This window comes from Aeromonas sp. DSM 116730 (assembly GCF_046581335.1).
Classification (GTDB): Bacteria; Pseudomonadota; Gammaproteobacteria; order Enterobacterales; family Aeromonadaceae; genus Aeromonas; species Aeromonas rivipollensis.
Genome location: NZ_CP144265.1, coordinates 1,293,620 through 1,524,305, shown reverse-complemented (window position 1 = coordinate 1,524,305; position 230,686 = coordinate 1,293,620). Strand labels below are relative to the sequence as shown.

General features: G+C 61.2%; 195 protein-coding genes, 2 tRNA genes and 1 pseudogene (2 of these 198 cut by a window edge). 96 read left to right on the top strand and 102 right to left on the bottom strand.

The window, feature by feature from the left end; translation table 11 throughout:
• From Aeroheme_RS07085 to Aeroheme_RS07055, 7 genes are all read right to left on the bottom strand, one after another.
• Positions 1-1,377, bottom strand: the beginning of a protein-coding gene (locus tag Aeroheme_RS07085; protein ID WP_411166971.1) for a DUF1156 domain-containing protein. 1,524 nt of this gene lie to the left of the window's left edge; 1,377 of the gene's 2,901 nt are visible here — the first part of the coding sequence; the start codon lies at positions 1,375-1,377; its stop codon lies off the left edge, out of view.
• 13 nt (positions 1,378-1,390) lie between these two features.
• Positions 1,391-1,984 (bottom strand): hypothetical protein, encoded by a 594-nt coding sequence (locus Aeroheme_RS07080; RefSeq protein WP_270698280.1) that lies wholly within the window; start codon positions 1,982-1,984, stop codon positions 1,391-1,393.
• Positions 1,985-1,987: 3 nt separating this feature from the next.
• Entirely contained in the window at positions 1,988-3,397 is a 1,410-nt protein-coding gene (locus tag Aeroheme_RS07075) for an AAA family ATPase (RefSeq protein WP_411166970.1), read from the bottom strand.
• Positions 3,394-6,936, bottom strand: coding sequence for a helicase-related protein (locus Aeroheme_RS07070; RefSeq protein ID WP_411166969.1), 3,543 nt, complete (start codon positions 6,934-6,936; stop codon positions 3,394-3,396). The genes Aeroheme_RS07075 and Aeroheme_RS07070 overlap by 4 nt, the downstream gene beginning before the upstream one ends.
• Before the next feature lie 48 nt (positions 6,937-6,984).
• On the bottom strand, positions 6,985-7,224 hold the full coding sequence (locus tag Aeroheme_RS07065) for a transcription factor (RefSeq protein WP_411166968.1): 240 nt from the start codon (positions 7,222-7,224) through the stop codon (positions 6,985-6,987).
• A gap of 145 nt (positions 7,225-7,369) precedes the next feature.
• Positions 7,370-7,747, bottom strand: coding sequence for a hypothetical protein (locus Aeroheme_RS07060; RefSeq protein WP_411166967.1), 378 nt, complete (start codon positions 7,745-7,747; stop codon positions 7,370-7,372).
• Positions 7,748-7,978: 231 nt separating this feature from the next.
• Entirely contained in the window at positions 7,979-8,650 is a 672-nt protein-coding gene (locus Aeroheme_RS07055; RefSeq protein WP_411166966.1) for an ADP-ribosylglycohydrolase, read from the bottom strand.
• Positions 8,651-8,752: 102 nt separating this feature from the next.
• Between Aeroheme_RS07055 and Aeroheme_RS07050 the strand changes: the two genes are divergently transcribed.
• Entirely contained in the window at positions 8,753-9,670 is a 918-nt protein-coding gene (locus Aeroheme_RS07050) for a WYL domain-containing protein (RefSeq protein ID WP_411166965.1), read from the top strand.
• Positions 9,671-9,714: 44 nt separating this feature from the next.
• Here the strand turns inward: Aeroheme_RS07050 and Aeroheme_RS07045 are convergent, their stop codons facing one another.
• Complete coding sequence (locus Aeroheme_RS07045; protein ID WP_050664990.1) at positions 9,715-9,903, bottom strand: DUF3283 family protein; 189 nt, start codon at positions 9,901-9,903, stop codon at positions 9,715-9,717.
• 115 nt (positions 9,904-10,018) lie between these two features.
• Here Aeroheme_RS07045 and umuD point away from each other — a divergent pair, with 115 nt between their 5' ends.
• Together umuD and umuC are read left to right on the top strand one after the other, a co-directional pair.
• On the top strand, positions 10,019-10,462 hold the full coding sequence (umuD, locus tag Aeroheme_RS07040; protein ID WP_411166964.1) for a translesion error-prone DNA polymerase V autoproteolytic subunit: 444 nt from the start codon (positions 10,019-10,021) through the stop codon (positions 10,460-10,462).
• Positions 10,443-11,702 carry a translesion error-prone DNA polymerase V subunit UmuC gene (gene umuC / locus Aeroheme_RS07035; RefSeq protein ID WP_411166963.1) on the top strand — a complete coding sequence of 420 codons (1,260 nt, stop codon included), beginning with the start codon at positions 10,443-10,445 and terminating at the stop codon, positions 11,700-11,702. Before umuD ends, umuC begins: the two co-directional genes overlap by 20 nt.
• 32 nt (positions 11,703-11,734) lie before the next feature.
• Here umuC and Aeroheme_RS07030 read toward each other — a convergent pair whose 3' ends face one another.
• The 4 genes and pseudogenes from Aeroheme_RS07030 to Aeroheme_RS07015 form a co-directional block, all read right to left on the bottom strand.
• The gene (locus Aeroheme_RS07030) at positions 11,735-12,763 is read right to left on the bottom strand and encodes a Fic family protein (protein WP_411166962.1); all 1,029 of its coding nucleotides are present in this window, start codon (positions 12,761-12,763) and stop codon (positions 11,735-11,737) included.
• A gap of 123 nt (positions 12,764-12,886) precedes the next feature.
• On the bottom strand, positions 12,887-13,555 hold the full coding sequence (locus tag Aeroheme_RS07025) for an inovirus-type Gp2 protein (RefSeq protein ID WP_411166961.1): 669 nt from the start codon (positions 13,553-13,555) through the stop codon (positions 12,887-12,889).
• Positions 13,556-13,931: 376 nt separating this feature from the next.
• Positions 13,932-14,108 (bottom strand): helix-turn-helix transcriptional regulator, encoded by a 177-nt coding sequence (locus Aeroheme_RS07020; protein ID WP_042011383.1) that lies wholly within the window; start codon positions 14,106-14,108, stop codon positions 13,932-13,934.
• A 192-nt stretch (positions 14,109-14,300) separates the two neighbouring features.
• A pseudogene (locus tag Aeroheme_RS07015) lies at positions 14,301-14,435 on the bottom strand (IS630 family transposase); the annotation flags it as partial.
• A 393-nt stretch (positions 14,436-14,828) separates the two neighbouring features.
• Between Aeroheme_RS07015 and Aeroheme_RS07010 the strand changes: the two are divergent.
• On the top strand, positions 14,829-15,794 hold the full coding sequence (locus tag Aeroheme_RS07010) for a hypothetical protein (protein WP_411166960.1): 966 nt from the start codon (positions 14,829-14,831) through the stop codon (positions 15,792-15,794).
• Positions 15,795-15,822: 28 nt separating this feature from the next.
• Here the strand turns inward: Aeroheme_RS07010 and Aeroheme_RS07005 are convergent, their stop codons facing one another.
• The 5 genes from Aeroheme_RS07005 to Aeroheme_RS06985 form a co-directional block, all read right to left on the bottom strand.
• Positions 15,823-17,139: a tyrosine-type recombinase/integrase gene (locus tag Aeroheme_RS07005; RefSeq protein WP_084202276.1), complete on the bottom strand. Its 1,317-nt coding sequence runs from the start codon at positions 17,137-17,139 to the stop codon at positions 15,823-15,825.
• 454 nt (positions 17,140-17,593) lie between these two features.
• Positions 17,594-18,589: a sulfate ABC transporter substrate-binding protein gene (locus tag Aeroheme_RS07000; protein ID WP_303805713.1), complete on the bottom strand. Its 996-nt coding sequence runs from the start codon at positions 18,587-18,589 to the stop codon at positions 17,594-17,596.
• Positions 18,590-18,931: 342 nt separating this feature from the next.
• Positions 18,932-20,347 carry an efflux transporter outer membrane subunit gene (locus Aeroheme_RS06995; protein WP_411166959.1) on the bottom strand — a complete coding sequence of 472 codons (1,416 nt, stop codon included), beginning with the start codon at positions 20,345-20,347 and terminating at the stop codon, positions 18,932-18,934.
• Positions 20,340-23,489: an efflux RND transporter permease subunit gene (locus tag Aeroheme_RS06990; RefSeq protein ID WP_411166958.1), complete on the bottom strand. Its 3,150-nt coding sequence runs from the start codon at positions 23,487-23,489 to the stop codon at positions 20,340-20,342. Before Aeroheme_RS06990 ends, Aeroheme_RS06995 begins: the two co-directional genes overlap by 8 nt.
• 17 nt (positions 23,490-23,506) lie before the next feature.
• A complete protein-coding gene (locus Aeroheme_RS06985) occupies positions 23,507-24,700 on the bottom strand; it encodes an efflux RND transporter periplasmic adaptor subunit (RefSeq protein WP_411166957.1) in 1,194 nt (397 codons plus the stop codon).
• Between the two features lie 152 nt (positions 24,701-24,852).
• Here Aeroheme_RS06985 and Aeroheme_RS06980 point away from each other — a divergent pair, with 152 nt between their 5' ends.
• The 3 genes from Aeroheme_RS06980 (at position 24,853) to Aeroheme_RS06970 (ending at position 27,558) form a co-directional block, all read left to right on the top strand.
• Entirely contained in the window at positions 24,853-25,494 is a 642-nt protein-coding gene (locus Aeroheme_RS06980; protein ID WP_059168626.1) for a TetR family transcriptional regulator, read from the top strand.
• A gap of 99 nt (positions 25,495-25,593) precedes the next feature.
• Positions 25,594-26,262, top strand: a complete 669-nt coding sequence (locus Aeroheme_RS06975) for a class I SAM-dependent methyltransferase (protein ID WP_411166956.1) — start codon at positions 25,594-25,596, stop codon at positions 26,260-26,262.
• Between the two features lie 117 nt (positions 26,263-26,379).
• Positions 26,380-27,558: a dicarboxylate/amino acid:cation symporter gene (locus Aeroheme_RS06970; RefSeq protein WP_059168628.1), complete on the top strand. Its 1,179-nt coding sequence runs from the start codon at positions 26,380-26,382 to the stop codon at positions 27,556-27,558.
• 63 nt (positions 27,559-27,621) lie between these two features.
• Here Aeroheme_RS06970 and tesB read toward each other — a convergent pair whose 3' ends face one another.
• The 6 genes from tesB to rnm form a co-directional block, all read right to left on the bottom strand.
• Complete coding sequence (gene tesB, locus Aeroheme_RS06965; RefSeq protein ID WP_103244559.1) at positions 27,622-28,485, bottom strand: acyl-CoA thioesterase II; 864 nt, start codon at positions 28,483-28,485, stop codon at positions 27,622-27,624.
• Between the two features lie 206 nt (positions 28,486-28,691).
• A complete protein-coding gene (gene rluB / locus Aeroheme_RS06960; protein ID WP_103244558.1) occupies positions 28,692-29,615 on the bottom strand; it encodes a 23S rRNA pseudouridine(2605) synthase RluB in 924 nt (307 codons plus the stop codon).
• A gap of 111 nt (positions 29,616-29,726) precedes the next feature.
• Entirely contained in the window at positions 29,727-30,299 is a 573-nt protein-coding gene (scpB, locus tag Aeroheme_RS06955; protein ID WP_025327615.1) for an SMC-Scp complex subunit ScpB, read from the bottom strand.
• Between the two features lie 93 nt (positions 30,300-30,392).
• The gene (locus tag Aeroheme_RS06950) at positions 30,393-31,289 is read right to left on the bottom strand and encodes a segregation and condensation protein A (RefSeq protein WP_171276470.1); all 897 of its coding nucleotides are present in this window, start codon (positions 31,287-31,289) and stop codon (positions 30,393-30,395) included.
• Positions 31,282-31,902, bottom strand: a complete 621-nt coding sequence (locus tag Aeroheme_RS06945) for an L-threonylcarbamoyladenylate synthase (protein WP_103244556.1) — start codon at positions 31,900-31,902, stop codon at positions 31,282-31,284. The genes Aeroheme_RS06950 and Aeroheme_RS06945 overlap by 8 nt, the downstream gene beginning before the upstream one ends.
• A 138-nt stretch (positions 31,903-32,040) precedes the next feature.
• Positions 32,041-32,922: an RNase RNM gene (rnm, locus tag Aeroheme_RS06940; RefSeq protein ID WP_411166955.1), complete on the bottom strand. Its 882-nt coding sequence runs from the start codon at positions 32,920-32,922 to the stop codon at positions 32,041-32,043.
• Positions 32,923-33,343: 421 nt separating this feature from the next.
• Between rnm and Aeroheme_RS06935 the strand changes: the two genes are divergently transcribed.
• The 7 genes from Aeroheme_RS06935 (at position 33,344) to Aeroheme_RS06905 (ending at position 43,558) form a co-directional block, all read left to right on the top strand.
• Positions 33,344-34,981, top strand: coding sequence for an anthranilate synthase component 1 (locus tag Aeroheme_RS06935; RefSeq protein WP_411166954.1), 1,638 nt, complete (start codon positions 33,344-33,346; stop codon positions 34,979-34,981).
• On the top strand, positions 34,974-35,573 hold the full coding sequence (locus tag Aeroheme_RS06930) for an aminodeoxychorismate/anthranilate synthase component II (RefSeq protein WP_106886313.1): 600 nt from the start codon (positions 34,974-34,976) through the stop codon (positions 35,571-35,573). Before Aeroheme_RS06935 ends, Aeroheme_RS06930 begins: the two co-directional genes overlap by 8 nt.
• Before the next feature lie 9 nt (positions 35,574-35,582).
• Entirely contained in the window at positions 35,583-36,596 is a 1,014-nt protein-coding gene (trpD, locus tag Aeroheme_RS06925; protein WP_408795830.1) for an anthranilate phosphoribosyltransferase, read from the top strand.
• On the top strand, positions 36,593-38,080 hold the full coding sequence (gene trpCF / locus Aeroheme_RS06920; protein ID WP_411166953.1) for a bifunctional indole-3-glycerol-phosphate synthase TrpC/phosphoribosylanthranilate isomerase TrpF: 1,488 nt from the start codon (positions 36,593-36,595) through the stop codon (positions 38,078-38,080). Before trpD ends, trpCF begins: the two co-directional genes overlap by 4 nt.
• A gap of 197 nt (positions 38,081-38,277) precedes the next feature.
• Positions 38,278-39,471, top strand: a complete 1,194-nt coding sequence (gene trpB / locus Aeroheme_RS06915) for a tryptophan synthase subunit beta (RefSeq protein ID WP_042040294.1) — start codon at positions 38,278-38,280, stop codon at positions 39,469-39,471.
• On the top strand, positions 39,468-40,274 hold the full coding sequence (gene trpA, locus Aeroheme_RS06910; protein ID WP_411166952.1) for a tryptophan synthase subunit alpha: 807 nt from the start codon (positions 39,468-39,470) through the stop codon (positions 40,272-40,274). Before trpB ends, trpA begins: the two co-directional genes overlap by 4 nt.
• A 1,112-nt stretch (positions 40,275-41,386) precedes the next feature.
• Complete coding sequence (locus Aeroheme_RS06905) at positions 41,387-43,558, top strand: Z1 domain-containing protein (RefSeq protein ID WP_411166951.1); 2,172 nt, start codon at positions 41,387-41,389, stop codon at positions 43,556-43,558.
• 181 nt (positions 43,559-43,739) lie between these two features.
• On the opposite strand, the gene Aeroheme_RS06900 is transcribed toward Aeroheme_RS06905, so the two are convergent.
• Positions 43,740-44,273 (bottom strand): metal-dependent hydrolase, encoded by a 534-nt coding sequence (locus tag Aeroheme_RS06900; protein WP_411166950.1) that lies wholly within the window; start codon positions 44,271-44,273, stop codon positions 43,740-43,742.
• A gap of 280 nt (positions 44,274-44,553) precedes the next feature.
• Here Aeroheme_RS06900 and Aeroheme_RS06895 point away from each other — a divergent pair, with 280 nt between their 5' ends.
• The 3 genes from Aeroheme_RS06895 to Aeroheme_RS06885 all read left to right on the top strand — a co-directional run bounded on the left by Aeroheme_RS06895 (position 44,554) and on the right by Aeroheme_RS06885 (position 46,488).
• Positions 44,554-44,847: a helix-turn-helix domain-containing protein gene (locus Aeroheme_RS06895; protein WP_411166949.1), complete on the top strand. Its 294-nt coding sequence runs from the start codon at positions 44,554-44,556 to the stop codon at positions 44,845-44,847.
• Positions 44,831-46,147 carry a HipA domain-containing protein gene (locus Aeroheme_RS06890; RefSeq protein WP_411166948.1) on the top strand — a complete coding sequence of 439 codons (1,317 nt, stop codon included), beginning with the start codon at positions 44,831-44,833 and terminating at the stop codon, positions 46,145-46,147. Before Aeroheme_RS06895 ends, Aeroheme_RS06890 begins: the two co-directional genes overlap by 17 nt.
• A gap of 98 nt (positions 46,148-46,245) precedes the next feature.
• Positions 46,246-46,488, top strand: coding sequence for a DUF3297 family protein (locus tag Aeroheme_RS06885; protein WP_042040288.1), 243 nt, complete (start codon positions 46,246-46,248; stop codon positions 46,486-46,488).
• 235 nt (positions 46,489-46,723) lie between these two features.
• On the opposite strand, the gene Aeroheme_RS06880 is transcribed toward Aeroheme_RS06885, so the two are convergent.
• The gene (locus Aeroheme_RS06880) at positions 46,724-47,158 is read right to left on the bottom strand and encodes a DMT family transporter (protein WP_411166947.1); all 435 of its coding nucleotides are present in this window, start codon (positions 47,156-47,158) and stop codon (positions 46,724-46,726) included.
• 10 nt (positions 47,159-47,168) lie between these two features.
• Entirely contained in the window at positions 47,169-47,582 is a 414-nt protein-coding gene (locus tag Aeroheme_RS06875; protein ID WP_411167225.1) for a DMT family transporter, read from the bottom strand.
• Between the two features lie 174 nt (positions 47,583-47,756).
• Here Aeroheme_RS06875 and Aeroheme_RS06870 point away from each other — a divergent pair, with 174 nt between their 5' ends.
• Together Aeroheme_RS06870 and Aeroheme_RS06865 are read left to right on the top strand one after the other, a co-directional pair.
• On the top strand, positions 47,757-48,650 hold the full coding sequence (locus Aeroheme_RS06870) for a LysR family transcriptional regulator (protein ID WP_111910182.1): 894 nt from the start codon (positions 47,757-47,759) through the stop codon (positions 48,648-48,650).
• A gap of 148 nt (positions 48,651-48,798) precedes the next feature.
• The gene (locus Aeroheme_RS06865; protein ID WP_411167224.1) at positions 48,799-49,902 is read left to right on the top strand and encodes an ElyC/SanA/YdcF family protein; all 1,104 of its coding nucleotides are present in this window, start codon (positions 48,799-48,801) and stop codon (positions 49,900-49,902) included.
• A 62-nt stretch (positions 49,903-49,964) separates the two neighbouring features.
• On the opposite strand, the gene Aeroheme_RS06860 is transcribed toward Aeroheme_RS06865, so the two are convergent.
• The 8 genes from Aeroheme_RS06860 to Aeroheme_RS06825 all read right to left on the bottom strand — a co-directional run bounded on the left by Aeroheme_RS06860 (position 49,965) and on the right by Aeroheme_RS06825 (position 57,812).
• On the bottom strand, positions 49,965-50,333 hold the full coding sequence (locus tag Aeroheme_RS06860) for a DUF1428 domain-containing protein (RefSeq protein WP_168234689.1): 369 nt from the start codon (positions 50,331-50,333) through the stop codon (positions 49,965-49,967).
• A gap of 57 nt (positions 50,334-50,390) precedes the next feature.
• Entirely contained in the window at positions 50,391-51,752 is a 1,362-nt protein-coding gene (locus Aeroheme_RS06855) for an MFS transporter (protein WP_139744943.1), read from the bottom strand.
• 168 nt (positions 51,753-51,920) lie between these two features.
• A complete protein-coding gene (cyoE, locus tag Aeroheme_RS06850) occupies positions 51,921-52,814 on the bottom strand; it encodes a heme o synthase (protein ID WP_106886300.1) in 894 nt (297 codons plus the stop codon).
• A 10-nt stretch (positions 52,815-52,824) separates the two neighbouring features.
• Positions 52,825-53,154, bottom strand: a complete 330-nt coding sequence (locus Aeroheme_RS06845) for a cytochrome o ubiquinol oxidase subunit IV (RefSeq protein ID WP_025327639.1) — start codon at positions 53,152-53,154, stop codon at positions 52,825-52,827.
• Entirely contained in the window at positions 53,155-53,850 is a 696-nt protein-coding gene (locus Aeroheme_RS06840) for a cytochrome o ubiquinol oxidase subunit III (protein ID WP_106887897.1), read from the bottom strand.
• A complete protein-coding gene (gene cyoB / locus Aeroheme_RS06835) occupies positions 53,771-55,747 on the bottom strand; it encodes a cytochrome o ubiquinol oxidase subunit I (protein WP_106886299.1) in 1,977 nt (658 codons plus the stop codon). Before cyoB ends, Aeroheme_RS06840 begins: the two co-directional genes overlap by 80 nt.
• A 3-nt stretch (positions 55,748-55,750) precedes the next feature.
• A complete protein-coding gene (cyoA, locus tag Aeroheme_RS06830; RefSeq protein ID WP_163135291.1) occupies positions 55,751-56,869 on the bottom strand; it encodes a cytochrome o ubiquinol oxidase subunit II in 1,119 nt (372 codons plus the stop codon).
• Positions 56,870-57,368: 499 nt separating this feature from the next.
• Positions 57,369-57,812, bottom strand: a complete 444-nt coding sequence (locus tag Aeroheme_RS06825; RefSeq protein WP_408752991.1) for a carboxymuconolactone decarboxylase family protein — start codon at positions 57,810-57,812, stop codon at positions 57,369-57,371.
• A 118-nt stretch (positions 57,813-57,930) separates the two neighbouring features.
• Here Aeroheme_RS06825 and Aeroheme_RS06820 point away from each other — a divergent pair, with 118 nt between their 5' ends.
• A complete protein-coding gene (locus tag Aeroheme_RS06820; protein ID WP_411166946.1) occupies positions 57,931-58,839 on the top strand; it encodes a LysR family transcriptional regulator in 909 nt (302 codons plus the stop codon).
• Between the two features lie 91 nt (positions 58,840-58,930).
• Here Aeroheme_RS06820 and Aeroheme_RS06815 read toward each other — a convergent pair whose 3' ends face one another.
• Together Aeroheme_RS06815 and Aeroheme_RS06810 are read right to left on the bottom strand one after the other, a co-directional pair.
• Positions 58,931-59,260: a DUF3634 family protein gene (locus Aeroheme_RS06815; protein ID WP_411166945.1), complete on the bottom strand. Its 330-nt coding sequence runs from the start codon at positions 59,258-59,260 to the stop codon at positions 58,931-58,933.
• 93 nt (positions 59,261-59,353) lie between these two features.
• Positions 59,354-60,322: a nucleoside hydrolase gene (locus Aeroheme_RS06810; protein WP_395949751.1), complete on the bottom strand. Its 969-nt coding sequence runs from the start codon at positions 60,320-60,322 to the stop codon at positions 59,354-59,356.
• A 265-nt stretch (positions 60,323-60,587) separates the two neighbouring features.
• Between Aeroheme_RS06810 and Aeroheme_RS06805 the strand changes: the two genes are divergently transcribed.
• Positions 60,588-61,145 carry a HutD family protein gene (locus tag Aeroheme_RS06805; RefSeq protein ID WP_111910189.1) on the top strand — a complete coding sequence of 186 codons (558 nt, stop codon included), beginning with the start codon at positions 60,588-60,590 and terminating at the stop codon, positions 61,143-61,145.
• A gap of 53 nt (positions 61,146-61,198) precedes the next feature.
• Here Aeroheme_RS06805 and azu read toward each other — a convergent pair whose 3' ends face one another.
• Complete coding sequence (azu, locus tag Aeroheme_RS06800; RefSeq protein WP_404836101.1) at positions 61,199-61,639, bottom strand: azurin; 441 nt, start codon at positions 61,637-61,639, stop codon at positions 61,199-61,201.
• Positions 61,640-61,940: 301 nt separating this feature from the next.
• Between azu and Aeroheme_RS06795 the strand changes: the two genes are divergently transcribed.
• Entirely contained in the window at positions 61,941-62,978 is a 1,038-nt protein-coding gene (locus Aeroheme_RS06795; RefSeq protein WP_411166944.1) for an FAD:protein FMN transferase, read from the top strand.
• A gap of 42 nt (positions 62,979-63,020) precedes the next feature.
• Here Aeroheme_RS06795 and Aeroheme_RS06790 read toward each other — a convergent pair whose 3' ends face one another.
• Positions 63,021-63,446, bottom strand: a complete 426-nt coding sequence (locus Aeroheme_RS06790) for an Hsp20/alpha crystallin family protein (RefSeq protein WP_106886290.1) — start codon at positions 63,444-63,446, stop codon at positions 63,021-63,023.
• A gap of 257 nt (positions 63,447-63,703) precedes the next feature.
• Here Aeroheme_RS06790 and Aeroheme_RS06785 point away from each other — a divergent pair, with 257 nt between their 5' ends.
• The 7 genes from Aeroheme_RS06785 (at position 63,704) to Aeroheme_RS06755 (ending at position 73,241) form a co-directional block, all read left to right on the top strand.
• Positions 63,704-65,350, top strand: coding sequence for a tetratricopeptide repeat-containing response regulator (locus tag Aeroheme_RS06785; protein ID WP_111910192.1), 1,647 nt, complete (start codon positions 63,704-63,706; stop codon positions 65,348-65,350).
• A 59-nt stretch (positions 65,351-65,409) separates the two neighbouring features.
• A complete protein-coding gene (locus Aeroheme_RS06780) occupies positions 65,410-66,372 on the top strand; it encodes an ion channel (protein WP_411166943.1) in 963 nt (320 codons plus the stop codon).
• A 113-nt stretch (positions 66,373-66,485) separates the two neighbouring features.
• Positions 66,486-67,292 (top strand): exodeoxyribonuclease III, encoded by an 807-nt coding sequence (gene xthA, locus Aeroheme_RS06775; RefSeq protein ID WP_106886287.1) that lies wholly within the window; start codon positions 66,486-66,488, stop codon positions 67,290-67,292.
• A 181-nt stretch (positions 67,293-67,473) separates the two neighbouring features.
• A complete protein-coding gene (locus Aeroheme_RS06770) occupies positions 67,474-67,923 on the top strand; it encodes a hypothetical protein (protein ID WP_111910194.1) in 450 nt (149 codons plus the stop codon).
• Between the two features lie 282 nt (positions 67,924-68,205).
• Entirely contained in the window at positions 68,206-69,714 is a 1,509-nt protein-coding gene (locus Aeroheme_RS06765; protein WP_411166942.1) for an efflux RND transporter periplasmic adaptor subunit, read from the top strand.
• Positions 69,711-72,830: an efflux RND transporter permease subunit gene (locus Aeroheme_RS06760; RefSeq protein WP_411166941.1), complete on the top strand. Its 3,120-nt coding sequence runs from the start codon at positions 69,711-69,713 to the stop codon at positions 72,828-72,830. Before Aeroheme_RS06765 ends, Aeroheme_RS06760 begins: the two co-directional genes overlap by 4 nt.
• Before the next feature lie 48 nt (positions 72,831-72,878).
• Positions 72,879-73,241: a copper-binding protein gene (locus Aeroheme_RS06755; RefSeq protein WP_411166940.1), complete on the top strand. Its 363-nt coding sequence runs from the start codon at positions 72,879-72,881 to the stop codon at positions 73,239-73,241.
• Positions 73,242-73,310: 69 nt separating this feature from the next.
• Here Aeroheme_RS06755 and Aeroheme_RS06750 read toward each other — a convergent pair whose 3' ends face one another.
• The 11 genes from Aeroheme_RS06750 to Aeroheme_RS06700 all read right to left on the bottom strand — a co-directional run bounded on the left by Aeroheme_RS06750 (position 73,311) and on the right by Aeroheme_RS06700 (position 86,147).
• Complete coding sequence (locus Aeroheme_RS06750; RefSeq protein ID WP_411166939.1) at positions 73,311-75,005, bottom strand: pyridoxal phosphate-dependent decarboxylase family protein; 1,695 nt, start codon at positions 75,003-75,005, stop codon at positions 73,311-73,313.
• A gap of 173 nt (positions 75,006-75,178) precedes the next feature.
• On the bottom strand, positions 75,179-76,195 hold the full coding sequence (locus tag Aeroheme_RS06745; RefSeq protein WP_411166938.1) for a lipoate--protein ligase A: 1,017 nt from the start codon (positions 76,193-76,195) through the stop codon (positions 75,179-75,181).
• A 173-nt stretch (positions 76,196-76,368) separates the two neighbouring features.
• Positions 76,369-77,568, bottom strand: a complete 1,200-nt coding sequence (locus Aeroheme_RS06740; protein WP_411166937.1) for an ABC transporter permease — start codon at positions 77,566-77,568, stop codon at positions 76,369-76,371.
• Between the two features lie 63 nt (positions 77,569-77,631).
• Entirely contained in the window at positions 77,632-78,840 is a 1,209-nt protein-coding gene (locus Aeroheme_RS06735; RefSeq protein ID WP_411166936.1) for an ABC transporter permease, read from the bottom strand.
• Positions 78,841-79,530, bottom strand: coding sequence for an ABC transporter ATP-binding protein (locus Aeroheme_RS06730; RefSeq protein ID WP_408752976.1), 690 nt, complete (start codon positions 79,528-79,530; stop codon positions 78,841-78,843). It lies immediately after the preceding gene.
• Entirely contained in the window at positions 79,523-80,662 is a 1,140-nt protein-coding gene (locus Aeroheme_RS06725; RefSeq protein ID WP_411166935.1) for an efflux RND transporter periplasmic adaptor subunit, read from the bottom strand. Before Aeroheme_RS06725 ends, Aeroheme_RS06730 begins: the two co-directional genes overlap by 8 nt.
• An 82-nt stretch (positions 80,663-80,744) precedes the next feature.
• Complete coding sequence (locus Aeroheme_RS06720) at positions 80,745-83,894, bottom strand: efflux RND transporter permease subunit (RefSeq protein ID WP_411166934.1); 3,150 nt, start codon at positions 83,892-83,894, stop codon at positions 80,745-80,747.
• Complete coding sequence (locus Aeroheme_RS06715; RefSeq protein WP_411167223.1) at positions 83,887-84,921, bottom strand: efflux RND transporter periplasmic adaptor subunit; 1,035 nt, start codon at positions 84,919-84,921, stop codon at positions 83,887-83,889. The genes Aeroheme_RS06720 and Aeroheme_RS06715 overlap by 8 nt, the downstream gene beginning before the upstream one ends.
• Before the next feature lie 41 nt (positions 84,922-84,962).
• Positions 84,963-85,409, bottom strand: coding sequence for a DUF6691 family protein (locus Aeroheme_RS06710; protein WP_411166933.1), 447 nt, complete (start codon positions 85,407-85,409; stop codon positions 84,963-84,965).
• Positions 85,410-85,422: 13 nt separating this feature from the next.
• On the bottom strand, positions 85,423-85,836 hold the full coding sequence (locus Aeroheme_RS06705; protein ID WP_411166932.1) for a YeeE/YedE family protein: 414 nt from the start codon (positions 85,834-85,836) through the stop codon (positions 85,423-85,425).
• Positions 85,833-86,147: an ArsR/SmtB family transcription factor gene (locus Aeroheme_RS06700; protein ID WP_411166931.1), complete on the bottom strand. Its 315-nt coding sequence runs from the start codon at positions 86,145-86,147 to the stop codon at positions 85,833-85,835. Before Aeroheme_RS06700 ends, Aeroheme_RS06705 begins: the two co-directional genes overlap by 4 nt.
• 92 nt (positions 86,148-86,239) lie before the next feature.
• Between Aeroheme_RS06700 and Aeroheme_RS06695 the strand changes: the two genes are divergently transcribed.
• From Aeroheme_RS06695 to Aeroheme_RS06685, 3 genes are all read left to right on the top strand, one after another.
• Positions 86,240-86,425: a DUF2892 domain-containing protein gene (locus tag Aeroheme_RS06695; RefSeq protein ID WP_163154076.1), complete on the top strand. Its 186-nt coding sequence runs from the start codon at positions 86,240-86,242 to the stop codon at positions 86,423-86,425.
• A 365-nt stretch (positions 86,426-86,790) separates the two neighbouring features.
• Entirely contained in the window at positions 86,791-87,156 is a 366-nt protein-coding gene (locus tag Aeroheme_RS06690) for a hypothetical protein (protein ID WP_411166930.1), read from the top strand.
• A gap of 216 nt (positions 87,157-87,372) precedes the next feature.
• Positions 87,373-88,101 (top strand): MgtC/SapB family protein, encoded by a 729-nt coding sequence (locus Aeroheme_RS06685; RefSeq protein WP_025327670.1) that lies wholly within the window; start codon positions 87,373-87,375, stop codon positions 88,099-88,101.
• Positions 88,102-88,170: 69 nt separating this feature from the next.
• Here the strand turns inward: Aeroheme_RS06685 and Aeroheme_RS06680 are convergent, their stop codons facing one another.
• The 8 genes from Aeroheme_RS06680 to grpE form a co-directional block, all read right to left on the bottom strand.
• Positions 88,171-89,181 (bottom strand): substrate-binding domain-containing protein, encoded by a 1,011-nt coding sequence (locus Aeroheme_RS06680; protein WP_411166929.1) that lies wholly within the window; start codon positions 89,179-89,181, stop codon positions 88,171-88,173.
• A gap of 27 nt (positions 89,182-89,208) precedes the next feature.
• Positions 89,209-90,624 carry a glycoside hydrolase family 32 protein gene (locus Aeroheme_RS06675; protein WP_411166928.1) on the bottom strand — a complete coding sequence of 472 codons (1,416 nt, stop codon included), beginning with the start codon at positions 90,622-90,624 and terminating at the stop codon, positions 89,209-89,211.
• On the bottom strand, positions 90,624-91,988 hold the full coding sequence (locus Aeroheme_RS06670; protein ID WP_163147894.1) for a sucrose-specific PTS transporter subunit IIBC: 1,365 nt from the start codon (positions 91,986-91,988) through the stop codon (positions 90,624-90,626). The genes Aeroheme_RS06675 and Aeroheme_RS06670 overlap by 1 nt, the downstream gene beginning before the upstream one ends.
• Before the next feature lie 71 nt (positions 91,989-92,059).
• Complete coding sequence (locus Aeroheme_RS06665; RefSeq protein ID WP_411166927.1) at positions 92,060-93,037, bottom strand: aminoimidazole riboside kinase; 978 nt, start codon at positions 93,035-93,037, stop codon at positions 92,060-92,062.
• Positions 93,038-93,152: 115 nt separating this feature from the next.
• Complete coding sequence (locus Aeroheme_RS06660) at positions 93,153-94,643, bottom strand: carbohydrate porin (RefSeq protein ID WP_411166926.1); 1,491 nt, start codon at positions 94,641-94,643, stop codon at positions 93,153-93,155.
• Between the two features lie 262 nt (positions 94,644-94,905).
• Positions 94,906-96,033 (bottom strand): molecular chaperone DnaJ, encoded by a 1,128-nt coding sequence (gene dnaJ, locus Aeroheme_RS06655; RefSeq protein ID WP_042649830.1) that lies wholly within the window; start codon positions 96,031-96,033, stop codon positions 94,906-94,908.
• 112 nt (positions 96,034-96,145) lie between these two features.
• The gene (gene dnaK, locus Aeroheme_RS06650; protein WP_042649831.1) at positions 96,146-98,071 is read right to left on the bottom strand and encodes a molecular chaperone DnaK; all 1,926 of its coding nucleotides are present in this window, start codon (positions 98,069-98,071) and stop codon (positions 96,146-96,148) included.
• A gap of 334 nt (positions 98,072-98,405) precedes the next feature.
• The gene (grpE, locus tag Aeroheme_RS06645) at positions 98,406-98,981 is read right to left on the bottom strand and encodes a nucleotide exchange factor GrpE (protein ID WP_042649832.1); all 576 of its coding nucleotides are present in this window, start codon (positions 98,979-98,981) and stop codon (positions 98,406-98,408) included.
• A gap of 264 nt (positions 98,982-99,245) precedes the next feature.
• Here grpE and nadK point away from each other — a divergent pair, with 264 nt between their 5' ends.
• The gene (gene nadK / locus Aeroheme_RS06640; protein WP_106886269.1) at positions 99,246-100,130 is read left to right on the top strand and encodes an NAD(+) kinase; all 885 of its coding nucleotides are present in this window, start codon (positions 99,246-99,248) and stop codon (positions 100,128-100,130) included.
• A 39-nt stretch (positions 100,131-100,169) separates the two neighbouring features.
• Here nadK and Aeroheme_RS06635 read toward each other — a convergent pair whose 3' ends face one another.
• Positions 100,170-101,330, bottom strand: coding sequence for a diguanylate cyclase (locus Aeroheme_RS06635; RefSeq protein WP_411166925.1), 1,161 nt, complete (start codon positions 101,328-101,330; stop codon positions 100,170-100,172).
• Between the two features lie 336 nt (positions 101,331-101,666).
• On the opposite strand from Aeroheme_RS06635, the gene recN reads away from it, so the two are divergent.
• From recN to Aeroheme_RS06595, 8 genes are all read left to right on the top strand, one after another.
• A complete protein-coding gene (recN, locus tag Aeroheme_RS06630; protein WP_392418722.1) occupies positions 101,667-103,331 on the top strand; it encodes a DNA repair protein RecN in 1,665 nt (554 codons plus the stop codon).
• A 635-nt stretch (positions 103,332-103,966) separates the two neighbouring features.
• Positions 103,967-104,860, top strand: coding sequence for a DHHA2 domain-containing protein (locus tag Aeroheme_RS06625; protein WP_408836787.1), 894 nt, complete (start codon positions 103,967-103,969; stop codon positions 104,858-104,860).
• Positions 104,861-105,247: 387 nt separating this feature from the next.
• Positions 105,248-105,688 carry a universal stress protein gene (locus Aeroheme_RS06620; protein ID WP_408836786.1) on the top strand — a complete coding sequence of 147 codons (441 nt, stop codon included), beginning with the start codon at positions 105,248-105,250 and terminating at the stop codon, positions 105,686-105,688.
• A gap of 245 nt (positions 105,689-105,933) precedes the next feature.
• On the top strand, positions 105,934-107,097 hold the full coding sequence (locus Aeroheme_RS06615; RefSeq protein ID WP_408836785.1) for an efflux RND transporter periplasmic adaptor subunit: 1,164 nt from the start codon (positions 105,934-105,936) through the stop codon (positions 107,095-107,097).
• Positions 107,094-109,154: a MacB family efflux pump subunit gene (locus Aeroheme_RS06610; protein ID WP_393935426.1), complete on the top strand. Its 2,061-nt coding sequence runs from the start codon at positions 107,094-107,096 to the stop codon at positions 109,152-109,154. Before Aeroheme_RS06615 ends, Aeroheme_RS06610 begins: the two co-directional genes overlap by 4 nt.
• Entirely contained in the window at positions 109,151-110,548 is a 1,398-nt protein-coding gene (locus Aeroheme_RS06605) for an efflux transporter outer membrane subunit (protein WP_393935427.1), read from the top strand. Before Aeroheme_RS06610 ends, Aeroheme_RS06605 begins: the two co-directional genes overlap by 4 nt.
• A gap of 133 nt (positions 110,549-110,681) precedes the next feature.
• Positions 110,682-111,488 (top strand): siderophore-interacting protein, encoded by an 807-nt coding sequence (locus tag Aeroheme_RS06600; RefSeq protein ID WP_171276517.1) that lies wholly within the window; start codon positions 110,682-110,684, stop codon positions 111,486-111,488.
• A gap of 259 nt (positions 111,489-111,747) precedes the next feature.
• Positions 111,748-112,854: a 3-deoxy-7-phosphoheptulonate synthase gene (locus tag Aeroheme_RS06595; RefSeq protein ID WP_411166924.1), complete on the top strand. Its 1,107-nt coding sequence runs from the start codon at positions 111,748-111,750 to the stop codon at positions 112,852-112,854.
• Between the two features lie 476 nt (positions 112,855-113,330).
• On the opposite strand, the gene Aeroheme_RS06590 is transcribed toward Aeroheme_RS06595, so the two are convergent.
• A complete protein-coding gene (locus tag Aeroheme_RS06590; RefSeq protein ID WP_025327689.1) occupies positions 113,331-113,738 on the bottom strand; it encodes an H-NS family nucleoid-associated regulatory protein in 408 nt (135 codons plus the stop codon).
• A 393-nt stretch (positions 113,739-114,131) separates the two neighbouring features.
• Positions 114,132-115,076, bottom strand: coding sequence for a DNA-binding transcriptional regulator DsdC (dsdC, locus tag Aeroheme_RS06585; RefSeq protein WP_234569077.1), 945 nt, complete (start codon positions 115,074-115,076; stop codon positions 114,132-114,134).
• A gap of 230 nt (positions 115,077-115,306) precedes the next feature.
• On the opposite strand from dsdC, the gene dsdX reads away from it, so the two are divergent.
• The 3 genes from dsdX to Aeroheme_RS06570 all read left to right on the top strand — a co-directional run bounded on the left by dsdX (position 115,307) and on the right by Aeroheme_RS06570 (position 118,494).
• Entirely contained in the window at positions 115,307-116,644 is a 1,338-nt protein-coding gene (gene dsdX / locus Aeroheme_RS06580; protein ID WP_139745920.1) for a D-serine transporter DsdX, read from the top strand.
• Positions 116,645-116,660: 16 nt separating this feature from the next.
• The gene (locus tag Aeroheme_RS06575; protein WP_411166923.1) at positions 116,661-117,992 is read left to right on the top strand and encodes a D-serine ammonia-lyase; all 1,332 of its coding nucleotides are present in this window, start codon (positions 116,661-116,663) and stop codon (positions 117,990-117,992) included.
• 325 nt (positions 117,993-118,317) lie between these two features.
• Positions 118,318-118,494 (top strand): hypothetical protein, encoded by a 177-nt coding sequence (locus Aeroheme_RS06570; protein WP_106886258.1) that lies wholly within the window; start codon positions 118,318-118,320, stop codon positions 118,492-118,494.
• A gap of 85 nt (positions 118,495-118,579) precedes the next feature.
• Here the strand turns inward: Aeroheme_RS06570 and icd are convergent, their stop codons facing one another.
• Positions 118,580-119,833 carry an NADP-dependent isocitrate dehydrogenase gene (gene icd / locus Aeroheme_RS06565; RefSeq protein WP_411166922.1) on the bottom strand — a complete coding sequence of 418 codons (1,254 nt, stop codon included), beginning with the start codon at positions 119,831-119,833 and terminating at the stop codon, positions 118,580-118,582.
• A gap of 190 nt (positions 119,834-120,023) precedes the next feature.
• On the bottom strand, positions 120,024-120,899 hold the full coding sequence (locus Aeroheme_RS06560; protein WP_411166921.1) for a helix-turn-helix transcriptional regulator: 876 nt from the start codon (positions 120,897-120,899) through the stop codon (positions 120,024-120,026).
• 129 nt (positions 120,900-121,028) lie between these two features.
• On the opposite strand from Aeroheme_RS06560, the gene manA reads away from it, so the two are divergent.
• Both manA and Aeroheme_RS06550 read left to right on the top strand, forming a co-directional pair.
• A complete protein-coding gene (manA, locus tag Aeroheme_RS06555; RefSeq protein WP_411166920.1) occupies positions 121,029-122,228 on the top strand; it encodes a mannose-6-phosphate isomerase, class I in 1,200 nt (399 codons plus the stop codon).
• A gap of 164 nt (positions 122,229-122,392) precedes the next feature.
• Positions 122,393-123,481, top strand: coding sequence for an alpha/beta hydrolase (locus Aeroheme_RS06550; protein ID WP_408780475.1), 1,089 nt, complete (start codon positions 122,393-122,395; stop codon positions 123,479-123,481).
• A 99-nt stretch (positions 123,482-123,580) separates the two neighbouring features.
• Here Aeroheme_RS06550 and Aeroheme_RS06545 read toward each other — a convergent pair whose 3' ends face one another.
• Positions 123,581-123,730, bottom strand: a complete 150-nt coding sequence (locus Aeroheme_RS06545; RefSeq protein ID WP_106886253.1) for a hypothetical protein — start codon at positions 123,728-123,730, stop codon at positions 123,581-123,583.
• Between the two features lie 673 nt (positions 123,731-124,403).
• Here Aeroheme_RS06545 and Aeroheme_RS06540 point away from each other — a divergent pair.
• From Aeroheme_RS06540 to Aeroheme_RS06530, 3 genes are all read left to right on the top strand, one after another.
• Positions 124,404-126,305: a PTS fructose transporter subunit EIIC gene (locus Aeroheme_RS06540; protein WP_411166919.1), complete on the top strand. Its 1,902-nt coding sequence runs from the start codon at positions 124,404-124,406 to the stop codon at positions 126,303-126,305.
• 255 nt (positions 126,306-126,560) lie between these two features.
• Entirely contained in the window at positions 126,561-126,851 is a 291-nt protein-coding gene (locus Aeroheme_RS06535; protein WP_411166918.1) for a hypothetical protein, read from the top strand.
• A gap of 61 nt (positions 126,852-126,912) precedes the next feature.
• The gene (locus Aeroheme_RS06530; protein WP_411166917.1) at positions 126,913-127,725 is read left to right on the top strand and encodes a hypothetical protein; all 813 of its coding nucleotides are present in this window, start codon (positions 126,913-126,915) and stop codon (positions 127,723-127,725) included.
• Between the two features lie 120 nt (positions 127,726-127,845).
• On the opposite strand, the gene Aeroheme_RS06525 is transcribed toward Aeroheme_RS06530, so the two are convergent.
• The 4 genes from Aeroheme_RS06525 to Aeroheme_RS06510 all read right to left on the bottom strand — a co-directional run bounded on the left by Aeroheme_RS06525 (position 127,846) and on the right by Aeroheme_RS06510 (position 136,110).
• Entirely contained in the window at positions 127,846-130,167 is a 2,322-nt protein-coding gene (locus Aeroheme_RS06525) for an Ig-like domain-containing protein (RefSeq protein WP_411166916.1), read from the bottom strand.
• Positions 130,168-130,444: 277 nt separating this feature from the next.
• Positions 130,445-131,302, bottom strand: coding sequence for an aldose 1-epimerase (locus tag Aeroheme_RS06520; RefSeq protein ID WP_411166915.1), 858 nt, complete (start codon positions 131,300-131,302; stop codon positions 130,445-130,447).
• Positions 131,299-132,750 (bottom strand): sugar porter family MFS transporter, encoded by a 1,452-nt coding sequence (locus tag Aeroheme_RS06515; RefSeq protein WP_411166914.1) that lies wholly within the window; start codon positions 132,748-132,750, stop codon positions 131,299-131,301. Before Aeroheme_RS06515 ends, Aeroheme_RS06520 begins: the two co-directional genes overlap by 4 nt.
• A gap of 81 nt (positions 132,751-132,831) precedes the next feature.
• Positions 132,832-136,110: a DUF5107 domain-containing protein gene (locus Aeroheme_RS06510; RefSeq protein WP_411166913.1), complete on the bottom strand. Its 3,279-nt coding sequence runs from the start codon at positions 136,108-136,110 to the stop codon at positions 132,832-132,834.
• A 119-nt stretch (positions 136,111-136,229) separates the two neighbouring features.
• Between Aeroheme_RS06510 and Aeroheme_RS06505 the strand changes: the two genes are divergently transcribed.
• Complete coding sequence (locus Aeroheme_RS06505) at positions 136,230-137,444, top strand: ROK family protein (RefSeq protein ID WP_411166912.1); 1,215 nt, start codon at positions 136,230-136,232, stop codon at positions 137,442-137,444.
• Between the two features lie 130 nt (positions 137,445-137,574).
• Positions 137,575-137,856, top strand: coding sequence for a hypothetical protein (locus Aeroheme_RS06500; protein WP_411166911.1), 282 nt, complete (start codon positions 137,575-137,577; stop codon positions 137,854-137,856).
• A 543-nt stretch (positions 137,857-138,399) separates the two neighbouring features.
• Here the strand turns inward: Aeroheme_RS06500 and Aeroheme_RS06495 are convergent.
• Complete coding sequence (locus Aeroheme_RS06495; protein ID WP_408818824.1) at positions 138,400-139,272, bottom strand: LysR substrate-binding domain-containing protein; 873 nt, start codon at positions 139,270-139,272, stop codon at positions 138,400-138,402.
• Between the two features lie 98 nt (positions 139,273-139,370).
• Between Aeroheme_RS06495 and Aeroheme_RS06490 the strand changes: the two genes are divergently transcribed.
• The 15 genes from Aeroheme_RS06490 to Aeroheme_RS06420 all read left to right on the top strand — a co-directional run bounded on the left by Aeroheme_RS06490 (position 139,371) and on the right by Aeroheme_RS06420 (position 159,111).
• Complete coding sequence (locus Aeroheme_RS06490; RefSeq protein ID WP_411166910.1) at positions 139,371-139,784, top strand: hypothetical protein; 414 nt, start codon at positions 139,371-139,373, stop codon at positions 139,782-139,784.
• Between the two features lie 873 nt (positions 139,785-140,657).
• A complete protein-coding gene (locus Aeroheme_RS06485) occupies positions 140,658-142,562 on the top strand; it encodes a fructose-specific PTS transporter subunit EIIC (RefSeq protein ID WP_404836065.1) in 1,905 nt (634 codons plus the stop codon).
• A 448-nt stretch (positions 142,563-143,010) separates the two neighbouring features.
• The gene (gene uhpT, locus Aeroheme_RS06480; RefSeq protein WP_106886242.1) at positions 143,011-144,417 is read left to right on the top strand and encodes a hexose-6-phosphate:phosphate antiporter; all 1,407 of its coding nucleotides are present in this window, start codon (positions 143,011-143,013) and stop codon (positions 144,415-144,417) included.
• Between the two features lie 214 nt (positions 144,418-144,631).
• Entirely contained in the window at positions 144,632-144,937 is a 306-nt protein-coding gene (locus Aeroheme_RS06475; protein WP_168234648.1) for a PTS fructose transporter subunit IIB, read from the top strand.
• Positions 144,938-145,705, top strand: coding sequence for a PTS sugar transporter subunit IIA (locus tag Aeroheme_RS06470; protein ID WP_411166909.1), 768 nt, complete (start codon positions 144,938-144,940; stop codon positions 145,703-145,705).
• A gap of 135 nt (positions 145,706-145,840) precedes the next feature.
• On the top strand, positions 145,841-146,788 hold the full coding sequence (locus tag Aeroheme_RS06465) for a pseudouridine synthase (RefSeq protein ID WP_411166908.1): 948 nt from the start codon (positions 145,841-145,843) through the stop codon (positions 146,786-146,788).
• Positions 146,785-147,252: an NUDIX hydrolase gene (locus tag Aeroheme_RS06460; protein ID WP_411166907.1), complete on the top strand. Its 468-nt coding sequence runs from the start codon at positions 146,785-146,787 to the stop codon at positions 147,250-147,252. Before Aeroheme_RS06465 ends, Aeroheme_RS06460 begins: the two co-directional genes overlap by 4 nt.
• 318 nt (positions 147,253-147,570) lie before the next feature.
• Positions 147,571-148,677 (top strand): tRNA 2-thiouridine(34) synthase MnmA, encoded by a 1,107-nt coding sequence (mnmA, locus tag Aeroheme_RS06455; protein ID WP_163154137.1) that lies wholly within the window; start codon positions 147,571-147,573, stop codon positions 148,675-148,677.
• Positions 148,678-148,700: 23 nt separating this feature from the next.
• Complete coding sequence (hflD, locus tag Aeroheme_RS06450) at positions 148,701-149,312, top strand: high frequency lysogenization protein HflD (protein WP_041205352.1); 612 nt, start codon at positions 148,701-148,703, stop codon at positions 149,310-149,312.
• A gap of 36 nt (positions 149,313-149,348) precedes the next feature.
• On the top strand, positions 149,349-150,719 hold the full coding sequence (purB, locus tag Aeroheme_RS06445; RefSeq protein ID WP_290027723.1) for an adenylosuccinate lyase: 1,371 nt from the start codon (positions 149,349-149,351) through the stop codon (positions 150,717-150,719).
• Between the two features lie 152 nt (positions 150,720-150,871).
• Positions 150,872-152,002 carry a JmjC domain-containing protein gene (locus Aeroheme_RS06440; RefSeq protein WP_411166906.1) on the top strand — a complete coding sequence of 377 codons (1,131 nt, stop codon included), beginning with the start codon at positions 150,872-150,874 and terminating at the stop codon, positions 152,000-152,002.
• 380 nt (positions 152,003-152,382) lie between these two features.
• The gene (gene pykF / locus Aeroheme_RS06435) at positions 152,383-153,795 is read left to right on the top strand and encodes a pyruvate kinase PykF (protein WP_025327713.1); all 1,413 of its coding nucleotides are present in this window, start codon (positions 152,383-152,385) and stop codon (positions 153,793-153,795) included.
• A gap of 148 nt (positions 153,796-153,943) precedes the next feature.
• On the top strand, positions 153,944-157,264 hold the full coding sequence (gene mscK / locus Aeroheme_RS06430) for a mechanosensitive channel MscK (RefSeq protein ID WP_411166905.1): 3,321 nt from the start codon (positions 153,944-153,946) through the stop codon (positions 157,262-157,264).
• Between the two features lie 130 nt (positions 157,265-157,394).
• Positions 157,395-158,003, top strand: coding sequence for a LysE family translocator (locus Aeroheme_RS06425; protein WP_025327715.1), 609 nt, complete (start codon positions 157,395-157,397; stop codon positions 158,001-158,003).
• Between the two features lie 97 nt (positions 158,004-158,100).
• Positions 158,101-159,111 (top strand): beta-propeller fold lactonase family protein, encoded by a 1,011-nt coding sequence (locus Aeroheme_RS06420; protein ID WP_411166904.1) that lies wholly within the window; start codon positions 158,101-158,103, stop codon positions 159,109-159,111.
• A gap of 72 nt (positions 159,112-159,183) precedes the next feature.
• Here Aeroheme_RS06420 and Aeroheme_RS06415 read toward each other — a convergent pair whose 3' ends face one another.
• The 3 genes from Aeroheme_RS06415 to Aeroheme_RS06405 all read right to left on the bottom strand — a co-directional run bounded on the left by Aeroheme_RS06415 (position 159,184) and on the right by Aeroheme_RS06405 (position 162,138).
• The gene (locus tag Aeroheme_RS06415) at positions 159,184-159,750 is read right to left on the bottom strand and encodes a YSC84-related protein (protein ID WP_106886231.1); all 567 of its coding nucleotides are present in this window, start codon (positions 159,748-159,750) and stop codon (positions 159,184-159,186) included.
• Between the two features lie 251 nt (positions 159,751-160,001).
• Positions 160,002-160,742: a dienelactone hydrolase family protein gene (locus Aeroheme_RS06410; protein WP_411166903.1), complete on the bottom strand. Its 741-nt coding sequence runs from the start codon at positions 160,740-160,742 to the stop codon at positions 160,002-160,004.
• 157 nt (positions 160,743-160,899) lie between these two features.
• Positions 160,900-162,138: a uracil-xanthine permease family protein gene (locus Aeroheme_RS06405; RefSeq protein WP_162520060.1), complete on the bottom strand. Its 1,239-nt coding sequence runs from the start codon at positions 162,136-162,138 to the stop codon at positions 160,900-160,902.
• Between the two features lie 295 nt (positions 162,139-162,433).
• Between Aeroheme_RS06405 and Aeroheme_RS06400 the strand changes: the two genes are divergently transcribed.
• On the top strand, positions 162,434-163,573 hold the full coding sequence (locus tag Aeroheme_RS06400; protein ID WP_411166902.1) for a Hint domain-containing homing endonuclease: 1,140 nt from the start codon (positions 162,434-162,436) through the stop codon (positions 163,571-163,573).
• A gap of 110 nt (positions 163,574-163,683) precedes the next feature.
• On the opposite strand, the gene Aeroheme_RS06395 is transcribed toward Aeroheme_RS06400, so the two are convergent.
• Positions 163,684-165,393, bottom strand: coding sequence for an NAD-dependent malic enzyme (locus Aeroheme_RS06395; protein ID WP_234570278.1), 1,710 nt, complete (start codon positions 165,391-165,393; stop codon positions 163,684-163,686).
• A 267-nt stretch (positions 165,394-165,660) separates the two neighbouring features.
• Between Aeroheme_RS06395 and mobA the strand changes: the two genes are divergently transcribed.
• From mobA to Aeroheme_RS06380, 3 genes are read left to right on the top strand one after another with little or no spacing between them, the layout of a single operon-like run.
• A complete protein-coding gene (gene mobA, locus Aeroheme_RS06390; RefSeq protein ID WP_368170339.1) occupies positions 165,661-166,290 on the top strand; it encodes a molybdenum cofactor guanylyltransferase MobA in 630 nt (209 codons plus the stop codon).
• Positions 166,287-167,042, top strand: coding sequence for a molybdopterin-guanine dinucleotide biosynthesis protein B (gene mobB / locus Aeroheme_RS06385; protein ID WP_411166901.1), 756 nt, complete (start codon positions 166,287-166,289; stop codon positions 167,040-167,042). The genes mobA and mobB overlap by 4 nt, the downstream gene beginning before the upstream one ends.
• Before the next feature lie 59 nt (positions 167,043-167,101).
• Positions 167,102-168,178, top strand: a complete 1,077-nt coding sequence (locus tag Aeroheme_RS06380; RefSeq protein ID WP_234690575.1) for an FUSC family protein — start codon at positions 167,102-167,104, stop codon at positions 168,176-168,178.
• A gap of 73 nt (positions 168,179-168,251) precedes the next feature.
• Here Aeroheme_RS06380 and Aeroheme_RS06375 read toward each other — a convergent pair whose 3' ends face one another.
• The 9 genes from Aeroheme_RS06375 to Aeroheme_RS06335 form a co-directional block, all read right to left on the bottom strand.
• A complete protein-coding gene (locus Aeroheme_RS06375; protein ID WP_111910249.1) occupies positions 168,252-169,625 on the bottom strand; it encodes an HD-GYP domain-containing protein in 1,374 nt (457 codons plus the stop codon).
• Positions 169,626-169,712: 87 nt separating this feature from the next.
• The gene (locus Aeroheme_RS06370) at positions 169,713-170,270 is read right to left on the bottom strand and encodes a DUF3332 domain-containing protein (RefSeq protein WP_171276551.1); all 558 of its coding nucleotides are present in this window, start codon (positions 170,268-170,270) and stop codon (positions 169,713-169,715) included.
• Positions 170,271-170,431: 161 nt separating this feature from the next.
• Positions 170,432-171,727 carry a methyl-accepting chemotaxis protein gene (locus tag Aeroheme_RS06365; protein ID WP_411166900.1) on the bottom strand — a complete coding sequence of 432 codons (1,296 nt, stop codon included), beginning with the start codon at positions 171,725-171,727 and terminating at the stop codon, positions 170,432-170,434.
• Between the two features lie 193 nt (positions 171,728-171,920).
• Complete coding sequence (locus tag Aeroheme_RS06360; RefSeq protein ID WP_411166899.1) at positions 171,921-172,385, bottom strand: GNAT family N-acetyltransferase; 465 nt, start codon at positions 172,383-172,385, stop codon at positions 171,921-171,923.
• A gap of 62 nt (positions 172,386-172,447) precedes the next feature.
• Positions 172,448-172,903: a DoxX family protein gene (locus tag Aeroheme_RS06355; RefSeq protein WP_139745248.1), complete on the bottom strand. Its 456-nt coding sequence runs from the start codon at positions 172,901-172,903 to the stop codon at positions 172,448-172,450.
• Positions 172,900-173,652 (bottom strand): putative DNA-binding domain-containing protein, encoded by a 753-nt coding sequence (locus tag Aeroheme_RS06350; RefSeq protein ID WP_411166898.1) that lies wholly within the window; start codon positions 173,650-173,652, stop codon positions 172,900-172,902. Before Aeroheme_RS06350 ends, Aeroheme_RS06355 begins: the two co-directional genes overlap by 4 nt.
• A complete protein-coding gene (locus Aeroheme_RS06345; protein ID WP_411166897.1) occupies positions 173,645-174,487 on the bottom strand; it encodes a DUF692 domain-containing protein in 843 nt (280 codons plus the stop codon). The genes Aeroheme_RS06350 and Aeroheme_RS06345 overlap by 8 nt, the downstream gene beginning before the upstream one ends.
• Before the next feature lie 61 nt (positions 174,488-174,548).
• Positions 174,549-174,812, bottom strand: coding sequence for a DUF2282 domain-containing protein (locus Aeroheme_RS06340; protein WP_025327732.1), 264 nt, complete (start codon positions 174,810-174,812; stop codon positions 174,549-174,551).
• Positions 174,813-175,170: 358 nt separating this feature from the next.
• Positions 175,171-175,530, bottom strand: coding sequence for a hypothetical protein (locus Aeroheme_RS06335; protein WP_411166896.1), 360 nt, complete (start codon positions 175,528-175,530; stop codon positions 175,171-175,173).
• Between the two features lie 830 nt (positions 175,531-176,360).
• Between Aeroheme_RS06335 and Aeroheme_RS06330 the strand changes: the two genes are divergently transcribed.
• Both Aeroheme_RS06330 and Aeroheme_RS06325 read left to right on the top strand, forming a co-directional pair.
• Positions 176,361-177,950, top strand: a complete 1,590-nt coding sequence (locus tag Aeroheme_RS06330; protein ID WP_411166895.1) for an AAA family ATPase — start codon at positions 176,361-176,363, stop codon at positions 177,948-177,950.
• Position 177,951: 1 nt separating this feature from the next.
• Entirely contained in the window at positions 177,952-179,055 is a 1,104-nt protein-coding gene (locus Aeroheme_RS06325) for a hypothetical protein (protein WP_411166894.1), read from the top strand.
• A 524-nt stretch (positions 179,056-179,579) separates the two neighbouring features.
• Here the strand turns inward: Aeroheme_RS06325 and Aeroheme_RS06320 are convergent.
• From Aeroheme_RS06320 to Aeroheme_RS06300, 5 genes are all read right to left on the bottom strand, one after another.
• Positions 179,580-179,981 carry a YybH family protein gene (locus Aeroheme_RS06320; protein ID WP_411166893.1) on the bottom strand — a complete coding sequence of 134 codons (402 nt, stop codon included), beginning with the start codon at positions 179,979-179,981 and terminating at the stop codon, positions 179,580-179,582.
• 117 nt (positions 179,982-180,098) lie between these two features.
• Positions 180,099-181,373, bottom strand: a complete 1,275-nt coding sequence (gene thrC / locus Aeroheme_RS06315; RefSeq protein WP_411166892.1) for a threonine synthase — start codon at positions 181,371-181,373, stop codon at positions 180,099-180,101.
• Positions 181,370-182,338, bottom strand: a complete 969-nt coding sequence (gene thrB / locus Aeroheme_RS06310; protein ID WP_111910064.1) for a homoserine kinase — start codon at positions 182,336-182,338, stop codon at positions 181,370-181,372. The genes thrC and thrB overlap by 4 nt, the downstream gene beginning before the upstream one ends.
• 40 nt (positions 182,339-182,378) lie before the next feature.
• On the bottom strand, positions 182,379-184,838 hold the full coding sequence (gene thrA, locus Aeroheme_RS06305) for a bifunctional aspartate kinase/homoserine dehydrogenase I (protein WP_234675918.1): 2,460 nt from the start codon (positions 184,836-184,838) through the stop codon (positions 182,379-182,381).
• A gap of 263 nt (positions 184,839-185,101) precedes the next feature.
• Complete coding sequence (locus Aeroheme_RS06300; protein WP_290072061.1) at positions 185,102-185,791, bottom strand: tRNA/rRNA methyltransferase; 690 nt, start codon at positions 185,789-185,791, stop codon at positions 185,102-185,104.
• Between the two features lie 194 nt (positions 185,792-185,985).
• Here Aeroheme_RS06300 and aceK point away from each other — a divergent pair, with 194 nt between their 5' ends.
• The gene (aceK, locus tag Aeroheme_RS06295; RefSeq protein WP_111910042.1) at positions 185,986-187,713 is read left to right on the top strand and encodes a bifunctional isocitrate dehydrogenase kinase/phosphatase; all 1,728 of its coding nucleotides are present in this window, start codon (positions 185,986-185,988) and stop codon (positions 187,711-187,713) included.
• A gap of 83 nt (positions 187,714-187,796) precedes the next feature.
• Here the strand turns inward: aceK and Aeroheme_RS06290 are convergent, their stop codons facing one another.
• Positions 187,797-188,186 (bottom strand): META domain-containing protein, encoded by a 390-nt coding sequence (locus tag Aeroheme_RS06290; RefSeq protein ID WP_111910041.1) that lies wholly within the window; start codon positions 188,184-188,186, stop codon positions 187,797-187,799.
• A 167-nt stretch (positions 188,187-188,353) separates the two neighbouring features.
• Here Aeroheme_RS06290 and Aeroheme_RS06285 point away from each other — a divergent pair, with 167 nt between their 5' ends.
• The gene (locus tag Aeroheme_RS06285) at positions 188,354-188,830 is read left to right on the top strand and encodes a hypothetical protein (RefSeq protein ID WP_106886207.1); all 477 of its coding nucleotides are present in this window, start codon (positions 188,354-188,356) and stop codon (positions 188,828-188,830) included.
• 4 nt (positions 188,831-188,834) lie between these two features.
• On the opposite strand, the gene Aeroheme_RS06280 is transcribed toward Aeroheme_RS06285, so the two are convergent.
• Positions 188,835-189,314 (bottom strand): putative 4-hydroxy-4-methyl-2-oxoglutarate aldolase, encoded by a 480-nt coding sequence (locus Aeroheme_RS06280; protein WP_025327745.1) that lies wholly within the window; start codon positions 189,312-189,314, stop codon positions 188,835-188,837.
• 115 nt (positions 189,315-189,429) lie between these two features.
• Positions 189,430-189,828: a DUF3293 domain-containing protein gene (locus tag Aeroheme_RS06275; protein ID WP_411166891.1), complete on the bottom strand. Its 399-nt coding sequence runs from the start codon at positions 189,826-189,828 to the stop codon at positions 189,430-189,432.
• A 385-nt stretch (positions 189,829-190,213) separates the two neighbouring features.
• Between Aeroheme_RS06275 and arcA the strand changes: the two genes are divergently transcribed.
• The gene (arcA, locus tag Aeroheme_RS06270) at positions 190,214-190,933 is read left to right on the top strand and encodes a two-component system response regulator ArcA (RefSeq protein ID WP_010673581.1); all 720 of its coding nucleotides are present in this window, start codon (positions 190,214-190,216) and stop codon (positions 190,931-190,933) included.
• Positions 190,934-191,053: 120 nt separating this feature from the next.
• Here the strand turns inward: arcA and Aeroheme_RS06265 are convergent.
• Together Aeroheme_RS06265 and Aeroheme_RS06260 are read right to left on the bottom strand one after the other, a co-directional pair.
• Positions 191,054-191,128, bottom strand: a tRNA-Gly gene (locus Aeroheme_RS06265).
• 104 nt (positions 191,129-191,232) lie between these two features.
• Positions 191,233-191,306, bottom strand: a tRNA-Gly gene (locus Aeroheme_RS06260).
• A gap of 201 nt (positions 191,307-191,507) precedes the next feature.
• On the opposite strand from Aeroheme_RS06260, the gene cydD reads away from it, so the two are divergent.
• The 4 genes from cydD (at position 191,508) to Aeroheme_RS06240 (ending at position 195,939) form a co-directional block, all read left to right on the top strand.
• The gene (cydD, locus tag Aeroheme_RS06255) at positions 191,508-193,277 is read left to right on the top strand and encodes a heme ABC transporter permease/ATP-binding protein CydD (protein WP_168234620.1); all 1,770 of its coding nucleotides are present in this window, start codon (positions 191,508-191,510) and stop codon (positions 193,275-193,277) included.
• Positions 193,270-195,015 carry a heme ABC transporter ATP-binding protein/permease CydC gene (cydC, locus tag Aeroheme_RS06250; protein ID WP_411166890.1) on the top strand — a complete coding sequence of 582 codons (1,746 nt, stop codon included), beginning with the start codon at positions 193,270-193,272 and terminating at the stop codon, positions 195,013-195,015. The genes cydD and cydC overlap by 8 nt, the downstream gene beginning before the upstream one ends.
• Positions 195,016-195,171: 156 nt before the next feature.
• Positions 195,172-195,543 (top strand): Rcs stress response system protein RcsF, encoded by a 372-nt coding sequence (gene rcsF, locus Aeroheme_RS06245; protein ID WP_005325859.1) that lies wholly within the window; start codon positions 195,172-195,174, stop codon positions 195,541-195,543.
• 9 nt (positions 195,544-195,552) lie between these two features.
• Positions 195,553-195,939, top strand: coding sequence for a DUF488 domain-containing protein (locus Aeroheme_RS06240; RefSeq protein WP_408847051.1), 387 nt, complete (start codon positions 195,553-195,555; stop codon positions 195,937-195,939).
• A gap of 71 nt (positions 195,940-196,010) precedes the next feature.
• Here Aeroheme_RS06240 and Aeroheme_RS06235 read toward each other — a convergent pair whose 3' ends face one another.
• Positions 196,011-197,003, bottom strand: a complete 993-nt coding sequence (locus tag Aeroheme_RS06235) for an NAD-dependent epimerase/dehydratase family protein (protein WP_411166889.1) — start codon at positions 197,001-197,003, stop codon at positions 196,011-196,013.
• A gap of 205 nt (positions 197,004-197,208) precedes the next feature.
• On the opposite strand from Aeroheme_RS06235, the gene tsaA reads away from it, so the two are divergent.
• Positions 197,209-197,913: a tRNA (N6-threonylcarbamoyladenosine(37)-N6)-methyltransferase TrmO gene (gene tsaA, locus Aeroheme_RS06230; RefSeq protein ID WP_411166888.1), complete on the top strand. Its 705-nt coding sequence runs from the start codon at positions 197,209-197,211 to the stop codon at positions 197,911-197,913.
• A gap of 71 nt (positions 197,914-197,984) precedes the next feature.
• Here tsaA and Aeroheme_RS06225 read toward each other — a convergent pair whose 3' ends face one another.
• From Aeroheme_RS06225 to Aeroheme_RS06215, 3 genes are read right to left on the bottom strand one after another with little or no spacing between them, the layout of a single operon-like run.
• Positions 197,985-199,106, bottom strand: a complete 1,122-nt coding sequence (locus Aeroheme_RS06225; protein ID WP_411166887.1) for a beta-ketoacyl-ACP synthase III — start codon at positions 199,104-199,106, stop codon at positions 197,985-197,987.
• A gap of 55 nt (positions 199,107-199,161) precedes the next feature.
• Entirely contained in the window at positions 199,162-200,325 is a 1,164-nt protein-coding gene (locus Aeroheme_RS06220) for a vWA domain-containing protein (protein WP_411166886.1), read from the bottom strand.
• On the bottom strand, positions 200,326-201,168 hold the full coding sequence (locus Aeroheme_RS06215) for an AAA family ATPase (RefSeq protein ID WP_411166885.1): 843 nt from the start codon (positions 201,166-201,168) through the stop codon (positions 200,326-200,328).
• Positions 201,169-201,331: 163 nt separating this feature from the next.
• Between Aeroheme_RS06215 and cysK the strand changes: the two genes are divergently transcribed.
• The 5 genes from cysK (at position 201,332) to Aeroheme_RS06190 (ending at position 206,144) form a co-directional block, all read left to right on the top strand.
• Positions 201,332-202,300 (top strand): cysteine synthase A, encoded by a 969-nt coding sequence (cysK, locus tag Aeroheme_RS06210; RefSeq protein WP_234691720.1) that lies wholly within the window; start codon positions 201,332-201,334, stop codon positions 202,298-202,300.
• A gap of 440 nt (positions 202,301-202,740) precedes the next feature.
• Positions 202,741-202,998, top strand: coding sequence for an HPr family phosphocarrier protein (locus Aeroheme_RS06205; protein ID WP_005303128.1), 258 nt, complete (start codon positions 202,741-202,743; stop codon positions 202,996-202,998).
• Between the two features lie 44 nt (positions 202,999-203,042).
• Positions 203,043-204,770, top strand: coding sequence for a phosphoenolpyruvate-protein phosphotransferase PtsI (gene ptsI / locus Aeroheme_RS06200; RefSeq protein ID WP_234691719.1), 1,728 nt, complete (start codon positions 203,043-203,045; stop codon positions 204,768-204,770).
• A gap of 43 nt (positions 204,771-204,813) precedes the next feature.
• Positions 204,814-205,323 (top strand): PTS glucose transporter subunit IIA, encoded by a 510-nt coding sequence (gene crr / locus Aeroheme_RS06195; RefSeq protein WP_005325875.1) that lies wholly within the window; start codon positions 204,814-204,816, stop codon positions 205,321-205,323.
• A gap of 275 nt (positions 205,324-205,598) precedes the next feature.
• A complete protein-coding gene (locus Aeroheme_RS06190) occupies positions 205,599-206,144 on the top strand; it encodes a cytochrome b (RefSeq protein WP_163157852.1) in 546 nt (181 codons plus the stop codon).
• A 69-nt stretch (positions 206,145-206,213) separates the two neighbouring features.
• Here Aeroheme_RS06190 and Aeroheme_RS06185 read toward each other — a convergent pair whose 3' ends face one another.
• The 3 genes from Aeroheme_RS06185 to Aeroheme_RS06175 all read right to left on the bottom strand — a co-directional run bounded on the left by Aeroheme_RS06185 (position 206,214) and on the right by Aeroheme_RS06175 (position 211,731).
• A complete protein-coding gene (locus tag Aeroheme_RS06185; protein ID WP_411166884.1) occupies positions 206,214-209,972 on the bottom strand; it encodes an AAA family ATPase in 3,759 nt (1,252 codons plus the stop codon).
• Positions 209,969-211,195, bottom strand: coding sequence for an exonuclease SbcCD subunit D C-terminal domain-containing protein (locus tag Aeroheme_RS06180; RefSeq protein ID WP_411166883.1), 1,227 nt, complete (start codon positions 211,193-211,195; stop codon positions 209,969-209,971). Before Aeroheme_RS06180 ends, Aeroheme_RS06185 begins: the two co-directional genes overlap by 4 nt.
• 107 nt (positions 211,196-211,302) lie before the next feature.
• Positions 211,303-211,731, bottom strand: coding sequence for a GNAT family N-acetyltransferase (locus tag Aeroheme_RS06175; protein ID WP_106886193.1), 429 nt, complete (start codon positions 211,729-211,731; stop codon positions 211,303-211,305).
• A gap of 180 nt (positions 211,732-211,911) precedes the next feature.
• Between Aeroheme_RS06175 and rdgC the strand changes: the two genes are divergently transcribed.
• Positions 211,912-212,823 carry a recombination-associated protein RdgC gene (gene rdgC, locus Aeroheme_RS06170; protein ID WP_411166882.1) on the top strand — a complete coding sequence of 304 codons (912 nt, stop codon included), beginning with the start codon at positions 211,912-211,914 and terminating at the stop codon, positions 212,821-212,823.
• Positions 212,824-212,907: 84 nt separating this feature from the next.
• Here the strand turns inward: rdgC and Aeroheme_RS06165 are convergent, their stop codons facing one another.
• Entirely contained in the window at positions 212,908-213,522 is a 615-nt protein-coding gene (locus Aeroheme_RS06165; RefSeq protein WP_411166881.1) for a GDSL-type esterase/lipase family protein, read from the bottom strand.
• A 115-nt stretch (positions 213,523-213,637) separates the two neighbouring features.
• On the opposite strand from Aeroheme_RS06165, the gene ggt reads away from it, so the two are divergent.
• Both ggt and ybaL read left to right on the top strand, forming a co-directional pair.
• Complete coding sequence (gene ggt / locus Aeroheme_RS06160; protein ID WP_411166880.1) at positions 213,638-215,419, top strand: gamma-glutamyltransferase; 1,782 nt, start codon at positions 213,638-213,640, stop codon at positions 215,417-215,419.
• 361 nt (positions 215,420-215,780) lie between these two features.
• Positions 215,781-217,412 carry a YbaL family putative K(+) efflux transporter gene (gene ybaL, locus Aeroheme_RS06155; RefSeq protein ID WP_411166879.1) on the top strand — a complete coding sequence of 544 codons (1,632 nt, stop codon included), beginning with the start codon at positions 215,781-215,783 and terminating at the stop codon, positions 217,410-217,412.
• Between the two features lie 134 nt (positions 217,413-217,546).
• Here the strand turns inward: ybaL and Aeroheme_RS06150 are convergent, their stop codons facing one another.
• Positions 217,547-218,848 (bottom strand): sigma-54-dependent transcriptional regulator, encoded by a 1,302-nt coding sequence (locus tag Aeroheme_RS06150; protein WP_106886188.1) that lies wholly within the window; start codon positions 218,846-218,848, stop codon positions 217,547-217,549.
• 369 nt (positions 218,849-219,217) lie between these two features.
• Between Aeroheme_RS06150 and Aeroheme_RS06145 the strand changes: the two genes are divergently transcribed.
• The 5 genes from Aeroheme_RS06145 (at position 219,218) to Aeroheme_RS06125 (ending at position 223,636) form a co-directional block, all read left to right on the top strand.
• Positions 219,218-219,796 (top strand): hypothetical protein, encoded by a 579-nt coding sequence (locus Aeroheme_RS06145; protein WP_411166878.1) that lies wholly within the window; start codon positions 219,218-219,220, stop codon positions 219,794-219,796.
• Between the two features lie 87 nt (positions 219,797-219,883).
• A complete protein-coding gene (locus tag Aeroheme_RS06140; RefSeq protein WP_290027665.1) occupies positions 219,884-220,981 on the top strand; it encodes a hypothetical protein in 1,098 nt (365 codons plus the stop codon).
• A gap of 54 nt (positions 220,982-221,035) precedes the next feature.
• Positions 221,036-221,713: a C39 family peptidase gene (locus Aeroheme_RS06135; protein ID WP_106886187.1), complete on the top strand. Its 678-nt coding sequence runs from the start codon at positions 221,036-221,038 to the stop codon at positions 221,711-221,713.
• A 7-nt stretch (positions 221,714-221,720) separates the two neighbouring features.
• Positions 221,721-222,380: a hypothetical protein gene (locus tag Aeroheme_RS06130; RefSeq protein ID WP_139744216.1), complete on the top strand. Its 660-nt coding sequence runs from the start codon at positions 221,721-221,723 to the stop codon at positions 222,378-222,380.
• Positions 222,381-222,442: 62 nt separating this feature from the next.
• Positions 222,443-223,636: a transporter gene (locus tag Aeroheme_RS06125; protein WP_411166877.1), complete on the top strand. Its 1,194-nt coding sequence runs from the start codon at positions 222,443-222,445 to the stop codon at positions 223,634-223,636.
• Positions 223,637-224,096: 460 nt separating this feature from the next.
• On the opposite strand, the gene Aeroheme_RS06120 is transcribed toward Aeroheme_RS06125, so the two are convergent.
• Both Aeroheme_RS06120 and puuR read right to left on the bottom strand, forming a co-directional pair.
• Entirely contained in the window at positions 224,097-225,374 is a 1,278-nt protein-coding gene (locus tag Aeroheme_RS06120; RefSeq protein ID WP_411166876.1) for an NAD(P)/FAD-dependent oxidoreductase, read from the bottom strand.
• Between the two features lie 49 nt (positions 225,375-225,423).
• On the bottom strand, positions 225,424-226,035 hold the full coding sequence (puuR, locus tag Aeroheme_RS06115; RefSeq protein WP_106886183.1) for an HTH-type transcriptional regulator PuuR: 612 nt from the start codon (positions 226,033-226,035) through the stop codon (positions 225,424-225,426).
• Between the two features lie 309 nt (positions 226,036-226,344).
• Between puuR and Aeroheme_RS06110 the strand changes: the two genes are divergently transcribed.
• The 3 genes from Aeroheme_RS06110 to Aeroheme_RS06100 all read left to right on the top strand — a co-directional run.
• A complete protein-coding gene (locus tag Aeroheme_RS06110) occupies positions 226,345-227,808 on the top strand; it encodes an NAD-dependent succinate-semialdehyde dehydrogenase (RefSeq protein WP_411166875.1) in 1,464 nt (487 codons plus the stop codon).
• Positions 227,809-228,040: 232 nt separating this feature from the next.
• Positions 228,041-229,339 (top strand): 4-aminobutyrate--2-oxoglutarate transaminase, encoded by a 1,299-nt coding sequence (gene gabT / locus Aeroheme_RS06105; RefSeq protein ID WP_411166874.1) that lies wholly within the window; start codon positions 228,041-228,043, stop codon positions 229,337-229,339.
• A gap of 207 nt (positions 229,340-229,546) precedes the next feature.
• Positions 229,547-230,686: the 5' portion of an APC family permease gene (locus Aeroheme_RS06100; RefSeq protein WP_394294542.1), read on the top strand. The gene runs 240 nt beyond the window's last position; the window shows 1,140 of its 1,380 coding nt (coding positions 1-1,140); it begins with the start codon at positions 229,547-229,549; the stop codon falls past the right edge of the window.

Genomic DNA, 230,686 nt, shown 5'->3' with positions numbered 1-230,686 from the left:
ATCCGCCATTCCGGCAGAGCGGGCATCATTGTGGCAATGGGCAATGGCCTCACCGACCAGATCGGAGAAAGTGGTCAGTGCGACTAATTGGCGGGGGGTGAAGAGATCCCCAAATTTATCCAAACCATAATTAGGCGTCTTAAAATCACGGGGATTATTGGGTAGTTCCATCTCTGGTGACCACTCAGGTTTAGCTTGCCGGGCTATAGCCAACTGCTCATCTGTCGGAGATAAATAGACTCGCCCCTTTTTACCCTCAGCCACAATGGCCATCAAGCGCTGGTCCATTCGACCAGCACTGCCTTCACTGCGAATGTATTTGTAATCGACTGGAGAGCCTGACATCAGGCAGATAAAAGCGGCCCGCTTGCCCGCTGTGGTGCCGCCTTTGGCTGATTCTGGCGGCGTCCCGACCTTAACGGTAAAACGATAATGATCACCCTCAATCACCGGCTCAACATAGGCTTCTTTCCCTGCCTTGGAGGAGAGGATAAAGCTTGAGGCCAGTGGCACAGCAACATGAGAAAAGGCCGGGTTGGGACTCTGCACGGTACGAGCCCAGAGCCAGGCGATCACGGTGAGCTTATCGCCCAGATAGGGGGCGAGATCGGGCCGCTCGGCCACCATGGCCTCGGTAACCAGTATCCTGGGATAGAGATGGCCGATACGCTTTTGCGCTTCATCCCGCATCCAGGCACCGTAACGGCGCACATCTTCGGCCAGCCCCTTGGCACCAGACCAATCCTCAAACGCATCTTTGGTCGCTTTTTTCTTGCTGAGCTTATCGCTGGCAGGCTCTGGCCCTACGGGAGAGCTCCCGGCAAACTTGGGCGGGATCTCGATCATCGCCTTATTGATGGTGACCGCCACCGGGTTTAGGTCAGAGGCGTGGGATTCAAGCCCCAACCGCTGGGCTTCTAACGGTAATGCCCCGCCACCGGCGAAGGGATCGTGGAAACCGGGTAGCTTTTCCGGATTAAACAGCTCGGCGGCTTGGGGGTGATCCTTATTTAACCCGCAGATCTCGCGCCAGCTCTCCCAGATCGCTTCTCGGGCTTGGTTTAACACCACCTCGTTATTGGTGTTCTCCCATTTCACCAACTCGCGCAGGATATTAAAGAGCTTCTCGCGCTTCTTGGCGGCTTCCTGCTTGTTGACCCCGTACTTAAAACCCGCCCCCTGCTGATAACCGGGGTCATTGACCATCTGGGCGAAGATCACCGCCCGCGCAGCCGCCAAGGGGCGACGCGCCCACCACAGATGCAGGGTCGAAGGGTGGCCATGGCGAATGGATTTCTCGCGCGCCGCAGCGGCGTTGATATCGTCGAGCGGCAAGGCCACTTCGATCAGTTTTTTGGGGGATTTGATGGGGGTCATGTTTGTTCCGACATTAAATGGATGCGGTAATCAGCACTCGAAATGGGGCTGATTGCAAAAATTGATCGATATCGTCTGGCGCGACTTTTAGCACCTCAATGACCTGGGCGAACCATTTTTTTCGTTCATTCACCAGATTTGAATCTGTGTTCAAACCCAGCATATCGCGCGTTTGTACGACAGGATGGCGCAGCCGTCGAGTCAGAGTTGTCAAAGGCTCTATCAGTCCACTGTGACTGACAATCGTCCATTGGACATTGCAACCAGAACCTGGCTCTATCGGTAGTAAACGGTCCCGTTTACGCTGACCACAGGTCTTATTGTTGATGCAGCTATGGGCATAGTTGTTGTAGTCAAAGCAGAGATGAGGATGAGCATAGGCCCCTGCCTTAGGCTTGATGTGCTCTACCTGCCCCTCGTTGGCCTCAAGCAACTGCTCACAGTAGACACAGAGGCCGTCTTGATCTTGATGAAGGTCTGCCTTCACCAAGCGTTTCACTGGCCCAAATAGCGGGCTATCGAAATCTGCCACTGTGGCAGCCGGGTTATCCGAGAGGTATTGAGTCAATGCGGGGGTGGGGATGGCACGATGCTCTAGTTCTACCATCGGTTATTTCCCTTTTTTCGCCAGCTTGCGCTGTGCCAAGAAGCGCCAAGTAGCCAGATCACTCTCATGAAACTGATAACCAGCCTGCTCAAGGGTTGCCAGCAACGTGGTTGCCCGTGCAGATGTTTCCTCCCCTGCCCTAACCAGCAATTCGTATTCACTGATTGCCTCTTGTAGAGGCAGGTTTGGCTGACTATGGGTTTCCATCACCTTCGCCAGCGCATCGCTGTTGTCATGGGCCAGCGGGCTAAAAGGCGGCATTCTGGCATAGGCGCCCTGTTCATCAGCGCCAAGTTGACGAATGTTTTCTTTGGCCACTGTGGTCAACACCTGCGGACTATGGGTGGTGACAATAAATTGGATCTTGGGAAACGCCTGCTGCAACGAAGCCAGTACGGTTTGCTGCCACGCCGGGTGAAGGAACATGTCCACTTCATCGATCAGTACGATGCCTTGGGTTTGTTGCGCCGCATCCACACCTAAGTGAGGATTTAGCTTGATACAGCGAAAGGCGATATCCGACACCATGGCCACCATATTACGCACGCCATCGCTGAGCAGGGAAAGCGGCATATAGCCCAGTTCGGGATGCTCCATCACCAGTTGCTGACCCATGCTGGAGCGGTATTGCAGATCCCGCCAACCGGTCAGCGAAGTCGTGAGGGTGTTGATGGCACGCTGCACGACTTCAATCGCAGCCGCGAAGTTGGCCAGCGCACTCTGATCCTGCGGCTTGAGCCGCTTCTCAAGCTGATCGATTTGCAGCTCGCGATAACTGCGAAATACCCAGCCATACCAGGTTTCAAACTGCTTGTAGCTGGAGAATGCCGTCAGGCAGTTCTGGTAGCCCCAGAGACGGGAAAACACGCTGGTATCGAGCTTTTTATCTTTCGCTTCAGAGGCATAGCGCCCCTGATACCAGAGACGACCGGTCCCTAAATAGACCACCAAGGGTAAATCGATAGCGTCTATGTTGGCTTCCTGCCCTTTATAAATTGTCGACTGGAATTTCTTTGCGAGCCGAGTCAGAACTTGTGTCGACTGATCCCCCTTGGTTTGGGTTCGTGGCTTGACCTGATCGCGGCTCTGTTGCCAGTGGAGCGGACGCGGCTTCTGATCCTGATTGGGGATACTACTGGTCTGGGCCGTAATCTGGCTGGGCAATATCGGTTCCATCTCTTGTTCACGGCGTTCAAGACGCACGTCTTCAATCTGAATGGTGGCAGATTTGCCGGTTTGGCTGCCCAGATCAAAACCTTTCACAAAGGGCCACAGCGCAATGCGCACCGCATCAAGGATAGTGGTCTTGCCCGCACCATTGGGAGCGGTCAAGACGGTCATCTGGGGATGAAAGGTGACATCGAGCTGTTCAAAGCAGCGAAAGTTACTGAGCTGGATCTTGTCGATTCTCATAGGGTCTCGTTAGCCTTGGTCGCTCTTGCCAGCAGGTCTGCCAAGTCATAATTGATGCTTGCCACTCCCAAATCAGGCTCCTTGGTAAAAGGCTGGCGAATATAGAAGGGGCCATCTGCGCTATCGCCCTCCACCAACACAATGGCCAGCAAGAATTTGTCAGCCTGGTTGAGTGCATAGAGGATCTCATTGCGACTCACCGTGATGGTGGTCTGCCCTTTGCTACGCCCTTTGACTTCGATATGGCGATCTTGCTTAAGCGAGCCATCGGCATTCACCGGCGGACGGGCGGTAATGTCCCAGCCACATTTATCGGCCGATACATCGATAACGCTGTGACCGAGAGCCTGTTCGGCCTGGGTAACAGCGGCCATGGCAACCCGCTCGACATGGGCACGACTGGCGGCATCGGGACTAAACAGCACTTCTCCTTTTCGCTTGGCCAGCAAGCCTTGCGGGATCACCAAGGCACTACCAATGACTACCGGTGTGCTGGAGACCACTTGCTTGAGGGCTGTGAGCTCTGCGGTGCGCTGTTGCAGTCGAGCAGTCAAGTCGTCTACCCGGCGGCGGGCATTCTCTGGCTGCATTCTGGGCTGTTTGCCCGCTTTGACGTCATCGCTCAATTTCAGGAAGCGATCCTGCCAGTAGTTGATCTCTTTCACCAGCCGTTCATGTACCGCAGCCAGGGTTTTATCGGCTTGAAGCTCGCGGCGTTCTTTGACCTCAGCGAAGTGTTCTGGCACCAATTTTTCAGAGGCCAGTTGCAGTGCGAGCGGCTCCAGCGGCTGAGATAACCAAGGGGAGTGCAGAATGTACTGCACCAGCGCCAGATCAGCGTCCGCTATCGGTTGCAGGTCTAAATGTGGTGCCCACCCGGCATAGCTCGCGCGGCAGGCTGTATCGATGGCGACAAATTGCAGTCGGCGCGAGGCGATGCTTTTAGCCTGTTCGCTGGTTTCGCGGATCGAGTGCTCCAGCATCATGACGAGACGTGGCTCATCCCCCTCATCGGCTGGGTCCACCAACACAGCCCCTTGTTTGAGCTTGGCGCGGTGCGCTTGCAAGGTGAGATCGAGCACCGAATGCATCAATGGATGTACCGGATGGAGCAGTTCAGCAAGCACCTTGCCTGTGGGTCTGATTTGCTGTTTTTCAAAGCAGACGCGCTCATAGCGCTGCAATACCGGGGTACGGCTCTCACCGATGCTGCGATCCCGCTCGCGGATCACTGCTGGCACATGCTTGATCTCATAGCGACCTTGCTCGCGCTCCCTCAACTCGCCACTTAATCCGGCAAAGGCTTCTTGGAAGAACGCTCGTACAAAAAATGGCTGCAAGCGACGGGCTTCGGCTTTTTCCATCTGCTCTTTGATGGCGTAGAGCCCTTCTAGCCCCATATGTGATTCGACCAAAGCGTTGCGACGCATGATCTCCTTGAGGTGATCGCTATCGAGCGCCCCTTCGATGACCTGATCCATCTTGGCCCGAACACTTGGGTCCTCGCCGTAACGAATAGCGTCGATTAACAAGTCCTTCAGGGAGACGTTGTCAAAGGCTTCACCCAGGATGTCGAACACCTTGCCGCCCAGTGCCGCCTTTTCAATCTCCAACTTATCAAACAGCTTTTGGAATACCTCGCCTTCACGGGTCTCATTGGCCACGATATTCCACAGGTGGCATACCTCTTTTTGGCCGATACGGTGAATCCGACCGAAGCGCTGTTCTAGGCGATTTGGGTTCCAAGGCAGGTCGTAGTTGACCATCAGGTTGGCGTTTTGCAGGTTGACACCTTCCCCGGCCGCATCGGTGGCAATCAGCACCATGACTGTGGGGTCACTGCGAAACTCGCTCTGGATTTTGCGACGTTCATCCCGATTGGTGCCGCCATAGATAACCCTGACTGCATTAGGTTGACCCAGTAGATCCGAGACTCGTTGACGCAAGTAGTTCAGGGTGTCTTTGTGTTCGGTGAAGATGATCAGCTTGCGACGACTGCCATCGCGGTTTTTCATCTCGGGGGAGTCTTGTAGCAGTGATGAAAGCTGCTCCCACTTTTTGTCGTTGCCCGACTGCACCAGGGTGAGTGCCTGTTGCTCAAGGTCCTTAAGCGAGTGAATTTCAGCTTCCAGCTCAATGATGGTTTCTGCTGCCGTGGCTTGATCCGCCACCTGCTCTGCATAGAGTTCGTACTCTTCGGCACTGAGATCTTCATCCAGCTCATCCCAGTTATCTGGCAAGTCGAGCTGTTTGGTGACGGTGTAAGTACTGAGGGTTTCAGCCACACCCGCTTGTTTAGCCTTCTGACCACGGGCTAGCAGCTTCATCTCAGCAAGTTTGTCTTGCAGTCGATTACGTCGGCGCTTCAACGATTGATAGATGGCCTCCGGGCTGGAAGCTAAACGCCGTTGTAGCTGAGTTAATGCAAATCCCACAGTGGTTTTTTTCTTGTTATCGAGCTTGTCAGCCCGATTCATCTCTTCCCTGACGTACGTCGTTACCTGCTCATAAAGGCTGGCTTCAAGGGGGGAGAGATCATAGTTGGCCGTGTAGGCCCTGCGCTCGGGGAACAGTGGAGTGCCGTCGAAAGTGAGCAGCTCTTCCTTCACCATCCTGCGCATCATATCGGTGATATCGACTTTGTGGGCCCCTTCTCGGAACTTGCCATAGAAGCGGTCACTGTCGAGCAGTGACATCCAGACTTGAAAGTCTTCCTCTTTGCCATTGTGTGGCGTGGCGGTCATCAGCAAGAAATGGCGACAAATAGAACCCAACAACTCACCAAGCACGAAACGCTTGGTCTTATTGACCTTGTTGCCAAAGTAGTTAGCGGAGAGCTTATGGGCTTCATCGACTATGATCAGATCCCAGTCGGTATTGCGCAGCTTCTCTTGTAGTTCTTCGCTGCGAGAGAGCTGGTCCAGTCGGCATATCAGGCGATCTGTTTCAGAGAAATAGTTACCGGTCGCGCACTGCTCTTGTTTTTCTTTACTGAAGATTTCGAATTGCAGACCAAATTTTTCAAACAGTTCGTCCTGCCACTGCTCAGTCAACGAGCCCGGCGAGACCACCATGACCCGCCGAGCATCGGCCCGAAGCAGCAGTTCAGAGATGAACAAACCCGCCATGATGGTTTTGCCCGCACCTGGGTCATCGGCCAGTACATAACGCAATGGCTGCTTGGGTAGCATGTATTCGTAAACTGCTGAAATCTGGTGCGGCAGTGGGTCAACGTTCGCCATGTTGACTGCCATCATGGGATCAAACAGTGCAGCCTGCGAGATCCGGTAAGCTTCCAAGCCAAGCTTAAAATCTGTCCCATTGGCATCGAATGCCCAAGGGCGGCCCACCGTGGCCAACTCCAGTGCAATCTCATCGGTTCGGAACAACATCCGCTCCGCCAATTTACCACTGCTGTCTTTGTAATAAACTGTAAGCGCATGTTCACCAATAGGTTCAACTGTCACAACTCGCACCACTTGCCCTTCGATAATGCCGAGAACCTGAGCATCCTTTTTAATTTCTTCGAGCTTGAGCATATTGTTCCTATCGATGGTCAGACGGATAACGAGCGGAGGAAAACAGGGTCAGATCTTGGCAGGATCGAGTCCTGCTGCTTTCAAACGAGCTGTAAGGTTGCGCATCTTGCTAAATTCGGTGCCAAGACTCTCTTTGAGTTCCACTTTTTCGCAAAACTTTTTAGCCGTCACGTGCTTGAGTTCGTCAGCATACTTGAGCATTTGCAAGTGCATTTCGACCATGTATTGGTTGCGAGGTGCCGCTAACAAGGCACTTTTGATCTGCTGATAGATCTCTTCCTCAGTCACTCAGGAACTCCAAATCGGTAGGGCACAGCTAATTTAGCTAAATTAGCTTACAGCACACTGAATGGCAAGCTGAAAAGCCTCAAATGTAACTTTCAACTAATACAACAGAACACATTTACAGTGCATTCTCAGGCAAGATGCCCCATCACTCTCCTTCGAGAATCGCAGGCGGCGCACTCTGGCCATCACACCTGACTTGCCCCAAGGAGTTGGTGCGGCAGTTGGTGCCATCGGAGGCTCGCAGGTTGCCGAGACTATCCTTGCGCCAGGTGACCGTATCGCCGGTACCGGGATTGCTGACGCGCACATTGCCCAGACTGTCTTTGCGATAGGTGGTGCCTTCGCTGCTGCGGACATTGCCGAGGGAGTCTTTCCGCCAAGTCGTGCCACTTTGCGAGTCCCTGACGTTGCCGAGATTGTCTTTGCGCAGGGTGCCGCTCTTGCCATCGTCACACTGGTAGCGAGTATTACCGAGGCTGTCTTTGCGGTAGGTACAGTCGGTAGCCTGCACTGTTTGAAACAATAACCCCAGTAGCAAAACAGCCACTAAGGTACAGGATGGGAAACGGGCAGCCTTGATGCGATAACGCTTGGGACCTTCGCAATCACAGCTAGTATTTTGAGTGCTACAGGTCATATCTCCCCCCTGACCGTTGACTGATAGACTGCTGATTTCTTTGGGCTGACTATATCCATCCCGCCTGACCATCTCGATACTGTGGTTTTTCACATGTCGTGTTTTCAGGCAGATGAATTAAATAGAAGATGAAGGATTCGCAGAGATGGTTGCCGTATCTACATGATAGAAGGCCCCGCACAGCATACCGTAGACCAAGCGCACCCGGCTATCTGGCCCCAGCAACACACCTAACAGAGCCTCCCCACCTTTCAGATCATCGCTGTGCCAAAAACACCAGAGCGAGGCTTCTACCACATCGAGCCAACTGGCGTGACCGAGTTGATTGCGCGCCTTGCGCCGCCAACTGCCTCGCATCACGGCGCCCGTATTGAGGGACTCAGGCGCCAGGGCGCGGATCTCCATTGCCGTCATAGTGAGACCATCCAGCTTGGCCTGCTGGCCACCATGGTTTCCCCGCAACAGTTTGTCGAGCAGCAGCGCCAACCATCGCATTGCATCTTGGCATTCGAGGCTGCCATCCTCACCCAGCAAGGCGGCAGCGCCAGCCATCAGTTGCTCCCTCCCCTGGTAGACAGGCAGGTCCGTGCGATCCAGCCGGTTTTGCTCGATATGCATAGCCAACCGTGCCAACCTGCACACTTCAGACTCAGCTCTGGCATGCACTATCTTGGGTAAGCCAATTGCTAACTCTTCCCTTGCGACCACCGTGATGAGCTCGTGAACCTGCTCGGCAGTGGCCAGACAACAAAGTCCTTTGAGCAAGGCAGTATCCTGATAGCGGCTCATAAGCAGGCTCCTTTGGCACAGACTTCAGATGCGAGCAGTATATGTAGCTTGTATACTCATGCCGATACTGGTTACATCCACATGTCGTATTTTGGAGCACGTATGACCCCCAAGGAGCTCACCTGGGATCAGACCCTGCGCTTTCGTCTGCTGGAGATAGTGCTGCAGTGGGAAGGTCGCCTCACCACCAATCACCTCTGCACCGCATTCAACATCGGCCGTCAGCAGGCATCGCGAGATATCAACCTCTACCTCAACGACTATTCGCCAGAGGGGCTGGTGTATGACAAAAGGCTGAAGGGATACAAACCTACCGCTCAGTTCGCCCCCCGTTTTAGCGAGGGCAAGGTGGATGAGTACCTGATGCTGCTGCACCGGGAGAAACAACATCAACGCCAGCATGTAGCTGGGGTTTTGAGCCTACCTCTGATGGACCTGCGCTATGGACATATCGAGATCCTGGATGTGCCTAACCGCCATATCGACCCCGTCATCGTGCGGGGTTTGGTACAAGCAGCCCGCCATCAACTTCGGGTGGATGTGGACTATGTGTCGCTGAGTTCGGCTGAGCAGAGCGGGCGCAATATTGTTCCGCACACACTGGTCTATGACGGCATCCGCTGGCATGTGCGGGCCTATTGCGAGAAAAAAAGGGACTATCTGGACTTTGTGATGAGCCGGTTTCGTGGCGAACCTGAGCTGCTTGATACCTCCCCTCACGGTCGGGATCAGGATCTTGAGTGGAACACCCAAGTCACTGCGGTGGTCATCCCCAATCCAACCCTCAGCGCAGGGCAACAGGCCATCATTGCCAGTGACTATGCCATGCAAGATGGCAAGCTGCAGCTCAACCAGCGCATCCCTTTGATGCATTACGCGCTGGAGCGCATGCAAGTGAGCTATAACGGCGATCACGAACAGCATCCGCTGCTCTACCCGCTGGTGCTGGCAAACCGGGACGAGTTGGTAGCCAAGGGCTGCATCTTCAAGCTCCGAAGCCCGGATTTGCGCGAGAGTTAAGGTACTTAGGGTGTTCCCAGAATAAAAACATGGCTACAGGAAGGCTAGCCCCGTTTGTACCTACTTACTTGCTCAAGAAAGTAGCTGCCCAGCTCACCCTTATGCTGGCTTGCTTCGCTTTCTGCGCTGGCCAAGTGACCGTTGCGCTCTTTCCATACCGCATATGCGGCAGCCTTCTCGACCTCGACCCGTTCTTGCTGCTCTTTCGGTAGGGCACACAGATTGTGACTCATACTGGCCTCTTTGTTATTTGTTGGCGCCATGGTACGCCATCACTGGCATGCGGGACTTGCGCTGGTTCAAAGGTGGCGCGCTATAATGCCTGTGTATAAATACAGGTGTTTTGCCATGAAGCTGTTAACCCCAGACCCATCACCCGCCGAGGTGACCATCCCGCTGTTCTTGCACCGCGCCTCTTGCGGCTTTCCCAGCCCAGCCAGCGACTATCTGGAAGGGAAGTTGGACCTCAACACCCATTGCGTGTCGCACCCTGCAGCAACTTTCTATCTGCGTGCCGAGGGGGAGAGCATGACCGGGGCCGGCATCTTTCCCGGTGATTTGCTGGTGGTCGATAAGAGCCTGACCCCGCGCCATGGTGACGTGGTGATTGCACTGCTCGATGGCGGCTTCACGGTCAAGACCTTGCAGCTCAAGCCGAGGTTGCGGCTGTTGCCAGCCAATCCGGCGTTCGCGCCTATCGACCCTTGTATGAGCCTCTCCCTGGAGTTGTTCGGAGTGGTCACCCATGTGATTGGCAATCTGAGGCAGCGTGATGGCTATAGCGCTCGTTGATGTAAACAACTTCTACGCCAGCTGTGAGCGGCTGTTTCGCCCTGAGCTGCGTGGCCGCCCGATCGTGGTGCTCTCCAACAACGATGGATGCGTGGTGTCGCGTAGCCCCGAAGCCAAGGCGATGGGTATCAAGATGGCCGGACCCTACTTCAAGATCCGCGAGCAGTTCGAGGCGCATGGCGGTGTGGCATTCAGCTCCAACTACGCGCTCTATGGAGATATGTCTGGCAGGGTGATGAGCACGTTGGAGACCATGGCCCCCGAGCTGGAGGTCTACTCCATCGATGAAGCATTCCTGTCACTGTCGGAGTCGTTTGCCGGGGACCTGACAGCCTATGGACAACAGATCCGGCAGCGAGTGTGGCAGTGGACCGGCCTAACGGTAGGGGTTGGGATCGGCCCCACCAAGACCCTCGCCAAGCTGGCCAACTATGCAGCTAAGAAGTGGCCTGCCACTGGCGGCGTTGTGGACTTGCGTGACGAGCTGCGCCGTGCCCGGCTGATGGCTATCACCCCGGTGGATGAGGTGTGGGGCATAGGACGGCGCTTGGGAGCCAAGTTGGTGGCACAAGGCATCAACACCGTGGCTGACCTAGTGGCTAGCGATGCCAAAGGGTTACGCGCCCAATACAGCGTGGTGGTCGAGCGGATCGTACAGGAGCTGCGTGGCCTGCCTTGCGCAGAGCTGACCGTTGAACCGGCGGCGAAGCTGCAGATCCTCTCGAGCCGTTCCTTTGGTGAGCGCGTAACTGACCGTGGAGAAATGGCCCAAGCGTTGTCAGGCTTTATGGCTCGCGCAGCCGAGAAGCTGCGGGCCGAGTGGATGTGTTGCCAGAGGGTGCACCTGTTCGTGCGAACCAGCCCCTTTGACGAACTAGCCCCTTACTACAGTGAGCAGGCTGGCGTCCGGCTGGTCTGCCCTAGCGATGATACCCGGTTGCTGCTGCAGCAAGTGAACGTGCTGCTACCGCAGATTTGGCGCGACGGTTACCGCTATCAGAAGGGTGGGGTCATGCTGAGTGAGTTCACCCCCAAGGGGCAGCAACAGGCTGACCTGTTTGCCCCGTCCTCCGCTCAATCGGATGCGCTGATGGCAGTGATGGACCAGATCAAAGCCAAGGGATTGGGACGCGTAGGCTTTGCCAGCCAAGGCACGGGGTCGCCTGAGTGGATGATGCGACAAGAGCACCTGAGCCCCTGTTACACCACTCGCTGGGAGGACCTGCCGGTGGCCAGGTAGTCCTGAGTCTGTTAGTTGCGGGGCTGGATGGTTTACGCGTCAGGATCCAGTACCTCCCAACGTCCGCTCTTACGCGGCCCAACAAAACGTAATCGCCCATCTTTGACCAGCACGGCAACAGCTCTCTCCACTGTACTGGTCGACTTGCCAATCCGCTCTGCAACTTGCTTGAGCGTTATGGTCGGCTCAGCCGTCAGTTCCGCCAAGATGGCCTGCGGTGTTTTCACCCGTTTTTCTACCTGCGTTTCAACCTTCATTTCTACCCGCATTTTCTCCTGATGAGGTGATACTGCTGCTGGTTGAATCGAAATCGCCTGGGCCAGCGCATCGCGCAGCGCTTCCAGTAAAAAGAGGATAAACTCGGTACAATTACTGCGACGATCAGCCTGACTTAGCTGCTGATAGTAGTGATCTTGCCGTGCCTTAATGAGCGTTTCCACTGGTAAGAAGGCCATGACAGGCTGCCAGCGACTCAATATCACCGTCTGCCATAAACGTCCCATCCGACCATTTCCATCCGCAAAGGGGTGTATAAACTCCAACTCATAATGCAAGGCACAGGAAGCGATCAACGGATGAGCCTCGGTCTCAGCCAGCCAGGCCAATAGTTGCCCCATCAGACGAGGGACCTGGTTCGCAGGGGGAGCCATATGCACTAACTGCTCGCCTCGATAGATACCTACGCCACCGCTACGCCAGTGACCCGCATCATCACAGAGTCCACGCATCAGGAGTCCATGAGCACCAAGTAAATCTTCCGCTGAAGCAGGATCCCAATCAGGCATTACCTCATAGGCAGCAAACGCATTACGGACCTCTTGGATTTCCCGTGGAAGCCCAAGTACCGTCTTCCCCTCAATCACTGCCGTCACCTGCTCAACACTCAGAGTATTGTGCTCAATAGCTAGCGAGGCTTGGATGGTGCGGATCCGGTTCTCTCGACGCAGCATCGGCACCTGGGAGCTCTGAGCAAACCGCCACTGCCCCACCAACTCGGCGATCTCCGCCACCCGGCTCAACATGGCGTGGGTCAGGGTGAAGGGTGGGGAATAGGCTGCCATGGGTTACTCCAACTGATGCGATAACAAATGAGGGTTAGCTTAACAGATCCGGGAGCAGAAACTCCCGGATCAGATGCCATCTAAAACTGCAGTAAAAATCTTTTTATCAACACCAATAAGCCTTCAAAGGTTACTCCCCCCGAAACACTGATATCCCTCTCCACGGCGCTTCGATTCCTTTTTGGCAAGGTAGGCCGCATGGAGCAGCACTTTTTTTATAGCCACAGGATCATCTGAGAACACTTCGTGCTGTCCCTCCTCAGAAAGTTGAACCAACCCTCGCCTCCTGCAAAAATCAATTGATAAATCCGTTTCAAAGACGGCTCGATGCCAAGCCACTCGAAGCTTGTTTGCCAGATTCATATTCTCAGACTTAAATCTTCCCAGAGAGCAATAGGCATCCCCATTTAAGAAAAACATCAAGTGATAGTGAGGAACGACAGCCTCTGCTGTTTGCTCCCTCGCCCAAACATATCTGATTACTGTTTTGCGAACCCTTTTCCCATTTGTAGCTTGGCACAGCTGATCCAGCACAAACAGTTTATCAAGTTCCGCAAAGAATGCTTTCAGCACAGCGCCATGATAACGTGAACTACCTTCTGATAGCATCCTAGTAAACAAATTATCAGGGAAGCGAAGGTCAACTCTAAAGGCAAAGACCCTAGAGTATTGAGTAAAAGCATCATTCATCACAGCAACAATTTTACTGAGGTTATCCTTATCGAAAGTAAATCCATTTTTCTGATAGTGGCGTTCAGCCGCAACTCGATATTCATTAAGAGTGTCGAACATATTAAACTCCATAAATAAAAGCATGGCCACATGCTTCGAATGTATGCCTGCATTAAAATTAAGGTAGCGGTTTGCAAGTGTGCATTAGCATATCTGCATTGAAGATTTGAAACAGTACTATCAGCTTAGCGATATGATGGGTTATGGATTTCGGTATGCTGATGGTTATGACATCCACATGTTTGTACTGTCGTTCTGCATACTTGAGTATGCAGTGTTATTCGATGTTTACTTGCACTCCTTATTTATATATTACTATTGCCGACACCAAAGTATTGAATGTAAAACCAACCAAATAACTCTAACCCTAGATAGGACAAGACTTGTAACCTGAACAACGAGCCAATTTATTTCAATTGCTCGTCAGAAATTAGCCCTAGCGAAGATTTATTTTCTCTTCAATCCACGACTCTATTTCAGAGCTAACCCAAGCAACAGATCTTGGGCCTATCTTGACTGATGCTGGAAATTTACCGTCATTCATCTGACGATAAACTGATGCTTTAGAGAGTGATGTCATTGCGATGACATCTTTCAACTTAAGTAGTTTCATGATGAGCTCCTTTGTCGTCCATAGGACGTGGTGCTCGTGTAAAAACATAGCGAAACAGAAAACGTAAACCCCATATATCTTGATCAAATTCCGTTACCCAAGAGAGCCTTTAAAAGGCACAGGTCTACATCTCATTAGTAGAGCTGAGGCACCAACTTGGTGAGCTAAGCTAAATACCTGATCCTAATAGTGCTACACCTTCACTGTTTCATAGCCATTTCCAGGGAGAGACGACACTGTATCCATGAAGTGCTTCACTCAAGCCAATAGGTTGACCATTCCTCTGCATTGGTGATTGCGTGTGATGGCTTCATGTAACTTGTGCCATGTATTCAACGCTAACGATCCAGATATCATTACCCAACATTCACTAAGTGAAGGCATCTCTTTATGCTCCTCACTCACAGAGGATAACGTGGCCCAATTATGGGCACAGGCATTCAAGTGCCTAGGGTTGTACTGCGCGCCTATCTACATGCCCGTTGATAGAGATTACATGCCATCCTCCCCGACACGGTAGGCCTTCAATACCTTCATCGGAACCCAAGAAAGTAAGCTGGTGATGGACAAAAGCACGGTGATGCCGCGCTCAAGCATGGAAAAACACGCTACAAAAAGACATTGCAAATCACTCAAAAACAAGCTAAAAAACAACCAACAAACAACCTGAAACAGCAACAAAATTACTTAGTAATGCATTTTTGATAGGCTGATAAAATTATGCCAACAATATATAGTGAGAATGGTCTAGAAATAAAACCCACTATCTCTTTATCCAAAAGGGAAAGGGAGTTCACCCTCAGATTATTAAATAAAGGCGTATCCTTACCTGTAACTGATGAGGAAATAATCAGTTACCTTTCCAATAATAGTAGCATCCTTATAAATAGAGCTAATTGTGGACTTGGCTCTCCCCTCAAAAATTTTGAGGGGAGCATTGCCCCTCGAGAGTTAATAATAAGTAGTATTAAATCTGAGTGTATAAACGAAACAAATTTTAATTGGATAGATACAAAAAACGATCGCTTGTGTAATTACGTATGGGCATACATACGCTCTTTAACTAAATATCCTGATGCATCACCTTTAACTATGGACGTTGGGATCAGAATAGATGGCGCATTTGAAGCACCCCAGACATTTCATGTATATAACAACTGGAGTCTAGACCTTTCACCAACTAACAATATCAGCAAAAAAAATGGCATCATTTCTTTTTTTGATATAATCGATGCAAAAAATGAACAGAAAATAAAGGATGTTGAATTTTTAAAATTGAGATGGCAAAGTACTGGCCAAAAAATGGATGTGAAGACATGGATAGAAAATTGTGATAGCAAATGGGCATGGAGTTATTTGTTTGAAAATCCAAAGACAGGAAATAATAATCCTCCGATATGGTTTATCAACAGAGATAATTCTTCGGCAACCAAAGACTGCATTGTTACACTCTTTGACCTGCTAAATGAAGTTCCACCAGCCAGAGAACTGACGCTTAGAAAAATGAAGTCAGCCTGGTCACAAAAATCATTTCGTGACAAGAACAATGGGAAAAAATCAGTTAGTGTTGTCTTGCCAGAAAAGATAATTAGCATGCTAGACGAAATTTGCATGAAAACTGACAGAAGAAAAAATGAAGTAATAATTAGACTCATTAGGAATGAGTACGAAAAGATATCCAAATAAAAAAACACCAGCATTTGCTGGTGCTTTCTTATTTTTTCCTTCTGAAATCCACAGAAACTATATTTCCAGTATCATTTTCTTCCATGGTTACGGTAATTACTGACTCTATGAATCCGCCCCATGATAAGAATAGCACTCGCAACTTATCTGCCATCCCTCCAACTTGGTAGGTCCTAATGAGACGGTCTTTTGGTACATGATTAAGTAGTAATTCAATTAGTCGTTCTGGTGCATCCAAATATTCTGCTGTACCTGTTGCTACACTTCGACGCAGATCATGCGGGCTGAATGGTTCAAGCTCAGCTAAGTATTTTATCCTTACACGTTCTAACGCCTTGGTAACCGCATCACCAGTAATAGGATGTCCAATCTTGCTAGTAGATTCAAATACGAATTGTCCCTGTGATAAAGCCTCTTGTTGTTTCAGTATACGCTGCGCTAGTGGGCATAATGTTACAACATGCGTTCGTCCATTTTTCGTTTCAGGAATTGTCCAACGATCACCATTAATTTGTTCCCATTTCATAGCTACAGCTTCTGAGCGCCGGACAGCAGTTAAACAAATTAGTCGTAAACAATTTGCGACCGAAAGAGACAACACCACATTAGAAGCTATACCACGCCCTCCATTCGCTTTGGCGCCAGCTCCTGATGTTGCTTGCTCAAGTGCAAGCCATAATTTCCTTAATTCCTCTTTAGCCAGCCACCGCTCACGAGGAGGCGGCATTGATGCTCCAAACATGGCTGGTTTTAACAGTCGAGCGGGATTTATTTCAATGTAGCCTTGAAGAACCGCATGATCCAGACATTGATTCAACACGATTAATCCCTTTCGTGTCCCTTCAGCCGTATCTACTTGGCGAAAATGCTCATACAGTACGGCACGTGACAAGTCACAAACACGAAGATTGCCCAAAGCTCTTTCAATATGGCGTGTAAAAGTTCCCTCATAGTCAGCCAGTGTTCGTGGACCTATTGGCTTTGACTTGGCGCGTAACATCAACCAATCACGATACACTTCCCGCAGTGTTGGCATCTGGGTATTTTTGATCTTGACCTCTTTCGCTGCCTGGCGCGGATCAATTCCCTGCTTCACAAAAGCAACAGCATCAGCATGGGCGAGACGAGCAGCAGCCAAACTCATAGCGGGGTGACTTCCCAGCAGCAACTCTCCTTCTTTTCCAGCCAATTTGTAACGATAGATAAAACGCTTCAAACCGTGCCTACGAAGCTCCAACTTCAAGCCGCCACCATGCTTGGACTGAACTGCAAACCGCTGCACTGTTGCACCTTCTCTCAAGGCCGCAGCAGAGATTTCTGTAGCTGTATTGAGTAGCTTATTCACCACGTTTCATACCCCTCTCCATACCCCGCTTTTGTGATGATATGGCGTGGAACTACCTGAGACAACATGAGTCTTCAGAAAGATCGCATTATATTGATTTTATTTATGTTATTTAGAATTTGTCGTTCTTGGTGAAACTTCTTGATTCTATAAAAATCTGGATTCGTAATGCGAAGGTCGCAGGTTCGACTCCTGTTTCCGGCACCAGGTAAAACAAAGGGTTAGCTTCATTCAGACGCTAACCCTTTGTGCTTTTTGTGATGTGGGCCCCCGCCAGGGGCTCTGATTGTCCCCGCGAGCACCCAGCCCATTTCTTTCATATACCGGCGATGTCCGGTTCTTCCATTCTGCCCCTGACACGCCAACCGGGAGGCTGAGCAGTCAAGGCGTGAGCCCCAGGCGAATGGCCCCAAGATGGCGGCACCTGGCCGGGCTTTGGCCGCTCGGGTGCGTCTTATTGCACGGCATAGATCTGGTCGAACACCCCGCCCTCCTTGAAGTGGGTGCTCTGGATAACAGGCCACTCGCCAAAGGTCTTCACCACGTTCAGGAAGGTGGCGTTCGGGAAGCGATCGGCAAATTCGGCGAGAATTGCCGGGCTTCGCGGGCGCAGGTAGTTGTTGGCGGCGATGCGCTGGCCTTCGTCAGACCACAGGTAGGCCAGGTAAGCCTCGGCCTCCTTGCGGGTGCCCTGCTTGTCGACCACCTTGTCGACGACCGCCACCGGGAGCTCGGCCACGGCGGTGACGCTCGGGTAGACCACCTCGAAGCTGCCGCGGCCGAACTCGCGGGCTATCATCTCGGCTTCGTTCTCGAAGGTGATCAGCACGTCGCCTATGCGGTTCTGGATGAAGGTGGTGGTGGCCGCGCGGCCACCGGTGTCGAGCACGGGGACTTGCTTGAACAGCTTGCCGACGAACGCCCTGGCCGCCTGCTCGTCGCCCCCCTGCTCCAGTACATAGCCCCAGGCCGACAGGTAGGTGTAGCGGCCGTTACCCGAGGTCTTGGGGTTGGGCACTATCACCTGCACCCCCTCCTTGAGCAGATCAGGCCAGTCCTTCAGCCCCTTGGGGTTGCCCTTGCGCACGATGAACACAGTGGCCGAGGTGAAGGGCGCGCTGTTGTCCGGCAGGCGGGCCGCCCACTCTTTCGGGACCAGGCCGCCATGCTCGGCCAGGGCGTTGATGTCGGTGGCCATGTTCATGGTGATGACATCGGCGGGCAGGCCGTCGATGACTGCCCGCGCCTGCTTGCTCGAGCCGCCGTGGGACATATTGATCTGCAGCGGCTCGCCGCCTTCCGCCTGCCAGTGTTTCTGGAAGGCGGCGTTGTAGTCCTTGTAGAAGTCACGCATCACGTCGTAGGAGGCGTTGAGCAGGGTGGCGGCCTGGGCCATCGGGGTGAGGGCCAGTCCTGCGGCGAGCAGGGTGGCGGGCAGGAGTCGTTTCATTGCACGTCCTTGGAATGAGAGTCGAGTGACCAACTATAAGAGCCACCCATTTATTCTTTGAAAGAATAATTAGTGCGCAGCTTATGCAATTAATGGCATCCCCTCGGCCGGGCTCAGCGAACGAGCCGGATGCCGGCTGCGAGTCGGTCGCCGGTTTTCTCTGGCCGGTGATGACGGTAAGGGCCGGTGCACATCATGGAAGGCGCTTGTGCAGCGCTTGCTCCCGGTCTGGGCGGGTTTATCCCCGCGACCAGGCTGGGCTTTGCATGGTCAATCGCACCTAAAAAAACAGGGCGAACCAGATGGTTCGCCCTGTGGCTGTCACGCTGTCAGCGAGAGAGACTAGCCCTGCCCTTCGGAGGCCGCCGGGGCCTCCTTGGGTGCCTGCCAGCCGCCACCGACCGCCTTGTAGAGGGCGACCTGGTTGCTGAGCTGGGCCAGGCGGGTGCTGATCAGCCCCTGTCTGGCGCTGAACAGAGAGCGCTGGGCATCCAGCCTCGTCAGATAGCTGTCCACCCCTTGCTCGTAGCGGAACTCCGCCAGCTTGAAGTAGGTCTGGTTGGCATCCACCAGATCCTGCTGGGCCTGCAACTGCTGCTGGTAGTCCGCCTGGGCACCGAGGGTATCCGCGACCTCCTTGAAGGCGGTCTGGATGCTCTTCTCGTAGCTCGCCACCGCCTGCTTGGTGCCGACCTCGGCCACGTCCAAATCTGCCACCCGCTTGCCACCGTCGAAGATGGGCAGGTTTATCTGGGGCATGAAGGTCCAGGTGCCGGTGCCGCCGTCAAACAGCCCGCTCAGCTGGTTGCTGGCGGTGCCCGCCGTCGCGGTAAGCGAGATGGTCGGGAAGAAGGCGGCACGGGCCGCGCCTATATTGGCGTTGGCCGCCTTCAGGCTGTGCTCCGCCGCCAATATGTCTGGCCGCTGTTGCAGCAGGCTGGAAGGGGCCCCCACCGGGATGGCCGCCAGTTGCACCTCGGCCAGGGTCGCCGGTTGCCCCTCCAGCACCGGCACCTCAGTGCCGAGCAGCAGGGCCAGACCGTTTCTGTCCTGTTTCACCTGACGCTGGTATTGCGCCTGGCTGACCCGGGCGTTCTCAAGCGCCGTGCGCCCCTGCGCCAGCTCCATCTCGGAGGCCGCTCCCAGCCGGTACTTGTGCTGGGTCAGGGCATAGCTCTCCTGCTCGGTCGCGAGCGTCGCCTGGCTCAGCGCCAGCAGCTCCTGATCCGCCAGCAGGGTGAGGTAGGCATTCGCCACCGAGGCGATCAGCGCTATCTGGGTGCTGCGCTGGGTCTCGATTTGCGCCAGGTAGTTCTCCAGCGCCTGATCTTTCAGGCTCTGGATCCGGCCAAACAAGTCCAGCTCATAGGCGGTGATGCCGATGTCGGCGCCGTACTGGCTGCTGATGCTCCCCTGCCCCGTGCTGCTGAGATCGTCGGATCCCTGCTGACGGGTGCCTGAACCGCTGGCGGCCAGGGTCGGCAACTGGGCCGCCCGCTGGATCCGGTATCTGGCCTCATAGGCCTCGACGTTGAGGGCCGCGAGCCGCAGATCCCGGTTGTTCTCAAGGGCGGTATCGATCAGCTTTTGCAGCGCCGGATCGAGGAACTGTTGCTGCCAGGGGGCCAGCGCCCCCTTGGTGGCGAGGTTCTCTTGCCAGGAGGCGCCTTGCGGCACCTCGGGGCGTTGGTAATCGGGGGCCATGGAGCAGGCCCCCAGCAGCAGCGTCACACTCAGGGCGACCAGGGTCTTAGTCATGTTGGGTCTCCTTGGTCGGCGCGGCGCGCTCCTCGGCTGAACTCTGCTTGGTGAAGTAACGCATCACCAGCACGAAGAAGAGCGGCACGAAGAAGATGGCGAGCACTGTGGCCGTGATCATCCCCCCCATGACGCCGGTGCCGATGGCGTTGCGGCTGCTGGCGCCGGCACCAGTGCTTATCACCAGCGGCAAGACGCCGAGGATGAAGGCGAGTGAGGTCATCAGGATCGGGCGCAAACGCTGGCGGGAGGCTTCCACCACCGCATCGCCGAGCTTCATCCCCTTGTCATGGAGCTCCTTGGCGAACTCCACGATCAGGATGGCGTTCTTGGCCGACAGCCCTATAGTGGTGAGCAGGCCCACCTGGAAATAGACGTCATTCTCCAGGCCCCGCAGGGTGGCCGCCAGTATGGCGCCCAGCACCCCGAGCGGCACCACCAGCATGACGGAGAACGGAATGCTCCAGCTCTCGTACAGCGCCGCCAGACAGAGGAAGACCACCAAGAGCGAGATGGCGTAGAGCGCCGGCGCCTGGGAGCCTGCCTGACGCTCCTGGAAGGAGAGCCCCGTCCACTCTATGCCTATGCCTTCCGGCAGCTGTTTCACCATCTGCTCTATGGCCGCCATGGCGTCACCCGTACTCTTGCCCGGGGCCGCTTCACCGACTATCTCCATGGCGGAGACGCCGTTGTAGCGCTCCAGGCGCGGCGAGCCGAAGCTCCACTCGGTGCTGGCGAAGGCGGAGAAGGGCACCATCTGGCCCGCGCTGTTACGCACGTACCACAGCTTGAGATCCTCCGGGTTCATCCGGAAGGGGGCATCCGCCTGCAGGTAGACCTTCTTGACCCGGCCTCTGTCGACGAAGTCGTTCACGTAAGAAGAGCCCCAGGCCGCCGACAGCGTGTTGTTGATGTCGCTGATGGAGAGCCCCTGAGCCAGCGCCTTCTCGTAATCTATCTTGATGTCGAGCTGGGGGGTATCTTCCATCCCGTTCGGGCGCACCCGCACCAGGTTGGGATCCTGCGCCGCCATGCCGAGCAACTGGTTACGGGCCTGCATCAGCTTCTCGTGCCCCAGACCACCGCGGTCCTGCAGGAAGAAGTCGAAGCCGGTGGCCGTGCCGAGTTCCGGGATGGGAGGCAGGTTGAAGGCGAACACCTGCGCCTCCTTGATGCTGAACAGATAGCCCATGGCGCGGCCTATGATGGCATTGGCACTGCGCTCCTCGCCTTTACGCTCGCTCCAGTCCTTCAACTTGATGAAGGCCATGCCGCTGTTCTGGCCGCTACCGGCGAAGCTGAAGCCCGCCACCGTCAGCACCGAATCGACGTTGTCCTTCTCGTTCTTGAGGAAGTAGTCGCGCATGTCGGCCAGCACCACCTCGGTACGCTCCTTGGTGGCCCCCACCGGCAGCTGCACCATGGACATGATGACCCCCTGATCCTCTTCCGGCAGGAAGGAGGTGGGCAGGCGCATGAAGAGCACCGCCAGCACCGCCAGCATGGCCAGGTAGATGATGCTGTAACGGGTCCCCTGCTTGATCACCTTGCGCACGCCGTTCTGGTAACGGTTGGCATTGGTGTCGAAGAAGCGGTTGAACCAGCCGAAGAAGCCGCGCTGGGCACCGAACTCCCCGTGTTTCATGGGTTTGAGCAGGGTGGCACAGAGCGCCGGGGTCAGGATCAACGCCACCAGCACAGAGAGCACCATGGCCGAGACTATGGTGAGGGAGAACTGGCGATAGATGGCGCCGGTCGAGCCGCCGAAGAAGGCCATGGGCACGAATACCGCCGACAGCACCAGGGCTATGCCCACCAGGGCACCGGTGATCTGGGTCATGGACTTGCGGGTCGCTTCAAGCGGGGAGAGCCCCTCCTCGCTCATCAGCCGCTCCACGTTCTCCACCACGACGATGGCGTCATCCACCAGCAAGCCGATGGCGAGCACCAGACCGAACATGGTCAGGGTGTTGATGGAGAAGCCGAAGGCCGCCATGACCCCGAAGGTACCAAGCAGCACCACGGGCACCGCTATGGTCGGGATCAGGGTCGCCCGGAAGTTCTGCAGGAACAGATACATGACGCAGAACACCAGGAAGATGGCCTCGATCAGCGTCTGCACCACCTCCTCGATGGAGATCTTCACGAAGGGCGTGGTGTCGTAGGGGTAGACGATCTTCATGTTGGCCGGGAAGTAGCCCGACAGCTCATCGAGCTTGCCGCGCACCTCGTCCGCGGTATCCAGGGCATTGGCCCCGGTGGCCAGCTTGATCGCCAGCGCCGCCGTGGCCTGACCGTTGTAGAGGGCGGAGGCATCGTAGCTTTCGCCGGCGAGCTCGACCCGGGCTACGTCCTTGAGCAGCACCTTGGAGCCATCCTGGTTCACCCGCAGCAGTATGTTGTTGAACTCCTCCGGGGTGGAGAGACGGGTCTGCCCCATGATGGTGGCGGTGAACTGCTGATCGTTCACCGCAGGGGTGCCCCCCAGCTTGCCGAAGGCTACCTGGGCGTTCTGGGCCTGGATGGCGGCCTGCACGTCTCCCGGGGTCATCTGTACCCGGTTGAGCTTGTGGGGATCCAGCCAGACACGCATGGAGTACTGGCTGCCGAACAAGGTGATGTCACCCACCCCATCCAGTCGGCTCAGGGGCTCCTTGATGTTGGAGACCACGTAATCGGCGAGATCGTCGTTGGTCATGCTGCCATCGGTGGAGATGAAGGCGGCCACCATCAGGAAGCTGCTGGAGGTCTTCTGGACCCGCACACCCTGCTGCTGCACCTCTTGGGGCAGGAGCGACATGGCCTGCTGCAACTTGTTTTGCACCTGCACCTGGGCGATGTCGGGATCCGTACCCGGCTTGAAGGTGAGGGTCACGCTGACGTTGCCGGACGAATCGGACTGGGCAGACATGTAGAGCAGGTGATCCAGCCCCGTCATGTTCTGCTCGATGATCTGGGTCACCGAGTCTTCCACCGTCTTGGCGGACGCCCCCGGGTAGCTGGCAGAAATGCCGACGGCCGGCGGGGCTATGGTCGGGTACTGGGCGACCGGCAGGCCTATGATGGCCATGGCCCCGGCCAACATGATCACCAGGGCAATCACCCAGGCGAAAATGGGTCTGTCTATGAAAAATCGTGCCATGAGGCGACTACTCCATCCTACTGCTTGGTGACCTGGGTCTGATCGGCTTGTGCTGTCGTGGTGTTGTTGGCGCGCTCAGCGGGCGCCACCAGGGCACCGGGTTTGACCTTCTGCAGACCAGCCACTATCACCTTCTCGCCGGCCTTGAGGCCGGACTCCACCACCCAGCTGTCGCCAACCACGCGGCTGAGCTGCACTTCCCGCAGCTCGACCTTGTTGTCCGCGGTCACCACCATGACGGTGGCACCGCCTTTTGGCGTGCGGGTCACGGCGGTCTGCGGCACCAGCAGGCCTTGCGGGCGCTCGCCCTCTTGCAGGGTGGCGCGCATGAACATGCCGGGCAGCAGCAGATCATGGGGATTCGGGACCAGGACCCGCAGGGTCACCATGCCGGTGGTCTCGTCCACTGTCACGTCGGAGAACTGCAAGGTCCCCTGCTCGCCGTACTGACTGCCATCTTCCAGCTGGAAGCTGACCTTGGCACCATCCTGCTGACCCTGGGTCAGCTTGCCGGCAGCGACCTGGCGCTTGAGGCGCAGCAGATCGGCGGTGGACTGGCGCACGTCCACATACATGGGATCGAGCTGCGAGATGGAGGTGAGGCTGTCGGCCTGCTGGGCGGTGACCAGGGCACCCTCGGTCACCGCAGACTTGCCGATGCGGCCGCTGATGGGGGCGGTGATCTTGGTATAGGCCAGGTTGATGTTGGCGCTCTGCAGGGCGGCCTTGGCGGCCCCGATCTCGGCAACCTGCTGTTTCCAGGCTGCGTCGGCGTCGTCATACTCCTGACGGCTGATGGCTTTCACCTTCACCAGCTCGGCATAACGCTGGGCCTTGAGACGGGCGCTCTGCTCGTTGGCCTGTGCCTTGGCCAGGTTCGCCTTGGCGCTGGCGACGGCGGCCTGATAGACGGCGGGATCGATCTGGTACAGCAACTGGCCGGCCTTGACGTCGCTGCCTTCGGTGAACAGGCGCTTGAGGATGATGCCATTCACCTGGGGACGCACCTCGGCCACCCGCAGGGGGGCGGTGCGGCCGGTGAGCTCGGACATGAGTTGCAGCGGTGCGGCATGGAGAGTGACCACGTCCACGGCGGCAGGCGGCATCTCGCCCGCCCCTTGCCCGGCCTCGCCCTTGTCGCCACAACCAGCCAGCAGGCCGCTTGCCAACAAGGCAAGGCCCACCGAACGTGCGAGAATGTGTTTATGCATGGAGTTTCTGAGCCTCTGTTTCAAACAAAAAAAACCACAAAACCACAGGGTTTATAGGGCCCCTGTTGGTAAAACTGCGAAGATGAGGCAATATACATACATTCATAAATGTATGTAAGTAACTTTTTCCCCTTTTAACAGGTACAGATCCGATGGCCAGAAGAACCAAAGAAGAAGCGCAGCAGACCCGCTGCCACATCATGAGCACGGCCCTGAATCTGTTCTGCCAACAGGGATTGGCGAAGACCAACCTGACCGACATCGCCAAGGCGGCAGACCTGACCCGGGGGGCCATCTATTGGCACTTCAAGAACAAGGAGGAGCTGTTCGTCACCCTGTGGGAGGAGCTGTGCGCCCCCCTCTCCCACCAGCTCGATGCCTGTGTGGATGAGCAGGAGCCGGATCCCCTCGGCAAGCTGCGCCTCTTCCTCAAGGAGGTGATATGCAAGATCAGCACAGAACCCGCCCACCAGCAGATGTTCACCATCATGTTCAATCTGGAGTCGCTGGAAGGAGAGGCCATCTCCCTGCGGGATCACATGCGTCAGCAATCCATCAACTTCTTCCGGGATCTGGAGATCACCCTGGGCAACGCAGTACGCCTCGGCCACCTGCCCCAAGGGCTGGATCTGCGCCGCGCCACCACGCTGCTGCACTGCACCCTGGATGGCTACATCATCAACTGGCTGCACTTCCCGGAGCGCATCAACCTTGTTCAAGAGGCCGACTTCCTGCTCGACACCCTGTTCGGCCTGCTCGCCAACCCCTCTCCCTCGCTTCTGCGCCGTCCATGATGACGCTGGTTGCACGCAGGGCCGGGGAGGATCCTCAGCAGATCTGAACAGAGCGGGGCAAATTTGCTAGAGTAGCCGCCCACCTTAGAGACGAGCCCTATGCCACTGTCACTCTCACCCGCCCAAGGCACCCAAGGTGCTGTCCTTCAGGCGCCCCGCCCCGCCCTCATCGGCCAGGCCCACTCCCCCTTCCTGGCCCACTTGCAGCCGGGTGCTCACCTGCTGGAAGCCGGCTGCGGCGCGGGGGAGGATCTGCACCATTTTCGGGAGCTGGGGTTCATGGTCACCGCCTTCGATGCCAGCCTGAGTCAGGCCAGCGCCGCCTCGCGCCTGTGCGGCCAACCGGTGCGGGTCTGCCGCTTCGAGCAGATGCACAACGTGCTGCCCTATGACGGCATCTGGGCCAGCGGCTCGCTGCCCTGCCTGACCGAGGAGGAGCTGGCCCCTGCCCTGATGCACCTCGCCGGCCTGCTCAAACCACAGGGGCCCCTCTACTGCTCCTTCCCCTATGGCGAGAGTGAACCCGCCAGCCCCTTGCCCCCCTCACAGGAGGAATATCCGCTGCTGACCCGGCTCGATGAGGCCCGGTTGACGCAGCTGATCGCCCCCCTGCCGTTTGAGCTGCATCAGAGCTGGTGCAGCCAGGATGCGGTGCACGGCCGCTGGCTCCATGCCCTGCTGATCCGCGACCCCAATCCAGCCACAATTAATCAATATCGCGGCCGTCGATCCAGACAGGGTGCCCGACGTGATTCAGCATCCAGGTAACAATATTTAACTCTGAGTTAACCAGGTGATGGCAGACAAGATGCGGCATTTGTGTTAAAAAGCGGCATTAAAATCAAGATTAAATAACAAAACAGACACCAACACCTGGATTCCCCCATGAAACTCGTCCTCAATCTGATTGCCGGCATCCTCGCCGGTCTCCTGCTCGGCCTCTACGCCCCGGAATGGGTCGCACGGGTGCTGTTCACGGCCAAGACAGTGATAGGTCAGCTGATCACCTTCACCATTCCGCTCATCATCCTGTTCTTCATCATGAGCGGCATCGCCAGCCTGCCGAAGAACTCCGGCAAGCTGCTCGGCAAGACGGTGGCCCTCTCCTACTGCTCCACCATACTGGCGGGCCTGTTTGCCTTCACGGTGGCGAGCCAGCTGATCCCGCAGCTGACCACGGCCGCCGAGCCCACGGCGCAGGCCGCCATCAAGCTCAGCTCCTATATCAATCTCGAGATACCGCCGCTGTTCGGGGTGATGTCGGCCCTGGCCGCCGCCTTCGTGTTCGGTATCGGCATCAGCGCCACCCAGGCCACCGACCTGCGCCGGGTCGCCGATCAGGGCCGTGACATCATAGACCGCCTGCTGGCCCGCGTGATCATCCCGCTGCTGCCCTTCTACATCGCCGGCGTCTTCGTCGAGATGACGGTGGAAGGCACCGTCTTCGCCACCCTCAAGACCTTCGGCGTGGTGCTGGTGATGGCCATCGTCATGCACTGGCTCTGGCTCTCCGTGCTCTTCATCGGCACCGGGCTGGCGCTGGGCCGCTCCCCCGCCATGCTCATCAAGAACATGCTGCCCGCCTACTTCACCGCGCTCGGCACCATGTCCAGCGCCGCCACCATCCCGGTGGCCCTGCAGGCCAGCAAGAACAACGGCGTGAGCGACGGCATCGCCAACTTCACCGTACCCCTGTGCGCCACCATTCACCTCTGCGGCTCCACCATCACGCTAGTAACCTGCGCCACCGCTGTGATGTTCCTCTCCGAGCACCTGGCCATCCCGGGTTATGGCACCATGCTGCCCTTCATCATGATGCTCGGCGTCATCATGATTGCGGCGCCGGGTGCCCCTGGCGGCGGCGTCATGTCGGCGCTCGGCCTGCTCACCTCCATGCTCGGCTTTGGTGAAGCCTCCATCGCCCTGATGATCGCCCTCTACCTGGCCCAGGACAGCTTCGGCACCGCCTGCAACGTCACAGGTGACGGCGTCATCGCCCTCTGGGCCGATCGCTTCGCCCAAGTCGGGGAAACCACGCGTTCCCCCGAGCGCGACGCGGCCTGATCGCACACGCCATAAAAAAACGGGAGCCACTGGCTCCCGTTTTTTTATGGCTGACATTTGAGGTCAACCGCGCCGGCGGATAACCCCCTCCTGCGCTGTGCTCGCCACCAGCACGCCGTCACGGGTGAAGAACTGACCGCGTACCAGACCACGGCCGCCGCTGGCGCTCGGGCTGTCCACCACATAGAGCAGCCAGTCATCCAGCCGGAACTCCCGGTGGAACCACATGGAGTGATCTATGGTCGCTACCTGCATGTCCGGCTCCCAGTAGGAGACACCGTGGGGCTGCAGGGCGGTCAACAGGAAGTTGAAATCAGAGGCATAGGCCAGCAGGTAGTTGTGCACCCGCTGGTCATCCGGTATCTGCCCATTGGCCTTGAACCAGACGTGACGCAGGGGCGCCTCTATCGCCGGACGGATGGGGTCAACCAGGGTCACCGGGCGGATTTCGATGGGCTGCTCGCAGAGGATCTTGTCGCGCAGGGTGGCCGGGATCAGCTGCTCGTAGGGACGCACCAGCTCCAGCTCGCTCTTGAGCAGTTCAGGCGGGGTGATCCCCACCGGCATTTGGGCCTGATGCTCGAAGCCGCTGGCCTCCACCTGAAACGAGGCATTGAGGTAGAAGATGGGCTTGCCGCCCTGAATGGCCTTGACCCGGCGGGTGGAGACTGTCTGACCGTCGCGGATATTCTCTACGTCATAAACGATGGGACGAGTCACATCCCCGGGGCGCAGGAAGTAGGAGTGGAAGCTGTGGACCTGGCGATCGGCGGCCACCGTCTGCTTGGCAGCTGACAAGGCCTGCCCCATTACCTGTCCGCCAAACACGGCCCGCAGACCGAGATCCTGGCTCTGGCCCCGAAACAGGCCCTCCTCTATTTTCTCCAGCGCCAGCAGTGCCAGCAGCTCATCCAGTACCTTGCTCATTCTTATCTCCTGTATTCAGTGCGGGAAAGGCTAACAAGCCCGCCCCGCCAGGGCAACCTTGCTGACGCCCATTCTCCCGCAGCCACCCTTTTCCGACCTCCTCCTTCAAAAGGGGGGAGGAGAATCACCACAAACAAAAAGCCCGCACCAGAGGGTGCGGGCTTTTGCCTGGCCCGGGCCGACCACGTCATGCCACAGGCATCGGCTTACTTGCTGCCGGTACCGGAGTTGCGGGTCGAGGCTTGTGGCTTGCGACGGGCCGTGGTGCTGCGAGCGCGCGGCTCCTTGCCCTGCATATCCTTGTGGCGCTTGACGGCACGACGGATCTGGGCGGCCTGCTTGTGGCGGGTGCTCTTGCCATCCTGCTGCAGGTCGACCTTGGACTCGGTCTCGTTGGGCAGATTGACCAGGCCGCGCAGGTAGTTCACCTCGGGCAGTTTGAGCTCCTGCCAGCCACCGCGGGGGATGCCGCGATCCAGGGTGACGTCACCGTAGCGAATGCGCATCAGGCGGCTCACCTGCACTTCCTGGGATTCCCACAGGCGGCGCACTTCACGGTTGCGACCCTCGGTCAGGGTGACGTTGAACCACTGGTTCAGCCCTTCACCGCCGGCCGGCTTGATCTTGTTGAACCTGGCCATGCCGTCTTCCAGCTGCACGCCCTTGCGCAGGCGCTGCAGCATGGCTTCGGTGATCTCGCCAAAGACGCGCACCGCGTATTCCCGCTCCACTTCGTGGCTCGGGTGCATCAGCCGGTTGGCCAGCTCGCCGTCTGTGGTGAACAGCAAGAGGCCGGAGGTGTTGACGTCGAGGCGGCCGACCGCAATCCAGCGGGCCCCGTCCATCTTGGGCAGACGATCAAACACGGTGGGACGACCTTCCGGATCGTGACGGGTACACATCTCCCCTTCGGGCTTGTGATACGCCAGCACGCGGCAGATCTGCTCCTCGGCCGCACGGGTCTTGACCTGGTGACCATCCACCCGGATCACGGCGTTCACTTCGACGCGATCCCCCAGCATGGCGACCTTGCCATCCACGCTGACCCGACCTGCGGTGATCAGGGCCTCCATCTCACGACGGGAGCCTTGACCCGCGCGGGCCAATACTTTTTGCAGTTTTTCACTCATCGGGTTTACCTGATTGTTGATCGCTGCCCGCTGACATAGCGGACAACATTGACTCCTGTGACGCGCCCTCTGGGCATCGCCACCACGTTAATGCGCAAGACGGCCTGCCGCTTATTGACCGTCGCTCCCCTCGCCCAGCATGACCGGCAAGGGGGAGTGCAGCTCGGGATCCAGCTCGGGGAGCTGCTCCAGACTCTGCAGATTGAAATAGTCCAGAAATTCTCGGGTGGTGGCGAGCAGCTCGGGGCGACCCACCACCTCCTTGTGACCTATGCTGCGCACCCAGCCGCGCTCCTTCAGGGTATTGATGATCTGGCTCGATACCGCCACCCCGCGGATGGCTTCTATCTCGGCCCGGGTGATGGGCTGACGATAGGCAATCAGGGTCAGCGTCTCCAACACGGCGCGCGAATAGCGGGGCGCCCGTTCGCTCCACAGGCGCGACAGCTCCTCGGCATACTCCTGGCGGGCCTGGAAGCGCCAGCCGGAGGCGACCTCCTTGAGCTCCACCCCCCGCTCGCTGTAGTCCTGCCTGAGCTCCGCCAGCAGCAGCTGCACATAGCGGCTGGTCACCGGATAATCGGCCAGTACGCTGCTTTTCAGCTCGCTGACATTGAGCGGACGACCGGCCACGAACAGCGCCGCCTCGATCAGGGTTTTTAAGCGTTCAGCAGGCAGCGCCATCACGCATCCCTCCCTGAATCAGGGTCTTGAATCGTTCAGTGGGCAGCGCCACGGTTGCCCTCCCCGTCCGGACTGCCCGGGGCGAACCGCCACTCAGTGTACCTGCTCATGCTCTCCCCCTTCCCCCTGGCTCGCCAATGCAAAATGGATCGGCCCCAGCGGCTCGGCCTGCAGGATCCAGATCAGCTGCTCCTTGCACAGCTCCAGCAGGGCCAGGAAGGTCACCAGCACCCCCATGCGCCCCTCTTCGGCCCGTAGCACCTGCTCAAGGCGCAGGGTCTGGCCCAGGGAGAGCATGGCGAGGATCTCCGCCATGCGCACCCGGGTCGGGATCTGCTCGCGGCGGATCTGGTGATGTTCAAAATGAGTCGCGCGTTTTACCACACTTTGCATGTAAAGGGCGAGCTCAACCAGCGAAACATCGGGGGTCAGCGGCTTCAAGGCGCCAAAATCCGGTGGCAGGGCGGTGGCGATGAAGATCTCTCGCTCCAGCCTCGGCAAGGCGTTGACCCGCTCCGCGCCCAGCTTGTAGCGCTCGTACTCCTGCAGTCGGCGGATCAGGGTGACGCGGGGGTCTTCCCCCTCCTCCTCGTCTTCCAGCTCCGGGGCCTTGGGGAGCAGCAGGCGGGATTTTATCTCCGCAAGCCAGGCCGCCATCAGCAGGTATTCCGCCGCCAGCTCCAGATTGAGCCCCTGCATCAGCTCCACGTACTCCATGTACTGGGCGGTGATCTGCAGGATAGGCAGGTTCAGGATGTCCAGCTGCTGACGCCGGATGAGGTAGAGCAGCAGATCCAGCGGCCCCTCGAAGGTGTCGAGGAACACCTCGAGCGCATCGGGCGGAATAAACAGATCCTGGGGCAGCTCATGGTAGGGCTGCCCCAGCACTTTTGCGATGGGCGAGGGGGCCATAGGCGGGGGAAGCAGGCCCTCCCCCGTCGCACCCGGCGCGATCATCGCCTCGGGTACAGGCTCGGCAGTATCACTCAAACGGCGTCGGATCCCCGGCACCGCGACGGCGCAGCACGGGCTCGTCGTCGGAGAAGTCCACCACAGTGGTGGGCTGCTCGCCCAGATAGCCACCGTTGACCACCAGATCCAGCTGCTTGCCGAGCTTGTCGGCGATCTCTTCGGGATCGAACTCCGCCATCTCGGAGCCCGGCAGGATCAGGGTGGTGGAGAGCAGCGGCTCACCCAGGGCCTCCAGCAGGGCCAGGGCTATGTTGTTGGCGGGCACCCGGATGCCGATGGTCTTCTTCTTCTCGTTCATGAGGCGGCGCGGCACCTCCTTGGTGGCCTTGAAGATGAAGGTGTAGGGGCCTGGGGTGTTGTTCTTCACCAGCCGGAAGGCGGTGTTGTCCACCTTGGCGTAGGTGGAGATCTCCGAGAGATCCCGGCACACCAGGGTGAAGTCGTGGTTCGGATCGATGCGGCGGATGCGGCAGATGCGCTCCAGCGCGTCCTTGTTGCCCATCTGGCAGCCCAGGGCATAGCCGGAGTCGGTGGGATAGACGATGACGCCGCCGTTTTGCAGTATCTGCACCGCCTGACCGATGAGGCGAACCTGGGGATTGTCCGGATGTACGTAAAAATGCTGACTCATATGCTCTTCTCGCGATAGGGGCACACCGGGTGCCCGCTTCATGGTCACGGGCCGCCTGGCCCATGACATTACCTTAACCTGTTTGGCACAGACTCGCCCGTACCAAAGACGCGATCCGACCGGATCGGCCTCCTCCTGTCAGCGGCTGGCCAACAGGCTGGCATGCTGCTCCTGGCTGAGCCCGAAGTGATCGGGGTGGCCTAGCCAGAGTGGCATCCCCTCCTTGGGCAGCCACAGATGACGCCCCAGCTCGGTCCAGTTGGAGGGGAAATGAAAATCCGATCCCACCGAGATGTAGAGATCGTGATCCTTGGCCCACTGGCCGAGATTGGCCCGCTCCTGGGGGCTCTGCTGGGGCAGGGAGACCTCCATGGCATCGCCACCGGCCGCCTTGAAGGCCACCAGCAGCCGCTTGACCCACTTGGCGGTGAGACTGTAGCGGCTGGGGTGGGCCAGCACCGCCAGCCCGCCCGCGGCGTGAATGGCGGTGATGGCCTCGCCCATCTCGGGCCACTCGGCGGGCACATAGCCCTTGTTGCCCCGGCTCAGGTACTTCTTGAATACCTTTTGCATGTTGTCGGCCACCCCGCGCGCCACCAGCACACGGGCAAAATGGGCGCGAGTCACGGCGGCGTCACCGGCGAGCTGCTTGGCCTCTTCATAGGTGCCCGGGATCTGGCACTTCTCCAGACGACGCCCTATTTCCAGGGCGCGCGCCTCGCGGCGGGCCCGCTGACCGGCCAGGAAAGCGACCAGCTGCGGATTTTTTTCATCCACCCCGAGCGCCACTATGTGGATCTCGTGGTGCTCCCAACCGCTGGAGATCTCGACCCCGCTCACCAGTCGCAGCGGCAACTGCTCGGCTTTGATCGTTGCGCGGACTTCATCAAGCCCGTCAAGGGTATCGTGGTCAGTGACCGCTAACACTTCCACCCCTTTCTCGGCGGCGCGGCGCACCAGATCGGCGGGGCTCAGCACGCCATCCGAGGCCGTGGTATGACAGTGAAGATCGAATCTCATCGGCTTGTTTCGCTCTCATCAGGGGGCCTGCTTGGGAAAAAGAAGGCAAAAAAGCGACTTGACTTGGCCGCGGCTTTATCGTTTTCTGTAGGCACTTCATTGCAAACATCTTTTTACAGGACTCTATCATGCAAACGACTTCCATCCTGACCATCTGGTGGTGGCACACTCCCTGACATGCGGGCGTGTGGTCGTTGCTGTACCTGTAATCTGACAGCAAATTAAGAACCCAAAGAAAAAGCCCGCTGACCCCAGCGGGCTTTTTTATTATCCGGCAAATGGACCTGTGATGAAACCGACAATTCAGACAAGTGCACTGACATGGCGATGGCGAACTCGCTGACGTGACGAAAACCCAATCCCAATTCGAGAGAAACGCCATGACCATCGGTTACACACAACACATGCAAGGGAAGGCATTATGACAGGCAACAAGACCCGGTTACCCCTGGGCGAATTCGATACCATCAGGCTCAATGCCCCTTATGTGACAGATCCCCTGGCGCTCTACACCCGGCTCTGCCAGCACAACCCCAACAACCTGCTGCTGGAATCGGTGGAGATAGACTCCAAGGCCGGTACCCAGAGCCTGCTGCTGGTGGATGCCTGCCTGCGCATCGAGTGCCGTGGCCGCACTGTGCGGGTCCGCGCCCTCACCCGCAACGGCATCCAGCTGCAGCGCCTGCTCGAGCAGCGCCTACCCGCCGTCGTCACCCAGACCCGGGTGGCGGACGAGCTGCAACTCGACTTCCCGGCCTCCGATCGCACCCTTGACGAAGACAGCCGCCTCAAGGGCAGCAGCGTGCTGGACGTGCTGCGCACCCTGCAACGGGAGCTGCAGTGCCAGCAGGGTAAAGAGGCCCTCTTCATGGGAGGCAGCTTCGCCTACGACCTCATCGCCTCCTTTGAAGACCTGCCCGAAGTGCCGGAAGGGAGCAACGACTGCCCCGACTACTGCTTCTATGTGGCCGAGACCCTGATCACCATAGATCACATCAAACAGAGCACGGCGCTGCTGGCCTGCCTCTTTGGCGGCGAGCAGGACGAGAGCCAGCTCGATGAGCGTTACGCACAGCTGACCGCGCGCCTCGAGGCCTTCAAGCAGGCCTGCCAGCAGCCGCAACCGGGGGCGCAGGGCGCCAAGCCCCTCACCGGCAACCTCCATATCGACAAGAGCGACAAGCAGTTCTGCGCCGAAGTCGAAAAACTGAAGGGCTTTATCCGCCGTGGCGACATCTTCCAGGTAGTACCGTCCCGCAGCTTCTCCCTGCCCTGCCCCGACCCGCTGGCAGCCTATCGCCGCCTCAAGCAGACCAACCCCAGCCCCTACATGTTCTATGTGCAGGATGAGGGCTTCACCCTGTTTGGCGCCTCCCCGGAGAGCGCGGTCAAGTTCTGCGCCGCCAGCCGCCAGGTGGAGATGTATCCCATCGCCGGTACCCGCCGCCGCGGCCTCAACCCCGATGGCAGCATCAATCTGGATCTGGACGGTCGCATCGAGCTCGAACTGCGCCAGGACGAGAAAGAGGTGGCAGAACACCTGATGCTGGTGGATCTGGGTCGCAACGACATCGCCCGCATCTCCGAGCCCGGCACCCGCTACGTGAAGGATCTGCTGAAAGTGGATCGCTACAGCCACGTGATGCACCTGGTCTCCCGGGTGGTGGGCCGCCTGCGCTCGGATCTCGATGCCCTGCACGCCTATCAGGCCTGCATGAACATGGGCACCCTGACCGGCGCCCCCAAGCTGCGGGCCAGCGAGCTTATCCGCATGGTGGAAGGCAAGCGCCGCGGCAGCTACGGCGGCGCCGTGGGCTACCTCAACGGCGCGGGGGAGATGGACACCTGCATCGTCATCCGCTCCGCCTTCGTGAAAGCGGGTCTGGCCCATGTCCAGGCCGGTGCCGGCGTGGTCTATGACTCCAAGCCCCAGGCCGAAGCTGACGAGACCCGTGCCAAGGCGGCCGCCGTGCTGGCCGCCATCGCCGCCAGCCATGGCACCTCCCTGCAAGCCCTGAGCGCCCAGCAGGAGCAACATAAGGACGTGAGCCATGACTAACATCTTCCTGCTCGATAACTTCGATTCGTTCACCTACAACCTCGTAGACCAGTTCCGCACCCTGGGCTACCCGGTGCGCATCTACCGCAACAGCCTGCCGGCGACCCGCATCATGCAGGAGATAGAAACCTGCGACGGGGATGCGGTGCTGGTGCTCTCCCCGGGACCGGGTGCCCCCCATGAGGCCGGTTGCCTCATCGACCTCATCAAGCTGGCCCGCGGCCGGGTGCCCATCCTCGGCATCTGCCTCGGTCATCAGGCCCTGTGCGAAGCCTACGGCGGCACTGTCGGGGCTGCCGGAGAGATAGTCCACGGCAAGCGCTCGCTGATTGAGCACAACGGTCACGGCGCCTTCGCGGGGCTGCCAAGCCCCTTGCCGGTGGCCCGCTACCACTCCCTGGTGGCGACCTATGTACCCGAAGAGCTGCAGGTGATTGCCCACTATCAGGGCATGCCCATGGCCATAGAGCAACGGGACGAGCGGGTGCTGGGATTCCAGTTCCACCCGGAATCCATCATGACCTCGGAAGGGGCCCGCCTGCTGACCCAGGCGCTCGCCCACATCACCCGTCCAGAAAGCCACGTGCGGTAAGGAGACCCCATGCATCATCATCTCAACACCCTCTATCAGGGGCAGTCTCTCACCCGCGACGCCGCCCGCGACGCCTTCGGCCAGGTGGTCCGTGGCGAAGTGGATCCCATCGTCCTCGCAAGCTTGTTGACTGCTCTCAAGATCAAGGGGGAGACCCCGGAGGAGATCGCCGGCGCCGCCGAGGCGCTGCTGGCGGAGGCCCGTGATTTCCCGCGTCCGGACTATGGGTTCTGCGACATCGTCGGCACAGGTGGCGATGGCCTCAACACCATCAACGTCTCCACCACCTCGGCCCTGGTGGCCGCCGCCTGCGGCCTCAAAGTGGCCAAGCACGGCAACCGCTCCGTCTCGAGCAAATCGGGTTCCAGCGATCTGCTGGACAAGATGGGGATCAAGCTCGACATGAGCCCGGAGCAGGCCCGCCGCTGTCTGGACCAGCTCGGCATCTGCTTCCTGTTCGCCCCCCAGTACCACGCCGGGGTGCGCCACGCCATGCCGGTGCGCCAGGCCTTGAAAACCAGGACGCTATTCAACGTCTTGGGGCCGCTTATCAACCCCGCCCGCCCCAGCTATCAGCTGATGGGGGTCTATGCCCCCGAGCTGGTGCGTCCCATTGCAGAAACCCTGCTGGCACTGGGGCTGAAAACCGGTATGGTGGTACACGGCGCCGGGCTTGACGAAGTGGCCATTCACGGACCGACCCAGGTGGCCGAGATCCGTGACGGCGAAATTCGCGAGTACCTGCTCACCCCGGCAGACTTTGGCCTCGAGACCTATCCGGTCAGCGCCATCCAAGGGGGGGAACCGGAGGAGAACCGCGCCATCACGGACGCCATACTGGCGGGCGAAGGCACAGCGGCCCACAACGCCGCCATCGCCGCCAACGTGGCGCCGCTGCTGGTGATGGCGGGCAAAGCCCCGGACTTCAAGCAGGCGGCCGCGCAGGTGCTGGCCAAGCTTGCAAGCGGTGAAACCCGCCTGCTCGCCCAGGCACTCGCCACCCTGAGCCATCAGGAGGCATGATGTCAGTCACCACTCACGGCAGCCAACAAGGCAGTACCACTCTTAGCAAGGATATCGAGATGCTCGACCCCCTCTCCTCCCCCGATGCCTTCCTGAATCGGGCTTCCATCAACCAGACCATTCTCGGCAAAATCGTGGCCGCCAAGCAGGAGTGGGTCGCGGCCCGCAAGCTGGCCCAGCCCCTGGCGAGCTTCCAGGGCGCCCTGGTGCCAAGCGATCGTGACTTCGAGGGAGAGCTGCGCGCAGGCTCCACCCGCTTCATTCTCGAATGCAAGAAGGCCTCCCCCTCCAAGGGCTTGATCCGCGACGACTTCAGCCCCGAGGCCATCGCCGACATCTATGGCAACTACGCCACCGCCATCTCTGTGCTGACCGACGAGCAGTTCTTCCAGGGGGATTTCGCCTTCCTGCCCAGGGTACGCGCCCGGGTCAAGCAGCCGGTGCTGTGCAAGGACTTCATGATTGACCCCTATCAGGTCTATCTGGCCCGCCACTATCAGGCGGACGCCATACTGCTGATGCTCTCGGTGCTCACCGACGAGGGCTATCGCGCCCTGTTCAAGGTGGCGAAAGAGCTGGGCCTCGGGGTACTGACCGAGGTGAGCAATGCAGAGGAGCGGGATCGCGCCCTGGCCCTCGGCGCCCCCGTGATTGGCATCAACAACCGGGATCTGCGGGATCTCAGCGTGGATCTCGCCCGCACCAAGCAGCTGGCCAAAGATATTCCGAGCGATCGGGTGGTGATCAGCGAGTCTGGCATCAACCACCGCGCCCAGGTGGCGGATCTGCGCGCCCATGCCAAGGGCTTCCTGGTGGGCTCCTCCCTGATGAGCGAGCCGGATCTGGAGGCGGCGGTACGCAAGCTTGTGCTGGGCCAGAACAAGGTGTGCGGCCTCACCCGCCCCGAAGATGCCGCCGCCGCCCATCAGGCAGGTGCGGTATTTGGCGGCCTTATCTTCGTGGCCAAGAGCCCGCGCTACGTGGACATTCCCGCCGCCCGCGCCGTCATGGCCGGGGCGCCGCTCTGTTACGTCGGGGTGTTTCGCAATGCCCAGCCCGCCACCATCGCCAAGACGGTGGAGGCCTTGAACCTTGCCGCCGTGCAACTGCACGGGGATGAAGACGCCGCCTATATCGAGAGCCTGCGCCCCCTGCTACCCGCCGCTTGCCAGATCTGGAAAGCCGTAGGCGTCACGAGCGGCGAGCCGCTGCCCGCCCTCGACTACCCGGCGGATCGTCTGCTACTGGATACGAAAGTCGGCAGCCAGAGCGGCGGCACAGGTCAGGCGTTCGACTGGGCCATGCTGGCCAATCTCGATAAAGCCAAGCTGATGCTGGCAGGGGGGCTCAATCCCGACAACGCCCTGCAGGCCGCCCAGGTGGGTTGCCTCGGCCTTGATTTCAACTCCGGGGTGGAGAGTGCCCCGGGCCAGAAGGATGCGCACAAGATAGCGGCGGCCTTTGGCGCCCTGCGCCAACTGTAAGAGTGCCCTGCGCGCCCTCTGAACATGCACCAAATTAATGAACTGCGTTTGCCTATAAGCACAAGGAATAATCTATGACTCTGCTCAACCCGTTTTTCGGTGAATTTCGTCGATGACATGTATGTGCCCCAGCCATACGCCTCAGCCCGCCAAGGCTCATACCTGATCTCAATTGCAGAATGTAAAGGAAGATAACCATGACCCTGCTCAATCCGTTTTTTGGTGAATTTGGTGGCATGTATGTGCCCCAGATCCTGATCCCCGCCCTGCTCCAGCTGGAGAAGGCCTTCGTCGATGCCAAGGATGACCCGGCCTTCGTCGCCGAATTTGGGGAGCTGCTCACCGAGTATGCCGGTCGCCCGACCCCCCTCACCCTGACCCGCAATCTGACCAAGGGCACCAAGACCCGCCTTTACCTCAAGCGTGAAGATCTGCTGCACGGCGGCGCCCACAAGACCAACCAGGTGCTGGGTCAGGCCCTGCTCGCCAAGCGCATGGGCAAGAGCGAGATCATCGCCGAGACCGGCGCCGGTCAGCATGGCGTCGCCACTGCCCTGGCCTGCGCCCTGCTCGGCCTCAAGTGCCGGGTCTATATGGGTGCCAAGGATTGCGAACGCCAGAAGCCGAACGTGTTTCGCATGAAGTTGATGGGAGCCACCGTCATTCCGGTGCACTCCGGCTCATCCACCCTGAAAGATGCCTGCAACGAGGCGCTGCGCGACTGGGCTGCCAACTACGACAGCGCCCACTACCTGCTCGGCACCGCTGCCGGTCCGCATCCCTTCCCCACAATCGTGCGGGAGTTCCAGAAGATGATCGGCGAGGAGGCCAAGGCCCAGTGCTTCGAAAAAGAAGAGCGCTTGCCCGACGCCGTGATCGCTTGCGTCGGCGGCGGATCCAACGCCATCGGCATGTTTGCTGACTTCATTGACAACAAGGAAGTGCGCCTTATCGGGGTCGAACCCGGTGGCCACGGCATCGAGAGCGGCGAGCACGGTGCACCGCTGGGGCACGGCAGCAAGGGGGTCTTCTTTGGCATGCACTCCTACCTGATGCAGGACAACCAGGGCCAAATTCAGGAGTCCTACTCCGTCTCGGCGGGGCTCGACTTCCCCTCCGTCGGCCCCCAGCACGCCCACCTGGCCGCCATCGGCCGCGCCGAGTATGTCTCCATCACCGACAAGGAGGCGCTGGACGCCTTCCAGGAGCTGGCCAAATCCGAGGGGATTATCCCTGCGCTGGAGTCCTCCCACGCCCTGGCCCACGCCCTCAAGATGGCCCGCAGCGAACCCGAGAAAGAGCAGGTGCTGATCGTCAACCTCTCCGGCCGTGGCGACAAAGACATCTTCACCGTTGCCGACATTTTCGAGAAAGAAGGAACCCTGTCATGAATCGCTACGCACAACTCTTCTCCCGTCTGGATGCCGTCAATCAGGGCGCCTTCGTGCCGTTCGTGATGCTGGGTGACCCCACCCCCGAATTGTCCCTGGCCATCGTCGATGCCCTGGTCGAAGGGGGCGCCGACGCCCTCGAATTGGGCATCCCCTTCTCCGATCCGGTGGCGGACGGCCCCACCATCCAGGGGGCGGCCCTTCGTGCCTTTGCCAGCCACACCACCCCGGACGACTGCTTCACCCTGCTCGCCCGTATCCGCGCCAAGTACCCGCAGCTCCCCATTGGCCTCTTGGTCTACGCGAATCTCGTTTATGTGCGCCATATCGACGGCTTCTACGAGAAGTGCCAGCAGGCAGGGGTGGACTCGGTGCTGGTGGCCGACGTGCCGGTGCAGATGTGCACCCCCTACAAGGCGGCGGCCGACAAGTTCGGCATCGACAGCATCTTTATCGCCCCGCCCAACGGTGACACCGAGACGCTCAAGGCAGTTGCCGAGCTTGGCTCTGGTTACACCTACCTGGTGAGCCGCGCTGGCGTGACAGGCGCCGAGACCAAGGCCGGCATGCCGGTGGATGGCCTCATCAACACCTTGCGCGGGTTCGATGCCCCCCCCGCCCTGCTCGGTTTTGGTATCAGCGAACCGGCGCAGGTGCGCGAGGCCATCAAGGCCGGCGCCGCCGGTGCCATCTCCGGCTCCGCCGTGGTGAAGATCATCGAGACCCACCACAAGAACCCGGAGCATATGCTCACTCGTCTGAAGGAATTTGTGGAAGGGATGAAGGCCGCGACCAATAAGTAGGGGCAGGCATTGGGTCATATGCCGTTGACCCTGATCAGCCAGCCAGCATAAAGGGAGCCCACTTGGGCTCCCTTTTGTTATCCGGCGTCAGCGGTTGGCTTCTCTGTAGGTTTGATTAGCAAAGCGTAATCAGACGTTCGCGGAGTTGATGTGGTGACGCGGCTTCGCCACGCAGTGGCACACCGTAGGGTGCAATAAGCGCAGCGCATTGCACCGCAAGAAATCGTCTGTTCCACGACGACAGACTCTCGCCGGATTCCCGAACCAGCGGCTGGCCCCTTGATGCGGCTACGCCGCATGGGATGCGAGGACTCCGTCCTCGATGGGGTTTCGCCCGCCCTTCGGGCCTGGGCGAGTGACTTTTCTTTGCGTGGCCAAAGAAAAGTCACCAAAAGAAAGGCCACCCCCGCTTATTCGCCCGACTGATGTCGGGTTCCTTCGGCTCACCCTCTTGTCCAACGGCACGCGCCGATGGGCCGTCCATGGCCCAGCGCCGCTCGCTCGGCATCCTACCTCGCGGCCTGGACAAGAGGGCTCACCTCAGCGAATAAGAGGGGGATCAAAACCGTGCCAACCTGAGGCTACCGTGCAACCGTGAACAAGCCCCCTCTCCCCTTGGGAGAGGGCTGGGGTGAGGGGATGGTGCATTTACAGCCAAGCAAGCTGCTCACTCTGCGCACGTCTTAATGTCTAATTTATTGATCAAACACAGATTCCCGCCAAAACACGCTTCTCAACGCACCAGCCTCCCCCTTAAGATACCCGAATGACAATCAACCTCTCGGGAACACCATGACAGCGATTGTTGCAATCTCGCAGGTTAACAGCAACGGACTGGGGGCTGCCACTCAGGGGCGGTAGCGTGGTTTTTGTAGGTTGGCGCAGAGCGTAGCGAAGCCCAACAGGCGAGCAATATTACTCCACCCAAAGCGGGATAAACATGGATGTGGCTGATCCATAAAACAGCTTTTCAGATATTTACGGTAAACGTTGGGCTTCACTTCGTTCAGCACCAACCTACGATTTTTAGCCCAACATACGAGATTTATAAATAGAGCTAACTGAGAACAACATCACCAGCTAACACATTTATCATTATAAAAAGAGGTTTTATGGAAAACTTAATAATCAATGGTGCTTTCTATAAGCATTTTCTTAAATCTGCTCAATTTCCTTATACCGATAGTGAACGTAGATGTATTGAGTCTACAGTTGTTAAGTTAAACCGTCATAAAACTCAGGGTGATCATCCTGGTATGTTGCTGGGGAAAATTCAGTCTGGAAAAACTAAAACTTTCATGGCTATTATTGGGCTTGCCTTCGATAATAATTATGATATATCAGTTATCCTGACAAAGGGCACTAAGGCCTTATCCAAGCAGACCCAACAGAGAATTCAGAGAGAGTTCAAGCCTTTTTGTGAACAAGATGATGTATTGGTATTTGACATCATGCATATGCCAACGGAGTTAGTTGGTTATGAATTGAAGAAAAAGATCATCTTAGTAGCCAAGAAGCAAAAGGATAACCTAGAGAAATTAGTCCATATTTTTTCGAAAAAATACCCTGAATTGGCACAAAAGCGCGTGCTGCTTATTGACGATGAGGCAGATTACGCCAGCGTCGGTTTTAAAAAACAGCAGGGGGAGATTGATGCAAACCTTACTGCTGTAAAACTAGAAGAGTTACGTACTTACGCCACTGCAGCATCGTTTTTACAAGTCACAGCCACACCATATGCTCTTTATTTGCAACCAGATAATACTGAAATTCATGGTGAGACTTTTAAGCCAGTAAAGCCTGCATTTACCGAGTTAGTCCCAGTAAATGATGCTTATGTAGGAAGCGATTACTATTTTTCCGACTCAGAGCAAGAGGATACTGTCGCAAGTTATCTTTACCATCCTCTTTCACTAACAGAATTACATGTTATGAAACAGCCGGATAGGAGGCGTTTTAAGCTAGAGGATGTTCTTACCTCTAATGCGATAAAAGGGCTACGAACTGCTTTTTTGAATTTTTTAGTTGGTGGTGCGATCCGTCAATTGCAATCAAAACAAGCTCAAGAAGGCCATCAAAAATTTAGTTTTTTAATTCATACTGATGTATCAAAATCTACTCATGGCTGGCAAGAGCAAGTTATTCAAGAACTGAGCGAGAAAGTTAAGGCCGCAGCTGAAAATACTAGTGACATTTTCCAATGTCTCGTGAATGATGCATATGATGGTTTGGCTAAATCCGTTTGCCTTGCAGGATATTTCATGCCGCAATTCCCTGCCGTGCTTGAGCGTTGTCGCGAAGCATTGTGTGATGGGGAACTGCTAATTACCACGGTCAATTCAGAAAAAGAAATTGAGTCACTACTAGATGATAGTGGTCAGCTAAAACTACGTACACCATTGAATATATTTATTGGCGGCCAAATTTTGGATCGAGGTATAACCATTGGTCGTCTTATTGGATTTTATTACGGAAGAAGACCTGCAAGATATCAACAGGATACTGTGCTTCAACATTCTAGAATGTACGGTTATCGCTCTAACGAAGATTTAGCTGTGACTCGTTTTTACACCGAACCTACAATTTATAGCGCAATGAGAAGTATGCATGAGAGTGACATAGCTCTTCGTGAAGCAATAGAGAATAACCCAGAGCAGGGTGTTGTGTTCATTCAAAAAGCCAAAGATGGCTCAGTTATTCCTTGTAGCCCCAACAAAATACTCCTCACTGAGACCACAACACTAAAACCACACAAGAGATTATTGCCTGTTGGATTCCAAACACAGAGCAAAGGTAAAACTAGGGATATCACTGACAAAGTCGACACTATGTTAGCTATTCTTCATCCAAGTGGCGCGAGTAAAGAGCCATTTCTGATCCCAACAAATAAGGCCCATGGAATTCTGACATTAATAGAAGAAATTATTCTCATGGCTGAGGATGAAGGATACAGCTTTGATTGGCAAAGTATGCACTCAGCTATTGATTACTTGGATAAACGTTCATCAACTCCAGGTAAAATTTGGTGCTTGTGGCTCACTGACCGTAACAACAGCCGTCTAGCTGGAGAAGGAAGTCACACACGCTATGTCGCAACACCAGATACAGCCACAACCGAAGGCAAAATAGCACGAGAAACCGCAAAAGATTCACCCATGCTAATGCTATTTAGGCAAAATGGCGATGAGGAAAGAGGTTGGAAAGGCGCACCTTTTTATTGGCCATTACTCTGGGCCCCAGCTAACACTCCAGTTGCTATTTATGCCAATCAAACCAGTGAATAGCTGAGTTAACATAAGACAAAATGAAGTAATTAGAACACCCACCTTTCTAATCAAGCCGCAGCATAGTCAGCACGCAGGAAGGTGGATGTTCTATATCGATATAAAGAGCAAATCATGGTTGGAATGCTGCCTTATACTTGCCATACCACGATATTTCCGACAACCCTTTCCAATCACACCACTACCGCCCCCAGCCCCACACCCGCCATCCCATCAACACCAGCATCAATACAATCCCCGGCAGCCAAACCCAGTAGAGTTCGGAGAGGATCACCGCCTCACCTCGGGCGGTGAGATAGGCCTCCAGCTTGAAGGGGGCGACCCGGATAACCTGCCAGGGAGCGAAGAAGCGTTCGTCCCGCCACGGCCAGAGCCAGCCAACCCCCTTGCCGCCGGTGGTGTGGGAATCGAGCAAGCTGTGGGAGAGCAGAGAGACCAACAGAAACGACCAGACGGTGGTGGCGCTGGCCTTAAGCTGGCGGTGAAACAGCATGGCCAGAGTGGGCAGGGCAAAGGCGAACAACAAGGAGTGGGTAAAGCCGCGGTGACCAAAGACATGGCCGTAGGCAACCCCCAGCTTAAAGGCGAGCACGTCGGCATCGGGCAGCATGGCGATGGCAACCCCCGCCAGCAGCAGACGCAGCGAGATAATCCGGCTGCCAAGCCCGAGTCCAAGGCAGATAGGTACGGCGGCATGGGTGACTATGGTGGGCATAGAATAAAGCTCCAACTGAAAACTGGTGCCTACCCTACCCCCGCTCGATGAAGTGAACATGAAGTACAATGCTGCTCTGCAAGCGACATCCTCCCGGCCCCTCGGTCATCCCCCAGACCATCCCTCACCACCTTTCTGTTCTAAAAAGTGAACCCCTCTACACTTTTCTCTCGCAACCAGTACCAGGACCATAAAAAGTGCACTATCGTACACTTTTGATTGCTGTCTGCTCTTACCATGAGTTAAGGTGTAACAACCTACACTTTTTTTCGTGATCATTATGGCTGACACATCCTTGCAAACCGGCCCGAAAGAACTGGATCCCGCCTCGCTGGGGCTGGCGATCCGCGAGAGACGCAAAGCAGCCAGGATGACCCAGGAGGTGACGGCCTCACTGTGCGGTATCTCCAAGAAGACCCTGATCAAGATTGAAAAGGGGGGGGATGTCTACCTCTCGACCCTGTTGCAGGTGATGAAGGCGCTGGGGCTGCACTTGCAACTGGTGCAGGAAGTGGGCTCACAGGTAACGAGCGGCAACAGCCAACCCGAGGTCGGTGATGATGAGTGGTTCTGAGCACCATCGGCTGGAACTTCGGCTGGGTAATCAGCTGATCGGCCATCTCGAATATGACTCCAGCCGGGATGCGTTTCAGCTCGGCTATACATCTGCGTGGCAGGCGCGCGGATTCCCGCTCTCCCCCCCGCTGGCGCTGGATGGCTCGGCCAGCAGCGCCCAGATCCGGGCGTATCTCGGCAACTTGCTGCCTGAAAATCGCGGGCTGGATCATCTGATTGAGGCGCTCTGCGTTTCGCGCAGCAATCTCTTTGCCCTGATCCACGGCATCGGCCGCGATGTCTCCGGGGCTGTCACCTTTACCCTGCCCGCAGAGCCCGACGTCCCCACCCAGTTTCGCCCCATCACCCCGGAAGAGCTGTTGCTACGCCTCGATCAGCCCGAGATCTGGCCGCTGGAAGTCTGGGATGGCCGCCCCCGCCTCTCGGTTGCGGGCGTGCAGGCCAAGCTCAACCTGCTGCGACTCGAGGGGGCGCTGGGATTTGGCGAGGGCGAGCTCTGTTCCACCCACCTCCTCAAGTTCGAGCACCATCCTCATCTGGTGATCAATGAATTTGTGACCATGCGGCTGGCCGCACTGCTGGGCATGCCGGTGGCACAGGTCGAACTGCACAGGGTCGGCCAAGGCGATAAGTCCTACCGAGGTTTGCTGGTAGAACGCTTCGATCGGCGCCTCAATGAAGATGGCTTGAGGGTACGCCGTCGTCACATGATCGATGCCTGTCAGGGACTGGGGTTTCCCGTCGCCCGAAAATATGAACGCAACTTCGGTGACGGGCGGGACGTGGCCCATATTCGGGAAGGGGTGAGCCTGCCACGGCTGTTCAGTCTCAGCGCACTTTGCGTCAATCCGGCGCAGGCCAGACTGGACATGCTGCAATGGCTGCTCTTCAACCTCTGCGTCAACAATCACGATGCCCACGGCAAGAACTACAGCTTCTTCGTATCAAAAGCAGGGCTGATGCCCACCCCCTGGTACGATCTGGTCAATGTGGGGCTTTACCCCGAGTTCAACCAGCATCTGGCCATGGCCATCGGCGACGAGTTTGCTCCCGAGGCGGTCAACGCATGGCAGTTGCTGGAGATGGCTGAAGCATGTGATTTGCCCAAACGCCTGTTGCAACAGACCTTGCACAAGGTGGCCAACGACATCCTTCACCATCTGGATGCCGCCATCGCCATGGTTGAGACAGACAATCCCGCCGAGCTGGCTTATCTGGCAGGCTACCGAGACGACGTTGAGTGCCGTTGCCACCATTTTCAGAAGCAGGCAGCGCTGTTGCCCGAGCTGCAACTGTAACCTGACCTTGTCCACTCCCATGGGACGCAGCCCAGCCTTGAGCCCGTGGCGGGCATTGCCTACAATGACCCACTTTTTATCACACTCAGGTAAATAAAATGAGCGACAACAAACCGGCCCTGCCCGACCGCCTGGCGGCCAACCCGCGCAGCCCGCACCACGTGGCAGAGTGCTTCGAGCACGAGATCGGCATTCGCCTCAACGGCAAGGAGCGCACCAATGTCGAGGAGTACTGCATCAGCGAAGGTTGGGTGAAGATCCCCTCCCCCAAGGCCAAGGATCGCTACGGCAACCCCATGCTGATCACCGTCAAGGGCACCGTCGAGGCCTTCTACGCCTAAGCTGCGTATGGCCGCGACGCCCCGAGCAGGGGCGCGACCCTGTTATCCCAGAACACCGGCCTAGCCCCGGTGTTCTGCTTTTTGGGGCTGGCCCTGGCCCACAGGCGGCCTCTCTTTCTTTCCCTTCATTTCTCTTCCTTTCGCCTTTTCCCTTCCGCTAGGGCGTGATCTGGTTGGTCCTTGCCAAGGCAAGGGCGGCGCGCAGGCCTCCCAGATGTCGCCACGCCAGCTCCCCTCATGTTGAAGGGCGCGGCTTGCTGGCCTGCCAGCGTTGCAGCGCGGCGCCGGCCAGCACCAGCACAATGCCGAGCAGATCACTCGCGGCCAGCCGTCCGGCCAGGGCATCGAGCAGCGCGCCCCCCAGCAGTTGACCCGCGACGATCAGCAGGGCGCAGGCCAGGGCACCGACCCGGCCTATGGCCCAGCTGCTGATGGCGACGAACAGCGCCCCCAGCACGCCGCCGAGCAGCAGCCAGGGATCGAGCCCGGCGAGCCGCTCCCAGGGCGCCCCCTTGAGGATGAGCAGGGCGCCGAGCAGCCCAAAGCCGAGCAAGTGGTTGGCAAGGGAGGCCGTCATGGCGCCCCGGGCGCTGGCGAGGCGGCCATTGAGGGTGCGCGGCAGACTCACCGCCACGCCGTTCAGCAGTCCCAGCAGGATCAATATGGTCATGGTGTATCTCCTAATGCAGCACGATGAGCAGGGCGCCGGCCATCACCAGCAGGGCGGCGAGCGCGTCCTTCCCCGAGGGGCGGCGGCGGGTCAGCCCGAACCAGCTTCTGGCGTCGCACAGGGCGCCAAACAGCAGCTGGCCGAGCAGCAGCAGGGCCAGGGTGCCCGCCATGCCCAGGGGCGAGTTGAGACAGAGGGCCGCCAGCACCACGGTGAGCGCCCCCGGCAGGCCGCCGAGCCAGGCCCAGGGCGGGGCGGCCTCCGGCGTCGGAGATCGGGGGGCGAGACACCACAGGAGCGCGGCCACCAGGGTGCCGACCCCGTGGGCCAGCCAACTCCCGAGCCAGGGATCGGTGGCGCTGGCCAGGGCGCCGTTCTGGGCGATCATCTGCGCCAGCAGCAGGCCGGCGGCGAAGGCGGCCAGGGCACCTATGGTCTGGCCAAGTGCCTGGCCGAGGGCGAGGCGTCCGGGGCGGCGGTCAATAAGAGGGGGATCATGGGGTCACTCCTTGGTTGAACAGAGGAGCAGGGTAAATTGTTTTCGATATGGGGATAATCTACCCTTATGGAACAACATTGTTTCCACATTGAGAACAACATGAACCAGGATGCCTTCGCCCTGCTCCCCGCCTTCGTCGCCGTGGTGGAGGCGGGCACTTTCTCCGGCGCCGCCCGCCAGCTCGGCCTCAGCAAGTCGGTGCTGAGCAAGAAGGTGAGCCAGCTCGAGCAAACCCTCGGTTGCCAGCTTATCTACCGCACCACCCGCTCCCTCGCCCTGACCGAGGCGGGGGAGCGTTACTTCGAGACGGTGCGCCATGCGGTGCGCCTGGCAAGCGAGGGGGAAGATGCCATCGGCGCCCTGCAATCGGCGCCCCGCGGCCTGCTGCGGGTGACTGTGCCCATGGTCTATGGTCGGCGCCACATAGCTCCCCTTATCCCCGAATTTCTCGCCCTCTATCCCGAGCTGCAGTTGCAACTGGAGATGAGCGACGCCCTACAGGATCTGGTGGCCGAGGGGTTCGACGTGGCGGTGCGCATCGGCGAGCTGGAAGATTCGAGCCTGGTCGCCCGCCGCCTCGCCCCCTGTCACAGCACCCTGTGCGCCGCCCCCGCCTACCTGGCGCGGGCCGGCACGCCCCGCACCCCGGCCGATCTCGAGCGCCACAACTGCCTCTTCTACTCCCTGTTTCGCGGTGGCACCCAGTGGCGCCTGCAAGGCCCCGAGGGGGAGGTGGCCATCACCCCGCGGGGCAATTTCGAGGTCAACAACAGCGACGCCATCCACACGGCGCTGCTGGCGGGGCTCGGCATAGGCAACATGCCGGACTTTATCGTGGAGCGGGATCTCGCCACCGGTCGGCTGGTGCCCCTGCTGCCAGACCACGCCCTGCCCGAGCACGGCATCTGGTGCCTCTATCCGAAGCGCCGCCACCTGCCCGCCAAGGTGGAGGCCTGGCTGGGGTTTCTCCACGAGCGTCTGGGTCTGCGCTAGGGGGTGACCGGGATAACCGAAGCGGTTCACGTTTTTTTCATCGGGAAAGGAGTAGAGTAGGCAATTACCAAGCGCCTGTTTTAATTGAAAAAGGCTCCAGGGGAGCATGCCATGGCATAGCGCCCCTCCCCCTAGGTGGAACGCCATGATGAAGAAAACTGCGATTGCCCTGACCCTGGCCAGCCTGCTGGCGCTGCCGGTGGTCACCGCCTCCGATGCCTGGGCCGCCCCGGTGCGCTCCCTGCAAAAGGAGCAAAATTACGACCAGTACATCAGCAAACGCCAGGTGGTGGACCAGCTGCTGGCGGATGCCGCCCGCATCTTCCACTCCCCCGCCCGGGTCTCAGATGCCGGTTTCACCGCCAAGATGCCGAGCAACATGGAGCAGGTCACCGAGCTCCTGCTGCAGGCCCATCAGCTCGAACCCTACCGCACCGACCTGCTCATCTCGGCGGCCAACGCCCAGATCTACAACGGCAACGTGGACAGAGCCATCGCCCTGTTCGAGCAGGCCCTCAGCACGGCGCCGGACGATCTGGATCTCAACACCTATCTGGCCACCTGGCAGCGCTTCAAGGGCGATCAGGCCAAGTCCGACGCCTATTTCAAGCGGGTCGGCGAGCTCAATGCCGGCCGGGCCGCCGATCTGCAGCGGCTGTTCGATACCGTGGACCGGGTGGTTGCCACCCCCCTCAAGGAGCGCCAGGGGCGCGGCGAGAAGAAGGGGCGACAGGCCATCGTCACCCTGGGCTATGCCCTCAACCCCGATGGCTCCATGCACGAGATCCTGCTGGGGCGCCTCGAGACCACCCGCGCCCTGGCCCAGGCCAACCCGGCGGCCCTCATCATACTGACCGGCGGCGTGCCCCAGAACCGCCAGACCGAGGGCAAGCTGATGGCGGACTGGCTGGCGAAGAAGGGCATAGACAGATCCCGCATCATCGAGGAGAACTACGCCACCAGCACGGTGGAGAACGCCCTCTACAGCGGCTATGCCCTCGCCCGCCACGAGATTGAGTACGCCACCCTGGTGAGCTCGGCGAGCCACGTGCGCCGGGGCCAGACCCTGCTGGAAATCGCCTGCTGGCAGAGCGGCCCGGCCAATATCCGCATCGACAGCGTCGCCTACCCGGACAAGCCCCTCTCGGCCCTCGCCAAGGCGAGCCCGGAGGAGCTGCTCGGCATCTACCGCGACGCCCTGCGCACCTATGGCCTCTGGAGTTACCGCTCGGCCCCCCTGCTGGAACGCTGATCCCCTCCCCGACCCAGCAAAAAGCCCGCCGAATGGCGGGCTTTTCCATCTCTGGCTGGGTATCAGCCCTTGAGCTCCAGCACTGTGGTGAAGCCCCCGAAGATCATGCGGGCGCCATCGAAGGGCATGGTCTGGTGCATGGGGCTGGCCGGATCCATCCTGGGATCCTTCATCATCTTGGTCATGGCCTCGTCCCGTACCGCCTTGCTCGGCCACTCCACCCAGGAGAAGACCACGCTTTCGTCCTCCTTGGCCGCCACCGCGCGGTAAAAGTCGGTCTGCTTGCCGTGGGGCACGTCATCCCCCCAACATTCCAGCACCCGGGTGGCCCCATATTCGAGAAAGATGGGGTCAAACAGCCCCGCATGGTCGATCAGGGCCTGCTTGTTGACCGTGGGCACGGCGATCACGAATCCGTCCACATATGACATGAGCCTTTCCTCCTGTGATTGAGGATCTCAGCATAGCAGCCGCGCCCCTGGCTGCCCTCAGAGGGCCACCAGCCGCTCCAGATCGCTGCGGGTCAGGCGCTTGCTGTCCACCTTCACGTAGAGGGAGTGCTCCTCAGGCACCAGCAGCACGTCGCTCACCCCGTCACAGGCGCGGATCCGCTGCTCCAGTGCGGGGGTCGCGGCCACCCCTTCCGGCAGCACGATGCGCAGACTGCTGACGTAGGGAGGCTCGGCCATGGTGAGGCTGACGCCGAACCAGAGCAGGGCAAGCAGGGCACAGCCGCCAAACACCAGGGGGCCGCCCCCCAGGCTGTATAGCAGGCCCCCCAGGCTGCCGCCGATGGCGACGCCGAGGAACTGGCTGGTGGAGTAGACCCCCATGGCGGTGCCCTTGTAACCCGGGGGCGACTCCTTGCTGATGAGAGACGGCAGCAGCGCCTCCATCACGTTGAAGCCGACGAAGAAGAGTTGCAGCCCCAACAGCAGGCCCCACAGCTGCAGGCCTGCCTGCCACAGCACCAGCTCGGCAACCAGCATCACCAGCACACAGGCCTGGAACACCCGCTTCATCTGGCGGTGCTTCTCGGCATAGATGATGAAAGGCACCACGCTCACGAAGGCGATCAGCATGGTGACCAGATAGGCCTGCCACTGGTGTTCCCGAGCCAGGCCTGCTTGTTCGAGCAGCGGCGGCAGCGCCACGAAGCTCGACATCAGCAGGGTGTGGACGCAGAGGATGCCGAGGTTGAGCTTGAGCAGACGCCCGTTGGTGAGCACGGTGCGAAAACCGCCGCGCACCATGGCGGACTCGCGATTTTGCAGGTGGGCCGCCGGGGTCGGCACCACCCAGATCACCATGGCGATGGCCGCCAGTGCCAGCAGGGCGATGAGCCAGAAGAGGCCGGATAACCCCACCGCCTGGGTGATCAGGGGGCCTGTCACCATGGCGATGGCGAAGGTGATGCCAAAACTCACCCCAATGAAGGCCATGGCCTTGGTGCGGTTCTGCTCCCGGGTGAGATCAGACAAGAGTGCCATGACGGCGGCGGAGATGGCGCCGCTCCCCTGCAGGGCGCGCCCGACGATGACCCCCCAGATGGAGTCGCTCAGGGCGGCGATGACGCTACCGAGGGCAAACATCAGCAGGCCGCCGACGATGAGGGGCTTGCGGCCGATGCGATCGGAGAGCAGCCCGAAGGGGATCTGGAACAGGGCCTGGGTCATGCCGTAGATGCCGATGGCCAGACCAATCAGCGCCTCCGAGGCGCCCGCCAGGGACATGCCGTAGGTGGTCAGCACCGGCAGGACCATGAACATGCCGAGCATGCGCAACGAGAAGACGGAGCCGAGCGCCCAGGTCGCGCGGCGCTCGCCCCTCGTCATGGTGAAATCATTCATGATGGCCTCGATAGGTCAGAGAGAAGAGACACAAAGGGGCGGATGACAAGGCACGCCACACCCGAAAAAGCCGACAATGCGCCCCGTGGGGCGGGCCACATAATAACAGAGCCGGGAAGGTTCCCGGCTCTGGATTCTATTGATTTTCCTGCGTCATATCACAGTGACTCAAGGCAGCATGCTCACCAATACAGGCGTTGCGTCCGGCTGGAAGTCCACCGACATCATCACGCTCAGGCAGGTAATGGTGACGATGGAGAACATGAACAGCTTGCGGGCCCAGAGGGAGTCATCCACCGCCGCCTTGTAGCCAGACAGCGCCATCCCCAGCCACCAGACGCTCACCGCGGTGGCGACTATCAGGTACTTGTAACCGGCGTAGCCGCCGAGGAACAGCATCAGGGTCGGCACCATGAACGCCAGTATGTAGAGGGTGATGTGGTGCTTGGCCACAGATATCCCCTTCACCACCGGCAACACGGGTATGTTGGCGGCCTGGTAATCCTTGAAGCGGAAGATGGCAATCGCATAGGAGTGCGGCATCTGCCACAGGCTGAAGATCGCCAGCAGGATAAGCGCCCCCGAGTCGAACTGGCCGCTCACCGCGCAGTAGCCGATGACGGGTGGCGCGGCGCCGGAGAGGCTGCCGACCAGGGTGCCATAGACGGAATGACGCTTCATGTAGAGGCTGTAGACCCCCACATAGACCAGGAAGCCCAGCACCGCCAGCAAGGCGGCCAACGGATTGGCCGCAAAGTAGAGCAGTGCAATGCCCGCAACGCCCAGCGCGCTCGCATACCAGAGCGACACACCGGGAGCGATGAGCCCCCTCACCAGGGCGCGGTTCTTGGTGCGCTCCATGATGCAGTCAATGTCCCGGTCGATGTAGTTGTTGAACACACAACCGGAGGCGACCACCAGTGACACCCCCGCCATGGTCAGGATGAACAGGGGCACATCCAGGCTCCCCTTCGAGGCCAGCAGGAAGCCGCCGATAACCGAGATGAGGTTACCGAAGATGATGCCCGGCTTGGTCACTTGCAGGTATTGCTTCATCATCACATCAAGCCGCTCAGTGAACCATCATGTTGATGTTGAGGTTGTACATGATCCACAGGGAACCCACGACCACGATGGCGATGATGAGCACGGTAAAGACCAGTGCCACCAGGTTCCACCGCTCCTCGGAGGAGGTGTTCATGTGCAGGAAGTAGATCAGGTGCACGAAGATCTGCACCACCGCCATGGCCACTACGGTGCCGAGCACCATGGCATGGGAGGCGGAGCCGTCCATCACCATCCAGAACGGGATCGCGGTCAGGATGAGTGACAGCACGAAGCCGGTCATGTAGGACTTGACGCTGCCGTGGCTGGCGCCGTGATTGTCAACAGAATGACTCATTTACATGACCCCCATCAGATAAACCACGGTGAAGACGCAGATCCACACCACGTCCAGGAAGTGCCAGAACAGGCTCAGGCACATCAGGCGCGTGCGGTTGCGCTCGGTCAGCCCCTTCTTGCTGATCAGTACCATCATCACGATGATCCAGATAAGGCCGCTGGTCACGTGGATACCGTGGGTACCGACCAGGGTGAAGAAGGCGGACAGGAAGCCGCTGCGATCCGGGCCCGCATCATTGACGATCAGATGATGGAACTCGTAGATCTCCATGGCGATGAAGCCGGCGCCAAGAATGAAGGTGACCAGCAGCCAGGTGTTGACCGCGGAGACCTTGTTCTTGTTCATGGCCAGCATGCCGAACCCGAAGGTGATGGAGCTCAGCAGCAGCAGCATGGTTTCGGCAAACACGAACGGCAGTTCGAAGATATCCTTGCCGGCGGGGCCGCCGGCGGTGCCGTTGACCAGGACTGCATAGGTTGCGAACAGGGTCGCGAACAGGATGCAGTCGCTCATCAGGTAGATCCAGAAGCCGAACACCTTGGTGGCGCCGGCATCATGGTGCCCATCCTCATGGGCACCGTGAGAGTGATGTAGAACGTCAGTCGCCATGGAGTTAAGCCACCTTGTTGATATTGTCGAAATGCTGACCTTCGATGCGCTCGATTTCGTCAACCTGTACGTAGTAGTCCACATCGTCGTTGAAGCTGTGGATGATCCAGGTGGCGATCATGCCGACGAAGCCGGCGATGGCCATCCACCAGATGTGCCAGATCATGGCAAAGCCAAACACCACGCTGAAGGCGGCGATGATGACACCGGCACCTGAGTTCTTCGGCATGTGGATGGGGGCGTATTTGGCCGGCTGGCGATAGGCGCTGCCGTCCTCTTTCGCTTCCCAGAAGGCGTCCAGACCCTTCACCTTGGGCTCGATGGCGAAGTTGTAGAAGGGGGGCGGAGAGGAGGTGGCCCACTCCAGGGTACGGCCACCCCAGGGATCACCGGTCCAGTCACGGTTCTTCTCGCGGTCACGGATACTGACCACGACCTGGATCAGCTGGCACAGTACGCCGATGGCGATGAGGCCGGCGCCGCAGGCGGCAACCACCAGCCAGCCGTGGAACTCGGGATCTATGTTCTGGCTGACACGACGGGTCATGCCCATGAAGCCCAGCACGTAGAGCGGCATGAAGGCCACGAAGAAGCCGGTGATCCAGAACCAGAAGGCACGCTTGCCCCAGACGTCATCGAGCTTGAAGCCGAACGCCTTCGGGAACCAGTAGGTGATACCGGCGAAGCAACCGAACACCACGCCGCCGATGATGACGTTGTGGAAGTGGGCGATCAGGAACAGGCTGTTGTGCAGCACGAAGTTGGCGGCCGGCACGGAGAGCAGTACCCCCGTCATGCCACCCACGGTGAAGGTGATGATGAAGCCGACGGTCCACAGCATGGGGGAGCTGAACTCGATGCGACCGCGGTACATGGTGAACAGCCAGTTGAAGATCTTCACCCCGGTCGGGATGGAGATGATCATGGTGGTGATGCCGAAGAAGGCATTCACGTTGGCGCCAGACCCCATGGTGAAGAAGTGGTGCAGCCAGACCACGAAGGAGAGCACTGTGATGGCCACGGTCGCCCACACCAGGGAGGTGTAGCCGAACAGCTTCTTCTTGCAGAAGGTCGCCACGATTTCGGAGAAGATCCCGAACACCGGCAGCACCAGGATATACACCTCGGGGTGACCCCAGGCCCAGATCAGGTTGATGTACATCATCATGTTGCCACCCATGTCATTGGTAAAGAAATGGGTACCCAGGTAGCGGTCTGCGGTCAGCAGGGCGATGGTGACGGTCAGGATCGGGAAGGAGGCGATGATCAGGATGTTGGCGCACAGGGCGGTCCAGGTGAACACCGGCAGACGCATCATGGTCATGCCGGGGGCACGCATCCGGATGATGGTGGCAAAGAAGTTGACACCGGTCAGCAGGGTACCCAGACCCGAAATCTGCAGACTCCAGATCCAGTAATCGACCCCGACCCCGGGACTGAACTCCAGCCCCGACAAGGGCGGATAGGCCAGCCAGCCGGTCTGGGCGAATTCACCGACCCCGAGGGAGACGTTGATCAGCACCACGGCCGCGGCGGTAAACCAGAAGCTCAGGTTGTTCAGGAAGGGGAAGGCGACGTCACGGGCACCGATCTGCAGCGGCACCACTATGTTCATCAGGCCAATCACCAGCGGCATGGCCACGAAGAAGATCATGATGACGCCGTGGGCGGTGAAGATCTGGTCGTAGTGGTGCGCGTTCAGGTAGCCTTCGCTACCGGCGGAGGCCATGACCTGCTGACCACGCATCATGACCGCATCGGCGAAGCCGCGCAGCAGCATGACCATCCCTAAGATGAGATACATGATACCGAGGCGCTTGTGGTCCACCGAGGTGAACCACTCTTTCCACAGATATTGCCACTTGCTGTAATAAGTGATGAGACCGGCAATCGCCAGCCCACCCAAGATGATACCGGCTATCGTGACCATGATGATGGGTTCATGGTACGGAACAGCCTCGAGTGTCAATTTTCCAAACATCGATTATTCCTCGGATCCTGCTTTCACACTCTTGTCAGCCATAGACGTGGCCATGTGTCCGGCATGCTCGTCATGACTCATGGCCGCGTGGTCCATGGTCTCTTCTTTCGCAGCGTCATGGTTCATGGCCTTGTGGTCCATGCTCCCTTCTTTTGCAGACTCATGGTTCATGGCCTTGTGGTCCATGGCGCCGTCTTTTGCAGCGTCATGCTTCATGGCCTCGTGATCCATGGCGCCGTCTTTTGCAGCGTCATGGCCACCATGGGACATGCCGCCCATGAACTTGTTGATCACGTTGACGAACAGCTTGGGATCGGCGCTGGCGAAGTACTCAACCGGGTGGTTTTCGCTCTTCTTGGCCAGGGCATCGAACTCACCCATGGTGCTCAGCATCTTGGGAGACTGTTTCACCTTGGCGACCCAGGCATCGAAACCGGCCTGGTCCTGGGTGGCAATCGCCTTGAACTTCATGCCAGAGAAACCGGCGCCGCTGTAACTGCCGGAGATCCCCTTGTACTGACCCGCCTCGTTGGCAATCAGGTGCAGCTTGGTCTGCATCCCGGCCATGGCGTAGATCTGACCGCCCAGCTGGGGGATGAAGAAGGAGTTCATCACAGTGTCTGAGGTCACCCGGAAGTTGATCGGGGTATTGACCGGGAAGGCCAGCTCGTTGACCGAGGCGATACCCAGCTCCGGATAGACGAACAACCACTTCCAGTCCAGGGAGATCACATCGACCTGGATCGGTTTGACGTCAGATTCCAACGGCTTGTAGGGGTCGAGGGAGTGGGAGGTTTTCCAGGTAATCACTGCCAGGATGGCAACAATAATGACGGGCACGGTCCAGACGACCGCTTCAATCTTGTTGGAGTGGGACCAATCCGGGGTGTATTTGGCAGTGGTATTGGATGCTCTGTATTTACGAGCAAATGCCACCGTCATAATAATCACAGGAATCACCACGATTAACATCAACCCGAGTGCGGTCAATATCAGTGACTTCTGCTCCAGACCAACCTGCCCCTTGGGGCTCATCAGAGCCATGTCGCAGCCACTCAGCAAGCCAGCGGTTGCCATCAACAGCAAAGCGCCCAAGCCCCTCTTTACTTCAAAAGGTCTCATGCAATGTCCTCATCGTTTCAAGGCTTATTGGTATAATAAAAATGCCGCATTTTATTGCATCAGACCGGCATGTGAACAACATGAAAAATTAATCCCAAAAATGTTCCAAGGGTGGTGAAAACAGGTATCAGATGTTAATCGCTTGACAGCGACCAATTTATTAAATTCACAGACCCTCGATTCATCTCCCGTTAATTTATCTCCCCGCCAAAATCGTTCACCAATTAATCAATCAGGCTCATTACCCTTATTTTTTGAGGGAAAAACAGGACAAAAAAGAGCCATTCAGACCTCCCTTGATGCACAGGTGCCCTCTCCATTCCTTGATCTGGATGCGTATATTCCGAGGGAGAATAAAAAAATAATTAATCAAACGAATGTATGATTAACTTCCCGAGGCCGACGGAAGCGCAGAAAGAGCTGCCCTGTCTGAGACCCACCATGAAAAACGGGCCTCGGATAGGCCCGTTTAAGACGACTCCCCACCGCAGGGTCTCCCTCAGGGGTGTTTATGCTCCATCCGGGTCGCCACTGCGATGCGGTTCCAGGCGTTGATGGTGACCACCTGCATCAGGCACTGGGCCAGCAAGGTTTCCCCCAGCAGAGTCAGGGCCTGCTGGTAGGTCTCCTCGGTGAGCCCGTTTTCGGCTATCAGAGTCACCTCGTCGGTCAGGGCCAGCACCGCCCGCTCCCGCTCATCGAACAGCGGGGATTCGCGCCAGGCGGACAGCGCCAGCAAGCGCTGGGGGCTCTCCCCATGCTTCATCGCCACCTCGGCGTGCATCTCGATGCAGTAGGCGCAACCGTTGAGCATGGAGGCCCGCAGCTTGATGAGCTCCTTGAGCGACAGCGGAATGTCGGTCCCGCCGAGATAGGACTCGAGGCCCATCATGGCCGAGATGGCGGCGGGCACCTGGCTGGCAAGCTGGATACGTTCTGACATGGCAATACTCCTAGGATGAGCGCCCCATGGGCGATGAGCACATTGTTCACGCTTTCATCCATGGATAGAATACCGCCACAAGCTGCAACAGTTTTGCATTTACCGCAAAGGTGCTCCCATGCTGGATCGCGTCCGTATCCTGGCTCAGGTGGTGGAGTCGGGGAGTTTCTCCCGGGCCGCCCGCGCCCTCAACCTGGCCCCCTCCTCGGTGACCCGCACCATAGATGCGCTGGAGCAACAGCTGGGGATCCCGCTGTTCAAGCGCAGCACCCGCCAGCTGGTGCTGACCGAGCAGGGGGAGTACTTTCTTGCCCGCTCGGTACGCCTGCTGGAGGAGGCGGATCAGCTGGTGCAATCCCTGCAACCCCTGCCGGTGGCGCCAGAGGGCCCGCTGCGGGTCTCGGTGTTCGAGAGCTTCGGAACCAGCTGGCTGGCGCCGCGCCTGCCGGCCTTCCTGGCCCGCTACCCCGGGGTGCGGCTCGAGATCGAGCTCGACAACCGGCTGGTGGATCTCGACGCCGAAAACGTGGACGTGGCGGTGCGCGTCGGACGCCCAGTGGACAGCGGTCTGCATAGCCGCCACCTGCTCACCAACCGGACCCTGCTGGTCGCCTCCCCCGCCTATCTGGCCCGCCACGGCGAGCCCGCCCATCCCGATGAACTGGCGCACCACAACTGCCTGATCCGCGGCCATGGCCGTCAGCGCCAGCACTGGTATTTCCGGCAAGGGGCCCAGCGGCACAGAGTCGCGGTGCGGGGCAACCTCGCCTCGGTCGGCGGCACGCCGCTGCTGTGCGCGGCCGAGGCGGGCTCCGGCATACTGCTGCTGTCGAGCTGGATGGTGCAGCAGGGGCTGGACAAGGGCACATTGCAACCCCTGCTGCCCGAGTGGCTGGCTTCCCCGTACGAGGATCGTCATGACGAGATCCATGCGGTGTTTAGGGGCGGCCGCTTCTTGAAGCCCCAGACCCGCGCCTTCATCGACTTTCTGATAGAGGTGATGAAGCCCTTGCAGGGGCCGCGCTGATAGCGGCGGCCTCTCCAGGGCTTATGGGAAATGAAAACGCCGGGCAAAGTGCCCGGCGCCGGAAGTGAACGACAGCATCAAGAGAAAGCGGTCAGCGAGCATTACGCCCATCCGGGGTCTGGGCCGCACCTCTATAGTCCCCGTAAGGAAAGACGTTGCGCAGGCGCTGGGCCACGGGCTCCGGGATGGAGCGGGAGAAGACGAGCCTGACCCCGTTGCCATCGCGCTGACCCAGGATGCGCCCCCGCACCGGATCCTGCTGCAGGATCTGTTTGGCCTGGGCCAGGAAGCGCGGCGGCACAGAGCCTCGCTTCACCTGCACCTTGCCAGGGGCAAGCCGGATCTCGAACAGGGCGCCGCGCCCCAGGGTCATCAACCACCCGATCAGGGCGACTGCCACCAACAACGACAACCAGGCCATCTATCTCTCCCTTTGCCAGCCTCGATGTGCGTCAGTATATGTGGCGACGGCCGGCGAGGAGTGGGCGGACATCACGTTTTGCCCATCCCCGAGTCAGCAATCCTTGCCCCAGGCCACCAGGGTGTCGCGATAGAGCGCCAGCAGGGCTTGATCCCGCACCGCCACCCCGACCCGCTGGGCCGGGTAGTCAGCCCACTCATCGTGGGGATGGGACTTGCCGTCGAACTTCTGCAGGGTGTGGCCTATGGCGGGGCCATGGTCGATGACCCGCACCGGGCCCTCCCGCAGGGTGAACAGCTCGGGATCGATCACATAGGCGATGGCGGACGGATCGTGCACGTGGCAGCCATTGAGGCCGATGCGCTCGGAATAGAAACGCAGGTAGAAGCGGCTCACCGCCCACAGGAAGCGACCGGGCTCACCGGCATCGTCCCGCAGGGCATCCAGGTAGGCGCTGCTGAAGAAGCTCTGCTGGGTCACGTCCAGCCCTATGATCACCACGGGCCAGGGGGCGGTGAACACCCGATCGGCCGCCTCGGGATCGTCGTGAATGTTGGCCTCGGCATAGGGGGTCACGTTGCCGCGATGACCGTTGACGCCAAAGGCGCCTCCCATCACCACCACCTGCTTCACCAGCGCGGTGATCTCGGGGGCGGCCTCGAGCGCCAGCGCAAGGTTGGTGAGGGGCCCTATGGTCACCAGGGTGATCTCGCCGGGGTTGGCCTTCAGCGTCTCGACTATGTATTGCCAGGCCGGGCGGGGATCCGGGGTCAGGGTCACCTCCCCCGCCTCCACATCACCCAGCCCGCTCGGGCCGTGCACCACTGTCGTCGGCCCCACGGGCTCGCGCAGCAGCGGCGCGGCGGCACCCTGGGCTACATCCGCCTTCATGCCGTATTTCTGCTTGAGCCAGAGGGCGTTGCGGGTCCCGTTCTCTATGGTGGCGTTGCCAAACACTGTGGTGATGGCGAGCAAGTCGATGACGGGGTGGGCCTCGGCAAAGAGTATTGCCATGGCGTCGTCGATACCGGGATCGGTATCCAGAATGATCTTGTGGGTCATGGGGCCTCCATACGGCAGAAGTGCCAGTGTAGCGACCTCGGGCCCGTTTAACAGCGTCAGGATCACAGCCTCGACCTTTGGCCTGCCATCCCCCCGCCGACCGGCGATATCTTGAGCACCTCATCCGGGGGCCCGTCAGGGTCAGGGGCCGCAGTGGCGACATTCTGGGCAGTCGGCCCGCCCCCAGGCCCCCACGCCTTGTGGGCGGGCCTGCGGGATGGTATCACTTGGCCTCACTCTCCCCACTCCTCGCCGAGGCGCCAACGTGATCACCCTGATTAAAGAGTCTGACCAGCTGAAGATGCCCTGGAAAAACAAGCAGGGCACCACGGCCCAGATCCTGGTCTCCCCCCCGGGCTCGAGCCTGGAAAAACTCGACTTTGACTACCGGCTGAGCTCGGCCCCCATCAAGGCGGCGGGCCCCTTCTCCAAGTTTCCCGGCTATCAGCGCATCCTGCTGCCCGTCAGCGGCGCCGGTTTCGTGCTCAACGGCCACCCCTATGCCACCTTCGAGGCGGCCCATTTCAGCGGGGATGACGAGACCCACTGCGAGCTGCTGAAAAAAGAGGTGACGGATCTGGGGCTCATCTACGATCCCGCGCGCATCAGCGCCAACGTGCGGGTGCTCAATGTGCCCTTCCCCCTGACCCTCACCCTGGAGGCGGACAAGACCTACCTCTGCCACCTGCTAAGCGGCCAGCTAACGGTGGCAGGCCAGGCCGTGGCCATCAACGAGACCCTGGTGGTCAAGGGGGAGGAGAGCATCCGCTTCGAGTGCGGGAAAAAGACCACCCTAGCCTTCTTTACCCTGCAAGCCAGATAGCGGGGACAAAAAAGCCGGGATATCCCGGCTTTTTCCTGTCAGGCCAGCGCGGCTCAACCGACCTTGAAGGCCCCCTTCATCATGGCGAAGTGGCCGGGGAAGGAGCAGAAGAAGGTGAGATCCTTGCCCGCCAGCCCCTCGGTCTTGAAGGTGACGCTGGTGCTCTCGCCGCCCCCCACCAGCTTGGTGTGCGCCAGTATCCTGGCATCGTCCTTGGGCAGGTAGTCGTGATCTGCGCCGGCGCTCATGCCAGCGGTGGCGACGGCCTGATAGTCGGCGGTGTTGGCCAGCACCCAGTTGTGACCCATGTTGGCCACCGGCAGCTTGCCCGTGTGATTGAGGGTGATGGTCACCTCCTTGCAGGTGGCCGGCACGCTCATCTCTTTGAGGTTGAACTGCATGGCGTCATTGCCTTCGATGACCAAGGCGCACTCATCGGCCAGCGCCGGGGCAGCCAGGGAACTCAGCAGCAGCAGGGTTAACACCTTTTTCATCATCTTCTCCTTTGATTGGCGAGGAATGGCAACCCCCTTGTCTGTCGCATCGCACGGCGACACGCAAAGATGCTGTCATGATCGATCTTCATTGTACCCAAATGTCACCGGATGGCAGCGGCTTTTGCTCAAAGCTGCGGACCAGGTCACTCCCGGGGTCCATAGAACTGTGGAACAGATTTGCCGGCGTCACCCCGGCGCGGCTTAATTATTTCCACCCAGGCCCGGCGCCCGGGGCTCGTCAATTGCGGCGCCCTTGGCTAAGCTGCTCCCCCGTCGATGACTCCCGCGAGAATGCAAGATGAAGACCCTCTCCCTGGCCCCCCGCGGCCTGCTGCTCTCCCTGATGCTGCTGTTGACCGCCTGTCAGCCGGCGCCGACCCAGACCCGCATTCAGGGCAACACCATGGGCACCTACTATGCGGTGACCCTGAGCGACCCCTTCCCCGGTGGCCAGGCCGCGCTGCAGGGGGAGCTCGATACCCTGCTGGCGCGCATCAACCAGGAGATCTCCACCTATGATCCTGACTCCCTCATCTCCCGCTTCAATCAGGGCTCAGGCAAGGCTCCCATGGTCATACCGGCCAGCATGGCCAGGATAGTGCAGCAGGGTATGGATGCAGGGCGCCTCACCCAGGGCAAGCTAGACGTCACAGTGGGCCCCCTGGTCAACCTGTGGGGCTTCGGGCCGGACAAGCGCCCGGTCAAGCGGCCCACCGCAGAGCAGATTGCCAAGGCGCGGGAGCGAGTCGGCATCGACAAGCTCAGCCTGACGCCGCAAGGGGAGCATTTCCTGCTCGGCAAGGCGATCCCCGACCTTTATCTGGATCTCTCCACCCTGGGGGAAGGGGCGGCGTCGGACGACATCGCCGCGCTGCTCGAGCGCAAGGGGGTGCACAACTACCTGGTCGAGGTGGCGGGTGCCGTGCGCAGCAAGGGACACAACGACAAGGGCAACCCCTGGCGGGTGGCCATAGTCGAGCCCTCGGACAGGCCGGGCGCCATCGAGGATGTGGTCACCCCGAACGGCATGGCCCTCAGCACCGCCGGCAGCTATCGCAACTATTACGAGCTCGATGGTCGGCGCTACTCCCACATCATAGATCCCGCCACCGGCGAGCCCGTCACCCACAAGCTGGTCTCCGCCAGCGTCATCACCCCCACGGCGCTGGAGGCCGATGCCCTCGACACCGCCCTCATGGTGATGGGGCCCGAGCAGGCGATGGCCTTTGCCACCGAGCAGAAGCTGGCGGTCTATCTCATCATCAAGACGGAGCAGGGTTTTGCGGCGAAGCACACTCCCGAGTTCGCCCCCTACCTGGTGCGCAGGCAGCCATGAACGACGAGGCCCCGCAATGCGGGGCCTTTTCATGACGGCGCGCTATTCGATGGGGACGCGATGGGGCGCCGGGGTGACCGCCTGTTTGGGCAGTTGCAGGGTGAGGATGCCGTTCTCGAAGCGGGCGCTGACCTGATCCGGCGCCACCTCCACCGGCAGCTCGACGGTACGCGACACGCTGCCATAGTAGCGCTCGCTGCGCAGGGAGCGATCTTCCTTGCCCTGGCTGTCGTGCTGGCGAATTTCCGCCTTCAGGGTCACCAGTTTGCCGTGCACATCTATCTGGATGTCCTCCTTGGCCACCCCGGGCAGCTCGGCCTGCAGCAGGTAACCGCCGTCGCTCTCCCTCAGATCCAGCGTGATCCGGCTGGGCAGGGGATCCCCGTGCAGGGGCCGGATGTAGAAGCCGGAGGCCATGTCGTGGAACAGGTCATCAAACAGGCTGGTTCGGCTCGGTAGCAAACTCATTTGATTCCTCCTTGTGGTACGGGTGATGGCTGCAGATCGCCGGGATCTGCCTCCCTTCAAGTCTAAAAACCGGGCCGAACCGCGCCACTGCCATCTCGCGCCCAGTTGACGAAGATCAAGGGCGCGCCATGATTTTTTGCAGGCCGCCTCTTGTCTTGGCGGGAAAAACAGGGGCCCCTTCCCATGTTCAATTGCCTGTCTGCGGACTTTGGTGGCACACTTCTCCCACCAGCCCGCAGCGCCTCGATGCAAGACAGATGCAGACACCGGATCCCGCACCAGAGAAGAAAGCCCAGCCCAAACCCAGGCGCATCCTGCTGGTCAACGAGCAGCGTTCCTTTCAGATGATGATGAAGGCGATGCTGATCAACATCGGCATCAACCGCATCACCTACATCAATTCCGCCGACGAGGCGCGCCGCCGCTGCCAGAAGGAGAGCTTCGACATCTATCTGCTGGACTACGAGCTGGGGGCGGGCGAGAACGGTCGCCAGTTGCTGGAGAGCCTGCGGGACCAGCAGCTGATCCCGCCCCAGAGCGTGGTGATCATGGTCAGCAGCGACAGCTCCCGTGCCATGGTGCTGAGCGCGCTGGAGGCCGAGCCCGACGAATACCTGATGAAGCCCTTCTCTCAGGAGCAGTTCTCGTTTCGCTTGAAGCGCGCCCTCGCCCGCCGCCAGTCCCTGGAGAGCGTCTTCATCGCCCTCACCCAGAACGATCTGCCGGCCCTGGTCGAGGCCTGCGCCAGACAGGCCGATGCGGTGCCGCGCTTCGCCAACTTCTGCCGCTGCCTGCAGGCCGACACCCAGCTCAAGCTCGGCCAGGCCAAGGAGGCGCGCAGCCTGATGCGCCAGCTGCTGGCCGGCCAGGAGAACAGCTGGGCCAGGTTGACCCTGGGTAAGGCCTGCTACCGTCTGGCGCTCTATGACGAGGCGGTGAGCCACCTGCAGGCGACCCTGAAGAACACCCCCCTGATGGTGGAGGCCCACCTCTGGCTGGCGGAGTCCCTGCTCTCCCTTGGCAAGGAGGAGCTGGCCCAGCAGGAGCTGCGGCGGGCGGCGGACATCTCCCCCCAGTCGGTGCAGCTTTCCCGCCGGCTGGCAGAGGTGTGCCTGCAGCGCCACGACTACGGCCAGGCCAAGGATGTGCTGCTCGCCCTCATCGATCTGTCGCGCAACTCCATCCACCGCACCCCCCACTATCTGGGGGCCTACATCCAGACCCTGACCCTCTACGCCCTCAACAGCAACGACGGCTATCACATCGCCAACCTGCAAAAGCAGGTGAACTCGGCCCTGTCGCGCATCCGCGATTCCCTGATGATGTCGGAGTTCAACTACCCGGTGTTCGAGCAGATCTGTCAGGCCAGGGTGCGCATCGCCCTGGGGGAGCTGCTCAAGGGCAAGAAGATGCTCTATCGCGCCAACCAGAACTGGCTGGACAAGCCCGAGACCATGCCCCCCGCCCTGCTCGGCGAAACCATACTCGCCCTCTACCAGCTCGGTGAGTTCGAGTACGCCGAGAGCCTGCAATCCTTGCTGGCGGAGGATGAAGACCGGCTGCTCACCACCTGCATCCAGGTGACTCGGGACGACAAGACGGTGCAGGAGCGCCGTCAGCGCTACCAGCAGCTCAACGATCTCGGCATCAAGGCCTACCAGAGCGGGGAGCTGGAGCAGGCCCTCGGCCATTTCCGCGAGGCCCTGCGCCGGGCTCCCGCCAATACCGGCGCCGCCCTCAACAAGATCCAGGTGCTGCTGCAACTGATGCAGAAGAACCGCAAGAGCCCGGAATTCGGCGCCGAGTGCAAGGAGACCCTGGAGGTGCTGGAGGGCATCCCCCTGAATCCCGCCCAGCAGGATCGCTTTCGCAAGCTGCGCCAGGAATTTAACCAGCTCGCCTAGCCAGCGGCGCCTCTCCCTCACCTATGCTGATACAGACTCAGGCAAGGAGGGGCGACAGCATGGCGATGTGCCGATACTTGGTGGCAGATGGCCGCCACTGCAGCGAAGAGGCGGGGGATCACGACCTGTGCCACTGGCACGACCCCCACGCCTCTCACTCATCCCCGGAGACAGCCGCGGCGCTGGAGCACTATGTGCGCCAGGGGGGCCTGTGCCACGGGTTGCAACTGGCCCGCGCCGATCTCGCCGGTCTCAACCTGGTGAACAGAGAGGGCCCCCAGGGATTCCTGCTGGAGCAGTGCAACCTCTATCGCGCCAACCTGCGGGGCGCCCACCTCTACGGTATTCGCATCAAGGGCGGCAGCCTGATGAAGGCCGACGTCAGTGACGCCAACCTGCACTGCGCCGAGTTGCACGACGTCAACCTGCTCGGCATCCGCTGGAAGAACACCCGGCTCGACAACCTGGATACCGGCAGGCGGCTGATGCAGGACAGGAAGGGGCGAAGCGAGCGGGATCCGGTACAGGCCCGCGTCTGGTTCAAGGAGGCGGAAGAGACCTACCGGGATCTGCGCAAGGCCTCGGAGGCCCAGGGGATCTTCACCATGTCAGGCCGCTACATCCAGCAGGAGCTCACCATGCGCCGCCTGCAGATGCCGTTCTGGTCCTATCACCGCTTCGCCTCCTGGATAGTGGATCTCTTCTGCGGCTACGGGGAGGCCCCCATGCGGGTGGTGCTCTTCTCCCTGCTGCTCATCTTCATCTGCAGCATCTTCTACTTCTTCTGCGGCCTCAACTTCGCGGGCAACCACCTCATCTACCGCCCGGAGGCGACCCTCGAAGAGAACGCCATCTTCCTGCTCGAATGCCTCTACTACAGCGTGGTGACCTTCACCACCCTGGGCTACGGCGACTTCACCCCGGTCGGCCTGTCGCGGATCTTCGCCGCCTTCGAGGCCTTCACCGGCAGCTTCACCCTGGCGCTGTTTGTGGTGGTGTTTGTCAAGAAGATGACCCGCTAAGCCCGGGGCCGGGGCACAGGGAGGCTGCACGCCCCCTCCCCTGGCCCCTCTTGCATCCAGACCGGATTCCTAGTCCAATAGCGACTAATAAAAACGACATGAGCATCCCTGACATGAAGATCATCTCTTTCAATATCAATGGCCTGCGCGCCCGTCTTCATCAGTTGCAAGCCATCATCGACAAGCACCAGCCGGATGTGATCGGCCTGCAGGAGATCAAGGTTCACGACGAGGCCTTCCCGGTGGCGGACGTGGAAGCCATGGGCTATCACGTGGTGTTCCACGGCCAGAAGGGCCACTACGGGGTCGCCATCATGAGCAAGCAGCCGCCCCTCGACGTGCAGAAGGGGTTCCCCACCGATCCCGAGGATGCCCAGCGCCGGATGATCATGGCCAGCTTCAAACGGGAAGATGGCTCCCTCATCAAGGTGATGAACGGCTATTTCCCGCAAGGGGAGAGCCAGGATCACGAGACCAAGTTCCCGGCCAAGCAGAAGTTCTATGAGGACCTGCAGCACTACCTCGAGACCCACCACACCCCGGACGATCCCCTGGTACTGATCGGCGATGTGAACATCTCCCCCACGGATCTCGACATCGGCATCGGCGAGGCGAACCGCAAGCGCTGGCTGCGGGATGGCAAGTGCTCCTTCCTGCCCATAGAGCGGGAGTGGATGGAGCGCCTCAAGGGGTTCGGGCTGACCGACACCTTCCGCGCCGCCAACCCCACCGAATGCGAGCGCTTCTCCTGGTTTGACTACCGCTCCAAGGGCTTTGACGAGAACCGGGGCCTGCGCATCGACCTCATCATGGCGTCCAATGCCCTCAAGGACAAAGTGACCGAGACCGGCATCGACTACGAGCTGCGCGGCATCGAGAAACCCTCGGATCACGCCCCCATCTGGGCCTGCTTCGCCTGATCCCGGCGCCAGGCACGCCCTAGCAAAGAGACCCAGCCCCCGCCGATGCGGGGGCTTTTTTGTTCACAACCCGCCATTTCTTAATCCATATCAACTCTTTGGCAGACGGGGTTTGCCACGCCTTGACCTTCACCTTTCGGCAAGGTTTACATTCGGCCCATCCGTCGCAGGGAAACCGCCCATGTTGTCATCGAGATTGCCCACAGTGCTCATCGCCCGGCTGTTGCTGGCGCTGCTGCTCGTCTGCAATCTCACCCTCTGCATCAGCTGGCATGGTGCGGCGGCAAGGGAGGAGGCGACATCCCCATCCCTCGCCATGACCAGTGCCGCCAATCTGCCCGCGGCCATGCAGGGGCTCCCCTGCCACGACGGCGGTGATGGCTACGCTGCCGCCGACCTCAATCAGGACGAGTGCCAGATGCACGGCGGCCTCACCTCGCCAATGGGCGCCGGCCTGCCACTGCTGGCCGCCCTGCTGACCCTGCTCGCTCTGCCCCTGTTGCTGCTGCCCCCCGGGACCACCAGCCAACAGCTGGAAAACTGGCTGCGGGACCCTTTCCTGCGCAGTCGCGGTACCCACCCTCCCTCCTGGCCGCGCCGACACCTGATGCTGTCGGTGCTGCGTCACTAGAACGATCTTCTCCCGTGCATGGGCTAGTCCCTATTTGCACACCTTGCCTGACCCTGTGACCACTGGCCCCGCCAGCAACAGGGAGCCGTGCGTCCGCTGACTCGTCAGCAGCGCCCCGTTTGCCGCCTCGTCGTGATGCCTTGTCCATCACCCGCCCGGCGGCCTGCACAAGAGAAGACGTATGATGTCACCAGCCCACTGTTCACCCACCCAGGTTGCCGCCTTCGCGGGCGCCCTCTCTTCCTGCACTTTCTGCATGCAGATCCGCGCCGGAGGCCAGTCATGAACAAGAGAGTCCTGATGTCGGCCCTGCTGCTCGCCCTCGGCGCCGGTGGCGGCTACTGGGCCGCCAAACAGAGCACTGATGGCGCCACCGTCAAAGAGAAGACGCCGCTCTACTGGGTCAACCCCATGGATCCCCGCGACAAGCGCGACGGCCCGGCCAAGGACAACATGGGGATGGACTTCATCCCCGTCTATGAGGAGCAGAAAAACGGCTCGCCGGGCACAGTCACCATCAGCCCCGAGATCCAGCAGAACCTGGGGGTGCGGCTGGCCAAAGTCGAAAAGCTGCCCATCCACCAGCAGATCGAGACGGTGGGCTATGTCGGTTATGACGAGGACAGGCTCGAGGCCATCAACGCCCGCATGGCGGGCTGGATCCGCACCCTGGCCATCAAGAGCGAGGGGCAGAAGGTGGCCAAAGGCACCTTGCTCTACGAGATCTACGCCCCGGATCTGGTCAACGCCCAGCACGAGTACCTGCTCGCCCTCAACACCAGCAATCCCCTGCTGCTGCGCGCCGCCGAGGGCAAGCTCAAATCCTTGCAGGTGCCGGCGGATCAAATTGCCGCCCTCAAACGCAGCCGTCAGGTGCGCGAAACCATTGGCATCTATGCCCCCAGCAGCGGCTATGTCTCTGAGCTGAAGGTGCGCGAGGGCCAGTATGTGGAACCCGCCGCCGCCCTGTTCAACATCAGCACCCTCAAGCAGGTGTGGGTCAGCGCCGAGGTGTTCGAGCGCCAGGCCGCCCAGCTGAAAGTGGGGGATCCGGTCACCATGACCCTCGACTACGCCCCGGGCCGCCGCTGGCAGGGCCGGGTCGATTACCTCTACCCGACCCTGGATGCCGCTACTCGCACCCTCAAGGTGCGGCTGCGCTTTGACAACCCGGATGAATTTTTGAAGCCCAATATGTTTGCCAAGGTGACGATTCAGGCGGGCAAGGGAGAGCCGCAACTGGTAGTGCCGAGCGAAGCGGTGATCCGCACCGGCAGTCAGGACAGGCTGGTGCTGGCACTGGGGGATGGCAACTTCAAGTCGGTGGCCGTCACCCTTGGCCCCCAGTTTGGCGACAAGGTGGCCATCAAGGCGGGCGTCGAAGCGGGGGACAGCATAGTCAGCTCGGCCCAGTTCCTGCTCGATTCGGAATCAGCCATCGATTCTGACTTCCAGCGCATGACGGCGGTGCGCCCGGCCCAGGTGTGGACCCAGGGGACTGTACAGAGCATGGATCTGGCCAGCCGCACCCTGATGGTGGCCCACCAGCCCATCCCCGAGTGGCAGTGGCCTGCCATGGAGATGGAATTCATCGTGGCGGACGGTGTGGACATTTCCCGGCTCGCCCAAGGGCAAACCCTCCATCTGCAGGTGATGCAGGAGGGGGACGAGTACCGCATCACCAACATCCATCAGGAGAAGGCCCCGACCAGCGGCCACCCGCCGGAGCAGGCAAAGGATGAGATGGAAGGCATGGACCATAGCCAGCACGATATGGGAGCCAAGCCATGATCCCTTCCATCATTCGCTGGTCCGTGGGCAACCGCTTTCTGGTGCTGCTGTTGACCCTCATGCTCACCGCCTGGGGGCTCTGGTCGGTCAAGCAGACCCCGGTGGACGCCTTGCCGGATCTCTCCGACGTCCAGGTGATCATCAAGACGGCCTACCCGGGGCAGGCGCCCCAGGTGGTGGAGGATCAGGTCACCTACCCGCTCACCACCGCCATGCTGGCGGTGCCGGGAGCGACCACAGTGCGCGGCTACTCCTTCTTCGGCGACTCCTTCGTCTATGTGCTGTTTGACGACGACACAGACCTTTATTGGGCCCGCGCCCGGGTGCTGGAGTATTTGAGCCAGGTGGCCCCGAGTCTCCCCGCCTCCGCCCGCCCCCAACTCGGCCCAGATGCCACCGGGGTGGGTTGGGTCTATCAGTACGCCCTAGTGGACAGAACCGGCAAGCATGACTTGAGCGAGCTCACCTCCCTGCAGAACTGGTTCCTCAAGTACGAGCTACAAACCGTCAATGGCGTCTCCGAGGTCGCCACCGTGGGCGGCATGGTGCGCCAGTATCAGGTGCGGGTCGACCCGGACAAGCTGCGCGCCTACGGCATACCGCTCTCCCTTATCGAGACGGCCATCAAGCAGGGCAATCAGGAGACCGGCGCCTCCGTCATCGAGATGGCGGAAGCGGAGTATATGGTGCGCTCGAACGGCTATCTGAAGAGCGTGGAGGATCTGAAGCAGATCCCGCTCGGCACCACTGTGCGCGGTGCCCCGCTGCTGCTGGGTGACGTGGCAGATGTGGTCACCGGCCCCCAGAGTCGGCGCGGCATCGCCGAGCTCAACGGCGAAGGGGAAGTGGTGGGCGGCATCATCGTCATGCGCTACGGCGAGAATGCCCAGCACACCATAGACGGGGTCAAGGCGCGGCTGGCTGAGCTCAAGAGCAGCCTGCCACAGGGGGTGGAGATCGTCACTGTGTACGACCGATCCGATCTCATCCAGCGCGCCATCGACAACCTCTCCGGCAAGCTGCTGGAGGAGTTCGCGGTGGTGGTGCTGGTCTGCCTCGCCTTCCTGTTCCACCTGCGCTCGTCCCTGGTGGTGGTCATCACCCTGCCCATCGCCATTCTGGCGGCCTTTATCGTCATGCACCTGCAGGGGATCAACGCCAACATCATGTCGCTCGGGGGCATCGCCATCGCCATCGGCGCCATGGTGGATGGCGCCATAGTGATGATCGAGAACGTCCACAAACATATGGAGCGGGAGGCGCTCACCGACAAGAACCGCTGGCGCATCATCACGGAGGCGAGCATAGAGGTGGGGCCCGCCATCTTCTTCTCCCTGCTGATCATCACCATGAGCTTTTTGCCGGTGTTTGCGCTGGAGGCGCAGGAGGGGCGGATGTTCCACCCCCTCGCCTATACCAAGACCTATGCCATGGCCGCCGCCGCGGCGCTCGCCATCACCCTCGTTCCAGTCATGATGGGGTACTTTATCCGCGGCAAGGTGCTGGCGGAGCAGGCCAACCCCCTCAACCGCTGGCTCAGTCAGGGCTATGTGCCGCTGCTCAACGCCGTGCTGGCCCGCCCCAAAACCACCTTGCTGCTGGCGCTGGCGGTGACCGTCATCGGCTTCTGGCCGCTCAAGTACCTGGGCTCGGAGTTCATACCGCCGCTCGATGAGGGGGACATCATGTATATGCCCACCACAGCAGCCAATATCTCGGTGGGCAAGGCGCGGGAGATCCTGCAGCAGACCGACAAGCTCATTCGCACCCTGCCCGAGGTGCAGAACGTGTTCGGCAAGGCGGGGCGCGCCGAATCGGCCACAGACCCTGCGGATCTGGTGATGATGGAGACCAGCATCCAGCTGAAGCCCCGGGATCAGTGGCGCCCCGGCATGACCCCGGAGAAGCTCAAGGAGGAGCTCGACTCCCTCATCCGCTTCCCCGGCCTCACCAACGCCTGGGTGCCCCCCATCAAGACCCGCATCGACATGCTGGCCACCGGCATCAAGACCCCGGTCGGCATCAAGATTGCGGGGCCCGATCTCAAGGTGATCCAGCAGCTCGGCCAGCAGCTGGAGCAGATCATCGGCAAGGTGGAGGGGGCAGCATCGGTCTACGCCGAGCGGGTGGCGGGCGGTCGCTACGTCAAGGTGGATATCGACCGACTGAAAGCGGCCCGCTACGGCCTCAATATCGCCGACGTGCAGGCGGTGCTTGCCACCGCAGTGGGCGGCATGGAGGTGGGCCAGACCATAGAGGGGCGCGAGCGCTACCCCATCAACCTGCGCTACCCCCAGAGCTATCGCGATTCGGTAGCCAGTCTCGAGCTGCTGCCGGTGGTGACCCCGAGCGGCGCGCGCATCGCGCTGGCGGACGTAGCCCGGGTCTACATCAGCGACGAGGCCCCCATGCTGCGCAGCGAGAACGCACGACTCAACGGCTGGGTCTACGTCGACATTCATGGCCGCGACATCGGCTCCTTTGTGGCAGAGGCCAAGGCCGAGGTGGACAAGCAGCTGGTGCTGCCGGCGGGCTACGCCCTCACCTGGTCCGGACAATACGAATACATGGAGCGGGCCAAGGCGCGCCTCGCCTACGTGGTGCCATTGACCGTCGCCATCATAGTGCTGCTGCTCTATCTGGCATTTCGTCGCTTCCAGGAGGTGCTGCTCATTCTCACCACACTGCCGCTCGCGGTGGTGGGCGGGATCTGGACCCTCTGGCTGCTGGACTTCAACCTCTCGGTGGCGGTGGGGGTGGGCTTTATCGCCCTGGCAGGCGTCGCAGTGGAGACAGGTGTCTTGATGCTGGTCTACCTCAACCACGCCTGGGATGAGCTGGTGGCGAGCGGCAAGCCGGACAAGGCGGGGCTGCATCGTGCGGTGATCCACGGCGCCGCCCTGCGCCTGCGCCCCAAGATGATGACGGTGGTGACCATCATAGCCGGCCTCTTGCCCATCATGTGGAGCCAGGGCACCGGCTCCGAGGTGATGCAGCGCATCGCCGCGCCGATGATAGGCGGCATGGTGAGCGCGCTGGTGCTGACCCTCTTGGTGCTACCTGCGGCCTACTACCTGTGGCGCAGCCGAAGCCTTGGCAAGGCCGAAACCCGGTAAGCCGACTGACCACCACTTTTGAATCAATGAGAATGAGGAGTTAAAACCATGAACTACAAGACGCTGACCCTGACCCTGCTGCTCGGCCTTGCTACCCACACCGGCCTGCAGGCCGAGGAGATGATGAACCACCAGGGCCATGACATGAGCCAGATGGGGCAAATGGAAGGCATGAACGAGATGGGCGAGATGACGATGACCAAGGGGGTCATCAGCCGTATCGACGAGGCCAATGGCAAGGTGGGGATCAAGCACGAGGCCATCGCCAACCTCAAGATGCCCCCCATGACAATGGTGTTCCTGCTGGCGGATCCGGCCCAGCTTCAGGGGCTGAAAGTGGGGGATGCGGTGCGTTTTCACGCCGAGAACCCGGCGGGCAAGCTGACGGTGACGGCCATCCAGAAGCAGTAACGGCTCACCACAACAATAACAACGGCGGGCACCATGCCCGCCGTATTTTATCTGCGATCTCGGCCGGAGTCAGCCGCGAATATGGTCGATAAAGGCGTCGATCTGCTCCCGGGTGCAGGCGGGGTTCATAAAGACCGCCTTCTCCCCTGCGATATAGGAGTACTTGCCGCGGGCGTCGTACTCCGAGTGGGCCACCGCCTCCACCCAGTTGGTGTAGAGTCCCACCTTGCCGCGCTGCTTGAACAGGTTGCGGTGGTATTCGGTGTTGCGGGCCAGCCGCGCCTTGTAGGCCGCATCCGGGCTGCGGGCCAGCTCGAAGGCGAACTCGGCCTCCGGATCCTGCACCCACTCGGGGTTGTAGATCTTGAAGCCCACGCTCGGCCCCTGATTCTTCTGGGCCACCAGCTTGACGTTGCCGAGCTGGCTCAGACGGAAGCGGAAGTAGTTCGCATTTTGCAGGCAGTGGGCCAGCACGGTGCGATAGCCCTCGACCCCCAGGTAGTTGAGGGCCGCGTAGGCGCCGAACAGGCCGCTCGCCCCCCGGGAGCACTCGATGGTGGACTGCAGGTGGGTCTGGCCCTGGATGTCCCGCTCGAAGTAGGAGAAGTTCTCCGGATCGTTCTCCATCGCCTTGAGGTCGTCCTGCTCCTTGATCATCACCAGGCTGGAGGTGTAGGGCACATAGCCCCACTTCTGGAAGTCGACGGTGAAGGAGTCGGCGTATTTGAGCTCGGCGAAGCGGGCCACGTTGCGCTCTATCCCCGCCAGGGTGGCGCCATTGATGGCCAGCGGGTTGGCGGCAAAGTCGTACTCCAGGAAGAAGATCATCGACCAGCCGATGGCGGCATCCACGTGAATGTGGGGCTTAACCGCCACCTCGAAGCGCTCGCAGAGCCTGTCCCGCAGGTCCACCACGGGTTTGACCTGGTCTACCCCGAAGGTGTCCGTGGTCCCCATGGTGAGCATGATGGTGGGCACCACGTGTTTCAGGGCGAAGCAGGCGGTCAGGGTGCGCTCGAGATCCAGCAGATCGATGTCGTTGTTCTCCCCCACCTGGATGCGAATGGTCTTGTTCTCTATGTCCACCCCGAGCAGGGAGAGGTTGGTGATGTTGGAGTAGTGGCCGCCCTGGGAGTTGATGATGCGATAGTCCTGATAGTGACCTAGCCCCTTGTGCTTGGCCTCGGGCAGGCTCTTGCGAATGCCGAGCAGGTAGCCGTAGAGGTTACAGAAGGTCCCCCCCTGGGTGAAGATGCCGGTGGCGCGGGCCGGGTCGTAACCCGCCAGCAAGGCTATCTGGCGCACCACCTTCTTCTCCAGCTCCTCGGCCACACCGGCATATTCGGAGTAGACCAGGTTGGGGTTGGCCAAGATGCCCATCTGGGCGCCATAGATGGCGGGATCCGCCGACATTGTGATGACGTTCTCGACGCTGGAGGGGTTCTCCCAGTCTTTGGAGAGGGCGCCGGCAAACAGCAGCTCCGTCATGGGCTCCCCCGGGGTGCGCATCTGCGCGGGCACCGGCATGGTCTCGCAGAGATCGGCGAGGCGGGCGTGGCCATCTGGCCAGGCGTTCAGGCGCGCATCCGGGGCCAGGCCACGGGCACGAAACTCGTTGAGGGTGGCAAAGCCCGGTTCGCGAAACACCGGCCAGAGATCGGGATTGCGGGAGAAGAAGTTGGCTTTGACGGTGGCGAAACGGGCGGAGAACTCGGGGTGGACGGCGTTGACGCCGTCATCTTTCAGATAGACAAGATCGCTCATGATAAGACCATTAGTACTGCAAATGTGCCCCGGTTATACCCCCGGGGCGGCACTTGAGACAGCGACAATAACTAATGGCCTGCCCTACTTTTTATCATGACCACGGCAGTCGGGGGCTGGCGGCAACCTGGCGCCGGAGCCCGTGCTCCGTTTCGTGATCCGGGTCATGCCTCTTAGCGCAGGGCCGTCACCAGCCAGGCCTCCAGCTCCGCCAGCTCATGGGCCCTGGCCGGGAAATCCCCCATCAGCGAGCGCAGCAGCGCCGCCATCGCCTCGGGTCGGTAGGGCGCCCCCACCAACCGCTCTGCCAGGGCATCCAGGGGGGCCGGATCCAGGCTGTCGCTGAAGATCTGCGCCCGTCCTATCACCCCCTTCTCCACGTCGAAGTGCAGCTCCACCCCGCCCCAGCCGAAACGCTCGTCCAGCTGATGGCTGAAGGCCGGGGCATGGCCGAAGTTCCACTCCCAGCTGCGTTGGCGGGCGAAGGTCTCGGCGAAGCCGGGCAGGTCCGGCATTTGCTCAGGGGAGATATGCTCGGGCGCTACCCGCTCACCGTAGTAGTGGAAGAAGGCCTCGATGAGGGCGTCATTCACCTGCTGATGATCTATCCCCGGCAGCAGCTCGCAGAGGTTGGCCACCCGGCTGCGCACCGAGGTGATCCCCTTGGCCGCCAGCTTCTTGGGGTCGGGGTTGAGGTAGTTCGCGAGTCGGCCGAGGTCCGCGTCCAGCAGCAGGGTGCCGTGGTGAAAGCCGCGATCCTGGGTCTCCCGGTAGGCCGAGCCCGACACCTTGCGATCCCCGTCCGCCGTGGCCACCAGTAGATCGTTGCGCCCCGAGGCAAAGGCCGCTATCCCCAACCGCTTGAGGGCATCGAGTACGATGGCGGTGGAGACGCTCTTGTCATAACCGGGCTTGCCCGCCATGAAGGTGAAGCAGCTGTTGCCGAGATCGTGAAACACGGCCCCGCCCCCGCTGCTGCGCCGCGCCAGGGTCACGCCATCCTCTTCCATGCGGCGGGTGTTGCACTCCTTCCACGGATTCTGCGCCCGGCCTATCACCACCGTATTGGCGTTGCGCCACAGGAAGAGCACCCGCTGGGCGGGATCCATCTGGCGGAAGATGCACTCCTCCACCGCCAGGTTGAACAGGGGATCCTGAGAGTCGGAAACGAGCAGGCGTAACGGAGACATGGGAGGAGACATAGGGGGACCTCATTGGAAAAGGGGGAGATTACCATAACACCCTGCTCCCGGGGCGTCGTCCCCTGACATCTGGCCCCTGACCGCCTGCCGCAGCGGCGGCGCAAAGAGACGCTCCGGCGGGCAGCCACTACTTCGTGCTGTTCGCGGCGCACGGCGCTCGCCTAGTCACCCCGCAGGGCGACCACGGGGTTCAGGCGCACCGCCCGCAAGGCGGGAGCGACCCCGGCCAGCAGACCGACCAGGGCGCTGCACCCCAGGGCCAGCAGCAGATAGAGGGGATTGAGGCTGAGCGGCAAGCCGGCCGCCAGCAGCGCGAATAGCAGCTTGAGCCCGCCGAGCAGGGCCAGCCCCATGGCTCCCCCCAGCAGTGCCAGCACCACGGCCTCCAGCAGGAACAGCAATAGAATGCGGCGCCGTGGGCAGCCCAGCGCCATCAGCAGCCCCACCTCGGGGATCCGCTCCTGCTGGGCGATGCTCATGATGCTGAAGATGCCGACCGCCCCGATCAGCAGCGAGATGATCCCCAGCCCACCGACCGCCAGCTTGATGATGGAGAGTATCTTGTCGAGGCTGGTCAGCATGTCCTGCTGGGAGGTGAGGGTAAAATCCTCGGCGCCGTGGCGAGCGATCAGCACCCGCCGGATCTGGGCGGTGATCTCGGGCTCCGCCTGCCCGGCGCCATAGATGACGTCTATCTCCTGCAGCCCCTCCTTGTTGAACAGCGCCTGGGCGTGGGCGGCGGGCAGATAGATCATGTCATCCAGATCGAAGCCGAGAAATTGCCCCTTGGGGGCCAGCACCCCGGCCACCCGAAAGCGGCGATCCCCGGCCCGCAGCAGGCTCCCCGGCGCATCGCCGCCGGGGAACAGCTCAGCCGCCACCTTGGCGCCCAGCACCGCATAGGCGCGGGGCATGGCACTGTCATCTGCGGGCAGAAAGCGCCCCTGCACCAGGGTGAGTCGCCAGCCAGAGAGCGCCGCCGGGCCGGTGCCCAGAATGGCAGTGCTGCGGGTCAGTCCGCGGCTGCGCACCTCCCCCTGGCCCTGCACCACTGGCAGGGCGGCTTCGACCCCTGGCAATCTGGCGAGGGCATCGGCATCCTCCAGCAGCAGGGGACGGCTGCTGGAGAGGATGCCGGGCGGGCCGCCGGCGGTCTCGGTCTTGCCCGGGGTCACGGCGATCAGGCGGGTACCGAACTGGGAGAAGCTGTCGAGCAGATAGAGCCTGAGCCCCTCGCCGATACCGGTGAGCAGGGTCACAGAGGCGATCCCGATGGCGATGCCGAGCGCCGACAGCAGGCTGCGACTGCGCCCTGCCAGCAAGGCGCGCCAGAGCCAGAACAGCAGATCAGCGAGGCGCATCGGCCACCACGCCATTGTCCGCTACGTTGGTCACTGGCTCGCGCCCCATCAGATTCATCAGCCTCAACTCCATTGTCCGCTGCGCAGACTGGTGACCGGATCCTGCCGCGCCGCCCGGGATGCGGGCAGCCAGCTGAAGAAGAGCCCGGTCAGCAGGGCCGCCGGTATGGTGCAGAGGGTCGCGAGCCAGGGCACGGCCGCCGGGAAGCCGGGCCAGATCAGCGCGGCGAGGGCCACCAGGGCATAGCCCAGCAGAGTGCCGATGAAGGCGCCACCGCCGCTCAGCAGCAGCGCCTCCCACAAAAACAGCTGGCGGATCTGGCGACTGTCGGCCCCCAGCGCCTTGAGCAGACCGATCTCCCCAGTCCGCTGGCGGGTGCTGATGAGCGCCAGATTCATCATCATGATGCCGGAAACCAGCAGGCTGATGGCACCAATGCCGGCGACCGCCAGGGTGAGGGTGGCCAGAATGGTGGAGAAGGTGGCCAGCATGGCGTCGCGCCTTACCAGAGTCACATCGAGCACCCCGTGGCGCGCCTGCATCAGCAGCTCCAGTCGCGTTACCAGCGGGGGCACAGCCTGCCCTCCCAGCGGCTGGATCAGCAGACGAAACAGCCCCTCGGTATTGAACAGCCCCATGGCACTGCCCACCGGGATCAGCGCCGCCTCGGCCATGTCCATCCCCAGATTGCTGCTCTGGCTGGTGAAGACCCCCACCACCCGAAAGCGGCGATTGTCAAAGCGCAGCCACTGGCCGAGGGGATCGGCCTGACCGAACAGCTCCCGGGCCGCCACTTCCCCGAGCAGGGCCACCGGCCTGTCCTCCCCGGCGTCCCCCGGCAACCAGCGGCCGGAGAGCAGCTCAAGTCCATGGGTATGCCGCAGCCCGTTGCTGCTGCCAAGCAGCATGGTCTGACGCACCCGGGCCCCCTGCTTGGCCTCGGCAAAGCCCATCACCAGCGGCACCAGCCTGAGCTGGGGTTGATGCTGGCCCAGGTAGTGCATGTCATCCAGAGTGATCTCCCTCAGGCTGTTACCGGTCACCGGCGGCAGCCCGCCCGTGGTCTCCTTGCGACCCGGAAACATCACCAGCAGATCCTTGCCAAGGGAGCTGAACTGCTCGGCCACATAGCGCCTCGCCCCCTCCCCCAGCGCGGTGAGCAGCAGCACCGAGGTGACGCTCAAACTCACCGCCAGGATCAGCACCAGCGCTCGCGTGCGCTGGCGCAGCAGGGCCACGGCGGCGAAGCGGAGAGCATCGGGGCGCCGCATTCAGCCCCCACCGCTGTCGCTGCTGATGCGGCCGTCATCCATCGAGATCCGCCTGCCCGCCCGCTCGCCGAGGCGGGGATCGTGGGTCACCACCATCAGGGTGATCCCCTGCTCCCGGTTGAGCCCCTCGAGCAGGGTGATCACCTCCTCCCCGGAGCGGGAGTCCAGATTGCCGGTGGGCTCGTCCGCCAGGATGAGGCGCGGCGCCATGGCCATGGCCCGGGCTATGGCCACCCGCTGGCGCTGACCGCCGGAGAGCTCGGCGGGTCTGTGGTCGGCCCTATTCTCCAGCCCCAGCTCTCCCAGCAACTGCTGACTGCGGCGATGGCGCTCGGCGGGGAGGACGCCGCACAGCATCAGCGGCAGCTCGACGTTTTCCCGGGCGGTGAGGCGGGGGATGAGATGAAACGACTGGAACACGAAGCCGATGCGATGGCCGCGCAGCTGGGCCAGCGCGGGTTCTGACAGGGTGGCAATGTCCTGGCCCCCCAGCCAGTAGCGCCCCTCGTCGGGCCTGTCCAGCAGCCCCAGCACGTTGAGCAGGGTCGATTTGCCGGAGCCCGAGGGGCCCATCACCGCCAGATACTCCCCCTCGGCGACCCGAAGAGAAACGCGATCGAGGGCCGCCACCTCAGTGCCCCCCAAGGTGAATCGACGGCTGACGGCATCCAGGCGAATGAGCTCACTCATCCACCGGCTCCGTGGCGGCGCTGAAGGGCCCCTCCCCGACTATCTGGCCGGGCTGGGCCGCCAGCTGGTCACCGGCGGCGAGCCCCTCTGCCACCTCAATCCAGTTCCAGTTCTCCACGCCCCAGCGGGGCAGGACCCGCACCAGCTTATCCCCTTCCAGCCGCAGCACGCTGCCATCGTCGGCCCGGCTGCTGGCCGCCACCCTCAGCACATCGGTGGCGCGGGTCACCTCGACCTCGAGATCGGCGCTGTAGCCGATAAGCAGGGGCACGTCGCCGGGCGGGGCTGTGAGTACCGCCTCCACCTCCACGGTGCGGGCCTGTTTCTCCAGCTCCTTCACATAGGGGGCGATGCGGGTGACGGTGGCGGCAAAGTCGCGCCCGGGCATGGCGTCTAGCAGTACCCGGGCAGACTGGCCCACCTTGAGGCGGGCGGCATCCACTTCATCTATGGGGGCTGAGACATAGAGGCAGTTATCGTCGATGAGATCGATGACGGGGGGCATGGCCACTCCTGGGGGTGAGGGGGTCATGTATTCGCCAAGCTTGCTGTTGACCTCGGCCACCACGCCGGCAAAGGGGGCCTGCAGGCGGCGCTCGGCCAGGCGGGCCTCCACCTGGGCGACCAGCGCCTCGTCGACCCGCTCCTGCTGGCGGGAGGCACGGCAGATATAGCGGCGGGTATGGGCCAGGTTCTGGGCCTGTTCGGCCAGGGTGCGGGAAGTGAGGTTCTTGGCGAGCAGGGTGGCCAGCCGACTGGCCTCCCGCTCGTAGTAGGTGGCCTCGCTGCAGCGCTCCTCGCGCTGGGTTTTGCCGAGGGCCTGCTGGGCGCGGGCTCGGCTGAGATCGGCACGAATATCTTCGCTCCAGAGGGTCAGCAGCAGATCCCCCCGGGCCACCCTGTCCCCGGCCTTGACGGCGATCTGCTCCACCACGCCGCCGCCGGGCAGACTGAGCCCGGCCCGCTGGCACGACTTGATGGTACCGGCCCGGGTGTTGACCAGGGTCACCAGCACATCCCCCCGCCCGACCGCCACCAGCTTGACCGGCGTCGCCTGCGGCCACCACCACAATGCCAGGGCCGCTAGCGCCACCCCGGCGCCCGCCGTCCACCACAGCCAGCCTCTCTTCATCGCGCATCCTTTCGCTATCGACCCCCGTCACGACTGACGGGAGAGCAGGGCATCATTTCGCCTTAGCTAGTGACTCCCGTCATCAGCGTCGGGAGAGCAGGGCGTAATAGAGCAAGGGTATCACCACCAGGGTGAGCAAGGTGGAGACCAGGATCCCGAAAATCAGGCTGATGGCCAGTCCGTTGAAGATGGGATCATCGAGGATGAACAGGGCACCTATCATGGCCGCCAGCGCCGTCAGCATGATGGGTTTGGCCCGCACCTGCGCCGCTTCGATCACCGCCTGCTCGAACGCCATCCCGGCTCTTCGCTGCTGCTCGATAAAATCCACCAGCAGTATGCTGTTGCGCACTATGATCCCGGCCAGCGCTATCATCCCTATCATAGAGGTGGCGGTAAACTGGGCCCCCAGCAGGGCGTGGCCCGGCATCACCCCGATAATGGTTAGCGGGATGGGCGCCATTATGATGAGCGGCACCAGGTAGGAGCGGAACTGGGCCACCACCAGCAGGTAGATGAGGATCATCCCCACCCCGTAGGCCAGCCCCATGTCGCGGAAAGTCTCGTAGGTTACCTTCCACTCCCCGTCCCACAAGAGCGCCACCTCACCCAATTTATCGGGCTGCTGCACGTAATACTGGGGCAGATCGATGTCGGCACCGGCGGCAAACATGCCGTAGAGCGGGCTGTCGGTATGGCCGCCCATGTCGGCCACCACCATTACCATGGGCCGCATGTTCTTGTGCATGATGTAGCTCGGAGCCACCTCATCACGGCGACTCACCAGCTCTGATACCCGGATGAGCTGCCCGCTCTGACTGCGCACCTTGAGAGCCAGTACACCCGCCAGATCCCGTTTGTCACCGGGGGCGAGCTCGATGCGCACTGGCACCGGATACTTGGCGCCGTTCCCCTGCAACCAGCTGGCATCCTGATAGCCCACCCCACCATTGAGGGTGCTAACCAGATCCCCGAGATCGACCCCGAGCAGGGCCGCCTTGCTGCGATCCACCACCAGCCGCCACTGGGGCTGGGGGTCGGTCAGATAGATATCCACGTCCACCAGATCCGCGGTGGCCACGAAGCGGGCCTGTACGGCGCGTGCCGCCGCTTCACGGGCGGCCGGCGTCGGGCCATACACTTCCGCGACTATGGGGGACCAGACCGGCGGGCCTGGGGGCACTTCCACCACCTTGAGGTTGCCCCCCGCCGCACTGGCGATGGCCTGCAGCGGCGCCCGAACCGACTGGGCAATCTGGTGGCTGCTGCGATCCCGCTCATGCTTGTCCACCAGATTGACCTGAATATCCCCCAGGTTGGCGCCGCTGCGGATAAAGTAGTGGCGCACCAGCCCGTTGAAATTGATGGGGGCCGCTGTGCCGGCGTAGATCTGGTAATCCTTCACCTCCCCCACCCTGGCAAGCTCTCGCCCAACCGACAGCAGGGTGCGCTCGGTCTGCTCCAGGGTCGCTCCCTCCGGCATATCGAGCACCAGCTGGAATTCCGACTTGTTGTCAAAGGGGAGCATCTTGAGCACCACCCACTGCACCACCGGCATGGCGGTAGCCGCCCCGACCAGCAGCAACACCACCAGCCAGAGCTTGCGTCTGGCGCGCTTGGCGCCATCACCGATCAGGAAAGGGGTCATCAGCCGCTGAAAGAGTCCCGCCTTGGCCTCGCCGTGGGCAGCCTGCACCTCCCCTTTGAGCAAATGGCTCGCCAGCCAGGGGGAGAAGATAAAGGCCACCAGCAGGGAGATGAGCATCCCCATGCTGGCATTGATGGGGATGGGGCTCATATAGGGGCCCATCAGGCCGCTGACAAAGGCCATCGGCAGCAGAGCCGCGATCACTGTCAGGGTCGCCAGTATGGTCGGCCCCCCCACCTCGTCCACCGCCCCCGGAATGAGATCCTTGAGTGCCCCCTTGCCCAGACCGCGATGACGGTGGATGTTCTCCACCACCACTATGGCGTCATCCACCAGGATGCCGATGGAGAAGATCAGGGCAAAGAGCGACACCCGGTTGAGGGTAAAGCCCCAGGCCCAGCTGGCAAACAGGGTCAGTGCCAGGGTGATGACGATGGCCACCCCCACTACCAGCGCCTCGCGCCAGCCCATGCTCACCAGCACCAGCAGCACCACAGCCGTGGTGGCAAAAATCAGCTTGCCGATGAGGGTGTTGGATTTGGTCTCGGCGGTGACGCCGTAGTCCCGGGTCACCGTCACCTCGACCCCAGCCGGGATCAGCCGATTCTTGAGACTCTCGACCCGCGCCTCCACCCGCTTGGCCACCTCGACCGCGTTCTGGCCCGGCTGCTTGCCGATGGCCAGGGTCACCGCCGGATAACTGGCTTGCCCCTGCCCCATCCAGCTGCGCTTGGTCGGGGTCTCCTGACCCAAAGAGACCCTGGCCACATCGCCGAGATAGACAGGCCGGCCATCGTGCAGCCCCACCACCAGTTCTCGGATCTGCTGCTCGCTTTGCAGGAACTGCCCCACCTGCACCTTGATCTCACTGTTGTCCTGCTCGATGGCCTGTGTCGGGCCCACCTGATTGGCGGCCGCAAGGCGCTGGCTCAGCTCGCCCCAGCTGATGCCGTGGGCGCTGAGGGCCGCCGGATCCGGCATCACCCGCAACACGGCGCTCTGGCTGCCCAGCGTGTAGATATCGCGGGTACCGGGAATGCGCTTGAGTTCGGTCTCCAGCTCATGGGCGACCCGGGTCAGCTCGGGGGCGCCCAGTTGCTTGCTCCAGAGCGTGAGACTGACGATGGGGACATCGTCGATCCCCCGAGGTTTTACCAGCGGCTGACCGACCCCAACCCCCTGTGGCAGCCAGTCGCGGTGGGAGTCGAGCTGGTTGTTGAGATCGACGATGGCCTGCTCGCGGCTCACCCCCACCTTGAACACCACCACCAGCAGGGCGCCATCGGGCTGGGAGAAGGAGTAGAGGGTATCTATCCCCTTTATCTGGGAGACTACCTGCTCGGCAGGTGTGGTCACGAGAGATTCCACTTCAGCCGGAGTGGCCCCCGGGAAGGGGATATAGACATCGGCGAAGGTGACATCGATCTGCGGCTCCTCCTCCTTGGGGGTCACCAGCACCGCAAAGAGGCCGAGCAAGAGCCCCACCAGCGCCAGCAGCGGGGTGATGGCCGAGCCCTGAAACAGCGCAGCCAGCCGACCTGCAGGTCCCAGCCTCTCCCTGTTGCCGTTCAGCTCGTTACTCATGGGCCAGCTCCTGCTGCTGTGCCCAGGCATCGGGGGCCAGCTTGTCACCGGCTTGCAGCCCGGCCAGGATCTCGCACTGCCCCGCCAAGCAGTGACCTACCCGCACCGGCGTCAGGGCCCAGCCAGCGGGCTGCAGCAGATAGACGCCGTCGAACTCCCCTTGCCGCAGCAGGGCGCGTACGGGCACCTGCAATACCTGACGCTCACCCTGCTTGAGCCGCACCTTGAGCCACATGCCGGGCAATACCCCGGCGGTTTGCGGCGGCAAGTCGAGGCGCAACCTGAAGGCGTGGCTCTGGCTGTCGGCGTAGTTGAAGCGGGTCAGTTTAACCGGGGTAACGGTGTTGCCATCAGGTAGCAGCACCTGCACATCCGCAGGCTGGCGAGCGAGCGTCAGGGCAGATTGGGGCAGCTCTACCTCCACCCGCAAGGTGTCGAGGGAGAAGCCCGACAGCAGCGGGGTGCCGGGGGCCACCGTCTCCCCCAGCTCCACCAGCCGTTTGGTCACCACTCCGGCGTAGGGGGCCAGAATGCGGGTATAACCGTAAGTCTCGCGAGCCTGGGTGAGGGCCGCCTCGGCCGCATTCACCTCGGCACGGGCGGCGCGATCCGTCGCCTCTGCGTTATCGAGCTGGGCGCGGGTGATCACTCCCTTGGCAATCAGCGCCTGAAAGCGGGCGAGCTGGCGCTCGGCCTCCACCTGCTGGGCCTGAGCCCGGGCCAGCCGCGCCTCGGCCCCTGTGACGGCGGCGAACTGCTCCTTGCCGCTGATCTCCAGCAGCGGTTGCCCCGCCTGCACCTCGTCGTTCACATCCACCAGCATGCGGGAGACCCGGCCGCTGGTCTGGGCCGCCACCGTCCCCTGATTGATGGCACTGACGGTGCCATCCAGGGTCAGCCAGTCGGTCACCGGCTGTGGCGCCACCGTCAACGGGGCCTGACTCTCCCCTTCTGCAGCCAGGGCGGATGTCATGGCCTGCGATGTCATCACCAACAAGGTGATCCCCAGCAACCGGATGTTTTCCATCATCACTCTCCTTCCCTGGCGTAATCAGTCACTTCACGGGATCAGGCGGTATGGGACTGGCGAGCCTTGTTCCGTATGCGAACCAGCCCCCGGTCGACCAGCAGGATCCCGGCCACCATGGCCGCGATAAACAACAGTATCATGGGCTGACCGCTGGAAATGAGGCTCAAGGCCGGCCCGGGGCAGATGCCCACCAGCCCCCAGCCTATGCCAAACAGCGCGGCCCCGCCGATCAGACGGCGATCCAGCCTGGGGGCCGGTACGGCGACTATGGGCTCCCCCAGCACACTCCGGCGACGGGGTTTCACCAGCAGAAAATAACCCGGCATAAAGACCAGCAGGGCGCCCCCCATCACGAAGGCGAGGCTGGGATCCCAGGCCCCCGCCAGATGGAGAAAACCGGTGACCCGGGCGGGATCCACCATGCCGGAGATGGCCATCCCCAGCCCGAACAACAGGCCCGCAAGCAAACTTGTCAGCAATCTCATGGCAATCAACCTGTCAGAAAATGTGGTGGGTGAAAAAGACGGTGATAAAGCCCGCCGCCATAAAGGTCAGGGTCGCGACTATGGAACGCAGGGAGAGCCGCCCCATGCCGCAGATGCCGTGACCGCTGGTGCAGCCATTGCCAAGGCGAGTGCCTATGCCCACCAGCAGGCCGGCCAGCAACACCACCGGCCAGCCGGGCAGGGTGGTGAATGCAGGCATGCTGGCCCAACCCAGGGTCAGCGCCAACCAGGCGCCCGCCCCCAGCCCCAGCAGAAACAGCACCCGCCAGGGCGCCCGCTGTTGCAGTGCGCCGGCCAGAATGCCGCTGATCCCGGCCACCCGGCCGTTGAACAACATCAGGATCAGGGCCGACAGCCCCGCCAGCATGCCGCCGCCCAAAGAGAGCAGCCATTGGCTTTCAATCATCGAATTTCCTCATCTGCGTGACAAAAATGGGTTTGCAGCGCCGCCAGCACATCGGCGGCCGCCTCGCTCACCAGGGAGTAGTAGATCTGCTGGGAGACCTTGCGCGAAAGGATAAGGCCATGGCGCTTTAGCACCGACAACTGCTGGGAGAAAGCCGACTGCCCCAGCTGGCTGTGGGCCAGCAGCTCTCCGACCCCCTTCTCCCCTTCCACCAGCTGGCAGAGCACCATCAGGCGTTCGGGATGAGCCAACGCCTTGAGCAGGGAGGCGGCAGCCGTCGCGTGTCCGTTCATCTCGTCGAATGGGCTCATAAGCATAAATTAGCAATTGCTGATATTTAGTCTATTGTATAAATCAACACTAAATTAGCAACTACTAAATAATAGAGGAAAGGGAGAGAGACATGACAGTCGATAACGGAGTCAGAGTGGTCGCGGGCTGCATCTTGCTGCTCTCGCTGCTGCTCACCGCCTGGGTCCACCCGGGCTTCGTCTGGCTGAGCGTCTTTGTCGGGGTCAACCTGATCCAGAGTGCCTTCACCGGCTTCTGCCCCGCCGCCATGATCCTGAGGCGCCTGGGCATGAAATAGCACCGAGCGGACGATAAAAACGAGGGGGCTCTAGCTCCCTTTTGCTAAAACCTCATTTTGTTTCAATATGTTGCTGCCGGGGGCCCAGGGTTTACCCCGGCGGCCGTATCGGCTACCATGTCGCCTCTAATCAATAGCGGAGACCGTCGGTGGGCAACTCATCAAGTGACAGATCCACGCCGACTCCTGTCGTCGGCACCCGGGTCGCGAGCTAGCCGCAGAGTCCCTCTGCCGCAACTCGCAACCCTGCGAGAAGCGGAAATCCACTCCCCTCTTCTCTTTTTACACTTGACGTCGGGTGACTCCTGGCCAACTGCCATGGGCGCCTTGCCTGCATAGTTTCTGCTTCCCACAAGGAGGCTGCTATGCGTTTGATATCAACCCAGTCTGTATCGACTCACCCCCTGCTGAACAAGCTGGGCCTTGGCATGTTGCCGCGCTGGCTGCGGGGCAAACAGCGCCAGCACCACTACCGGCTGCAGATCCGCTGCGAGGATCGCGCCGATCTGGAGCTGGTGCTGGAGATGGTGAGCCACACCCTGCAACCGGCCGGGCTGCACCCGGTGCAGTCCATGACACCGGGTCGCAGCGGCGGGCGTGAGCTGGTGCTCAACTTGCGCTGCACCCCGCCCCAGCGCCGCTATCTGGTGCAGTTTGTCCATCAGGTCGGGGCTGCTCACCCGGTTCGCTGGGAACTGCGCCCTCGCGGTGGCGATCCCGAGCGCGCCTGACAGCACCATACTCTGTCAACCAGCGTTCAGGGGGCCGGCCATGCTGGCCCCCTGAACTGTCAGCGGCGCCCTATGGGGCATGCGCAGGGGACGCCCGCACGCCTTGTTTCATTTTTTGCTGGCCAGCAGCGCAATCATCGCCGGGTTTTTCAGCCCTCTTGTGCGGCGTTTCATCATGGATTGCGCGCAGCCATCACTCATCAGAAGGAGTACCCCATGAGAATGTGGCAACAATTTGATCTGCTTGCCCTGCTCGACACCCTGGCCAGCCTGCTGCTCGCCTTCGTGCTCGGCAGCCTGGTCGGCCTCGAGCGCCAGTACCGCCAGCGCACCGCCGGCCTTCGCACCAACGTGCTGGTCGCCGTGGGGGCGGCCCTGTTCGTCAACCTGGCCCAGCGCATCTATGACCTGCACGGCGGCAGCTATGGGGTGGTCCACGTGGTGGCCTATATCGTCTCCGGCATCGGCTTTCTCGGCGCCGGTGTCATCATGCGTGAGTCCGGCAACATCCGCGGCATCAACACCGCCGCCACCCTCTGGGGTGTGGCGGCGGTGGGGGCGGCCAGCGGTGCCGGCTTCGCCATGGAGGCAGTGCTCGGCGCGCTCTTCGTGCTGGCGGCCAACACCCTGCTGCGCCCCCTGGTCAATCAGATCAACCGTCATCCGGTGGACAATACCGACACCGAGGTGACCTACCGCGTGACGGCGCTCATCCGCCGTACTCATCAGAAAGAGGTGCTCCCCTGGCTGGAGCAGAAGCTGGAGCAGGCCAACTACCCCCTGAGCGAGCTGGATATAGAACCCTTCGGGGAGCAGGACATCGAGATCTCGGCTGTGCTGCTCGCCACCTCCATCGATGGCGACGAGCTGGACGCCCTGATGAAGACGCTGGGGGAGCATCCCCGCATCAAGCAGATCTTCTGGCGCGCCAGCACCACGGATTGAGCCCCCTGCCAACAGCAAAAAGCCCCGCCAGTATCGGCGGGGCTTTTTCATATGAGACGTGATGAGTGACTAGCGGCGGCTGCGCCAGCGCACCCTGGGGAGGATCACCTGGGCGGTCTGTGCGGGAGGATTGCCCGCGATCAGTTGCTGCATCAGCTCGAAGGCGGCCCGGGCCAGGGCCGGACAATCCTGGGCCACGGAGTCAATGCGCATGGGAATGCAGTCGAGCAGATCGTGATCGTCGAAGGTGCAGAGCCGCATCCCCGTCTCCATCAGGCCCGCCTCGTTAAGGTAGCGCAGCACCCCTTCCAGCAGAGTAAAAGAGGCGGTGAATAGCCCGCGGGGCGGCGCTCCCAGCTCGGCCACCAGCTCGGCCATCAGCTGATAACCCGAGCGCGGCTGATAGTCGCGATGGCGCACCCGAACGGCATCCGCCTCAAAGCCGGCGCGATGGAGCCCCAGCTCATAGCCCGCCAGCCGGTGGCGACTGGGGGAGAGATCCAGCAGGCCGCCGAAGTAGTAGATCTCCTCGTCGCAATCGATCGCCATGTCCTGCACCAGTTCGGCGGTCGCCTTGCAGGCGTCCGAAATGACCATGGGCAGGCGCGACTCGCCGATGTGGCGGTCGAGCTGCACCACGGGCAGGCGGTCGTGAATGCGGGCATAGATGTCGTCGCTGTGGCCACTGGAGGCAACAATCAGCCCATCCACCTGACGGCTGATGAGATTGTCCACCACCCGCTGCTCCAGGGTGGGATCATCCTCGGAGCAGGCAATCAGCAGCTGGATCCCCGCCTCCCGGCAGTGGGCCTCGAGGGCGCGCGCTATGCTGGCAAACCCGAAGTTGGTGAGATCGGGGATCACCAGCCCCCAGGTGTAGCTGCGGGTCTCGCGCAAGGAGCGGGCATGAAAGCTCGGCTGGTAGTGGCACTCGTCCGCCACCGCCTGGATCCGCTTGCGGGTATCGTCGGCAATCCTGTACTCCGCACTCTTCCCGTTAAGCACCAGACTGGCGGTCGCCTTGGAGACCCCCGCGAGCGTGGCTATCTGGGCAATAGTGATCCGTTTCTTCTTCTCCACCTGGCCTCCCGGCTGACTAGCACCGGGCTATTGTACTAGGCAAGCCGCCAGCGGCCAGTGATCAAGGCAAATTTTGCAGCCATCATCGCCGTTACCCGATGAAAGTTGCGGCTTTTCCCCGGGGAAGTAGCGCGCCGACAGGCTCTGGCGACCCTGATCCACGAAGCACTCCAGGCTGGAGCTGTCGCACAGCACTGTGATCTTGCCTCCGAGCCAGGGGGCGGCTCTCTCTTCCCAGACCCCGCTCTGCCAGTTCTGGCGCCGCAGTGTGATGCGCCCCGGCTGCCACACCAGCTCGGCCAGGGCGCCAAACCAGAGGCTGCCCTCACCGCCAAGCGCCAGATCGAGCCAGGCCGAGTCGATGGCCAGCCCCGGAAACTCCCTGAGCGTCCCCTCGAAGCGGGTCTGCTCCCCCTTCAATGCCGCGAGCTCCGCCACCGGCCGCTGGCAGAGCCAGTCATCCTGCCAGAACAGCTCTCGCGGGCAGCTCATCTGATGGATCCAGCCGTGAGCGACAGTGGGCTGGCTCATCTCGTTCTCCTCCGGCAGCCCCAGCCAGCCGAACAGCAGGCGGCGCCCCTGACCGTCCAGGGTGCTCTGGGGGGCATAAAACTCGAAGCCTCGGTCCAGCTCGTGGAAGGCCCCGTGCTCGAACTGCTCGCCGTCGAAATCCCCCGCCAGCCAGCCGCACTGGTAGAGGTTGCGATAATCCTCTCCCGCCGGGGCAATCCCCTGGGGGCAGCAGATCAGCAGGTGACGATCCCCTAGGGGGAAGAGATCCGGGCACTCCCACATATAGCCAAAGTCCCCGAGACCGCCGCGCCCGCTGCCGGCGATGGGGCCCACCAGCGTCCAGGCATCAAGCGCGTCGCCGCGATAGAGCAGCACCTCCCCCCGATCGTCCAGGGTGCGGGCCCCCAGCACCATGAGCCACTGCTGGCCGTCGTGCCACACCTTGGGGTCGCGCACATGGCCGCTGTAGCCTTGGGGCAGATCGAGCACGGGGCCCAGCTTGGCAAAACCACCCCGTCCATCGTCGCGGGCCAGACACTGGAAGGCGGTGCGGCTGCCATCCGGGTATTTGACGTTGCCGGTGTAGACGAGGGTCAGGCGCCCCTGCTCGTCACTCACCGCCGAGCCGGAATAACAGCCGTGGCTCTCATAGGCCTCGGTGGGCAAGAGCGCCACCGGCTCGTGCTGCCAGTGCAGCAGATCGGTGGAGGTGACGTGGCCCCAGCCCTTGTTGCTGTGCTCGCAGCCGAGCGGATTCCACTGGTAGAAGAGGTGGTAGCGCCCGTCGTGCTCGATAAAGCCGTTGGGGTCGTTGAGCAGCCCCACAGGGGCTGCCAGGTGCCAGCGGGGCCTATGGGGATCGGCCGCCGCCTTGAGCTGTCCGGCCAGCAGGGACCGGACAATCTGGTTGAGGAGATGGCTTTCCTTCATCACTCCACCTTGTACTTGAGCAGGTAGGAGGCGACGAAGGCGGCACCGAAGGCGATCACCAGCCCGATGACGTAGTGGATGAGGCTCATGGGCTGGACTATTGCCATGCCCGGAATGCCGGTCAGCCCCACCGCCGTCATGCCCACCTTGGCCGCCACCACGTAGGCGCCGCCGCAGGCACCGCCGAACAGACCGGCCAGGAAGGGCTTGATGTAGCGCAGGTTGACGCCGAAGATGGCGGCCTCGGTGATGCCCAGCAGGCAGGACATGGCCGCCGGCACTGTGATCGCCTTGATCTTCACATCCCGGGTCTTGAAGTAGACAGCGAGACAAGCCCCGCCCTGGGCCACGTTGGCCATGGCCCAGATGGGCAGCAGGAAGTTGACGCCTATGGCCGGGTTGGTGAGCAGCCCCGCCTCTATGGCGTGGAAGCTGTGGTGGATGCCGGTGATGACGATAAGCGAGTAAGTACCGCCAAACACCAGCCCCGCCAGCCAGCCCGCCTGCTCATAGAGGGCGCTCAGACCAAAGGAGATGCCATCCCCCAGCACCCGACCCGCCGGGCCGATGAAGAGCAGCGCCACGAAGCCGGTGATGATGACGGTCAAGAAGGGGGTGAGGATCAGATCCAGCGCGTCCGGGATGCGCTTGCGCAGCTGTTTCTCCAGATGGGACATGAACCAGACCGCCAACAGCACGGGGAAGACGGTGCCCTGGTAGCCGATCATGGCCACATCCAGCCCGAAGAAGTCCATGGTCTTGAAGCCCCCCGCCACGCCCCAGGCGTTGGTCAGCGCCGGGTGGGTGAGGATGCCGCCGAGGGTCGCCCCCAGATAGGGATTGCCGCCAAATTCGCGCGCCGCGGTAAAGCCGATCAGGATGGGCAGTATGATGAAGGCTGCCGAGCTGAACATGTCGAGCATCACAAACAGGGCGCTGTCGGCGTTGACCCAGCCGTAGGTGCGCACCATGCCGAGCAGCCCCATCAGCAGGCCGGAGGCGACGATGGCCGGAATGATGGGGACGAAGATGTTGGAGAGGGTCCGCGCCAGCCGTTGGGCCACGTTGAGCTTGGCCGTCGCCATGTCGGTCAGCTCCGCCTTGCTGGCGGTGCCGGTGCCGGTCAGCGCCACGAACTCGGCATAGACCTTGTTGACCAGACCGGTGCCGAAGATCACCTGAATTTGACCCGCGTTGCTGAAGCACCCCTTGACCCCGTCCAGCTTGTCGATGGCGGCCTTGTTGACCTTGCTGTCGTCCGCCAGCACCAGCCGCAGCCGGGTGGCGCAGTGAGCGGCGCTGACGATGTTCTCCTTGCCCCCGAGCAGGGGCACCAAATCCTTGGCTATCGCACTGATATTCATAATCTTCCTCTTATGACCCGCCGGCTGGCGGGCCCTTGTCACATGAGAGTAGGGGCTGTTGACCCGGGCTTCTAGCCGCAGATCAACGGCCGCTTGCGCTCGATCGCGCCCAATAGCAAAAAGGCATCCAGTTCGGTGCGGGTCGGCAGCGCCGTCATGGCCCCCTTGGCGGTGGTGGCGAGCGCCCCGCAGCCGTGGGCCTGAGCCAGGATGGCGGGCAGCTCGGCCAGCGTCGGCAGTGACGGACGTCCAGCCAGCGCCGCCAACAGTCCAGCAACGAAGGCATCCCCCGCCCCCGTGGTGTCGAGCGGGGTCACTTTCGGCCCCACCCACTCCAGCAGATCGCCACCCAAACGGGCTACCACACCGGCCGCCCCCCGGGTCACCAGCACCAGGGCCGGGCCCGAGAGGGTGGCAAGCCCGGCGAGCAGATCATCCTCGCCGCTCAGCAGTTGCAGCTCCTCCACCGAGAGCTTGACCACGTCCGCCAGGGCGATGGCCGCGCTTACCTGCGGCAGCATCTCGGCGGGATTGCCCCACACCTCGGGCCGCAGGTTGGGGTCGAAGCAGACCCGTCCTCCCGCCGCCTTGATGGCGGCCATGGCCTGCAGGCAACTGTTGCGCACCGGTTCGTTGGCGAGCGCGATGGAGCAGCTGAGCAACCACTGACCGGCCTCGAAGCGGGGCAAGTCAGCCGGTTCGAGGAACTGGTCGGCACTGGGGCGCACCATGAAGGTGAAGCTGCGCTCCCCTTCTTCATCGAGCTCCACCAGCACAGTGGAGGTTCGGTGGGCCGGATCCTGAGTCAGATGACGGATATCGACGCCCTCTGCCACCAGGGTATCGGCCATAAAGCGGCCGAAGGGATCGGCGCCGACCCGACCGATAAAGGCCGATTCACCGCCGAGCCGTGCCACCCCCACCGCCACGTTGGCGGGTGCGCCACCCGGACACTTGAGGTAGTGCAGCTCCCCTTCCGGGATAAGATCCACCACCGCATCCCCCATTACCCACACACGATTCCCCACCTTGCTACTCCACTGCTGCATCGGATCCACTGCCAGAGCCGGGCTCTGTTCTCTTGGTCGGCATTATCAGCTAAACCGTTTTAGCTAACCAACAGATCCCGGCGCCGTCTGCCATTTTTGTGATCGGGATAACGAACTAGAACCAGGTTTCCATCTGCACGCCAAAGTTCCACTCGCCACCGGCGGTGAAATCGCTCTGGCCCATGGCATCTGTGCTGGCGTAGTTGTCGAGCTCGGAGGACCAGTCCATCCAGGTGGCGAATACCCGCAGCTCGGGCCGCTCGAAGAAGCCGGCGGTCTGCGCCTTGAAGGTGGGGGCGAAGGTGAGCTTGGTGAAGTTGCCGCTCACCGCCTGACGCCCCTTGTAGCCCTTGGGATCCAAGTCCATGTACTGCCAGGCGGCCTCGTAGACCAGCTCGACGTTCTGGCTCAGCACCTGGGCAACCCGGGTGTTGAGGGTCAGCCACTGATACTCGTCCCCCTTCACGTAGCGATCCTGGCTCTGCTCCGCCAGCAGGGCAGGGGCCAGCCGCCAGCGCGGAGTGATATCGGTGGCGCCAAACACGGCGACCCGTACCGCGTCGGCATCCGGCAGCAGCTCGCTGTCGGAGCCCAACCCCTTGAGCTCGGCCCCCAGGCCATGGCCGTAGAGCACGGCGGCCTTGGAGAAGCCGGGATTGATGCCGAAGAAGCTCTCGCCGTGGTAGGCCAGCAGGGTGTGCGCCCCCTTGTTCGCCGCCTCGCTGCCAACGCCGCCGTCGTTGATGCGCGCCTCGTTGTCCTTGGCGGAGAGGCCGCTGAGCATCCACTGCCAGTTGCCGAACCTGTTGTTCATGGTGAGGATGTAACTCTCTATGTCCGAGAGACCGCTGGCGCTGATGTCGCCGTAGTCACGACCGTAGAGGGAGAAGTTCGCCTTCCAGCTGTCGGCCAGCTGCACGTCGTAGACGCCGCCACCTGTCCCGGCCAGGAAGACCACGTCCGAGTCGAGCCAGTGGATGTCGAAGTTGTCCCGATCGAAGCGCTTGCCCGCCCAGAGCACAGAGTGCTGGAAGGGGCCGCTGAAGCTCGCCAGGTCGCCGATTTCGGCAAACACCTGACGGGTGTTGAGGCTGGAATCGCTGGCGGTCCAGTCGTTGCTGGTCTCCACCCCGTCCGCCAGCATCAGCTTGTAGCGGGCCCAGCTGCCGTCATCGAAGGTCTGGGTCTTCAGCAGATTCGCCTCCATGTAGGTGTCGTCTTCGTTGCCAAGGCGACCCACGGCCCCGCCCACAGAGCCGGCCGGCGTCACGTAAGGGCCGCCGCGCCCGCCGTTGCCGTTGCTGTTGACCAGGAGGCCCGAGCGGGCATAGCCGTGAAACTCGAAGCCCTGGGCACCGGCGGTCTGCTTGTCCACCTTCTCGCTCTGGGCCTTGGCCACCACGGCTGTCTCCCGGGCCTCGCTCGCCTTGCTCTGGGCCTCGTCGGCCCGCGCTTCGGCGGCGGCGGCGCGGGACTCAGCCGCCTGCACCCGTGCCTCCAGCGCCGCCAGACGCGCTTCGATACCGCCCTCGGCCGCCCACAGCGGGCTGCTCATCCCCAATCCCAGCGCCACCGCCAGCGCCAACTTGCTCTTGAACATCGTCATCTTCCTCACCTGTCATCTGCCGCCCGTCCGGGCGCTGTTGTTATGGACGAGCAGAGAATAGCTAAACCGCTTTAGCTAACTCAATATGCCAGCTAAACCGTTTCAGCCACTTGTGATCAGAGTAACGTTTGCACAGGGAAAACCGCCGGGAGTTGTGAGGAGGATCCCTCATCGGGATCCACTCAATAGGGCGGATCCGGGGCAAATGGCAGGCAAAAAGAAAGCCGGCACTGAAGGCCGGCTTGGGTCACGCGGGTTGCGGTTACTTGGTCAGATCGTCGAAGAAGCGTTTCACCCCTTCGAAGAAGCCTTCGGATTTCGGCTTGTGGGTCTTGGCGGCGGCACCGCTGAAGGACTCGTCCAGCTGGCGCAGCAGATCTTTCTGGGTCTCGGTCAGCTTGACCGGGGTCTCGATCACCACCTTGCACATCAGATCCCCCACCTGGCCGGAGCGCACGGACTTGACGCCCTTGCCCCGCAGGCGGAACAGCTTGCCGGTCTGGGTTTCCGCCGTGACCTTGAGCTTGACCCGGCCATCCAGGGTCGGCACTTCGATCTCGCCACCGAGCGCCGCCGTGGTGAAGCTGATGGGCACCTCGCAGTAGAGATCGTTGCCGTCACGCACGAAGATCTCGTGCTCCTTGACGTGGACCTGTACGTAGAGATCCCCGGCCGGTGCGCCGGCCTCCCCCGCTTCCCCTTCGCCGGAGAGACGGATGCGATCGCCGGTATCGACGCCCGCCGGGATCTTCACCGACAGAGTCTTGGTCTTCTGGTAGCGGCCTTCACCGTGACACTTGCGGCACGGATCCTTGATGATCTTGCCGCGACCGTGACAGTGGGGGCAGGCCTGCTGCACCGCGAAGAAGCCCTGGCGCATCTGCACCTGACCGGAGCCGTGGCAGGTCGGGCAGGTATGGGCCTGGCTGCCGGTGTGGGCACCGGACCCGTTGCAGACCTCGCAATGGACCTGGGTCGGGATCTTGATCTCCTTGGAGACCCCGCGCACCGCCTCTTCCAGGGTCAGCTCCATGTTGTAGCGCAGGTCGGAGCCACGGGCCGGGCCGCGACGACCACCCCCACGACCACCGAAGATGTCACCAAACACATCGCCGAAGATGTCACCGAAATCGGCACCACCGCCGTGGCCACCGCCCTGGCTCTGATCCACGCCGGCATGACCGTACTGGTCATAGCGGGCACGCAGGTTCTCGTCGGTCAGGACCTCGTAGGCTTCCTTGACCTCTTTGAACTTCTCTTCCGATGCGGCATCACCCTGATTGCGATCCGGGTGATACTTCATCGCCAGACGCTTGTACGCCTTCTTGATCTCGCGCTCGTCGGCACCTTTCGATACCCCGAGCACTTCGTAGAAATCGCGCTTCGACATACTCATCCTGTTCTACTTAAGCCGTTATGCAGACGGGCGTTGGTTACCCAACGCCCGTGAAATCATTGACTGAGCCGATGGGCAGAGTCTGCTCTGCCCATCTGGGTTGGGCTTATTTCTTGTCGTCTTTCACTTCTTCGAACTCGGCGTCGACCACGTCGTCGTCAGCCTTGGCGGAAGAAGAGGAGTGACCGGCCTCGGCACCGGCGCCTTGCGCCTGAGCCTGCTGCTGGGCAATCTCCATCAGCTTCTGGGACGCTTCCATCAGGGCCTGTTGCTTGGCTTCGATGGCAGCCTTGTCGTCACCCTTGATGACGGCTTCCAGCTCGGACAGTGCGGTTTCAATCTTGGTCTTGTCGTCGGCAGGCAGGGCGTCACCGGCTTCGGTGACCTGCTTGCGGACCGAGTGGACCAGACCGTCAGCCTGGTTGCGGGTCTGCACCAGCTCTTCGAACTTCTTGTCTTCCGCCGCGTTGGCTTCGGCTTCGCGTACCATGCGCTCGATCTCGTCATCAGACAGACCAGAGGAGGCCTGGATGGTGATCTTCTGCTCCTTGTTGGTCTCCTTGTCTTTCGCGGAGACGTGCAGGATACCGTTGGCGTCAATGTCGAAGGTCACTTCGATCTGCGGCAGACCGCGCGGTGCCGGACGGATGCCTTCCAGGTTGAACTGGCCCAGGGACTTGTTGTCGCTGGCACGCTTGCGCTCACCCTGCAGCACGTGAATGGTCACGGCAGACTGGTTGTCTTCGGCAGTGGAGAACACCTGGGACTTCTTGGTCGGGATGGTGGTGTTCTTCTCGATCAGCGCAGTCATCACGCTGCCCATGGTTTCGATACCCAGGGAGAGCGGGGTCACGTCCAGCAGCAGTACGTCTGTCTTGTCACCGGACAGTACGGCACCCTGGATGGCAGCACCCATGGCCACGGCTTCGTCCGGGTTGACGTCTTTACGCGGCTCTTTGCCAAAGAAGTCGGCAACGGTCTTCTGAACCAGCGGCATACGGGTCTGACCACCCACCAGGATGACGTCGTCGATTTCGCCAACCGCCAGACCGGAGTCTTTCAGGGCGACACGGACCGGCTCCAGGGAGTCTTTCACCATGTCTTCCACCAGGGATTCCAGCTTGGCGCGGGTCACCTTGATGTTCATGTGCTTCGGACCTGTGGCATCTGCGGTGATGTACGGCAGGTTGACGTCGGTCTGCTGGGCGGAAGAGAGCTCGATCTTGGCTTTCTCGGCGGCATCTTTCAGACGCTGCAGAGCCAGCTGGTCGTTGCGCAGATCGATGCCCTGCTCGCGCTTGAACTCGTCTACCAGGTAGTTGATGACGCGGTTGTCGAAGTCTTCACCACCCAGGTGGGTGTTACCGTTGGTCGCCAGTACTTCGAAGGTGGTTTCACCTTCCACTTCGTCGATCTCGATGATGGAGATGTCGAAGGTACCGCCACCCAGGTCATAGACGGCAACCTTGCGCTCGCCCTTGACCTTGTTCACGCCATAGGCGAAGGCCGCAGCAGTCGGTTCGTTGATGATGCGTTTTACATCCAGACCGGCGATGCGACCGGCATCCTTGGTGGCCTGACGCTGGGCGTCGTTGAAGTAGGCCGGTACTGTGATGACCGCTTCGGTCACCGGCTCGCCCAGGTAATCCTCGGCGGTCTTCTTCATCTTCTTCAGCACTTCGGCAGAGATCTGCGGCGGTGCCATTTTCTTGCCTTTGACTTCTACCCAGGCGTCACCGTTGTCAGCCTTGGCGATGGCGTACGGCATGATCTTCAGATCGCGCTGTACTTCTTCATCTTCGAAACGACGGCCAATCAGACGCTTGATAGCGAACAGCGTGTTTTTCGGGTTGGTGATGGCTTGGCGCTTGGCCGGCTGACCAACCAGGATTTCGCCGTCATCGGCATAGGCAATGATGGACGGAGTAGTACGGTCGCCTTCCGCGTTCTCGATCACGCGAGCATGGTCGCCATCCAGAATAGCAACGCAGGAGTTGGTAGTACCCAGGTCAATACCGATGATTTTACCCATTTGACGAATCTCCAAATACTTTGAATAAACTGGCGAGGGGCTCGCCTTAAATACGTTAACGGCTAGGTGGGGCCTGCCACTGTGGCTTTCAAGCACCCGACATCAAATTCTTTCCGTGTCACCTAAGTTTCCATGCCACTGAAATCAGATGCCGCCGTGGCCTTGCCACCTATATGGGGTCTCGAGCCGACGCTTCAAGCCCTGACCTTAAAAAACCGCGCATTCTTGCCCCTTGGGCGCAAGAGTGCTTGCCAAATGGCGCCAACGAATACCCTGATGGCGCCGCTACCAATAAAAAGCCCGCCGAGCGGCGGGCTCAGCACAGCGACGGGACTCAGGCCGGGGCCTTGGAGACCATCACCATGGCCGGACGGATCACCCGACCGTTGAGTTCATAGCCCTTCTGCATCACGGCGATGACGGTGTTCGCTGCCACTTCGGCATTGTCGATCATGCTGATCGCCTGATGGGCGTTGGGATCGAACGGCTGGTTCAGCGGATCCAGCGGGAGCAGGCCAAACTTGGCTACCGAGCTCTGCATGGATTTCAGGGTCAGCTCGACCCCTTCGATCATCGGCTTGAGCGCCTCATTTTCCTTGTCGGCCAGCTCGATGGCACGCTCCAGGTTGTCCAGCACCGGCAGCAGCTCGCCGGCGAACTTCTCCAGCGCGAACTTGTGGGCCTTCTCCACGTCCTGAGCGGCGCGGCGACGCAGGTTTTCCATCTCGGCGACGGCACGCACGGCGCGCTCACGCTCTTCCAGGGAGGCCTGCTGGGCTGCCTCCAACTGGGCCTCCAGCTCGGCAATGCGGGCCTGCTCGGCTGTCACTTCACTGTCTACATCGGTCGGCTCGACTGGCTGGGCTTCCACTTGCTCCATCGCTTCAACCTTTTGTTCTTCGTGGCTCATGACATCTCCAATATTCAGGGGTTACTTACGAGGGGTTGCTGACGTTCAGGTAAGCGACACGCGTCAACGGACCCTGTGTTGGCGCTATTATGGGGACGCAGCCCCGGCTTTCAAGGGGAAAAGGGCATATCAGGCACAATGCCTCCTGCCAGCTGGCCAGCTTGCCGCTTTTCGGGGCCGATTGCGCCAAGGGGCATGGAGACAGACAAATCCCCGGCAAAGCGCGGTATACTCCCCGCAAGACTTCCCCAGACCCGATAACCTATGGATTCTCCGTTCAAAACCGTTGCCCTCATCGGCAAGCCCCATCATGAAGGGGCCAACCAGACCCTCAGCGGCCTGCATCAATACCTGAGTACCCGCGGTTTTCGGGTGCTGCTGGAGAGCCGGGTCGCCCAGACCTTAGGGCTCTTGGGTGACAACGTGATGGATCTGGTGCAGCTCGGTGAGCAGGCGGATCTGGCCATAGTGGTCGGCGGTGACGGCAACATGCTGGGGGCGGCCCGAGTGCTCTCCCGGTTCGATGTGGCTGTGATAGGGGTGAACCGGGGCAACCTCGGCTTCCTGACCGATCTCTCCCCCCAGGACTACCTGCTGCCCCTGGAGCAGGTGCTCTCCGGCCACTTCAAGAGCGAGCACCGCTTCCTGCTGGAGGCTGCCGTCTATCGCCACGGCGAGCGCAAGTCCAGCAACCTGGCGGTCAACGAGGCGGTGCTGCACCCGGGCAAGATAGCCCACATGATAGAGTTCGAGGTCTATATCGATGGCAGCTTCATGTACAGCCAGCGCTCGGACGGCATCATTGTCGCCACCCCCACCGGCTCCACCGCCTACTCGCTATCGGCGGGGGGCGCCATCCTCACCCCCAAGCTCAACGCCATCACGCTGGTGCCCATGTTCCCGCACACCCTGAGCAGCCGCCCCATAGTGCTGGATGCGGACAGCGAGGTGCGGCTGCTGGTCTCCCCCGACAATCAGGATGACGCCATGCAGGTGAGCTGCGACGGCCAGGTGACCCTGGCGGTCCACCCGGGGGACGAGATCCTCATCAAGAAGAGCCAGCACAAGCTGCATCTGGTGCATCCGCTGGATTACAGCTACTTCCACGTGCTGCGCAACAAGCTCGGCTGGGGCAGCAAGCTGTTCTAGCCAGCGGGCCCGGGCCGCAGCAAGGCTGGCGGCGAGAGCCTAGCCCTCGCCGCCCTCAACCAGCCGAAGCGGTCCGGGTTCGAGCTGCAGAAGCACGCCATTTCGCCCCGCCACCTTGACCCTGTACATGGCCTCGTCGGCCTTCGTCAGCAAGTGCGCCAACCCTGTATCAGCACAGGCGCAGACGCCCCCCACACTGACAGTCACCCCCTCGCACGGCGGGCAGGCCCCCTGACGGGAGCCCGTCTCTATCTGGCGGCGGATCCGGTCGCAGATGTCATGGGCCATCTGGCCGTTCACCCCTCCCATGATGATGGCGAACTCCTCGCCACCTATGCGCCCCACCAGATCATCCTTGCGCGCCTCGGCCACCAGCACCCGGGCCACGAACCGGATCACCTCATCACCACAGCCGTGACCAAATCTGTCATTGACGCTCTTGAAGTGGTCTATGTCGAGCACCACCACGCAGCACATCTGCCCCGGCCGCGCCCGCTCCCCCTGTCTGAACAGGCCCCGCCGGTTGAGCACCCCGGTGAGGGGATCCCGCTCCGAGAGGGCCAGCAGCGCCTGCTCCGCCTCCACGTAGGCCACCAGGGGCAGCAGCAATACCGAGCCTATGGTCAGCACCATGTGCATGAAGAAGATGCCATCGAGCAGCCAGTCTCCGTTACCCATGGGACTATCAGGCCCCAGCAAGAGCAGCAACCCCTGGCTCAGCAATATGGTGAAATGCAGCAGGTAGATGACGGCGACGGCATGAAGTACCCGCTTCTGGTGGCGGCTGAGGGAGACGATGAGACAAGCACACCAGAGGTAGACCACAGACTCCATCAGGGCCAGCACCATGCGCACCTCGAAATGGCTCGACAACCCCAGATAGGCAAGCAGCAACAGGGCAACCCCTGCCCACAGGGGGCGGGGGCGCCAGGACAGGCCGTAGAGGGCATAAAAGCCGGCCAGCAACAGCAATATGCTCATGAGGGAGACCAGGCCACCGACCCTGATCCCCAGGGCCGGATGGCCACTCCCTATCCCCAGACTGAGCAGCAAGATGGAGAGGGAGAAGAGGAAGGCAGACAGGGACCAGAACAGGAAGTTGCGCCGACCAGGCTTCAAGAAGTGGATGAACAACATGAGCAGTGCCGACATCAGATTGATTGCCAGGGAGATCAACAACAGGGTCGGGGTGTGGATCATCTAGACGCATCCTTGGTGAAGAGCATGGTGGCCTGCCCGTTGAACCTGAGCCTAGCCTGTCTCGAGTGTGTCTCAGCCACCCCGACTCCACAAGTTCACTGCCTCGACAAGACCCCAAAAAGGTGAACGAATACAGGCTGATCGCGCGCCAGCCCTCCAGGATAAAATCACCCATGGGATGCCATGACGGCTCTGTGCCTCTCCCTGTACAGCCCCCTCCCACAGCCCCTCATCCCCTTGCCCGGCAAAAAATCCCGCCCCGCACACTTTACTGTATATAAGACCAGTATATACTGGATGCATACACAGTAATGTTGACCCATACAGGATGAGACCATGCTGACCCAGCTGACCGTCAACAACTTCGCCATCGTCAAGTTTCTCGAACTCGATCTGCAATCCGGCATGACCTGCATCACAGGGGAGACGGGGGCAGGCAAATCCATTGCCATCGACGCCCTTGGCCTCTGCCTCGGCGAGCGGGCCGAAGCCAGCATGGTGCGGCCGGGCAGCGACAAGACGGAAGTCAGTGCCCGTTTCCTGCTGGACGGCAACCCTGCCGCCCGCGCCTGGCTCGCCACCAACGAGCTGGAGAACGATGGTGAGTGCATAGTGCGGCGGGTACTCTCCGCCGAGGGGCGCTCGCGCAGCTACATCAACGGCGTCCCCGTCCCTCTGGTGCAGCTCAAGAGCCTGGGTCAGTTGCTGGTCAACGTTCACGGCCAGCACGCGCATCAGCTGCTGCTCAAACCCGACTATCAGCTCGCCCTGCTGGATGGCTATGCCGGTCACCACCTGCTGCTCGATGAGGTGCGCCAGCACTATCAGCTATGGCGCCAGCTGCAAAACGAGCTCAACCGCCTCAAGGCCGAACAGCAGCAGCGGGAAGCCCGTCGTCAACTTATCGAATATCAGGTGCAGGAGCTGGATGAGTTCGCCCTGCAACCCGGGGAGTTTGAGGCCATCGAAGAGGAGCACCAGCGCCTCGCCAACGGCACCGAGCTGATGCAGGAGTGCGGCTATTGCCTCGACCTGCTCTATGACAACGAGGAGACCACCATAGCCGGCCTGCTGCAGGTGGCGGTGGACAGGGCCGAGACCCTGGCCGGCATGGATAGCCGCCTTGGCAACGTGCTCGGCATGCTGAACGAAGCCCTGATCGGGGTGCAGGAGAGCCACAGCGAGCTGCGCAGCTATCTGGATCTGCTGGAGCTGGATCCTGAGCGTTTCAACGAGCTGGAGGCCCGCCTCTCCAAGGCGATCAATCTGGCCCGCAAGCACCACGTCAAGCCGGCAGATCTCCCGTCGCACCATCAGGAGCTGGCCAAGGATCTCGCCCGCCTCCACTCCGATGAGGAAAGGTTAGAAGGGATGGAGGATGAACTGGCCGAGGCCCGTCAGGCCTTTGTCCAGGCGGCAGAGGTGCTCAGCCAAAGCCGTCAGCGCTATGCCCAGGAGCTGGCCACCCAGGTGACCACCAGCATGCACGAGCTGGCGATGCCCGATGGCCGCTTCGCCATCGAGGTGCGCCCCGACGCCCAGAGCAGCCTGTCGCCACTCGGTATCGATCGAGTGGAATTCATGGTCACCACCAACCCTGGGCAGCCCATACAGCCGCTGGGCAAGGTGGCCTCCGGCGGCGAGCTGTCGCGTATCAGCCTCGCCATAGTGGTGATCAGTGCCCGCAAGATCTCCACCCCCACCCTGATTTTCGACGAGGTGGATGTGGGGATCAGCGGCCCGACGGCGGCCGTGGTGGGCCGTCTGCTTCGCCAGCTCGGCGAATCCACCCAGGTGATGGTGGTCACCCACCTGCCCCAGGTGGCTGGCAAGGGCCACCAGCACATGGTGGTCAGCAAGCACACGGACGGCAAGACCACGGAGACCCAGATGCAGGCGCTCAACCAGGGTGCCCGCCTCAACGAGCTGGCCCGTCTGCTGGGGGGGGATCAGATCACCGACAACACCCTGGCCAACGCCCGCGAGCTGCTTGCCTCCTGAGGGCGGTGCGGCAAGCCCTCGCCGCCCCTGAGGCGGCGAGCCATCAGCCCCTTCGATGACCTGACCGGGAGTGAGTCACCTGCCTCCCGGCGCCAGCCCTGGCATGTCATCAACCTTTTCGGTGGCCTGACCGGGGAGGTGAGTAACCACTCTCCGGCAGCCTGCCTTGAGTGGCGAGCCATCCAGCCTTCGGCCACCTGACTGGATAAGCGAGTAGCAAACCTCTCCGGCAACCTGCCCGGAAAGGCAAATCATCCTCCTCGGCGGCTCGTCCGGATAGGCGGGCCTGCAATCCTGCCGGTGGCCTGCCCGGAAAGGCGGATCATCCCCTTTGGCCGCATGCCCAAAGTGGCGGGTCTTCAATTCCTTAGGTGATCTGCCCAAAATCACGAACCCAAACACTCCCACGCAGTGACCCCATGCCCCGGACCCGCCGCCAGCGGCCCTGATCAATGACGGCGGTGCACCCTCTCCTTCTCCGACTCTAGGTGCCCAGGCCAGAGGCCAGAGCCTGGCCGGATTTGCCCCCATCACCGCCAGACAGTAGAGTGGAACCGACTCGGGCCCCATGGCCCTCTCAGGCCCGGCGCCGCGACATGCGGCCGAGCCCATCACCCCACATCAGGAACCGCCTCATGCTTCATGTCTTTGGCCACAAGAATCCCGACAGCGACAGCATCTGCACCGCGCTGGTCACCGCCGACTGGCTCAACCGTCAGGGTCGCACCGCCCAGGCCTATGCATTGGGTGACCCCATTGCCGAGACCCGCTTCATCCTGGAGACGGCAGGGGTGGAGGCCCCCCCGGTTCTGACGGGCAGCGTCGCCAACAAGCCGGTCTTTCTGGTGGATTTCAGCGAACTGGAGCAGGGACCTGAGGGGTTGGCCGAGGCCGATGTGCAGGGCCTCATCGATCACCACCGCATCGGCACCCTCATCACCCGTGGCCCCCTCGATGCCTGGGTGAGGGCTGTCGGGTGCAGTGCCACCGTGCTGCTGGAGCTGATGGGCCATGCCAATCTGTCCCGCGCCCAGGCCAGGTTGTTGCTGGGGGCCATCATCAGCGACACCTTCAACTTCACCTCCCCCACCACCACGGCAGAGGACAGGCTAGCGGTCGACCGGCTGCTGCCCATCGCCGATCTGGCCCTGGCCCCCTTTGCCCAAACCCTGCTGGAGCGGCGCACCCAGTTGGGCGATACCCCCCTGCGCGAGCTGCTCGTGGCCGACGAAAAGGCCTACCAGATAGCGGGTCATTCCCTCATGGTCAGCCAGATCTGCGTGATGGATCCGAGCCAGGTGCACAGCCGGATGGAGGAGCTGCATCAAGCCATGGATGCGAGGCTGACCCTGGACTCGCTGGATGGCTATGTCTTGATGCTGACCGATCTGGCCAAGGGGAGCAGTGAGCTCCACTTTGCCAGCAGGGGCATACTGCCCGCCGAGCCGGTCCAGCTGGCGGGGGCCCTCAGCCGCAAGAAAGAGGGGCTTCCTTGGTTGACCCAGCAGCTGTCAAAAGTACCCCGCTAAGCCCTGTCACAGTGGCGGCCCGCCGACCGCCACTGTGATTGCCCGCCCTTCGAGACCAGATCCCGACACCTTGGCTTGAAGCCGGGCGAGCAGCATGATCACCAGGCACATCCAAGACAAACCCCACTGCTGTGCTGCCCATAGACCATTTTCCCATCTCATTCCTCCATCAAGGGAGCCATGGGCCGCATGCCTTCATTCTCCGTTCAACTGCGTCTGTTATGCTGATGTAAACGAAGATGATCTTGCGCGCCCTCACCGACAAAGGATGACGTCTGGCGCCCACAGACAGACAAGTGAGTACCATGCAATACAGAGCGGGATCACTGTGGTAGGGGACAGCTCCTTTGTCCCCGGTGACCCGCGCCATGCCAAGGAGAACTGCTTATGACCCACACCAACATAGTGCTGTTGCTGGAAGGCAAGGATTACGAGCAGGAGACGCTGGCCAAGGCGAGCCGCCTGGCACAAGGGCTGGGCTGCGACCTGACCCTGCTGCACCTGACGCACAGCAGCAAGGTGCGCCGCAAGAGCCTGTCACTGTCCGAGGAGGAGCGCAGTGCCCAGGGCACGCTGGATGCCAAGGCCATCATCAGCGAACTCATCACCCTGCTGCCTCATCCTGTGGATTACCACTGCCTGGTGGTCGATGACGTGGTCAGGGATCTGGGCCAGTGGCTGAACGCCCACTCGACCTCGCTCCTGCTGGTCGGCAGCCGCCACCACTGGATGGAGGGATCGCTGGCACGCCTGCTCATCTACAAGCTGCCCGTCGATATCCAGATCTGCCACGAGCCCTATGCCGAGCAGCTCAAGGCCGTCGGCTGAGTACCCGGGAGCCCGCTCAACGAGCGGGCTCCCTGCATTTATCCCCTCGTAGACCTCCCAAGCCCCTTGCTCCACCCAGCGGGTATCATGCAGGTCTGGCCTTCCCTCCCCCTGCCGACATTCAGCCCCTTCTAATTGACAACTTCATCTACATGATTTCTTACACATTGCTCGCTTCTTTTTAAGTGCCATTTGCTGCAGGATATCGCCCTTGCACGCCTTCACTCGTTTCGTTCAGGTGATAAATGAAGACTCTTCCAAAACCAGGCAAATATGCCCTGCTTGCCCTGGCACTGCTGGCCCTCGTGGTCTGGCTGGCCTGGCCCGGCAAGACCCCGGACCCCGTGCTGACTGCGACCGTGACCCGCCAGGACGTGGAGCAGACGGTGCTGGCCAGCGGCGTCCTGCAGGCCATAGAGCAGGTGGACGTGGGGGCCCAGGTCTCGGGTCAGGTCACCTATCTGGCGGTAGAAGCCGGGCAACAGGTCAAGCAGGGGGATCTGCTGGCAGAGATAGATCCCCTGATAGCCCAGAACAACCTCAAGACCGCCGAGGCCGAGCTGGCCAGCCGCCGTGCCCAGCTCAAGATCAAGCAGGCGCAGCTCAAGCAGAACGAGCTGGCCTGGCGCCGCCAGCAGCAGATGTTCAGGCAGGAGGCGAGCTCCCGGGCCGATCTGGAGAGTGCAGAGGCGCAGCTGGCCGTCACCCGGGCCGAGTTGCAGAGCGCCCAGGCGGACATCGACAACGCCCTGATCAAGGTGGAGCGCACCAAGACGGAGCTCGGCTATAACCGCATTCAGGCCCCCATGGATGGCACAGTGGTCAGCATAGTGACCCGCCAGGGGCAGACCCTGGCCGCCAGCCAGACGGTCCCGACCCTGCTCAAGCTCGCCAACCTGGACACCATGACGGTCAAGGCACAGATCTCGGAGGCGGACGTCACCAAGGTCAGGGCCGGCATGCCGGTCTACTTCACCCTGATCGGAGACCCGGACCGCCGCTATCACGGCACCCTGCGCACTGTCGAGCTGGCCCCCACCAACATCAACGAGCAGAGCGCCAACACCACGACCACCAGCAATGCCGCCATCTACTACTACGCCCTGTTCGATGTGCCCAACCCCGACCATCAGCTGAGGGTCGCCATGACGACCCAGGTCACCATAGTGCTGGGTGAACGCAAACAGGTATTGGCCATCCCCCAGACCGCCCTCGGCAAGAAGCTGGGGGAGAACGAATATGAGGTCACCCTGTTCAAGGAGGACGGGCAGAAAGAGACTCGCCGCATCAAGACCGGCATGAAGGATGACATCAAGATAGAGGTGGTGAGCGGCCTGAACGAGCAGGACAAGGTGACCCTGGAGCAGGGCAAGCCCGTCCAGAACGATGAGATGGAGATGGTTCCGTGAGCGAGCCCCTGATCCAGCTCAAGGGCATAGAGCGCCGCTACCAGAGCGGGGAGCACGAGGTGACTGTGCTGCATCCGCTGGATCTGACCATAGCGGCGGGGGAGATGGTGGCCATAGTCGGCGCCTCCGGCTCCGGCAAGTCCACCCTGATGAACCTGCTGGGCTGTCTCGATCGCCCGAGCGGCGGCCAGTATCTGTTTCGCGGTCAGGACACCGCCGGCCTGGATGCCCTGGCCCTGGCGCGACTGCGCTGCCACCACTTCGGCTTCATCTTCCAGCGCTACCATCTGCTGCCCCATCTGGATGCGGCCGCCAACGTGGAGATCCCCGCCATCTATGCCGGCACATCCCGCCCCGAGCGCCAGATACGTGCCCGCACCCTGCTGACCCGCCTGGGCTTGAGCGATCGCAGCCACCACAGGCCGGGCCAGCTCTCCGGCGGCCAGCAGCAGCGGGTCAGCATAGCCCGGGCGCTGGCCAATGGCGGCGAGGTGATCCTGGCGGACGAGCCCACCGGCGCCCTCGACAGCCACAGCGGCAAGGAGGTGATGGCCATCCTGAAGGAGCTGCACGAGCAGGGTCACACCATCATTCTGGTGACCCACGACATGGCGGTGGCCAACCACGCCAATCGCATCATCACCCTGCGGGACGGACGTGTGGTGGAAGACAGCGGCCAACCGGCTGCCAGCCCCGTCATCTCTGCGAGTCAGGCCCACGGGGAGGAGAGTCAGCAGATCCCGCAGGCCGCAGTGGATCAGGTATCTTCCGACCTCCCCCGACCAGCCGCCGGGCAGGAAGCGCCCGATCCGGCGCCGGGCCGGATCGCCACTGCCTCCGTCGCCAGGCGGGGCAGCCAGGGCTGGGATCGCTACCGGGAGGCGGGTCGCATGGCCCTGCACGCCATGCTGGCCCATCGCATGCGTACCTTCCTCACCATGCTCGGCATCATCATCGGCATCGCCGCCGTGGTCAGCGTGGTGGCGCTGGGCCAGGGGGCCCGCGCCAAGGTGATCGACGACATCAACGCCATGGGCACCAATACCATCGACATCTTCCCCGGCAAGGATTGGGGCGACGAGAAGGCCGCCAGCATCCAGACCCTGAACGAGCGGGATCTCGACGCCCTGCTCGGCCAGCCCTATCTGGAGGGGGCCAGCCCCCAGATCGCCACCTCGGGCCAGCTGCGCTATCGCAACAAGACCAGCAGCGGCAGCGTGGTGGGGGTCGGCAGCGACTTTTTCCGGGTCAAGGGGATGACCCTCACCCAGGGCCGCCTGCTCGATGAGCGGGACATCCGCAGCCGGACGGCGGTAGCCGTGGTGGATGGCAAGACCATAGCCAGCCTGCTCGGCAAGACGGATCCCGTCGGCCAGGTGGTGCTGGTCGGCACCCTGCCGGTGCGCATCGTCGGGGTGGTGGCCCAGGAGACCGGCTTTGGCCCCAGCAGCCAGTCGGTCAATGTCTGGCTGCCTTACAGCGCCGTGATGAGCCGCCTCATCTCCCAGAATCACTTCAGCCAGATCACCATAAGGGTCAAGGACGGGGTCCAGCCCGCGCTGGCCGAGCAGGCCGCCGTGGCGCTGCTGACCCAGCGCCACGGGGTGAAGGATTTCTTCACCTTCAGCAGCGACAGCATCGTCAAGTCGGTGGAGAAGACCACAGCCACCCTGACACTGCTGGTCTCCGCCATCGCGGTGATCTCCCTCATCGTCGGCGGGGTCGGGGTGATGAACATCATGCTGGTGTCTGTGGTGGAGCGCACCCGCGAAATAGGGATCCGCATCGCGGTCGGCGCCCGCCAGTCCGACATCTTGCAACAGTTTCTGATCGAGGCTGTGATGGTCAGCCTGCTGGGGGGCCTGCTCGGCATCGGCCTGGCCATGTTTATCGGTTTTATCTTCTCCCTGCTCGTGGAGAGCTTCCAGATGCGTTTCTCGCTCTTCTCCATCCTGATGGCCTTCGGTTGCTCCTCGCTCATCGGGATCCTGTTTGGTTACCTGCCCGCCCGCAATGCGGCCCGGCTCGATCCGGTCGAGGCACTGGCGAGGGAATGATGATGCATAACTTATCCGGCCGGGGGCAGCGCCTCTCGTCAAGAACGGCGCTTAGCCTGGTGCTCACCGCCTGTCTCAGTGCCTGCAGCCAACAGAGCACCTACCACAGACCCGAGCTGGACGTGGCACCAGCGTGGCAGCAGGACGCCCGGGATCTTGGCAGCCAGCAGGCCGGACTCTGGTGGCAGGGGTTCCAGGATCCCGCCCTCAACCAACTTGTCGATGAGGTGCTCGCGGCCAACCCGGACATGCAGGTGGCGGGGCTCAGGCTCAAGAGCGCCCTGCTCGGCGCCGATCTCGCCGACACCAACCTCACCCCGTCGGTCAACGCCAGCCTGGGGGCGAGCGGCAACAAGAACATCAAGGACGGCAGCGCCAGCAGCAACCTGGGCCCCTCCTTCAACCTGAGCTATGAGGTGGATCTCTGGGGCAGGCTCGCCTCGGTGCGGGATCAGGCCCAGTGGGAGGCAGAGGCCAGCGAGCAGGATAGCGCCGCCACCCGCCTGATGCTGGTAGGCAAGACCCTGGAGCAATACTGGCAGCTGGCGTATCTCGGCTCGGCCCTCTCCCTTGGCGAGCGCCAACTGGCCAACTACGAGCGGATAGAGCGGCTGACCCGGGCAAAATATGACGCCGGGGCCGTCACCCGCCTCGATCTGGTGCAGGCCAGCCAGCAGAAAGCCGGCAAGCAGGCGGAGCTCGCCTCCCTCACCCTGCAACGGGAGCAGGCCGGCAACGCCCTGCGCCTGCTGCTCGGCCGCAGCAGCGGCCCGCTCACCTTTGCCCCGGCTTCCCTCGCCATGGGCCCCATTCCGACGCTGGCGGTCGGCATCCCCGCCGATGTGCTGGCCAGGCGCCCAGACGTGCGGGCCGCCGAGCTGCGCCTTCGCAAGACGCTGGCCAGAGGGGACGAGATCCGCACCGGTTTCTACCCCACCCTCAGCCTCACCGGTGGCGCCAGCACCACCTCGGACACCCTGACCCAGGTGCTGCAAAACCCGGTGGGGACCCTGGGCGCGACCCTGGCGCTCCCCTTCCTCGAGTACAACAAGACCCGGCTCTCCATCGCGAGCTCCGAGATTGACTATCAGATAGCCGAAACCGAGTTTCGCAAGCAGCTCTATACGGCCCTGCTGGAGGTGGAGGACGGCCTGGCCGCTCGTCAGCAGGGGGAGCAGCGGCTGCGTTATCTCGAGCAGCAACTGGCCTATGCCAAAGAGGCCGAGCGGCTGGCGGGGGCCCGCTTCCTGGCGGGCGCCACCGGGGTTCAGCCCTGGCTGGACGAGCAGAATCGACTGTGGGATGCGGAGCTCGGCGTGCTGGCCCAGCAACAGAGCCAGCTCAAGACCATGGCCGGGATCTACCGGGCGCTGGGAGGGAGCGATCGGAGCTAGAGCACGGTCATCCCCCAGGGCAGCCGGCATGGCCTCCATGCTGGCTGCCCTTGCCCCTTCCCTGCCACAAAGCAATTGATAATAATTTTCATTTAATGAAAAATGAGCGCTCTCGTCTGTCAGGAGTACTCAAATGTCACAGTCCGCCCCGGTCAATCGCCCTCGCCTGCTCACCGTCAAGCATGTCCATGATGTGAGCCCTCATCTGCGCCGAGTCTGCCTGACCAGCCCCGAATTGGCGGATTACCCCTTCAGCTGTGGCGGCGCCCATATCAAGATCATGCTGCCCCGACCGGGCCAGAGCGAGATAGTGCTACCAACCCCGACCCCCAAGGGGCCCCGTTGGGAGGATCCGAGCCAGAAGCCCATCATCCGCACCTTCACCATCCGCGCCTTCCGCCGCGAGGCCCTGGAGATCGACATCGACTTCGCCCTGCACGGTGATGTTGGCCCCGCCAGCCGCTTCGCCCTCCACGCCAAGCCGGGGGACAGGCTCGCCATCTCGGGTCCGGGCGGCCCGGACCCCATGTTGCAGCTGGCCGATCACTACTACATGGCCGGCGATCTCACCTCCCTGCCCGCCATCAGCGCCATGGCCGAGGTGATGCCGGCAGAAGCCCGGGGCCATATCGCCCTGCTGGTGCCCCATCAGGAAGATGTGCAGGATCTGTCGCTGCCAGTAGGCGTCAGCCTGCGCTGGTTTGTCGGCACGCCGGACCAGACCGGCCCCCTGGTGGAGTACTTCACCGCCCAGCCTATGGCAGCCGAGGGAAGTTATTTCTGGTTCGGGGGGGAAGAGGGTCTGGTGGTGCCCCTGCGTCGTCATGTCAGGCGAACCCTGGACACAGATCGCCAGCGGGTCTATGCCGTGCCTTACTGGCGCAGCGGCAAGGATGAAGACGCCTACCATCAGGATCGACACGTCGTGATGGATAGCTGATAACCATCTGTATTCCTTGTACTTATCAGGCCTTCTCCCGCTCGGGGGCGGGCCTGGTTGCCATTCTCCCCTCCCCTCTTACGGCCCGCCCCCCATCTCTGGTGATCCTCTCGGTAGTGCTTGCATTTGAGACTGGCAGCAAGATAATGATAATCACTCTCAACAAAGATGATATGTCCTAGGCGCAGATCCCCTGAACCAGACACCCGAGCGTTACGGGCCCATCGTCGACCCCATTTCCACAGCAAGGTAATCCCAGATGGCTGTTTTGAATTCGGTAATGCGCGCCTTCGCGGTGGAGGCGCTCCCCACCCCTGCCGACCTGTTGGCACAGCACCCCTGCTTGGCCGATATGGCGCAGCATATTGACCAGCACCGCCACCAGGTGCGCCAGATCCTGAGCGGGGCGGACGATCGCCTGCTGGTGGTGATAGGCCCCTGCTCCATCCATGATCCCGTCGCCGCCCTCGACTATGCGAAAAGGCTGGCACGGCTCGCCACCGAGTATCAGGAGAGCCTGCAGATAGTGATGCGCACCTATTTCGAAAAACCGCGCACCACTGTCGGCTGGAAGGGGCTGGTATTCGACCCTCATCTCGATGGCAGCAACGACATCGGTCACGGGCTCCACCTGGCCCGTCAGCTGCTGCTCGACATCAACCGGCTGGGGCTGGCCACCGCCACCGAGTTCCTCGATACCACCAGCTTCCTCTATCTGGCGGATCTCATCAGCTGGGGGGCGATCGGCGCCCGCACCACCGAATCCCAGGTACACAGGCAGCTGGCTTCGGCCCTGCCCTGCCCGGTCGGCTTCAAGAACGGCACAGATGGCAACATCCGGGTGGCCATCGATGCCATTTTGGCCAGCGAGGCCTCCCATCTGTTCACTGCTCCTGGCAGCCAGGGGGGCATGGTGGTGATCAAGAGCGAAGGCAATCCGGGCGGCCACATCATTTTGCGCGGCGGCACCCTGCCGAACTATCACCAGAGCGACGTGATGGACGCGGCCGAACGCCTGGCGCGCCAGGGGCTCAACCCTCGGCTGATGGTGGATTGCAGCCACGGCAACAGCCAGAAGCTGCACCAGAACCAGATCCTGGTCGCCGGGGAGCTCTGCCGCCAGTTGCGAGGCGGGAGCACTGCCGTCGCCGCCGTCATGGTCGAGAGCTTTCTGCAAGGTGGCAACCAGAAACCGGCGCCACTGAGTGAGCTGCAATATGGCTTGTCGGTCACCGATGCCTGCCTCGGCTGGGAAGAGAGTGAGAGCCTGCTGGCCATGCTGGCCGATGGGGTCATGGCGCGCCGTCAATTTGCACACAGTCGTTCCATTCCCCTTCGCAATGATCTCGGCCAGCCAGTCAGCTGACCTATTTCCTATTTATTCGCAGCGGGGTCGCCAGGCCCCTATTCAATCTCCCACCCGATAAATGACATTCACACATTGTCTGAACAGGGGTGTCAAATAGGGCAGTCATAGGGAAAGAAAAATAGTGCGAGAGGGACAAGAACTTCCCCATTGATAGAAAAATGGGCGACCAGGCAAAGCGGGAAGCATGCCCGCAAATCCATCTATTTCATCCCACAGCGACGGGCCATTATTTGTCATCTTGTGTCATCAGAGATAACAAATGGGCTGTATGAGTCCTCATTGTGTCGCAGGGGAGGTGCGACAGCGATTGGCTTACCGCCAATGGATAGTTTTTATTGGCTCATGATGGTCATGGCTATTGTGGACGGGCGACCCAAATTAGGTGACTTCCTGGATGGGCAATAGATAGACAGGATCCTGAAAATAATAATGCCGCCCCTTGGGCGGCATTATTGACGACGCTATCCTGGCAATCAGATCAGGAAGTCGTTCAGATCCTTGCCCAGCGCAACTTGCTCGGCAATGGCTTTGGGCATGCGGCCCTGGCCGGTCCAGGTCTTCTCCTGGCCATCTTCCTGATACTTGTATTTGGCAGGGCGCGGAGCACGCTTGCTCTTGGTCGCGCCAGCAGCGGCCGGAGTGGCCACGCTGCCGATCAGCTCGCGCGGATCTATGCCAGCCTGTTGCAGCATCTCGGTAAATTCGCTCAGCTTGCGCTGACGCTCTTCCTGCTCGGCCCGCTCTTGCTCTACGGACTCGGCACGCTCGTTATATACCAGATCAAACTTTTCTTTCGCTTCTTGCAGTTGCTCAAACGGCAGTTCACGAATGGCAGCGCGCAAGCTGCGAATGTTCAGCAGAACCTTCAGAAACTCGTTCATTACTTCCTCACAGAATTATTTTTGTATGTCACAGGGATAACTCATTTTGAGAATAGCATGTCCACTCGATAACAACATAATGATTTTATAGTGCCAGCGCTATTCCTGACAATCTCATGGTCATTATTCACTGTGGTTAATTCACATCAGGGATCTTATCGGATCACCGCTCAACAGACATTATTTCTTCAACATGGGTTAATCGGTCCCACTTCCCCAAGTATTTGTCACAGAGATAAAAGGGGTGTCATCCAAGCACCTGCATTCATATATAACAAGCCATAGCGCTGCCCACAGCCGTCAGCACAGAATGTACGAATATTGGCCACCTCATTCTAACGGCGAATGAAATGAGAGCGAGTCCGGGCAGCACTCTGTATCCCTCTCCCTGATTCAATCAATTTCCTTTGCCTGGGCGCTTATCCATTCGATGAATGCCTGGATCTTGGGGCACTGACGATGGGGGAGCGTGGCCATGTAGTAGCGTTGATTGCAGCGAACCGCCTTGCCCGGGAAGGGCTCCACCAGTTCGTTTCGCTCCAGCCGCTGGCGCACCAGGTTCTTGCGGCCCATGGCCACGCCGGCATGATTGATGGCGGCTATGATGGCGAGATCGGAGCGATCGAAGCCCATGCTCGACTGGCAGCCATCGAGGGAGATCCCGGCCTGGCGAGCCCAGCTGCACCACTCGTCGGTGTCGGAGTCATATCCCCAGGCCTGCCTGTCGTGCAGCAGGCGGCAGTGGTTCAAGTTATCCGGGTTATCGAGCAACTGGTGCCGCTCGGCATATTCGGGGCTGCACACAGGCACCATGTATTCATCCATCAGCGGGTGGATGGCGAGCCGCTCCGGCACCTTGTCGTCGAAATAGATCGTCAGGTCGATGCCATAGCCGTGCAGGTTGACGTTCTCGTTGCCGGTCATGATGTTGAGATCGATCTGGGGGTGCAGGCGGGAAAAATCCGCGAGCCGCGGCACCAGCCAGCACTGGGCGATGGAGGGGCGGGAATAGACGGTCAGGGAACCGGACAGCTCCTGATTCTTGATCTCCAGGATCTCCTGATTGATGAACTCGAGCGACGACTTGAGTGCCCAGAAGACCCTTTGCCCCTCAGTCGTCAGCATCACCTTGCGGTGAAAGCGCTGGAACAGCTTGAAGCCGAGCTCCTCTTCCAGCGCACCTATCCGGTGGCTCACCGCGCTCGGGCTGAGCGCCAGCTCATCCGCCGCCAGGGCGAAGGAGCTGTGGCGTGCCGCCGCCTCGAAAGTGTGCAGCTTGGAGAGCTGATAGCCGCTCAGCAGCTTGTTTCTCGATACGTAGTTGTCTTCGGTATACATACGCCTTCCCCATCACAGGCTCAACATCGCCGTCATGATATCCCGGACTCCCCTATTTAGGATGACGTAACCGAACCCAAGTCACAGAAATACCGCTAAATGTGATGAATGTGGCACCTTTGCATCAACTCAGATCATCCAAGAAGCCATTTTAATCATTTGTCAGCCCGGCGCCCTTGCCGTTCAATAGGCCCATCATTCATCTCTTACCATCCTTGTCGAGGCGCAGTATGAATTCTGAAGTGTGGGTCGTCGGTACCTTGCTGACTAGCATCATTCTGATTGTCTTCACCATAGTGAAGGGCAAGGTGCATCCTTTCCTCGCCCTGCTGCTGGCGAGCTTCTATGTAGGCACCATGATGGGGATGAACCCGGTCAAGATGGTCAATGCCATGGAAGAGGGCATAGGCGGCACCCTGGGCTTTCTCGCCGCCGTCATCGGTCTTGGCACCATACTCGGCAAGATGATGGAGGTGTCGGGGGCGGCGGAGCGCATCGGTCTCGCCCTGCAAAAGTGCCGCTGGCTCTCGCCCCAGGTGATCATGGTGCTGGTCGGTCTGGTGTGCGGCATCACCCTGTTTGTCGAAGTCGGTGTGGTGTTGCTGATCCCGCTCGCCTTCTCCATCGCCCGCAAGACCAAGACCTCGCTGCTGACCCTGGCCATTCCGCTCTGCACCGCACTGATGGCCGTGCACTGCATAGTGCCGCCCCATCCCGCTGCGCTCTATGTCACCAATCAGCTGGGTGCCGACATAGGCTCCGTCATCGTCTATGGCCTCGCGGTCGGGCTCTTTGCCTCCCTGGTGGGCGGCCCCCTGTTCCTGAAACTGCTGGGCAAACGGGTGCCGTTCAAGGAGGTGCCCGCCGCCTTTGCCGACATCAAGGCCAGGGATGAGGCAAGCCTACCGACCTTGAGCGCCTCCCTCTTCACCGTGCTACTGCCCATACTGCTGATGCTGGCCAAGACGGTGGCCGAGCTCAACATGGATCACGCAAGCCACCTCTACACAGTGCTGGAGTTTATCGGCAACCCCATCACCGCCATGTTCATCGCCGCCTTCACTGCCTACTACGTGCTGGGGATCCGTCAACGCATGAAGATGGAAGGGCTGCTGGACAAGACCGAAGAGTGCTTCTCCTCCATCGCCAACATCTTGCTCATCATAGGGGCGGGCGGCGCCTTCAACGGCGTGCTCAAGGCCAGCGGCCTGGGGGACAGCCTCGCCACCATACTCTCCCAGCTGGACATGCACCCCATACTGCTCGCCTGGCTGGTGGCCATAGTGCTGCACGCCGCCGTGGGCTCCGCCACCGTCGCCATGATGGGGGCCACCGCCATCGTCTCCCCCATCATGGTGCACTACCCGAACATCAGCCCCGAAATCATGACCCTGGCCATCGGCTCAGGCGCCATCGGCTGCACCATGGTGACCGACTCCCTGTTCTGGCTGGTCAAACAGTATTGCGGTGCCACCCTGAACGAAACGCTCAAGTACTACACCAGTGCCACCTTTGTCGCCTCCCTGATGGCGCTGGCCGGTACCTTCCTGCTCTCCTATATCGTGTAAAAGACAGAGACATCCCATGAAAAACATCGACGTCCAACAGCTCATTACCCAATTCCCGCTGGTGCAATCCCTGATAGCACTCGAGCCTGTCACCTGGTTCAATCCCAACGCCACTACGCTGGCTGTCGGTCTGCCCTATGTGGGGCTCGATGGCAACGATGTGGCGGATGCGTCGGCTCGCCTGGCCCGCTTCGCCCCCTATATGTGTGACGCCTTCCCCGAGACCCGTGCCAGCAAGGGCATTCTGGAGTCCGAGATAGCGGCTATCCCGGCGATGCAGGCAACGCTCAATGAGCGTTATGGGGTCGAGCTGACCGGCAAGTTGTTGCTTAAAAAAGACAGCCACCTGCCCATCTCCGGCTCCATCAAGGCCCGCGGCGGCATCTACGAGGTGTTGACCCACGCCGAACGGCTGGCCATCAAGGCCGGGTTGCTCTGCGAAGAGGACGACTATCGCAAGCTGTTCACGGACGAGTTCCGCCAGTTCTTCGGCCAGTACAGCATTGCGGTGGGATCGACCGGCAACCTCGGCATGTCCATCGGCATCATGAGCGCCAAGCTCGGCTTCAGCGTCACAGTCCACATGTCCGCCGATGCGCGGGAGTGGAAGAAGCGCAAGTTGCGCGAACACGGGGTGATCGTCGTGGAATACGCCGAAGATTACGGGGTAGCTGTGGAGCAGGGGCGCAAGGAGGCCGAGCGCGATCCCAACTGCTTCTTCATCGACGACGAGAACTCCCGCACCCTCTTCCTCGGCTACTCGGTGGCCGGCGAGCGGGTGAAAAAGCAGTTCGATGAGATGGGCATAGTGGTGGATGCCGAGCACCCGCTCTTCGTCTACCTGCCCTGCGGCGTCGGCGGTGGCCCGGGGGGCGTGGCCTTTGGCCTCAAGCTCGCGTTCGGGGACAACGTCCACTGCTTCTTCGCAGAACCCACCCACTCTCCCTGCATGTTGCTCGGGGTCCACACCGGATTGCACGACGCTATTGCGGTGCAGGATCTGGGCATCGACAACCTCACCGCCGCCGATGGCCTGGCGGTGGGACGCGCCTCCGGCTTCGTCGGTCGCGCCATGGAGCGGCTGCTCGATGGCTTCTACACCCTGAGCGACCAGGAGATGTATGACCTGCTGGGGCTGCTGGCCCGGGACGAGCAGATCCGCCTCGAGCCCTCGGCCCTGGCCGGCATGCCGGGCCCCTGGCGGGTCAGCGCCGATGGCGACTGGCAGGCATCGCGCGCTCTGGATGCCGGGCGCATGGCGCAGGCCACCCACCTGGTGTGGGCCACCGGCGGCGGCATGGTGCCCGCCGAGGAGATGGCAAAATACCTCGCCACCGCCCAGCTCTGATCTTTTTTTCAACCGAAAAACCCGCCACCCCGGCGGGTTTTTCTCTTCTGGGATCAGCAAGATGGCATGCTCTTTGCCCAAGATTGGCTCCCCCCCGTGCCCCTCCCCTTGCCGTCAATCCCCCCAAGTTGGTTATTTTGTGATACGATAGAGGCCGTTTTTTGACATCTGCGCCCCGTTGTCGCCTTGATCCTGCAAGATCACCACCCAGTCCGGTGGGCACAACGAGCTTGGGCGCAGCACCACAAGTGACCCGGTTGAGTCAATGCTGGCGGCCTGTGCCGGCGAGCGACACCAGGGGCACCTTAGATAAGGAGATCGGGCTATGAAACAGTATCAAAGCTGGCTTGGACAATATCTGATGAGCCGTCGCGATGGCGATCACGCCATGGCTTCCGAACTCGCCAACTCCATCTGCGAGTTCTGGCAGGCGCAGGGGGATGAGGCCGAAAGCAGCAAATGGCAGCAGCTCTACCAGCAGCACGTGGAAAAGACCACCTGAGGGCGGCACCTTCAGGCTTTCTGGCCTGTCACCCATAAAAAAAACCGGCGCTCATGGCGCCGGTTTTGCTTTTTCAGATTTCCGATCACATCTGGTCGACCATGTCCTGGGCGAACTGGGAGCAGGAGCGCAGGGTGGCGCCTTCCATCAGTCGCTCGAAGTCATAGGTGACTGTCTTGTTGGCGATGGCCGCTTCCATGCCCTTGACGATGAGGTCGGCCGCTTCGACCCAGCCCAGGTGGCGCAGCATCATCTCGGCGGAGAGGATGAGGGAACCCGGGTTCACCTTGTCCTGACCTGCGTACTTGGGCGCAGTGCCGTGGGTCGCTTCGAACAGCGCCACGCCGTCACCGATGTTGGCGCCCGGGGCTATGCCGATACCACCGACCTGAGCGGCCAGGGCGTCGGAGATGTAGTCACCATTCAAGTTCATACAGGCGATGACGTCATACTCGGCCGGACGCAGCAGTATCTGTTGCAGGAAGGCATCGGCGATGACGTCCTTGACGATGATGGTCTTGCCGGTTTTCGGGTTCTTGAAGGAGCACCAGGGGCCGCCGTCAATCAGCTGGGCATCGTACTCTTTCTGGGCCAGGGCATAGCCCCAATCCTTGAAGGCACCTTCGGTGAACTTCATGATGTTGCCCTTGTGCACCAGGGTCACGGAGTCGCGATCGTTGTCGATGGCGTACTCGATGGCGGCACGGACCAGACGCTCGGTACCGGCCTTGGACATGGGCTTGATGCCGATGCCGCAGGACTCGGGGAAGCGGATCTTCTTCACGCCCATCTCGTTTTGCAGGAAAGCGATGACCTTCTTGGCTTCATCGCTGTCCGCCTTCCACTCGATGCCGGCGTAGATGTCTTCGGCGTTCTCGCGGAAGATCACCATGTCGGTCAGCTCGGGGTGCTTGACCGGGCTCGGGGTCCCTTCGTAGTAACGGACCGGGCGCAGGCAGACATAGAGGTCCAGCTCCTGGCGCAGGGCCACGTTGAGGGAGCGAATACCGCCACCGACCGGGGTGGTCAGCGGGCCCTTGATGGCCACGCAGTATTCACGAATGAAATCCAGGGTTTCGGCCGGCAGCCAGGCACCTTCGCCATAGATATGAGTCGATTTCTCGCCGGTATAAATCTCCATCCAGGCGATTTTGCGCTCGCCCTTGTAGGCTTTCTCGACCGCAGCGTTCACCACGTTCAGCATGGCCGGGGTCACGTCCACACCTATGCCATCCCCTTCGATAAACGGAATGATGGGGTTGTGGGGAACGTGCAGCTTGCCGCTGGCATCGACTGTGATTTTCTGACCCTGGGTCGGGATAACTACTTTGCTTTCCATCGGCATCTCCTAACTTCCGTTTGTTATCAATCTGATCGTTGCGCGCGGCCATCTTAGCCCATCCATTTGCATAATCAAATGGCGGGCGTGCATGTCCGACCATAGTCGGGGACTGGATCACAATGCGCCACTTCTGTCCGCTCCCCAAGAGGCACAAGCCCGTGCAGTTCGGCCATGGCGAACGCCGCCGTCATGGCGTCAGGCTCTCGCTCTGCCCCTGAGGCTGGCTCAGGGCGCGGTACTGGGAGGGGGTCAGCCCTGTCTTTTGCTTGAACACCCGGCAGAAATAGTTCACATCGCTGTAACCACAGCGGCTAGCCACCTCTTCCAGCCGGAAGCGGTATTTTTTCAGCATGAACTTGGCCCGATCGATGCGAACCCAGCTGATGTAGTCCGCCAGGCGCATGTGCCCCTGCTCGCGAAACAGGTGGGAGAGGTGGCTCGCCGAGACGTTGAAGCGGTGGGCGATGGAGTCACGGGTGATGGGGCGGTGAAAGTTCTCCTGGATATAGATGCAGATGCCGTGAAACAGGTCAGCCCCTCTCGGCCGCTCGAAGGTGGACTCCGCCAGCAATTGACGGGCACTGGTGAGCAGCGCCTGCAACAGGTGGTTGTCGGTGGGGGAGCGGCCCGGGTCTTCCACCAGCACGTTGAGTGCCGCCAGTATGTGTTCATTCACATGGCCGGCCCGGGCCATGATGCTGTGCTTTTGCACATCGAAGAAATCCGGGTCTTCCCGGCGCTTGCTCACCAGGCTGAAACCGAGCTGGCGCTTGCCAAACAGCAGGCTCAGCACAGAGCAGTCCGTGGTCCAGAGCGGCTTGTTCCAGCCGTTGGGGGGTATGTAGAGCGCCTGCCCCGGCAGCACGCTGACCTCCTGGCAACCCGACCCCCTGTCCCAGATCTGATTGAGGTATTCGCCGCTGAATACCAGCTCGAGGCGGGGAAAGTTGACCTGGTAGCTGAAGCCGGGCGGCACCCCCTGATCCTGGGCGAACCAGATCTGTTCGAAGGGAACCTGGTCGTGAAGGGCGCCGTCGAGCAGCTGGCTGAAGATGAGTGACATGATGATCCCGATCAAGAGAGAGGCAAGCGATTGCGGCGGCAAAGGCCGCCCATGTTATAGTCCGGGCCGGACCGTCAATTCCACCCTTTTCTTCAAACCACTTTCTTCACGACAAATGAGGCGTCCCTTATGAGCAGTCGAGATCTGCCCTCCTTTCTGTTGATGCAAAATCCGATTCAAGGTTATGACTGGGGCAGCCATGACGCCCTCACCACACTGTTTGGCATCCCCAATCCGGCTGGCAAACCCCAGGCGGAACTCTGGATGGGGGCCCACCCCAACGGCTGCTCCGAGGTGACCCTGGCGGGAGATGTGCAGAAACTCTCGACCCTGATAGAGAGCGCCCCCGCCGCCGTGCTGGGGGACGCCACCGTCGCCCGCTTCGGCAGCCTGCCCTTCCTGTTCAAGGTGCTGTGCGCCGAGAAGGCCCTCTCCATCCAGGTGCACCCGAGCAAGGCCCAGGCCGAAGCCGGCTTTGCCAGGGAAGAGGCCGCCGGCATCGACGCCAAGGCCGCCAACCGCAACTACAAGGATCCCAACCACAAGCCGGAGCTGGTGTTTGCCCTCACCCCCTATCAGGCGATGAACGGCTTTCGCGCCATCCCGGCCATACTGGCGCTGTTCGATGCCATGGCGCTGCCGGCGCTGGCCGAGCTGACCGCGGCGCTGCGCCAGTCACAGGATGAGGCTGGCTTGCAACACTTCTTCCACCAGATGCTGATCCTGGACGGCGCGCGCAAGGAAGAGGCCCTGACTGGCCTGCTGGCCTATGCCGCCGCCCGTCAGGATGACGAGACCTTTGCGCTGATCACCAGCCTGGCCGCCCAGTACCCGGGCGATGTCGGTCTCTTCTCGCCGCTCTTGCTGAACGTGGTGACCCTCAAGCCGGGTCAGGCCATGTATCTGGACGCCTGCACCCCCCACGCCTATGTGCGCGGCACCGGCCTTGAGATCATGGCGAACTCCGACAACGTGCTGCGCGCCGGGCTCACCCCCAAATACATAGATGTGGCAGAGCTGCTGGACTGCACCCGCTGCCTGCCCAAGCCGGACGATCAAATCCTGCTGGCCCCCCACCTTGAAGGGGCTGTGCAGCACTTCGAGGTGCCGGTACCTGACTTCACCTTCAGCGTCTACCCGGCCGGTGAGCACGCACTCACCACCGCCAGCGCCGAGATACTGTTTGCCATAGATGGCACAGTGACCCTCCAGCAAGGTGAGCAGTCACTGCGCCTCGAGAAGGGGCAGTCTGCCTTCGTCCCCGCCGCCACCGGCAGCTACCGGCTGCTGACCGAGGGGCGGGTCGCCCGCGCCGGCAACCGCTGCTAGGGAGCGCCATGCCCCCCTGAATCCACAAGGGCCATCTTCGGATGGCCCTTGTCGTTTCTGCCCCAAGGAAGAGTGGCCGGATCCCGACTAGGCTCTTCTCCATCGGTCAGGATTTCAAACGAGTCACTGACCACTTGACGAGGGCACGAGAGAAGGAGAGCACAGTGTTTATAGTGACCAACCGTGTGGTGAACGAGGGGAGCAAGAGCCCCCTTGGCGTCTTCGGCGACAGGCCGGAGGCAGGCCCGAATGAGTTGCGACTGGCGGAGGCCAGCCGCCAGGGAGACAAATGGCAGCTGGACTTGCTGCCCGACCAGATCACCCCCGAGATGGCCGAGAGCGTGGGGCTGGATCCCGCCGCCAGCTACCCGGCCAGCGCCTATGTGGCCCGCAAGCTGCTGGAGCGCTGCGCCGGCACAGGGACGGGCAAACAGAAGCTCAAGACCGGCAAGCACCTGCTGCTGTTCGTCCATGGCTTCAACAACGATCTGAAGGATGTGCTGGAGCGGGCGGCCGGTCTCGAAGCCCAGTATGGAGTCGAGGTGCTCTGCTTCAGCTGGCCCGCCAATGGCGGGGGCGCCCAGGGGGTATTGAGCTACAAGAGTGACAAGCGAGATGCCCTGGCCTCCGCCGGGGCTCTGGATCGGGTGCTGGAGAAGATGAGGTTGCTGCTCGAGGAGTTCAATGCCCAGTATGTGACCGAGCTGGAGGGCAAGGCCCAGAAGAAGTTTGCCGGCAACGGCGAGGCCTGGGATCGCTACTTCTCGAAGGAGGTGAACAAGCGCTGCCCCTTCACCATCAACCTGATGCTGCACAGCATGGGCAACTACCTGTTCAAGCACCTGCTCGGCAGCAGCACCTACAACGCCAATCACCTGCTGTTCGACAACGTCGTCATGGTGGCCGCGGACACCAACAACGAGCACCACGCCGAGTGGGTCGACCGGATCCAGTGTCGCAACCGCCTCTACATCACCATCAATGAGCGAGACAGCGCCCTTCTGGCGTCACGGATGAAGATGGGGGAGCAGCAGAAGGCGCGGCTCGGCCACTACACCAAGCAACTGGACTCCAGGACGGCCACCTACGTCGACTTCACCGATCAGCCACAGGTGGGGGACTCCCACGCCTACTTCGAGGGGGACGCCATCACCAACAAGAAGGTGGCGGCCTTCTTCCACACTGTGCTCAACGGCGGCACGGGGGAGAGTGCGGCGCACTTCGACATAGCCCAGAATGTCTACCGCCTGTAAATCAGGGCACCCTTTCACCTTGAAAAAAACCACCGCCCTGAGTCAGGGCGGTGGTTTTTCATTATCTGCTCAACCGATGGCCATCATGGCCGTCGGGGGCTAGTGTTCTGCCGCTTCCGGCTGGGGAACTTCCGAGCGTTCCCGCTGCAGTTCATCGACCCTGGCTTGCCATTTGTCATGGGCCTGTTTTTGCCCCTGTGACTCAAATTCCTGGCGCATGGTGTCGATTTCTTGGTCAAGTTTTTCCATCAGGATGTCTCCTTACATCTCGGGTTACACACTGGCTGACGGCACTGTTGGCCAACCTGCTCTACCCGATTGGACACCAAGTCTTCCCCGATTGTCCAACTAAATAAACGATTTATTATGCAAAAACCAATCTAAAAAACAGTTTCAGGCCCCTTATGAAACCATATAAAAGCCACCTGAAGCGATCTGGTTAAACTCAATATTTTCTTTGATTATCAATACATTGAAATTATCCACCTCGGCCTTGTCATCGCCCTTACCCGGGGCTTCTGGTTATGCACATTTTTTTCACGACCTCCGATTGGGCCCGCCTTGCCCATGCGAAGCCGCTCCCGGGCCGCACTTTTGCCGGGCCGCTCACATTTCAGGGCGCGGCCACAGCACACAAATCTCCAACCCGCGCTCCTGGTGTGGGATAGGTATATCGCCGTCACTTTCTGACAATTGCATCAGAAGCACACTTAACCAATTGTTTTTAAATGAATTAAAAACCAGCCATCCAAACTGGAAAGACGACCTAAAAATGCGAGCGGGGTCACAGGACGGGGGTGATGACACAAAAATCCAGTAAAGGGCACATATATCCGATTTCGACTCTGGGGGAAGAGCGAAACAATAGGCGGGTCAATTGTTACCCATCGCAACGGCTCCACGAAGGAGCCAGGAGACACCTATGCTCACCTCCTTGATAGACGAAGGATTGATCTGCCTCGACATAGCGGCCAACGACAAACAGGGGCTCTTTGTCGAGCTGGCCGCACGGCTCAAGGCCTGCGGCAAGATAGCCAGTCAGGATCAGTTCGTGCGCGACCTCTGGGCGCGGGAAAACCTCGACAACACAGGGTTTGAACAGGGGGTCGCCCTGCCCCACGCCAAGAGCGAGGCCGTGCTGCAGCCCGCCATCGTCATCGGCATCAGCCGCCAGGGGATAGACTACGGCGCCGAAGATGGCTTGCCCTCCAGGCTGTTCTTCATGATTGCCTCCCCGGCAGGGGGCGCCAACCATCATATCGAGGTGCTGGCCGAGCTCTCCACCAAGCTGCTGGAGCCGGGCTTTATCCCGCAAGTGCAAGCAGCCACCAGCAAGGCCGAGGTGCTCGAGCTGCTGGCGGCCCAGGCTCCCGCCAGTGCAGCCAGCAGCAAGCCAGCCCAGCTCAGGGCGCCGCAACCCAGCGCACCCGAACCCCAGGATCGCAGCATCAAGGGCCAGCTCAACACCCTCAAGCAGCACCTGCTGTTTGGCACCTCCCACATGATCCCCTTCATCGTCGCGGGGGGCGTCTTGCTGTCGCTCTCGGTGATGATGAGCGGCAAGGGCGCCGTGCCCGAGGCGGGTGTGCTCAAGGACATGGCCGACATGGGGATAGCGGGGCTCACCCTCTTCACCGCCGTGCTCGGCGGCTACATCGCCTACTCAATGGCGGACAAGCCGGGTCTGGCGCCGGGCATGATCGGCTCCTGGATAGCGGTGCAGCAGTACCACACAGGTTTTCTCGGCGCCATCCTGGTGGGCTTTATCGCCGGCCTCATCGTCAATCAGCTCAAACGCATAAAACTACCGGACTCCATGAGTTCGCTCGGCTCCATCTTCATCTATCCGCTGATCGGCACCTTCCTGGTGTGCGGTATCGTCATGTGGGTCATAGGTGCCCCCATCGCCGCCATGATGGAGGGGATGAACCACTGGCTCTCCAGCATGGCGGGCTCCGGCAAGGTGATGCTGGGGGCCATCCTCGGCGGCATGACCGCCTTTGACATGGGCGGCCCGGTCAACAAGGTGGCCACCCTGTTTGCCCAGACCCAGGTCAACACCCAGCCCTGGCTGATGGGAGGCGTCGGCATCGCCATCTGCGTGCCGCCCCTTGGCATGGCACTGGCGACCCTGCTCTCCCCCCGTCGCTACAAGAAAGAAGAGCGTGAAGCGGGCAAGGCGGCCGCCATCATGGGCATGATCGGCATCAGCGAGGGGGCCATTCCCTTTGCCGCCGCCGACCCGGTGCGCGTCATTCCGGCAATCGTCGCGGGCGGCATAGTCGGCAACATCACCGGCTTCATGATGCACAGCATCAACCACGCCCCCTGGGGCGGCTGGATAGTGCTGCCGGTGGTGGAAGGCAAGATGGGTTACATCCTGGGCACAGTGCTCGGCGCCCTGACCACGGCCCTCATCGTCAACCTGCTGAAAAAACCGGTGACCGACGAGGAAGAGGTCACTACCCCGGGTGGCGGTTACGACGTCATCGAAGCGGAAGGTGAGGCAGAAGTGCTCGCCATCACCGCCTGCCCCTCAGGGGTGGCCCACACCTTCCTCGCCGCCAAGAGCCTGCAAAAGGCGGCCGCCAAGGCCGGCATCAAGCTCAAAGTGGAGACACAGGGCGCCAACGGCATCATCAACCGCATCACCCCCAAAGACGTGGCCAACGCCCGCTGCGTCATCCTGGCCCATGACGTTGCCATCAAGCACAGGGAGCGCTTCAATAGTATCGAAATAATCGATGTCAAAACGAAGGATGCTATCCACAATCCAGATGGATTGCTGGCCCGCACCCTGGCTGGCAGCAGCAAGGTCGCCTGACGAGAGCGGGTTTGCCGTGCTGAACATAAGGGGCCGCCAGGCCCCTTTTTGCATGTCAGCATTCCCCCCTCTAGCGAGGCGAAACTGGCTCTCTTAAAGTGCTGTCGCTGCGGCCGGGCCCACCTGATACAGTCATATGGATACTTGGTCGGCAGCCTGACTGGCTGCCTGCGATCGACCCAGGTGGGGATGGCAGTATCCCTTGCCGGGTCGCTAACATACTGACGCCGTCCTTCCCCCATCCGGAGCCCCTGCATGGACCTGTTCTTACTGTTTGGCCTGCTCGCCATGGGGGCAACGCTTTATGCCGTGCGTTTCCGGGACAGGCGGCATGCCCATCCCGACTGGCAACGGTTGCCTACCCGCGCCGAGTATTTGAACGCCTACCCCGAGTGCGCCACCGGGGATGAGCTCAGCGCCCGCTGCTATGCCTGTGGATCGGACAAGGTACTCGGCCATCCCCAGAGCGGCTGGTTCGACAACCGCTTTCGCCATACCTGCCTGGCCTGCGGCAAGCTGTTGTTTCACACCGAGGAGCCGCGCTGAGCTAGTGTCCCAGATTGGCAGATCGCGCTATGCACTAGATGGATAACTTAAGAGGGCTCTCATGAGTGACTACATCCTCACCACCCGTTGGCGCTGGCTACGCCAGCATGTGAAAAAGCTGCGAGCATCCAAGTCGGAGCTCGAAGAAAAGGAAACTACTTGGCGCTTCGTGGGGCTAGTGATGACGGCGATTCCTGCCCTGACTGCTGCAACCTACCTGCTGGGTATGGCTTATCACTATGGCTATACAATGGCATTCGGCATCGACTATGCCGAATTCTCTCCACCAGCAGACTACATCCTGGCTTTTGGATTATTCAGTACCCTTCAGACACTCAAACCATGGATGTGGCCAGTGTTGGGTAGCATATTTACGATTTTTTTAGTAACCATCACCCTAATAGTGTGCCCGCGCAGGAGAATCCGCCTCACATGGTTGTGGCAACGATCATGGCTCTATCACGGTCTTGTCAAACGAGCAAAGAAAATAGGACGCTACCCTGCCCCATTGCTTCACCAGCTATTCATCTGCCTTGGAAATCACTACTACAAGTTTGCCTTCCTATTTTTAGCGGTACTGTTACCCGTTTGGGGAGCCCTGAGCTTTTTCCTTCAAGGAGCAACGGAAGCACAAGCCCAAATTTTGCGCCTCGAGCAAGGCACCTGGCCAGTGACCGAGGCCCATAGCCAGTCGCCCCTGCTGGGGAATGAACCCCATATCCGCATCGCCTGCAACGGCACCTACTGCGCCTATCGCCTCAAGGAGGGGGATACCCTGCTGCTGCGACACGATCAGATTGAGCAGACCCGTTACCGGCCTGAACCTCCCCTTACGGACGAAGCCAAGCCACCTGAAGCGCCCGTGCACCCTTGACCCATCCCCATAAAAAATCCGGAGCCAGTGACTGGCTCCGGATGATTGTCCCTCACGGGCGGGCGGCATCGGCCGTGTCACCCGTCCGTTCGCGGCGCGCTCGCCTGTCACATAGCCGGATTAAGGGGTCGGCTTGACCAGGGTATCCAGCCCGTTCACCGTCAGGGTGCCTCTGCCTCGGGTCATCTTGTGGAAGTTGGTGCCTTGCTGGGACGGGTTGTCTGTCCGGGTCAGCAGGGTGGCCCCGTTGTTGTAGTTCTGGATCTCGGTGGCGGTGAGCGGCCGATCAGACAGGATCAGCAGCAGAGTACGAAACGCCCTCTGCGAGGTGGCCGCGCTCGGCACCCTGGGCTTCTGGTCGGCCGGGATCAGGGCATAGGCATCGAGGCTGGCGGGATCCGTCATCTCGGAGGCGTCCATCAATCCCATCAGGTAGAGCTCGATGTCGGCGTAGTTGGCACTCACGTTGTTCAGCTGGCCGACGATGCCGAGCCAGGGAGCCCAGTGCCCGGTAACGGGTGGCACCACCCAGTTCGCCCAGCGATGAGCCATCTCGTGCAGTATGGGGCCATAGGTCGAGGTCGACAGGTACTTCTTCTTGTAGAGGAAGAAGACTCCCTGCAGCTTGCCGTCCGAGTGAAACGCCGCCGTCTCATCAAACATACCCAGGCCTATGCCCGCCACATCGTTTCTGACGTGGGCATATTCACCTGTGGGCATGTCCGGGGGGACATCGTCGTTGTTCATCACCACAGTGATGAAGTCGAAGGCATCGCTGAACTGGTTGTAGACCTGTCCGGTCAGATCCTTCAGGGCACTCTGCCCCTCGAGGGAGTTGATGGAAGTCGTATTCCAGAATGCAAAGGCTTCCGGGCTCAGTTGCAACGAGGCCAGCTGGTTTTGCCGTGGCTCGATGATGATGGGGGCCTCGGGGGCCGTCGGCATCACGCTCAGCCGGGCCGCCGTGCTGGTGACGCCCCCCAGGCTGGCGCTGATGAGTGCCACCCCCTCGCTCAGGCCGCTCGCCTCCCCCCGGCTGCCAGAGGCATTGCTGATGAGCGCGATGGCGGGCGCATCGGAGGACCAGAGGATGGCGTCGTCGTCCGTCACCTCCTGGTTGCTGCCATCGGAGAGGCTGGCCATGGCCTGATATTGCACCTTGTCTCCCACCATCACAGAGGCAGCCGCCGGCGTTACCTCCAGGTTGGTCACCACGGCGGATGAGACGGTCACCGGGGCAGAGGCGGTGAAGGCAGTGCCATCCAGGGTGCCGCTCGCCATTATGGTGGCAGTTCCCACCGTCTGGCCCGTCACCAGCCCCTTGCTGCCCGCCTGGTTGCTGACGCTCGCTATCCCGGGTTGATTGCTTTGCCACTGAATGAGGGCGTTGTCGGTGACATCGAACGAGGTGCCATCGGTGAGATAGGCCGTGGCGACATATTGTGTTTGCAGACCAGCCGCAATGGCGCTCCCCATGGACTGCACCTCAAGCCCGATGACGGCGGCCGAGCTCACCCTGAGCGGCTCGGTCGCCTCGAGGGAGACACCGTTGATCATGCCGCTCACCCCTATGGTGGCACTCCCCGGAGTCAGCCCGGTGACCAGCCCGGTCTCGCTGATGCTCGCCACCGCCGGATCGCTGCTGTGCCAGGTCAAGGCATCATGCTCGGTCACCTCCATGGGATCACTGTCATCGGACAGGGTGGCGAAGGCGTGCAACTGCGCACTCAACCCCATGGGCAGCGGATCCTCGGGGGCATGGATGTCCAGCCCGGTGATCACCGCATCCGTCACCGTCAGCGGGGCCGACGCCTGGAAGGAGACGCCGTTGAGAGTGCCGCTGGCCTCAATGTTCGGCTCCCCGACCGCCACCCCGGTGGCAAGACCCTTGTTGCCGGCCTCGTTGCTGACCAGGGCGCTGCCCTCGTCACTGCTGCGCCACTGCAGACCTGCGGCCTTGGTCACGTCTCGCGACTGGCCGTCGGAGAAGGTGGCGATGGCCACGAAGGGCTGGTTCAATCCCACCGGCACCCTGGCCGTGACCGGGGTCAGTTGCAGCTCTGTCACATAGGCATCGATCACCTCCACCCTGGCGGTGGCGCTATGAGACTCACCATTGACTGTGCCCGTGCTGGTCAGGGTGGCCGTGCCCGGACCGACCCCCGTGGCGAGGCCCTGCTCATCCACCCTGACCACGGCGGTGTCGCTGCTGCTCCAGACAAGGTCGGGATGCCCGGTCACATCCTGCACGGCGCCATCATCCCAGGTCGCCTGTACCTGAAACTGCTGCTCGACGCCGACGGGCACCCTGATCTCTTCCGGACTAATCCGCAACGAGGCGAGGGTGGGACCCTCCCCCGTTGCGCCCTCCTCGTCATCACTACCACACCCCAGCAGCGCCAGCGCTGCCAATCCTGCTATCAACCACTTGCCCACTGCCATGCCCATTTCTCCCTAAACCAATCCCTTGCCCGGTGCGCTTAGCGTGCGCCGGGGCCGCCTGTCGCTGCGGCTGTTTGAACCTGACGGGGAGTAGAGCAAGGGGGTATTTTACCGTCCACCGAAAGCCACGGCGCAGACAGCCTGGGTTAAGAAAACCGCGATGAAACCCGGCAACCCGCCCCCAAGTCCCTGACCAGCCGCCCTTTATCCGTCGCCGAACCGCGGCATACGCCAATGAATGAGGCCCTTTCGGGCCCCTGTCATTGCCTGCCCGGAGTCATGGAGCCGGGCGCAGGCTGAGGGTCATGCCAAGGCTCATGCGATCCCCTCTGTCGAGCAGCCGCAAACCGGGGTGACCGGCCAGGTGGTGGGCATTGGCAGCGTGACTCTGGGGCTCCAGGCAGACGAAGCCGCTCCCCTCGTCGGGCTGATAGAGCATCAGGAAGGCGCACTCGCTTGAAACCAGCAGGCGCTGCTGGCGGGCAGGTTGGTCAATCTCCGCCTGACCGCGCCAGCCGCCATAACAGTGGTTGAGCCACCCTTGTGGCCGCTGCCACTGGCGAAAGTCGAGGTTTGACAGCAATTCGCTGCTCCAGCTAGTCGGCAGATGATCCGGCCCCTCTTGCCAGACGCCGCTCGCCAGAAAGCGGATGCGGGTCTGCTCGTCACGCCAGAAGAAGGGGTGAAACCCTGCACCATAGAGGCAGGGCACCTCCCCCAGATGGGTCAGGCTGATCCGCGCCACCAGGCTTGCCCCCTGCAGCCGATAGTCGATCTCCGCCAGATAGTGAAAGGGGCCATTTTGGCTGGTGAGCTGCAAGGTCACCGAACTGCCGGTCAACGCCACCGGCTGCCATGGCTGTAGCCAGCCATCTCCATGCAAAAAGAAGTCGGGATCGCGCTCGCTTTCGGGCAACGAATAGTCCTCTCCCCACAGTTCGAACCGGTTGCCGGCCACCCGATTGGCCAGGGGCAGCATGGGAAACAGGGCGCTCTGCCCGGGATGCCAGGGCTGCGCCGGGTCTGTGTCTCGCAGCAGCGGGCGCCCTTGTTCATCCTCCAGCCCCAGCAGGCAGGCCCCCTGTGCAGAGACCCGCATCCGAAGATGCGGGTTACCCAATGTGTATACAGTCATACCGCCGTGCTCACCTTGGCCGGGGTCAGCTCCACCTTGCCCTGGGCCAGCTGGGCTTCCAGCGCTTCCAGGGTGACCCCCTTGGTCTCGGGCACCTTGCGGTAGATGAAGATGAGGCCGGCGAAGCAGATGAGGCCGTAGAGCAGGAAGCTGCCAGCGGCCCCCAGCCCAGCGTTGAGCAGCGGGAAGGTGTAGGTCAGCACGAAGCAGGCAATCCAGAGCGCCAGGGTGCCCGCCGACATCGCCAGCCCCCGCACCCGATTGGGGAAGATTTCCGAGAGCAGCACCCAGGTGACCGGCGCCAGGGTCAGGGCATAGATGGCGATGGCCGTCAGCACCAGCAGCAGCACCGGCAGTCCCAGCACGCCGCTGGCATAGGCCGCCGCCATCATGCCGTAGATGATGGTGAGACCCGCCGAGCCAATCAGCATCAGCTTGCGACGGCCGATCTTGTCCACCATGGGCAGCGCGATCAGGGTAAACAGCAGGTTGATAAGGCCGGTGGCGACGATGGATTTGAGGGTGCTGTTGATGTCAAAGCCGGCGGAGGCGAAGATCTCCTGCGCGTAGTTGAAGATGACGTTGATGCCGCACCACTGCTGGAAGACCGCCAGCACGATGCCGATGATGAGGATGGGGCGCACCGAGGGCTTGCCCAGCTCCGACAGCGACACCTTGTGGGTCTCCCCCACCAGGGTCTGGCGGATCTCGGCCAGGGTCTGCTTGGCATAGGCATCGCCGCCAATCTTGCCGAGCATGCGGGAGGCCTTCTCATACTGACCATCTTTGGCCAACCAGCGCGGGGACTCCGGCACGAAGAACATCAGCACCAGAAACGCCAGGGCGGGCACCAGTTCGGCACCGAACATCCAGCGCCAGCCGGACTGGCCATTCCAGGTCGCCAGAATGTCGGCCTGGGTGGCGTTGCTCGCCACCGGATCGGCGATCATCAGGTTCACCAGCTGGGCCGCCAGCACCCCCAGGACTATGGTGAGCTGGTTGATGGCCACAAACTTGCCCCGCTTGTCGGCCGGGCTTATCTCGGCGATGTACATGGGGGAGAGCGCCGACGCGAGACCTATCCCTATGCCGCCTATGATGCGATAGACCACGAACAGATCGAAGTTGCCGGCAGCGGCCGTGCCCCAGGCCGAGATGGTGAACAGGACGGCGGCCAGGATCAGCGGCTTCTTGCGACCGAAGCGATCGGCGGTCCAGCCGGAGATGGCGGCCCCCAGCACACAGCCCACCAGCGCCGAGCTCATGGCCCAGCCGGACTGGGCCGGATCCGTGATGGCGAAGTAGGCCTCATAGAAGGGCTTGGCCCCGCCTATCACCACCCAGTCGTAGCCGAACAGCAGGCCACCGCAGGCGGCCACCAGGCAGATGATCCAGATGTAGCCCATATTGAGCCCACCCGTATCCAATTGATTTCGCGAACTTTTCATGACGCACTCTCTCTATCTTGTCGATTGTAGGGTACTGGGGCGCTTCGCACCGTGGCGAAGCGCCGGTTTTTGTTATGAGTGTTATGAGTTGAGTGAAAGATCACGGCAGATCAGGGCAAAGAGGTGCCCCTTGTCGTGAGCCGGGTTAAGGGTGAGCAGCTCTCGCAAGCTCTGTTCACAGCCATAGTGCTGACCCAGCCCCAAGAGGCCGAGCGCCCTGACCAGCAGGCAGTGCTGGCGGTGTTTGTGCTGGGGGTCGTCATCGAGCACGATGAGATCGGGCAGGGAGACGGCGAAGAAGTCCGCCTCGACCCGCTCGCCCATGGCCTGCTCGGCCCAGCCGACCATGCCTTCAAACAGACGCTCCGCCTCCGCAACCCGGCCGAGACGCGCCAGCGCCATGCCCTGATAGAAGAGGTAATCCACCGGCTGATCGTTGTAGTAGCGGCTGGCCCCCAGCGACCCCTGACCGAGGCAGGCCTGTTGCAGGCACTGGGCCGCCAGACTCTGGTTGTCACAGGCCAGATGGCAGAGCGCCAGCAGGTAGTGGATGTCGTTGTCGGTCTGCCCCACCAGACGCCCCTCCCCCAGATTGAGGGGGTAGTGCAGCGCCTGTTGCAGCAGCGGTATTGCCTGCTCGTGACCTCCTTGCGCCATCAGTGCCAGCGCCCGGCGCTGCTGGTTGATGAGGTACTGACCTGTCACCTTGCCCTCGCCCCCCTCCCAGGGATGGAATTCACGCAGCCGCAAGATCTCGGCCGCCGCATCCAGCTGGCCGGTGATGTGATAAAGGCTGAGCAGTTCGGCAGTCAGATCGTCGCGCTTGAGGGCCACCTCACTGTGTGCCTCCAGCAGCGCCAGCCGCTCGGCGGGTGCCATGGCGCCGCGCTTGTGCAGCTGATCCAGTTCAAACAAGAGGCGGGCATCATCCGGCTTGAGGGCGAAGGCGCGACTCAGGCACTGCTCGGCCGCCGCCAGATCGCCGCTCTTGTTGAAGTGATAGATGCCAAGGTTGCGCCAGGCAGGGGCAAACCCGGGCGCCTGCTCGCACACCCCTTGCCACAGGGCGATGGCCTGCGGGTAGTTGCGCTTGCTGTAGTGGAAGCAGCCCAGCAGATAGCTGGCAAACCAGCTGTGGGGCAACTGTGCCAGCATGGCCACCTCCCCCAGGGTATTGGGGAAGCGCACCTTGCGGCCAAAGGCCTGCTCGGCCCGTTGCAGCAGGGCATACTGCGCCTCACCTTCCGGCAACAGACTGGCCTGGAACAGCAGCGGCAGGGTCTCTTCCACCGGCAGCAGCGAGAGCAGTTGCTGCGCCAGCTCGGGGCGACCCAGCGCCAGCAGGTCACTTGCGAGGAAACAGAGGTTCACCCCGCGCCCGTTGCACAGGGTTCGCAGCGCCTCGAGATCGGTCGGCTGTTCACTCGCCAGCCAGCGCAGTAAGGCCAGCTGATAGTGGAGCGGATAACGGACTCGCTGCTCGTCTATATAGGCAAGGGCCGCCTCCCGCTGACCGCACTCCAGCAGCGCCAGCCCCTTGAGGGCGATGGCACCATAGTGGGTACCGTTGACCGCGAGACTCTTCTCGACAAAGGGCAACGCCTGCGATGGGTCACGGCGCACCATGGCGATGCGGGCCAGCCCGAGGAAGCCGCCGTCGCGGCAATTGCCGCTCCAGGTCGCCTTGTAAAAATCATCGAAGGCGGCGTCCAGCTGGCCTTGGCGCTCCTCGATATGGGCCCGCAGCAGGCTGGCCTTGCCGCACTGGGGGTTCTTGTTGAGCCGATGGGCCCGGGTCAGCGCCTGATTGACGTAGACCAGCGCCTGCTCATAGTTGGCGCGGTTGTACTCCAGGGTCGCCAGCGACAGGTTGCAGCGATAGTCGCCACTGTCGAGCTCCAGCGCCCGCAGGTAGTAATCAAAGGGGGAGCGGCTGGCGTGCAGATACTGCTCAAGATGTTGGCCGATGAAGTAGAGCTCGTCGACCGAGTCGAGATTGACGGCAGGCTCAGGTGCCGTGGCCGGATCCGGCAGGGCTTCGCCCGCGGGCTGATGCTCGAGATAACTCAGGATCGGCTGGCCCTGCTCATCCAGCAGGCGCACCTGCAAACGTCCCTCGCTGGTGATGGCCTGCGGCTCAAGCCAGGCCTGGCCCGGTTGCAACTCCAGCGTCTGGGTGAACAGCACGCCGCCCTCGTCACTCACCTCGAAGCGGGCGTGGCACAGCGGCGCGATCGCGTAGGCGCCGCACAGCAGGCCGTCATCGGTGCGCTCCAGCTTGATGGCGGCGCGGGTGTTGGCGTTTTGCAGGGTGCCCAGGGTGTTGTAGGGCAGGAAGTTCTGCACGAACACCTTCTCCTCCCCCGCATCCAGCCAGGTGAAGTCGGGCTGGTTGTCGGTGTAGACCCCTGTCATCAGCTCTATATAGGGGCCGTTGTGGTCGGTCAGGTTGCGATCCCAGGCCAGACCGAAGTCACAGTTGCCCCAGCTCCACTGCTTCTTGCCTGGGGAGACGTGGTGATCCGCCACGTGCAGCAGGCCGCCCCGCTCGTCATGGCAGTAGGCACCGACGAAGTCGTAGTCAGACTTGTCCGCCATGTAGGAGGTGGGCACCGGGATGTTGCGGTAACGGGAGATATCGACCCCGGCGGAGTAATCCACCTTGTAGTAGGTGCCACGGGCTATGGGGAAGGCGCTCACGTCGCGCTTGCCGTGGTCATAGACGGCGGTGACATCGGGCGGGAAGACGCTCTGGTGGGCATCGCCCCCCTTCACCGCCGGATTGGACCACCAGAGGAAGTGACGCGGGGTGTCGTTGCCGTTGAACACCTTGCCGGTGATCTCGATCAGCGCCTTGTCCGGGTAGAGGGTGAAGCCCGCCATCACCTGCAGACCGCGCATCGCCTCCACCTCGCCGAGCCAGACGGTCTTGGCGCCGCCCTCGTGCTCCTGGATGGTGAAGTCTACCGGCATAAAGGTGGTGGGCCTGTGGTGCTGGGGCCAGTTGAACTCGATGCCGCCGGAGATCCAGGGCCCCACCAGCCCCACCAGCGCCGGCTTGATCACCTCGTTGTAGTAGACAAAGTCGCGCTGCATCACCTTGTCGTAGGCGCGGTGGATGCGCCCGCCCAATTCCGGCAGCAGCATCACCTTGATAAAGTCATTCTCCAGCCAGACCGCCTGATAGGACTTCATCTGCTTCTGACCGGTGAGGGTGTCGATCACCCCATAGGGATAGACGGCCCCCGAGGAGCCCTGATAGACCCGCTTCTCGAGAAACATGGGGTTGGGATCTTCGGCACCGACCTCGTAGGTCGGCAGGGTGACGGCTTCTACCCAGACTCTTACATCAGCTCTCATCAATCTCGCCTCATTCAACATTTATTAGTAAACGTTTCGATGAAGCCAGTTTAAGATGGCGATGACAGCGATTTTCGCTTAAAGATCACGCAATACAGTAAGCGGAGTTTAGTGAACAGATGATCGTCGGCCTGAACAACCAGAAGGTACGCCACCACAACAAGCAGGTGCTGCTGGCGCTGCTCTACCAGCTCAAGGAGGCGAGCAAGTCCACCCTGGCTCGCCACTGCGAGCTCTCCATCCCGGCGGTCAGCAAGATCCTCGACGAACTGGTGGCCGATGGCGCCATCAGCCACAGCGAGCAAAACCTCTCCCTGCGCGGCATCAACGGCGGCAGCTACCGCATCGCCAGCGGCCAGGGGGCCATCCTCTGCCTCAACATCAGCCCCACCAGCCTGGAGAGCATACTGGTGGACAACCTGATCACCCCGCTGGATGAGTTCAGCGGCCAGAAGATAGCGCCGCAGACCCCGGAGGAGCTGCTGCGCCTGATTGAAGCCCACTACTACCAGCACAAGCGCCGCCACAAGGGGCTGGCGATCCGGCTGGCGCTGGCGGTGCACGGCCAGGTCAACCCGGCCACCGGGGTCTCCCAGACCATGCCGCAGGCCCCCTGGCACGCACCGGTCGAGCTCAAGTACCTGCTGGAGGAGCGCCTCGGCTGCGAGGTGATGGTGGACAACGACTGCATCATGCTGGCGCTGGCCCAGAAGTGGCAGGGCCGGGAGAGTGGCGGGGATTTTTGCGTCATCAACGTCGACTACGGCATCGGCTCCGCCTTCATCATCAACGGCCAGATCTACAGGGGCGCCCTGTTTGGCAGCGGCCAGATAGGTCACACCATCATCAACCCGGACGGCAGCGCCTGTGCCTGTGGCCGCTACGGCTGCCTGGAGACGGTCGCCTCGCTGTTTGCCATCAAGAAACGGGCGAGGGTCTTTCTCAAGCAGCAAGCCAGCGCCGACAACCCCGCGCCGGCGGGCGGGGAGCTCGACACGACCCAGTTGCTCGCGCTCTACCATCAGGGGGATGCCATGATCCGCGCCCTGGTGGACGAGGGCGCCCGCGCCATTGGCCTGAGCCTCTACAACTTCCTCAATATCCTCAACATCAACCGCATCTACCTGTATGGCCGCAGTTGCGACTTCGGCGAACCCTGGTTGCAGACCATCGTCAGCCAGACCGGTGCCAACCCCTTCGACTGCAGCGATGCGGTCAATGCGACCCAGTTGCGTTTCGGCGAGCTCAACCGCCCCCAGCAGGTGATGGGCATCGGCTATCTCTACGTGGAGCGGGCATTGGCGCAGCGTGATGCGGCAGGCTTTAGCCAGTGAAAACGGGTCGCCCCTGCCCCGACAAAGAAAGGGTCTCCCTCACTCAGTGGACCAACACCACATGGGGGTAGGAGAGCCAAGCGGAGAGGAATATGATGGGCGCGCCATCCAGAACAGGAGCCAGTGCATCATGACAGCACAGCGTGAACAGCAAAAACAGAGCGAACCGCAGGCGCAGAGCGAAATCCATCGCTGCGATAAGTGCGGGGAGCGCACCCGCCATATAGTGGTGCTGGTCCCTCGCGATCACAGTCAGGACATCATGCCCAAAGACCCGCGCAAGGCCTTCTGGCACGCCTTTCGCACCAGCACCCTCACCAACTGGGCATTCGGCTCGACTCTGGCCTATCAGACCACCCATGTGCGGCATCTGATCTGCGAGCGCTGCGGCGAGAAGTTTCTCGAGTATTGAGTACCTGTTGCCCCGCAAGGGGCGATAGCCAGCCTGCTGCCGCACAAATATACCCGCACTCTCACTCATTTGTTGATCACCGACCGGTTTCTCGCAAAGGGCCGTTTTACCCCCTTCCACCACAGCTTGCTATGCCCCGCTTGCAACCATTCTCCCTCGGGAGCGCTGCCTGTGCCGCAACAAGGTAATCGAGCGGCCATGTCCCGTTATATCACCGGTTAACCGCAGCAGACTGGAAGCTGTCGTCACAGGGGGTAGCGTGGTTTTTAGGTTGGCGCAGCGCGTAGCTAAGCCCGACAGGCGAGCATTATTGCGCCAGCCAGAGCGGAATAAACGTGGATGCAAGAGATTGGCACACCAGAATTAACGATACATTTCGCGGTAAACCTTGGCTTCACTTCGTTCAGCACCAGCCCATGATTTTTAGCCCAGGATACGAGATGAGCCATATATCCAACGAGACGGTAATCGAAACGACGGTACCTTGCTCATGAAGTGCTTCCTGATCGCACAAACCGGGCTGAACCTCCTTTATTCAGTGCTCTACTGTCCTTCACCATCATTTGGCGTTACAACATTATGCTGCATTTCTCTTAGAAAGAGATTGGTTAAATCTTGAACCGTTCCATCCATCTCTCCCCGCTGGCGATAAACTGCAATTGTAATATTTGGGAGTGCAGGGAGCTGGGTCAATCTCTGGCTATGCTTTGGGGGTGTTTGAGAAAATAAAGCGACGACGCCCAGCCCAGCCTCTGTAGCAGCCTGTAAAGCTGCAAGGCTACTGCTCTCAAATACTATATGCCAAGGAATACCTTCTCTATTCAATGCCTCTAATATACGATTACGCCATGAGCAGGGTTGACTGAAAATGACTAAAGGTAATGATTCACCTTGATGTTCGAACCCATGCGCTGCAAACCAATAAAGTGGAAAACTAAATTCCTGAATTGGTGCTGGTGCATTGACTATCGGCATGCTGACCAACACATCCAGCTCACCACGTTCAAACGCAGCAAATAGTGACTGCTTGTTAGCAACCTCAACCCGCAAGCTTAATCCAGGATGCACACAAGCAAAGTCTGCTAGTACGCGGGTAAAGTGATTACTCACAAGATCTTCAACCAAACCAATACTGCAATGCAGTTTACCTTGTGATGCAGGCTTTAGACTCAGTTGATCGGTCAGACTCAAAATGCGTTCTGCATAAGGTAATAACGCCTCTCCCTCAGTACTTAAACGTATTCCTCTGTTGGAGCGAAGCAGCAATGCATGGCCTAGTTGCTGCTCTAAACGCTGAATTTGCTGGCTAAGCGCTGGCTGTGTTTTCCCTTGTAATATTGCGGCCCGGTTAATGCTGCCACATCGTACAACACTCACGAAAGAGCGCAGCAGCGCGGTATCAAAGTCATTTGTCATAAAGGAATCTTATATCTGCCATTCATTTTTGCAGTCTACCTATGAACTGTGGCATCCGCTAGACTGAGCATGCTTTTATTTTTTAGCTGGAGTTCACGATGTATGTTTTAGCTGTCATTCTTGCGATCGTAGGTTCGGTCGTATACCACCTTTCGATTAAATTTGTTCCTAGTGGTGTCAATCCATTTTTATCTCTGTCCTTGAGTTATGGCATCGCCCTTTTATTATGTTTACCTGGCATTTATTTTTATGACGGTAGTCGCAGCTTCCAAATATTAAACTGGAGTGTTGCGGGCGTGGCGCTGGGAATTTTGGGGATTGAGCTTGGATTCTTGTTGCTATATCGAGCCGGTGGTCATTTAGGAATATCTTCATTCCTGACCAATGCGGCAGGTACACTCTTGCTTTTACCTATTGGATTGTTGTTTTTTCGAGAAGCCTTTTCAGTCACTCGATTGCTGGGCATGGGTGTCGCCCTCTGCGGTCTATGGATGATGATGCCACGTAAATAATAAAGCCCGTAGGTTCGACTAGCAAAGCTGATTCGGGTATTGGCGTATCTTGGATATTGAATTTTCGAACGCCACGGCAACCTTTAGCGAAGTAGGTGGATGCTTAATTCAATGGCTCCTCATGTTCATTTATAAAGAGCAAACTGAAAAGTATCCAAATTAAAGCATGTCCTTACTTGCGCCAATAGAGCTAACTGAATTATACAAGAATGAATCTATACAGACGTCCCCCAATAACTAAACCAGATTGCTTGTGAAATTCATATCCAGCCTGGCCATTACGGCGCCACTCGGCTTGACCCCGGAACTTATCCGGCAGGATTATCATATGGATTTGCTTTAGCGGGCGGTGGGACGCCTTTATCAGATCGTGATCGGTGTCGCGGCCGTTATGGCGGGAATTGGCTGGCGAATACAGCGCCATCACGCCAGATAACGGTTCCGTAGGTTGCCTCCACAAATCCCGCTCGCCAAGCCCATTTCTCCAGCTTGCACTCCCCCAAGCTCCCCTGATGACAGCCATTTATGTGCGTTGGCTCACATCTAGCCCCATCATAAACCCTCACAAATTTACAGAAGAAGCTTCTCTCTCCCGTCCAGACTGGTAGGGCCACGGCAATACGGTCACAAGGAAATTCCTGCTAACAACATGATTTTATATGTAAAAACCAATTAAATTCTCTGCTGCTGCCCAACTCCTTGCTTTGGGATCCGGCTCACACTCGGGATTTTACCGCACAAAAATCCAGTCATTCGCACATTTGTCCGATAGGGTTGCTTGCGCCCCGACGCGATAATAGTCGTGTCAATTTTGTCTGCATGCCGTGTGCACGGCATGCCAACAGGCTCCATCAAGGGAGCAGGGAGAACGCCATGATCACCACCCTTATCAACGAGCAACTGATCGCGCTCGATTTAAAGGCCAGCCGCAAGGAGGAGGTCTTCAGCGAGATGACCCGCTTGCTGGTCGCCCAAGGCAAGGTCAGCGACGAGCAGCAGTTCATCAAGGACTTGTGGGCCCGGGAAGAGCTGGACAACACCGGCTTCGAGGAAGGCGTAGCTCTGCCCCACGCCAAGAGCGCGGCGGTGAGCACTCCGGCGGTGGCCATCGGCATCAGCCGCAGCGGCATCGATTACGGCGCCGAGGATGGCAAGCCCTCTCGGCTGTTCTTCATGATTGCCTCCCCGGCGGGCGGCGCCAACCACCATATCGAGGTGCTGGCCGAGCTCTCCGCCAAGCTGATCGAAGAGGGCTTTATCGACGCCCTGCTGGCGGCCAAGAGCCCGGCCGCCGCGCTGGCACTCTTGCTTGAGAAGAGAGAGGAGCAAGCCGCCCCCGCCGCCGACAAGGGCTTCATCATAGGTGTCACCGGCTGCCCGGCCGGGATCGCCCACACCTATCTGGCGGCAGAATCCCTGGAGCGTGCCGCCAAGGAATTGGGCTACGAGGTGAAGGTGGAGACCAATGGTTCCATCGGCGTCAAGAACAGCCCGACCGCGGCCGAGATTGCCCGCGCCAGCGCCATAGTGGTGGCTTGTGACAAGCAGGTGGACATGGCCCGCTTCAACGGCAAGCCGCTCATCAAGACCGGGGTGAAAGCCCCCATCAAGGATGGCAAGGGATTGATCGAGCAGGCCCTCAAGGCCCCCGCCTATGTGGCGGACAAGGATGAGCGCAAGAGCGAGGAGAAGAGCGCGGGCGGCAGCTCGGATCTCTACCGTTACCTGATGAACGGCGTCTCCCATATGATCCCCTTTGTCGTCACCGGGGGCCTGCTGATTGCGCTGGCGCTCGCCATCGGCGGGGATCCGACCCCGAGCGGCATGCAGATCCCTGCAGGGAGCATGTGGAACCAGATCCTCAACGTGGGCGTGGCCGCCTTCACCCTGATGATCCCCATACTGGCGGGCTACATCGCCTACGCCATAGGTGATCGCCCCGCCCTGGCGCCGGGCTTTATCGGCGGCTGGATAGCCAACAACGGCAGCTTCTACGGTGCCGACGCCGGTACCGGCTTTATCGGTGCCATCATAGCGGGCCTGCTGGTCGGTTATCTGGTGCGCTGGATTGCCACCCGTCACTACCACAAGATGGTGCAGCCGCTGGTGCCGATCCTGATCGCCCCCATCGTCGGGTCGCTCTTTATCGCTGCCGTCTTCATCTTCATCATTGGTGCGCCCATCGCCGACATGATGACCGGCCTGAACGCCATGCTGCTCTCCATGAGCGGTGGCAGCCTGGTGCTGCTGGGCATAGTGCTCGGGGGCATGGCTGGCTTCGACATGGGTGGCCCGGTCAACAAGGTGGCCTTCCTGTTCTCAGTCGGCATGATTGCCTCGGGCCAGACCCAGTTCATGGGGGCCATGGCCTGCGCCATCCCGGCGGCGCCGCTCGGCATGTCGCTCGCTACCGTGCTCGGCCGCAAGCTCGGGATCTTCGATGCCTCCGAAATCGAGGCGGGCAAGGCCGCCGGTGCCATGGGTCTGGTGGGGATTTCGGAGGGCGCCATTCCGTTCGCCGCCCGTGACCCGCTCGCCGTCATTCCCGCCAACGTGCTGGGCAGCATGACAGCCGCCGTGATGGCCTTCCTGTTTGGCATCACCAACAGCGTCGCCCACGGTGGCCCCATCGTCGCCCTGCTGGGTGCGGTCAACAAGCCGCTGCTGGCGCTGCTCTGCATGATCTGTGGCGCCATAGTCACCGGCGTGGTGGCGGTTGCCCTGAAAAAACTGCGGGTGAAGAAAACCGACCAGGTGGCGCTGGCCAAGGCGGCATGAACCTTGTCCACCACAGGCACTTGAGATGACAGTAGGCCACCCCCGGGTGGCCTACTTGTTTTTGCACGCCCCCTTTTTGCGAGCCTGACGGCGCCTGCCCCTGCGGCGGCGCCCCCATCCAGGCTCTCGGGCTCTTGAGCAAACTCTGTGATCCCCTTCACGCTTCACGGCCACAAGCCGCCAAACTAGGAAATTTTCTTAATCCCCCTAGGCATGGCTCTCACGCCATCCACAGCCCGCCTCTTTACAGTCGACCTACCTGATGTAGTTACCCGGCACGCCATGGTGCGTTCGGGCATGGGTTCAATCGACAGGGGAGCGCTCTGCAGTTCGCCCTCTTCCTGTCGCCCTTCCCGTGGCGTGACCTCCCATAACAGATTGAACGAGTTCAATACACAAATGAGGAACGCGGCGGGAATAGCGTCTATCTCGCAGAGGATGAACGAAGATGTTTAAACTGCTCGAACAGGTCCGGATCCCCACCCTGGACCTGCCGGTCGAAGCCCGGCGCAAGCTCTGGTTCAAGCCATTCATGCAATCTTATCTGGTTGTATTCATTGGCTATCTGACCATGTATCTGATCCGCAAGAACTTCAACATCGCCCAGAACGACATGATCCAGGAGTACGGTCTCTCCATGACCGAGCTTGGCATGATAGGCCTCGGCTTCTCCATCACCTACGGGGTGGGCAAGACGGTCGTCTCCTACTATGCCGACGGCAAGAACACCAAGCAGTTCCTGCCGCTGATGCTGATCCTCTCCGCCCTCTGCATGCTGGGCTTCAGTGCCAGCATGGGGGGGACCGGATTTAGCCTCTACTTCATGATCTTCTTCTATGCCCTGAGCGGCTTCTTCCAGAGCTGTGGTGGCTCTTGCAGCTACTCCACCATCACCAAGTGGACCCCCCGCAACAAACGCGGCACCTACCTCGGCATGTGGAACCTCTCCCACAACGTGGGCGGCGCCGGTGCGGCCGGTGTGGCGCTGTTCGGTGCCAACTACCTGTTCGATGGCAACGTGCTCGGCATGTTTATCTTCCCCTCCATCATCGCCCTCATCGTCGGCTTCGTCGGCCTGCGTTTTGGCAGCGACTCGCCGGAAGCCTATGGTCTGGGCAAGGTGGAAGAGCTGTTTGACGAAGTCGCGAGCGAAGAGGACATAGCCACCGAAGAGCAGAAGTTGACCAAGGGTCAGATCTTCGTGAAGTACGTGCTGATGAACAAGGTGATCTGGCTGCTCTGCTTCGCCAACATCTTCCTCTACGTGGTGCGCATCGGCATCGACCAGTGGTCCACCGTCTATGCCCACCAGGAGCTCGGCTTCTCCAAGGAAGTCGCCATCCAGGGCTTCACCTTCTTCGAAGTGGGCGCCCTGGTCGGCACCCTGATGTGGGGCTACCTCTCGGATCTGGCGAACGGTCGCCGTGGTCTGGTGGCCTGCGTGGCACTGGCGCTCATCATCGCCACCCTGGGGCTCTACCAGCACGCCACCACCCAGTTCATGTTCCTGGGCTCCCTCTTCCTGCTGGGCTTCCTGGTGTTCGGGCCGCAACTGCTGATCGGCGTGGCCGCCGTGGGCTTCGTGCCCAAGCAGGGCATCAGCGTGGCCGACGGGGTCAAGGGCACCTTCGCCTACCTCATCGGTGACAGCTTCGCCAAGCTGGGTCTGGGCATGATCGCCGACGGCACCCCCATCTTCGGCCTGACCGGCTGGACCGGCACCTTCGCGGCGCTGGACATGGCCGCCGCCGCTTGCCTGGTGCTGATGGCCTGCGTGGCCGTCGCCGAGGAGCGCAAGATCCGCCGTATCAAGCGCGAATTGAAAGCCGCCGAACTGGCCACCCAGTCCGCCTGAACCCGCGTTAACTGAATACAACCGGCCCCGCCTTCTGGTGGGGCCGGTTTTTTATTGTCGCCCCCATCAGAAACATATGAATCCACACCCTTGCCATCCTCTGTGCACGCAGGCACCACAGGGCGGCCAAGATCCCACTTTCACCCCGCACCTTTGGCAAACCCGCTCGCTTGGCGCTATCTTGTGGCCCCATCCCCACTTACCTAGAGAGCCCATGAAGATCCTCGCCGTCACCGCCTGCCCCACCGGCATAGCCCACACCTACATGGCCGCCGAGGCGCTGCAAAACGCCGCCGACAAGCTGGGACTGAAGATCAAGGTGGAGACCCAGGGCGCCATGGGACTGGAGAACGTGCTGACCGCCCGGGACATCGCCAGCGCGGATCTGGTGCTGATCGCCTCCGACATCGAGATAGAGCAGAAGGAGCGCTTCCTCGGCTGCGCCGTGCGCCAGGTATCCCTTGAGTCCGTGCTGCTGGACGCCGCCGCCGTGCTCAAAGCCGCCACCCCCGGCGCCTGAATGCTCCGCCGCGAGCTCACCTTCTGCTGCCACCAGGGCTTGACCATCACCCAGGCCAAGCAGCTCTGTCGACTGGCCGGGCTGTTCAAATCCCAGATCCTCTTCATCAACATCAGCCGTCGCCAGCGGGCAGAGGCGAGCAGCCAGCTCGCCCTGCTCACCCTGGCCACCCAGCCCGGGGATCTCTGCCAGCTGCTCATCGAAGGGCTGGATGCGGAGCTGGCCCACATGGCCTTCACCTGCTGGTGCGTGGAGCTGGGCCAGCCGCTGGGGCGCCCTGCCACCTCGGCCCGGGCCGAGCAGCGTCTCGCCGCCGCCCTGCCCGACTACGGCTTTTCCCTCGCCCAACTCGGCCACAGCTCGGCGCCCCTCGACAAGGCGCTGGCGTTGCAGGTCCTGGTGAATCTGCTGCCAGGGGAGCGGGTGCGTGACAGAGCCACGCTGGAGCAGGCCATAGCAGCGCGGGAACAACTCGCCGCCACCATCATCCGGCCAGGGCTGGCCATGCCCCACGTGATCTGCCCCGCCATCACCAAACCCGCCCTCTCGCTGCTTGGCTGCGATGAGCCCATCGACTGGGGATCGGCACTCGGGCCTGTGCAGACCATCATATTGCTGGCCATTCCGGCCGCTCTGGCCCCCGAGCAGTTGCGCCCCCTCACCCGGCTGGCCCGCGCCCTGATGGACGAGGTGGTCAGCACGGCGCTGCTGCACGCAAGCTCGGCCCCCGCCCGCCAGGCCATCGTCATCGACAGCCTGCTGAGCTGAATCTCCCAGCCCCCTCTCCCTGCAAAGGGGAGGCAGGGAGGGGGTCTGTCGAACCCTTTCCCTCTATGCCCCTATGACCCAAGGCGGGCGCCTCCGTGATACACTCCGGCATCCCCTGTTTTTGGTATGCATGCGATGAAACCTGCCCGTCCCCGCCTCTCCCTCTCCGGCCGCACCAGCGCCGCTGGCCGCCCCACACAGGATGAGGCCCACAAGCCCGGCCCTGCCCGCTCACGGGCCGGTACCCGGCAGGCGGGCGACGCTAGAGTGGCGGGGCAAAAACCAGAGGTGGCACCGGCAGATCGCAAGCTCTTGCTGCTGAACAAGCCCTACATGGTGCTCTGCCAGTTCACCGACGAGGCGGGGCGCGAAACCCTCAAGGATTACATCAAAGAGCCCGGCATCTATGCCGCAGGGCGGCTCGACCGCGACAGCGAGGGGCTCTTGCTGCTCACCAACGACGGCAAGCTGCAGGCGCGCCTCACCCAGCCGGGGGAGAAGACCCCCAAGACCTATTGGGTGCAGGTGGAAGGGGTGCCGAGCGAGGCGGCGCTGGCCAGCTTGCGCGCCGGGGTGGAGCTCAACGACGGCATAACCCTGCCCGCCGGCGCGCGCATTATGGATGAACCTGCCGTGTGGCCGCGCAACCCGCCCATACGGATGCGCAAGGAGATCCCCACCAGCTGGCTCGAGATCAAAATCATCGAGGGGCGCAATCGTCAGGTGCGGCGCATGACGGCCCATATCGGCCACCCCACCTTGCGCCTCATCCGCTACGCCATAGGCGACTGGACCTTGGGTAACTGGCAAGAAGACGGGCTGGCACCCGGCCAGAGCCGCAGCCTGCCCGCCCCCGAGCTGGCACCGGCCAGGCGCCAGCCGTCATCACCCCGAGCGAGTGGCAGCGCAGCCAAACCGGCAGGCGAAGCCCCGCGCCGGGCGAGCCAGTCCCAGCAACGGGACAAGCAGCGCGGCACGGGCAAACCCGGATCACCCACGGCGGGCGAGAACAAACCCCGCAGCAGCGGCCGGGGCACGGCCCGCCGACCCGCCCATCATCCCGGCGACAAGGAGTCATCATGATCGAACACCCACCCCTGCCCGCCCGCCTGACGGTGGCCGCCCTGGTGCACTGGCAGGGTCGCTTCCTGCTGGTGGAAGAGGAGATCAAGGGGCAGCGCCGCTTCAACCAGCCCGCCGGCCACGTGGAGCCGGGGGAAAACCTGATTGAGGCGGCCTGCCGCGAACTGAAAGAGGAGACGGGGCTGACTGCCGCACCCAGCGCCTGGCTCGGGGTCTATCTGTTCAAACCGGCGGACAGCGAGTCCACCTTTGTGCGCACCGCCGTCATCTTCGACCTTGAAAAGGCGCCGGGTCAGCACCATCCAGAGGATCCTGACGGCGATGTGCTGGCCTGCCACTGGCTCACCCTGGAGGAGATAGCCGAGTGCAAACCGGCCCTGCGCAGCCCTCTGGTGTGGCAGTGCATCCAGGATTATCTGGGGGGCACTCGCCTGCCCCTGTCGGCGCTCAAGGCCTTTATTTGAAGCCTGTCCACGATCTTACTGCGAGGCCGTGATCAAGGCTCATGTGCTGCTCGCTTGTTTGTAATCAGGAAAGCTCATGTGTATTTACACACTCCGGTTCCTGCGCTGCTCTTTACCGAGCTTCCGACCTCTCGTGACAGCTCCTGAACAGGCCATTTAGGATCATTTGGCACCATTTATTTCATCATGGTGCCGACAAACAGAAAAACGATTTCCCGTCGCCGGGCTCCCGAGGGGAACGACGGCAGGGAGATGTGACCGGGGGCGCAAAACTCTGGTAGAATACGCCCCGTTTAAACGAACTGGTAACTTCGACTAATGACAGACAACAGCCAAATCAAGGTGATCGTCGGCATGTCCGGCGGCGTGGATTCTTCCGTCTCGGCCTACCTGCTCCAGCAGCAGGGTTATCAGGTCGAAGGCTTGTTCATGAAGAACTGGGAAGAAGACGACACGGACGAGTACTGCTCCGCCTCCCAGGATTTGGCTGATGCCAAGGCCGTCTGCGACAAGCTGGGCATGAAGCTGCACACCATCAACTTCGCCGCCGAGTACTGGGACAACGTGTTCGAGCACTTCCTGGAAGAGTACAAGGCGGGGCGCACGCCGAACCCGGATATCCTGTGCAACAAGGAGATCAAGTTCAAGGCGTTCCTCGAGTTTGCCGCCGAAGAGCTGGGTGCCACCTACATCGCCACCGGCCACTATGTGCGCCGTGACGACAGCACAGGCCGCCCGCGCCTGCTGCGCGGTCTCGACAACAACAAGGACCAGAGCTACTTCCTCTACACCCTGAGCGAAGCCCAGGTGGGTCAAAGCCTGTTCCCGGTCGGGGATCTGGAGAAGCCGGAGGTGCGCCGCATCGCCGAGCAGCTCGAGCTCATCACCGCCAAGAAGAAGGACTCCACCGGTATCTGCTTTATCGGTGAGCGCAAGTTCAAGGACTTCCTGGCCAAGTTCCTGCCCGCCCAGCCCGGCCCCATCGAAACCGTGGATGGCAAGGTGATAGGCACGCACCAGGGCTTGATGTATCACACCCTGGGCCAGCGCAAGGGGCTCGGCATCGGCGGCATGAAGGATGCGACCGAAGAGGCCTGGTACGTGGTGGACAAAGAGGTGGAGCGCAACACGCTAGTGGTGGCGCAAGGGGAGCATCCCCGCCTCTACTCCGATGGCCTGATCGCCAGCCAATTGCACTGGGTGGATCGCACCCCGATCCGGGCGCCGCTACGCTGCACCGTCAAGACCCGTTACCGCCAGCAGGACATCCCCTGCCTCATCCAGCCCATCGATGATGAGACCATCAGGGTCATCTTCGACGAGAAACAGGCTGCGGTGACCCCGGGTCAGTCCGCCGTCTTCTATGACGGGGAAGTCTGCCTGGGCGGCGGCATCATAGAACAGCGTTTCAGCCATCCGGTTTGAATCCTTAACAGAAGGCAGCAGACGTGAGCGACAAATTCCAAGACAGAACCATGGCTTTCGCCGGCATCTGCCAGGCGGCCTATCTGGTGCAAAAAGTGGCCCGTGACGGCAACTGCGACGAGGCCTCCCTGCGCGAGAGCCTGCAAAGCGTGCTGGTGACCAATCCCAAGCAGCCCCTGGAAGTGTTCGGCAGCCACCTCGCCATCCGCGACGGCTACCGCGCCCTGGTGGAGCAGCTGGGGGCCGACGGCAGCCAGAAGAACGCCGAGCTGACCCGCTACGTGGTGAGCCTGATTGCGCTGGAGCGCAAGCTGGCCAAGCGCAAGGACATTCTCAACATGCTGGGGGAGCGGATCGGACAGATCGGCCGCCAGCAACAGCATTTCGATCTGCTCGACGAGCAGATCCTGGCCAACATGGCGAGCATCTACAGCGATCTCATCAGCCCCATAGGGCCGCGCATCCAGGTAGCGGGCACCCCGCTGTTCCTGCAGCAGCCCCTGGTGCAGCACAAGGTGCGCGCCCTGCTGCTGGCGGGCATCCGTGCCGCCGTGCTGTGGCGCCAGCTTGGCGGCAGCCGTACCCAGATCATCTTCGCTCGCAAGAAGATGGTGGAACTGGCCAAACGTTTTTGAGTTTCTAACCCCCCACACACATCAGGAGTTCACCCCATGGAGCTGTCCGCGCTGACTGCTGTTTCCCCGATTGACGGTCGTTATGGCGACAAGGCCGATGCCCTGCGTCCCATCTTCTCCGAATTCGGTCTGCTGCGTTTTCGCGTCGAAGTCGAGGTGCGCTGGTTGCAAAAACTGGCCAGCCACGCCGGGATCCCGGAAGTCCCTGCCCTGAGTGCGGCCGCCAATGCCGTGCTGGACGGCATAGTCCTGAACTTCAACGAAGCGGACGCCGCGCGCATCAAGCAGATAGAGCGCACCACCAACCATGATGTGAAAGCGGTGGAGTACTTCCTGAAAGAGAAGGTGGAAGTGAACCCTGAGCTGGCCGCCGTCAGCGAATTCATCCACTTCGCCTGCACCTCGGAAGACATCAACAACAACTCCCACGGCCTGATGCTGAAAACCGCCCGCGACCAGGTCATCAAGCCTTATTGCGAGAAACTTATCAGCGAGCTCAAGCGCCTGGCCCATGAGTACCGCGACATGCCGCTGCTGTCGCGCACCCACGGCCAGCCCGCTACCCCGAGCACCATGGGCAAGGAGATGGCCAACGTCGCCTATCGCCTGGAGCGCCAGTACAAGCAGATCATGGCGGTGGAGATCCTCGGCAAGATCAACGGCGCCGTGGGCAACTACAACGCCCACGTGAGCGCTTACCCGGAAGTGGACTGGCACCAGTTCTCCGAGGAGTTCGTGACCTCCTTGGGCCTGACCTGGAACCCCTACACCACCCAGATCGAGCCCCACGACTACATCGCCGAGCTGTTCGACGCCATGGCCCGCTTCAACACCATCCTGATCGACTTCGACAGGGACGTGTGGGGCTACATCTCCCTGGGTCACTTCAAGCAACGCACTATCGCGGGCGAGATCGGCTCCTCCACCATGCCCCACAAGGTCAACCCCATCGACTTCGAGAACTCCGAAGGCAACCTGGGGCTGGCCAACGCCGTTTTCCAGCACCTGGCGAGCAAACTGCCCATCTCCCGCTGGCAGCGTGATCTGACCGACAGTACAGTGCTGCGCAACCTGGGTGTGGCCGTGGGTTATTCGCTTATCGCCTATCAGGCGACCCTCAAGGGCATCTCCAAGCTGGAAGCCAACGCGGATGCCATGGCCGCCGATCTGGACGCCAACTGGGAAGTGCTGGCCGAGCCCATCCAGACAGTGATGCGCCGCTACGGCATCGAGAAGCCCTACGAGAAGCTCAAAGAGTTGACCCGCGGCCGCCGCGTGGATGCCGAAGGGATGCGCACCTTCATCGACACCCTGGAACTGCCCGAGGCCGTCAAGGTCGAACTGAAGAAGCTGACCCCGGCCAACTACCTCGGTCAGGCCCAGCGCCTGGTCGATCTGCTGAAGTAAGCGGCTAAACCGAACCGGCGGGGGCTCTGTCATGACGGCAGGGCCCCCGTTGATTTTGGCCCATTCGATAGCGTCATAGGCTATCGGGCCATTTCAGAGCCCTTGCCCAAGCCAAGTTTGGGCAAGATCTCTCACAAGATACGAGAAGCACCATGTACGAACTCAATCTGGATATTGCCCACTTCCTCGAACATCATTGGCAGAAGCGCCCGCTCCTTATCAAGGGCGGCTTCAAAGACTTTCAGGATCCCATCAGCCCGGACGAGCTGGCGGGCCTGGCCATGGAGGAGGTCATCGAATCCCGCCTGGTGACCCGTTTCGACGGCAAGTGGGAAGCTGCCCACGGCCCCTTCGAGTCATACGACCACCTGGGGGAAGAGAACTGGACAGTGCTGGTGCAGGCCTGCAACCACTGGGCCCCCGAGGTGCACGAGCTGGCGCTGCCGTTCCAGTTCATCCCGGGCTGGCGCTTTGACGATGTGATGGTGAGCTTCTCCACCCCTCACGGCGGCGTCGGTCCCCACATCGACAACTACGATGTCTTCATCACCCAGGGCCAGGGCAAGCGTCACTGGCGGGTCGGCGATGCCAATCCACTCAACGAGTTTGCCGCCCACGCCGCCCTGCTGCACTGCGAGCCGTTCGAGGCGATCATCGACGTCATCATGGAGCCGGGCGACATCCTCTACATTCCGCCTGGATTCCCTCACGAGGGCTACGCCATCGAGCCCTCCCTGAACTTCTCCGTGGGCTTCCGCGCACCGGACGCAAAGGCGCTTATCTCGTCCTTTGCCGATCACCTGATCGACAACGATCTGCGCACCGAGCGTTACGGCGATGCGGATCTCAAGCCCCGCGCCCGTCACGGCGAGATCCAGCCCCATGAGCTGCACCGCCTGCGGGAGCTGATGCAACAGGCCCTGGATGACGAGACCCTGTTCAAGGAGTGGTTCGGCACCATGATCTCCGAGGCCAAGCACGATCTGGACGTGAGCCCCATGGAGCCTGACTACAGCGCCGAGGAAGTGGCCGATCTGCTGACCCAGGGCGAGCCCGCCATCAAGGTGCCGGGGCTGCGCTCTGTCTGGTTCAGCGGCGAGAGCCGTAGCTGCTACATCGACGGCGAGGCCTGGACCCTGCCAAGCGAGGACGCCGCCGCCATCTCCCTCTTGTGCGACAAGGACATCATCACCCAGGCCGACATGGTGGAGCTCGCCGATCAGGCCGGCTTCCTGCAACTGCTGACCCGTCTCATCAACCGCGGTTACTGGTTCTTCGGCTAAGCCTGCGCAACAGGCGCGCCGCCTGCGTGGGCGACGCGCCTGGTCGGACGCTGACGCCTCTCCTGCGTTGTGGCGGCCCAATGACTACACTGGGTGACGGCCAGAGGGGGAAAGGGGCCCAGGTTCCCTCGCTGGCGGTCTCATCCCTTGTTGGTCATTTAACTACATGGGAGCAGGCCATCGAGGGGGCGAGAAATGGGAACCAAATGGCCTCACTCGCGGAAAATCAATTATTTTAGCCCCTAAAATCAGCTGTGAGCGAAAACGTTATCTTTCAAATTGAGGCGTTTTTAGCTCAAAACGTTGTTTCTGGATCATAAAAAGTATCCAAAAACTGGTGTATATTGCACGGCGGAAACTCCTTAACCATGAAGACTGACATGAAAAAGACCAAAATCGTCTGCACCATAGGTCCCAAGACCGAATCCAAAGAAATGCTCGGCAAGATGCTCGACGCCGGCATGAACGTCATGCGCCTGAACTTCTCTCACGGTGATTACGAAGAGCACGGCACCCGTATCCGCAACCTGCGTGAAGTGATGGCCGAGACCGGCAAGCACGCAGCTATCCTGCTGGATACCAAGGGTCCGGAAATCCGTACCATGAAGCTGGAAGGTGGCAACGATGTCTCTCTGGTCGCCGGCCAGACCTTCACCTTCACCACCGACCAGACAGTGGTTGGCAACAAGGACAAAGTCGCCGTGACCTACGCCGGCTTCGCCAACGACCTGCGCGTCGGCAACCGCATCCTGGTGGATGACGGCCTGATCGGTCTGGACGTCATCGAAATCACCGAGCGTGAAGTCATCTGCAAGGTGCTGAACAACGGTGATCTGGGCGAGAACAAGGGCGTCAACCTGCCGGGCGTCTCCATCAAGCTGCCGGCCCTGGCCGAGAAAGACAAGCGTGACCTCATCTTCGGTTGCGAGCAGGGCGTGGACTTCGTTGCCGCCTCCTTCATCCGCAAGAAAGAAGACGTGCTGGAAATCCGTGAGCACCTGAAGGCCCACGGTGGCGAGAACATCCAGATCATCTCCAAGATCGAAAACCAGGAAGGCCTGGACAACTTCGACGACATCCTGGCTGTCTCCGACGGCATCATGGTTGCTCGTGGCGACATGGGTGTGGAAATTCCGGTTGAAGAAGTGATCTTCGCCCAGAAGATGATCATCACCAAGTGCAACAAGGCACGTAAAGTGGTCATCACCGCCACCCAGATGCTGGATTCCATGATCAAGAACCCGCGTCCGACCCGCGCCGAAGCAGGTGACGTGGCAAACGCCATCCTGGATGGTACCGACGCCGTCATGCTGTCCGGCGAATCCGCCAAGGGCAAGTACCCGCTGGAAGCCGTGACCATCATGGCCACCATCTGCGAGCGTACCGACGCCGTGATGCCGTCCAACCTGTCTGCTGCCAACGACAGCAACAAGCTGCGCATCACCGAAGCCGTCTGTAAAGGCGCCGTCGAGACCTCCGAGAAGCTGGATGCCCCGCTGATCGTGGTTGCCACCGAAGGCGGCAAGTCTGCCAAGGCCATTCGCAAGTACTTCCCGAAAGCCTGGATCCTGGCCATCACCACCAACAAGAAAACTGCTGCCCAGCTGGTCCTGACCAAGGGTGTGGTTGCTCACGTGGTTGACAGCATCGCTTCTACCGACGATTTCTATCGCATCGGCAAAGAAGCGGCACTGCAAAGCGGCATGGGCCTGAAGGGTGACGTGGTCGTCATGGTCTCCGGTGCCCTGGTACCGAGCGGTACCACCAACACCGCCTCCGTTCACGTACTCTAATCAGTCTTGAACCGATAAAACGGCGCCCTGGGGCGCCGTTTTTTTTATCTCTCCCCCCTGCTGCCTCTCGTGCGCCGGTGCTAGAATCCACGCGGATTTCCCCCCAGTGGGAAACCTCCCGAATTTCGCATAATCACCCGGACGTTTTATGCCCTCAATACAGTTCAGAAGAGCCTCGGCCATCCTGTTGCCGCTGCTCTGTTTACTCATCAGCCTCTGCGCCCCCCAAGCCATGGCGCAGGATCTGCCCCAGCGCGCCACGGTACAGCGGGCGCTCGATGCCCTCGGCAAGTCAGAGACCCTGACGGTCAGCCAGCAGGCGGATCAGAAGTTGCTGACCGATACCTTAGCCCTGCTCGACAGCATCGAGAAGGAGCAGGCCAAGGCCAAGGCGCTGACACAGCGGGTACGCTCCCTGCCCGGCGAAATGAAAGAGATAGGCGCCAAGATAGACTCCCTGACCCAGGACAAGGGTCCTGAGCAGCTCAAGAGTGAATACGCCAGCATGAGCCTGGCGGAGCTGGAGAGCCGTCAGCCGGAAGTGCTGGCCAACATGCAGGATGCCCAGGAGGCCCTCGGCACCATAGGCAGCCAGATCACCAGCCTGCAGACCCTGCCGGAGCGGGCCCAGGCCAACATGAGCCGCGCCTATCAACGCAGCCAGGAGATCCGCACTCGCCTGAACTCCGGGGACGGCGTGAGCAGCGCCGAGAAGATGAAGCTCAATACCGAGCTGGCGTTGCTGGACCTGCAACTGGCCAACCTGCAAAAGGATCTGGACAACCGCACCAGCATGCAGGATCTGGCGGTCAAGCAGCGCGACTACCAGAGTGCGCGCCTCGCCCATGAAGAGCAAAAACTGCAGGCCCTGCAGGAGCAGAGCAGCGCCAAGCGCCTCGGCGACACCGAGAAGGCCGCCGAGCAGACCGGCGAGCTGGTCGCCACCCAGGACAATCCGCTGGTGCAAAAAGAGCAGGAGATCAACCACCAGCTCAGCCAGCAGCTCATCAGCGCCACCACCAACCTCAACCTGCTCGCACAGAAAAACCTGCAGGCCAAGAGCTGGCTGGAGCGCGGCACCCAGACCGAGCGCAACCTGAACGAACAGGTGCAGATGCTCAAGGGCAACCTGCTGCTCTCCCGCATCCTCTATCAGCTCTACCAGCAGCTGGAGGCCGCCCCGTCCACCCTGGTGAAGAACCTGGAAGAGCAGATAGCCGACCTGCACCTGGCCCAGTTTGAACTGAGCCAGCAACGGGATCAGCTGTTCCAGAAGGGCCAGTATCTGGACAACCTGATCGCCAACAGCAGGGAGACCGTCAGCGAAGAGGACAAGGCGAACCTGGTCAAGCTGATCGACACCCGCATCAGCCTGCTGGATCAGCTCAACCGCCAGATGGATGCCCAGCTGACCAACGCCATCAGCCTGCAGCTCACCCAGCAGCAGCTGACGCGCATCTATGCCTCCATCGAATTCACCCTGCAACAGCACATCTTCTGGGTCAGCAGCAACAAGCCCATCGATGGCAAGTGGTTCATCAACTGGCCGGGTCATGCCTACAAGCAGGTCTCCGACTGGGTGCTCAAGCCGGATTGGCAAGGCTGGGGCGATATGCTGCTGGCGGTCTCCCTGCTCGCCTTCCCGCTGCTGCTGGTGGGTGGCCTGCTGCTGTGGAAACGCCCGACCCTGGTCAAGCGTCAGCAGAAGATCGCCAAGGATCTCGGCCGCTTCCGTCAGGACAGCCAGTGGCACACCCCGCGCGCCCTGCTCTACACCGTGTTGCAGCGCCTGCCGGGTACCCTCTTCATCCTGGCCGCCGGCCTGCTGCTGGCCTATTGCGGCCTGCTGAGCCCGCGCCTCATCTTCCAGATCACCCTGAACCTGGCACTGGGCTACCTGGTGTTCAGCGTCTACCTGTCGGTGATGCGCCCCGGCGGCATAGGCGAGAGCCACTTCCGCATCCCGCGGGACGAGCTGCAGGCCAAGCGCACCAGCATGCGTTACCTCTGGCTGCCCCTGCTGCCCCTCATCATGCTGTCGACCAAGGCGGTGGTAGAGCCCTCTTCCCTTGGCAATGACGTCATCGGCCAGGCGCTGACCATGCTGCTGCTGGGTCTGACCGCCTACCTGGTGCTGCCCATCTCCCGTGCCCGCATCAAGGGCGAGGCCAGCATGCTGCAGACCATGACGGCGGTCGCCCTGGCGCTGGCGCCTGTGGCCCTGATGGTGCTGGCGGCGCTCGGCTACTACTACACGGCCCTGAAGCTGACCGGTCGCCTGATCGAATCCTTCTACCTCATCATCATCTGGAGCCTGGTCTATCGCACCGCCCTGCGTGGTCTGGAGCTGGCGGCCCGCCGTCTGGCCTACCGCCGCGCCGTCGCCAAGCGCGAGCACAAGCCTTCGGAAGATGCGGAAGGGGGCGAGGCCATCGAAGAGCAGCCCATGGATCTGGAAGAGGTCAGCCAGCAGTCCCTGCGCCTGACCCGCATCATGTTGCTGCTGGTGTTCGGCGTCGCCTTCTACTGGCTCTGGTCCGATCTGGTCGCTGTCTTCACCTACCTCGACAGCGTGGTGCTGTGGCACAAGAGCGAGGGCACAGGTGCCAACGCCGTGCTCTACCCCATCAGCCTGAGCGATGTGCTGACCGGCCTCTTCCTGTTCGGGGCGGCCCTGTCGCTGGCCCGCAACCTGCCAGGCCTGCTGGAGGTGCTGGTGCTCTCCAAGCTGCGCCTCGCCCAGGGCACCGCCTACGCCTTCACCACCATGCTCAACTATGTGCTGATCGGGATGGGCTCGCTCACCGCGCTGGCCATGCTGGGGGTCCAGTGGGAGAAGCTGCAGTGGCTGGCCGCCGGTCTTTCGGTCGGTATCGGCTTCGGCATGCAGCAGATCGTCTCCAACTTCATCTCGGGCATCATCATACTGTTCGAGCGCCCGGTGCGGATCGGGGATACTGTCACCATCGGCACCATCTCGGGCACGGTCAACAAGATCCGCATCCGCTCGACCACCCTCACCGACTTCGACCGCAAGGAGGTGATCATCCCGAACCAGCAGCTGATGATAGAGCGACTGATCAACTGGTCCCTGTCCGATACTGTCACCCGTGTCATCGCCCGGGTCGGGGTGGCCTATGGTTCGGATCTGGAGCTGACCCGCAAGCTGTTGATGCAGGCCGCCACGGAGAACAGCCGGGTCTTGAAGGACCCTGCCCCCATCGTCTACTTCCTCACCTTCGGCCCCAGCACCCTGGATCACGAGCTGCGCTTCTTCGTGAGCGAGCTCGGGGATCGCAACCCGGCCATCGATGAGCTGAACCGCCGGATAGACGTACTGTTCCGTGAACACGGCATCGACATCGCGTTCAACCAGATGGACGTCCACATCAAGAACCGGCAAGGGGACGAGCAGAAGATAGAGTCCCGCCCGGCCCTGCCGCCGCCCAATGGTGGCAAGCCGGCCTGATGCCGAACTCCTGCCCTCGCAAACAGGCTCCTCATTGGAGCCTGTTTTTTTTACCCGGGCAGCCGGACTTGAAAGCGGGAGCCGGCCCCCAATATAGGGAAGACAACGGAATGCCACCCACGAGGATCTCATGGACTATCTCTACGCCGTGGTGCTCTTTGCCATCTCGGCATCGGTCACCCCGGGACCGAACAACATCATGGTGATGAGCGCCGGTGCCAACTTCGGGATCAGGCGCAGCCTGCCGCTGCTCATGGGGATCTGCGTCGGCTTCACCCTGATGCTGTTGCTGGTGGGGCTGGGTTTCGGCCAGCTGTTCACCCTCTTCCCCAGCCTGCACTTCGTCATCAAGTGTGTCGGCACCCTCTATCTGCTCTATCTCGCCTGGCTGATTGCCCGCTCAGCCGACGAGGTGACGGGAGACGCCTCTGCCCGCCCCCTGGGGTTCCTCAAGGGCGCCCTGTTCCAATGGGTCAATGCCAAGGCCTGGGTGGTCGCTACCGGCGCCATCGCCGCCTTCACCAGCGCGGGGGCCGACTTCCACCAGCAGAACCTGACCATAGCCCTGACCTTCTTCATCGTCTCTTTCCCCTGCGTCGGGCTCTGGCTCCTGTGCGGCACCCTGCTCAAACGCTGGCTGACCAATGCCCTCGCCCGCCGCCGGTTCAACCATGCCATGGCGGCCCTGCTGGCCCTCTCTGTGGTGCCCGTCATACAAGAGATCCTGAGCCGACCCTGACGCGGCTCCATGAGGCTGTGGATGGCGGGCGCCATCCATGGGACCATGCCTTATCTCCCTGCCCCTCGCTGGGCACTCTTTTTCTCTGGAGCGTGCAATGGAACAAGTGGTGTATGTGGCCAACCCGGTGAGCGGGTTGATCCATGTGTTTCGACTGGAAGAAGCCGAGCTGGCCCCGATGCAGCAAGTCCAGACAGGCGGCGAGGTGCAGCCCCTGGTCATCAGCCCGGACAAGAACTGGCTCTATGCGGGGGTGCGCCCCGACTTTCGGGTGCTGAGCTACCCCATAGCCGCGGATGGCCGGCTCGGAGCGCCCTCCTCGGCGCCGCTCGATGGCAGCGCCTCCCACAGCTGCACCGATGGGACCGGGCGCCTCTTCTTTGCCGCCTCCTACGCCTTCGACCATGTCAGCGTCTCGCCCATGGACGACGCTGGCCGTGTGCTGGCGCCCCACCAGCGCATCGACCGGCTGATGGCTGCCCATTCGGTGACCCTGTTGACAACCGAGCAGGGCGAGCAGGAACTGCTGGTCGCCTGCCTCAAGGAGGATGTCATTCGCCGCTTCACCCTGGGAGAGGATGGTCAGCTGAGCCCCCATCCCCTGGGTGACATCCACACCGCCGCCGGCGCCGGGCCCCGCCATCTGGCGCTGCACCCCACCAACGGCGATCTCTACTGCCTCAACGAGCTCGATGCCACCCTCAACCGCTACCACAGGGAGGCGGATGGTCGCATCGGCGCGCGAGAGAGCCTGGACATGCTGCCCGAGGGTTATCAGGGAGAGCGCTGGGGGGCCGACATCCACCTGACCCCGGATGGGCGTTTTCTCTACACCAGCGAGCGGGCCAGCAGCCTGCTCAGCCTGTTCGGGGTCGACGAGGAGGACGGCGCCCTGACCCTGCTGGGCCACTTCCCGACCGAATCCTGCCCCCGTGGCTTTGCCATCGACCACAGCGGCCACTATCTGATCGCCACAGGGCAGAAGTCCCACAGCCTGGCCGTGCACCGCATCGCGGCGCAGACGGGGGAGCTCAGCCTATCATCCCGCCAACATGTGGGGGACGGGGCCATGTGGGTGAGGGTGCTGGCGCTGGACAAGCCCGCCTAGCGCGGTTCAAGGCCGCAGAAATGCGCGCGGCGCTCTGATGAGCGCCGCGCAGTGGCCATTAATGTCTGGGCGTTATTTGGTGCCGTTGAGATCGTCATCCGGCCAGTATTTGTAGCCCTGCATGGTAGCCTGCACCGCCACCCCCTTCTCGGTGAGCTGGTACATCTTCACCTTCTGGAAGTCGGCATTGGCCGCCTCGCTGACCACCACCTTGCCATCGTCCGCCGACTTGGCGGCCAGATCCGCCTGGGCGCTGGCATCGAAGCCTGTGGTGATGAATCTGTCCAGGGCGGCGGCATCGTTGAAGATGATCACGGCCTGGAATTTCTTGATCCCCATGCCGATCCCCATGCCGGCGGTCGCCATCTTCATGTAGGTGTCGCGACCGGTGCGGTTGTCACGAAGCACCCCATAACCACTGCCGGCGCTCAGTACCAGCAGGTTGTTGTTCACATTGGTGAAGACGGCATAACCCTTGGATCTTGCCACCTCCTGTCTGGTGCCCGCATCCTGACCATACAGGGTGGAGAGGGTCTGCTGGCGCATCTGTTGAATGTGGTTGCGTTGCTCGGCGGGGGTATCCCCCTTGGCACAACCAACCAGCAGCAGAACGGCCAGAATATGAGTCCATAGACGCATGTCATTACTCCTTCGTGTCTCGTGTGCGGGGGGCTGAGGGGGCCTCCCGCGCCAGAATCGGGTCAGAGGCCATCCCTGCGACCCGTTATCAGCATTCACCGTCCGGTGCCCCGGGGGCGCTGGCCAGATACAAGTACCTCATCGAGTCAGTATAACCAGCGCCACTGAACTTCTGCTGACCCGGCAAGCCGTGGTGCCCCGCCACGCGGGGCTATTGGCGGCATGATCCCGCTTCGCCGCCTAAGGCTGCCCTACCCCTTGGTCACCTCGCCGAGAAACTCGGTGAAGCGCCGCCAGGACTTGGCATCGGCATCGGCGCGGTAATTGTCCGAGCCAAAGACGCTGAAGGCATGGGGGGCGCCGCTGTAGCTGGTCGCCTCATGCCGGATGCCGGCGCTCTCCAGCTCGGTGATGAGGGCCGCGAACTGGCCCAGAGACACCGCCTGATCCGCGCTGCCATGCTGGATCAACAGACTGGCCCTGGTCTGCTCGTAGTTCTGACCGGCCGGGGTCTCCAGCCCCCCGTGGACGCTGACGATCCCCTTGAGGCTAGCGCCGCTGCGGGCCAGCTCCAGCACGGCGGCGCCGCCAAAGCAGTAGCCCATCGCCACCGCATTGTCGAGCCGGCCGCCCTGCCTGCCTGCCTCGGTGAGCCCTGCCTGCAACAGCTTGCGCATCCTGGCCCTGTCCTGATAAAGCGCCCCGGTGAGCTTTTTCCTCTCCTCCACGGCGGTCGGTCTGACCCCTGCCCCGAACAAGTCCACCGCGAACACGCTGTAACCGAGCGCCACCAGCATCTCGGCCCGCTTCACCTCGTAATCCGTCAGCCCGTCCCAGTCGTGAACCAGCACCACCAGGGGCGCATGCTTGTCGGCAGCGGCCAGGTAATATCCTTCGAAGGGCTGACCGTCGACCTGGTAGCGCACAGCACCGGCCTGGGCCGCGCCCCCCCAGATAAGCCCAAGCAGGGCCAGGATCCATCTCGTCTTCATGTTCGTCTCCTTGACTGTGAACAACGCCACTGATTGTAGTCGCCGGGCCGAGCCCCGAGGGATCAAGGCCCTCACGGTGGGAGGCCACAAAAGCAGGAGGCCACCCTGGGGTGGCCTCCTGTCATCGCTGCGGCTGAGGGGTCGTCGCTCAGTCCGCTCAGTCCTTGGCCGACTCCATGGCACCCTCTTCGGAGTGCTGGGGCAGGATGAGGTTGAGCAGGATAGCGGCCACCGAGGCCAGGCCGACACCGGCCAGGGCAAAGTCACCTATCTTCATCTCCAGCGCGCCGACACCGACTGTCAGGGTCACGGCGACAATGGCGATGTTGCGGGCCAGCCCCAGATCCACCTTGGACTCCACCAGGGTCTTGAGACCGATGGCGGCGATGGATCCGAACAACAGCAGCATGATGCCGCCCATCACCGGCATGGGGATGGAGGTGAGCAGGGCGTTGAACTTGCCGAAGAAGGCCAGAATGATGGCAAACACGGCGGCCCAGGTCATGGTGACCGGGTTGAAGTTGCGGGTGATCATCACGGCACCTGTCACTTCCGCATAGGTGGTGACGGGGGGACCACCGATGAAACCGGCGAAGCAGACACCGATGCCGTCACCGGCCAGGGTGCGGTGCAGGCCAGGATCCTTGGTGTAGTCCTTGCCGGTCACACCGCCGATGGCCAGCACGCCACCTATGTGCTCAATGCAGGGTGCTATGGCCACCGGCAGCATGAAGAGGGCAGCGGCCCAGTTGATCTCCGGGGTCTCGAAGTGGGGCAGCGCCAGCCAGGGGGCGTTGACCATGCCATCGAAACTCACCTGACCCATCAGCACGGCGGCCACATAACCGGCGATGACGCCGGAGAGGATGGGGATGAGCTTGATCCAGCCCTTGCAGAACACGGCCGCGATCAGGGTCACCGCCAGGGAGATCCCCGCCAGGGTCAGCGCGGTGGCAGGCGCCACCACCTGCTCGGCCCCGGCACGGCCCATGGCCATGTTGCAGGCCACCTGGGCCACCGACAGGCCAATCACCATGATCACCGGGCCAATCACCACGGGCGGCAGCAGCTTGTGCACGAAGCCCATGCCGCGCACGCGAATGAGGGCCGCCAGGATGAAGTACATGAAGCCGGCGGCAAACAGGCCGAACATGGTGGAGGGCAGGCCCCAGGTCTGGGTGGCATAGATGATGGGGGCGATGAAGGCGAAGCTGGAGCCGAGGAAGATCGGCACCTGGCGACGGGTGCAGAGCTGGAACAGCAGGGTGCCTACACCGGCGCCAAGCAGGGCCATGGAGGGGTTCAATCCGGTGAGCAGGGGCACCAGAACCATGGCACCAAAGGCAACAAACAGAATTTGCAGCCCGGCGACGCTTTGCTTGACCAAGGAAAACATGGGTATCCTTAATTTTTTGATAACTGACAGGGATAATTGACACTTTTCAGTCATCACAAGACTTTTTCAAGGCATGAGATGCACCATTCGGCGTCATTCGTTACCTTTCACTGCTTGGGGAGGGCATGAAACTGGCTTTTTAGGCGGGATTCGTTGCTACAAGCATCGAGTATGCGATTTTACGCACTTTTGTAGCCGACGCCAATCGTTTTTCTGGCGAGATAGCATGGCAAGGGTTTCAGCGGGCTGCCCTCTATACTTGACTGCGTGAATCCAGCCAGACAAGGAGCTCCCCATGTCACTGCCCTCGTTCAAACCCAGCCAGCGCCGACTGCTGCTGGGATCGGCCATCGCCCTGGCCCTGTTTGCCACCCCCTTCAGCTATGACTTCGACCACCACCAATGGCAGCCGAACCAGGCCCATGCCAAGTCCTGCTTCGTCGCCGGCACCCGCATCCTGATGGCCGATGGCAGCGAGCGCCCCATCGAAACGCTGCAGGCCGGTGAACAGGTGCTGGATCAGCATGGCCAGAGCAACCGGATCCTGGCGGTCGAGCGCGTCATCCTGGGCAACCGGAGACTCTACGGGCTCAATCGTCTGCCCCCCTTCTTTACCGCCGAACACCCCTTCTTGAGCTCCCGCGGCTGGGTGGCCATCTCGCCCGCCATGACCCGCGCCGAGCAGCCCACCCTGGCGGTGCAGCCGCTCTTTACCGGCATGCGCATCCTGTGCGGACCGGCAGCGGTCGCGCTCACTGGCAATCTGGCGCTGGCGGCCCAGCCCGCCGAGCTGCTGGTCGAGTCTCTCTACTGGGTCGACAGCCCGCCCACCACGGCGCTGTTCAACCTCATTCTGGATGATGGCAGCCACAGCTATATCGCCAACTCGCTGATCGTTCACAACAAAGGGGGTGACGGCGGAAGCGGCGGCAATAGTGGCAGCGGAGGCGGCAACAGTGGTGGAGGCGGCAGCAACAGTGGCAGCGGGGGTGGCGGCCACAGTGGCGGGAGCAATAGTAGCAATTCTGGAAACAATAGCGGCGGGGGCGGCAATAGTAGCCAAAACGGAAACAATGGTGGGGGCGATGACCGCAGCGGCGGCCACGGCAGCGATGACAGCGGCAGGGGCGAAGATGCCGGCGGGCGGGATGACAAGGGCAGAGATGCCGTCGATGGGAGCGGCAACAAGCTAAGAGGTGACGGCAGCATAGATGACAACGGTGTGGACGCCGTCGATGCCAATGGCAACAAGCTAAGAGGTGACGGCAGCGTAGATGACAACGGCGTGGATGCCGTCGACGCCAATGGCAACAAGCTGAGAGGTGACGGCAGCATAGATGACAACGGTGTGGACGCCGTCGACGCCAACGGCAACAAGCTAAGAGGGGATGGCAGCGTCGATGACAGCCTGCTGCCACCGCCTAGTCAGCCCTGAGGGGCGAGCGGCCCGAGCCCCTGAGGGAAGCGACCGGGTCAACAAGAAGAGGGTGGCCAGGGCCACCCTCTTTCATTTTATCCGCGCGGCCATCAGGCCCGGCGCTCTCCTCAGACCCTGCGGTAGGGCAGATAGACAGGCTCCCACATGTGGCTCAGGATGTGCTGCTGCAGGTCCTGGCCAATCAGCGGGTGGGAGGGGTCGCGGCGCACTATGTCCTTGAGCACGGCGGTCGCCACGTGTACCGAGATGCTGCGCAGCTCGCTGATCCGCGGGTAGACGGTGCCCCGGGCCAGATCCGCCTCATCCACGCACTCCGCCAGGGCGAAGGCGGCTGTGGTGAAGATCTCCGGGCTTATCTCGCGAAGCTGGCTGACGATGGCGGCCAGCCCCACCCCCGGGAAGATGAATACGTTGTTGCCCTGCCCGACCCTGAACGTCTGGCCCTCATGGTGCACGTCCTTGAACGGGCTGCCGGTGGCGACTATGGCGCGGCCCTGGCTCCAGCGGAAGATGTCCTCCGGCAGCGCCTCGCAGTTGGCGGTGGGGTTGGAGAGGGGGAACACCATGGGGCGCTCGCAGTGGGCCAGCATCAGCTGGATATGCTCCTCCTGGAAGGCGCCACCGGCGCCGCTGGTGCCGAGCAGCACGCTGATGGGCACGTGGCGCAGCACCTCGGTCAGCCCCGCCTTGCCCTGCAGATCCCACTGGGCCAGCAGCAGGCCCGGCTTGGCGTAGCGGCGCTTGTATTCATCCAGTCCCTCGCGGTTGTCGCACACCAGCCCCTGGGTATCCAGAATGTAGATGCGATCCCGCGCCGCCTGCGGGTCCAGCCCCTCGCGGATCATCCCGGCGCAGATCTGATCCGCCACCCCGACCCCGCCAGCCCCGGCCCCATAGACTAGGTAGTGCTGCTGGCCCAGGGTCTCGCCCTTGGACTTGACCGCCCCTATGATGCCCGCCAGCACCACGGCCCCTGTGCCCTGGATGTCGTCGTTGAAGGACGGCAGCGTCTGCTGGTAGCGGGAGAGGTTGTTGAAGGCGTTGGACTTGCTGAAGTCCTCCCACTGCAAGACGGCGTTGGGGAAGTGGCGCTTGACCCCGGCCACGAACTTGTCGATGAAGTCGTCGTACTCCTTGCCGCGAATGCGCTTGTGGGGCTGACCCAGGTACATGGGATCGTCCAGTAGCGCCTGGTTGTCGGTGCCCACGTCCAGCGCTATGGGCAGACAGCAGGCGGGATGGATCCCGGCTCCCAGGGTATAGAGGGAGAGCTTGCCGATGGGGATGCCCATGCCCCCCACCCCCTGATCGCCGATGCCGAGGATCCCCTGGCTGTCGGTGACCACTATGATGCGCACCGCCTTGGCGTCCATGTGGCGGGCGAGGGAGCCCATGTCATCGACGTTCTTCGGGGTGATGTAGAGACCGCGCGGCTTCTGGAAGCGGTGGCTGAACTCCTGACAGGCCTTGCCCACGGTCGGGGTATAGATATAGGGGGTCATCTCCTCCACGTGGCGCGACAGCAGGGCGTAGAACAGGGTCTCGTTGCGATCCTGCAAGGCCCGCAGGTTCTGGTACTTCTCGATGTCGCTGCAGGCGCTCAAAAAGCCCTGATAGACCCGCTCCAGCTGGGCCTCGAAGGTCTGCACCTGGGGCGGCAGCAGGCCATCCAGCTCGAAGTCGGCCCGCTCCTGTTCGGTGAAGGCGGTGCCCTTGTTGAGATTGCGATCGTTGAGCAGATCGGTGCCTGTCAGTGCAACGGGGCGAAAGTCCTCTCCCTGTGCGTCTTTCCACAGCAGATATTGTCCGGTAGCCATAGTCATTCTCTTTGATTTACATGAAGTTGCCATTAGGCAGGAGAGCAAGACTCAGATTGCAGGGGATCATATGACGTTTGGGGATTCGGTTTTGTGAGCTTGGGCATACCCTGCGGCCAAAGCCCCTCTCCTGCCGGGCTCATGGCCGCCGGGCTTGCCCCGGCGGGGCGCTTGGCGCAAGATCGGCAGACTCTCGATGCCGCAAGCGCCCTTGCTAGAGCAGACGCTGAACACCCGGCATATCACCTCACAGACCCCTGGAGCCCCATGAGCCGCAGCGACCTCCCCTTCCCCGTCTCCGCCGTGATCCTGGCCGGCGGCCGTGCCACCCGCATGGGGGGCGACGACAAGGGTTGGGTGCCCCTGGCGGGCAAGCCCCTGATAGTCCACGTGCTCGAGCGCCTGCGCCCCCAGGTGGACGAGGTGCTGATCAACGCCAACCGCAGCGAGGAGCGCTATCGGGCGCTGGCCCCCGTCATCGGCGACGCGCAGGCCGACTTTCAGGGGCCGCTGGCGGGCATGCAGGCTGGGCTGGCCGCCGCCCGCCACGACTGGGTGCTGTTCGTGCCCTGTGACGGCCCCGCCCTGCCACGGGATCTGATGGCCCGCTTTCGCGCCGCCATGACGCCGCAGAGCGAGCTGGTGGTGGCCCACGACGGCCAGCACCTGCAACCCGTGGTCGCCCTGCTCCATCGCGCCCTGCTGCCCTCCCTGCAACTGGCCCTGGCAGAGGGAGAGCGCAAGACGGGGGCCTGGTTTGCCCGCCACCGGATGACGGTGGTGCCCTTTGCCGATGCGCCTGATGCCTTCGTCAATCTCAACAGCCCGGCCGAGCTCGCCGCCTACGAGGCCAGCCTGTCACATCCCGAGCCGCTGGCGGGGGGCCTGCGACCATGAGCGCCCCAGGGCCCCTGCTCGGCTTCGTCGCCTGGAGCGGCACCGGCAAGACCACCTTGCTGGAGCGCCTCATCCCCCTGCTCGGCCAGCGCGGCCTGCGGCTCGGGGTGCTCAAGCATACCCATCACCACTTCGACATGGACAAGCCTGGCAAGGACAGCCATCGCCTGCGCCAGGCCGGTGCCCGCCAGGTGATGGCGGCCTCCTCCCTGCGCCACGCCCTGATCTGCGAGACCCCGGAGCAAGAGCCCTCCCTGGAGGCACTGCTGGCCCGCTTCGACTGGGAGCGGCTCGATCTGCTGCTGGTCGAGGGGTTCAAGCATCACCATTTCCCCAAGATAGAGCTCCATCGCCGCGCCCTCGGGAGGCCCCTGCTGTTCCCGGGCGACCCGGACATAGTGGCGCTCATCAGCGATGAGCCCGAGGCAACCACCCTGCCCCAGTTTCGTTTCGAGGCCCTGGACGCCATCGCCGACTTCATCTGCGCCCGGCTGCCCCGGGATGCAAGCAACCAGCCCCCTTTGCCGCCGCCGCTGCGCCTGCTCGCCCTGGCCCTGGAGGCCATTGCCAATCCGGCGGGGGAGGCTTGCCTGCCCGGCCACCTCAGCCAGGATGCCAGCGGCTGCTTGCAGGTGCGCCCGGCAAGTGCTTTCATGCCCTCTGCCCTGCCCTTGGCCAACTGCGTGATCGAATGCCCCGCCCGATCGGCCATCATCCCAGGTGAGCGGGTCCGGATCCGCCTCTTGCCCTGATGGCGAGCGTCAGCCGGCACGGCAACACGAGAAGATCAACCTGACATGAGACGACTCCCTTGCGCCTGAACACGCCGCTCTCCCGCTTCGATCTGCTGATCTATGGTCGCTACCGCCTGGTCCACGGCCTGCGCATCGCCCTGGCCTTCACCCTCACCTTCCTGCTGACCCGGGAGCTCAAGCTGCCGGAGAGCACCTGGCCCCTCATCACCCTAGTGGTGGTGATGGGCCCCATCTCGTTCTGGGGCAACGTGCTCTCCCGGGCGCTGCAACGGGTGGTCGGCACCATCTTCGGCGCCGCCTGCGGTGTGGTGGCCCTCTATCTGGAGCTCTACTCCCTGCCGCTGATGCTGGTCTGGTGCTGCGCCATCATGTTCCTGTGCGGCTACCTGGCGCTCGGCAAGCGCCCCTATGTGGGGCTGCTCATCGGCATCACCCTGGGGGTCATAGTCGGCGGGGTGCCGGGGGACATAGAGACGGCGCTCTGGCGCAGTGGCGACGTCATCCTGGGTTCCATGCTGGCACTGCTGTTTTGCAGCATCTACCCCCAGCGGGCCTATACCCACTGGCGGCTGCAGATGCACGACAGCCTGCAGCAGGCCGGGCGTCTCTATCACACCCACCTCTCCCCCAATATCCTGGAGCGCCCCAGGCTGGCCCAAAGCCACGCCCGTCTGCTCACCAAGATAGTCAGCCTGCGCCCCCTGCTGGCGCCCGCCGTCAAGGAGACCCGTCTCAACAGCACCCTGTTCGAGGCCGTCCAGACCACGATGCGCAACACCTTCTGCACCCTGGAGATGCTGGCCAACACCTACTGGCGCGATCGCCAGAGCCACTTCCTGATGCAGAGCCACCCCGGGCTGCGCGCCTGCCAGCAGGCCACAGAGGCGGTGATCATCCAGCTCGCCCTCATGCTCAAGAGCGGTGACAGCAGCGCCGCCGAGCAGGCCATAGCCAGATTGCAGGCGGCGGCCGCAGAGGTGCAGGCCGAGGTGCGCCCGGGGGCCGATGACGAGGCCACCATCAGCGGCTACCTCTGGCTCAACCTGCAGCTCACCGAGCAGATAGCCCACCTCCACCGCCTGCTGGGGCTGGTGATGAACCCACCCCGCAGCCAGGGCAACAAGCCGGGCTAACAAAACGCCCCGCAATGCGGGGCGTTCCTGTCTTTGGTCTCCGGCCACCCGGGCCATGACGACGCCGTCGGCCTTAACCGGCCTGCGCCAAGGGCTGCTCGGGGCTGAGGTAGAGGGAGAAGTCCCGGATCCCCGCCTGAAGGGCGGCGAAACAGTCGGGATCGATGGCGCTGCCCAGATGCTCGGCCATCATCTCCAGCGCCTGGGGCACAGGGATGGCGTCGCGATAGGGGCGCTTGGCGGTGATGGCGTCGAAGATGTCGGCGGTGGTGATGATGCGAGTCTCGAGAGCAATCTCTGCGCCGCTGAGCCCCCTCGGATAGCCCTTGCCATCGAGCCGTTCATGATGGGCCCCGGCCACCTGGGCCAGCTCCCTGAACGCCCCTATGCGACCCAGGATCTCCTCGGTATAGGCGGCATGCATCTGCACCGCGGCCCACTCCTGCGCATCTAGCTTGCCCGGCTTGTCGAGGATGGCGTTGCTCACCCCAAGCTTGCCCACGTCGTGGAGCAGGGCACCCCGCTTGAGCCAGCGCCGTCTCGATTCAGGCAGCCCCATCTGGGCGGCAAGAATGTCGGTATAGAGCGCCACCCTGCCGCTGTGGCCCGCGGTATAGGGGCTCTTGGAGTCCACCACCTGACCGAAGGCCGCGGCTATCTCGTCCAGATAATCTTCATCGAGCGCCACCTCCCCCTGCCCGGCCGGGTGGTCGAAGACCCACTCGGTCAGCCTGGGGTCCACCAGCCCCTGCCAGAAATCCTCGTCCGCCAGCGCTTCAAATTCGCCGACCAGGGCAGGATCAAACCAGCTGCCGCTGCGCTCGCGCAGCTCCCTCAGCGCCGCATCCGGGCCTGCGGCGGCGTGAAACACATCCACCACCTGACAGAGCAGGGCAATGCGGGAGAAGAGGGGGATAGCCTCCCCCGCCAGTTGCAGCGGCCGCCCCTTGCCATTCCAGTGTTCATCGAGGGAGAGGATGCCGTTGGCCACCTCGTCACTGAAGCGCAGCTGGCGAGCTATGTCCGCCCCCCGGTGACAGCGGGTCTGGATCAGCTCGTTGGCTATCTGATCGCCGTTGCGAAAGATGTGGAACAGGCTGCGAAAACGGCCGAGCAGATCCGCCTGCAAGCCGGTGTGACCCAGCACGAAGTTGACCACCTCGGAGAGGGAGCCATCCACCAGCTTGAAGTCGCGCTTGAAGTGAAGATCGTCGGTGAGATAGAGCTCGCAGATGCGGGCGGCATTGCTGCTGCACCCCAGATCTTTAAGCAGAAGGGTGTAATAGAGGTCATGGCGCTGCCGGGCATCCAGTCCCAGCCGCTCCCCCAGACGTGCACCTATCCAGCAACAGCGGATGCAGTGCCCCCGTGGTTGACCCTCAGTCATGTCCAGGGCATGGCTGAGGGAACCAATCAATTCAGCCAACCGCAATCCGGTCACCGTCATAGCCTACTCCCTTAGACATAATGGCGATCTTGCCAGCCGCTTGTTTATACCCTTTTCAGAGAAAAAAAGATCAGCTTTCTGAAGAGGTTAAACCGCCACCTTGCCTGCGCTTGCCTTCTCGTCCAGCTGCTTGCGGGTCAGGGTCGAGACCAGCTTGTCATCCAGGTAGATGTCCAGCAGCTCGCCGCGCATCTCCCCGCGCATCATGTCGCGATGACCGTCGATGTAGTGGATCTCCATCTGGGCCGTGCGCTCGTCCGGGTAGCTCACCTTCACCTCGCGCACCCCTTGCGGCAGCATGGCGAGCGGCACCTTGTTGAGGGCCGGATCCAGATGCTGGTTGACCTTGATCACCGCATCGGCCTTGTGATCCACCAGGGCCGGCGACTTGCCGGTGATGGGGTTCTTGCCCGACCAGAATTCGATGGTGTTGAACACGAACAGATCCGCCGTCGCCGCCAGGCCATAGACGGGGGAGAGCAGCACGAAGACACCGGCACGGCCGTAGCGATTGTCCACCACGCTGAGGTTGCCCTTGGTCACCATGGAGGAGAGCCCCATCTGCCCCATGCAACCGCTGAGCCCCATGCTCGCTACCGTCCCCAGCAGCAGGGCCAGGGCCCTGCCTTTGTGTCGTACTGCCATTGTTTTCTACCCGCTCAATGAAAAATGAGGCGGCAGCCTAAACAAGGCGGCGAATCGCCACAATTCACAAGGCCGGGGTCATACAGCCAGGGTTCAGCTTGGAGGCTCGTTCGCTCACTCTTTTGGCGATCTCGTCAGAGGGTGTCGCCAGAGCAGGGGGGTCAGATGGAGAGTGCCGAGACCGTCTGCGAGACCCGGCTCGCCTCCTGGTGGATGTCGCTCATCAGCTTGTCCACCTCGGCTATCTGCTGTTTGCCGAGTTCGGCGCTGCCCGCCACCCCGGCCATGTCGTCAGTCACCCTGGCGGTCAGCTCGCGGTTCTTCTGCACCACCTTGGCTATCTCGGCGGTGGAAAGAGAGGTGCGGGCCGCCAGCTGGCGTACCTCGTCGGCGACCACGGCAAAGCCCCGTCCCTGCTCCCCCGCCCGCGCCGCCTCTATGGCCGCATTGAGGGCCAGCAGGTTGGTCTGATCGGCGATGGCGCTGATGGTGGAGACGATGGCCTCTATGCTCCTGGACTGCTCGTTGAGCTGACCGATGAGGGCGATGGCCTGATCCACCTGGGCGGCGATGAGGGAAGAGGTATCGACCACGGCGCGCAGCAGCTCGGCACCGGCCTCGGCACTGCTCAAGGTCTCCTGCGCCGTGCAGTGGGCGAGGCGGGCCGCTTCCCGGGTGGCGTGGTTCTGCTCGATGCGGGCCGTGATGTCGCTGGCGAACTTGACGACCTTCACCACCTTGCCGTTCTGGTCACGAATAGGGTTATAGGTGGCCTCCAGCCAGACGGCCTCCCCCCGGCTGTTGTGGCGCATGAAGAGGCCGGACTTGAACTGGCCACGGGCCAGCTCCTCCCAGAATTTGGGCTGCTCGCGCAGGAAGGCCTCGTCACAGAAGATCCTGTGATGCTTGCCCGCAATCTCGTTCAGGCGATAGCCCATGGCGTCGAGGAAGTTGGCGTTGGCGCTGATGATCTCGCCGCTCGGGGTGAACTCTATCATGGCCCGGGAGCGGTCCAGCGCCTGGGAGAGCGCCTCCAGGTGTTGCAGCCGCTGATGCCTGGCCGTCACGTCGCTGGCCAGCTTCACCACCCGGGTCACCCTGCCCTGGGTCTTCACCGGGAAATAGCTCGCCTCCAGCCAGCGGGTCTCGCCCTTCTGGTTGACCCGCTCGAAGATGCCAGACTGGGGCTGACCCTGGCGCAGGCGGCTCCAGAACTGCTGATAGTCGGTGGAGCCGGTCCAGCCCTTAGGGCAGAGCAGGCTGTGGTGACGCCCAAGCAGCTCGCCAGCGCCATATCCCATCAGGCTCAGGAAGGGGTCGCTGACCTCCAGGATCTCCCCGTCCGGGCTGAAGATGATGGTCGCGGCACCGCCCTTGATCCCCTGGGCGAAGCCCTGCTCTTCATCGAGCCGGGCCTGACAGGCCTGCAATTGCGCCTTGAGTTTGTGATTGAACATGACACTCCTACCTCGTTGACGATCCGGATCGGCACCACAGCCTCCCCCCACTGACTGTATCGGCCCCGCAAGTCCCAATATGAGTGGTCAGATGACCTTGGGTCATGGGGGGCGCGCAGTGTATAGAAAAGCGACTAGGCCGCCAAGGGCTGCCAGTACGTAAAAGAATCTGCCGAGGATCACTGCGGCTAGTTCAGGGGGCGGGACACCACTCCAGGCAGGCCGGATTGGAAACAAAACCTAGTCGCTCGTAGAGCGGACGCCCCTGCTCGCTGGCGTGCAGCCACAGCTTGCCCAGTCGCTGTTCCCGGGCATGGGCCGCCATGGCATCGAGCAGGGCGCTCGCCATGCCCTGCTTGCGCCAGGCCGGCACTGTATACATGTTGAGCAGATAGGCCTCGCGCCCCGCCAGGTTGCCCGGATAGGGTGGGCGCACGAAGAGCGCCAGGGTGCCGCACGCCACCGCCTCCCCCTCGACCTCCACCAGCCAGGAGCGGGCGCTGCCATCTGCCTGTGCCGCGCTGAAATAGGATTGGGTCGCCTGCCACAGCGCATCGCTCGCCTGCGGGTCATCGAGCTCCCCCAGTTCACCAAACAGCGCCATGCGAAGACGCACCAGGGCGGGAATATCGGCGGCCAGGGCCTCGCGAACCATCATCTCTTTCTCCTCGAATGGCATGACAAGAAGGGGCCCGCAGGCCCCTTCATCTGACAGCCACGTTAATGGCCGCTGCGTCCCCTGGCAAGGCGCCAGTGATCCAATGACAGGGGGCCTGCGCCCCACACCGCCAGGGTCAGCAGCATCCAGCCCCACAGCTGGTGATCGTGAAAGCCCCCCGCCCACAGGGTGGGATAGGAGATGACCGCCATGGCGTTGAAGCCAAACAGCAGCAAGGCGACCGGGCGGGTGAAGAGCCCCGCCAGCAGGAAGAGCGGCAGCAGCAGCTCGGTCGCGGTGCCCGCGTAGGCCGCCCACTGCCAGGGCAGCAGGGGCACCTGGTACTCGAACTCGAACAGGTAGAGGGTGGAATCCCAGGCCGTGAACTTGAGCCAGCCGGATCGCAGGAAGACGGCAGCGACCCAGAGTCTGGCCAGCAGCAGCAGGGCGCCGCTGCACCAGGGCAGGATGCGTTCGGCAAAGTGGCCAAGCGGCTTGGAGAGAGTCTGTGTTGTCATGGGGCAAGCTCCAGATCGACCAGCAGATCGAGGGTGATGAGGGGGGCCAGGTGCTCGGCCATGGCCGGATCCTGTGCCAGCAGGCTGGCCAGCGGCCTGCCCTGCTGGCAGCCTTGCAGCAGGCGCCAGGGGGTTGCCTCCAGAGGAATGGGCTCGACCCTGTGGCCGGGGCGTTTTTTAAGGGCCAGCGAGCAGGGGGCATCCAGCTCGCTGACCGTCTCCCCGCCGTGCAGTGCCATCTGCCAGAGCGCCAGCACAGGATGCTGGCTCTCGAGGAGCAGCAGATCGCAGGCGGGGTGCAGCACCAGCCGATCCCACTGGCTCGGGGCAAGGGCGGCGAGCCGCTCGGCGGGCCAGCGCCTTGCCTCGGGCGCCAGCAGGGAGGCGCGCTCCAGCAGCCACTCGAAGCGGGCCAGCTCCCCGAGCCAGGGCAGGGCTTGGGTGGTCGGCAGGCGGGTGAGCCAGTCGCCAAAACCTTCCCCATAGTGCATGACGCTCCCCTCCTCAAGGGGCTCGGCCAGCACGAATCCCCGGGCCGCAGCGGCGAAGAACTCTTCCCCCACCATGGCCGCGACGGCGGGATAGCTGCTGGCGAGCACCTCGGTGAGGCCGAGGATGACGTTGTTGCGATAGATCTGCAGCACGGCGTCGGGGGCAAAGCGCCCCGGCTGGATGTGCCCGAGGATGGCGTCATCCTGGCCGAGCAGGCCGCTGGCAAAGTCCTGTTGCAGGCGGGCAAGCTCAGACATGGGCTACCTCCTGCAATGTTTGCTGCGCCGCGCTCAGGATCTCGCTGGCAAGTTGCGCCTCCCCCAGCAGCACAGGCAGCGGGGGTATCTCCAGATCCCACTCGATCAGGGTGGGGATGGCGCGCTGCTGGCACAGCTGCCGATAGAGCGCCCAGACGGGGGGCGCCACCGGGGTGCTGTGGGTGTCGATATAGAGGTGCCCCTGGGGCAACACCTTGTCGGTAAAACCGGCCAGGTGGATCTCCCCGACCGTCTCGAGGTCGATGGCGGCCAGGTAGTCGGCGCAATCCAAGCCGTGATTGACGCTGCTGACATGGAGGTTGTTGAGATCGAGCAGGATGCCGCAGCCGCTGCGCCGCGCCAGCTCGGCCAGAAACGCCGCTTCACCCATCTCCCCGGGCAGTTGCAGATAGGAAGAGGGATTTTCGATGAGCAGTTGCCGACCCAGGGCCTGCTGCACCCTGTCTACCTTGTCGCTCATGTGCGAGAGGGCCTCACGGGTGTAGGGCATGGGCAGCAGATCGTTGAAATAGCGCCCGCCTATGCTGCCCCAGCTCAGGTGCTCGGAGACCCGCACCGGCGCTATGGTCGCCACCAGGGCCGCCAACTGGCGCAGGTGCGCAGGGTCGAGCGAGTCGGCGGAGCCCAGCGACATGCCGACCCCGTGCAGGCTGACGGGATAGTGCCCGGCGAGTTCGGCCAGCACCTCAAAGCCTTTGCTGTGGCGCTCGAAGTAGTTTTCGCTGTGCACCTCGAGCCAGCCGACCCCGGGCAGGGTCTGGCGGATCTCGTCATAGTGGGGGGGGCGTAAACCTATACCGATCAAGGGGTTCATGGCAGGGCTCTCTCAAAAGAAGGGGCCATGATGTGGCGGGCGCCACACCATGGCACTGGGCTTATTTAGGTTGCAGCGACCCGCCCGCCAGTTTCTCGCACAGGCCCTTGGGCATCACCACGAAGGCATCGCCCTGGGCATCCATCTTGGCGGTACCGGCGCAGGAGCCGCCCTTGGTGGCGCAATCGTTCTTGCCCGCCTTGACCACGCCGTAGCACTTCTCCTTGTCGTCCGCAGCCATGACTGGCGCGGCGATGAACTGGGCACCCAGGGCCAGCAGACCCGTCATGGCAGAGGCGATGGCAGTACTCTTTTTCACGTTCATATCCATATTCCTTGTTGTCTAGAGTGGTGTCTCCGGCGGATGTCATCCGGTTACGTCCAATAGAACCGGCCCAGGGGAGAAAAGATTTCCCAAAAATTGAAAAAACCTGAAAAAAAGCCAACAAAATACCAACAAGCAATTGTTTTTTAAGGGATATAAATTTAATCAAAAAAAGGCGGGTCGGCGCGACCATCCCTCACCAAGGGGGCCTTGCGCCGCCCTTGCCGAGGGCGCCGGGATAACGCCCATCTTGCTTGGGCACCACACCGGCATCACAACAAGAGAGGGGCCCATGGCCCCCCTCTATCCCTTAGGCGAGCCCCTTCCCAAGGCGCTCGCTCATCCCTGGCCCCAGGGCTCAGGTGGTCTTGACACACTTTTGCACGAAGCTGTTCTTGGCCGCCCCGGCAAGCTTCTTGTCGGCCGCCGCCTTCTCGCACTGAGCCGCCTTGTCGGTGGCGGCATCCGTCTTCACACACTTCTGGATAAAGCTGTTCTTGGCGGCCCCCGCCAGCTTCTTGTCGGCGGCCGCCTTCTCACACTGGGCTGCCTTGCCGTTGGCCGAGGCATCCTTGACGCACTTGCCCACAAAGCTGGTCTTGGCGGCCCCCGCCAGCTTTTTGGCCGCAGCCTGCGCCTCGCACTCCTGCTGCGCCGCGCTGTGGGCAGTCCCCATACCGAACAAAAATACCGTCATCAGGATGGCAATGGATTTCATCTGACAAGCCCTCATCATTGATTTGATTGTGGTTCTGGCACCGAGGGAACAAGGCTCAGCCGCCTCCCCCTTCCGATTGCACTATAGTCCCCCGCCGTGTTACAACCAAAGCGCCCCGATTCGCAGAAAACGCCATCCTACGCCCCTCTCCCTCCATCCTGCGTTAAACTGCGATTGTTGAGCTGGCGCAAAAAACGCAGATCTTCCTGATAGTTACGTCAATTTTTGACTGGTTTATCTGTAAAGGAAAAGCCTATGATTGCCACTCAGTGCCTATTGCCTGCGATGGGTGACTGCCTCGCTGGTTAATCGAGCATATTGGAAGCTGTAATCCACGGGCGGTAGCAATTCTCGCGGAATTGGGCCGAATTCCCGCGCCTGCGGCAATGCAGGGTCACGAGGGCTCCACCCTCGATGGGTTTCGCCGCAGCTGCCCGGCTTGGCGAGTGACTTTGGAAAGACCCAAAGTCACCAAAGGTCTTCTCCCCCGTCAATCCGCCCGACTTCGTCGGTTACCCTCACTACGATTACAAGGTCTGACGGAACGCCGCAGACGACACATCCCTGTGCCAACTGCGGCTGCGCCGTCATCCCTGACGGCACTCCTGGCCTTGTGATCTCCGCTCGGCAGATTCAAGGGGGAATAATCTACCCGCGGCTAGTTTTAACGATTTATTAGTTTTTTGATAGCTGTTGGCTTAGCTATTAGCAATCATTCGATTACGCTTCTCTAATATACCTGTGGCCTTGTGCCACTTAGACCAAGTCGAGAAATATAACGAGGTCAAAAACTAGGTATCAGAATTGCTTTTAAAGACCAAGGATAATACATGCTAGATGCAATAAGATTAATTAATCTGAGAAGTTTTGAAGACTCAGACTTCATATCCCTCAAACCTATAACTATTTTGGTAGGAAAGAATAGTAGTGGGAAAAGTACGTTTTTGAGAACTTTTCCATTATTGAGACAGTCAGTTGAATCGAAGACCAAAGGTCCTATTTTATGGTATGGTTCATATGTCGATTTTGGAGCATTCTCAGAGGCTAAATCAACCTTAACATCTCAAGATACTATTAGCTTTGAGTTTTCTCTTAATTTACCCCCTCATGTTCTAAACCAATACTCTCCTCTTAGAAATTCTTTACGTCGAGTAAAGATAGCTAACGACGATATCGCTGCCAATGTAAAAATATCAGTAACAAACAACAAAGGCGCAACGGTCTTTGACTCTGTAGAAATAGAAATAGAAAAGAGAAAGATCTATATTAAATACTCTGGAGCAGACCGATGCTCTGTGAAAATAACTTCTGAAAATGGTTTTGAATACGTAGATTCCTCACTATTTTACTCCTCATCAAACTTAATACCTCCACTTTTTCAAAAAGTAAGAGAGCAATTTTTTATTGTTGGTGAAAATAATCAACCAGAAACAAGAACCATAACAAAAATTGTAAAATTGGAATCATATAATTGGTTAAAAAACACCGCTTATACTGCACTGAAAGATTACTTCTATCGCACAACAAGAAGTGAAACCATTGTTTCTGGAATACAAAAGCTAATCATCACCAATGATTCATCATTTTTTAGCAATCTAGTCCATACTGTTTACAGAGACAATCAATATTTTCTTACAAAACATGATGTACTAAAAGAAAAAATAAATAGCGACTTAATGGACTATGTTATTGCTCTTAATATAAACAATGTTATTGATGCAATTAACAGAGTTCTGATAAACTCATTTAAAAACACGAGATATATAGCACCATTACGCTCAACTGCAGAAAGATATTATAGATATCAAGATCTACAAGTAGACGAAATTGATCATACTGGTTCAAATCTGGCAATGCTATTAAACTCTCTAACTGAAGCAGAAAGAGAGTCATTTTCAACATGGACTATGAAACACTTCGATTTTTCAGTCAAAGCTGAAGAATCAGGTTTACATTATGCTATTAAAATAAAAGCTAAAAACTCCAAGTTAGAATACAATATAAATGACATGGGGTTTGGTTACTCACAAATATTACCGATAATAACATCAATATGGTTGGAAACTAATAACAAAAAAAATAATAGAATGATGATGAGAGAGATCACTTTCGCAATTGAGCAACCAGAGCTTCACCTACATCCAGAGTTGCAAGCCAAGTTAGCAAAGCTATTTGTCACTACAATTAGCGTAGCAAAAGATAATAATATACAACTACGCTTTATTTTTGAGACCCACAGCAAAACAATGATTGATGCTGTTGGTGAGTGTGTTGAGGTTGGGCACATAAGCCAAGAGGATGTCAATGTTGTAATTTTTGATAAGGCTTCAATAGAAGACAAAACTAAAGTTCATGTGTCATATTTTGATGAAGATGGTTTCTTAGTTAATTGGCCCATTGGCTTTTTCTCTGGTAATTAATATGTTTATTAAGCTAACAAATATAATCTCCAGTGATATAGCTACAAATGTTAACAAGCAAATATCGCTAAGTAATCTTTTACGCTCTCATTATTCTGGGTTCAATATCACAAACATTGACATTGATGATCTGAATTACATAATAAAATTAAATTCCTTAAGTAAAGCAGATATATTTACAGCATGTGATATCAAAGACACCAGAAGGGAATATGGTAGAATAAAAAAAGAAACAACACATTATATAATAGTTGACTTCGCCTTAGATAATAATATTGAAAAAAATGAAACAGATGGTAACCAAGTATTTTTATACTGTAGTCATCATAAATTCCACGATTTCGACAAAGCAATCGCTTGCTCTTTGGTTTCAGAGTGTGAGACTGACATAGAATTATATAAAATAATTGGAAAATATTATTCATCAGCAAAAATAAATTCATCTATACCACTAAATTTCAAGATAGAAGATGGGCGAGGAAGTGGAACAAAACCAATTTTTGATCGACTTAAAAATCATGGGTGCATGTGCTTATGTTTAATTGATAGTGATAAGAAACACCCAAATGGTCCCTTGGGAGGTACAGCGAAAGCATTTACTACACATGATTTGATTTTTCACGGTTCAACCTTGACAAAAATCATTGAGTCTCATGAGGCAGAATCATTACTACCATACAAGGCCATTAGTTCAGCCATGTATGCTTATTCATATTCGGCCTCTAAATTTGATGCTCTAGATCTCATGTCAACACATTCTAAAAGAAAACCAGAAATAAAGGATTTCATAGACCATAAGAAAGGAATATGTGCAGAAAAATATACTGCCTTAGATAAGGTCTATGGAAAATTCTGGACTGAATTGCCAGAAATAATAAAATATGCACAAAAAAAACCACATGGCAAAGAATGCGATGCAGACTGTATTGTTATTGAGGGATTGGGTGATAATATCCTTGCTCATACACTTCAAGAACTTCAACGGATGACACCATTTAAAGTAAAGGAGTCTCTTGAACCAATATTAATTCCCATTTGGGATGACTTAGGAAAGTTAATTTTTAGCTGGGGTTGCGCACCACACAAAGTACAAACGCGAGCATGAATCCTTATAGTTTCATCTCTAAGCCAAGTATATTTTAATACTGTGACAAAAATTATTTACGTGTCTAAATGAACAACCAAAAACAATTTCATGATAGCTCATATCTAGAACACTTGTTTATATAGATTTATTCAACGAAAACTCCTTTAAAGTGGGTTCTGACCCAGCGAGCCGCACAAGCCCCCCCTAAAAAATAGGAGAATCACGCAAAGTTAAACATTTATGTTTCCAATAATTTAAAGGTTAAGCCAATATAATTTCGAGAAGCTAATTATTATTGTTTCTACCTCATCCTCTAGCTTCCTTGAATAAAAAGAGGGAGGCATAATGCCTTCCTTTTTTTCCAGTCCTTGTGCCACCTAGCTTGAGACTAATATTCTCTTAACTTAACGGAATTACTCGACCGGAAGATTTTTTATTTCCAAAAAACACTCATTTCACCAAAAACTCCCGCCCCCTTGTAAATTCCGCAGACAGATTGTGGGAGGGCAGCGTGTTTGGCGAGCGGGATGGGCGGTGCATCGTCATACGGCCGCATCCAGCAATGACGTCCCATAAGAGTTATCTATGGTGCAGCGCCACTGGCCATCCGCTTCTTTACGAAACACATAGGTGGCGCGGCGAGTCTCGTCCACCAGGCTACCTTGCCCGTCTGGGTAGCGCAGCCGGGTCTCCATGATCACCAGGGCGTTGTCGGCCCCCTCTATCACCTCCATGGCCCCTTGGGTCACCTCAAGCTGGCCCTGAAAGTAATCGGAGATGGCGGTGAAGGCGCGGCGGATGGCGGGGATGCCGCGCACCACCATGCCGGGTTTGACCACCAGGGCGGCGTCCTCGGCGTAGAAGGCCATCAGGGCGTCGAAGTCGCGCCGGGAGATGGCGGCGTCACAGGTCTCGATCAATGTGCGAAGGGGATGCTGGCTCATACCGTGATCCTTGTTTCAGGGTGATCATCCAGGGCTGGATTCCCCGCCCTATGCCGGAAATAAAAAATCCCCCGCTCTTTGCAAAAAGGCGGGGGATTATCATTTTTTCATCAGTGCTTAACCGAGCAGGAAGGCCTTGAGGCGGCCAAAGTCTGCGGGCAGGTTGTGGGAGAGCAGCGGCAGGGCGGCGTGCTTGGCAAGCGGGCCGGGCAGCGGCACATCCAGATCCAGGATCTCGTCCACCGACTCCTTGAACTTGGCGGGATGGGCGGTGCAGAGGAAGACCCCCACCTCGTCCTCGGCGAGCTGCTCGTTCAGCAGATCCCAGGCGATGGCGCCGTGGGGCTCGCACAGGTAATCGAGCTGGTGCAGGCGTTTAAGAGCATCGCGGGTTTCGGCATCGCTGCGCATGCCAGAGCCCAAGGTCTCCAGCGCCCAGCCTTCCCGGCGGCACAGCTCTTCCACTCGCGGCCAGTTGTTGGGGCGGCTCACGTCCATGGCGTTGGACAGGGTCGCGACCGTCTGGTGCGGCTCCCAGCTGCCGGTTTTCAAGTAGCGCGGCACTGTGTCGTTGGCGTTGGTGGCGGCGATAAAGCGCTTCACCGGCAGCCCCAGCGCCTTGGCGATGAGACCCGCGGTGAGGTTGCCGAAGTTGCCGGACGGCACGCTGATGACTGCCTTGGCACGGTCGGCCTTGGGTAGCTGGGCCACCGCCTCGAAGTAGTAGCAAACTTGCGCCAGCAGGCGGCTGATGTTGATGGAGTTGGCGGAGTTCAGGCCAATCGCCTGTTTCAACGCCTCGTCGTCGAAGGCATCTTTGACCAGCGCCTGGCAGGCATCGAAGTCGCCGTCGATGGCGATAGTGCGGATGTTGCCGCCCAAGGTGCAGAAGAGCGCCTCCTGCAAGGGGCTGATCTTGCCCTTGGGATAGAGAATGACCACCTCAATCCCCTCCAGGCCATAGAAGGCGTGGGCCACGGCGGCGCCGGTGTCGCCGGAGGTGGCGGTGAGTATGGTGATCTTGTCGTTGGTCCTGAAAGTCGCCAGACACTGGGCCATAAAGCGGCCACCGAAGTCCTTGAACGCCAGGGTCGGGCCGTGGAACAGCTCGAGGGCATAAGTGCCGTCTTTGAGCTTCACCAGGGGCGCCGGGAAGGTGAAGGCGGCGTCGATCAGCTCGCTGACCTTAGGCAAGGGCACTTCGTCCCCCAGCAGGTGGCTGATGATGCGAGCCGAGCGCTCGGCCAGCGGCAAGTCCAGCAGGGCATCCACATCGGCCAGGGGCGCGATGGTTTCGGGGAAGAAGAGCCCCTGCTCGCGGCCCAGACCCTGACGCACCGCCTGGGCGAAGCTCACCTGTTCACTCTTGTCCTTGATATTGTAAAGATTCATAGCTCGCTTCCTGTTACCCGTGCCCCGGCCATGTCCAGTTTGCAGACCCGGGCAAATCCATCTTCGTTCTGCACGAAATGTGCATCCATCCAATCCTTCATCCGCTCGGCCTGGGCCAGATCCTTCATCACCACGAAGACGCTGGGGCCCGAGCCCGAGATGCCGGTGGCCAGGGCCCCGTTCTGAGCCGCCTGGGCTCGCACCTCGTTGAAACCTTCGATGAGCGCCGCGCGGTAGGGTTCGGCAATCACGTCTTTGAGCACGCTCGCCGCCAACCCCTCCTGCCCTGTGTAGCTGGCGTGCACGAAGGCCGCCAGGCGACGGCCATAGGTGAGGCAGTCCTGGCGGCGATACTGGGCCGGCAGTATGGCGCGGGCGGCGGCGGTGGAGACCACGGTGCCCGGGTAGCAGACCACCCAGTACCACTGCTCAAACACCGGAATGCCCTGGCTGATGACGCCGTGCTCTTCCAGCACCAGCTGCATACCGCCGAGATAGCAGGGGGCCACGTTGTCGTAGTGAACCGAGCCGGAAATCTTGCCTTCCATCTCCCCCATCAGCAGCAGCATATCGTGCTCATCAAGCGGCTCACCGTGGAAGGCGTTGAGCCCTTCCAGTGCTGCCACCACGCTGCAGGCGCTCGATCCCAGACCGGATCCCACCGGCAGGTTCTTCTCCAGCACCATCGCCAGCGGCTTGAGGGTCAGGCCGCGCTTCTCCAGCGCCTCCCCATAGGCAAGCCAGCAGTCATAGAGGATGTTCTTCTTGGGATCGTCCGGCAGCTTGTGGGCGTAGCGGCCCACGGAGGAGAGGGCGAACGCCACATCGGCAGCCTTTACCTGAACGCGATCCCCCAGCAGGGAGCCATCCACGGGGGCGAGCGCCGCCCCCAGGACATCAAAGCCCACGCTCAGGTTGGCGCTGGAGGCCGGAGCATAGGCGACCACGCTGCCGCCCTGCACCATGGCATCTTGTTCAAAATCGGGGTTCATCGCTGAACTCATGTTACAGCTCCTGCTTCCAGTTCTGGGTGCGCAGCACGTCGGCGAAGACGCCGGCGGCGGTCACTTCGGTCCCTGCGCCATAGCCGCGCAGCACCAGGGGGATGGGCTGGTAATAGGTGGAGAAGAAGGCGAGCGCGTTCTCTCCGTCTTTCACCTTGAACAGGGGCTCGTCGGCACCGACCGCCTTGATGGCGACCTTGCACTTGCCTCCTTCGATGGAGCCCACGTAGCGCAGCACCTTGCCCTCGCTCTGAGCCAGGGCGAACTGATCGCGGAACCAGCCATCGGCCTCGGGCAGACGAGCCATAAAGGACTCCACATCGCCGCTCACATCAAAGCCAGGTGGCAGCGCCTGCTCCACTTCCACATCGGAAAGCTCCAGCGCCATGCCGGCCTCACGGGCCAGGATCAAGAGCTTGCGAGCCACGTCCATGCCGTTGAGATCGTCGCGAGGATCCGGCTCGGTGAAGCCGTTGCCACGGGCAATCTTGGTGGCGTCGGAGAAAGCCATCCCCTCGTCCAGCTTGCCGAAGATGAAGGAGAGCGACCCGGACAGGACGCCGTCGAAGGCGCGCAGCTTGTCACCGGCCTTGATGAGGTTCTGCAGGTTCTCGATGACCGGCAGGCCCGCGCCCACGTTGGTCTCATAGAGGAACTTGCGGCGGGTCTGGCGGGCGGTGCGGCGCAGCGCCTTGTAGTAATCCAGCGACCCTGTGTTGGCCTTCTTGTTCGGGGTGACCACGTGGAAACCGGCGGCCAGGAAGTCCGCATACTGGACGGCGACGGCCTCGCTCGAGGTGCAATCGACGATCACCGGGTTGATGAGGTGGCTCTCTTCCACCAGCTTCTTCACCGCTTCCAGGCTGAAGCTGTCACGGGCTTCCACCAGCTGCTCACGCCAATTGGCGAGGCTCAGCCCATCCTTGTTGACCGCCATCTGGCGGCTGTTGGCGATGCCGACCACCCGCAGGCCAGTGCCCTGCTCGGCCAAGACCGGCTGCTGGCGGGCAATCTGATCCACCAGGGCCGCGCCGACGCCGCCCACACCGACCACGAAGAGATCGATGAACTGCTGGCTGCCGAAGAAGTTCTGGTGGCACGCCTTGATGGCTTCCGCCACCTTGCGATCCCGCACCACGGCAGAGATGGAGCGCTCGCTCGAGCCCTGGGCGATGGCGACTATGTTGATGGAGGCCTGGGCCAGGGAGGTGAAGAAGCGCGCAGCCATCCCCTTGCTGGTGCGCATGCCGTCACCGATGAGAGAGATGATGGCGAGATCTGTCATGATCTCGAGCGGGTCCAGCAGCTGGTTCTTGAATTCCAGCTCGAACTCGCGCTCCAGCACCTTGCGGGTCTTGTCGCTGTCATAGCTGTGGATACAGAAGCTGACGCTGTACTCGGAGGATGACTGGGTGATCAGCACTATGCTGACCCCGGCGCGGGAGACGGCGGAGAAGATGCGGCCCGCCATGCCCACCATGCCCTTCATGCCGGGGCCGGAGACGTTGAACATGCACATGCCGGAGAGATCCGAGATGGCCTTCACTTTCAGGTCATCATCCCCCTGATCGACCCCGATCAGGGTGCCCGGCCCTTGCGGGTTGAAGCTGTTCTTGATGAGGCAGGGAATGTGGAACTGGGCCACGGGGGCTATGGTTTTCGGGTGCAGCACCTTGGCGCCGAAGTAGGAGAGCTCCATCGCCTCTTTATAGGAGAGGGTTTTGAGCAGATAGGCATCCGGCACCAGGCGCGGGTCGCAGTTGTAGCAACCTTCCACGTCTGTCCAGATCTCGCAGCACTCTGCATCGACGCATGCGGCCAAGACGGCGGCGGAGTAATCAGAGCCGTTACGGCCCAGCAGCACAGTTTCGCCCTTGTCGCTGCCACCGGTGAAGCCCGGCATCAGGTAGAGACAATCGGTGCGCAAGCCTTTGGCGGCAAAGCGCAGGCGGGAGGCCTCGATGTCCACATGGGCTTCGAGATAACCGCCGTCGGTCACCAGCAACTGCTCCGGCACTATGAGATCCAGTTCGAGGCCGCGCACCCGCAGCAGCTCGTGCATGAAGGCGATGGAGAGGTTCTCCCCCCGGCTCAGGATGCGGGCCTGGACGTTGTCCGGGCAGAGGCCCAGCAGGCGGATGCCCTGCATCAGGCGCTCGACCTGATCCAGCTCATTGGTGAGACGAGACTGCAGCGCCTTGTCATCCAGCGCCGGGTAGGCCGCCTTCAGGCCCGCCAGCAGACGGGAGAAGATGCCGTTGATCTCGAACAGGGTGGCGCTGGCATCCATGCCGCGACTGGTCTGCTCCACCAGGGCGACCAGGTGGTTGGTCACCTTGGCCGGTGCCGACAGCACCAGGGCAACCTGGGATTGGCCGTGGGTGTTCACCGCAATATCGGCGACCCGTAAGAAACGCTCTGCGTCGGCCAGTGACGACCCGCCAAATTTCAACACTCTCATCGCTTTCTCTCCCTGTAAATCTATGAAATTCAATCTAAAAACCAATCCAACAAAAAGGCCCGTACTGGGTGGGTACGGGCCTTTTAAGATTTCTGTGCTTGTTCGTCAGCGCATCAACCGGCCCCAGTGCCACCTGTGGTGGTACCGGTAATAATGGTGGTGGTGGTGATGTTGGTGAATAGCTGCATGACGAACACTCTTGAACGAAACTGGTTGTTAGCAATACCTTGCCGGACCTTGGGCTGTCAACCTAAACCTCTTTGCTACTCACGCCCAAATCGGCGCGCAAGGTCTTTGCAGAGCAGATGCAGCATATTCAGATCCCGCTGCGGCAGCATGGGCACTCGGTCCATTACCCATTGATGCAGTTTTTCATCCTGAGAAACTCCGAGTTCACCAAGTAATTCTGCTGTTTTTGATTTGAGTACGCGAACCTGCCCGGCACCATCAAAATTTTCTGCTACCACCTGGGGCTCGTCCAGCAGGGGACTCATCTCGTAGGCATACAGCATGATCGCCTGCCCCAGATTCAAAGAGGGATAACTCACCTTGAGGGGCAGGTAGCTGATGAGATCCACCTGGGCAAGCTGCTCGTTGGAGAGACCCGACTCCTCGCAGCCAAACACGATGGCCACCTTCCCAAGGGAAGGCTTGGCGCGGATCTGATCGCGGATCTCGGCCGGGGTGAGGTAGTGCTGATAGCGGCCGCGCTGGCGGGCCGTGGTGGCGACCACCAGATCCATGTCGGCCAGGGCCGCTTCCAGGGTGTCGAAGGCTTCAGCCTCGGCCAGGATCTCCTGGGCGCCATGGGCGACCCAGCTCGCCTCCTCCTCTTCGTGTACCCGGCTCCCCACCAGTCGCATGGCATCGAAGCCCATGGTTTTCATGGCGCGGGCGGCCGCACCCACGTTCGCCGCGCGAGCGGGGGCCACCAGTACAAAATAGAGTTTCATCGGGTTTCTCCTGAACAGGGCCGACGCCGCGAACTGCAGCAAACCGCCGGCAAAACAGGGGCGCAATCTACCGTTTATCCCCGAACATTGCCACTTGAACAGATGTTTGGATGTTGCCATAGTGGCCGGACGAGTGGGCCCCCGACCTACCGGCACAGACGCCATGGGCCCGATACATCACAAGGAAGAGAGAGATGCAGCAGCCATTGGAACAGGCGGTCGCCGAGACGATCTTGCAGCGTTTCGAATCGTTTTACAGCCGCTTTCTCGAGATAACCCAGGGCAGCAAGAGCCGCTTCGAGAACAGCGACTGGTTGGGGGTGCAGCTCGCCGGGCGCGAGCGCATTCGCCTCTATGATCATCACGTCGGCGCCACCACGGCCCTCATCAAGCAGATGATGGGGGAGCAGTTGCCGACCCAGGCCCTGCTCAAGCAGGTGAAGGGAGCCTTCAGCGATCTGCTGCCCCGCTGTGAGAACTTCGAGGTGGCGGAGTCCTTCTTCAACTCCGTCTATCGCCGGATCTTCCGCCATCGCAACATCCGCGACGAGAACCTCTACATCCACCCCTTTCGCAGCCGGGGGGAGCACCCGGATCTGAGCGCCTTGCTGCGAGTCTATCGCACCGACCTCGCCCACCTGCCCCAGACCCTGAGCCAGCTGCTCGGGGATTACAGCTTCACCCTGCCCTTTGAGGACAAGCAGCGGGACATCATCGACATTCACCGCCATCTGGCAGAGAGCGGCCCGGCCATATTGCACGAGGAGCCGTTCGCCATCGAGCTGCTCAAGGAGGTGTTCTACCGCAACAAGGGGGCCTACCTGGTGGGGCTCATTCGGGTGAAAGGCGAGGTGCATCCCTTCATCCTGCCCCTGCTCAGCACGGGCCAGAGCATCTATGTGGACACCGTCATCTTCGAGCCGGAGCTGGCCTCCATCGTATTCGGCTTCGCCCGCGCCTACTTCATGGTCTATGCCCCTGTGCCGGCCCTGTTCGTGCTCTTCCTGCGCCAGATCATGCCCCGCAAGCCGGACTACGAGATCTACAACGCCATCGGCTGCCAGAAGCACGGCAAGACGGAGCTCTATCGCCACTACCAGCAGCACCTGGCCCAGAGCCGGGAGCAGTTCGTCATCGCCCCCGGCATCAAGGGGATGGTGATGAGCGTGTTCACCCTCCCCTCCTACGATGTGGTGTTCAAGGTGATCAAAGACGAGTTCACCCCGCCCAAGGATGTGAGCCACGAACAGGTGAAGGCGAAATACCGGCTGGTGAAACAGCACGACAGGGTGGGCCGCATGGCCGACACCCAGGAGTTCACCAACTTCGAGTTTCCCCTGGACCGCATCTCCCCCGAGCTCCTGGCCGAGCTCAAGTCGGTGGCGCCGTCGGCACTCACCATCACAGCCGACAAGCTGGTGATCAAGCACCTCTACACAGAGCGCAAGATGATCCCGCTGAACCTCTATCTGGATCAGGCGGACGAGCAGCAGACCAGGCTCGCCCTGGAGGAGTACGGCAACGCCATCCGCCAACTGGCGGCGGCCAACATATTCCCGGGTGACATGCTGTTCAAGAACTTCGGCGTGACCCGCCACGGCCGGGTGGTCTTCTACGACTACGACGAGATCTGCTACATGACGGAGTGCAACTTTCGCCAGATCCCGCCGCCGCGCTACCCGGAGGACGAGTGGAGCGCCGAGCCCTGGTATTCGGTGGCCCCGAACGACATCTTCCCCGAGGAGTTCGCCACCTTCCTGCTGCAAAAGCCCCAGGTGCGGGAGATCATGATGCAGGTACACAAGGAGCTGTTCGATGCCAACTACTGGAAGATGCTGCAGGGCAACATCAAGGAGGGGGTGTTCGAGGATGTCTATCCCTACAGGCGCAAGAAGCGCTTTCGTTTTCAACGGGGGGGATGAGCCCGGTTGAAGCAGCAAAAAGGGACGCCGTGGCGTCCCTTTTTCTGGCGTCAGGCTGCGACAGCCCCTGACGACAAGCCCGCTTATTTCACCGCATCGAAGGTCAGCAGCGTGGCCTTGCCCGCATCCTTCAGCACCAGCTGTTTACCGCTTATCTGGAAGCTCGCCACCTTCTCCAGCGTCTGCAGGTAGTTCATCTCCTTGCCGGCCAGATCCCCTGCGCACATCATGCGCGTCGAGCCCATGGCGCCCAGCGTCAATACGCCGTCGCCCTGCTGGGTGATGCCGCCAAAGTAGCGGTTGCAGCCGCCCTTGCCCGCCACCTTGTCACCGGCGACCTGCAGGGTGAAGGTATCACCGCTCGCCCCTTGCAACTGCCAGGTGGATGCTTGCAGCTCTGCCAGGGTGGAACCCGTTGCCATGGCGCAGCCTCCCAGGGCCAGCGCGGCCAGCAGGGTCAGTTTCTTGTTCATGAGTTCACCTCGTGATGGAGAAAGTCGTGAAGACACAGAGTGAGGGGGCTTGTTTAGCACGACTCTGGCGTCGATTAAAACTCTTTTATTGTGATCGGGGTTCCCTTTACTCCCTGCTGGCATGTGCCATGCTTGTAGTCCTGTTCGGACCCAGGGAGGGGAAACGAATGGTCAAGTCTCTCGTCATCGCACTCGCATCAAGCCTCGCCTTTTCGGCCCAGGCTGCCGACTGGAGTTTTCTCCAGACCGAATCAGACAGCCAGCTCTACGTGAAAAGCTATTCCGGCGTATTGCTCGGCAACCAAACCCATACCGGCGACAATTTCGATATCTGGCTCATCAACACCGGCTACCAGTATCCGGTAGAGGATGACATCAGCCTCTACATGGAGGCCGGGCCCGCAGTGGGGCGCCACAGCGAACAGGCCGGTTTCAATATCAGCTCGGGGGTGCGCTACCGCCTCTCCCCCTCGCTCAACATCGGCAGCCAGCTCAAACAGCTGGAAGTGAGCAAGGCCAGCACCCTGGTGGAGCTCAACAGCAGCCTGCTGGTGACGCCGCAGCTGGCCATCACGGCCAACTACGGCCTCAGTGCCTTCAGCACAGAGCACTTCCTCACCCTGGGGGTAGGTTTCAACTTCTGAGGGATCAGAGGAGCCTGGCGCCACTGACCAGCACGCCATTGAGATCGGCGTAGACATAATCCCCTGGCGCTATGCTGACCCCGGCAAACGACAGCACCACATCCAGCTCCCCTTGTCCGCGTTTCTCGGTCTTGACCGGACAGGCCGCCAGCGCCTTGACCCCCAGCGCCAGCGTCGCCAGGGTACCCAGATCCCGCACGGCACCGTGGATAAGGATCCCTTCCCATCCCTGCTCCACCGCCTTGATGGCCAGTTGGTCCCCCAGCAGCGCCCGGCGCAGGGAGCCGCCCCCATCGATCACCATCACCTTGCCATGACCTGGACGGTTAACCAGTTCGCGCACCAGGCTGTTGTCCTCGAAGCAGGAGAGGGTGACCGCCTGGCCGTAAAACAGCGGCTTGCCGCCATAATCGTGAAACAGCGGCTCTGCCACCTGCAGGGCATCGCCATGTTGATCGCAAAGGTCGGGCAGTAGATCCAGCATTGTCAGCATCCTTCCATGGAGTGAATGAGTCCGCTCATTCTTTCATCATGTGGACAGGCTGACAATCCAGCGAGCCGCCGCTATCCCCGTATGGTGTGACCCGTTCAGCCTCTCATCATGCACAGGATCTGAGAGTCCAGCGGGACGCCAGCTTGCCAAGGTGGCATGGCGCCCCCTTCAGCAGGACGGGCACCAGCCAGAGTTCCCCCTCCTCCACCCAGTAGAGGGCGTTCTGCCCGAAGCGGGCGGCCAGCCGCATGGCTTCGGCCCGAGGGAGATGCAGCAGCAGGGATGCCTCCTGCCAGCGCTCATCCGGATCGCTGCCCCACACGGGCCCCATCACCAGGGCATCGGCAAGCTGGCGTGACAAGGCGCGTTGACGCCGGGCGTTGCGGCGCATCCCCACCCACCGGCTGGCCGGATTCCATGCCGTGACGATGGCATAGGCAGGCCAGGGGGGCGGGGCGAAGGGGGCAATAAAACACACATTTCTGTAGTTTTCCCACAAAGTCATGTCAACCACATGTTGCATCCCATTACATTTCTTAAGGGCGAAAAAGCGGGCCAGCCCAAGTATGATGCAGCGAACCTCGGGATTGACTTATATCAAACCTGAGTTAAAAAGTTGCTATCTGACGGCAAAGAGTGTTGTTATGCGCCTGTTAACTGATAAAATGCAGCAACTTTTGTAATGGACTACCCTTCCAGGCTTCTCTCGATCAGACTTGTTGAGAGCCTATGTGCGGCACAGGGATGTTTGCCAACATAGATACCAAATTCGCGATGATTCGACCTGATATTCATACCCAGGATGACGTAATAAATTTTCAGGACCGGTCGGATAACGCCAAAGAGTGTTAAAATTTCGATAATTAACTGATAAGAATCTGGGAATACTCATGCAAACACCACATATTCTGATCGTCGAAGACGAGCTGGTCACCCGCAACACCCTCAAGAGCATCTTCGAGGCCGAAGGCTACATAGTGCTGGAAGCCAACAATGGCGACGAGATGCATCAAGCCCTGACCAGCCACACCATCAACCTGGTGATCATGGACATCAACCTGCCGGGCAAGAATGGCCTGCTGCTGGCACGCGAGCTGCGTGAAGATGACAACATAGCCCTGATGTTCCTGACCGGCCGTGACAACGAAGTGGACAAGATACTGGGGCTGGAGATTGGCGCCGATGACTACATCACCAAGCCGTTCAACCCCCGCGAGCTGACCATTCGTGCCCGCAACCTGCTGAGCCGCACCATGAACGTGGCCGCCGGTGGCGAAGAGAAGAAGCTGGTGGAGCGTTACCTGTTCAATGGCTGGGCGCTGGACATCAACAGCCGTGCCCTGGTCAGCCCGGCGGGCGACATGTTCAAGCTGCCCCGCTCCGAGTTCCGTGCCATGCTGCACTTCTGCGAGAACCCGGGCCAGATCCAGACCCGTGCCGAGCTGCTCAAGAAGATGACGGGCCGTGAGCTCAAGCCCCACGACCGTACAGTGGATGTCACCATACGCCGCATTCGCAAGCACTTCGAGAGCGTGGGCGACACCCCGGAGATCATCGCCACCATTCATGGCGAAGGTTACCGCTTCTGTGGCGAGCTGGAGCAGGAATAACCCCCTGCCCGGTGAAGCGAGAGGCGCCTGCGGGCGCCTCTTCTGTTTGTGGCGGGCGCCACTGCGCGAGCCCGCCAAAACAAAAAGCCCACTCGGTCGAGTGGGCTTTTGCATGAAAGCTGGAGCGGGCAGCGGGAATCGAACCCGCATCATCAGCTTGGAAGGCTGAGGTAATAGCCATTATACGATGCCCGCAAGGCATCAAGAACGCAGTAGATACAAGGCATGGAATCGGCGTCTGAAGAGACGTGCCAGAAGGAGGCAGCAACGAGACGGGACAGGTACCGGGTATCAGAATGTGGAGCGGGTGATGGGAATCGAACCCACGTATGCAGCTTGGGAAGCTACCGTTCTACCATTGAACTACACCCGCGTCAGTGGCCTCTACTATATGCATTTTGCCGACGAGCGCAATCACCGCCTTCGTGTTTTTTGCCATAAATCAAGCTGTTCGACCAACTATTGAGCATGAAGCTGCTTTTTCAAACAAAGACCTTCACACTCCCGGATCTGCGAGGTTGCCAAGCCGTGGGGGCGACGATAGTCTTGCGCCACTCGACCGAGGAGGGTGGTAATGGACAAGAACAAGCAGAAACATCTCTATGGCTGGTTGCGCAAACAATCGGGCCATGGCCGGCGCTGGATCGGCCTTTCCATTGGTCTCGGCATGGGTCAGGGCATACTGATGGTGATGCAGGCCTGGCTGCTGGCCACCCTGCTCCACGGCTTCATCATAGAGGGCACCACGCCCGAGCAGTCCATTCCCCTCTTTATTACCCTGCTGCTGGTAACCCTGACCAAGGCCGCGCTGGCCTATGGCCGTGAGGTGGCAAGCTTCAAGGCGGGCAGTGCGGTGCGCCAGGCCATCCGCGAGCTGGTGCTCACCCGCCTAGCCCGCCTCGGCCCTGCCTATATCCAGCGCCGCCCCGCCGGCAGCTGGGCCAGCCTGCTGCTCGAGCAGATTGAAGACATGCAGGAGTTCTTCTCCCGCTATCTGCCCCAGATGGCCATAGCCGTCTTCATCCCCCTGGTGATCCTGGTGGCCGTGTTCCCGGTCAACTGGGCCGCCGGCATCATCTTGCTCGGCACAGCGCCCCTCATCCCGCTCTTCATGATCCTGGTGGGCGTCGGCGCCGCCGATGCCAACCGCCGCAACTTCCAGTCCCTGGCGCGGCTCTCCGGCCACTTCCTCGATCGCCTCAAGGGCTTGCGTACCTTGCAGCTCTTCATGCGCACCCAGGCGGAGGGTGAGGCCATTCGCGACGCCTCGGAAGATTTTCGGGAGCGCACCATGGAGGTGCTGCGACTCGCCTTCCTGAGCACGGCCGTGCTGGAGTTCTTCGCCGCCATCGCGGTGGCCCTGGTGGCGGTCTACTTCGGCTTCTCCTACATAGATCACCTCAACTTCGGTAACTATGGCGTCAAGGTGACGCTCTTTACCGGCCTGTTCGTGCTGTTTCTCGCTCCCGAGTTTTACGCGCCGCTGCGGGAACTCGGCGCCCACTACCACGCCAAGGCGCAGGCCATAGGCGCCGCCGAGCAGTTGCTGGAGTTTCTCGAGGCCGAGGTCAGCGAACCGGCCTCAGGGAGTGCCCCCTTCCAGGCAGATGGCCCCATCAGGGTGGAGGCCCGCGCCCTGGAGGTGCTGAGCGCCGAGGGCAAGGTGCTGGTCGGCCCCATCGATTTCACCCTTGAGGCAGGCACGCGCACCGCTCTGGTCGGGATCAGCGGGGCTGGCAAGAGCTCGCTGGTCAACGCCTTGCTCGGCTTTGCCCCCTATCGCGGTTCGCTCTGCGTCAACGGCCAGGAGCTCGCCGAGCTGGACATGAGCCAGTGGCGGCTGCAACTGGGCTGGCTCTCCCAGAACCCCCAGCTGTTCCACGCTTCCCTGAGAGACAACCTGCTGCTGGCCAGGCCCACGGCCAGCGATGCCGAGCTGGAAGCGGCCCTGGTACGGGCCCAGGCCTGGGAATTTGCCAAAGAAAAGGGGTTCGACTATCCGGTCGGGGATCAGGCCGGTGGCCTCTCCGTCGGTCAGGCCCAGCGCCTCGCCCTGGCCCGCACCCTGCTCAAATCCACCCAGTTGATGGTGCTTGATGAACCCACTGCCAGCCTGGATCGCCACTCCGAGCGCGCCATCATGAGCACACTCGAACAGGCAGCAGTGGGCCAGACCCTGCTGATGATCACCCACCGCCTCGATCAGCTCAGCCAGATGGACAACATACTGGTGCTGGAGCGCGGCCAGCTGGTGGAGCAAGGCCACTTCGCACAACTCTGCCAGGCACAGGGGCCCTTCGCCCGTCTGCTGTCCCAACGTTCAGGGGATTCTCTCGATGACTGATCTACTGCCGTTCCTGCGTCTCTACCGCCAGCACTGGCTCAGCCTCTCCCTCGGCCTGCTGCTGGCCCTGGTCACCCTGGTGGCCGGGATGGGGCTGCTCTCTTTATCAGGCTGGTTCCTCTCCGCCGCCGCCGTGGCGGGGCTGGCGGTCGCCAGCCGGGACACCTTCAACTACATGACCCCGGCCGGCGGGGTGCGCTTCTTCTCCATAGTGCGCACCGCCAGCCGCTGGGGTGAGCGAGTGGTGAGCCACGACGCCACCTTCCGGGTGCTCACCCGGTTGCGGGTCTGGTTCTGGCAACGACTCTCCCCCCTCTCCCCCGGCACCCTGGCCGGTTTTCGTCAGGCGGATCTGCTCAACCGTCTGGTGGCCGACATCGACGCCATGGATCACGTCTACCTGCGCCTCGTTACCCCCATAGGAGCGGCCCTGCTCAGCTGCGCCGGGCTGGTGTTCTTCCTCTCCTTCTTTGACAGCCGCCTGGCGCTGACCCTGGGGGCCATACTGCTCTTCGGCATGCTGGCCCTGCCGCTGGTGTTCTATTTCGCCGGTCGGGCCCCAGGTCGTCGACTCATCGCCGAGAAATCCACCATGCGCACCCGCATGGTGGATTACCTGGACGGCCATGCCGAGCTGCAGATGTTCGCCGCCGCCCCCAAGGCGCTGGCCGAGCTGCAACAGGCCGAGCAGGCCCTGATCCAGGCCCAGGCCCGCATGGCCAGGGTGAGCGGCCTCGCCAGCTTCTCGGTGCAGCTGCTCAGCGGCTGGACCCTGACCCTGATGCTGTGGCTCGCCGGTCACGGCGTCGGCGGTGGCCCCCCGGACCCCATCACGGCGCTGATGGTGTTCGCCACCCTGGCCAGCTTCGAGGCGCTGCTGCCCCTGGCGGGTGCCTTCCAGCACCTCTCCACCAGCCTCACCTCGGCCCGTCGTCTCAACGAGATACTGCAAGAGGCCAAGGCGCCAGAGTGGGGAGAGGAGCAAGCGCCCGCGACTCAAGGCGCCTTGCAGATACGGGATCTCCACTTCACCTACCCGGGCCAGGACGGCCCCGTGCTGCGAGGCTGCACCCTGCAACTGAACCCCGGCGAGAAGCTGGCGCTGCTGGGACAGACAGGGTGTGGCAAGTCCACCCTGATGGGCTTGCTGACCCGGGAGTGGACGGCCCAGACCGGCGAGATACTGCTGGATGGCAAGCCGCTGACCCAGTATGGCGAAGGGGCCCTGCGCGCCTCCTGCTCAGTGGTGAGCCAGCGGGTGCATCTGTTTGCCGATACCCTGCGCGGCAACCTCAAGCTGGCCGCCCCCGACGCCAGCGACGAGCGGCTGACCGAAGTCCTCACCCAGGTGGGTCTCACCACCCTGCTGGCAGGCGAGGATGAAGAGGCCGAGAGCGGGCTGGACGCCTGGCTCGGGGATGGCGGCCGTCCCCTCTCCGGCGGGGAGCGCCGCCGCATCGGCATAGCCCGCGCCCTGCTGCACGACGCGCCGCTCTGGCTGCTGGATGAGCCGACCGAAGGCCTCGACAGCCAGACCGAGCGGGAGATCATGGCCCTGCTGCTCAAGCTGGGGGCAGAGCGCTCCCTGCTGCTCATCTCCCACCGCCTGCTGGGGCTGGAGCAGATGGACAGGGTGGCCCTGATGGAAGAGGGCAAGATCCGCCTCTGCGCCCCGCACCAGGCACTGCTGGAAGATGACTACTACCGCAGCCTGCACCAGCGGCTGGCTCCCGCCTGATGAAAGCAAATGAACAAGGGGCACTGATGTGCCCCTTGTCGTGTGGATAGTGCCAAGATCCCCGTCACACCTCGCCTCCCGGGCGAAAAATGGGGCTGGCCGCAGGCAGCGACTGACCCCTATAATGGCCCCCTCACTGTTCAACAAGACCTCGACATGAAACGCCTGATCCTGATGATGCCCCTGATTGCCTCCGGTTGTGCCGACTTCGCCTTCAACAGCAATCTGGACAAGGAAAACTTCGACGAGTATTTCAAGCCGGGCGGCGTCCGGATCTATGAGCAGAACCAGCTCGCCGACCTCAACTACCTCTACCTCGGCACAGTCGAGGGCGAATCCTGCCAGGCCGACGCCAACCAGGCGGTGCCCAATGCCGGTGAGGCCCGCACCCTGGCTCGTCGCCGCGTGGCCGACATGGGCGGCAACGGCGTCAGCTTCGACAAGTGCGCCGAATTCAGCGACGTGCCGGGCTGCCTGAAGCAGGTGATCTGCTACGGCCAGGCGCTGAAAGTTGCCGAAGAGAAGTAAGGTCTCGGCATGGCTCTCGCCATAGTTCGCCTCGGCAGCCCCCGTCTCGAGGGTGAAGGCTTGCGCATCGGCACAGTGCGCCGTCCGCCTCGCGGCGTGCCCAAGAGCGATTTTGCCAGCCAGGATTGGTACGACGTCTGGTTCCCCAACCTGGCCCCCAGTCCCGAAACCATGAAGCTGGGCCAGGCCGCCGAGACCCCGGCCCAGTGGGCCGCCTTCTGCAAGCAGTACAAGGCCGAGATGGCCAGCCCCGCTGCCCGCCACGATCTGGCGCTGCTGGCGGCCCTCTCCCACCATACCCAGCTGTCGGTAGGCTGTTATTGCGAGCAGGAGTCCCGCTGTCATCGCAGCATCTTGAAAGAGCTGCTGGTCGGCTGCGGCGCGCTGCTGCGCTGACGCCAGGGAAAAACGAGAGAGGGCACCCCGGGGTGCCCTCTCTCGTTTGCCTCTGCGCTCCCCCTGCCGACCTATGACGGTGAGAGCTCCCGCACCCGCTGCCGCAACGCCGCCTCCTCGGCCAGGGTCATGCCAGCCAGGGGCGTCTGCTCGTTGGTCACCAGCCACGCCACCAGATCGGCCACCGTCTCCTCCAGCGGCCGGAAGTTCAGGCCATGAACGATGGCGGCCTCGGCACTGATGCTGCCATAGCCGGCAAACTCGGCCTGGGTGTTGGGCAGCAGCGTGGGATAGCTCTGCCAGGGTTCGACCCCGGCCTCGATCAGGGCGGGCCAGGGGGTCCACTCAGGTTGCAGGGGGGAAGCCGGTATCAGGCGGGCCGCCAGACGCTCCACCCAGTCCACCAGCAAGATGCCGGGCTTGACGAGGTTGAAGCAGCCCTCCAGCCGCTGTTCGGCGGCCCGCAGCACGAACTCGGCGCAGTCACGCACGTCCAGGTATTGCAGCCTGTCCTGCCCCTCCCCCGGCAACAGCCAGGATCCTCCTTGTTGCACCCGCTGCACCCACCAGGCCAGGCGGCCGGTCGGGTCGAAGGGGCCGCACAGCACGCCGGGGCGCAGTATGCAGAGCCGCTCCCCCCAGCGGGCCCGATACTCGGCCTCGCACAATACCTTGAGCGGACCATAGTCACTGGCTGACTCGCCGGGGGCCACTTCGTGCAGTGGCGCCGACTCGTCCATCTCGGGCCGGGCGAAGTCACGATAGACGCTGATGGTGGAGATGAAGATGAGCCGCTCGCAGCGCCCGAGCAGGGCCGCCGAGAGGCTGGCCGCCTGCGCTGGGTCATAGCAGCAGGTGTCTATGGCCAGATCCCAGTGCAGTCCCTCCCCCAGCAAGGGATCCAGGTTATGATCCCTGTCCCCTTGCAGCTGGGTCAGCTCGCGCCAGTCAGGGTGCTGACGGTGACCCCGATTGAACAGCGTCACCTCATGACCCCAATCCAGGGCCAGCGAGGTGAGGTGGCGGCCCAAGAACCCGGTGCCGCCGATAATAAGCAGTTTCATCCCTGTCTCTCCTGTGCGCCGCGGTGCCATGACCCGGCCAATCCCTTTCTTCCCCACCCTACGCAAGTTGACGCCAGGGCACAGCCTCGGATGCCACGCTCTGCGACCGGGATCACAGCGGGCGGCAAGGGCTCCCTCCTGTGGCGACGCCTGCGTTTTCGGTCCGGCTGTGCTACATTGCCGGGGTTTTCAGCCAGGATCCGCCATGAAGTTCGACATCGACACCCTAGGGATCATCCGCTCTCCCTACAAGGAGAAGTTCGCCATCCCCCGCCAGCCCGGCCTGGTCAAATCGGCCCGCGCCCGCCTGGAGCTGCTGCCTCCCTACGATCAGCCGGATGTGCTGCGGGGCATAGAGCAGTTTTCCCACCTCTGGCTCAGCTTCGTGTTTCACCAGACCATGGCCCAGGGCTGGCACCCGACGGTGCGTCCGCCGCGCCTCGGCGGCAACGAGCGGGTCGGGGTCTTTGCCACTCGCTCCACCTTCCGCCCCAATCCCCTCGGCCTCTCCGTGGTCGAGCTGCACGGGGTGGGCCGAGAGCGTGGCAAGCTGTGGCTCGATCTCGGCGCCGTGGATCTGCTGGACGGCACCCCTGTGGTCGATATCAAGCCCTATATTCCCTATGCCGACAGCCTGCCCCACGCCCGGGGCGGCTTCGCCCCCGAGGCCCCCACACCGCCGCTGTCGGTGAGCTTCAGCCCGGAGGCGGAGCAGCAGCTCACACCCTGGCTCAAGGCCCACCCCGAGCTGCGCCAGCTGGTGAGCGAGGTACTGGCCCAGGATCCCCGCCCCGCCTACAAGAAGGGCAAGACGGACGACAAGGAGTACGGCGTCAGGCTGTTCGACCTCAATGTGCGTTTTCGCATCAGCGAGCCCGACTGCCTGGTGTCGGCCATAGAGCCCGCCTGATCTTCGCCAGCCCAGGCCCATAAAAAAACCACCCGCCCGGGTGGTTTTTTGCTGCCGCCGGATGGCGGCACTCAGAGGCGCTGCAACAGCAGGCTGCCGATGGAGTAACCGGCGCCGAAGGAGCAGAGCACACCGCGGGCCCCGCTCGGCAAGTCCTGGTTGAACAGGTGGAAGGCGATGACGGAGCCCGCCGAGCTGGTGTTGCCGTAGCTGTCCAGGATCACCGGCGCCTCCTGCTGGCTGGCATCGTGCCCCAGCAGCTTGCGGCCGATGAACTGGTTCATGGTGAGGTTGGCCTGATGGAGCCAGAGCCGGCTCAAGGAGTCTGCCGCCCACCCCTGCTCATAGAGCTGAGCGCTTATCTGGTCGCACACCAGGGGCAGCACCTCCTTGAACACCTTGCGCCCCTGCTGGCGGAACAGCTTGTCATCTCCATAGCGGGTACGCGGGCTGAAGCGGTTCAGGAAGCCGAAGTTGTTGCGGATGTTGTTGGAGTACTGGGTCACCAGCTTGCTCGCCACCAGTTGCCAGGGATTGGCTACCTTGCAGTCGGCCTCCCGTTCCAGCAGCACTGCGGTGCAGGCGTCGCCGAAGATGAAGTGGCTGTCTCTATCGCGGAAATTGAGATGCCCCGAGCAGATCTCGGGATTCACCACCAGGGCCAGTCTGGCGGTGCCGGCCGCCAGCAGATCCGCCGCCGTCTTGATGCCGAAGGTGGCGGAGGAGCAGGCCACGTTCATGTCAAAGGCCATGCCGCTCGCCCCCAGATAGTGCTGCAGCTCGATGGCCAGCGCCGGGTAGGGACGCGGCATGTTGGAGGCCGCCACTATGACCAGATCTATCTCGCCGGGCTCGCGACCGGCGGCGATCAGCGCCTGCTCGGCGGCGGCCACCGCCATCTCCACCATGATGGAGGGCTGGTCATCGGGGCGCTCCGCCAGCAGGGGCTGCATGATGTCGGGATCCAGCACCCCCTCCCTGCTCACCAGATGGCGGCTCTTGATGCCCGAGGCCTTCTCGATGAACTCGCAGCTCGAGTGCTGCTTGGCCGCCAGCTGACCGGCGTCGATGGCGGAGGCGTTCTCCTCGTTGTAGAGATCCACATACTGGTTGAAGGCCGCCACCAGCTCTTCGTTGCTGACGGCAAAGGGCGGGGTATAGAGGCCTGAGCCACTGATTACGATAGAGGTCATCTTTGCTCCTGGCCGGGTGCAATCCCGGCTTGTCTGTTTTTTTGGGTTCAGAGGTTCATAGCTGATCGATCGCTGCGGCGAGACCAGCCAGGGTCAGCGGGTGCATGCGCCCGCCAATCACGTCATTCATCAACTTGATGGAGGGGTACCAGAGCCACTCCTGCCTGGGGACCGGATTGATCCACACCAGCTTGGGGAAGTGATGCTGCAGGCGCTCGAGCCACACCTGGCCGGGCTCCTCGTTCCACTGCTCCACGCTGCCGCCGGGCCGGGTGATCTCGTAGGGGCCCATCTTGGCGTCCCCCACAAAAATCACCCGATAGTCGCTGCCGTAGGTGCGCAGCAAGCTCAGGGTATCGACGCGCTCCTGGGCCCGGCGGCTGTTGTCCTGCCAGACGAAGTCGTACAGGCAGTTGTGAAAATAGAAGAACACCAGGTGCTTGAACTCGTGGCGCAGGGCACTGAAGAGGCGCTGCACCTCGGCCACGTGGGCATCCATGGAGCCCCCCACATCGAAGAACACCAAGAGCTTGACCCCGTTGTGACGCTCGGGGCGCAACTTCACATCGAGCCAGCCCTGGCGGGCCGTGCTGCTGATGGTGTCGTCGAGATCCAGCTCCGAGGGATTGCCCTTGCGCACCCAGCGCCTGAGCTTGCGCAGGGCCAACTGGATGGCCCGCTGGCCGAGCGGCGAGTCGTCGCTGAAGTTGCGGTAGTAGCGCGCCTCCCACACCTTGGTTGCCTTGCCATGCTGGCCCTCGCCTCCCATGCGGATCCCCTCCGGGTGAAAGCCGCCATGGCCGAACGGGCTGCTGCCCCCTGTGCCCACCCACTTGTTGCCGCCGGCGTGGCGCGCCTTTTGTTCGCGCAGGCGCTGGTTGAGGGTCTCCAGCAACTTGTCGAGCCCGCCGAGGGAGTTGAGCAAGGCTTTCTCCTCAGAGCTCAACAGCCGCTCGAACTCCTGGCGCAGCCAGTCATCCGGCAGCGTCTCGGGCAGCAGGGGGATGGCCTCCAGCCCCTGGTAGTATTCGGCGAAGGCGCGATCGAAGCGATCGAGGTGGGCCTCGTCCTTCACCAGCAGGCAGCGGGACAAGCGATAGAAGTCGTCCATGTCCACGCTGGCGAGTCCGGCCGCCAGGGCACCATGGAGATCCAGCAACTCGCGCAGGCTGCAGGGCAGCTGGTGACGACGCAGATGGGTGAAGAAGTCGATCAGCATTCAGCCGCCGCGCCGCGCCAGGAAGGCCAGCTTCTCGAACAGGTGCAAGTCCTGCTCCGTCTTGAGCAGGGCGCCATAGAGGGCGGGCACCAGCTTGCCCGGCTCCCGGCTGCGCAGCGCCTCGGGGGCTATGTCATCGGCCAGCAGCAGGCGGATCCAGTCCAAGAGCTCTGAGGTGGAGGGTTTCTTGCGCAGCCCCTCCACATTACGCAGCTCGAAGAAGAGATCCATCGCCTCAGCGAGCAGGCTCTCCTTGAGATCCGGATGGTGCAGCTGGACTATGGCCTGCATCTCGGCCTTGTCGGGGAAGCGGATGTAATGGAAGAAGCAGCGGCGCAGGAAGGCGTCCGGCAGCTCTTTTTCATTGTTGGAGGTGATGATGACCACGGGACGCTGGCGCGCCTTGACCCGCTCCCCTGTCTCGTAGACGTCGAACTCCATCCGATCCAGCTCCAGCAACAGATCGTTGGGAAACTCGATGTCGGCCTTGTCAATTTCATCGATGAGCAGCACAGGGCGCTGCTCGGCGCAAAACGCCTGCCACAATTTGCCCCGACGAATGTAGTGGTGGATCTCCCCCACCCGGGGATCCCCGAGCTGGGAGTCCCGCAGCCGGGCCACCGCATCGTATTCATAGAGCCCCTGCTGGGCCTTGGTGGTGGACTTGATGTGCCAGCTGATGAGGTCGGCACCGAGCGACTCGGCGATCGCCTCGGCCAGCACCGTCTTGCCGGTGCCCGGCTCACCTTTGATCAGCAGCGGCTTCTCCAGCACTATGGCGGCATTGACGGCCATACTCAGTGACCTTGATGCGAGATAGCGATCGCTTCCTGCAAATCCCATGAGATCCATTCCTTTGGTCGCAGGAGAACCTCAAGGTCCTTCGGCGAGAGAGAATAAGTTCTATATGTTGTAATAACATATTGTTATAACGATTCGTCACTTCTCATTCAGAAACCACAGGGTAATCTTGTTTCATCGCCTTAACAAACACAGGGATAGCACCATGAGCAAAATTTTTGAGGACAACAGCCAGACCATAGGCAACACCCCGCTGGTTCGTCTCAACCGTGTTACCAAGGGCCGCGTGCTGGCCAAGATCGAGAGCCGCAACCCCAGCTTCAGCGTCAAGTGCCGGATCGGTGCCAATCTCATCTGGGATGCCGAGAAACGCGGTGTATTGACCCAGGGCAAGGAGATCATCGAGCCTACCAGCGGCAACACGGGTATTGCCTTGGCTTTCGTGGCGGCTGCCCGTGGCTATCCCATCACCCTGACCATGCCGGCCACCATGAGCCTGGAGCGTCGCAAGCTGCTCAAGGCGCTCGGCGCCAACCTGGTGCTGACCGAAGGCCCCCTCGGCATGAAGGGCGCCATCGCCAAGGCCAACGAGATCCTGGAATCCGAGCCGGGCAAGTATGTGCTGCTGCAGCAGTTCGAAAACCCCGCCAACCCCGAGATCCATGAGCAGACCACTGGCCCCGAGATCTGGGATGCCACCGACGGCGAGGTGGATGTGTTTGTGGCAGGTGTCGGTACCGGCGGCACCATCACAGGGGTCTCCCGCTATATCAAGCAGACCAAGGGCAAGGCCATCATCTCGGTCGCGGTCGAACCGACCGAGTCCCCCGTCATCAGCCAGAAACTGGCGGGTGAAGAGATCAAACCCGGCCCCCACAAGATCCAGGGCATAGGCGCCGGTTTCATTCCGGGCAACCTGGACCTGACACTGCTGGATCGCGTCGAACAGGTGAGCAGCGAGGAGTCCATCGAGATGGCTCGCCGCCTGATGGAAGAGGAAGGCATACTGGCGGGGATAAGCTCAGGCGCCGCCGTGGTGGCTGCCGCCCGTCTGGCCGAGCTGCCGGAGTTCAAGGACAAGACCATCGTCGTCGTGCTGCCGAGCGCCGCCGAACGCTACCTCTCCAGCGCCCTCTTCGCCGGCGTGTTCAGCGAGCAGGAACTGCAGCAGTAATTGATCGTCTTACATCAAAACAACGGCGCCCCTGGGGCGCCGTTTTCATTATGCGCTAAACTCAGTAGCCATCAGTGTCAGTCGGCCCCTTATTTTTTGGGGTAAAATAACAAACTTGGGCCTGACAAAAAAAGCAGACATTCTGTGATAAATCTCATATCCTGTGCCGCGTCACGAGGTGTTTACCGGCTAGGTATCACAAGGTAACAAAGTGTTATTTTTCGTTATAAATTAATTTCAGGCCAGTCCTGACGCGGCTTTCAGCCCGATAACGAAAAGACTTAGCCTGGACGCCGAATACTGCACAGAAAATTGACCTGGATTAAACCATTGCAGGTCTGATTTCGTTACTTTACAACATATCCATACTGACACGGTGAGACAGGAAGCCTCATTAGCGACCATCTCTCCACACAATATCAATAATATGGGGTGAAACCATGTACGAGAAGTCTGTTGTTATTACTGCTGAAAACGGCCTGCACACCCGTCCCGCAGCTCAGTTCGTGAAAGAAGCCAAAGAATTCCAAAGCGAGATCACTGTGGTCTCCGGTGGCAAATCCGCCAGCGCCAAGAGCCTGTTCAAGCTGCAGACCCTGGGCCTGACCAAAGGCACCAACGTGACCATCCAGGCCGACGGCCCGGACGCTCAGAAAGCCGTTGAGAAGCTGGTTGCCCTGATGGACGAGCTGGAGTAATCCAGCTTTACTCCTCCCCCACAGTCGTTTTAATAGGAAGGATTATGATATCTGGCATTCTTGCGTCCCCCGGTATCGCATTCGGTAAGGCGCTTCTTCTGAAAGAAGATGAAATCGTTATCAATCAGGGCAAGATTTCTGCTGACCAGATTGACGTCGAGATCAACCGCTTCCTCGAAGCCCGCACCAAGTCAGCCGCACAGCTGGAAGCCATCAAAGAGATGGCCGGTCGTACCTTCGGTGAAGAAAAAGAGGCCATCTTCGAAGGCCACATCATGCTGCTCGAAGATGAGGAGCTGGAAGGGGATATCAGATCCTTCATCAAAGACAACAAGGCGTCCGCCGACAAAGCCATCTATGAGGTGATCGAACAGTACGCCAAGATGATGGCCGAGCTGGATGACCCCTATCTGCGCGAGCGCGCCACCGACTTCCGTGACATCGGTACCCGTCTGGTGAAGAACGTGCTGGGCATCGCCGTTGTCAACCTGAGCACCATAGACGAAGAGGTCATCCTGGTCGCCAAAGACCTGACTCCGTCCGAAACCGCTCAGATCAACCTGAAATACGTGCTGGGTTTTGTCACCGACATCGGTGGCCGTACCTCTCACACCTCCATCATGGCCCGCTCCCTGGAGCTGCCGGCCATAGTGGGCACCAACGACATCACTGCGCGCGTCAACAACGGTGACATGCTGATTCTGGATGGCATCAACAACCAGATCATCATCAACCCGACCGCCGAGCAGTTGGCTGAAGCCAAGAAATTCCAGGCCCAGTTCCAGGCCGAGAAGGACGAACTGGCCAAGCTGAAAGATCTGCCCGCCATCACGCTGGATGGTCATCAGGTCGAAGTCTGCGCCAACATAGGTACCGTCAAGGATACCGAGGGTGCCATCCGTAATGGCGCCGAAGGCGTGGGTCTGTACCGCACCGAGTTCCTGTTCATGGACCGTGATGCGCTGCCGACCGAAGAGGAACAGTTCAAGGCCTACAAAGAAGTGGCAGAGGCCATGCCGGATCAGCCGATCATCGTCCGCACCATGGACATCGGCGGCGACAAAGAACTGCCCTACATGAATTTCCCGAAAGAGATGAACCCCTTCCTGGGCTGGCGTGCCGTGCGTATTTTCTTCGATCGCGAAGACATCATGCACGCCCAGCTGAAGGCCATACTGCGCGCCTCTGCCTTCGGCAAGCTGCGCATCATGTTCCCGATGATCATCTCCGTCGAAGAGTTCCGCAGCCTCAAGGCAACCGTGGAACAGCTGAAGGCCGAACTGCGTGCCGACGGCAAAGCCTTTGATGAATCCATCGAAGTGGGTATCATGATCGAGACCCCGGCTGCTGCCGTGATGGCTCATCATCTGGCCAAGGAAGTGGATTTCTTCAGTATCGGTACCAATGACCTGACCCAGTACACCCTGGCTGTCGATCGTGGTAACGAGATGATTTCCGCCATGTACAACCCGCTGTCACCCTCCGTCCTGACCCTGATCAAGATGGTAATCGACGCTTCCCATGACAATGGCAAGTGGACCGGTATGTGCGGTGAACTGGCTGGTGACGAACGCGCCACCCTGCTGCTGCTGGGTATGGGTCTGGATGAGTTCTCCATGAGCGCCATCTCTGTACCGCGTATCAAGAAGCTTATCCGCAACACCAACTTCGAAGATGTGAAGGCAATGGCAGACCAAGCTCTGAGCTATGCGACCGCCGCCGAAATCGAAGCCTGTGTAGATAACTTTATTAAGCAGAAGGCAGTCTGCTAAGATCGGCTGCAAACAGCGACAATCATCTCTAGGAGCTTTTACTATGGGTCTGTTTGATAAACTGAAGAAACTGGTCTCCGATGACAGTTCTGACACCGGCGGCATCGAAATCTTCGCTCCGCTGTCTGGCGAAATCGTGCCCATCGAAGATGTGCCTGACGTTGTCTTCGCCGAGAAGATCGTCGGTGACGGCATCGCCATCAAGCCGGCTGGCAACAAGATGGTTGCTCCGTGCGACGGCACCATCGGCAAGATCTTCGAGACCAACCACGCGTTCTCTCTGGAATCCGACTCTGGTATCGAACTGTTCGTTCACTTCGGTATCGACACCGTCGAGCTGAAAGGCGAAGGCTTCACCCGCATCGCCCAGGAAGGTCAGAAGGTCAAGCGCGGTGATACCATCATCGAGTTCGATCTGGCCGTACTGGAAGCCAAGGCGAAGTCTACCCTGACTCCGGTCGTCATCTCCAACATGGACGAGATCAAAGAGCTGATCAAGATGACTGGCGCCGTGACCGTGGGCGAGACCCCGGTTATCCGCATCAAGAAATAATGCAACGCTGGCTGGTGCCAGCTGCTGCAACAAAAAACCGAAGCCCTGGGCTTCGGTTTTTTTATGCGCAACACCTTGGATCCACCTGCCCCTTAGCCATCTGGGGTTAGCTAGTCCCCTGACCGGGCAAGGGCAATCCGATGCAAAAGCGCGTTCGAGATCAAGGCATTGTCCGGCCAGCCTTGTAGCATGGGTGTGGAAACCACGGGATCCCGGCGCCGTGCGTGACGGGATGGACCAGGGCGATGCAATGCGCCCTCCGGAAGGAGATGAAGATGCTGAAGAATACGGAACAACGTTATGGCAGCCTGAGCATAGGGTTGCACTGGCTGACCCTGCTGCTGATGGTGGCCGTCTATGGGCTGATGGAGTTCAGGGATATTTTCCCCAAGGGCTCGGCCGGACGCGACCTGATGAAGGAGTGCCACTTCATGGTGGGCTTGCTCATTCTGGCGCTGGTGGTGGCGCGACTGCTGGTGCGCTTTGGCAGCCCCTCACCGCGCATAGTGCCCGCCCCCTCGCCCCTGATGCTCAAGCTCGGCCACCTCGCCCATCTGGCCCTGTACGGCTTCTTGATCCTGACGCCGCTGCTGGGTTGGCTGCTGCTGAGCGCGGGTGGCAAGCCCATCCCCTTCTTCGGATTAGAACTGCCCGCCCTTATCGCGCCGGATGATGGCTTGAAGGGAACGATAAAAGAGCTGCACGAGACGCTGGCCAACATAGGCTATGCCCTGATAGCCCTGCATGCTGCGGCGGCCATCTATCACCATCATGTGCTCAAGGACAACACACTGACCAATATGTTGCCCGAGAAAAAATAGCCCGGGCGGACAACAGCAACAAAAAGGCTCCGATACCGGAGCCTTTTTGTTATGGCTGAAGCGTCACCCTCAGGGCAAGACCACCCGGCTCTCGCCGCCGCCGAGGGCTTCGACCCGGATCTGCACGCCGATCCGCTCCACCAGGGTCTGAACGTGGGAGATGACCCCGATCTGGCGACCGGCGGCCTGCAGGGAGTCCAGGCTGGAGAGCGCCAGATCCAGACTGTCCGGATCCAGGGTGCCGAACCCCTCGTCGATGAACAGCGATTCGACCTGGGTCTGGCGGGAAGAGAGGCTGGAGAGGGCCAGCGCCAGCGCCAGCGACACCAGGAAGCTCTCGCCGCCGGAGAGGGAGTCCACTGACCTCACCTCGTCCCCCATGTCCAGATCCACCACCTGCAGCGCCAGATCCGTGCCGGGCACCCGCTCCAGCCGATAGCGCGGCGACAGTTCGCCAAGCTGGGCGTTGGCCTCCAACAATAGACGTTCGAGCGTGAGGCTCTGGGCGAAGGTGCGCAGCTTGGCGCCGCTGGCGGAGCCGATAAGCTCGGACAGTTGCAGCCAGTGATCCGCCACCGCCTGCTGGGCGGCCAGCGCCTCCTGCAGGCTCCCCGCCTTCAGTGCCGCCGCCTCGGCCTGAGCCAGGGTGCTCTTGCACTGGAACAACTGCTCTTCCAGCTCGCCGCAGCGGGCCTCGCAGGCCCCCAGACGCTCGGCAAGGGCCTCGGCAGTGAGGGCGGCCAGCTCTCCATGATGCTCCCGATAGCGCGCCAGCTTGGCCTCCTCCTGAGCCAGCGCACGCTGACGCTCGGTCAGCCGGGTGCGGGCCTCGGCCAGGGCATCGTCCAGACGCTGCAAGGCGGTGCGGCGAGCCCTGAGCTCCTCCGGCGTGATGGCCAACAGCCGACGCAACTCATATTCGGCGATGCCGAGGGTGCCGGCATGGGCCGCCCAGCGCCCCAGCGCCTCGCGGCGACGACGGCTGCTCACCTGCCTGTCCTGCTCGAGATGGGTCAACCTGGCCTTGAGCTCGGTCTGCTTCTCCCGGGCGACCCGCAGCGCGGTCACCGCCTCCTCGAGCTGACTGGCCGCCAGTTGCAGCCGCTGCTGCCACTCCTGCTCGACCAGGGCGATGGCACGGCCTCCGAGGCAGGCCTCCCGGCTGGCAAGCAGCCCCTGACGCTGCTGCTCATGCTCCTTGTAGTCGCGCTCCAGCTTTTGCAGCAGCTCGTTCTGGCTCTGCACCCGCGCCTCCTGGGCGCTCAGGGCCGGGGTCAAAGTGGCCAGCTCGCCCCCTAGCTGCTCCCATTCGCTCTGTCCGCGCAGATACTCCTCGCAGGTCTGCTGCCACTCCTGCCATTGCCGGCTGCCAAGCCACTGGCGCCAGGGCTCGGCCCCCATCTGTTCATCGAGACGGGCCTCCCCCAGTGCAAGGCGTTGGCGCAGTGACGCCTCCTGCTCGGCCAGCGCCTTCAGCTCGGCCTCCCACTCAATCTTCTGCCGCTCGGCTTCCTGCCACTGCTGCTCAAACTGCTGATGGCGGGCGGTCAGCTCGGTCAGCTGGCTGCGCAGCCCCAGCAGCCTCTGCTGCCCCTGCTGGGCCTGCTGCAGTCGTCGCTGCCCGGCCACGAGATCCGACTCCAGAGCCTCTCCCTGTGCCAGCAGGCGAGCCAGCAGCTCGGTCCACTGCGCCGGGCTTTGCCGCAAGGGCAGCCCCTGCCCCAGCAGGGCATCCCCTCCCAGTTGCAGCCAGCGCTGTACCATCTGCTCGGAGCGCGCCTCCAGCTCGGGTTGATGCTGCTGACGGGCGACCAGCTGACGCGCCAGCTCGACCCGCTCGCTCTCCCCCTGAATATGCTGATGGTTGAGCTGCTCCCACTCCAGATCCAGCTGACTGACACGCTCGGCCAGTTGCGCCAGTATGCCGGCCACCTGGGGCTGGCTCCGGGTGTAGGGATGCTCCTCGGCGCCGCAGAGCGGGCAGGGCGTGCCATCGCTCAGCACGTGGCGATACTGCTCGAAGCTGGCCACGGCGCGGGCCTGCTCCAGGGCATGGCGCGCCTCGCCGCGCTGGGTGGCGAGCCGAGCCAGCGCCGGAGCCAGCTCCTCATGCTGGGCCTTCAGCCGGGCAAGATGCTGCTCGAGCAGCGTCATCTCCTGCAGCAAGCGCTCCTGCTGTTCGCTGTGGTTGCGGCCCGCCTGGGCCAGCTCCAGCAGTTGGCGAATCCGGGCCAGTTGCTCTGTCTGGGCCTGACGCTGCTCCTGCGCCCTGGCGACCTCGGCGTCCCACTCCTGCGCCTGCAGCTCATCGTGCAGCTGTTGCAATCGGGTGCGCTCCTGCTGCCAGTAGTCGCGCTCCTGCTGCCCCTGCTCCAGCCGGCTGGCAAGATCCCGCAGGGCATGGCCCTTGTGCTCGCGGCTTTGCAGCACCCGTTGCAACAACTCCCTGTCCGCCGCCCAGTCCTGGATGGCCGCAAGCAAAGGCTGCCACTGGCGCGCCAGCGGGGCCAGGGCCTTGCGCTCCTCGAGCCAGAGAGCCCACTGCTGACGGCGCACCGTCAGGGCCTCGACCCGACTCGCCTGCTGCTGCCACTCCTGCTGCAGCGCCAGTTGCAGGGCGCGAGCCTGGGTCCCCTGCTGCCGGGTCTCCTGCAACTGCTGGCCCTTCTCCTTGAGCCGGGTATCGAGCTCCTGCGCCCGCTTGAGCTCGGGTTGCAGGGCGCCCCACTCCCGCTCGGCGGCAATCTTGTCGGCCAGCAGTTGCTGCTCGCGCAGCGCGGCCTGCTGCAACACAGGTTCAACTTGCTCCAGCTGGGGGGCAAGCTGGCCTATCTGCAGCTCCTGCTGCTGCACCTCCAGGGTGAGGCGGGCGAGTTCGTCGTGATCGGCGCGGGCCACCTGGGCCTGTTCGGCGCGGGCAAACTCTTCCCGCCCGGACGCTGCCTCGCCGTGGGCCGCCTCGGCGGCGGCCAGCGCCTCCTGCCCCTCCCGGCAGGCCTGCAACTGGGCTGCAATCCGCCCGTTGAGATCCCGCAAGTCCTGCAACAGCTGACGCTGCTGCTGTTCGTGCTTGAGGCTGGTGGAGAGGCTCAACTGCCGGGCGACCCAGTGCTCGCGTGTCTCGTCGTCCATCAGGGCCACGTCGCCGAGCCGCTGCTGTATGGTCGCCAGCGCCTGCTGCTCGGCCCGTGCCCGCTCATGGGTCTGGATGGAGATGGCGGAGTAGAGCTCGGTGCCCGTCATCCGCTCAAGCAGGGCGGAGCGCTCATCGGCGCTCGACTTGAGGAAGGCGGCAAACTCCCCTTGCGGCAGTATCACGGCGCGGCGGAACTGCTCCCAGGAGAGGCCCACCAGCTCGTCGATGCGATCCTGCAGCTCCCGCTTGCTGCCACAGAAGACCTGCCCCGACTCGACGTCGGTCAGGCTGCGCTCCTGGGCCTGAAAGCGCCCTTCCGAGCGATTGCGTGCCCGCCGCACCGCCCAGCGCGCCAGCCAGATGCGGCCGTCACAGCCGCGGAACTGCACCTCGGCACAGCCGCTGGCGTGGCCGCGGCTGAGGATATTTTTCACATCATTGGCGGTTAATTTTTCTTTTTCGTCTTCATCCGCTCGGCCAATTTTCTCAACATTCTTGCGATTGGCGATAAAGCGCGGCATCTCGTCATAGAGGGCGAGGCAGATGGCGTCGAGCAGGGTGCTCTTGCCCGCGCCCGTGTTGCCCGTGATGGCAAAGAGCCCGGCAGCCCCCAAAGCGCCACCTGCGAAGTCGATGGTGAAAGCCCCGGTCAGGCTGGCCAGGTTTTCCCCTGCAAGAGACAAGATTTTCATGTATTGGATTCCTTCACCTGCTCCAGGATCTCTTCAAACGACGCCACCAGCTCGGCCGCCGGCTCCCCCTCGAACTGCCGCTGATAGCAGAGGCGGAACACCTCTGTGGGGGATAGCTCATCCAGCCTGCGCCGCTCGCGGCCATCGGCCAGCCCCTCCCCCGAGCCCTGATACTGGGTGCTGATGCGGGCCAGACGCACCGGCTTGCCCGCCATGGCCGCCAGAATGCGCTCGCGGATGCGGGCCTCGGGCTTGGGCAGCAGCAGCCGCACCTCGAGGAAGGGCTGCGCCTCCTGGGAGCAGTCGGGCAGGGAGAGCGCCTCTATGGCGGTGAGCGCCTCCTCGAGTGTGCTCTGGGGCAGGCGGATCATCTCCACCGCACGGGGCACGGGGATCCGTTCAAGCCCCACCAACTTGCCCCCCTCAAACGTCACTTCCAGCACCTGATGGTTGTAGTTGGCCTCGGCGAGGGAGAGCGGCAGCGGCGAGCCACTGTAGTGCACGCCCTCGGCCGGGCTCTGGGCCAGATGGAGGTGGCCAAGGGCGGTGTAGTCGGCGGTGGCGAAGATGTCGGCGGGCAGGGCATGCTGATTGCCGCCGAGCACCCGCCGCTCGGAGAGCTCGGAGAGCTGGCCCGCCGCCAGGTAGGCATGGCCCATGGCGATGAGCGCCTGGCCGGGTTCGCAGCGCGCACGGCCTTGCGCCAGCACTTCCTGGTAGATCTGGCGAACTCCCTCGATCAGCCGATCCTGCCCCTCTTCGAGCGGCTCCACCCTCAGGTCGCTGCTGCGAAGAAAAGGCACGGCGGCGCACCAGGCGGCGACCTTGCCCTCCCTGTCTTGCAGTGGCACCAGCAGGCGATCGGCTTCGAGCCTACCCTCCCCGTCCCGGCTGATGCTGCCCACCAGATGCAGGTCGAAGGCCCGCAGCAGCTCGTGGGGGGCGTCCAGCTTGGAGGGAGAGTCGTGGTTGCCACCGATAAGCACCATGTTGAGGCGGGGCATCTCGGCGCGCAGCCTGGCCAGGAAGCGATAGAGCTGCTGCCAGGCGCTGGCGGGAGGGTTGGCGGTATCGAACAGATCCCCAGCTACCAGCAGGGCGTCGATCTGCCGCGTCTTGATGGTGTCGGTCAGCCAGTCGAGAAAGGCATCGTGTTCGAAGTGGCGCTCATGGCCATGGAGTTGATGGCCAAGGTGCCAGTCGGCTGTGTGCAGGATCTTCATGAAAAACGGCTCGAAAGATAAGAGGGGGGGTGCCAGTGGTACCCGATGAGGACAAGATGAGGATACGCCCCTCTTTTTTCAAGCAAAACAGGCTGGTGACGTCAGATTCAGACGGCTTGGAAATGCATCTGGTACTGGGGATGACCGGTCAGGGGATCCGAGACCTCACCCCCTATCCTGAACCCGTGGCGGCGATAGAAGCGCACCGCCGGCTCGTTTTCCACGAAGACCCGGGTATGGAGCGCACCCACCTGTTGCTTGGCCTCCTGCAGCAGGGCATGACCGACCCCGCGCCCCTGGCGGTCGGGTCGCACGAAGAGGGCGGCCAGGTAGTCATCCACCAGGGCCATGAAACCGAGCAGCTCCCCGCGCTCTTCAAACACCCAGATGCGGGCGTGGTCGAGGTAGCGGGTACGCAGCTCCTCCTGAGCCTGCCACCAGCAGGAAGCGTCAACGAAATCATGAGCCTGCAAGGATGCCAGCAGCCAGATCTCGACGATCTCTTCCATGTCTTCCGGCCGGCTCGCTCTCAACATATTCGCATCCTTGTTAACAATTTGAACACTCGCAGTCTAGGGGAGTTCGATGACAAGACGGGCAGTCAAGATGAGGCCATGTGAAGTCGATCGCCCTTTATTTAGCGAGAATGATTGGCTGATCACAAAGCGCCTCTCTAGTACAATGCCCGCCGGACAATCTATGAGACCGAGGACGCCATGTGGTTTAAAAACCTGCAGATTTATCGCTTTACCCGCCCCTTTGACCTGACCGTGGATCAGCTGGAAACCCAGCTCGAGGCCTGTGCCTTCACCCCGTGCGGCAGTCAGGACATCTCCCGGTTCGGGTGGGTCAAGCCCCTCGGTAAATTCGGCGCCACCCTGACTCACAGCGCCTCTGGCCATATCCTGCTCTGCGCCCGCAAGGAAGAGAAGATGCTGCCGGGCACGGTGGTCAAGGAGATGCTGGCGGAGAAGGTGGAAGCGATCGAATTCGAGCAGGGCCGCGCCCTCAAGAAGAAGGAGAAGGAGGCGCTGAAGGAGGAGATCATGCATACCCTGCTGCCCCGCGCCTTCAGCCGCACCAGCCAGACCTTCGCCTGGATCAACCCGGCCGACAACCTGATGGTGGTGGACGCCGGCTCCGCCAAGAAGGCGGACGATCTGCTGGCGCTGCTGCGCAAGAGCATAGGTACCCTGCCCGTGGTGCCGGTGGCCCTCAAGAACCCGCCCGAAATCACCATGACCGAGTGGCTGAACGAGGGCAATCTGCCCGCCAGCTTCACCCTGGAAGACGAGGCCGAGCTGCGCAGTGCCATGGAGCACGGCGGCATCATCCGCTGCAAGCAGCAGGATCTGATGAGCGACGAGATCAAGAATCACCTGGCCAACGACAAGCTGGTGACCAAGCTGGCCCTGAACTGGGGCGAGACCCTGAGCTTCGTGCTGGGGGACGATCTCTCCATCAAGCGCCTGAAATTCAGCGAAGAGCTGCGCGAGCAGAACGACGACGTCACCAGCGAGGATCCCGCCGCCCGCCTGGATGCGGACTTCGCCCTGGTGACCGCCGAGCTGGCCCAGTTCATCCCGGCGCTGTTTGCCGCCCTGGGTGGCGAAGAGCAGTCCCTCTGAGTTGTCCCTTGCCTGTAAAAAAAACCGCCTCGGCGGTTTTTTTTGATCCCGGGCGATCCTGCCGACGCGGCAGGAGCATCGGCCTCAGAACGCGCCGCGGGCCTGCAAAAGCCGGTGAAGCCGCTCGGCCAGGGCGCCATATCCCTGCGCGTTGAAGTGCACGGCGTCGGACTTGAGCCCGGGAGTGCGCAGCAGCTCGCCAATGCTGTCCTCGTCCAGCACCAGTCCGTACTGCTGTGCCAGTTCCCCGTAGAGGGGCGCACCATCGGCAAACAGGGACTTGCGGGGCACGGCCACCAGCAGCACCTGGGCACCGCTGCCCTGCACCGCCTCAATCATGGCGGCGAGATTGGCCTTGAGCGCCACCTCACCACTGCCGCGCAGCATGTCATTGCCTCCCTCCAGCAAGATCACCAGCGCGGGCCTGTGCTCGGCCAGCAGCGCCGGCAAGCGGGCCCTGCCCGCCTGGCTCAGCTCCCCCGACACCCCGCCATTGATGACGGGGTGGCCGCTCAAGCTCGCCAGCACGCTGGGATAGCTCTGGGCCGGACTGACTCCGCGCCCCTCGGTCAGGCTGTCTCCGAACGCCAATATGGTCTCCCCCGCCCCCAGGGGTCTGAACCCCGGCTCGCCACAGGCGGTCAGAAGCAGGCAGAGCAGCCCCGTCACGCAACGCCTCACCAGTCCCTCCTTGTGCATCCTGGGCCCCTCCGTGATATTTTTGTAACCATATGAGTATAAAGACAATCTTTCAATCGGGCTCCAACTGTGCCACATTCCGATGACTGTACAAGAAACCGACAAGGAGCCTGTCATGTCCCTCAAACCCCTCGCCCTGCTGGTGGCCTTCGGCCTGCTCACCGGCTGCGCCCCCCAGAGTGCCTTTCATTATGTCCCCCCTCCCCAGACCCTGACAGCCCCCGAGGCGGCCAGCGGCTGGACCGACAAGCCGGGCTGGCAGGGGCGCGACTTCATGGTGGCCGCGGCCAACCCGCTGGCGGTGGATGCGGGCTACCAGATCGTCAAGGCGGGAGGCAGCGCCGTCGATGCGGCCATCGCCGTCCAGCTGGTACTGACCCTGGTGGAGCCGCAGTCTTCCGGGATCGGCGGCGGCTCCCTCATGCTGGTGTGGGATGGCAAGCAGGTGGCGGCCGTGGATGGCCGGGAGACTGCACCGGCGGCAGCCACGGATCAGCTGTTCATGAAGGATGGCAAGCCGATGGCGTTCTATGACGGTGTGGTGGGCGGTCGCTCGGTCGGCGCCCCCGGTACTGTACGCGCCCTGGCGCTGGCCCACGCCCGCTATGGCAAGCTGCCCTGGGCCAGCCTGTTCGAGCCCGCCATCACGCTCGCCGAGCAGGGCTTTGTGATAAGCCCTCGTCTGGCCACCCTGCTGGCAAAGGATCCCTATCTGGCCAAAGACCCCGAGGCCAGGGCCTACTTCTACCAGGCGGATGGCAGCCCCAAGGCGGCGGGCACCCGGCTCACCAACCCGGCACTGGCCGGGGTACTCAGAACGCTGGCACGGGATGGGGCCGATGCCTTCTATCGAGGGCCCATCGCCGAGGCCATGGTGGCCAAAGTCCATGCCCATCCCACCAACCCCGGGGTGCTGAGCGTCGCGGATCTAGCCAGCTACAGCGCCAGGTTGCGGGACGGCCTCTGCTTTGACTATCGCCAGAGCGAGGTGTGCGGCTTCCCGACCCCCTCCTCGGGCACCCTGACCCTCGGCCAGATCTTCGGCATGCTGGAGAGCCGCGACATGGCGGCCCTCAGGCCGGTGCAGGGGGCTGACGGTCGGCTGGCAGCCTCAAGCGACGCCATCCACCTTTACAGCGAGGCGGCGCGCCTCGCCTTCGCCGACCGCAACCAGTACGTGGCGGACGGCGACTTCGTCGCCGTGCCGGTGCGCGGCATGCTGGACAAGGGCTATCTCGCCGAGCGGGGTCGGCTCATCGGCGCCAAGTCCATGGGCGCAGCCCAACCGGGCACGCCGCCGCGGGCGCTGGCCCGTGGCCAGGATGCCACCCCCGAGCTGCCCTCCACCAGCCACGTCTCCATAGTGGATGGGGACGGCATGGCGGTCTCCATGACCAGCTCCATCGAGGACGGCTTCGGCTCCCGGCTGATGGTCAACGGCTACCTGCTCAACAACCAGCTCACCGATTTTTCCTTCACCTCGGTGGATACCGCCGGTCTGCCGGTGGCCAACCGGGTGGAGCCCGGCAAGCGCCCGCGCTCCTCCATGTCGCCCCTGCTGGTGTTCGACAAGCAGAGCAAGCAGTTGGAGATGAGCCTGGGCTCCCCCGGTGGCTCGGCCATCATCAACTACGTGGGCAAGGCGCTGCTCGGCACCCAGGACTGGGGGCTGAACCTGCAGCAGGCCATAGATCTGCCCAACTTCGGCAGCCGCAACGGCCCCACCGAGCTGGAGCAGGGACGCACGCCCGAGTCCGTTATCCAGGGGCTCAAGGCCAGGGGGCACGAGATAGTGCTCAGCGAGCAGACCTCGGGCTTGCAGGGGGTGCAACGCAATGCCGGTGGCTGGTTTGGCGCCGCAGACCCGAGGCGGGAGGGGGTTGCCAGGGGCGAGTGATCCCCTGGCGCACATCAACGGAGGCGGCCCGGAGGCCGCCTCAATCATCTGGGCTCCCCGGCGAGCCAAAACCCATCAAGGATTGATTACTCCTGCCAATATTTACCGGGAAAGACTTTTTAACCACTCAAAAAACAATGCTTTATATGTGTTTAATGTCAAATTAGATCTTAAACTTGGATAAGTGTTGTTCGAGCCATAAAAATACATTACTTTTCAATGGAAACGGCATCTGTTGCCCCCAAGATATTGTGCTTGATGCGGCCAACTTCTGTCTCTTTCGCCCCCTGCTCATTGACAGCTGCCCTCTTCGCCTCCGGGTGATCTGGTAGCCCCTGACTGCCATTAGCGAGGTGACGACATGGACCACTCACTCCCCCTTATCACAACCCTGGTTGGCGGCTTCGTGCTCGCCTATCTCTTTGGCATGCTGGCTCAACGCCTGCGCATCTCCCCCATGGTGGGTTATCTGGCGGCCGGGGTCGTGTGCGGCCCATTCACCCCCGGCTATGTGGCCGATTTGAGACTCGCCCCCGAATTGGCGGAGATCGGCGTCATTCTGTTGATGTTTGGCGTCGGCCTGCACTTCTCCCTGAAGGATCTGCTCTCGGTCAAACACATCGCCATCCCGGGCGCCATAGTGCAGATCACCCTGGCGACCCTGCTCGGGCTCGGTCTCTCCCAGTTGCTCGGCTGGAGCATCACCGCCGGCCTGGTGTTCGGGCTGGCACTCTCCACCGCCAGCACAGTGGTGCTGCTGCGGGCGCTGGAGAGCCGGGGGCAGCTGGATACCAAGGAGGGGCGCATCGCCATCGGCTGGCTCATCGTCGAGGATCTGGTGATGGTGCTGGCCCTGGTGCTGCTCCCCATACTGGCGAACCTGCAGACCGGAGGCGAGACCCTGACCCTGGCCCATGTGCTCCGGGATCTGGGCTTCACCCTGGCCAAGGTGGCCGCCTTCATCGCACTGATGACCATAGGGGGCCGCCGCCTCATCCCCTGGATGTTGGCCCGCACCGCCGCCACCGGCTCCCGCGAACTCTTTACCCTGGCCGTGCTCTCCTGCTCCCTGGGTATCGCCTTCGGGGCGGTCAAGCTGTTCGGGGTCTCCTTCGCCCTCGGCGCCTTCTTCGCCGGGGTGGTGATGAACAGCTCCCACCTCAGCCACAAGGCCGCCAACGATACCCTGCCACTGCAGGATGCCTTCGCCGTGCTCTTCTTCGTCTCTGTGGGCATGCTGTTTGACCCCACCATCTTGCTGCGCGAGCCGCTGGCGGTGCTGGCAACCATCTTTGTCATCGTCATCGGCAAATCGGTGGCGGCCTTCGCCATAGTGCGCCTGTTTGGCCACAGCGTGCGCACGGCACTGACCATCTCGGCCAGCCTGGCCCAGGTGGGGGAGTTCTCCTTCATCCTGATGGGGCTGGGTACCATGCTCGGTCTGGTGCCCGATGTGGCACGCGATCTGGTGCTGGTGGGCGCCTGCTTCTCCATCATGCTCAATCCACTGGTGTTCAACCAGGTCGAGCGCTGGCTAAGAAGCAAGCCTGAGCCCCGGGTCGAGCCCGGTACTTCCCTCTGTCCCCTGCACGGTCATGTGGTGGTGGTCGGGGCCGACGCCATCGGCAGCCATTTGATTCGGCAACTGCACGAACTAGGAAGGGAAATGGTGGTGATAGACCCGGATGAGCAGTTGCTGGAGCCCTGGCGCGCTCAGGGGATCCGCTGTCTCGCAGGCCACCCCATCCAGAACGACCTGCTCTCGGTGGCGCTCCCCGATGCCAGCTGGTTGCTCATCACCCTGGATGACAGCCTGCTGGCCGGAGAAATCGCCGCTAGAGCCCGTGAGCAGGGAGACCTGCTGCGCATTGCCGCCTGTGGTCACCAGGCGGAAGAGGTGCATCACCTGCTGATCCGCGGTGCCCATCAGGTGGTCCAAAGTGAAGAGGAAGCGGCGCGCCGTCTGTGCCAGCTGGCAACGCACGCCCCCTGACGGCGACATACCCCCTAGCGCATCTGCCGCCAAACCGGTTTGCGCACATTTGCACCAATAAAAAACCGGGCCTATTGCCCGGGCTTGGCACTGAACGGCAGGGGCGAAGGCCGCCATGCCCGCAATGACGGGAACTACAGCAGATCGTGCTTGTCCAGCAGCCGGTAGAGGGTGGCGCGCGAGATGTCCAGGGTGCGCGCCACCTCCTCCAGCTGGTCAGGGAAACGGGCCAGCGTCCGTTGCAGCGCCTGGCGCTCTGCCGCCTCACGCACGGCCTTGAGCGAGCCATCGAGCAACAGGGAGTCCATGTTGGTCAGCTCCATGTCATCGGCCTCGATGAAGGGGCCAGAACTCATGACGGCTGCCCGCTGTACCCGGTTGCGCAGCTCCCTGACATTGCCGGGCCAACCATAGGACTGCATGGCCTGACGCGCCTTGTGGGTAAAACTCAGCATCCTCCCTCCCCGCACTTCTGCCAGGATATCGTCGGCAAGCAGCTGGATGTCCTCCGCCCGTTCGCACAAGGCAGGGGTGCGCAACCGCACCACGTTGAGCCGATAGTAGAGGTCCATGCGAAATCCACCGCTGGCAACCGCCTGCTCCACATCGATATTGGTGGCGGCAATGACCCTCACGTCCACATTCCGAGTCAGATGACTGCCCACGGCCTCTATGCTCTGCTCCTGCAAGAAGCGCAGCAGGGTCGCCTGGTCCTCCAGTGGCAACTCCCCGATCTCGTCGAGGAACAGGGTGCCGCCATCGGCCGCCTCAATCTTGCCTATCTTGCGGCTCTGGGCACCGGTGAAGGCGCCCTTGACGTGGCCGAACAGCTCGGACTGGATCAGCTGATGGGGCATGGCGCCGCAGTTGACGGCCACAAAGGGACTGTCTTCGCCGAAGGTGCTGTAGTGCAGCTCACGAGCCACCAGCTCCTTGCCGGTTCCGCTGGGCCCGGTCACCAGCACGGGCAGGCGACAATGTTGCAGCCGCATGATCTGCTCGCGCAACTGGCGAATGGCGCTGCTCTCACCCTGGATGAAGCGCAGCTGAGCCGGCATCTTGGGGCGATGGCGCCGGATGAGCTGCGCCATTCCCAACGCATGACCCAGGCTGTGGGAAAGTCTTTCCTGATCGAGCGGGAAGGTGTGGAAATCATGGAAACAGGCTGCAAGCAGGTTGCGCAGGGCCTCGCTGGCCAGGCAATCACGCTCGATCAGGCCAATCCACAGGCTGCTGGAGTGTTGGCCAATCAGGGAATACAAGGCGTCATGCTGATCCGGCTTGATGGCCACCAGCACCAGGGGATAAGTCTTTTCCTGCAATTTCTGTTCTGCCACCGCCAGGGAACTTGCCTGCTCCACTTGCCATTCGCTTTTTATCAGCAGGCTTTCCAGCACGGCACATGAATTGATGAGTAACAATGCCGTTTCTGTCATAGGGAAAACTCCTTGTTATAGCCTCTGCATGAGAGAGTCTGACCATTGCTCTTTGAGGCTCACTCCTTCATCTGGCAAGGGCATGGCGTTCATCAAATGACGCCAACTCCAAGTAACCAGACGATGATAACTATAAACCATCCCGCATTTAGACTGATGACACCACAATAATGAGACAGCAAAATTAACGGTGAGAAACAATAAAGTCATTGATAAACAATATGTTGATGGATCATATAAAAGTTCATTATCAAAATTGAGACTTAAACACAAATAGCTCAAATACAAAAACAATACATATCAATAAGTTACTAACTGGCACATTCATTGCTCTCTCTAATAAGCCCTCCTGGCATATGGAGACAGAGCATGAAAACATATATTGCACTGGCAATTATTTCCCTTTCCGCATTCGCACAACAGTCACAAGCAGAGAATCGTGTTGATCTCGGCTCGCAAGCGCTCAGCAATATTCGTGGCGCCATGGGTGTCAATATGGTCGCCGGTAATAACAACCAGCAGGGCAATCTCGCCGCCATAGCGCTATCAGGGCCGGCCATCGTTCAATTTAGCCAGCAGAATCAATCCACTACCAATCTCAATGGCAACCAGAGCGTGGCCATTCTGGGCTCGGCGCTGAGCCAGAGTCAGGGGCTGGTCGGGATCAATCAGGGCGCAGGTGAAGCCAACCAGCAGCTCAATGCCTTCGCCTTGTCGCTGGATGACAGCGGCATCGGCGTGGTGACCGACATCAACCTCAGCACCACTGTTGCAAAGACACCTTCAGGCAAGGTGCCTCCCAACACAACCACCAGTATCTATCTGGATGACAACGCCCTGACGGGCAGTAAAGGCGTCATCCAGGTGAACCAGGTCACGGGACAGGGAAACCAGGCAGTCAACATGGTCTCCCTGCCTCTGGCTGGCGCAGTAACGACATCCCCATGATGTCGCAGGGATCGGAAGCCGAGTCCGGGGGCGTAGGTTCAGCCGATGGGCAAATCTTCCACAGAAAGTTCAATGGAGAGACTCATTATGCGTGGACTTATTTATAGCTCATTAGCCGCTGCGGTTGTCATGGCCATGTCGGGCACCGCCTCCGCCGATTACCGCGGTGACAGGGATGAGACAGGGGCAACCTTGACCAAGAAGGTCAAGGCAGAGGTCGATGTAGAGTACGAAGGCACTGTCCGTGTCGGCGGCTACATCAATGTCAACAAACTCGGCATGGCGGTGGTGGACAACCAGCAATCCAGCTCCATGATCGGCACTGGTAACTCAAGAACAGAAAACACGAGCAAGATTGACGGCTCGTTCAAGGGTGCATCCGGTAACGTCGGCGCCAACGTAGCAGCCGGTGACTCCAACGTACAAGGCAACAGCGCTTCCCTGGCAGCCTATGACGAAGTCGATGCCGAGTTCATCATGGGCCGCGGCCAACAACAAGGCATGCCTGGTGGATCTTCGGATGCCGAGATCTTCTCCACCCAAAGTGCCAGCCAAAACTGGACTACCAACCACGGTCATCAGAACAAGGCCGGGATCGGCGATGGGGCATTCAAGGATGCCGCGGGCAACATAGGTGCCAACGTGACGTCTGGCTCGGGTAACGTTCAGGCCAACAACATGGCGGCCTCGGTGTCCACCGGCAACATGGCCGTGGCCACAGTGGCAAACAGCCAGAGCGTGTCCAAGAACATGACCGAGAACAAGAGCCTGAGCGCCACCAGAACCGTGGACTACAACCCCATCTTCCTCAAGCTCAAAGCCGAGGGTGAGTACGAAGGGACGAGCAAGCAGACCAACAACGTCTATCCGGAAATCTGGAAAGATGGTGATCATCCCAATGGCGGCAGTCTCTGGGGCCACATCGACTATGACAATCAGGACGATGATGGCAGCAAGGACTCCAAGTTCAAGTTCGAGGAAGAGGGTGATATCAAGCTCAGTGGCTATGCAACTGGCTTCATTCCCGTGGTCAATACCTATACCAGCCGCGAAACCTTCAACCGGGCAACCATCGATGGCGGCGCCTTCAACGGTGCCGTGGGCAACATCGGGGTGAACGTGTCGTCAGGCACCAACAACCTGCAAGCGAACAACCTCTCGCTGGCCGCAGGTTTTGCCAAGTAATGCTCTTCAGAGGGGGCCTTTGCGCCCCCTTTTTTCCAGGACATGGAGGTCTCAATGCGCTGGCTACTGCTGTTGTTATTCTGCCCTGCTGCCTGGTCGGCCAATATGCCATTGGGAGAACATCTCCCGGCACTGGGGGATCTCAACAAACCGGTACAGAGCATTCTGGAGCGCCGTTATGCCAATATCGAGCGCCAACATACAGATTTCAGCTGTGGGGCTGCCGCCGTCGCAACCATACTGCGCTACTCCTACGGCCATGTAACCAATGAACGCTGGGTGATGGATGGCATGCTGGCCATGGCAGACCCAGCACAGGTCAAACACTATGGCTTCTCCATGCTCGACATGAAGCAATATTTGCAAATGCTCGGCATGCGCGTCAGAGGGTATCGCCTGGGAGATGAAAAATTGCGGCAGGTGAGAGTACCCACCATAGTGCTGCTCAATATTCGCGGCTATCAGCACTTTGCCGTGCTGCGAGCCATCGATCGCCACGACCGTGTCTATCTGGCAGATCCGGCCCTCGGAAATCGTGTCATTACGTTCCAGGAGTTCAAGGAAAGCTGGAACGGCATACTGCTCGCCGTTATTGGTGCCGGTTATCGCCCGGATGCGCCTCTGGCCAATCCTTCTCCTCCACTCTCAGCCAGAGGAAAAGATGGGCTGTTCGCCCCCGTCAATGAAACATCCTTGCTGGAATTTGGTTTTCAGCACAAAGAGCTAATGTGAGGTCATCATGAATACCCGACCCGCTATATGCCTCATCTGCAGTCTGGGTGGCTTTGCCTGCCCACTGCTGGCCGATTCGGATCCTCTGGCACTGCTGTCAGACCATTTTGCTCCTGAACTGGCCGATGGAGAGCTGGCCCATTTACGCGGTCGCTATGTCAGTACCCACGGGATCAGCTATTTCGGCATCGAGTTCATTTCAACCCTGACGACGGCTCAGGCCCAGCAAACTGCCGCCATGAACCTGGCGCTGAGCGTGGTGCAAAATAAACCCAAACTAGATGTACGCATCAAGGATGAGGTCAAAACAGTAACAACGACGCCCCAGAGTGCCCCCGTACAAGGCGCGGGCTTGGTGCAGGTCGTGCAGTTGGAGGGGAGCGGCAACAGCTCGGTGAACCAGGCGGGTATTACACTGACGGCCCCCGAAATGACGGGGCAGATCGTCTCCGCGGGTAATTACGAGCATCAGGGGAACCTTGGCACTGCCAGTTACCGCGTTTCGGGCAATTATGCCGGGCTGCAACTAAACTCATCCGATGGACGAGTCCGATTGGAACAGAGTCTGAGAGGAACCGATTTCAGTCGAGGTCTGCTGCAACTCAATAGAGTCAGGGGTGACGGTTTGCAGACGCTCAATCAGACCAGGATCTGGCTTTCTCGCTGAGAACAGATGAATCCCATGGACTGAACTATAAAAAGGATAATAAACAACAAGGACGTATCTCGATGAAACAGTCTACCGTGCTGTTGATTGCACTGACCCCTTTCGCCTGCTGGGGCGCGACCGCAGAGGAAGAGGCCCTACAACAACAGCTTGATCAGCTGCGTCAGCAATTGATCCAGCAAAATCAGGCACTCCATCAGTTACAGGCCCGCCTGGAAGCCGTCAAGGCCACCGGTGCGACCGCGGTCGCCGCAGAAGGGGCTACCGCCGCGGCCCCCTCCCAGCCTGACCCGGCTCGCCGGGCCCCCGAAGTCGGTCGCAGTACCGAAGACCTGATGATCGAGCAGCACAACGTGTTTGATCGTGCGTTGACCCTCGATTTTGGCCTCTCTTATCAGCACTACAATCGCAAGGATCTCGCCCTGCGCGGTTTTCTTGCCCTGGACGCCATCTTCCTTGGTGAAATCAATCTGGACAGAGTCCGTTCCGATCAATGGACGGCAGATCTGGTGACCCGTTACACCCTCAATGATCGCTGGCAGCTGGAACTGGCCGTGCCCTATATGTACCGCAACACCAACTACCAGAGCACTGGCAAGGAGAACTCCAGTCGTGAGTTTGAGGAGCAGACCGTCAGCGATGGCGGGCTCGGCGATCTCAGCCTCGCCATCTACTACAGAGTCCTGGCCGAGGATGAAGATTGGCCGGATCTGGTCTGGAACCTGCGGGCCAAGGCGCCGACCGGCAAGGATCCCTACGGGATAGAGATCATGACCTCGGAGTCCGGCAACCTGATGGTCCCCAAGGATCTCGCCACCGGCAACGGGCTCTGGCAGTTGTCCACCGGCTTCTCCCTGGTCAAGACCATGGATCCCGCCATACTGTTCGCCAACCTCAACTATGGTCACAGCCTCAAGCAAGACTTTGACGATGTCTCCTACCAGCCCGGCGATCAGCCAGGCAGCATCCAGCTCGGTGACTGGTATGAATATGGATTGGGGGTCGCGTTTGCACTGAACGAGCGCTTCAGCCTCTCCTTCAACATCAACCAGCGCATCACCCTCGAATCCAGCCAGGGAGCCGAAGGCTTTGACATGGAGAAGGTCACCGGCTCCGATGCCAACGCCGCCAGTTTCGGCATGGGGTCAACCTGGGCCATTACGGACAAGCTCTCCATGGCGGTCAACTGGTCGGCAGGGCTCACCACGGATGCGCCCGACTACAGCATAGGGCTGCGCTTCCCCTATAGATTCTGAGACCGGCGAGTCGATGCAGCCTGAGCGGGCTGATGATGGCCCCACACAATTGAGGTTGGTCCAGATTGTTCACCCAGGACAGAGGGAGGCATGATGCCTCCCTCTGTCGTTTCATCAGCCTCCTGGCTGCCAGCGACCACCTGTGGGCAGCCGCGTCCCCGTGAAAAGAGTGCCTGGGGCGCCCTCGTACTCAACGCACCTCAACCTAAAAGGGAGTGGCTTCCCCCTATTCGGCCGCCGTATCACCAGAAGCGCACATCCTTCACCATTCGGCAGTCATGACGCCATAGTGCGATCATCGTTTATGAGCGACCCCAGTTTTTCTTGCAGGGTAAGCGGCTCCTCTGCGGTACAAGGGATGGCTTGCCACTCCCCCTATGCGGCCGCCGTATCACCAGAAGCCAGCGCCCTTCACCATTTGGCCGTCATGACACCATAACGCGAACGGCGTATATGGGCGTCACACCCCCAACCTGTCTCGCAGGGTATACCAGGCGGCCCCGGCGGCGGTGAAGGGGATGCGGAACAGACGCCCGCCCGGGAAGGGGTAGTGTGGCAGCTTGGCAAAGGCGTCGAAGCGCTCCGCCTGGCCACTCAACACTTCCGAGAGCAGCTTGCCCGCCAGATGGGTACAGGTCACGCCGTGGCCGCTGTAACCCTGCATGTAGTAAATGTTGTGACCGATACGGCCAAACTGTGGCAGGCGCGACAGGGTCAAGAGGAAGTTGCCGGTCCAGGTGTACTCCACCTTGACGTCCGCCAGCTGGGGGAAGGTCTTCTGCATCTTGGGGATGATCAGCCGCTCTATGTCTGCCGGATCCCGCGCTCCATAGACAACGCCGCCGCCGTAGATCAGCCGGTGATCCCCTGTGGTCCTGTAGTAGTCGAGCAGGTAGTTGCAATCTTCCAGGCAGTAGTTCTGCGGCAGCAAGGCGCGGGCCCGCTCCTCCCCCAGCACCTCGGTGGCGATGACTTGCGTGCCGCACGGCATGCTCTTGCTCGCCAGCTCAGGCACCAGGTTGCCGAGATAGGCGTTGCCGGCCACCACCACGAAGCGCGCCTTCACCGCCCCCTTGGCCGTCTTCACCAGGGCAATCTGGCCCGGAGTGATGCTGGTGACGGCGGATTGCTCGAAGATGCGACCACCCAGGGTGCGGATGGCTTCCGCCTCCCCCAGCGCCAGGTTGAGGGGGTGGATATGGCCGCCGCGCTTGTCCAGCAGGGCGCCGATGTAGCGATCGCTTGCCACCACCTCGCGCACCCCTTCGGCATCGAGCAGCTCCAGCTGATCGTTGCCCCACTTCTGCCAGCGGGCATGCTGTGCCTTGAGTTCGTGGAGCTGCTTCTGGGTCTCGGCGGCAAAGACCCCCCCCTGCTGCAGATCGCACTGGATGTTGTAGCGCTGGATCCGCTCGCGGATGATGTCTCCCCCCTCAAACAACATGGAGCCGAGCAGCCTGGCCTGATCCGGCGGGCAGTTCGCTTCTATGGTGTCGATGTCACGGCTGTAGGAGTTGACTATCTGGCCGCCGTTGCGGCCGCTGGCGCCAAACCCCACCCTGGCCGCCTCCAGCACCACCACCTTGTAGCCCTTCTCCACCAGGTGCAGGGCGCTGGAGAGGCCGGTATACCCGGCCCCTATGACACAGACGTCGCACTCAAGCTGCTCGGTGAGCATCGGGTAGGAGGCGTGCTGGTTGGCACTGGCTGCGTAGTAACTCTTTACATGTTCGGTCATGATCCCTGCTTCCTTACCGGTTCGTTTCCAATATTCGCGCTGTTCAATGTCAAAAGCTGGCGGGGGTGTGGGCGCTGACGATGCGGCAGACCTGCCCCGACGGATTGCTGAAGCTGTGGGGCTCGCCGGTGTCGATCACATAGCTGTCCCCGGCGCACAGCTGATAGGTCTGCCCGGCCAGGCTCAGCACGACAGAGCCCTCCAGCACTGTGCCCACCTCCTCCCCCAGGTGCTTGACCTGGCCCCCGGTGTCCGTGCCTGGGGCATAGGTCTCCAGCATGAAGCCGAGCTGGCGACGATTGTTGCCGTTGTGCACCAGCTTCATGGAGACCCCCTGGCTGCCCAGCTCGATGAGCTGCTCCGCCCTGATCACCACGCTCGGCGCACGCGCCTCCTCCTCGGCGAAGAAGCGGGAAAGCGGCAGCTCGTAGACGCTGAGCAGCTTCTGCAACGAGGCGACCGAGGGGCTCACCTTGTTCTGCTCTATCATGCAGATGGCACCGTGAGTCAGGCCGCTCAGCTCGGCGGCCCGGCGCTGGGAGAGCCCGAGGCGACGGCGAAGGAGGGCGAGCCGCTCCCCCATGGTTTTATCCATCCCTTTGTCAGACAAGGGGTTATCCGTCATGGTCTGCCACTGGACCTCACCTTGTGGTTGCTGCATCCCCACCTCCTTGTATGGCTATTCGAATACCTTGTGGCGGCTGGTTAAAATAATGCGTCAATCCCGGCACCCTGTTCGCTATCCTGCACAGCCGAGAGCGTTCATTATTTTGCACACCTCACCGAATGAGAAACGCTAGAATCGTCCTGAGAGCCCCATTTCTAGCATGCACCGTACCATTCACTCAAATATATTTAACACTTGAAAAACATTTCGGCTCACTTTATGGTCGTTACGTGCTTATTATTCTATACGGTGGCACCACGGGATGAGTTGGCCACCCAGACCCACAATCGAGGCTTCCTATCTATGTCAGCATCACAACCCGCACTCTCCTTGATCAAGTCCCTTGCCTATATAGATGGCCGCTGGTGCGAGGCCCATGGCGGACAAAGTTTCGAGGTCCTGAACCCGGCGACCGGCCAGCTCATCACCCAGGTACCCGACATGGACGAGGCGGACACCCGGCTCGCCATCGCGGCGGCTCACAATGCCCAGCCCGCCTGGGCCGCCCTCACCGCCAAGGAGCGCGGCAGCCGGCTCCACGCCTGGTTCGAACTCATCATGGCCAACCAGGATGAACTGGCCCGCATCATGACCTGCGAGCAGGGCAAACCGCTCGCCGAGGCTAAGGGCGAGGTGGCCTACGGCGCCAGCTTCATCCAGTGGTTCGCGGAAGAGGGCAAGCGCGCCTATGGCCGCACCATTCCCGGCTTCTCCGGCGACCGGCGCCTGGCCACCATCAAGCAGCCGGTGGGCGTGGTCGCCGCCATCACCCCATGGAACTTCCCCATCGCCATGATCACCCGCAAGGCGGGCCCTGCACTCGCCGCCGGTTGCACCATAGTCATCAAGCCCGCCGCCGAGACGCCCCTGTGCGCGCTGGCGCTGGCAGCCCTGGCCGAGCAGGCGGGCATTCCCGCCGGGGTCATCAACATAGTCACCTCTCATCAGGCGGCGGCCGTGGGCAATGAGCTGTGCAGCAACAAGAGGGTGCGCAAGCTCTCCTTCACCGGCTCCACCCGCATCGGCAAGCTGCTGATGCGCCAGTGCGCCGACACCATGAAGCGGCTCTCTCTGGAGCTGGGTGGCAACGCCCCCTTCATCGTGTTTGACGATGCCGATCTCGACGCCGCCGTGGCCGGGGCGCTCGCCTCCAAATACCGCAACGCCGGCCAGACCTGCGTCTGTGCCAACCGCATCCTGGTGCAGGCCAGCGTCCATGACGCCTTCGCCGAGAAGCTGGCCGCTGCGGTACGTGGCTTCAAGGTGGGGGATGGCATGGGTGAAGGCACCCAGATCGGCCCCCTCATCAATGCCGCCGCCGCCGACAAGGTCGCCTCCCTGGTCAGCCAGGCCGAGGCCGCCGGGGCCAGTGTGCTGGTGGGGGGGCAAGCCCATCCCGCCGGCCCGCTCTTCTACCACCCCACCATCCTGACCGGCGTGACCCGGGACAACCCCATACTGCAGGAGGAGATCTTCGGCCCGGTGGCGCCGCTGGTGCGCTTCGAGACCGAGGCCGAGGCCATCGCCATCGCCAACGACACCCCTTATGGCCTGGCTGCCTACTTCTATGGTCGCGACATTGCCCGGGTGTGGCGGGTGGCCGAGCAGCTGGAATACGGCATGGTGGGCATCAACGAGGGGATCATCTCGACCGAGCTGGCCCCCTTTGGCGGCATCAAGGAGTCGGGACTGGGTCGGGAAGGGGCGGCAGAGGGGCTGGAGGAGTACCTCGAGACCAAATACCTCTGCTTTGGCGGCATCCGTTGATGCCCATGGCCCGCAGAGGCATCGCTGAAAAAGATGTCTCTGACACCAGTCCATCGTTTTTATAGATAGACATGGGCGCCAGCTCGGCCTCACGAGAGCCTCGACGGCGCCCTGCGGTACGCCACCCGCGCCCCGCACCAGACATGCCGCCCTGCCAGATGGCAGTGCGCGGTTCAATCGATGAGCAGATTGCACAGGAATATCAGGGGCCCATGCCCCTCAGGGAGGAAAGATGAGTCAGTCAGAACAGCATTCAAACCAGGCGTGGCAAGCGCGCCGCGAAGCGGCCGTGGTACAGGGCGTCGGCACCCTGCTGCCGGTCTTCATCGACCGGGCGAAAAACGCCGAGCTGTGGGACGTGGAGGGCAACCGCTACATCGACTTTGCCTCCGGCATCGCCGTGCTCAACACCGGCCACAACCACCCCAAGGTGGTCGCCGCCGTGCGCGAGCAGCTCGAGAAGTTCAGCCACACCTGCTTCCAGGTCACCCCCTACCCGGGCTATATCGAGCTTGCCGAGAAGCTCAACGCCCTGGTGCCGGGCCCCACCCCCAAGCGTACCCTCTTCCTCTCCACCGGCGCCGAGGCGGTGGAGAACGCCATCAAGATAGCCCGCGCCCACACCGGTCGCAGCGGCACCATCGCCTTCAAGGGCGGCTTCCACGGCCGCACCATGATGGGGATGGCGCTCACCGGCAAGGTAGTGCCCTACAAGACCGGCTTCGGCCCCTTCCCGGGGGAGGTCTATCACCTGCCCTTCCCGGCCGACTACCTGGGGGTGAGCGAGGCCGACGCCCTGGGGGCGCTGGATCTCTGCTTCAGCGCCGACATCGAGCCGGCCCGGGTGGCCGCCATCATCATAGAGCCGGTGCAGGGTGAGGGGGGCTTCTATGTCGCCTCCCCGAGCTTCCTGCAAGCCTTGCGCAAGATCTGCGATCAGCACGGCATACTGCTCATCTGCGACGAGATCCAGACAGGTTTCTGTCGCACCGGCAAGACCTTCGCCACCGAATACAGCGGCGTCGAGCCGGACATCATGACGCTGGCCAAGAGTCTGGCTGGCGGCTTCCCGCTCTCCGCCGTGGTGGGCAAGAGCGATGTGATGAACGCCGCCAAGCCCGGTGGCCTGGGGGGCACCTATGCGGGCTCCCCCATCGCCTGCGCCGCCGCCCTGGCGGTGCTGGAGGTCATCGAGGAGGAGCGCCTGAACCAGCAGGCCCTGGTGCAGGGGGAGCAGATCAAGGCGCGCCTGCACCAGCTGGCGGAGCGATTTGACAGCATAGGCAACATCCGCGGCCCCGGCGCCATGGTGGCCATGGAGCTGGTCAAGGGACGCGATGCCACCCAACCGGATCCGGATCTCACCAAACGGCTGGTGGCAGAGGCAGGCAAACGGGGCCTGGTGCTGCTGGCCTGCGGCGTGCGTGCCAACGTCATCCGCTTCCTCGCCCCCCTCACCGCCTCCCCGGCGCTGATCGACGAGGGACTCGACCTGCTGGAGCAGGCGCTGGCCGCCGCCAGTCAGGGTTAGTGCCCGCGTTTCTCGCTGGCACGAACAATATCGTCAGATAACGACAGGCCGTCCATCGCGGATGGCCTGCTTATACGGTATCATCTCGCCCCCAAAAATGATGGCAGGAGCACTTGGCTCCCTCTGTGACCAGTCACCCTGTCATGGGGCCCTATCCCTGCCCGGCAGGCGGGCCCTTCACCACTGCATTCTTAGGAGACAGGCCCCATGGCCCCACGCCCCGCGCGACTGAAACAAACCCTGACCCTGTGGCAAGTGGTCGTGATGGGCCTGGCCTACATGACCCCCATGGTGGTGTTCGATACCTTCGGCATCGTCACCGACATCACCCAGGGTCATGTCACCACCGCCTACCTGCTGGCCCTGGTCGGGGTGCTGTTCACCGCCTCCAGCTACAGCAAGATGGTGCGTCACTACCCGATCGCGGGCTCGGCCTACACCTATGCCCAGCGGGAGTTCTCCCCGGTGGTGGGCTTCATGGTGGGCTGGTCCTCCCTGCTCGACTACATCTTCCTGCCGATGATCAACATGCTGCTGGCCAAGATCTATCTGAGCGCCCTCTTCCCCGGCGTCGAGCCCTGGATCTTCATCCTCGGCATGACGGTGCTGATGACCGCCATCAACCTGCGCGGCATCGATCTGGTGGCTAACCTCAACGGCCTCATCATCTTCATCCAGGTGGCCATCATGCTGGTCTTCCTCGGCCTGATCGCTCATGGGGTCTATCAGGGGGAAGGGGTCGGCACCCTCAGCCTGCAGCCCATCTACAGCAGCAGCACAGAGATCTTGCCGCTGCTGACCGGGGCCACCATCCTCTGCTTCTCCTTCCTCGGCTTCGACAGCCTGAGCGCCCTCTCCGAGGAGACCCCGGAGGCCGGCAAGGTGATCCCCAGAGCCATCATCCTGACCGCCCTGCTTGGCGGCCTCATCTTCGTGGTGGTGGCCTATGCCCTGCAGCTCTACTTCCCGGATGCCTCCCGCTTCAAGGCGCCGGACGCCGTGCTGCCGGAGATCGCCCTCTATGTCGGCGGCAAGCTGTTCCAGAGCGTGGTGCTGGTCTGCGCCTGCGTGGCTGTGCTGGCCTCGGGGCTCTCCTCCCACGCCGGGGTCTCCCGCATCCTCTACGTGATGGGACGGGACAAGGTGCTGCCCCAGCGCACCTTTGGCTATATCCATCCCAAGTGGCGCACCCCGGTGTTCAACATACTGCTGGTGGGCCTGCTGGCCTTGTCGGCCATCAGCTTCGATCTGGAGATCGCCCTGGCGCTGATCAACTTCGGCGCCCTGGTGGCCTTCACCGTGGTCAACCTGTCGGTGATCTCCTGCTACTACCTGCGTCAGGGGCGC

Coding starts and splice junctions, on each gene's coding strand:
- Aeroheme_RS06575 (WP_411166923.1), top strand. CDS start 116,661: ATGAAAAACATCGACGTCCAACAGCTCATTACCCAATTCCCGCTGGTG.
- Aeroheme_RS06425 (WP_025327715.1), top strand. CDS start 157,395: ATGGACTATCTCTACGCCGTGGTGCTCTTTGCCATCTCGGCATCGGTC.
- Aeroheme_RS06375 (WP_111910249.1), bottom strand. CDS start 169,625: ATGACGGTGACCGGATTGCGGTTGGCTGAATTGATTGGTTCCCTCAGC.
- Aeroheme_RS06895 (WP_411166949.1), top strand. CDS start 44,554: ATGGCTGACACATCCTTGCAAACCGGCCCGAAAGAACTGGATCCCGCC.
- Aeroheme_RS06765 (WP_411166942.1), top strand. CDS start 68,206: ATGAACAAGAGAGTCCTGATGTCGGCCCTGCTGCTCGCCCTCGGCGCC.
- Aeroheme_RS06500 (WP_411166911.1), top strand. CDS start 137,575: ATGACAGCACAGCGTGAACAGCAAAAACAGAGCGAACCGCAGGCGCAG.
- Aeroheme_RS06485 (WP_404836065.1), top strand. CDS start 140,658: ATGATCACCACCCTTATCAACGAGCAACTGATCGCGCTCGATTTAAAG.
- ptsI (WP_234691719.1), top strand. CDS start 203,043: ATGATATCTGGCATTCTTGCGTCCCCCGGTATCGCATTCGGTAAGGCG.
- pykF (WP_025327713.1), top strand. CDS start 152,383: ATGAAAAAGACCAAAATCGTCTGCACCATAGGTCCCAAGACCGAATCC.
- Aeroheme_RS06495 (WP_408818824.1), bottom strand. CDS start 139,272: ATGACAAATGACTTTGATACCGCGCTGCTGCGCTCTTTCGTGAGTGTT.
- Aeroheme_RS06980 (WP_059168626.1), top strand. CDS start 24,853: ATGGCCAGAAGAACCAAAGAAGAAGCGCAGCAGACCCGCTGCCACATC.
- Aeroheme_RS07030 (WP_411166962.1), bottom strand. CDS start 12,763: ATGGCAGCCTATTCCCCACCCTTCACCCTGACCCACGCCATGTTGAGC.
- Aeroheme_RS06490 (WP_411166910.1), top strand. CDS start 139,371: ATGTATGTTTTAGCTGTCATTCTTGCGATCGTAGGTTCGGTCGTATAC.
- Aeroheme_RS06890 (WP_411166948.1), top strand. CDS start 44,831: ATGATGAGTGGTTCTGAGCACCATCGGCTGGAACTTCGGCTGGGTAAT.
- ybaL (WP_411166879.1), top strand. CDS start 215,781: ATGGACCACTCACTCCCCCTTATCACAACCCTGGTTGGCGGCTTCGTG.
- rluB (WP_103244558.1), bottom strand. CDS start 29,615: ATGAGTGAAAAACTGCAAAAAGTATTGGCCCGCGCGGGTCAAGGCTCC.
- Aeroheme_RS06865 (WP_411167224.1), top strand. CDS start 48,799: ATGAAGAAAACTGCGATTGCCCTGACCCTGGCCAGCCTGCTGGCGCTG.
- Aeroheme_RS07075 (WP_411166970.1), bottom strand. CDS start 3,397: ATGAGAATCGACAAGATCCAGCTCAGTAACTTTCGCTGCTTTGAACAG.
- Aeroheme_RS06240 (WP_408847051.1), top strand. CDS start 195,553: ATGGCTCTCGCCATAGTTCGCCTCGGCAGCCCCCGTCTCGAGGGTGAA.
- cyoB (WP_106886299.1), bottom strand. CDS start 55,747: ATGTTTGGAAAATTGACACTCGAGGCTGTTCCGTACCATGAACCCATC.
- Aeroheme_RS06545 (WP_106886253.1), bottom strand. CDS start 123,730: ATGGAAAAACTTGACCAAGAAATCGACACCATGCGCCAGGAATTTGAG.
- umuD (WP_411166964.1), top strand. CDS start 10,019: ATGAAGCTGTTAACCCCAGACCCATCACCCGCCGAGGTGACCATCCCG.
- Aeroheme_RS07055 (WP_411166966.1), bottom strand. CDS start 8,650: ATGAGCCGCTATCAGGATACTGCCTTGCTCAAAGGACTTTGTTGTCTG.
- xthA (WP_106886287.1), top strand. CDS start 66,486: ATGAAGATCATCTCTTTCAATATCAATGGCCTGCGCGCCCGTCTTCAT.
- icd (WP_411166922.1), bottom strand. CDS start 119,833: ATGGAAAGCAAAGTAGTTATCCCGACCCAGGGTCAGAAAATCACAGTC.
- Aeroheme_RS06145 (WP_411166878.1), top strand. CDS start 219,218: ATGAAAACATATATTGCACTGGCAATTATTTCCCTTTCCGCATTCGCA.
- Aeroheme_RS06930 (WP_106886313.1), top strand. CDS start 34,974: ATGACTAACATCTTCCTGCTCGATAACTTCGATTCGTTCACCTACAAC.
- scpB (WP_025327615.1), bottom strand. CDS start 30,299: ATGGCGCTGCCTGCTGAACGCTTAAAAACCCTGATCGAGGCGGCGCTG.
- purB (WP_290027723.1), top strand. CDS start 149,349: ATGGAGCTGTCCGCGCTGACTGCTGTTTCCCCGATTGACGGTCGTTAT.
- Aeroheme_RS06120 (WP_411166876.1), bottom strand. CDS start 225,374: ATGACCGAACATGTAAAGAGTTACTACGCAGCCAGTGCCAACCAGCAC.
- Aeroheme_RS06710 (WP_411166933.1), bottom strand. CDS start 85,409: ATGAGATTGCTGACAAGTTTGCTTGCGGGCCTGTTGTTCGGGCTGGGG.
- Aeroheme_RS06475 (WP_168234648.1), top strand. CDS start 144,632: ATGAAGATCCTCGCCGTCACCGCCTGCCCCACCGGCATAGCCCACACC.
- Aeroheme_RS06420 (WP_411166904.1), top strand. CDS start 158,101: ATGGAACAAGTGGTGTATGTGGCCAACCCGGTGAGCGGGTTGATCCAT.
- Aeroheme_RS06740 (WP_411166937.1), bottom strand. CDS start 77,568: ATGCGCCTCGCTGATCTGCTGTTCTGGCTCTGGCGCGCCTTGCTGGCA.
- gabT (WP_411166874.1), top strand. CDS start 228,041: ATGAGTCAGTCAGAACAGCATTCAAACCAGGCGTGGCAAGCGCGCCGC.
- Aeroheme_RS06855 (WP_139744943.1), bottom strand. CDS start 51,752: ATGAATGATTTCACCATGACGAGGGGCGAGCGCCGCGCGACCTGGGCG.
- Aeroheme_RS06675 (WP_411166928.1), bottom strand. CDS start 90,624: ATGAAGGAAAGCCATCTCCTCAACCAGATTGTCCGGTCCCTGCTGGCC.
- Aeroheme_RS06870 (WP_111910182.1), top strand. CDS start 47,757: ATGAACCAGGATGCCTTCGCCCTGCTCCCCGCCTTCGTCGCCGTGGTG.
- dsdX (WP_139745920.1), top strand. CDS start 115,307: ATGAATTCTGAAGTGTGGGTCGTCGGTACCTTGCTGACTAGCATCATT.
- Aeroheme_RS06600 (WP_171276517.1), top strand. CDS start 110,682: ATGTCACAGTCCGCCCCGGTCAATCGCCCTCGCCTGCTCACCGTCAAG.
- trpD (WP_408795830.1), top strand. CDS start 35,583: ATGCATCATCATCTCAACACCCTCTATCAGGGGCAGTCTCTCACCCGC.
- Aeroheme_RS06505 (WP_411166912.1), top strand. CDS start 136,230: ATGATCGTCGGCCTGAACAACCAGAAGGTACGCCACCACAACAAGCAG.
- Aeroheme_RS06595 (WP_411166924.1), top strand. CDS start 111,748: ATGGCTGTTTTGAATTCGGTAATGCGCGCCTTCGCGGTGGAGGCGCTC.
- rcsF (WP_005325859.1), top strand. CDS start 195,172: ATGAAACGCCTGATCCTGATGATGCCCCTGATTGCCTCCGGTTGTGCC.
- Aeroheme_RS06110 (WP_411166875.1), top strand. CDS start 226,345: ATGTCAGCATCACAACCCGCACTCTCCTTGATCAAGTCCCTTGCCTAT.
- mobA (WP_368170339.1), top strand. CDS start 165,661: ATGAGCCGCAGCGACCTCCCCTTCCCCGTCTCCGCCGTGATCCTGGCC.
- Aeroheme_RS06690 (WP_411166930.1), top strand. CDS start 86,791: ATGCGTTTGATATCAACCCAGTCTGTATCGACTCACCCCCTGCTGAAC.
- nadK (WP_106886269.1), top strand. CDS start 99,246: ATGGATTCTCCGTTCAAAACCGTTGCCCTCATCGGCAAGCCCCATCAT.
- Aeroheme_RS06520 (WP_411166915.1), bottom strand. CDS start 131,302: ATGACTGTATACACATTGGGTAACCCGCATCTTCGGATGCGGGTCTCT.
- Aeroheme_RS06880 (WP_411166947.1), bottom strand. CDS start 47,158: ATGACCATATTGATCCTGCTGGGACTGCTGAACGGCGTGGCGGTGAGT.
- puuR (WP_106886183.1), bottom strand. CDS start 226,035: ATGCAGCAACCACAAGGTGAGGTCCAGTGGCAGACCATGACGGATAAC.
- arcA (WP_010673581.1), top strand. CDS start 190,214: ATGCAAACACCACATATTCTGATCGTCGAAGACGAGCTGGTCACCCGC.
- Aeroheme_RS06275 (WP_411166891.1), bottom strand. CDS start 189,828: ATGACTTTGTGGGAAAACTACAGAAATGTGTGTTTTATTGCCCCCTTC.
- cydD (WP_168234620.1), top strand. CDS start 191,508: ATGGACAAGAACAAGCAGAAACATCTCTATGGCTGGTTGCGCAAACAA.
- Aeroheme_RS06665 (WP_411166927.1), bottom strand. CDS start 93,037: ATGCAGCAGTGGAGTAGCAAGGTGGGGAATCGTGTGTGGGTAATGGGG.
- Aeroheme_RS06535 (WP_411166918.1), top strand. CDS start 126,561: ATGGACCTGTTCTTACTGTTTGGCCTGCTCGCCATGGGGGCAACGCTT.
- Aeroheme_RS06175 (WP_106886193.1), bottom strand. CDS start 211,731: ATGTTGAGAGCGAGCCGGCCGGAAGACATGGAAGAGATCGTCGAGATC.
- crr (WP_005325875.1), top strand. CDS start 204,814: ATGGGTCTGTTTGATAAACTGAAGAAACTGGTCTCCGATGACAGTTCT.
- Aeroheme_RS07080 (WP_270698280.1), bottom strand. CDS start 1,984: ATGGTAGAACTAGAGCATCGTGCCATCCCCACCCCCGCATTGACTCAA.
- Aeroheme_RS06470 (WP_411166909.1), top strand. CDS start 144,938: ATGCTCCGCCGCGAGCTCACCTTCTGCTGCCACCAGGGCTTGACCATC.
- Aeroheme_RS06885 (WP_042040288.1), top strand. CDS start 46,246: ATGAGCGACAACAAACCGGCCCTGCCCGACCGCCTGGCGGCCAACCCG.
- Aeroheme_RS06150 (WP_106886188.1), bottom strand. CDS start 218,848: ATGACAGAAACGGCATTGTTACTCATCAATTCATGTGCCGTGCTGGAA.
- tsaA (WP_411166888.1), top strand. CDS start 197,209: ATGAAGTTCGACATCGACACCCTAGGGATCATCCGCTCTCCCTACAAG.
- Aeroheme_RS06205 (WP_005303128.1), top strand. CDS start 202,741: ATGTACGAGAAGTCTGTTGTTATTACTGCTGAAAACGGCCTGCACACC.
- Aeroheme_RS06335 (WP_411166896.1), bottom strand. CDS start 175,530: ATGAAATCCATTGCCATCCTGATGACGGTATTTTTGTTCGGTATGGGG.
- Aeroheme_RS06330 (WP_411166895.1), top strand. CDS start 176,361: ATGCTAGATGCAATAAGATTAATTAATCTGAGAAGTTTTGAAGACTCA.
- Aeroheme_RS06985 (WP_411166957.1), bottom strand. CDS start 24,700: ATGCATAAACACATTCTCGCACGTTCGGTGGGCCTTGCCTTGTTGGCA.
- Aeroheme_RS06745 (WP_411166938.1), bottom strand. CDS start 76,195: ATGTCTCCGTTACGCCTGCTCGTTTCCGACTCTCAGGATCCCCTGTTC.
- Aeroheme_RS06790 (WP_106886290.1), bottom strand. CDS start 63,446: ATGAGTTTGCTACCGAGCCGAACCAGCCTGTTTGATGACCTGTTCCAC.
- cyoA (WP_163135291.1), bottom strand. CDS start 56,869: ATGAGACCTTTTGAAGTAAAGAGGGGCTTGGGCGCTTTGCTGTTGATG.
- Aeroheme_RS06845 (WP_025327639.1), bottom strand. CDS start 53,154: ATGAGTCATTCTGTTGACAATCACGGCGCCAGCCACGGCAGCGTCAAG.
- Aeroheme_RS07070 (WP_411166969.1), bottom strand. CDS start 6,936: ATGCTCAAGCTCGAAGAAATTAAAAAGGATGCTCAGGTTCTCGGCATT.
- Aeroheme_RS06370 (WP_171276551.1), bottom strand. CDS start 170,270: ATGGCAGTACGACACAAAGGCAGGGCCCTGGCCCTGCTGCTGGGGACG.
- Aeroheme_RS06130 (WP_139744216.1), top strand. CDS start 221,721: ATGAATACCCGACCCGCTATATGCCTCATCTGCAGTCTGGGTGGCTTT.
- Aeroheme_RS06615 (WP_408836785.1), top strand. CDS start 105,934: ATGAAGACTCTTCCAAAACCAGGCAAATATGCCCTGCTTGCCCTGGCA.
- Aeroheme_RS06325 (WP_411166894.1), top strand. CDS start 177,952: ATGTTTATTAAGCTAACAAATATAATCTCCAGTGATATAGCTACAAAT.
- Aeroheme_RS06770 (WP_111910194.1), top strand. CDS start 67,474: ATGTTGTCATCGAGATTGCCCACAGTGCTCATCGCCCGGCTGTTGCTG.
- cysK (WP_234691720.1), top strand. CDS start 201,332: ATGAGCAAAATTTTTGAGGACAACAGCCAGACCATAGGCAACACCCCG.
- Aeroheme_RS06605 (WP_393935427.1), top strand. CDS start 109,151: ATGATGATGCATAACTTATCCGGCCGGGGGCAGCGCCTCTCGTCAAGA.
- Aeroheme_RS06285 (WP_106886207.1), top strand. CDS start 188,354: ATGGTCAAGTCTCTCGTCATCGCACTCGCATCAAGCCTCGCCTTTTCG.
- Aeroheme_RS06860 (WP_168234689.1), bottom strand. CDS start 50,333: ATGTCATATGTGGACGGATTCGTGATCGCCGTGCCCACGGTCAACAAG.
- Aeroheme_RS06990 (WP_411166958.1), bottom strand. CDS start 23,489: ATGGCACGATTTTTCATAGACAGACCCATTTTCGCCTGGGTGATTGCC.
- Aeroheme_RS06220 (WP_411166886.1), bottom strand. CDS start 200,325: ATGCTGATCGACTTCTTCACCCATCTGCGTCGTCACCAGCTGCCCTGC.
- Aeroheme_RS07020 (WP_042011383.1), bottom strand. CDS start 14,108: ATGAAACTACTTAAGTTGAAAGATGTCATCGCAATGACATCACTCTCT.
- Aeroheme_RS06905 (WP_411166951.1), top strand. CDS start 41,387: ATGGAAAACTTAATAATCAATGGTGCTTTCTATAAGCATTTTCTTAAA.
- Aeroheme_RS06620 (WP_408836786.1), top strand. CDS start 105,248: ATGACCCACACCAACATAGTGCTGTTGCTGGAAGGCAAGGATTACGAG.
- Aeroheme_RS06280 (WP_025327745.1), bottom strand. CDS start 189,314: ATGCTGGATCTACTGCCCGACCTTTGCGATCAACATGGCGATGCCCTG.
- Aeroheme_RS06360 (WP_411166899.1), bottom strand. CDS start 172,385: ATGATGGTTCGCGAGGCCCTGGCCGCCGATATTCCCGCCCTGGTGCGT.
- thrA (WP_234675918.1), bottom strand. CDS start 184,838: ATGAGAGTGTTGAAATTTGGCGGGTCGTCACTGGCCGACGCAGAGCGT.
- mscK (WP_411166905.1), top strand. CDS start 153,944: ATGCCCTCAATACAGTTCAGAAGAGCCTCGGCCATCCTGTTGCCGCTG.
- aceK (WP_111910042.1), top strand. CDS start 185,986: ATGCAGCAGCCATTGGAACAGGCGGTCGCCGAGACGATCTTGCAGCGT.
- Aeroheme_RS06530 (WP_411166917.1), top strand. CDS start 126,913: ATGAGTGACTACATCCTCACCACCCGTTGGCGCTGGCTACGCCAGCAT.
- Aeroheme_RS06340 (WP_025327732.1), bottom strand. CDS start 174,812: ATGAACGTGAAAAAGAGTACTGCCATCGCCTCTGCCATGACGGGTCTG.
- Aeroheme_RS06165 (WP_411166881.1), bottom strand. CDS start 213,522: ATGCACAAGGAGGGACTGGTGAGGCGTTGCGTGACGGGGCTGCTCTGC.
- Aeroheme_RS06395 (WP_234570278.1), bottom strand. CDS start 165,393: ATGGCTACCGGACAATATCTGCTGTGGAAAGACGCACAGGGAGAGGAC.
- umuC (WP_411166963.1), top strand. CDS start 10,443: ATGGCTATAGCGCTCGTTGATGTAAACAACTTCTACGCCAGCTGTGAG.
- Aeroheme_RS06570 (WP_106886258.1), top strand. CDS start 118,318: ATGAAACAGTATCAAAGCTGGCTTGGACAATATCTGATGAGCCGTCGC.
- thrB (WP_111910064.1), bottom strand. CDS start 182,338: ATGGTGCAGGGCGGCAGCGTGGTCGCCTATGCTCCGGCCTCCAGCGCC.
- Aeroheme_RS06815 (WP_411166945.1), bottom strand. CDS start 59,260: ATGGCCTGGTTGTCGTTGTTGGTGGCAGTCGCCCTGATCGGGTGGTTG.
- Aeroheme_RS06465 (WP_411166908.1), top strand. CDS start 145,841: ATGAAACCTGCCCGTCCCCGCCTCTCCCTCTCCGGCCGCACCAGCGCC.
- Aeroheme_RS07045 (WP_050664990.1), bottom strand. CDS start 9,903: ATGAGTCACAATCTGTGTGCCCTACCGAAAGAGCAGCAAGAACGGGTC.
- grpE (WP_042649832.1), bottom strand. CDS start 98,981: ATGAGCCACGAAGAACAAAAGGTTGAAGCGATGGAGCAAGTGGAAGCC.
- Aeroheme_RS06725 (WP_411166935.1), bottom strand. CDS start 80,662: ATGAAGAGAGGCTGGCTGTGGTGGACGGCGGGCGCCGGGGTGGCGCTA.
- dsdC (WP_234569077.1), bottom strand. CDS start 115,076: ATGTATACCGAAGACAACTACGTATCGAGAAACAAGCTGCTGAGCGGC.
- Aeroheme_RS06300 (WP_290072061.1), bottom strand. CDS start 185,791: ATGAAACTCTATTTTGTACTGGTGGCCCCCGCTCGCGCGGCGAACGTG.
- Aeroheme_RS06785 (WP_111910192.1), top strand. CDS start 63,704: ATGCAGACACCGGATCCCGCACCAGAGAAGAAAGCCCAGCCCAAACCC.
- ggt (WP_411166880.1), top strand. CDS start 213,638: ATGTCCCTCAAACCCCTCGCCCTGCTGGTGGCCTTCGGCCTGCTCACC.
- trpCF (WP_411166953.1), top strand. CDS start 36,593: ATGATGTCAGTCACCACTCACGGCAGCCAACAAGGCAGTACCACTCTT.
- mobB (WP_411166901.1), top strand. CDS start 166,287: ATGAGCGCCCCAGGGCCCCTGCTCGGCTTCGTCGCCTGGAGCGGCACC.
- uhpT (WP_106886242.1), top strand. CDS start 143,011: ATGTTTAAACTGCTCGAACAGGTCCGGATCCCCACCCTGGACCTGCCG.
- Aeroheme_RS06415 (WP_106886231.1), bottom strand. CDS start 159,750: ATGCGTCTATGGACTCATATTCTGGCCGTTCTGCTGCTGGTTGGTTGT.
- Aeroheme_RS06625 (WP_408836787.1), top strand. CDS start 103,967: ATGCTTCATGTCTTTGGCCACAAGAATCCCGACAGCGACAGCATCTGC.
- Aeroheme_RS06540 (WP_411166919.1), top strand. CDS start 124,404: ATGCTCACCTCCTTGATAGACGAAGGATTGATCTGCCTCGACATAGCG.
- Aeroheme_RS06720 (WP_411166934.1), bottom strand. CDS start 83,894: ATGAGTAACGAGCTGAACGGCAACAGGGAGAGGCTGGGACCTGCAGGT.
- Aeroheme_RS06795 (WP_411166944.1), top strand. CDS start 61,941: ATGAAGACCCTCTCCCTGGCCCCCCGCGGCCTGCTGCTCTCCCTGATG.
- Aeroheme_RS06185 (WP_411166884.1), bottom strand. CDS start 209,972: ATGAAAATCTTGTCTCTTGCAGGGGAAAACCTGGCCAGCCTGACCGGG.
- Aeroheme_RS06755 (WP_411166940.1), top strand. CDS start 72,879: ATGAACTACAAGACGCTGACCCTGACCCTGCTGCTCGGCCTTGCTACC.
- Aeroheme_RS07050 (WP_411166965.1), top strand. CDS start 8,753: ATGACCCCCAAGGAGCTCACCTGGGATCAGACCCTGCGCTTTCGTCTG.
- Aeroheme_RS06810 (WP_395949751.1), bottom strand. CDS start 60,322: ATGACCCACAAGATCATTCTGGATACCGATCCCGGTATCGACGACGCC.
- Aeroheme_RS06525 (WP_411166916.1), bottom strand. CDS start 130,167: ATGGCAGTGGGCAAGTGGTTGATAGCAGGATTGGCAGCGCTGGCGCTG.
- Aeroheme_RS06345 (WP_411166897.1), bottom strand. CDS start 174,487: ATGAACCCCTTGATCGGTATAGGTTTACGCCCCCCCCACTATGACGAG.
- Aeroheme_RS06705 (WP_411166932.1), bottom strand. CDS start 85,836: ATGATTGAAAGCCAATGGCTGCTCTCTTTGGGCGGCGGCATGCTGGCG.
- Aeroheme_RS06700 (WP_411166931.1), bottom strand. CDS start 86,147: ATGAGCCCATTCGACGAGATGAACGGACACGCGACGGCTGCCGCCTCC.
- tesB (WP_103244559.1), bottom strand. CDS start 28,485: ATGAGCAAGGTACTGGATGAGCTGCTGGCACTGCTGGCGCTGGAGAAA.
- Aeroheme_RS06670 (WP_163147894.1), bottom strand. CDS start 91,988: ATGAATATCAGTGCGATAGCCAAGGATTTGGTGCCCCTGCTCGGGGGC.
- Aeroheme_RS06235 (WP_411166889.1), bottom strand. CDS start 197,003: ATGAAACTGCTTATTATCGGCGGCACCGGGTTCTTGGGCCGCCACCTC.
- Aeroheme_RS06840 (WP_106887897.1), bottom strand. CDS start 53,850: ATGTGGACTACTACGTACAGGTTGACGAAATCGAGCGCATCGAAGGTC.
- Aeroheme_RS06515 (WP_411166914.1), bottom strand. CDS start 132,750: ATGAAAAGTTCGCGAAATCAATTGGATACGGGTGGGCTCAATATGGGC.
- Aeroheme_RS06405 (WP_162520060.1), bottom strand. CDS start 162,138: ATGTTTTCCTTGGTCAAGCAAAGCGTCGCCGGGCTGCAAATTCTGTTT.
- thrC (WP_411166892.1), bottom strand. CDS start 181,373: ATGAATCTTTACAATATCAAGGACAAGAGTGAACAGGTGAGCTTCGCC.
- dnaK (WP_042649831.1), bottom strand. CDS start 98,071: ATGGGTAAAATCATCGGTATTGACCTGGGTACTACCAACTCCTGCGTT.
- Aeroheme_RS07010 (WP_411166960.1), top strand. CDS start 14,829: ATGCCAACAATATATAGTGAGAATGGTCTAGAAATAAAACCCACTATC.
- Aeroheme_RS06215 (WP_411166885.1), bottom strand. CDS start 201,168: ATGGGATTTGCAGGAAGCGATCGCTATCTCGCATCAAGGTCACTGAGT.
- azu (WP_404836101.1), bottom strand. CDS start 61,639: ATGAAAAAGGTGTTAACCCTGCTGCTGCTGAGTTCCCTGGCTGCCCCG.
- Aeroheme_RS06225 (WP_411166887.1), bottom strand. CDS start 199,106: ATGACCTCTATCGTAATCAGTGGCTCAGGCCTCTATACCCCGCCCTTT.
- Aeroheme_RS06400 (WP_411166902.1), top strand. CDS start 162,434: ATGTCACTGCCCTCGTTCAAACCCAGCCAGCGCCGACTGCTGCTGGGA.
- Aeroheme_RS06970 (WP_059168628.1), top strand. CDS start 26,380: ATGAAACTCGTCCTCAATCTGATTGCCGGCATCCTCGCCGGTCTCCTG.
- Aeroheme_RS06995 (WP_411166959.1), bottom strand. CDS start 20,347: ATGACTAAGACCCTGGTCGCCCTGAGTGTGACGCTGCTGCTGGGGGCC.
- Aeroheme_RS06635 (WP_411166925.1), bottom strand. CDS start 101,330: ATGATCCACACCCCGACCCTGTTGTTGATCTCCCTGGCAATCAATCTG.
- recN (WP_392418722.1), top strand. CDS start 101,667: ATGCTGACCCAGCTGACCGTCAACAACTTCGCCATCGTCAAGTTTCTC.
- rnm (WP_411166955.1), bottom strand. CDS start 32,922: ATGAGATTCGATCTTCACTGTCATACCACGGCCTCGGATGGCGTGCTG.
- trpB (WP_042040294.1), top strand. CDS start 38,278: ATGACCCTGCTCAATCCGTTTTTTGGTGAATTTGGTGGCATGTATGTG.
- manA (WP_411166920.1), top strand. CDS start 121,029: ATGAGCAGTCGAGATCTGCCCTCCTTTCTGTTGATGCAAAATCCGATT.
- Aeroheme_RS06320 (WP_411166893.1), bottom strand. CDS start 179,981: ATGAGCCAGCATCCCCTTCGCACATTGATCGAGACCTGTGACGCCGCC.
- Aeroheme_RS06440 (WP_411166906.1), top strand. CDS start 150,872: ATGTACGAACTCAATCTGGATATTGCCCACTTCCTCGAACATCATTGG.
- Aeroheme_RS07025 (WP_411166961.1), bottom strand. CDS start 13,555: ATGTTCGACACTCTTAATGAATATCGAGTTGCGGCTGAACGCCACTAT.
- cydC (WP_411166890.1), top strand. CDS start 193,270: ATGACTGATCTACTGCCGTTCCTGCGTCTCTACCGCCAGCACTGGCTC.
- Aeroheme_RS06190 (WP_163157852.1), top strand. CDS start 205,599: ATGCTGAAGAATACGGAACAACGTTATGGCAGCCTGAGCATAGGGTTG.
- Aeroheme_RS06780 (WP_411166943.1), top strand. CDS start 65,410: ATGGCGATGTGCCGATACTTGGTGGCAGATGGCCGCCACTGCAGCGAA.
- Aeroheme_RS06355 (WP_139745248.1), bottom strand. CDS start 172,903: ATGACAACACAGACTCTCTCCAAGCCGCTTGGCCACTTTGCCGAACGC.
- Aeroheme_RS06560 (WP_411166921.1), bottom strand. CDS start 120,899: ATGTCACTCATCTTCAGCCAGCTGCTCGACGGCGCCCTTCACGACCAG.
- Aeroheme_RS06350 (WP_411166898.1), bottom strand. CDS start 173,652: ATGTCTGAGCTTGCCCGCCTGCAACAGGACTTTGCCAGCGGCCTGCTC.
- Aeroheme_RS06660 (WP_411166926.1), bottom strand. CDS start 94,643: ATGACGATGTTCAAGAGCAAGTTGGCGCTGGCGGTGGCGCTGGGATTG.
- Aeroheme_RS07000 (WP_303805713.1), bottom strand. CDS start 18,589: ATGAAACGACTCCTGCCCGCCACCCTGCTCGCCGCAGGACTGGCCCTC.
- Aeroheme_RS06825 (WP_408752991.1), bottom strand. CDS start 57,812: ATGTCAGAACGTATCCAGCTTGCCAGCCAGGTGCCCGCCGCCATCTCG.
- Aeroheme_RS06735 (WP_411166936.1), bottom strand. CDS start 78,840: ATGCGGCGCCCCGATGCTCTCCGCTTCGCCGCCGTGGCCCTGCTGCGC.
- Aeroheme_RS06510 (WP_411166913.1), bottom strand. CDS start 136,110: ATGAGAGCTGATGTAAGAGTCTGGGTAGAAGCCGTCACCCTGCCGACC.
- Aeroheme_RS06140 (WP_290027665.1), top strand. CDS start 219,884: ATGCGTGGACTTATTTATAGCTCATTAGCCGCTGCGGTTGTCATGGCC.
- Aeroheme_RS06685 (WP_025327670.1), top strand. CDS start 87,373: ATGAGAATGTGGCAACAATTTGATCTGCTTGCCCTGCTCGACACCCTG.
- Aeroheme_RS06820 (WP_411166946.1), top strand. CDS start 57,931: ATGCTGGATCGCGTCCGTATCCTGGCTCAGGTGGTGGAGTCGGGGAGT.
- Aeroheme_RS06410 (WP_411166903.1), bottom strand. CDS start 160,742: ATGAAGACGAGATGGATCCTGGCCCTGCTTGGGCTTATCTGGGGGGGC.
- Aeroheme_RS06460 (WP_411166907.1), top strand. CDS start 146,785: ATGATCGAACACCCACCCCTGCCCGCCCGCCTGACGGTGGCCGCCCTG.
- Aeroheme_RS06945 (WP_103244556.1), bottom strand. CDS start 31,902: ATGAGTCAGCATTTTTACGTACATCCGGACAATCCCCAGGTTCGCCTC.
- mnmA (WP_163154137.1), top strand. CDS start 147,571: ATGACAGACAACAGCCAAATCAAGGTGATCGTCGGCATGTCCGGCGGC.
- Aeroheme_RS06730 (WP_408752976.1), bottom strand. CDS start 79,530: ATGAGTGAGCTCATTCGCCTGGATGCCGTCAGCCGTCGATTCACCTTG.
- Aeroheme_RS06290 (WP_111910041.1), bottom strand. CDS start 188,186: ATGAACAAGAAACTGACCCTGCTGGCCGCGCTGGCCCTGGGAGGCTGC.
- Aeroheme_RS06180 (WP_411166883.1), bottom strand. CDS start 211,195: ATGAAGATCCTGCACACAGCCGACTGGCACCTTGGCCATCAACTCCAT.
- Aeroheme_RS06715 (WP_411167223.1), bottom strand. CDS start 84,921: ATGGAAAACATCCGGTTGCTGGGGATCACCTTGTTGGTGATGACATCG.
- Aeroheme_RS06125 (WP_411166877.1), top strand. CDS start 222,443: ATGAAACAGTCTACCGTGCTGTTGATTGCACTGACCCCTTTCGCCTGC.
- Aeroheme_RS06760 (WP_411166941.1), top strand. CDS start 69,711: ATGATCCCTTCCATCATTCGCTGGTCCGTGGGCAACCGCTTTCTGGTG.
- Aeroheme_RS06975 (WP_411166956.1), top strand. CDS start 25,594: ATGCCACTGTCACTCTCACCCGCCCAAGGCACCCAAGGTGCTGTCCTT.
- dnaJ (WP_042649830.1), bottom strand. CDS start 96,033: ATGTCGAAGCGCGATTTCTACGAAGTGCTCGGGGTATCGAAAGGTGCC.
- Aeroheme_RS06935 (WP_411166954.1), top strand. CDS start 33,344: ATGACAGGCAACAAGACCCGGTTACCCCTGGGCGAATTCGATACCATC.
- Aeroheme_RS06135 (WP_106886187.1), top strand. CDS start 221,036: ATGCGCTGGCTACTGCTGTTGTTATTCTGCCCTGCTGCCTGGTCGGCC.
- trpA (WP_411166952.1), top strand. CDS start 39,468: ATGAATCGCTACGCACAACTCTTCTCCCGTCTGGATGCCGTCAATCAG.
- Aeroheme_RS06695 (WP_163154076.1), top strand. CDS start 86,240: ATGACAGTCGATAACGGAGTCAGAGTGGTCGCGGGCTGCATCTTGCTG.
- Aeroheme_RS06750 (WP_411166939.1), bottom strand. CDS start 75,005: ATGAGCGATCTTGTCTATCTGAAAGATGACGGCGTCAACGCCGTCCAC.
- Aeroheme_RS06590 (WP_025327689.1), bottom strand. CDS start 113,738: ATGAACGAGTTTCTGAAGGTTCTGCTGAACATTCGCAGCTTGCGCGCT.
- Aeroheme_RS06365 (WP_411166900.1), bottom strand. CDS start 171,727: ATGTTCAATCACAAACTCAAGGCGCAATTGCAGGCCTGTCAGGCCCGG.
- rdgC (WP_411166882.1), top strand. CDS start 211,912: ATGTGGTTTAAAAACCTGCAGATTTATCGCTTTACCCGCCCCTTTGAC.
- Aeroheme_RS06900 (WP_411166950.1), bottom strand. CDS start 44,273: ATGCCCACCATAGTCACCCATGCCGCCGTACCTATCTGCCTTGGACTC.